The sequence below is a fragment of the Microbacterium sp. YJN-G genome (assembly GCF_015040615.1).
GTDB lineage: Bacteria > Actinomycetota > Actinomycetes > Actinomycetales > Microbacteriaceae > Microbacterium.
The window spans coordinates 1,320,259-1,544,324 of sequence record NZ_CP060402.1; the positions used below are offsets into that span (position 1 = coordinate 1,320,259).

The window sequence follows — 224,066 nt, forward strand, 5'->3', positions numbered from 1 at the left end:
CGGCGACCGCATCCGTGTTCCCGGCGACCGGTTCGCATCCCGCGCCGGTGCCGCCGTCTCCGGCGCCGGCGATTCCGGCGCTGCCCATGCCGGTGCGGAAGGGCCGCTCGGTCTCGATCTGGATGTTCGGGGTGCTGGGCTTCGCGCTGATGGCCCTGGTCGCCTACTTCGCGCTGTTCCTGGGCGCGGGCGCCTCGGTGGTGGGGCTGGTGCTGGCGTTCATCCCGCTCGGGATCGTGCTGTTCGGGGTGCGCCTGATCGATCGCTGGGAACCCGAGCCGCGCAGTCTGGTGATCTTCGCCCTGGCGTGGGGCGCGGTCGTGTCGGTCGGCATCACGCTGCTGTTCGACCTGATGCTGAGCTTCGCGGTCGGTTCGCGGGACGCCATGTTCAGCGGACTGGTCCAGGCGCCGGTGGTCGAGGAGATCGCGAAGGGCGCGGGCGTGCTGCTGGTGTTCGCGATCGGGCGGCGGGCGTTCGACGGCCCGGTGGACGGCGTGGTCTACGGCGCCCTGGTCGGAGCGGGCTTCGCGTACACCGAGAACATCCAGTACTTCGGCATCAGCCTCGTCACCGGCGGGGCGGGCGAGCTCACCGTCACCTTCATCCTGCGCGGCCTCGTCTCGCCGTTCGCGCACGCGATGTTCACCGCATTGACGGGCTTCGCGATCGGGCTCGCCGTCCGCCGCGGTGCCACCGGCGCTGGGGCCTTCGGCGCGGGATCGGTCGGCGTCGTCGGCGCGATCGTGCTGCACGCCTTCTGGAACGGCTCGTCGCTGCTGGGTGACTTCCTGCTGCTGTACCTGACCACGCAGGTGCCGCTGTTCCTCGCGTTCATCATCGCGATCGTGCTGCTGCGGCGCGAGGAGGCGCGTCTGACGCAGCTGCGCCTGGGCGACTATGCGGCGGCAGGCTGGTTCACCCCCGAGGAGGTCGTCATGCTGGCGACGCCCGCCGGGCGTCGGGTGGGGCTGCAGTGGGCGGCAGGGCTGCGGGGTGACAGGAGAGTGCTCATGCGCTCGTTCATCCGTGACGCGACGACCCTCGCCGCTGTGCGGCAGCGGGCGATCAACGGCCACGATGCCTATGCGGCGGCGGATGAGCACGCGCTGCTGCTGCGCACCCGCGCGACCAGGGCGCAGCTGCTGGCCTACTGAGCCGGATCGGCGCTGCTTGACAGGCGACCGAGACCGCCGCGGACAGACTCAGCGCCCGGTGCTGCGGCGATGCCTGCGAGTCTCCCGGGCGCTGAGTTGATCTACTGACTAGGGTGCCCCTGACCTCGGCGGAAGTCAAGAGCCGGACGGCTGTGAGGTGTCAGATGCTCTCGACGATCACGTCGAGGGCCACGCCCTCGCACGCGATGCGGGGCAGCTCGGCGAGGCGGCTGCCGCGTACCGAGTCGCCGGTCGCGCACCGCGGGTCGGTGGAGACCACCACGCGGCCGACGCCGTTGACGAGGGTCACCTGCTGGCCGAGAGCCGCGAAGCGCGGGGTCAGCTCGCGCTCGACCTCGGAGACCAGCAGATCCAGTCCCGCGACGCCCAGCTGTGCGCCGTCGGCGGTGATCGCGGGGACGGCGATCGTGATGGTGTACTCGTCGCTGCAGAGGTAGTCGACGTAGGGACCGGCCACGTGAGGGAGCCGGGTGCTCATCGGCACGCGGAACCACTCCAGTTCGCTGTAGTCGATGTGCTCCTTGTTCACCGTCTGCGAGGCGAGTACGAGCTTGCGCCGGTCGGAACCCTGCCACCAGGCGAGGTGTCCGCGTGCGTCGGCGAGCAGGTCGATCGCGGCGATGAAGCCGGCGCCGTACACCGGGGCATCGGAAAGGTCGAGGGTGCGCAGCGCGTAGGGCTCGACGACGGCGTCGAGCTTCGCCCTCGTGAGCGCGCCTGCGGCCAGCAGCCCTGCGAGCTCCTGCGCACAGGGTGCGACCCATTCCAGCAGGGTGCGGATCGGGGATCCGAAGTAGTCCTGCACGATCTGCGCGGCGCCGGCCGGCGCCGCCGTGGTGGTGATTGTGCTCATCGCGTCCTCCTGTGCACGTCGATGGGTGCGGTGTTCATACAGGGCTCTCGGGTGAGCCCTGCAGGCTGATCAGCGCGTCGATGACGTCGGTGACCATGTTCTCGGTGCGCCGCGCCGCCTCGTCGGGGTCGCCCGACTCCACTGCGGTGATGATGCGGACCAGGCTCGCGGTCTGTGCGCGCACGCCCTCGGCATCCGGGCCCGCCAGCCGCAGGTACGGCGAGAACTCGGCCTGGAGCTTCATCTGCTCGCGGGTCAGACGCGCCGACTGGCTGAGCGAGACGAGCTCGACCTGCACGTCGTCGAGTACACGGCGCTGCTGGTCCTGGTCGAGATCCTCGAGCCGTTCGAGCCTTTGCAGCACGCGGCCGATCTCGCTGGGGTCCGCGCGCCGCGCGGCCAGCCGCACCGCGGCGGCGGTGATGGCGGCGTAGTGCGCACCCATGTCGCGCAGCGTGATGCGCGAGGTGCGGGCGAGCTCGGCACGGGCGAAGGCGAGCGGATCGGCGTCATCGACGACGAAGCTGCCGCCGTTGCGCCCGCGCCTGGTCACGATCAGACCGCGTCCGCGCACGGTCAGCAGCGCCTCGCGCACGGTGACGGGCGCGACGCCGAAGCTGCGGGCGAGCTCGGATTCGGAGGGGAGGCGCTCTCCGGCGCGCAGATGACCGCGATGGATGGCATCGACCAGGCGGCGCTCCACCAGTTCGGCGCGGCCCTCGTCGCCGATCGGCTGGAACAGCGCGCCGTGCAGTCGGTGGGGCTGACGGGCGCGCCGTGCCGCTGCCGCCACGGGCGGTGCGTCGGAGATCGTCTCCGTCGGCGATGTCAGCGGATCCATACCGGGATTCTCGCACTTCCGACGACTTCGCGGAAAGACTTGAAATATGTCCTACGGTTTTATATGTTTAAGCCCACCTTCGAATTCGACGATGATCGAGGAGCACGACGATGACGACTGCCGCACCCACCTCGCCCGATGCGAGGAGCGCGACCGACCAGCAGGGGAGCGTCTCCCTGCAGGGGCTCTCGAAGTCCTTCGGCGACTTCACGGCCGTGCGCGATCTCGATCTGCACGTGGCACCGGGGGAGTTCCTCTCGATGCTCGGGCCCTCAGGCTCGGGCAAGACCACCGTGCTGCGGATCATCGCCGGCTTCGAGGAGGCCACCTCCGGAACCGTGCGCCTCTCCGGCGTCGATGTCACGCGCACGCCGCCCCACGCACGTGACGTGAACACCGTCTTCCAGGACTATGCGCTCTTCCCGCACATGACCATCGCCGACAACGTCGGCTACGGGTTGCGTGTGCGCGGCACGAGCAAGGCCGACCGCGTCGAGCAGGTGCGGCAGTCGCTCGAGCGCGTGCGTCTCGACCACGTCGCCGATCGCCTGCCGCATCAGCTCTCCGGCGGGCAGCGGCAGCGCATCGCGCTGGCCCGCGCGCTCATCCTGCGTCCGCAGGTGCTGCTGCTGGACGAACCGCTCGGCGCCCTCGACAAGCAGCTGCGCGAGCACATGCAGATCGAGCTGAAGCGCATCCAGCGCGAGGTCGGGATCACCTTCGTCTTCGTCACGCACGATCAGGAGGAGGCGCTGACCCTCAGCGACCGCGTCGCCGTGTTCAACAACGGCCGGATCGAGCAGATCGGCACCGCCCGCGAGGTGTACGAGGAGCCCACGACCGAGTTCGTGGCACGCTTCCTGGGGCTGTCCAACCTCATCTCCGCCGACCTGGCGCATGAGCTCACGGGTGACCGTCGCGCGATGAGCATCCGTCCCGAGCGGGTGCGGATGCTGCCCGCCGACGACGACCTCGCCGCCGGCGAGGTCGGACTCGCCGGCACGATCGGCGAGACCGTGTACACCGGTCCGTCGACCCGCTTCCTCGTCACCACGGATGCCGGTGTCGACATCCTCGCCGAACGGCCCAATGCCCATCACGACGGCGCCGCAGCCGCGCACCGCGGCGACCGTGTGCGCGTGGCGTGGAACCCCGCGCACGCTGCCCGCCTCCCCTGACCGACCCCGGCCCACCCGGCCACCCTGCCCCCTCACCCGCCACCCTGGCACTCACCCGCACCACCCCTCACCCGCACCACCGTGAGATCACAAAGGAGAGATCACATGAAGAAGAAGGTCCTGGCCGTATCGGCCATCGCCGCCAGCGCCGCCCTGGTGCTGTCCGGCTGCTCCGGCACCGACGACGGCGGCTCCGTGAACGGCCTCAGCATCGACGTCCCCGACGTCCCGATGATGACCGAGCTCGGAGAGAACGAGAAGGAGGTGAACATCATCGCCTGGTCCGGGTTCGTCGAGCCCGCCTGGTCGGATGCGTTCACCGCCGACACCGGCTGCACCGTCAACCGGCGCATCGCCGGGACCAGTGACGAGATGGTCCAGCTCATGCGCACCGGCGACTACGACCTCGTCTCGGCATCCGGCGACGCGAGCCTGCGCCTGATCGCCGGCGGCGACGTGCAGCCGCTGAACCTCGAGTTCATCCCGCACTTCGGCGACGACATCGTCGAGGGGATGAAGGGGCAGATCTACGACACCATCAACGGCAAGTCCTACGGCATCCCGATCGGCCGCGGCGCCAACATCCTGCAGTACAACAGCGACGTCGTCACCGAAGAGCCCACGAGCTGGGACGTCGCATGGGAGAAGGACAGCCCGTACGCCGGCCAGGTCATCGCCTACGACGCCCCGATCTACATCGCCGACGCCGCCGTGTACCTCATGGCGCACGAGCCCGAGCTGGGCATCACCAATCCCTACGCGCTCGATCAGGAGCAGCTGGACGCCGCTGTCGACCTGCTCAAGCAGCAGCGCGAGATCCTCTCGGAGTACTGGTCCGACCCGGCCGCGCAGATCACCTCGTTCGCGGGCGGCACCACGGTGCTGGGTACCTCGTGGGAGGTGCTGCGCAAGCTCACCGAGGACGACAAGTTCAAGAGCGTGCTGCCCGAGGAGGGCTCGACCGGGTGGTCGGACGCCTGGATGCTGTCGGCCGAGTCGCAGAACCCCAACTGCGCGTACGCGTGGATGGACTACGCGTCCTCGCCCGAGGTCAACGGCGCCATCGCGATGAACTTCGGCATGGCGCCCGCCAACGCGGCGTTCTGCGAGACCAGCAAAGAGGCCAAGGCGCACTGCGAGTACTACAACGCCACGAACGAGGAGTACTTCAAGAAGGTGTGGTTCTGGACCACCCCGATCGAGCAGTGCATCGACGGCCGCACCGACGTCACCTGTACGAACTTCCAGCAGTGGACCGACGCCTGGACGAGCGTCAAGGGCTGAGCCCGGCCGCCCCGCGGGGCGGGGATGACACCCCGCCCCGCGACACACCCCTCTCGACGACGACAGGATCGAAATGAAGCGCCGCGCACGGATCGCGGGCCTGCTGGCCCTGCCGATGACCTGGCTCATCGGGATCTACATCTTCTCGCTGGTGATGCTGCTGATCACCGCGTTCTGGCTCACCGACCCGTTCACCTCGAAGGTCAAGCCCGGGTTCACGACGCGCAACTTCGAGCAGCTCGTCACCAACCCGGCCTACCTGTCGACGTCGGTGCGCACCCTCGGGATCGCCCTGGGCGTGACCGCCCTGGCCATCGTCATCTCGGTGCCGCTGGGCATCTTCATGGCCAAGGTCGCCTCGCCCTGGTTGCGCGCGGTGCTGGCGGTGTCGATCACCCTGCCGCTGTGGGCCGGTTACCTCGTGAAGGTCATCGCGATGCGGATCACCTTCACGCAGAATGGATTCCTGAACTGGATGCTGGCGCCGTTCGGCATCGAAGGACCGGGCTTCGCGCTCATCACCGTCGTGCTCACCCTCACCTACCTGTGGCTGCCGTACATGGCGGTGCCCGTGTACACCGCGATCCGTCAGCTGCCCGCCAACCTCTTCGATGCGTCGGCCGATCTCGGCGCCGGCTCGTGGCGCACGATCCTCACCGTCGTCCTGCCGCTGATCAAGCCCGCCATCATCGCCGGCTCGGTCTTCACCTTCTCGCTGAGCCTCGGCGACTACCTGGTGGCGAAGTTCGTCGGCGGTGACACGCAGATGATCGGCAGCGTGATCGCGTCGAACATCAACCTCAACCCGCCCCTGGCGGCCGCGTTCTCGGTCGTGCCGATCGCCTTCGTCGTCATCTACCTGGTGAGCGTGCAGCGCACCGGCGCCCTGGAAAGGATGTGACGAGCATGCTCCGGCTCTCACGCACGTCGAAGATCGTCCTCGGGGTGATCGTCGCGATCATCCTCGCCTACATGTACATCCCGCTCATGCTGGTGGTGCTGAACTCCTTCAACGCCACGCGGATCGCCAGCTGGCCAGTGCGCAGCTTCTCGCTGCAGTGGTGGGGCAGGGCGTTCAGCAGCCAGCCCGTACGCGATGCGCTGCTGAACTCGGTGCTCGTCGCCACTGGGGCCACGGTCGTCGCGCTCATCCTGGGCACCCTGGTCGCGTTCGCGTTGCAGCGGTACCGGTTCTTCGGGCAACGCTCGGTGAACCTGCTGGTGGTCCTGCCCATCGCCCTGCCGGGCATCGTCACCGGTGTCGCGCTGAACAACACCTACAACCAGATCCTCGAACCCGTCGGCATCCACGTCGGGTTCTGGGGCATGATCATCGCGCACGGCACCTTCTGCATCGTGATGGTGTTCAACAACGTGCTCGCGCGCCTGCGGCGGATGAATCCGAGCCTCGAGGAGGCGTCGAAGGATCTGGGGGCGACCCCGTGGCAGACGTTCCGGATGGTGACCTTCCCGCAGTTCCGCAGCGCGCTGGTCGCCGGTGCGATCCTCGCCTTCGCGCTGAGCTTCGACGAGGTGTACGTCACGATCTTCACGGCCCCGCCCGGGGTCGACACGCTGCCGCTGTGGATCATGAACCAGATGGCGCGACCGAACGAGGCCAACGTGGTCAACGTCGTGGCCACCGTCGTGATCCTCGCGTCGTTCATCCCGGTCTGGGTGTCGCAGCGGCTCTCCCGTGATGTGAGCGAGCGCGAGTGAGCGCGGCCCGGATGCCCGTGCGCGCCCGGTGCGCACGATGCGCCCGCCCCGAGTTCGCCCTCAGCGGAGCCGTCACGTTGACCGTGATCCGGCGCTCGGGTTTGATGTAACCATGACAGATCGCACAAAGCCCGAGTTCGACGCCCCGACCGGCCCCGCACCCACCGAGCTCGTCATCCGCGACATCATCGTCGGCGAAGGCGACGAGGCCAAGCCCGGCGACACCGTCACCGTGCACTACGCCGGCGTCGAGCACGACTCCGGCGAGGAGTTCGACTCGTCCTGGGGTCGCGGCGAGACCATCCAGTTCCCGCTGCGCGGTCTCATCCAGGGCTGGCAGGACGGCATCCCGGGCATGAAGGTCGGCGGACGGCGCGAGCTGACCATCCCGCCGCACCTGGCGTACGGGCCCGCCGGCGCCGGTCACTTCCTCTCCGGCAAGACCCTGATCTTCATCATCGACCTGGTGTCCGTCGGCTGAGCCGGCACCCCGAGATCACACGCCTCCGCCCGCAGATCTGCGGGCGGAGGCTTTTTCTCATTCTCGGGAATAGATTCAAACGCATAGAAGTTTTCCTCTTTCGACGCCGTGATCCGCGGCCCGACAATCTGAGGAGAAGCCACATGACGATCGAGATCCCCGGCTACCGCCCCGGCACCTGGGTCCTGGACCCCTCGCACAGCGAGGTCACCTTCAGCGTCCGCCACATGATGATCTCGAAGGTGCGCGGCACCTTCGGCATGAAGGAAGCGACCCTGATCGCGCCCGAGAACCCGCTCGAGGCCAAGGTCGAGGCGAAGGTCGACGTGACGTCGATCGACACGAAGGATGAGAACCGCGACGCTCACCTGCGCTCGGGCGACTTCTTCGACATCGAGAACCACCCCACGATGGAGTTCGTCTCCACCGGTACCCGCCTCGTGGACGGCGACTTCCTCGTCGACGGCGACCTGACCATCCGCGGCATCACCAAGCCGGTGACCTTCGAGTTCGAGTTCGGCGGCTTCGGCCAGGACCCGTACGGCAACTACAAGGCCGGCGCCTCGGCGAAGACCGTCATCAACCGCGAGGACTTCGGCCTCACCTGGAACGCCGCGCTCGAGACCGGCGGCGTCCTGGTCGGCAAGGAGGTCACCATCGGCCTCGACCTCCAGGGCGCTCTGCAGGCCTGACCGGCATCCTCTCGAGCCCGAACTCGAGACTCGAGCCCGAACTCGAGACCTGAGCCCCGAGACCCGGCGCGTACGCGTCAGGCCTCGGGGCTCAGTGCGTCGTAGGCGTTGAAGCGAGGGCTCAGGCGCGCCAGGACGGCGGCGATGCCGATCACGAGCAGGCCGCCGAGCAGCGGCGGGAACCACAGACTGGTCACCGTCGCGAGCGCCCCGACGTAGAGCGCGCCCACTCGCGGCCCGCCCGCCACCACGATCACGAAGATCCCCTGCAGCCGCCCGCGCATGGCATCCGGCACCGCCGCCTGCATCATCGTGTTGCGGTAGATCGAGCTGATGTTGTCCGCCGCTCCTGACAGGGCCAGGGCGATGCAGGCGAACACGATGAGCGCGACGTTCGGCGCGTGCTCGGATGCCGGTGGCATGAGCACGCCGATCACCAGCACGGCGCCGAACAGCGCGATCGAGGCGCCGTACGCCTGCACGGCCCGCACGATGCCGCGCCCGTGCCAGCGGTACTGCACTACCCGGCCCGAGAACAGGCTCGAGCCGAACGTCCCGACGGCGACGGCGGCGGTGAGGATGCCGGTGGTCACGGCGCCGCCGCCGAGCAGCACGGTGCCGAGGGCGGGGAAGAGCGCGAGCGGCTGACCGAAGGTCATGGCGGTGATGTCGAGCAGGTACTGCATCCGGATGTTCTTCGCCCGCCTCAGGAACTGCCAGCCGTCGATGAGGGATGCCAGCCCGGGGCGCACGATCGTGCCCTCCGGGCGCAGCGCGGGGAGGGTCCACAGCCCCAGGAACATCGAGAGCATGAGCACGACGTCGATCGTGTAGGTCCAGCCGAAGCCGGTGAGCGCGACGAGCATGCCGGCCGCGGCCGGCCCGACCATGACGATCAGGCCGAAGGCGACGCCGTTGAGGGCGGATGCCGCGGCCAGCTGCTCGAGCGGGATGAGGCGCGGCACGATCGCGGTGCGCGTGGCCATGCCGACCGAGTTGGCTGCGGCGATCGTCATGCTCAGCGCGTACAGCCACCAGATCGTCTCGCTGTGCGTCCAGGTCAGCATCGCCAGCAGCGCGGTCGCCGCGAACGCCACGGTCGCAGATGCGAGCGCGACGCGTCGCCGGTCGAAGGCGTCGGCGAGCATCCCGCCGTACAGGCCGGCGAGGATCATCGGCGCCAGACCTGCCACGGCGATCATCGAGACGGCGAACGTGCTGCGGGTCAACTCGAACACGTGCAGCATCACGGTGACGATCGTCAGCTGCCCGCCGATGCCCGAGAGCACCGAACCGGTCCACATGCGGGCGAAGGCGGGGCTGGTCCTCAGGGGAGTGATGTCGATGAGATGACCGCGGGAGAACTGCACCTCACGAGGCTATCGGGCAAGGCAGCAGGGGGCGCGCGTCAGCGGTTCGTGCAACTGGTAAGCTGTTGAGGTTGCCGTTTGATCGGCCGCGGATAAAGAGAGCCTGCGCATTCGGCGTCGGGCACCGCGCAACAAGCAGAGAGGGGATCGAATCTATGGCACTGGAAGCAGACGTCAAGAAGGCGATCATCGAAGAGTACGCGACGCACCCCGGTGACACCGGATCCCCCGAGGTGCAGGTCGCGATGCTGACGCAGCGCATCAAGGACCTCACCGAGCACCTCAAGGAGCACAAGCACGACCACCACTCGCGTCGTGGGCTGTTCCTGCTCGTCGGTCAGCGCCGTCGTCTGCTCGGCTACCTCCAGGACATCGACATCGAGCGCTACCGCTCGCTGATCGAGCGTCTCGGACTGCGCCGCTAATCGCGACCAGCGTTCAATCGCGCAGAACATTCTTGGAGAGCCGCCCCACGGTGTGGGGCGGCTCTCGTCATGTCCGGACGCTGCCGACCAGGTCGGCGTGATGGATCGCCGCCACATCGGGGTGTGCGCGCAGACGTGACTTCAGCGCGTTCTCGCCGTACAGGCTGTGGATCGGGTTGCGCGGATCCTGGGTCACGCCCCGCGCCTGGGCGGCGAGCTCGGGCGGCAGCTCGATCAGCGGCAGCCGGGTGTCGAGTGCCGGATTGAAGAAGAACGGGATCGACAGCCGGTCATCCGGGGCCTGGGGGGAGACCACCCGGTGGTTCGTCGCCTTGAGGTACCCGCCGGTGGCGTACTCGAGCAGTTCGCCGATGTTCACCACGAACGCACCGTCGACCGGGGGAGCATCCACCCACTCACCGTCGCGCTCCACCTGCAGGCCGCCGCGACCCGGCTCCACCCACAGCAGCGTGAGCACGCCGCTGTCCTTGTGCGCCCCGACGCCCTGCTGCGGTTCGGGCTCGTGGGTGCCCGGGTAGCGGACGATCTTGATCAGCGTCGAGGGCTCGCCGAAGTGGTCGTCGAAGTACGATTCCGCGGCTCCCAGCGCAAGCGCCCACGCACGCAGCAGCTTGCGGGCGACATCGCACAGCACGGCGTGCCACTCGGCGACCACCGCCTGCAGCTCGGGCTGCGCCGCAGGCCACAGGTTGGGGCCGATGAGCCGGTGGAACGCCGGCCCGCCGGCGACGGCGGTCCGCTCCGGTCCGATATCGATCTGCTCGCGCCAGTCGACCTCGCCCTGGGTGCGCTCTCCGCCGATGCGCGTGTAGCCGCGGAAATGCGGGCTCTTGATGTTCTCGATCGCGAGCTTCGCCTCGTCCGGCAGCTCGAAGAACTCCCGGGCGGTGCGGTGCAGCCGCTGTTCGAGCTCGGCCGGGATGCCGGTGCCGGTCAGGTAGAAGAACCCGACGTCGTGTGTGGCGGCGCGCAGCTGCTCGCGGAACTCTGCGGCGGCCTCGTCGCCGGCATCCAGCTGCGAGAGATCGAGGATCGGAAGGTTCAGGTCGGCCATGGATCGACGCTAATCGCGCGCCGCGGACGGCGCCCGAATGTTGCGCCGTCTTACCCCGTCGGAAATCCGGCTCACCGGCCGGGCCGGCGCGCGACCCGCTCAGCTGCGCCGCGAGCCGGTGGGGTCGCTGCGGTGATCGGAACCGGTCGTCAGGCGCGCATCCGCGAACATCCAGCGCGGGCGCGGCTCGATCAGCGGCCGGAACAGCCGGCGTACCGGCTTCGAGGCGAGCAGGAAGGCGATCGCGACAGACAGGAGCGTGACCAGCGGCAGCCAGATCCAGGTCGGCTCGAGTCCGCGCAGCACGCCCGACTCCCGGAACGGGTACAGCACGAACGAGTGCAGCAGGTAGACGTACATCGTGTACTGCCCGAGCGTGGTCCACCACTGGGTGCGACGCGGCAGGAGCGCGAAGAACGACCCGCTGAGGATGATCGCCAGGGCGATCAGTCCCAGACGGATGCCGCCGGCCCACCACTGATCCGCGGTGAGGTCGGCGTACGAGTCGTCGTAGAAGAACCAGAACCGCAGTTCGACCGCGTCCCACACCGGCAGCCACCGCCAGCACACGAACGCCCAGAGACCCAGCACGGCGATCGCCGTGGCCCGAATCCACCATGGCCGGCGCTCGATGAGCTGCAGACGCCGCACGACGTCATGCTCGCGCAGCCACCAGCCCAGCGTGAAGAAGAACATCAGCCCGAGGGTCCGCGACAGCGAGAACGTGCTGTTGACGTTGCTGAGGTACCCCACGCCGATCGAGATCGCCAGCGCCCAGACGAGAGGCCAGCGCAGCAGCGCCAGGTAGGGGAGGACCAGGCGGAAGATGCCGAGCGCGAGCAGGAACCACAGCGTCCACGACGGCTGGGTGAGATTCGGGTCGGCCTGCCCCTCGACGAGCCACTTCGTGAGCGACCACAGCCCCTCGAAGATGACGTACGGCACCAGGATGTCGGTGATGACACGTGCCATCTGCCGCCGGGTGGGGCTGTCGGCCTTCGAGAAGTAGCCCGAGATGATCGCGAACGCCGGCATGTGGAAGGCGTAGACCCACAGGTAGAACGCGTAGGAGACGTCGGAGTCGTAGATCAGCCGCTGGATGCCGTGGCCGAGGACCACCAGGACGATGCACGCGAACCGGGCGTTGTCCCAGAATGGGACACGGCGGCGCGGGCGGGTGATCGCGCCCGTGGAACCGGTGGGCGGGACCTGTTCGGCACTGCTCATCATCCGAGGCTACCGGGCCGGGAATAAGTTTGTAGGCGAGGCGTTTCACCAAGTACATTCATCTGAATAGACCGGATGCCACGGCATCCCGAGCGGAAGAAGATCATGGACGCACACCCCAGCGACCACTCGGCCGGAATGCAGTTCGGCCTCATGTCGGTCAGCGACATCACGCAGGATCCGACGACGGGCGACACGCCCAGTGAGCGCGAGCGCATCCAGGCCGCGGTCACCATCGCCAAGCACGCCGAGGAGGCGGGACTCGACGTCTTCGCCATCGGCGAGCACCACAACCCGCCGTTCTTCTCGTCGAGCCCGACGACGCTGCTGGCGTACATCGCGGCGCAGACCGAGCGACTGATCGTCTCGACCTCGACGACGCTGATCACCACGAACGACCCGGTGCGCATCGCCGAGGAGTACGCGATGCTGCAGCACCTCTCCGGCGGCCGCATGGACCTCATGATGGGCCGCGGCAACACCGGTCCGGTCTACCCCTGGTTCGGTCAGGACATCCGCCAGGGCCTGCCGCTCGCGATCGAGAACTACGCGCTGCTGCACAAGCTCTGGACCGAGGACGTCGTCGACTGGGAGGGCAAATTCCGCACGCCGCTGCAGGGCTTCACCGCCACGCCCCGGCCGCTGGACGGCATCAAGCCCTTCGTCTGGCACGGCTCGATCCGCACCCCTGAGATCGCCGAGCAGGCCGCGTACTACGGTGACGGCTTCTTCGCGAACAACATCTTCTGGCCCAAGGAGCACTACCAGCGCCTCATCGAGCTGTACCGCCAGCGCTGGAGCCACTACGGCCACGGCACCCCCGAGACGGCGATCGTCGGCCTGGGCGGCCAGGTGTTCATGGCGAAGAACTCGCAGGATGCCGTCACGCAGTTCCGTCCGTACTTCGACAACGCCCCGGTCTACGGCCACGGCCCGTCGATGGAGGACTTCACCGAGATGACGCCGCTGACCGTCGGATCGCCGCAGCAGGTCATCGACCGCTACGCGTCGATGCGCGAGACGTTCGGCGACTACCAGCGTCAGCTGTTCATGCTCGACCACGCCGGCCTGCCGCTGAAGACCGTGCTCGAGCAGATCGATCTGCTCGGCGGCGAGGTGGTCCCCGTGCTGCGCAAGGAGCTCGCCAAGAACCGTCCGGCCGAGGTGCCCGACGCCCCCACCCACGCCGCCCGCGTCAAGGCGGTCTACGGTGACGGACCCGCGCGCGAGGCGCGCCCCGGTGCGAACCGCGGCGACAACCTGACCGCCGGTTCGCCGTACCAGGACGCCCCGGCTCCGGCCGGCGCCGCGTTCGGCCTGAGCCGGAAGGGAGCCTGACATGAGCGAGCGCCGCATCGCCGTCGTCTCATCCGGTCTGTCGAACCCGTCGTCGACCCGCATGCTCGCCGACCGCCTGGTCGCCGAGACCGTGAAGGTGCTCCGCGAGCACGACGTGCAGGTCGAGGTCGACGTCATCGAGCTGCGCGACCTCGCGCACGCGATCACCGACAACCTGCTCACCGGTTTCGCCCCGGCCCCGCTGGAGGAGGCGATCAACCGCGTGGTGTCGGCGGACGGCCTCATCGCGGTGACGCCGATCTTCTCGACCAGCTACGCCGGACTGTTCAAGTCGTTCGTCGACGTGCTCGACCCGGATTCCCTCACCGGAAAGCCCGTGCTCATCGGCGCCAACGCCGGCACGGCCCGGCATTCGCTGGCGATCGACTACGCCATCCGCCCGCTGTTCACCTACCTGCATGCCGAGCCGGTCTCGACCGGCGTGTTCGCCGCGTCGAGCGACTGGGGTGCGAACGCCGACGAGGTGGCACCGCTGAGCTCCCGCGTCGAACGCGGTGCGCGCGAGCTGGCCGAGGCGATCATGCGCCGCGAGCCGGTCGGCAGCACCGACCCGTTCGACCCGGCGAACTACCTCGGCAAGGGGCGCTCGTTCGGTCACCTGCTCGGCGGTCTCGCGGGGGAGTGACGTACGCCTCCGGCGGTGGAGGATGATGGTCCCATGGACATCGCCATCGCCGGAGGCATTGGCCTCATCGGCGCGCACGTCGTCACAGTCGCTCGCGCCCGCGGTCACGCCGTTCGCATCCTCAGCAGACGCGAAGGCGTCGACGTGCAGACCGGCGTCGGCCTCGACGACGCGCTGCGCGGAGCGGATGCCGTCATCGACGTGCTGAACGTCACCACGACGGATGCCCGCAAGGCCGTCGCGTTCTTCGAACGCACCACAGGCAACCTGCTCGCCGCGCAGCGGCGCACCGGATCCGGACACCACATCGCCCTGTCGATCGTCGGGATCGACAGGGCGCCGCACGGCTATTACGCCGGCAAGCTCGCGCAGGAGGAGGCGGTCACGGCATCCGATGAGCCGTGGACCATCCTCCGCGCCACGCAGTTCCACGACTTCGCCGCGCAGATGCACGCCCGGGTCGGCATCGGCCCGCTGCATCCTGCGGTGCGGATGCGCACTCAGCCGGTCGAGGCGAGCGCGGTCGCGACGCGCCTGATCGAGCTGGCCGAGCATCCTGCGCACGGCAGGGCCCGCGACCTCGCCGGTCCGCGGGAGGAGGAGCTCGCCGACATGATGCGCGACTGGGCGCGTCACACGGAACGCGGCGGATGGATGCCGCGGTTCGCCCTCCCCGGCGCGCTGGGCCGCGCGATGCGCGCGGGCCTGCTGCTGCCGGGCCCCGACGCCGAGCTGCGCGGCAGCACCTTCGAGCAGTGGCTCTCGGCCCAGCCCGAGGGCTGAACCGAGAGCGACGGGTGGATGCGCTCAGCCGCTCTTGCGGCGGAACTCGCGCTTGAGCTGCGGAGCGTGCGTCGCATGCACGGCCGAATCGCCGTCCATGTGCGACTCACCGCCGCGGCTGTGCGCGTTCTTCTTGTCGAGCGCTTCGCGGAACTTGCGCTTCATCTCCTCGGAGGAGACTGCCTTGTCTTCGCTCATCCCGTCAGCCTAGCCTCTCGGCCCGCACCTCTCGCGAGCGCCGGTGGCGCGCGGCGAGCAGATCGATCCCCGCGCCGAGACCGACGGCGACGACGACGGACACGACCACGGCGACCAGGGGGCCACCGGGAAGCAATGCGGCGATGACGGCGCCCACCACAGCCTGGTACGACGCCCAGCCCGTCGCGGCGAGAGCGGCCAGCAGCAGGTAGCGCGGCGGATGCAGGCGCGAGGCGCCGGCCACGAGGTTCACCGCCAGGCGGGCGAAGGGCACGAAACGTGCCGTGAACAGCACGGTCGCGGTGCCCGAGTCGAGCCGCCTGCGTGCCCAGTCCAGCGCCACGCGCACCCGCCGTGCGCGCATCCAGCGCCAGCGCTGCACGCCGACCGTGCGCCCCACCAGGTAGCAGGTGGCGTCTCCGCACCAGGCCGCTGCGGCGGCCACGGCGATCACGACACCCAGCGCGGGCGAGCCCTGTGACACGGCCAGCGCCCCCAGTGCGGTGACGGCGATCTCACCCGGGATGACCACCAGGAACGCGTCGCCCAGCACGATCACGCTCATCAGCGCCAGGCCCCACGGGCCGGTCAGCACGTCCAGCAGCGGTTCGGGGATCATCCGAGAACTCTGCCTCACGAGATGAACGGGATGGTGAACAGGAGGGTGAACGGGAACCGACCGGCGGATAGCCGATGACCGGTATCCGTGCATCCGGTGAACAGTTGGCGGAGCGCGCCGCCGCAGTGCGCTCAGAGGCGTCTGCGGCGGCATCCTGGCGGTGTGAGAGTAGCGATCGTCACCGAGTCCTTCCTGCCGCACATGAACGGTGTGACCGGGTCGGTGCTGCAGATCCTGCGGCATCTCGAGCGCACCGGCCACCGAGCCCACGTCATCGCCCCCGCCGCCCCCGGAACGCCGGTGCGCTCGGGCAGCGCCCGGGTCGAGCGCGTTCCCTCCGTGCCCCTCCCCGGGTACCGGCACGTCCGCGTCGGCACCGTCTCGGCGGCGCGCGTGCACGACGCGCTGCGCCGGTTCGATCCCGACGTCGTCCATCTCGCCTCGCCGTTCGCGCTCGGCTGGCGCGGCGTCGTCGCCGCCGCACGCCTCGACCTGCCCGTCACCGCCGCGTACCAGACCGATGTCGCCGCCTACACCTCCCGCTACGGGGTCTCACTGACCACCGCGCTCGCCGAGTCGCATGTCGCCAGGCTGCACCGCCGCGCGACGCTCACGCTCGCGCCGTCCCGCGAATCCGAGACCCAGCTCGAGCGGCTGGGCGTCGACCGGCTGCGCCGGTGGGGAAGGGGAGTGGATGCCGAGCGCTTCCACCCCGACGCCCGCGACGAGCACTGGCCGCATCGTGCGCCGGGAGAGGTCGTCGTCGGGTACGTGGGCCGGCTCGCCCCCGAGAAGCAGGTCGAAGACCTGCATGCGCTGCGCGGCATCCCCGGCATCCGTCTCGTCATCGTCGGCGACGGACCCTCACGTCCGCGCCTGGAGGCGCTGCTGCCGGATGCCGTCTTCCTCGGGCACCTCGCGGGGCACGAACTCGCCCGGGCCATGGCGTCGTTCGACATCTTCGTGCACCCCGGCGAGAGCGAGACCTTCGGGCAGACCCTGCAGGAGGCGCACGCCAGCGGACTGCCGGTGATCGCCACCGGCCGCGGCGGCCCCCTCGATCTGGTGCGGATGGGCATCGACGGCTGGCTCTACCGGCCGGGTGACCTCGACGATCTGCGGATGCGGGTGAAGGACCTCGCAGGTGACGAGCGCAAGCGCCGGGCCTTCGGGCGGGCAGGACGCGAGGCGGTGGAAGGGCGCTCCTGGGCATCGGTGTGCGACGACCTGCTGGCACATTTCGACGAGGCGCGCGAGCTGCACGCGGTCGACCGGACGCTGCGGGCACCCCGCACGCGGCGCCCGGAACCGGTGACCGCGCAGCAGGGGCGGCGCTGGCACCGCTACATCGCGCTCGGCGACTCGATCACCGAAGGGCTGTGCGATCCGGATGCCGACGGTCGCGAGCGCGGCTGGGCCGACAGGCTGGCTCTGCTGCTGGCCGCCCGCGGCGGCATCCGCTACGCGAATCTGGCGGTGCGCTCGCGGCGCGTCGCCGATGTGTGCGGCCCGCAGCTCGAGCGCGCCCTCGAACTGCGCCCGGATCTCGTCTCCATCCTCGTCGGCGCGAACGATCTCGTGCTGGTGCGGGCCGACATCCCGGCCCTTGCAGCCCGGCTGGAGGGCGCGGTGGTGCGGCTGCGTGAGGGGGGAGCGGATGTCGTGCTCGTCACGCCCTTCCTGCCACGTCGTGCCGAGTCGGCGATCTACGCCCGCCGGTTCGCGGCCTTCGCCAGCGCGCTCGCCGGGGTGGCGCAGCGCACCGGCGCGCTCCTCATCGACGCCGACCTTCACGAGGGTCTCGGCCGCCGTCCCAACTGGGCCGAGGACCTCGTGCATCTCTCCAGCCGCGGGCACCGGTTCCTCGCCTACCGGGTCGGCGAGGCGCTCGGCGTCCCGCATGCCGAGGCGCTCGGGGCGCTGGACGAGTCCCTGCACGACCACGAGCGCATCACCAGGCGGCTCTGGTGGCGCAGGCACGCGCTGCCGTGGGTGTGGCGGCGGCTGCACGGACGCACGGCCGGCGACGGCCGTATGGCGAAGCACGACGACTATGTGCTGATCGGGCGCACCGGCGCACGAACCCCGCAGCCCGCCGACTGACGGCGCACGCCGGGTGACGGCCCGGCGCGGTGCTCCCGCGCTCGCTAGGGGCGGGGGAGGTCCACTGCTAGGCTGGACGCGGGTGCCTGTGGCATCCGTCAACTTCATATCGACTTACACGGAGCGGTCGGCTGAGAAGCTGGTCCCCTGTGGTGGGTTCCTCGTCGCACACGGCGCCGGGTGATCTTCTACTGGTGGCCAGCGCAGGCGAGATTCGCGGGAATGCCCGCGCGCTTATATCTGCCCGCATCCGCTCCTTCGCGAGAACTCGCGTGCCACACGGGCGCGCGAGCCTAAACAAAGAAGGAGAGACCTCTTGGAAGGTCCTGAAATCACCGCCACCGAGGCCGTTCTCGACAACGGCCGCTTCGGCACCCGCACCATCCGCTTCGAGACCGGTCGCCTCGCCCAGCAGGCACAGGGGTCCGTCGCGGCGTACCTGGACGGCGAGACCATGCTGCTCTCCGCCACCAGTGCATCCAAGCACCCCCGGGAGGGCTTCGACTTCTTCCCGCTGACCGTCGACGTCGAGGAGCGCTCCTACGCCGCCGGCAAGATCCCCGGCTCGTTCTTCCGCCGTGAGGGCCGCCCCTCCACCGAGGCGATCCTCGTCTGCCGTCTGATCGACCGTCCGCTGCGCCCGTCGTTCGTCGACGGACTGCGCAACGAGGTCCAGATCGTCATCACCGTGCTGTCGATCGCCCCGGGCGAGTACTACGACGCCCTGGCCATCAACGCGGCTTCCGCGTCGACCCAGATCTCCGGTCTGCCGTTCTCCGGCCCGATCGCCGGTGTCCGCCTGGCCCTGATCCCCGGTCACGGCGAGCACGCCGACCAGTGGGTCGCGTTCCCGAACGTCGAGCAGGTCGAGCAGGCCGTCTTCGACCTCGTGGTCGCGGGCCGCGTGGTCACCAAGGCCGACGGCACCGAGGACGTCGCGATCATGATGGTCGAGGCCGAGGCGACCGAGGGCAGCTGGAACCTCATCAAGGCCGGCGCCGTCAAGCCCAGCGAAGAGGTCGTCGCGCAGGGCCTCGAGGCCGCGAAGCCGTTCATCTCGCAGCTCGTCAAGGCTCAGGCCGAGCTCGCCGCGACCGCGTCGAAGGAGCCCGGTGTGTACCCGGTCTTCCCGGCGTACAGCCAGGAGGTCTACGACTTCGTGGCCGAGCGTGCGTACACCGAGCTCGTCGACGTGTACCAGATCGCCGACAAGCAGGAGCGCCAGAGCGCCGACGACGCGATCAAGGACCGCGTCAAGGCCGAGCTCATCGAGGCCACGGAGGCCGGCAGCCTGCCGGCAGCCGCCCCGCTGGAGTTCTCGGCCGCCTACAAGTCGGTCACCAAGAAGATCGTGCGCGGCCGCATCCTCACCGACAACGTCCGCATCGACGGCCGCGGCCTCGCCGACATCCGTCCGCTGGACGCCGAGGTGCAGGTCATCCCGCGCGTGCACGGCTCGGCGATCTTCCAGCGCGGCGAGACCCAGATCATGGGTGTCACCACGCTGAACATGCTCAAGATGGAGCAGCAGATCGACTCGCTGTCGCCCACGACCAGCAAGCGCTACATGCACCACTACAACTTCCCGCCCTACTCGACCGGTGAGACCGGCCGCGTCGGGTCGCCGAAGCGTCGCGAGATCGGGCACGGCTTCCTCGCCGAGCGCGCCCTCGTGCCGGTGCTGCCCACCCGCGAGGAGTTCCCGTACGCGATCCGTCAGGTCTCCGAGGCCCTCGGCTCGAACGGCTCGACCTCGATGGGCTCGGTCTGCGCGTCGACCCTGTCGCTGCTGAACGCCGGTGTGCCGTTGCGCGCTGCCGTCGCCGGCATCGCGATGGGCCTGGTCTCGGACGAGGTCGACGGTGAGACCCGCTATGCGGCGCTCACCGACATCCTCGGCGCCGAGGACGCACTCGGCGACATGGACTTCAAGGTCGCGGGCACGAGCGAGTTCGTCACGGCGATCCAGCTCGACACGAAGCTCGACGGCATCCCGTCGTCGGTGCTCGCAGGAGCCCTGACCCAGGCCCGCGAGGCGCGCCTGACGATCCTGAACGTCCTCAACGCCGCGATCGACTCGCCCGACGAGATGGCCCCGACCGCTCCGCGCGTGATCAGCGTGCAGATCCCGGTCGACAAGATCGGTGAGCTGATCGGCCCGAAGGGCAAGACGATCAACGCGATCCAGGACGAGACCGGCGCGCAGATCTCCATCGAGGAGGACGGCACCGTCTACATCGGCGCGACCGACGGCCCCTCGGCCGAGGCCGCCCGTGCTCAGGTGAACGCGATCGCCAACCCGACCAACCCCGAGGTCGGCGAGCAGTTCCTCGGCACCGTCGTGAAGATCGCCACCTTCGGCGCCTTCATCTCGCTGCTGCCGGGCAAGGACGGACTGCTGCACGTCACCGAGGTGCGCAAGCTCGCCGGTGGCAAGCGTGTCGAGAACGTCGACGACGTGCTGTCGGTCGGTCAGAAGATCCTCGTGCGCATCACGAAGATCGACGACCGCGGCAAGCTGTCGCTCGAGCCGGTGCTCGACGACGCCGACTCCACGGACGAGAAGCCCGCGGAGGACGCCGAGGCGTGATCCACGCGGATGCCGGTGACCCGGCATCCGCGCCCGAGGCCCGGAATCGTGCGGTGGACGCGCGATTCCGGGCCTCTTCGCATCCAGCGTGACCAAACCGTTACGAGAACTTGCTCCCCGGCCCGCCGCCGCGGTCACCGGCACCGAGAACGTCGCCTACCCTCTAAATACACGGGGGTTCGGCCTAGGGATCATCGGTCCATGGGGGTAGAGGATGAGGTTGTTCGGCACAGGCGCAGCCGACGGACAGCCGCGCGCCGGAGAGCTTCTCGACACGCACCCCTCCGCGCCCATCCCGGTCATCGGGCCGGGCGTCGGCGAGTCGATCCGGGTGCCGCTGGGGGAGACCGGGCTGTCGGTCTTTCCCCTGATGCTCGGCGCCGCGGAGTTCGGCTGGAACGTCGATCAGCAGACGAGCAACGCCCTGCTGGATCGCTACGTCGAGTTCGGCGGCAACGCCGTGCACACCGCCGACGGCTTCTCGGGCGGGCGCAGCGAGCACATCATCGGCCAGTGGCTGCGGGCCAGCGGTCACCGCGACCGAGTCGTGCTCAGCGTGCGGATCGGCACGCACGCCGACAACCCCGGTCTGGGCTCGGTGAACCTCGTGCGGGCCGTGGAGGGCTCGCTCATCCGGCTCGGCATCGACCGGATCGACGTGCTCTACCTCGACGCCTCGATCGACGGCGGTGCCGTGCTCGAGGACACGCTCGCGACCGTCGAGTGGCTGCGTGAGGCGGGGAAGATCGCCTCGGTCGGTGCGTTCCGCTTCAGCCCTGAGCGACTGGTCGAGGCGCGCATCCTGGCATCCGCCGGCTATCCGCGGATCGAGGTGCTCGACGAGCCGTACAACCTCGTGCGCCGTGACGAGTTCGAGGGCGACCTGCGTCTGGTCGCCGCGGCGCAGAGCCTGGCCGTCACGCCGTCGCACGCTCTCGAGCACGGGTTCCTCTCCGGGCGGCACCGCACGAAGTCGTCGGCTGCGGGCGTGCGCGGTCAGCAGATGCGCAACCATCTCAACCGTCGCGGCATCCGCGTGCTGCGGGCGCTCGACCTCATCGCCGACGAGCTGAGCGTCCCGGTCGCGGCCGTGTCGATCGCCTGGCTGCTCGCCCAGCGCACCGTCGTCGCCCCGATCGTGAACGCGTTTGCCGTCGATCACATCGACGAGCTCGTGCAGGGGGCGGGCATCACCCTCACCCGCACCCAGATCGCCGAGCTCACCCGCGCGAGCGGATGAGCGTGCGAACCGCGACCGTGTGACGCGGCGCGCCACCGTGTCGGTGCGGTGACCTAAGCTGGAGGTGCCCCGACGCGGTGGCATGGAGTGAGCAGGGTTGTGACGCATTACATTTATCTGGTCAGACACGGAGAACATCAGGACGCCGAGCACGGCGTGGATGACGGACCCCTCTCGCCGCGAGGGCAGCGCCAGGCAGAGCTCATCGCCGACCGCCTCTCGGGCCTTCCGCTCGACGCGGTCTGGCACTCGCCGCTGCTGCGCGCCGCCGAGACCGCCCGCGCGGTCGCGGCCCGGCTTCCCGCAGTCGACCCCGAGCCTTCGGCTCTGCTGTTCGACTGCGTGCCCAGCGGCATGACCGACGAGACCCCGGCGGCGTACGAGTCGTTCTTCGGTTCGGTGAGCGACGCCGAGATCGAGGCGGGTTCGGCGCAGATGACGGATGCCGTCGGCGAGTTCCTGCGCCGGCGCAACGGCGACGTGCACGAGGTGCTGATCACCCACAACTTCGTGATCTCGTGGTTCGTCCGTGAGGTTCTGGGAGCCCCCGCCTGGCGGTGGATGACGCTGAATCAGGCGCACTGCGGGCTGACGGTGATCGCGCAGAAGCAGGGCCGGCCCTGGACGCTGCTCAGCCACAACGACCTCGGCCACCTGCCGATGGAGCTGCGCACCGGACTGCCCGAGGGCGCCCTGGTCTGAGGCGCTGGGCTGAGGCGAGCCCTGGGCTGAGGCGAGCCCTGGTCTGAGGCGAGCACCGGTCTGAGTGGAGCACCGCTCTGAGCGCGCCGCGCCCGTCACGCGACCGGCCGGTGGCATGCGCGAACCTAGACTGGAGACATGACCACTCAGGTTGCCCTCGTCGGCGGATCAGGCAAGCTCGGACGGATCATCCATGCGGTGATCGATGAGCTCGACGGCTTCGAGGTGCGCAATGTGCTCGGCTCGGCGAGCGATCTGAGCGAGCTCGACGGCGCCGATCTGATCGTGGACGCCTCCACCCCCGCGGTGAGCATCGAGGTCGTGCGGGCTGCGCTGCAGCGCGGCATCAACGTACTGGTCGGCACCTCGGGCTGGTCGCAGGAGCGCATCTCGCTGGTCCGTCCGCTCGTGACCGACGGCGAGACGGGCGTGGTGTTCATCCCGAACTTCTCACTGGGCTCCGCCCTGGGCACGGCGCTGGCCGCAGCGGCCGCGCCGTTCTTCCCCTTCGCCGAGATCGTCGAGGCCCACCGCGATTCGAAGATCGACTCGCCCAGCGGCACGGCGGTGCGCACGGCCGAGCTCATGACCGAGGCGCGCACCGGGCAGGGTCCCTTCCACGCGCCGCACGTCGATCAGCGGGCGCGCGGGCAGCAGGTGGCGGGCATCCCGGTGCACTCCCTGCGCCGCCCCGGCGTGATCGCGCGTCAGGAGGCCATCCTGTCCGGCGCGGGGGAGTCCCTCTCGATCGTGCACGACACCGTCGACTCCGCGGCGGCTTACGCGCCCGGCATCCGCCTCGCCCTGCCGTTCGCGCGCGATGCGCGCGGCGTGGTCGTGGGCCTCGAGAACATCATCGACATCGGCATCCGGACCCGATCGTGACCTCGCGCATCGGCGTCGTCGTCATGGGCGCCGCCCTGTTCCTGTATCTCGCGGTCGCCGTGTGGCTCGGCGTGATGTTCTTCGCCGTCGGCACGCCCGTCTCGATCGGGATGGGGATCGCACTGGTCATCATCGCGCCGATCGGCGCCTGGGCGCTGCTGCGCGAGCTGCTGTTCGGGTTCTCGGCCGATCGGCTCGGCCGCATCCTCGACGGTGAGGGCGGGATGCCGGAGGCTCCGGCCGAGCTGACGCCGAGCGGGCGGCTGCGACGTGAGGACGTCGAGCCGATGATCGCCGAGTACGGCTCGGCATCCGAAGCGGCGGCCGATGACTGGCGCGCCCGCTACCGGCTGGGCGTCGTGCAGGATGCCGCCGGACGACGCAAGGATGCCAGGGCCAGCATCCGCGAGGCCATCCGGCTCTCACGCACCCGGCCCTGACCTCCGCGGTCAGGCCAGGCTGGCCTCGAGCGTGATCTCGATGCCGGCGAGCGCCTGCGAGACAGGGCAGCCCGTCTTGGCCTCCTCGGCGATCTCCTGGAACCGCTCAGCGGTGATGCCGGGGACGGTGGCGTTGACGTTGAGGTGGCTGCCGGTGATACCGGTGCCGGGCTTGAACGTGACGGACGCCGAGGTGTTCACGCGCTCGGGCGGGGTGCCGTTCTCGGCCAGCGCGTGAGAGAACGCCATGCTGAAGCACGAGGCGTGCGCGGCGGCGATGAGCTCCTCAGGCGTGGTGATCGTCTCGGAGCCCTCGGCGCGCGCCTTCCAGTCGATGGGGAAGGTGCCGAGGTTCGAGGTCGAGAACGCGACGGTGCCCGACCCCTCCATGAGGGATCCGGTCCAGGTGGTGGCGGCTTCGCTGGTGACGGGCATGGTTCCTCCAGTGGTCGGATCTCGCAGGGCGCGCGCGGTGTTCGCGTCGCCCCGCAAGCCTACCCAGGAGAGTGCTCCGGCGGTACCGGCCGGCCGTTCAGGCCGGGGTGCGTGGTCGCCGTGACGTCAGACGGCGCGGGGTCTGCGTCCGAGCACTCCGGCGCGCTGCAGCAGCAGGTAGAGCTGGCAGCCGAGGCAGAAGCCGAAGGCGGCGTTGAGGAAGGCCGCGATGAAGGCCGCCGCCGTGGCGATGGGCAGCGCCAGCGGCACGCCGGCCAGGTGCAGCACGAGGCCGGCCGAGACGACGAGCAGTCCGACGCCCTGCGCGAAGCGCGGCGGACGCGGGTCCTCCAGCTCGGCGGGCGGCGCGAGCCGCGGGCGGACCGCACGGCGGAACAGCACGCTCCACGGCGAGGTCGTGGGCGAGAGCACGCTCCACAGGAACAGCAGCGCGATCACGACCGTGAGCAGGAACGCCGGGTCGAGCACGCGCAGTCCGATCGGCGACCCGGGAAGGGTCCACGCGCCCCAGGAGGCGTCGGCGAGCGGCTGGTAGGCGAACCAGCCGAACAAGGCCGGCCCGGTGTTCGCCGACGGCCCGGTGAGCCCCAGGAAGGTCGCCACCAGCAGCAGCGCCGAGGTGATCCAGGCGGCGAAGCGCGGTCCGCGCGGGTCGATGCCGCGGGGCGCGTGCGGAGTGTTCTCTGCGGTCATGATGCCTCCTGAAGCGCGGACAGCTCCGACAGCGCGGTCTCGACGTCGATGCGCCGCGGCACGCCGTTGAACCGCGCATGCAGGGTCGAGCCGGAGTCGATGACGAACGTCGTCGGGGTGCTGAGCACGTGGTGACGGCGGGCGAGGTCCGGGCGGTGGGTGAGGTCGACCTCGACGAGGTCGACCGGGGGCAGCGCATCCGCCACGCTTCGCAGCATCCGGCGCACCTGCGGGCAGCGCGCGCAGGTCTCGGTGGTGAACTGCACCAGGGTGATGCGGCCGGCGGCGACGCCCAGCTCGGACAGGTCGACGTCGCCCGAGACACGCCGGCGACGCCCGTCGAGCACCCGCCAGATCACGCCGGCGATGCCGGCGACCGCGACGAGCGCGGCGACGGCGATCAGGGCGGATGCGGTGGTCACGATCCCACGATAAGACGCGGCGGATGCCCGTAGGCCGGATGTGACCGCGGATGACGCGACCGCCGTCATCCCGATGTCCTCGCGGACCGCCCGAGGGGCTGCGCCGCAGGTATCCTTGCTGGCATGAGCGAAGCCGTCCCCACGCCGTACGAAGATCTGCTCCGCGACGTGCTCGAGCACGGCACCCACAAGGACGACCGCACCGGCACCGGAACCACGAGCGTGTTCGGGCGTCAGATCCGCTTCGACCTGTCGCAGGGCTTCCCGCTGATCACGACCAAGCGGGTGCACTTCAAGTCCATCGCCTACGAGCTGCTGTGGTTCCTGCGCGGGGATTCGAACGTGCGCTGGCTGCAGGAGAACGGCGTGAGCATCTGGGACGAATGGGCCGACGCCGAGGGCGACCTGGGCCCGGTGTACGGCGTGCAGTGGCGTTCGTGGCCCACCCCGGACGGCGGCAGCATCGACCAGCTCTCGCAGGTGATCGAGCAGATCCGCCAGACCCCCGACTCGAGGCGCCTGATCGTGTCGGCCTGGAACCCTGCCGACATCCCCGACATGGCCCTCGCCCCGTGCCACGCGATGTTCCAGTTCTACGTCGCCGACGGCCGGCTGTCGTGCCAGCTCTACCAGCGCAGCGCCGACCTGTTCCTCGGCGTTCCCTTCAACATCGCCTCGTACGCCCTGCTCACCCTCATGGTCGCGCAACAGACCGGACTGGAACCGGGCGACTTCGTGTGGACCGGCGGTGACTGCCACATCTACGACAACCACGTCGAGCAGGTGCGCGAGCAGCTGAGCCGCGACCCCTACCCGTACCCGACGCTGCGCATCACCCGCACCCCGGAGTCGATCCTCGACTACCGCTACGAGGACTTCGCGGTCGAGGACTACCAGCACCACCCGGCGATCCGCGCGGCGGTCGCCGTATGACCTGGGTGGGCCTGATCTGGGCCGAGGCCGCCGACGGCGTGATCGGTGCATCCGGAGGGATGCCGTGGCACGTGCCCGAGGATCTCGCCCACTTCAAGGAGGTCACCCTCGGCGCGCCCGTCATCATGGGCCGGCGCACCTGGGACTCGCTTCCGGAGCGGTTCCGGCCGCTGCCGGGCCGCGAGAACATCGTCATCACCCGTCAGCAGGACTGGGCCGCCGACGGCGTACGACGGGCGGCTGACGTCGCCGAGGCCGTGCGCGGGCTCGAACGGGTGTGGATCATCGGCGGATCCGACATCTTCCGCCAGGTGATCGGCCAGGCCGACCGCCTCGAGGTCACCGAACTCGACCTGAAGGTCGACGGGGACGCATTCGCGCCGCCGCGCACGGGCTGGCACCTCGTGCGCGAGGGGGAGTGGCAGACCTCGCGCACCGGCATCCGCCACCGCTTCCTGAGCTACGAGCGCTGATGCCCGTCGCACTCATCACCGGAGCCAGCGCCGGCCTCGGCGCCGAGTTCGCCCGGCAGCTCGCCGTCAAGGGCGCCGACCTCGTGCTCGTCGCACGCACGACCACGACCCTGGACGGGCTGGCCGAGGAACTGCGCACCCGTCACGGCGTGGACGTGCAGGTGATCGTCGCCGACCTCTCGGTCGAGGCCGACGTCGAGCGCGTCGCCGCACGGATCGCCCTCCCGGGGCATCCGATCGATCTGCTCATCAACAACGCCGGATTCGGGCTGCCGCTGCACTTCGCCGACAACGACCTCGACGACGAGATCCGTCACCTGCGGGTGCACGTCGAGGCGCCGATGCGCCTCATGCACGCCGCGATCCGCTCGATGCGCGGGAGGGGCGGGCGGATCATCAACGTCGCCTCGGTCGCCGGATTCATCTCACGCTCGACCTACTCCGCCTGCAAGGCCTGGCTGATCGGCTTCAGCCGCTGGGCGAACATCGAGTACGCGCGCGACGGCATCACCATCACCGCGCTCTGCCCTGGTTTCACGCACACCAGCTTCCACGAGCGGATGGGACTGGCGCCCGGACACGAGGGGGTGCCGTCGTTCATGTGGCTCGAGGCCCGTGACGTGGTGCGGGAAGGGCTGCGGGATGCCGCGCGCGGCCGGGCCGTGTCGATCCCCTCGCTGCGCTACAGGGCGATCGTGGGCCTCACCCGCATCCTGCCCCGATCGCTCACGGCCGGCGTCGCCCGTCGCGGCCGCGTCTGAGTGGCGGCGGAGGGCACGGGGAGCGCCGCCGCCGGCGCCGTCGGCGGCGTATGAACAGCGGCCCGACGCGATACCCTGAGTGCATGACGCACTCGGACAATCCCTTCGGACAGGTTCTCGTCGCGCTGGTCACTCCCATGACCGCCGACGGCGAAGTGGACTGGCCCGCGGTCGAGAAGCACCTGGACCGCGTCATCAGCGACGGCGCCGACGGCATCGTCGTCACCGGCACCACCGGTGAGACCTCGACCCTCACGGATGCCGAGAAGCTGCGCCTCGTCGAGGTGGGCAAGGACGTCTCGGCCGGCCGCGCGAAGATCATCACCGGCGGCGGCTCGAACGAGACCGCGCACGCCATCGAGCTGTACAAGGCCAGCGAGAAGGCCGGCGCCGACGGCATCATGATCGTCACGCCGTACTACAACAAGCCCACGCAGGCCGGCATCCTGACGCACTTCCGCCTCGTCGCCGACGCCACCGACCTGCCGGTGATCCTCTACGACATCCCCGGCCGCACCGGCGTGCCGATCAAGTACGAGACGATCCTGCGCCTGGCGAAGCACCCGAACATCCTCGCCGTCAAGGACGCCAAGGGCGACTTCTCCGAGGTCAGCCGGGTGCTCAACCAGACCGACCTGATGTACTTCTCCGGCGACGACGCGAACGTCCTGCCGCACCTGGCCATCGGCGCCACCGGCATGATCGGCGTCACCGCGAACATCACCTCGGCGCCGTACCGCACGATCGTGGATGCCGTGAACCGCGGCGACCTGAAGACCGCCACCGCCGAGCACCAGCGCCTCGAGCCGCTGGTGCGCGCGGTGATGACGCACGTGCCAGGCACCGTCTCGGCGAAGTACATCCTGCACGGGCTCGGACGCATCGGCAGCCCGCGCGTGCGTCTGCCGCTGGTCGGCCCCGAGGAATGGGAGGCCGCGATCATCGAGGACGAGCTGGCGCTGGTCACCGGTGTTCCGGGCGCCGACTTCTCGAACTTCCGTCCCGACCGCAACGCCGCCGCCGGCGGCGCGCTGCCAAAGGTGCACGGCACCACACGATGAGCGCCGTCGCGCGCTGAAACGCCACGAACGGGCACGACGTGTCCGACTGAGGAGACGTCCATGACCATCCCCATCGCCGCCCCCGAGCCGCTCGCCGCAGGCACGCTCCGCGTGATCCCGCTCGGCGGTCTCGGCGAGGTCGGCCGCAACATGACCATCTTCGAGTTCGAGGGCAAGATCCTCATCGTCGACTGCGGCGTGCTCTTCCCCGAGGAGCACCAGCCGGGCGTGGATCTGATCCTGCCCGACTTCGAGCCGATCAAGCACCGCCTCGACGACATCGTGGGCGTCGTGCTCACGCACGGACACGAGGACCACATCGGCGCGGTGCCGTACCTGCTGCGGCTGAAGAGCGACATCCCGCTGATCGGCTCCGGTCTGACACTGGCGCTGGTGGAGGCGAAGCTCAAGGAGCACCGCATCCGTCCGTTCACCCTCACCGTGAAGGAGGGGCAGCAGGAGCGCGTCGGTCCGTTCGACCTCGAGTTCGTGGCGGTCAACCACTCCATCCCCGACGCCCTCGCCGTGGCGATCCGCACGCCCGCGGGCATGGTGCTGGCCACCGGCGACTTCAAGATGGACCAGCTGCCGCTGGACGGGCGCATCACCGACCTGCGGGCGTTCGCCCGGCTGGGCGAAGAGGGCGTGGACCTGTTCCTCGTCGACTCGACCAACGCCGACGTGCCCGGCTTCACTCCCACCGAGCGGTCGATCGGGCCGGTGCTCGACCAGGTGATCGGGCGGGCTCCGCGCCGTGTCATCGTGGCGAGCTTCTCGAGCCACGTGCACCGCGTGCAGCAGGTCATCGACGCCGCCCACGCGCACGGTCGCAGGGTCGCGTTCCTCGGCCGCAGCATGGTGCGCAACATGACGATCGCCGAGCAGCTGGGCTATCTGAATGTGCCGGACAACGTGCTCATCGACTACAAGAAGGCGCGCGACCTGCCCGACGACAGGATCGTCTACATGTCGACCGGGTCGCAGGGCGAGCCGATGGCCGTGCTCAGCCGCATGGCCAACCTCGACCACGCCATCGAGCCGGGCGAGGGCGACACCGTCATCCTCGCCTCGAGCCTGATCCCGGGCAACGAGAACGCGGTCTACCGCGTGATCGACGGCCTCACCAGGCTCGGTGCGAACGTCGTGCACAAGGCCAACGCGAAGGTGCACGTCTCCGGTCACGCCGCTGCCGGCGAGCTGATCTACTGCTACAACATCCTGCAGCCGAAGAACGTGCTGCCCGTGCACGGCGAGTACCGGCACCTGATCGCGAACGCCAAGCTCGCGCAGGAGACCGGCATCCCCGAGGAGCGCACCTTCGTCGGCGGCAACGGCATGATCATCGACCTGCGCGACGGCGAGGCGCGCGTCGCCGGTCAGCTCGACATCGGCTTCGTGTACGTCGACGGCTCCACCGTCGGCGGCATCACCGACGCAGACCTCAAGGACCGCCGTATCCTCGGCGAGGAGGGTTTCGTCTCGGTCATCGTCGTGGTGGACTCGTCGACGGGTGAGATCATCTCGGGGCCCGAGATCCACGCCCGGGGCGTGGCGGAGGACGACTCCGTCTTCGACGACATCACCCCGAAGATCGTCGCGGCGCTGAAGGAGGCGGCCGGCAACGGCGTGCGCGACAACCACGCGCTGTCGCAGATCATCCGTCGCACGATCGGCCGCTGGGTGAACCAGAAGCTGCGTCGCCGTCCGATGATCGTGCCGCTGGTGATCGAGGCGTAGCAGGCGCCTTCTGAAGGCCCAATGCCGCGGAAACCCGCGTCATTGCGGCCGGATGTCGGTCGACGGCCGTACCGTGGAAGGCATGGCCAGGAGCACCACGAAGTCTGAGCGCGCGTCCGGCGCGCCCTCGTCGCGTCCGAAGCGGCAGGCGGCTCCTCGCTCGAGCGCGAAGGCCGCCCCCGCACCGAAGAAGTACGTCGACGACGCCGACAGGCCGCCCGTCGCGGTGCGCATGTGGCTCGGTCTCGCGCACGGTGTCGGCGGGCTGTTCCGCGCCTTCGGCCCCGAATCCCTCGAGAAGGATCAGCGCCGCGACGGATTCCCGTTCCTGCTCGTGCTGCTCGCCTGCGCCGGGGCAGTGGTCGAGTGGTTCTTCATCGGCGCCGACATCGCGCAGACGATCAGCGCCTTCACGTGGGGCGGCCTGATCGGCCGCGCCGCGTTCGTGCTGCCGGTGCTGCTGCTGCTGCTGGCCGGCTGGCTGTTCCGGCATCCGTCGTCGGTCCATGACAACGGACGCATCGGCATCGGCTTCGGCTTCTTCGTGCTCGCCCTCGCCGGGTTCTGCCATGTCGCAGCCGGTGCGGCGAACTCCGTCGGCGACGTGGTCCGCCCGCAGCCCCGGGACGGCATGCCCGCGCTCAGCGCGGCCGGCGGACTGTTCGGCTGGATGCTGGGGGAGCCGCTGGCCTTCCTCACCGTGGTCGTGGCGTACATCGTGCTCGGACTGCTGGCGGTGCTCAGCATCCTGATCCTGACCAAGACGCCGCCGAACCGCATCGGCGAGCGACTCGGCGACCTGTACGCGTGGATGTTCGGCGCGGAGCGGCCTCTGCGTGCCGCCGCCGTCGACGAGACGCCGCAGGACGGAGACGACGACAAGGACGACTCGCTGCCCTGGTGGCGCCGCAACAAGACCGGCCGTGAGGAGGACCCCGACGAGGGCACCGACTCGCAGGCAATCACGGCGCTGCTGGACGAAGCAGGCACTGAGTCCTCGGCCTACGAGCAGGCCGTCATCGTGGACGAGACGCCCTACGACGCGGCCACCGAGGTGCTCACCGACGTGAGCGCGATCACCGGCCTGCTCGACGAGAAGAACGCCACGGCGCTGCTCGACGACGACGGATCGACGGGCGAACTGCCCGGGCTCGACGGCTTCGGCACTGCCGGGCCCGGCGCGAGCGGCCCGCTGCCGCCCGCCGCGCCGTACGTGCTGCCGTCACCCGTCGTGCTCAAGGCCGGTCCGCCGCCCGTGGTCCGCTCGGATGCCACCGACCGCACCATCGAGCAGATCACCAGCGTGCTCGAGCAATTCAAGGTCGACGCCAAGGTCACCGGCTTCTCGCGCGGCCCGACGGTCACGCAGTACGAGGTCGAGGTCGGGCACGGCGTCAAGGTGGAGAAGATCCTGCAGCTGAGCAACAACTTCGCCTACGCGGTGGCATCCAACGATGTGCGCATCCTCTCGCCGATCCCCGGCAAGAGCGCCATCGGCATCGAGATCCCGAACGTCGACAAGGAGACGGTGGCGCTCGGCGACGTGCTGCGCTCTCCCGCGGCGCAGAAGAGCACGCACCCGCTGACGATCGGCGTCGGCAAGGACGTCGGCGGCAACATCGTCGTCGCCAACCTCGCCAAGATGCCGCACCTTCTCGTGGCAGGCTCCACCGGCTCGGGAAAGTCGAGCTTCGTGAACTCGATGATCACGAGCCTTCTCATGCGCGCTCGTCCCGCCGATGTGCGGATGGTGCTGATCGACCCCAAGCGCGTCGAGCTGACCAGCTACGCCGGCGTGCCGCACCTGATCACCCCCATCATCACGAACCCGAAGAAGGCCGCCGAGGCGCTGCAGTGGGTCGTGAAGGAGATGGACATGCGGTACGACGACCTCGCGTCGTTCGGCTTCCGCCACATCGACGACTTCAACAAGGCGGTCCGTGCGGGCGAGGTCGAGGTTCCCGTAGGCAGCGAGCGGGTGCTCAAGCCGTACCCATACCTGCTGGTCGTGGTCGACGAGCTCGCCGACCTGATGATGGTCGCGCCGCGCGACGTCGAGGACTCGATCGTGCGCATCACGCAGCTCGCTCGTGCCTCCGGCATCCACCTGGTGCTGGCGACCCAGCGACCCAGCGTCGACGTGGTCACCGGCCTCATCAAGGCCAACGTCCCCTCGCGTCTCGCATTCGCGGTCACGAGCGTCACCGACAGCCGCGTGATCCTGGATTCGCCGGGCGCCGACAAGCTCATCGGGCAGGGTGACGCGCTGTTCTCGCCGATGGGATCGTCCAAGCCGTTCCGGCTGCAGGGCGCCTGGGTCGACGAGAGCGAGATCCACGCGGTCGTCAAGCACGTCACCCAGCAGGCCCGCCCGGAGTACCGCCCGGATGTGCAGGAGTCCGCCGATGCGAAGAAGAAGGAAGTCGACGAGGACATCGGCGACGATCTCGAACTGCTGCTCGCGGCGGCCGAGCTGATCGTCTCATCGCAGTTCGGCTCGACCTCGATGCTGCAGCGCAAGCTGCGCGTCGGCTTCGCCAAGGCCGGGCGTCTGATGGACCTGCTCGAGTCCCGCGAGATCGTCGGCCCCTCCGAGGGGTCGAAGGCCCGCGACGTGCTGGTCACCAACGAGCAGCTTCCCGCGGTGCTCGCCAGGCTGCGCGGCGACGATGCGCCCAGCGCTCCCGCGCAGGCCGCTCCGCCCGCCCCGGCCGCACCCGCCGAACCCGACCGGTACGGTCAGGATCCGATCGAGCAGCAGTACCAGGGCCTGCCCGTCGTCGAGAGCGATGACGACGGTGACGAGGACGCCTGGGGTCTGACGGGCCGCGACTGATGGGCATCCCTCGCCAGCTTCCCAACGCGATCACGATCGCCCGCATCCCGCTCGCGATCGTCTTCTTCGTGCTGCTGCTGATCGCCGGCCCGGCCGGTGCCGGCGACCTGGCGATGCGCTGGGCTGCGGCCGTGCTGTTCATCGTGGCGATCTCGACCGACTGGGTCGACGGGTATCTCGCACGCCGGTACGACATCGTCAGCGACTTCGGCAAGCTGTGGGACCCGATCGCCGACAAGCTCCTCACCGGCTCCGGCTTCCTGGGTCTCGCGATCCTCGGCGAGGTGCCGTGGTGGATCGTCATCGTCATCCTCATCCGCGAGTGGGGCATCACGATCCACCGCTTCACGATCGTGCACGAGCACGTCGTCGCCGCGGCCTGGATGGGCAAGGTCAAGACCGTGGTGCAGGGCGTCGCGCTCAGCTGGGCGCTGCTGCCGCTTCACGTGTGGATCGGCGAGCAGGCGTGGTCGATCACGACCCTGGTGCTCATGCTCATCGCACTCGTACTCACCGTGGCCAGCGGCATCGATTACGTGCTGGCGCAGAGTCGCGGGCGACGGAGCAAGGCATGAGCGACGCGGCGCGTCTCGTCGCCGCGCTGCACGAACGCGGCTGGACCCTCGGCGTCGCCGAGTCGCTCACCGGCGGCGCAGTGGCATCCGAGATCGTGACCGTCCCCGGTGCATCGGCCGTGCTGTGGGGCGGGATCGTGGCCTACGCGACACCGGTCAAGCACACGCTGCTGGGCGTCGACGCCGCCCTGCTCGCGGAGCACGGCCCCGTGCATCCGGAGGTCGCGGTTCAGATGGCCGCGGGCGTGCGGCACGCGGTGCGGGTCGAGGGCCGGCCGGCCGACGTCGGGATCTCGACCACCGGGATCGCCGGTCCCGACTCACCGGACGGGCAGCCCGTCGGCACCGTGCACCTCGGCATCGTCACCCCGCTCGGGACGCGGACCTCATCGGCGGTCTTCGCCGGCTCGCGCGCCGAGATCCGACTGCAGGCGCGGGACGCGGCTCTCGCTCTCGCGCTGGCGGCGGTGCAGCACAGCGGCGGGGAATAGCGCCGTCCGGATGACGGTTGTCACAGATGTGCTCCACACACGACACACTGGAACGACCACGACACGATCCCTCACAACAGAAGCACAGCGAGAAACAGTAGATTCAGCGTCATCCAGTCGGGTTAGACTGGCGATCCACTCGGACCGAACTCCGGGGGAGTAGAGGAGAGGAGGTTCCGATGATCCTTGTCAGACAGGAGATCGGCGATGTGCTGCGGGACTTCCGCCTGCAGAAGGGGCGCACCCTCCGTCAGGTGGCGAGCAAGGCCTCCGTCGCCCTCGGCTACCTGAGCGAAGTCGAGCGCGGTCAGAAAGAGGCGTCCAGCGAGATCCTCGCCTCCGTGGCAGAGGCTCTCGACGTCCCCATCTCCACCATCATGCGCGAAGTCGGTGACCGCATCTCGGTGCTCGAGGGTCTGAGCACCTTCCCGGATGTCGTCCCCGACGACCTCGTGGCCTCTGTCGGGCCCGAGCTGTCGCTGCACTGAACGGCGCAGCGGCCGGATGAGACGCAGCGAGTTCCTGCGCGCCGTCGAAGACGAGTTCGGCGGTCGCGCGAACTCGATCACGCACGACCTCGTCCTCAGCGCCCTCGGATCGACCGCTCTCGAGGCGCTCGAAGCCGGCGTTCCGCCGCGCGACATCTGGCTCGCCGTATGCGACGAGACAGATGTCCCGGCGGGGCGCCGGTACGGCGTGGGCCGGCTGGAACCGCGCCGGCGCTGATCGACACTCGGACGCACGCGATGCGGCGTGTCGTCGAAGATGTGTTCGATGAGGGCGTATCGTTCTGCACAGATGGTTCAGATGCGACTCTCCTCCACAGAACGTGGCGCCGCCGACCCGATGTCGGTGGTGGCTTCTAACGTGATGGATGTGGCACCGGCCATACGCCTTGTCGCAGAGCGGACCCGCCCCGGGAACGCCGCGACAGCCTACAGGCGGCAGCATTCGAGACACTGAGGAGCACGTCATGCCATCCACCGATGACCGCGAGAAGGCCCTGGATTCCGCACTCGCACACATCGAACGCCAGTTCGGCAAGGGATCGATCATGCGACTGGGCAGCGACGAGCGCGCCCCCGTCGAGGTCATCCCCACCGGATCGATCGCCCTGGACGCCGCCCTCGGCATCGGCGGGCTGCCGCGCGGACGCATCATCGAGATCTACGGTCCGGAGTCCTCCGGTAAGACCACGCTCACCCTGCACGCGATCGCCAACGTGCAGCGCGCCGGCGGCATCGCGGCGTTCATCGACGCCGAGCACGCCCTCGACCCCGAGTACGCCAAGAAGCTGGGCGTCGACATCGACCAGCTGCTGGTGTCGCAGCCCGACACCGGTGAGCAGGCCCTCGAGATCGCCGACATGCTGATCCGCTCGGGTGCGATCGACCTCGTCGTCATCGACTCCGTCGCGGCCCTGGTGCCCGAGGCCGAGATCAAGGGTGAGATGGGCGACTCGCACGTCGGTCTGCAGGCGCGACTGATGTCGCAGGCGCTGCGAAAGCTCACCGGTGGGCTGAACCAGACCAAGACCACCGCGATCTTCATCAACCAGCTCCGTGAGAAGATCGGTGTCTTCTTCGGCTCGCCCGAGACCACCGCGGGTGGAAAGGCGCTGAAGTTCTACGCCTCGGTGCGACTCGACATCCGTCGCATCGAGACGCTGAAGGACGGTGCCGAGGCTGTCGGTAACCGCACCCGTGTCAAGGTCGTCAAGAACAAGATGGCCCCGCCGTTCAAGCAGGCCGAGTTCGACATCCTCTACGGCGTCGGCATCTCCCGCGAGGGCAGCCTGATCGACTACGGCGTGGAGCACGGCATCGTGAAGAAGTCCGGCTCCTGGTACACCTACGACGGCGACCAGCTCGGCCAGGGCAAGGAGAACGCCCGCAACTTCCTCATCAAGAACGACGACATCGCCGTGGCGATCGAGACGCAGATCAAGCAGAAGCTCGGCATCGGGGTCAAGGCCGAAGCCGAAGCCCCTGCCGACGAGCTCGCCGAGCGCCGCCCGGCCTGATGCTTCGACGTCGCTCAGCAACCGTGCTTCGACGTCGCTCAGCAACCGGGGTGAGCTATGCGTGACGGGGGCGAGGAGCACCTCGCCCCCGTCATCCCGCTCTTCGGCGGAACCCGGCGTCCCGCCGGGCCGGCCGATCAGGATGCCGGTGAGATGCCTCGGCGCACAGGGGACGAGGGCCTGTGGCGCTCGGCCCTGGTCGAGGGCGCACCTCGCCGCTCGGCCCAGGTTCCCCTGTCCGACGAGAAGACCGACGGGGAAGGTCCGGGTGACGAACCCGCGATCGACCCCGACGAACTCCGTCGCCGTGCCGAAGAGGTGCTGGTGCGCAAGCTGCGAAGCCGACAGCTCTCGGTGTCCGAGGCGCGGTCAGTCCTGCGGGAGAACGACGTCGACCGGGATGCGATCGAAGACATCCTCGACGAGTTCATGCACCGTGGCTATCTCGATGACCGCACGCTGGCATCCCTGCTGGTGACATCGGGGGTCGAGCGCAAGGGCCAGGGCCGCGTCGCCCTCTCGAGAGCCCTGTCGCAGCGCGGCATCCCTCGCGACGTCATCGACGACGCACTGGCCGAACTTCCCGACGACGACGCCGAACGCGCCCTCGAGTACGCGCGCAGCAAGGCACCGGGCATGAGCCGGCTGGAACCCGACACCGCACTGCGCCGCCTGCTGGGGCAGCTGGCACGCCGGGGATACGGCGGCTCGGTCGCGATGAACGCGGCCCGCACGGCGCTTCGCGAGGCCGGCAGCGGGCGCAGCGGCGTGCGCTTCGTGGACTCCGACTGACCGGCGGCCAATCCCCGGCGCCGGACGGCGCCGCGTTCAGCGGCGGATCGTAGAATGTTGAGATCATGGCTTCTCTTTCCTCCGAACCGACGATCATCGCGGCCTCGCCCGCCGCGGTCGACGCTGACGGGCACCGGCGCTCCTACGAGGTGCGCACCTTCGGCTGCCAGATGAACGTGCACGACTCCGAGCGCCTCTCCGGCTCCCTGGAGAGCGCCGGATACGTGCGGGCCGATGCCGGCGAGGACGCTGACATCGTCATCATCAACACGTGCGCCGTCCGCGACAACGCCGCAGGCAAGCTCTACGGCACGCTCGGCCACCTGAAGTCCCGCAAGGACAAGCACGCCGGCATGCAGATCGCCGTCGGCGGCTGCCTGGCGCAGATGGACCAGCAGGCAGTGCTCGACAAGGCCCCGTGGGTGGACGTCGTCTTCGGAACGCACAACATGGGCTCGCTCCCCGGCCTGCTCGAGCGCGCGCGGCACAACGGCGAAGCCGAACTCGAGATCCTCGAAGCACTCGAGGTGTTCCCCTCGACGCTGCCCACCCGACGCGACTCCGCCCACAGCGGCTGGGTCTCCATCTCGGTCGGCTGCAACAACACCTGCACCTTCTGCATCGTCCCGAGCCTGCGCGGCAAGGAGAAGGACCGCCGGCCCGGCGACATCCTCAACGAGATCCGCCTGCTCGTCGAAGACGGCGCGATCGAGGTCACCCTGCTCGGCCAGAACGTGAACTCCTACGGCGTCGAGTTCGGCGACCGCCAGGCCTTCAGCAAGCTGCTGCGCGCCGCAGGCGAGATCGAGGGACTCGAGCGCATCCGCTTCACCAGCCCGCACCCCGCCGCCTTCACGGACGACGTCATCGATGCGATGGCAGAGACGCCTTCCGTGATGCCGCAGCTGCACATGCCACTGCAGTCCGGCAGCGACCGCGTACTCAAGGCCATGCGCCGCTCCTACCGCAGTTCGCGCTACCTCGGCATCATCGAGCGGGTTCGCGCGCGCATCCCGCACGCCGCGATCACCACCGACATCATCGTCGGCTTCCCCGGAGAGACCGACGAGGACTTCGAAGAGACGATGCGCGTCGTCGAGCAGTCCCGCTTCTCCGGAGCCTTCACCTTCCAGTACTCCATCCGCGAGGGCACGCCCGCAGCGACCATGGGCGACCAGGTGCCCAAGCACGTCGTGCAGGAGCGCTATGACCGGCTGATCGCCCTGCAGGAGAGGATCTCGCTCGAAGAGAACCAGAAGCAGGTCGGCCGCGAGGTCGAGGTGCTGGTCTCGGTCGGCGAGGGCAAGAAGGACGCCGAGACCCACCGTCTCACCGGTCGCGCCGAGGACAACCGTCTCGTGCACTTCGAGGTCACGCCCGGATCCGACCTGCCGCGCCCCGGCGACATGGTCACCGTGAAGATCACCCACGCGGCACCGTTCCACCTGCTGGCCGACGACCCGACCGGCGCCCCGCTGCGCATCCGCCGCACTCGCGGCGGCGACGCATGGGACCGCGCGCAGGCCGACTCGTGCGGCATCCCCGCACCGGCCGGGCAGAGCGGCGCACCTCGTGCGGTCTCGCTGGGACTGCCGACGCTGCGCCCGCAGTGACCGGCAGCACACCGACCACCGCCGGACGGCGCCTGTGGGCGGTCGTCGGCGCCACCGGCACCGGCAAGAGCGACTTCGCCCTCGACCTCGCCGAGACGCTGCACCGGCAGGGCAACCCTGCCGAGATCGTCAACGCGGATGCCATGCAGCTGTACCGCGGCATGGACATCGGCACAGCCAAGCTCTCCGTCGCCGAGCGACGCGGCATCCCGCACCACCTTCTCGACGTCCGCGACGTCACCGATGAAGCGGCGGTCGCCTGGTATCAGCCGCTCGCACGCAGCGTCATCACCGGGATCCACGAGCGCGGGGGAGACGCCATCCTCGTCGGCGGTTCGGGACTGTACGTCTCGAGCGTCATCTTCGACTTCCGCTTCCCTCCGAGGGATGCCGCGCTGCGAGCGCGCCTGGAGGCCGAGCTCGACGAGCACGGGGCCGGTGCGCTGTTCGAGCGCCTCCGCGAACGCGATCCCGCGACAGCCGACCGCATCGACCCCAAGAACGGGCGCCGCATCGTGCGCGCCCTCGAGGTGCTCGAGCAGGGTGCCGCCACCCACGGCGCCGCCCTCCCGGACGCGCCGGACCTGTGGCATCCCCAGACCCCCATCGTCGGACTGCACACCCCGCGCGAGGTGCTCGTCGAGCGGCTGGACCGTCGCGTCGAGCGCATGTGGCGCGACGGGATGCTCGGCGAGGTTGAGCGGCTCCGCGACGCGGGGATCGAGCGCGGCGTCACGGCATCCCGTGCCATCGGCTATGCGCAGGCGCTCGCGCAGCTGCGCCGCGAGGTCACCGAGCAGGATGCCGTCGCCGAGACGCAGGCGCTCACCCGGCGCTATGCGCGCCGTCAGGTGTCGTGGTTCAAGCGGTACCCCGGCATCGAATGGACCGAGTCCGGCTCGGCCGAGGCGCAGCGGATCCTGGACGGCGCATGATCATCCGGACCTTCCAGATCGATGACACCGAGAACGTCGTCGCGCTCTGGCATGCCGCAGGACTCACCCGGCCCTGGAACGACCCCTACGCCGACATCAGGCGCAAACTGGCCGTACAGCCCGAGCTCTTCCTCGTCGCGGACGACGACGGTGAGGTCGTCGGCAGCGTGATGGGCGGGTACGACGGCCACCGCGGCTGGCTGTACTACCTGGCGGCCGCACCGCACCGTCAGGGCGAGGGTATCGGACGTGCGCTGGTCACAGAGGCCGAGCAGCGCCTGATCGCCATGGGATGCCCGAAGGTGCAGCTGATGGTGCGCCCGGACAACGACCAGGCCTTCCGGTTCTACGATGCCATCGGCTACGAGAGGTTCGACGTCGGCACGACGGGGAAGCGTCTGATCCCCGACGACTGAATCCGGCCGCCATGGCGACGACGACGCCGATGGGCAGACCGCGGGAATGTCGGTGCCCACGTGCACCATGGACGCATGACGACGCACTACTACACGGCTTCCAGCCTCGACGGGTTCATCGCCACACCCGAGCACTCGCTGGACTGGCTGCTGAAGCAGGACTTCGACCCGACCGGACCGATGGCCTATCCGGCCTTCATCGAGACCATCGGCGCACTGGCCATGGGCGCATCCACGTACGAGTGGATCATGCGACACGAACAGGGGCGCTGGGACTACACCCAGCCCGCCTGGGTGTTCACGCATCGTGCACTGCAGCTGCCGGAGGGCGCGGATGTGCGCCTGACCCAGGCGGATGTGCGCGAGGTGCATGCCGAGATGACCGCCGCGGCCGCGGGTAGGAACCTCTGGATCGTGGGCGGGGGAGAGCTGGCGGGGCAGTTCGCCGACGCCGGTCTGCTCGACGAGGTGTGGCTGCAGTTCGCTCCCGTCACCCTCGGGGCGGGCGCGCCGGTGCTGCCGCGCACCCTCGACCTGGAGCTGCTGGAGGTCGCACGCAACCGAGGGTTCCTCTGCGGGCGCTACCGGGTTCAGTGCTGAATAGACTGGTGCGCATGGTCGCATTCACCAAGGGGCACGGCACCGGCAACGACTTCGTCATCATCGAGGACGTCGACGGGCAGCTGGACCTCACCCCCGAGCAGGTTCAGGCGCTGTGCGACCGCAACTTCGGTGTCGGCGCCGACGGCGTGCTGCGGGTCGTGCGGTCGCGGGCTCTGGCCGACGGCGCCGCGGCTCTGGCCGAGGAGCCGGCCGCCGAGTGGTTCATGGACTACCGCAACTCCGACGGATCGGTCTCGGAGATGTGTGGCAACGGCATCCGGGTGTTCGCGCACTACCTGCTGCGTTCGGGCCTGGCATCCCTCGACGCCGGATCGACGCTTCCGATCGGAACCCGTGCCGGGGTGCGCGACGTGATGCGCAGCGACACCGGCTACCAGGTCGACATGGGTCGCTGGCGCCTCGCGGGCGGTGAGCCGCTGGCCCGCGCCGCGGGACTCTCGGTCGCACGCCCCGGCCTCGGCATCGACGTCGGCAACCCGCACGTGGTCGTCGCGCTCGCCTCCGACGACGAGCTCGCCGGGCTCGACCTGAACCCGACACCGATCCTCGACCCGGCGCCGGCCGCGGGCGCGAACGTCGAGTTCGTCGTCCCCGGTGAGCCGCTGGTGCGCGACGGAGTCGGGCACGTGCGGATGCGGGTGCACGAGCGCGGATCCGGAGAGACGCTCAGCTGCGGTACGGGAGCGGTGGCCTCCGCCCTGGCCGTGCGGCACTGGGCGGGCGAGCGCGCGCCGCACCAGTGGCGCGTCGAGGTGCCAGGCGGCACGCTCGGGGTGCGGATGTTCCCCGCCGAGGACGGCGAGCACGTCGCACTGTCGGGACCCGCGCAGCTGGTCTACCGCGGCGAGATCGACCTGGTCTGACCCAGCGACCTCGTCTGACCCAGCGCGACGAGCCTCAGGCGGCGGTGAGTCAGCCGGGGATCGCGATGGGCGCGGTCGGCGGGTTGCCGTGCCTGCGTACCTTCAGCACCCGGTAACCCTTGCCGGTGGCGGCACGATGCACGCTGTAGCCGGGCGTGAAGGTCGCCGCCATCCAGCGCTGCAGGGAGTCCGAACCCAGGTTGCGCTGCACCACCATCCACGCGTCGCTGCGCTCGTCGAGCCGCGGGATCCACCGCTCGAGCATGCTGTGCAGTTCGTTCTTGCCCACGCGGATGGGCGGGTTGGAGCGGATCGTGCGGAAGGTCACCTGGTCGGGAACATCGTCGGGCTTCACAGCGTTGACATTGGTGAGTCCGAGAGCCTCGGCGTTGCGCCGGGTCAGGTCGAGGGCTCGCTCATTGACGTCGACCGCCCACACGGTCGCGTGCGGGGCGGACAATGCCATGGTGAGACTGATCGGACCCCAGCCGCATCCGAGGTCGAGGAAGTCGCCCCCGGGAGGAAGGGGCGGCATGTTCGCGAACAGCACGGCGGTTCCGGCATCCAGACGGTCGGGGCTGAAGACCCCACCTGCGGTGGTGACCTCAACGTCACGATCCGCGAGGGTGACTCGGATGCTGCGCAGGTTCTCTGCGCTTGCCGGCGCCGCGCTGAAGTAGTGGTCGGACGCCATGCAGTGAGCGTACCGGACGGACGGGGCTAAGGTTAAGGCGCCGTGAGCACAGAATCCACAGACAAGGACCGGATGACGAAGACCAACGACGAGAACACCACACCCGACGCGCTCGACCGCGTGCTGGCGCACGCCGAACCGCGCACTCAGGCGAGAGTGTTCGGAGCCGCCCAGGCGCTGCAGGATGCGACCACGGCCGCTCACGGCGCCGGTGACGGGGAGCAGTGGGATCTCGAGGATCGGCACGCCCTGCGTCGTGTGGCGGGCCTCTCCACCGAACTCGAGGACGTCACCGAGGTCGAGTACCGGCAGCTGCGGCTGGAGAACGTCGTGCTCGTCGGGGTGTACCCGCAGGGTGCTCAGGACGATGCGGAGAACTCGCTGCGCGAGCTCGCCGCCCTCGCCGAGACCGCGGGCGCCGTCGTGCTCGACGGGCTGCTGCAGCGTCGCCCGCATCCCGACCCGGCCACCTACCTCGGCCGCGGCAAGGCCCAGGAGCTCAAGGACATCGTCGCCGCCGTCGGCGCCGACACCGTGATCGCCGACACCGAGCTGGCGGCCAGCCAGCGACGTGCCCTCGAGGACGTCGTGAAGGTGAAGGTCATCGACCGCACCACAGTGATCCTCGACATCTTCAGCCAGCACGCCAAGAGCCGCGAGGGCAAGGCGCAGGTCGAGCTCGCACAGCTCGAGTACCTGCTGCCGCGTCTGCGCGGCTGGGGTGAGTCGATGAGCCGCCAGGCCGGTGGCCAGGTCGGCGCCGGGGGAGCGGGCATGGGCTCGCGTGGTCCCGGTGAGACGAAGATCGAACTCGACCGCCGCCGCATCCGCACCCGTATGGCGCAGCTGCGCAAGCAGATCCGCGAGTTCGCACCGGCACGCGACGCCAAGCGCGCCGAGCGCAAGCGCAACACGATCCCCTCTGTCGCGATCGCCGGGTACACGAACGCCGGCAAATCGAGCCTGCTCAACGCGCTCACCAGCGCGGGCGTGCTCGTCGAGAACGCCCTGTTCGCGACCCTGGATGCGACGGTACGGCGCGCCGAGACCGCAGACGGACGCGTGTACACGCTGACCGACACGGTCGGCTTCGTGCGCAACCTGCCGCACCAGCTCGTCGAGGCGTTCCGTTCGACGCTCGAAGAGGTCGGCCAGGCGGATGTCATCGTGCACGTCGTGGACGGCTCGCATCCCGACCCGTCGGCGCAGCTACAGACCGTGCGCGATGTGATGGGAGACGTCGGGGCGCGGGACATTTCCGAGCTGGTCGTCTTCAACAAGGCCGATCTGGTCGGCGAGGACGAGCGCCTCGTGCTGCGCGGGCTGGCGCCCGACGCGCACTTCGTGTCGTCGCGCACCGGCGAGGGCATCGACGAACTGCGCACGGCCATCGAGCGGATGCTGCCGATGCCCGCCGTCGAGGTGCGGGCGCTCGTGCCGTACGACCGGGGCGACCTCGTCTCGGCCGTGCACGAGAGCGGCGTGCTGCTCTCGGCAGAACACGCCGCGGACGGCACGCTCGTGCACGCGCACGTCTCCGAGCGGCTCGCCGCCGAACTCGCCCCCTTCGCGGTCTCCTGAGCGCACGCACCGGCCGCCCCGGCGGCCGGTGCGGCAGACCTTCGCGACGGCTCAGCGCGCGGAGAAGCGCCCCTCGACGGTCGCCGACACGGTGATCTCCTCACCCTGGAACTCCATCGCGGCGGAGGCATCCATGGCGAATCCCGCACCGGCGCGCATCGCGACCACACTCGGCACCTCGGAGGAGATCAGCCCGCGGTCCGCGATCTCGAGCGGGGTCACGTCCTGCAGGCCGAGAGCCTGCGCGTACGCCTGCGCGCGCGACACGGCGACGCCAACGGCCCGCGTCGCGACCTCGCGCTCCGCCTCACGCTCGGTCTCAGGGGTCAGATGCCAGTCCATGTGACCGACCGAGACGCCATCCTCCGCCGAGAGCTCGGTGATCCAGACCGACAGGTCCGAGATGTCCGAGAAGGTGGCGGTGAACTCGACGCTGGCGCGGTACACGGGCGCCAGGCGCCTGCCTTCGGTGTTCCAGGGGCGTTCGGCGTAGACGCTGAGCCGCTGGCTCGTCCACGCCGTGACGCTGCCGGCCTGCTCCCGGGCCTTGATCCCGTCGCGCACAGGCTCCGCGAGCGACAGGGCCCGCTGCACGACATCCTCGCGGTGCGGCCCGTCCACTCCGACGCTCAGGTGGACGGTGGCCCGCTCGGGCGCGATGCGCAGCTCGTGCTCGCCGCGGACGGTGATGATGACCTCGCTCATGCGTGCGACTGTACGGCACGCCGGTGACACCGCGGTCGCGGAATAGCATCCGGCCCCGATCCGTTGTAGTCTGTGATGCTCGGGAGCGTGAGTTCCCGTCTGGTAATTCCACAGTGTGACAGCGGCTCCTTCGCGAGAAGGTCCACGGGGCTGATCGGTTTCGACGGCGCCTGTGTATCGACGAGAAGCGGGCCGAGGATGCAGGGTCATCTCGTGAACGATCCCTGCGAACCAATAGTTGCCGAATCCAAGCGCAACGACTTCGCCCTCGCTGCCTAAGCGAGCCCGATAGTCCGTCAGACCGTATGTGATCCCGATACGGACCCTGGCGTCATCTAGGGATCTTGCTGCGTGATGGCGTCTGGACGTCACGTGGGACTCTTCCCAGGCTGGGCTCGTCGACTTAGGTGTCTGTGACAAAGGTCGGAGCCGAGCAGAACGCCTCTACAGACTGCGCCCGGAGAAGACGTGGATTAGCAGCGTCGGACGGGGGTTCGATTCCCCCCAGCTCCACCAAGCCGCTGTCACTGTGGAAAGCGAGAGGCCCGCCTCCCGGTGTCATGCCGGGGAGCGGGCCTCTCGTCGATTCAGGTACGGGGCCGCAGGCCGCCCAGCGTCACCGCGAGGATCTCCTCGCCCAGCAGGTCCGGGTCGACCGGGCCGTCGGGGCGGTACCACTCGACGACCGAGTTGATCATGCCGAAGATGAGGCGCGTGGCGACTCCGGCATCCAGATCCGCGCGCACCAGGCCCTCCGCCTGCGCCTCGCGCACCAGACCCGTCACGGTGTGGTCGAAGCGCCGCCGGCGCTCCAGCGCCGCGGCCTCGATGACGCTGTTGCCGCGCAGCCGCAGCAGCAGTGTCACCTGCGGCTGGCGTGCGGTGAGCACCTGCACGGCGCCGCGGATGATCGCGGTCAGCCGCGATGCGGCGGTCGTCTCGGTGAGAGCATCCTGCAGCGCCTTCTCGAGCCCGCCGAGGGCCTGTTCGAGGGCGATCTCGAGGATCTGCTCCTTCGAGTCGACGTGGTGGTACAGCGCCGACTTGGTGACGCCGAGCCGCCGGGTGAGGTCCGAGACCGAGGTCGCGTCGTATCCCTGCGCGTTGAACAGCTCGACGCCGGCGCGGATCACGTCGTCCCGATCGTGCCCTGGGCGCCCGCGGCGCACGGGGCGCAGTCCTGCGGTCACGACGTCATCCTCGGCATGACACCAAATCTAGCCCGCGTCGCACGAGAACCGGTCCGGCTGGCGGGAGGTCGTCAACGGCACCGGGACGAAGCCGACTAAGCTGGAGAGGTTATCCGACGATCTGGAGGCAAGCGAAGTGGTCGACTTCATCGTGTTCATCGTGCTGTTCCTCGGTGGGTTCTACCTTTTCGGGGTCTCGTGGAGCCTGCCGACCGCTCAGGGCCTCGCCTTCTCCGCAGGCATCATCCTGGTCAGCCTCGCCCTCGCGTACGTGATGCGCCAGCGCGGCTCGGACACGCGCCGCACCGACAACTGGAACCAGCGCAACCAGTGATCGCCGGGCGCCGCTCGTGCAGCGGCGCCCCCCTCCAGAGGTGCTGCGTCAGTTCTCCCACTCGATGAGAAGCAGCCCCTGCTTGGTGTCGGCGAACTTCACCCAGCCGTCACCGAACTCGTACGTCATCCCGTATCCGGCGTCATCCGTCGCGATCGCAGTGGCCGGATCCTCGGTGAAGTAGACCAGGTCGCCCTCGGTCGACCGCAGCCACGCGTCGCGCTGCAGGTTCGACTGCGCGGTGCGCGCGGCGTCGGCGCTGAGCGGCCCCCAACCGTACATCTGGCCGTGATCGGATGCCGTCGTGTAGTCCGCCCACAGGCATTCCAGCCCGCCTTCGACGACCACGTCGCCGATCCTGAACTCGCGCTCCTTGTAGGTCCACCCCTGCGCGGTGAGCGCATCGACCGTCGCGGACGAGATGAGCGTCCCGCAGGTCGGTGTCTCGGCGACCGTGGGGGGCGGCGTGCTCTCGACAGGGGCCGTGGTCACGGTCGCCTTCGGCATCTCGGGCGTCTTCGTGGGGGAGGAGGTGGGGGCTGTCTCCGTCTGGGTGCCGCTGCAGGCGGTGAGTGTCAGCGCGGCGAGCAGCGCGACGGCAGTGAGGGATGTGCGGGTTTTCATGTGATCCGTGGGGAGTCGGGATGCGGTGCGGGGAAGGGGAGGGTGCTGCGGGGAGCGCGACGCTCAGTGCTGTGGGACGTCGCGGAACAGCGTGAGGAACTGATCGTGCAGGATGCCGTTGGTGGCGAGGGCCGACAGCGCCGAGAGGGTCTCGGTGCCGTCGAACGCCGTCATACGTCCGCCGGCCTCGCGGACGATCGGGACGGCCGCCGCGATGTCGTACTCCTTGACATCGAACTCGGCGACCATGTCGATGCGTCCCTCTGCCAGCAGCATGTAGCTGAAGATGTCGCCGTAGGCGCGGTCGCGCCAGACCCGGTCGGCGAGGGCGAGCAGCTCGGGCATCCTGCCGGCATCCGCCCACTGCCCGATGCTCTGGAAGCTGACGCTCGCGTCGTCGAGGGTGTCGACGCCCGAGACGGTCAATCGCCGGGGTTCTCCGCTCGTGGCGGTCCAGGATCCGTGGCCGGCGGATGCCCACCAGCGGCGTCCCAGCGCGGGCATGCTGACCACGCCCACCTGGGGAACGCCGTCGATCGCGAGGGCGATCATCGTGCCCCACAGGGGCACCCCGCGCAGGAAGTTCGCGGTGCCGTCGATCGGGTCGATGATCCACTGGCGGTGCACATCGCCTTCGGCGCCGTACTCCTCGCCGAGGATGCCGTCCTGTGGGCGCTCGGTGCTGAGCAGCTCGCGGATAGCGCGCTCGGTCGCGAGATCGGCATCCGTGACGTGCGACCGGTCGGCCTTGCGTGAGACCTCCAGGTCGGATGCGTCGAAGCGCGGCATCGTCTGCGCATCGGCGGCGTCCGCCAGTCGCAGGGCCAGCTCGAGGTCGGCAGGGAGCTCTGCGGCATTGGGGGAGACTGTCACCTCAACAGGATAGTCGGGGGTGGGGCGTGCGAGCGGCTCTGCAACGCGCCCGAGATGATCACGATTTGGTGCACTCCCACCCCGCTGGTAATGTAATTCCTCGGTCGGGTTCATCCCGGACCATGCGCCTCTAGCTCAATCGGCAGAGCAATTGACTCTTAATCAATGGGTTCAGGGTTCAAGTCCCTGGGGGCGCACCAGAAGCCTGAGGCCCGGATCCGGAGGATCCGGGCCTCAGGCTTTTCGTCGTCCTCGTGCGCGTGCGTGAGCTGTGGTTCAGGTCCCGCCCATGAGCGCTGCGGCCTCGTCCACGGTGTCGACCAGGTGCACGTGCGCCTCCATCGGCCTGCCCTTCGCGAGCGCCCTCAGCAGCGGCCAGGCCGGGTAGCGCTCGGTCCAGTACTCCCGCCCCACGAGCACCATCGGCGCGGTGGACGACTCATCGGCGTAGTAGTTCTCGCAGGCGTCCTGGAAGATCTCCTGGATCGTTCCGCCCGACCCGGGCAGGAACGCGATGCCTCCCCGGCAGACCTCGAGCAGCACCGCCTCGCGCTGCGCGTTGCGGAAGTATTTCGCCACGGCGTTCGCGAAGGGGTTGGGCGGCTCGTGCCCGTAGTGCCAGGTGGGGATCCCGAGCGAGTCCGCACCACCCGGGAAGCGCGCCCGCACCGCGAAAGCCGCGCGCGCCCAGTCGGCGATGCTGGGAACGAAACCCGGAACCGCGCTGAGCAGGGCCAGAGCCTCGGCGAGGGCCTCCTCCGGCTGCGTCGAGAGGTAGCCGCCGAGGTTCACCGCCTCCATCGCGCCCGGCCCGCCTCCGGTGGCGACGGTGCACGTCTGCGACAGCATCCACCCCAGGCGCGCCCCGGCGGAGTAGGTGCTGTCGGCCCGGGCCGCGGCGTGCCCGCCCATCACACCGACGAGCCGTCGACCCCGGGTCCATTCCTCCAGTGCCAGGTCGATGCTGTGGTCGTGCAGCGCCTGGGCCAGGGCGGTCTCTCTCGAGCTGCCGCGCTGCGACCATGCGTAGACCCGGGCATCCAGCGACCGGGGATACAGGTCATCGTCGAACAGTTCCGCGGGCGTGTACAGCGTCGCCCGGTAGGTGTCGACCGGCACATCCGGGATCGCGGGGAACACGATCGCCCCGCGTGCGCGCACCGACTCGTCGTCCTCGGGGTGCAGGGTGCAGCCCAGGAACAGGGCGCCCGCGACATCGCGCGAGCGGAGTGCAGCACCGTGATCGCTGAGGTCGAGCCCCCGCAGATGCCAGCCCGACAGCGACATCGCCCCGGACGCCAGACGGCTGTCGAGATCGTCCAGTGAATCGACGTCGACGACGCGTCCGTGCGTTCTCCTCATGTCGTCGAGATTAGGCGACGGTGCTCTTCCGTCATTGCCGACGCGGTGACATCATGGCGACGAGGAGGTTGTCATGATCGAACTCGAGGACATCGACACGGACGAAGACGGCGCGCTCACCGCGACCGCCGAGCTGCCGGGTGGACGCCGCGTCACAGTGGAGTACGAATTCGAGGAGGAGTTCGAGCGCGACGACGATGGCGACGACGACGCGGACGAGGACGGCGAACTCGACGACATCGAGCGCGAGGACCTCCCCGACATGGACGCCATGCAGGCCACCGTGCAGCACGCACTGGCACGGCTGAGCCAGGAGGTGCTGGATGCCCGCGAGCGCGAGGTCGCCGAGGAGCTCACCGATGCCGCCTATGAGGACGAGGAGGAGGACGAGGTCGACAAGGCCGAGGCGCTGCAATCGCTGAAGGATGACCTCTCCCTCGACGGCGTCGTGGTGTTCGGCGACGGCGGCATGACACTGCTGTACATGGCTCCGGAGGAGTATCCGGATCTCATCATCTACTGCCTGCTCGACGAGGACCTCGAGATCGAGGATTTGATGGTCGAGTAGTTCGGCTCGGGCCCTTCGAGAGTCTCAGGGACCCAGCACACTGGGTTGCTGAGCCTGTCGAAGCACCCGGGCCAGCTGTGAGTGCTGGGGCCCTTCGACAGGCTCAGGTACCCAGGGTCAGGCGACTCGGATGGTGGCGCCGCGGGTGAGCGTCTCGAGCTGGTCGAAGGTCAGCGGCATCACCGTCTCCGGTGTCCCGCCTGCGGTCCAGATCTCGTCGTAGCCGCGCAGATCCTCGTCGAGATACGTCCGCAGCGGCGCAGGATGCCCGACGGGTGCCACACCGCCGATCACCTGGCCGGTCGCCTCGCGCACGATCGCCGCGGGCGCCATGGCCACGGCATCCGCCCCGATGCTCTGCGCGAGCACCCCGAAGTCCACCCGGTGCGCGCCGCTGGTCATCACGAGGATCGGCTCGCCGTCGGCGACCAGCACGAGGCTGTTGGCGATCGCGCCCACCTCGCACCCGATGGCCGCAGCCGCCAGGGCGGCCGTGCGCGCCGAGTCCGGCAGCACGACGATGCGGTTCCGGATGCCGGCGGCGGCGAGCCGCTCATGCACGATGCGGCTGCGGGCGGGAAGCGTCTCGGGTGCGTTCACGGTTGCTCGGGCTCCTCTGCTCGGATGCCGCACGGGCGGCGTCTCCCACGAGGATAACGTCGCCGCGCCACCGCCGAGCGGCGGTTCGCCTTGACGACCGGCCCGCGCCGTTCTAACATTCCAATACCTGAATCGGGTTTCATGTTCCCGACCTTCCACTGTTGAAAGGCATCCAGATGCGGGTTACGAAGAAGTTGCTCCTGGGTTCGGTGATCGCCACCGCGGCCCTTGTCATGTCGGCCTGCGCGCCGCAGCCCTCCGCAGCCCCTGAGGGTGGCGTAGACGAAGGCCCCGCTGAGGTGCGCGTCGGCGTCATCACCAGCGAGACCGGCCCCCTGGCCGGATACGGCCAGCAGTACCTCGACGCGTTCACCGCCGGGCTCGACTACGCCACCGACGGCACCGGCGAGATCGACGGCATCAGGATCGTCATTGAGAACCGCGACGACGCGGGCGACCCCGACACGGCCGTCACCGCCGCGAAGCAGCTGATCGGCGAGGGCGTGAACATCCTGATGGGCAGCGCCTCGTCGGGTGTGTCGCTCGCGGTGGCCGAGCAGGCAGCGCAGAACAAGGTGCTCTTCATCTCGGGCCCGGCCGCCGCCGACGCAATCACCGGGGTCAACGAGTACACCTTCCGCTCGGGCCGTCAGTCCGCACAGGACGTCGCCACGGCCGGTACGTTCCTCGATGACATCGACGGCAAGAAGATCGTCGTCTTCGCGCAGAACAGCGCGTTCGGTCAGGGCAACGTCGCCGCGGTCGAGGCCATCCTCGGCGCCAAGGGCGCGACGGTCGAGCCGGTGCTCGTCGCCGAGGACGTCACCGAGTTCACCCCGTTCGCACAGCAGGTGCTCTCCGCGCAGCCCGACCTGGTGTTCGTCGCCTGGGCCGGTGCCACCTCAGGCGCCATGTGGCAGGCCATGAGCCAGCAGGGCGTGCTCGACGCGATCCCCGTCGTCACCGGTCTGGGCGACAAGGCCACGTTCGGCGCCTACGGCGTCGCCTCCGAGCAGATCAACTTCCTCAACCACTACTTCGGCGCCGCCCCCGACAACGAGGTCAACGACGCGATGGTGGCAGCGCTCGAAGAGGCCGGCACCGAGCCCGACCTGTTCAGCCCGGACGGCTTCAACGCGGCGATCATGCTCGTGCAGGCCGTCAAGGAGGGCAAGGGCGACGTGGATGCGATGGTCGCAGCGCTCGAGGGCTTCACGTTCGAGGGCCCCAAGGGCACCAACACGGTGCGCGCCGAGGACCACGCCCTGCTGCAGGACATGTACCAGGTGAAGCTCGTCGCCTCCGGCGACGCCTTCACCCCCGAGCTCGTCGCCACGGTTCCCGCCGAAGACGTCGCTCCCTGACCCGCATCCCCGAGGAGCCGCAGTGAACACCCCAGCCCCGCCCGCCGCCGGAGCATCGCTCCGGATCGAGGGTCTCGGTCTCGACATCGGAGGTGCGACGATCCTGAAGGACGTCGACCTCACGGTCGAGCCCGGTGCCCTGGTCGGAGTGATCGGACCGAACGGCGCAGGAAAGACCACGCTGTTCAACGCCGTCTCAGGAGTGATCCGGCCGACCGCCGGACGCATCCTCATGGACGACGTCGACATCACCCGCACGAGCGTGCCGCAGCGCGCGCGGGCGGGACTGGGGAGGACCTTCCAGACCTCCAGCCTGTTCCCCCAGCTCACCGTTCGCGAGAACGTGCGCGTCGCGGTGCAGGCCACGGAAGGCGGCAGCTATTCGCTGCTGCACTTCCCGAGAAGAACGGATGCCGCGAGCATCCGCGCCGAGGAGCTGCTGCACTCCGTGGGCCTCGGGCACCGGCTCGACGCCCGCGCGGGCGACATCAGCCACGGCGACAAGCGCAAGCTCGAGATCGCCGTGCTGCTGGCCACGCGGTCCCGCCTCGTGCTGCTCGATGAGCCCATGGCCGGCGTCGCCTCCGGCGACGTCGCGGGACTCGTCGACAGCATCCGGGGCCTGCAGGCCGAGACCGGATGCACCGTGCTGATGGTCGAGCATCACATCGAGGTGCTCATGGGGCTGGTCGACCTCGTCGCCGTGATGTACTTCGGCACGATCATCGCCGTCGACACCCCGCAGCGGATCATGGAGAACGCCACCGTGCAGAGTGCATACCTGGGGACCGGAGCATGACCCCGATCCTGCAGGTGCGGAACCTGCGCGCATCCATCGCCGGCCAGCAGGTCGTCGAGGACGTCACCTTCGACGTCCCCGCGACCGGCATCACCGCCGTGCTCGGCCGCAACGGTGCGGGCAAGACCTCGACGCTGCGCGGCATCCTGGGGCTCATCTCCCGCAAGGGCGAGGTGCTGCTCGACGGCGAGCGGATCGACGGGTTGAGCACCCACCGCATCGTGCAGCGCGGCGTCGGCTACGTGCCTGAGGACCGTGAGGTGTTCGCGGGCCTCACCGTCGCCGAGAACCTCGCTCTCGCCGAGCGCCAGCGCGAGCCGCGCCGCGAGTTCGTCGACCAGCTCTTCCCCGACCTCGTCGCCCGGCGCGAGCAGCGCGCGGGAACCCTCTCGGGCGGGCAGCAGCAGATGGTCTCGGTCGCACGCGCCCTGCTCAACGACAACCGCCTGCTGCTCGTCGACGAACCCACCAAGGGCCTTGCGCCCAAGATCGTCACCGAGGTGGCCGACGCGCTGGCCGAAGCGGCCGCGACCGTCCCCATGCTGCTCGTCGAGCAGAACCTCGACGTCGTGCGCCGTCTCGCCGACCAGGCGATCGTCATCGCCGGCGGCCGCGTCGTGCACACCGGCCGCGCCGCCGACATCCTCGACGACGCCGACCTGACCCGACGCCTCCTGGGCGTCAGCGCGGAGGAGCACGTATGAGCACCCTCATCCTCACACTCGTCATCGGCCTGGGCCTGGGCGCGCTGTACTTCCTCGTCGCCAGCGGGCTGAGCCTGATCTACGGGCTCATGCACGTGCTGAACTTCGCGCACGGCGCCTTCCTCACCCTCAGCGCCTTCGTCGGGTGGGCGTTCGCCCAGCTGATCGGCGTCTCGAGCTGGGGCGGCTTCCTGCTGTCGATCCTGGTCGGTGCGCTCGTCGGGGCGGTCTTCGCCGCCGTCACCGAACTGCTGCTGATCCGGCCGCTGTACGAACGGCACATCGAGCAGGTGCTCGTCACCGTCGGACTGTCGTTCGCCGCGATCGCCCTCTTCGAGGGCATCTGGGGCACCGACCCGGTCACGGTCGCAGGGCCCGCCTGGCTCAGTCAGACCACCAGCGTGCTGGGCGCCAGCATCCCGAACAAGTACTGGGTGCTCATCATCGCCGCAGCGCTCGTGCTCGCCGGCCTCGTGCTGTTCCTGAACCGCACCCGCTACGGCATGATCATCCGCGCCGGCGTCGAGAACCGGGCCATGGTCACCGCGCTCGGCATCGACGTGCGCCGCTCGTTCACGCTCGTCTTCGCGATCGGCGGCGCCGCCGCCGGCATCGGCGGAGTGCTCGCCATGCACGCCATGACCTACGTCTCGGCGCACCTGGGCTCGACACTGCTGATCTTCGCCTTCATCGTCACGGTGGTCGGCGGGCTCGGCTCGCTCACCGGCGCCGCCATCGCCTCGGTGCTCGTCGCGGTGCTGCAGCAGGTGGCCAACACCTATCTCGGGGGCACCGGCGACTTCATCGTCGTGATCCTGCTGGCCGTGGTGCTGCTGGTGCGGCCCGCGGGACTCATGGGAAGGAGGGCCTGATCATGCGCGGCACCGTTCCCGCCCGCTGGGCACCGCTCGCCGTCGGTGTCGTCCTGGTCGTCGTACTGGCGATCCTGCCGCTGCTGAACCTGTCGATCCCCGGCGTCCTGCCCGGCGCCACCTACACGCCGGGATCGCTCGCGCTCATGTCGCTGTGCATGGTGTTCGCGGCCCTCGCCCTGTCGTACAACCTCATGCTCGGCACCGCCGGGATGCTGTCCTTCGGCCACGCGCTGTACTTCGGCGCCGGAGCCTACGGGCTGGGCATCGTGCTCGACGCGGCGCAGCTGCCGCTCGCGGCGGGCATCTTCGCCGCGCTCATCGGCGGCATCGTGATCGCCGTCGTCACCGGTGCGGTCGCGATGCGCGTGAACGGCATCCCGTTCGCCATGGTGACCCTCGCCTTCGCGCAGGCCGGCTCTGTGCTCGTCCGCCGCAATCAGGCGATCACCGGCGGCGAGGAGGGCCTGAGTCTGAACACCGCCACCGTGCCCGACTGGCTCGTCGGCGTCGTCAACACCAGGAACCTGTACTGGTTCTCGCTCGCGGTGGTCGTCATCGTCTACCTCGTGGTGCTCTGGGTCGACCGCTCGCGTCTCGGGCACCTCGCCGCCGCCGCACGGGAGAACGACCTGCGCGTGCGGGTGCTCGGCCTGCAGCCGACCCGCGCCAAGCTGCTCGTCTTCGTCGTCGCCGGGCTGTGCGCCTCGCTCGCCGGCATCGCCTATCTGCTGCTGCAGTCGGGCACCCAGCCCAGCGCCGTCGGTGCCGATCTCACGATCACCGTGCTCGTCATGGTCGTGCTCGGTGGCGTCGGGTTCCGGTGGGGTGCGATCCTCGGTGGTGTGCTCTACACGATCCTCGACCAGCGTCTGACGGTGCTCGCCCGCGCCGAGGGCATCCAGCAGCTGCCCGACGTGCTGCGCGTGCCGCTGTCGGAGCCGCTGTTCCTGCTCGGCGTGCTGTTCATCCTCGTCGTCATGTTCCTGCCCGGCGGCATCGCCGGCACCGTCGACGCCTGGCTGCGTCGCCGGCGCGGCAGCGCGCCGAGCGCCCGGATCGAGGCGATGGACGAGCAGGACGTCCTCGAGCCGGTGGCACGATGACCTCCGGGATCGTGGGAGCGCACACGATCGGCCGCTGGCTGCACGACAGCGCCCTCGCAGCCCCTGCCCGCATCGCGATCGATGACCGCGGGGTGCGCACCGACTACCGCACCCTCGCCGACCGTGTCGACGCGCTCGCGCGGCGGCTGACGGATGCCGGGTACGGCGCCGGGCAGCGGATCGCGACGGTCTCGGGGAACTCGGCCGACCACATCGTCGCCTTCTTCGCCTGTGCACAGCTCGGAATCGCCTTCGTCCCGCTGTCGTGGCGGCTGACCCCGGCCGAACTGGCCGACCTGATCACGCGCACGGCGCCCGCCCTGCTGCTGGTCGAGGACGAGCACGCGGCGCTCACGACCGCGGCGCTGGAGCTCGCGGAGGCCGCCCCTTCTCGTGTCGCACTCGGCGTCGCGGGGGTGGAGGCGGATGCGCCCGCCGCGGTGGATGCCGTCGCCGCGCGCCCCGCGCACGACGACGACCCGCTGCTGATCATCTACACCTCCGGCAGCGAAGCGGCGCCCAAGGGCGTGGTGCTCACCCACGAGAACTGCTTCTGGAACAACCTCGCCCTCGACCGCGCCATGCCGCTCGACGCCGACGACGTCGTGCTGGCGATGCTGCCCCAGTACCACGTGGCCGCCTGGAACGTGCAGCCGCTGCAGGCGTGGTGGCGCGGCGCCACGGTCGTGCTCGAGCGCGGCTTCGACCCGGGCCGGGTGCTGCAGCTGATCACCGCGCGCGGCGTGACCGCGATGATGGGGGTGCCCACGCAGTACCGGATGCTGCAGCGGCATCCGCTGTGGTCCTGCGCCGACCTGTCGTCGCTGACCCGCATCGTCGCGGGCGGAGCCACCATCCCCGAGGATCTCGCCGCACTGTGGGGTGAACGCGGGCTCGCGTTCACCCAGGGCTACGGGCTCACCGAGGCCGGCCCCAACGTGCTCTTCCTGGCACCCGAGCTCGCCGCCGAGCACCCCGGTGCCGTCGGGCGTCCCTACCCGGGGGTCGACGTGTGCCTGGTCGATCCCGACACCGGACTCGAGCTCGAGGGCGCCGCCACCGGAGAGCTGTGGGTGCGGGGGGCGAGCGTGTTCGCCGGCTATCTGGACGACCCCGAGGCCACGGCACGCGCACGGCACGGCGAATGGCTGCGCACCGGTGACCTGCTGCAGCGCGACGCCCAGGGCATCCACCGCGTCGTCGATCGCCTGAAGGAGATCTACGTGTCGGGCGGTGAGAACGTCGCCCCGGCCGCGGTCGAGCGCGCCCTCGCCGCGCACCCGCTGGTCGTGGCCTGCGCGGTCGTCGGCGTCGCCGACGAGACCTGGGGCGAGCGGGGCTTCGCGTTCGTCGTGACCAGCGGCGCCGTCTCGGCCGACGAGCTGCGCGCGTTCGCGGCGGAGCGGCTGGCGTCGTTCAAGCTGCCCGCGCGCATCGAGTTCATCGACAGGCTGCCGCGCTCGACCATCGACAAGGTCGCCCGCAGCACGCTGCGCCGCATGGCGCAGGACCTCATGGCGGCGCAGCCCGCCCAGAAGGAGACGCATGACCGTGCACACTGACGACCCGCCGATCTCGCCGGCGACCGGACGGCCGTTGACCAAGCGCGGCCAGCAGACGCGTCGTCGCCTGCTGGAGGCCGCAGAGCAGGTCTTCGCCGATCTCGGCTACCACGAGGCGTCGATCGTGAAGATCACCGACAGTGCCGGCGTGGCGCTGGGCACGTTCTACCTGTACTTCGACAGCAAGCAGTCGATCTTCGAGGCGCTGGTCGTCGACCTGAACAGCCGCGTGCGCCACTCGATGTCCGAGGCGATGGCGGGGGCCGCCGACCGCATCGAGGCCGAGCGCCTCGGCTTCGAGGGCTTCTTCCGGTTCACCGCGCAGCATCCCGCCCTCTACCGCGTCGTGCGCGAGGCCGAGTTCGTCTCACCGGCGATGCTGAAGCTGCACTACGAGCGCATCGTCGACGGCTACCGCGCGGGACTCGCCGCCGCGCAGCGCGACGGTGAGATCGCCGCCGAGCTCGACACCGAGGTCGTCGCCTGGGCGCTGATGGGCGCCGGCGAGCTGATCGGCATGCGGTATCTGCTCTGGGAGAGGGATGCCGATGGCTGCCCGCCCGAGCAGATCGATCCGGCTGTGCTCGAGGGCATGACCGCATTCATCACCCGGGCGCTGCGCCCGGATGCCACGGCCACAGAGCCCGATGCCACGGAGGGGGTACAGCGATGACGGAGCAGGATCTCGCCGGACGGCGAGCCGTGATCACCGGAGGGGCGAGCGGTATCGGCCTCGCCTGCGCACGGGAGTTCGCCCGCAGAGGCGCGCACGTCGTGATCGCCGACCTCGACGCCGCGGCTGCCGAGACCGCGGCAACCGAGCTCGGCGGGGAGGCCTGGGTCGTCGACCTGTCCGACACCCGGGCTCTCGACACCCTCGCGCTCGACGCCGACATCCTCGTCAACAACGCCGGCATCCAGCGGGTGAGCCCGATCGTCGACTTCGACCCCGAGGCGTTCCGCAGCATCCAGCGCATCATGGTCGAGGCGCCGTTCCTGCTGATCCGCGCCGTGCTGCCAGGCATGTACGAGCGCGGCTGGGGCCGGATCGTGAACGTCTCCAGCGTGCACGGGCTGCGCGCGAGCGCCTTCAAGTCGGCCTACGTCACCGCCAAGCACGCACTGGAAGGTCTCTCGAAGGTCACCGCCCTGGAGGGCGGACCGCACGGCGTGACCAGCAACTGCATCAACCCCGGCTACGTGCGCACGCCGCTGGTCGAGAAGCAGATCGCCGACCAGGCACGTCTGCACGACATTCCCGAGAGCGAGGTCGTGCAGCGGATCATGCTGACCGAGAGCGCGATCAAGCGCCTCGTCGAGGCCGATGAGGTCGCGTCGCTGGCGGGATGGCTGACCTCGGACACCGCGGGCATGGTCACCGGCGCCTCGTACACGATGGACGGCGGATGGAGCGCCCGGTGATGCGCCACGCGTACCGCACCACCGATGTTCCCGTCGCCGGGGGCGAACTGCGCGTGGGCATCTGGGAGCCCGAGGGCGGCGCCACAGCGACCGTCCTGCTGATCCACGGCGTGACCGCCTCGCACCTGGCCTGGCCATTCGTCGTCGAACGGCTCCCCGGCGTGCGCGTGATCGCGCCGGATCTGCGCGGTCGCGGCGCGAGCGGTGCCGTCGAGGGGCCGGCCGGCATGGCCGCGCACGCCGACGACCTCGCCGCCGTGCTGCATGCGCTGGGCATCGGCAGCACGCTCGTGGTCGGCCACTCGATGGGCGCCTTCGTCGCGGTGGTGCTCGCGCACCGGCACCCCGAGCGGGTGCGGCGTCTCGTACTCGTCGACGGAGGGATGCCGCTGGCCGTGCCGGCCGGTGTCGCACCCGAGCAGCTCGTGCAGGTGATCCTGGGGCCGGTCGCCGAGCGCCTGTCGCGGCGATGGACCGGCGTGCGGCAGTACACCGACGAGTTCTGGCGCCCGCATCCCGCCTTCGCGCGGCACTGGAGCGACGAGCTCGAGGCGTACATCGCGTACGACCTGGTGCCCGACGGCGATGCCTTCCGCGCAGCGACCCGCTACGAGGTCATGGCCGAGGACACCCTCGACATGAACACCGGCTCTGCGCTGCCCGATGCGCTGGATGCCCTGTCGGTGCCGACTCTGCTGATCACGGTGCCGCGCGGCCTGCAGGACGAGGAGCCAGGACTGTACCCCGAGCAGCACCTGCGCAGCGTGCTCGCGGCGCACCCCGCCGTGCGACATGTGCGCTTGGACGACCTCAACCACTACACCGTCGTGATGTCCCCGGCGGGGGCTGAGGCGCTCGGCCCGCTCATCCGGGAGGAGCTGAGCCTGGCCGAGCCGGCGCGGTCGACTTGACGCGCTGCGCCGGCGCCCGTCCGATGGGGATCAGCGACGGGCGCCGGCGATCCGCGACGAGAGCTGGTGGGCGTGCGCGAGCAGCGTGCGGCCCAGCTGGGGCAGCCGGTCCGGACCGAAGCGGAACTCCACGCCGGTGAGGCTCAGCGCCCACTCCGGCCGGCCCTCACGATCGAACACGGCCGCGCCGATTCCCCACGACCCCTCGACGATGAGCCCCGGGTTCACGGCATAGCCTCGCGACTTCGTCTCGCGCAGCCGGGTGCGCAGCGGCGCGATCCCGTGCGGCCGCCCCCAGCGCTCTTCGAGCTCGGGATGCCGCTCGAGGTACGCATCCACATCGTGGTCAGGCAGGAACGAGAGGATGGCCAGGCCGGCACTGGCGACTCCCAGCGGAAAGCGCACGCCCTCGCTGAGCACGAAGGAGCGGATGGGGAACGAGCCCTCCTCGCGCACCAGGCACACCGTCTCATCCGCCCGCCGGGTGGACAGGAACGCGCTCTCCTCGGTCTTCACCGCCAGCGAGCGCACGATGTCGCGGGAAAGCTCGGTGATGTCGTACCGTGACGCGGCGATCGTTCCCATAAGATACAGCTCGGGACCCGGCATCCACAGCGCCGTCGCGGGGTCCTGATCGACGAGCCCCTCCACCCGCAGCGCGGTGAGCAGCCGGTGCGTCGTGGAGCGGCTGAGATCGGCATCCCCGGCCAGCCGCTGCAGCGACGCGCCGTCCGCGGAGGCGGTGACCAGGCGCAGCAGCGCCGCCGCCCGCGCGACCGCCTGCGCACCCGGGACGGTGCGCCTGGCGGTGTTCGATGATTCCATGATGTGGACGCTAGTCGCCTGTGCGACCACATCGCAAGCATGCGCTTGCCCGTGCCGACCCGCCGGGCGGATGCTGGAGAGAACCATCACGAAGGAGTGCTCTGTGATCGACAAGCAGTTCTCATCAGCGGCGGACGCCGTCGCCGACATCCCCGACGGGGCCTCGCTGGCCGTCGGCGGCTTCGGGCTCTCCGGCAACCCGATGAAGCTCATCGAGGCCCTGCACGCGCAGGGCACGAGCGGGCTGAGCGTCGTCAGCAACAACTGCGGCGTGGACGACTGGGGGCTCGGCGTCCTGCTCGCCTCCCGCCGCATCCGCAAGATGACCTCGTCGTACGTCGGCGAGAACAAGGAGTTCGAGCGTCAGTTCCTCGAGGGCGACCTCGAGCTCGAGCTGACCCCGCAGGGCACCCTGGCCGAGAAGCTGCGCGCCGGCGGCGCCGGCATCGCCGCGTTCTTCACGCAGACCGGCGTCGGCACCCAGGTCGCCGAGGGCGGGCTGCCCCGGCGCTACAACCCCGACGGGACGATCGCGGTCGCCTCGCCGGTCAAGGAGGTGCGCGGGTTCGACGTGCGCGGCGAGCAGCGCGACTTCGTGCTCGAGGACTCCATCGCCACCGACTTCGCGCTCGTCCACGCGCTCAGGGGCGACCGGCACGGCAACCTGATCTTCAACAAGGCGGCCCGCAACTTCAACCCGCTCGCCGCCATGGCAGGCCGGGTCTGCATCGCCCAGGTCGAAGAGCTCGTCGAGCCGGGCGAGCTCGACCCCGACAGCATCCACCTGCCCGGCGTGTACGTGCATCGCGTCGTCGAGGTGGGCACCGGCATCGAGAAGCGCATCGAACGCCGCACCGTGCGCGCTTCGGCGGGCGCAGAGACCCAGGAAAGGGAGGTCTGACATGGCACTCACGCGTGACCAGATGGCGGCTCGTGCCGCTCGCGAGCTGACGGACGGCTCGTACGTCAACCTCGGCATCGGCCTGCCGACCCTCGTGCCCAACTACGTGCCGGACGACGTCACCGTGGTGCTGCAGTCCGAGAACGGCATCCTGGGCGTCGGTCCCTACCCGACCGAGGAGAACGTCGACCCGGATCTCATCAACGCCGGCAAGGAGACGGTCACGCTGCTGCCGGGCGCGGCCTTCTTCGACTCCGCGACGAGCTTCGGCATGATCCGCGGGGGCAAGATCGACGCCGCGATCCTCGGCGCCATGCAGGTGTCGGTGAACGGCGACCTGGCGAACTGGATGATCCCGGGCAAGATGGTCAAGGGACCCGGCGGCGCGATGGACCTCGTCCACGGCGCAGCACGGGTGATCATCCTGATGGAGCACGTCGCCAAGGACGGCTCCGCGAAGATCGTCAACGAGTGCTCGCTTCCGCTGACCGGCAGGGGAGTGGTGCACCGCATCATCACCGACCTCGCCGTGATCGACGTCACCGACGACGGGCTCGTGCTCGTCGAGACCGCTCCCGACGTCACCGTGCAGCAGATCATCGATGCCACCGAGCCGCCGCTGACGGTCTCGGAGGGCCTGAAGGAGAAGTCATCATGAGCGACATCGTCATCGTCGCCGCCGCCCGCACCCCGCAGGGACGCCTGAAGGGGCAGCTCGCGTCGTTCACCGCACCGCAGCTCGGATCGCTCGCCATCCGCGGCGCCCTCGAGCAGGCGGCCATCTCGCCCACCGACATCGACGCCGTCGTGATGGGGCAGGTGCTCGCGGCCGGATCCGGTCAGAACGCGGCCCGCCAGGCCGCGATCGGCGCGGGTATCGGCTGGGACGTGCCCTCCAGCTCGGTCAACAAGGTCTGCCTGTCGGGGCTGACCGCGATCATCGATGCCGCCCGCATGATCCGCACCGGCGACGCCACCACCGTGGTCGCCGGCGGCATGGAGTCCATGACCCGCGCACCGCACCTGCTGGTCGGCTCACGCGACGGCTGGACCTACGGCAGCATCGAGGTGCTCGACCACATGGCGTACGACGGGCTCACCGACGCGTACGACAGGGAGAGCATGGGCGCGTCGACGGAGCGGCACAACCCGCGGTTCGAGATGACCCGCGAGCGACAGGATGCCGTGGCCGCGCTCTCGCACCAGCGTGCAGCCGCAGGCCAGGGTACCGGGGTCTTCGACGCCGAGATCGTGCCCGTGACCGTGCCGCAGCGCAAGGGCGACCCGATCGTGCTCACCAAGGACGAGGGCGTGCGGCCCGACACGACCGTCGAGACCCTCGCGGGCCTGCGCCCGGCGTTCGCCGAGGGCGGCACCATCACCGCGGGCAACTCGTCGCAGATCTCCGACGGCGCCGCCGCGGTGATCGTGACCACTCGCGAGAACGCCCAGGCGAAGGGATGGTCCGTGCTGGCCGTCATCGGGGCGAGCGGGCAGACCGCCGGCCCCGACAACTCGCTGCAGGCGCAGCCGGCCCGCGCCGTCGAGCGCGCGCTCGAGAAGCAGGGGATCACCGCCGACCAGCTCGATCTCGTCGAGATCAACGAGGCCTTCGGCGCCGTGGTCGCGCGTTCGCAGGAAGAGCTCGGCCTGTCCGGAGACATCGTGAACGTGCACGGCGGCGGGATCGCCATCGGGCATCCGATCGGCGCCAGCGGTGCGCGGCTGGTCGTGCACCTCGCGCACGAACTGGCCAAGCGCGGCTCGGGCACTGCGGTCGCCGCGCTCTGCGGCGGCGGCGGTCAGGGAGAGGCCTTGGTCCTCACACGTTGACGATGACGGGCTGAGTCCGCGCCGATGACCGCGCGGGCTCAGCCCGCGCCCTGTGGCGGGCTCAGCCCCTTGCGATGCGCGCGACCTCGTCGCGACGCTTCTCACGGCGCTCGCGCTTGTCGGGCTTGGGTGCGAAAGGCGAGTCCACCGCTACCGGCAGGCCCTTCTCCTGCCGGCGCATGTCCTTGATGGCGCCGAGCGCGAGGGCGAAGGTGATCGCCCAGCTCGCCCAGGCGAGCACGGCCCGCCAGGTGATCGCCTGGCCGCGCGAGCCGCGCAGCAGTGTCACGCCGGTGGTGATGGCGCTGAAGAGTCCGGTGCGAAGCAGATAGCGCATCCCCCCACGCTACCCGGCGTCGCGAGGATGACGAACGGGTTGACTCCGGGCGTTTCCCTGTGCCGCAGAAGGAATAGGCTAGGTGAGCCTAACCTTCGAAAGGAACCCCGATGCACGCCTCCGGCCTGCGCTCCGTCGCGCTCCTCGCATCATTGGCCTCGATCGCAGCCGTCACGGCCTGCGCCCCCGCCGGGGAAGGCGGAGCCGCGGATGCCGATGCGCTGATCATCTACAACGCGCAGCACGAGCAGCTGACCGAGGAGTGGACTGCGGTGTTCACCGAGGAGACCGGCATCGAGGTGGTGCTGCGCAACGGCGGCGACAGTGAGCTGGGCAGCCAGCTGGTGCAGGAGGGGGATGCCTCTCCTGCCGACGTGTTCCTGACCGAGAACTCGCCGGCGATGTCGCTGGTCGAGCAGGCGGGCCTCTTGGCCCCGGTCGACGACGCGACCCTCGAGGTCGTCCCGCAGCAGTTCCGTCCCAGCAGCGGAGCGTGGACCGGCATCGCGGCACGCGACACTGTGCTGGTCTACAATCCCGACCTCATCTCGGAGGACGAGCTGCCCGACTCGATCATGCAGCTGCAGGACCCGCAGTGGAAGGGCAAGTGGGGAGCGGCGCCGGGTGGGGCGGACTTCCAGGCCATCGTCTCGGCCATCCTCGCCACCGAGGGTGAGGAGGCCGCTGCGGCGTGGCTGGCGGGGATGCAGGAGAACGCCGAGAAGTACCGCAACAACATCGTCACCATGAAGGCCGTCAACGACGGCGAGGTTCCGATGGGGATCATCTACCACTACTACTGGTACCGCGATCAGGCCGACACGAAGGAGAGCAGCGGGAACACCGCGCTGCACCGCTTCGCAGCCGGCGACCCCGGCGCCTTCGTGAGCATCTCCGGCGGCGGGGTGCTCGCCTCCAGCGACCACCCCGAAGAGGCGCAGCAGTTCCTGTCCTGGCTGGTCGGCGAGAGCGGGCAGACGATCCTCGGAGAGGGCTACAGCTACGAGTACCCGGTCGCCAGCGGCATCCCGCCGCGCTCGCCGCTTCCGCCGCTGGAATCCCTCGGCGCGCCCGAGATCGATCCGTCCGTGCTCAACGGGCCGACCGTGATCGACCTGATGACCGAGGCGGGCCTGCTCTGAGCGCAACCCCGGTGACCACGACCGCGGCGCGCACAGACCCGGGGCACACGACCCCGGCGCGCGCCCCCCGTGGTCGTGCGCCACGGCCGGGTGCGCGACGATACCCGTGGATGCTCGCCGCCGCGGTGGCGGCGATGGCGGCGTTCGCGCTGATCCCGGTCGGCTACGTCGTCATCTCCAGTGCGCAGACCGGCGCTGCGCGGCTGGCACAGCTGCTGCTGCGCCCGCGTGTCGCGGAGCTCACCGTCAACACGGTGCTGCTGGTCGTGCTGGGGATCGGCGCCGCCCTCGTCATCGGCATCGGCGGTGCCTGGCTGGTCGAGCGCACCGTGATGCCCCTGCGCCGCGTCTTCGCCGTGGCGCTGGCCGCGCCGCTGGCCGTGCCGGCGTTCGTGATGAGCTACGGCTGGGCCACGGTCGCCCCGGGGCTCGACGGGCTGGGCGGGGCCGTGCTCATCTCGGCGTGCGCCTACTCGCCGCTGGTGTACCTGCCGGCCGTGGCGGCGCTGCGCGGTCTGGATCCCGCCCTCGAGGAGTCGGCCCGGTCGCTGGGACTCGGCCCCTGGCGGGTGTTCCTGCGGGTCGTGCTCCCTCAGCTGCGCCTCGCGGCGCTCGGCGGCGGGCTGGTGGTGGGTCTGCATCTGCTTGCCGAGTACGGCGCCTTCGCCTTCCTGCAGTTCGACACCTTCACGACGGCGATCATGGTGGCCTACCAGTCGAACTTCGGCGGAGCGAACGCCGCCGCGCTCGGCATCGTGCTGACCGGGCTCTGCCTGGTGCTCGTGCTCGCCGAGACGCGGATGCGCGGCGGCGCCCGCCTGTCGCGCACCGCCGCGAACCGCCCGGCCACCCGGGCGGCGCTCGGACCCTGGGCCGTTCCCGCCGTGATCGGGCTGCTGGCGTTCATCTGCGCGGCGCTGATCGTGCCGCTGTCGTCGGTGCTGCGCTGGGGGCTGCGCACGGATGCCGGCGACTGGGCCGCCGTGACACCGGCCGCCGTGCAGACAGTGCTGCTCGCCGTCGGCGCCGCACTCGCCTGCGCGGCCGTCGCGCTGCCGGTCGCGTGGCTGGCCGTGCGGCACCGCCGCAGACTCAGCATGATGCTGGAGGGCGGCTTCTACCTCGCAGGCAGCCTGCCGGCGATCATCGTCGCACTCGCCCTGGTCGGTGTCGCACTGCAGGCCGCGCCGGGCCTGTACCAGACCGCCGCGACGGCGATAGCGGCCTACGTGATCCTGTTCCTGCCGCGCATCCTCGTGCCGCTCCGTGCCGGCCTGGCGCAGATCCCGCCCGAATGGGAGGAGGCCGCGCGCTCGCTCGGGACGCCTCCGATGCTCGCGCGGCTGCGTGTCACCGCGCCGCTGCTCGCCCCCGCCGTCGCGAGCGGAGCGGCCCTGGTCGCCCTGGGCGCCGCCAACGAGCTCACCGCGACGCTGCTGCTGGCCCCGATCGGCACCGAGACCATCGCGACCGGGTTCTGGTCGGCGGCATCCGCCATCGACTACATCGCCGCCGCCCCTTACGCACTCACACTGATCGTGATCTCGGTGCCTGCGGTGCACCTGATGTTCACGGAAGCGACGTCGAGAGGCAGCGCATGACACTCCAGCTCAACGGCATCCGGCGCTCGTTCGGTGCGGAACCGGTGCTCGACGGCGTCACGTTCGAGGTGCCGACCGGGTCGCGGATGGCCCTGGTGGGGGCCTCAGGCAGCGGCAAGAGCACGCTGCTGCGGCTGATCGCGGGCTTCGACCGCCCCGATTCGGGGAGCATCGTCCTCGACGGGACCACCCTGGCCGACGACCGCGTACTGGTCCCCGCGCACCGTCGCGGCATCGGCTACGTGCCGCAGGACGGGGCGCTCTTCCCGCACCTGAGCGTCGCGCGCAACATCGGCTTCGGGCTGCCCCGCGGCCCGCACCGTGCCGCCCGTGTGCGCGAGATGATGGCGCTGACCTCGCTGGCTCCCGAACTCGCCGACCGGGCCCCGCACGAGCTCTCCGGCGGGCAGCAGCAGCGCGTCGCGCTGGCGCGCGCGCTCGCCCCGGCGCCGAAGGTGCTGCTGCTCGACGAACCGTTCAGCGCCCTCGACACCGCACTGCGCATGCAGACCCGCGAGGCGACCATCGAGATCCTGGAGCGCACCGAGGTGACGACGGTGCTGGTCACGCACGATCAGGATGAGGCACTGTCGTTCGGCGACCTCATCGGCGTCGTCGGCGCGGGCGGACTGGCCCAGCACGGCGAGCCGGCGACGGTGTTCGACGCGCCCTCCGACCGGGCGACCGCCGAGTTCCTGGGCGCAGCCGTGCACCTGCCGGCGCGGCGGCTCGACGAGGATGCGATCGTGTGCGCGCTCGGGCCGGCAGGCGTGCGGCACGACCTGTCGGGAGGGGCGGCCGAGGTCGCCGCGATGTTCCGCCCCAGCCAGCTCGAGATTGTCGCCGACGGGGACGCCGCCGGTCAGGCGACGATCACCGCACGCCGCGCGATCGGCGCCCGCACCGAGCTGCGCGTCGACATCCACGGCGCCGAGGGCGTGCGGGTGTGGATCCAGGTGCCCACCCACCGCGCCGCGGTGACGATCGACGGCGACGCCGTCAGTCTCCGGATCGCAGGCGGGGTCGTGCTGTATCCGGCATCCGACGACGCGCTGCAGCGCCACTGAGCGCCGCAGACCCGCTCAGCAGTCGCGAGATCCGCCGGTGGATCGCCCACGCCGCGATCCCGACGATCAGTGACAGCAGGGTTCCCACCAGCGGTGCCGTGCGCTCGAACGGCGGGTACACCACCCAGTGGGTCAGGTAGATGAACAGCGACGCCTGCGCGATGAGCGTGATCGGCGGCCGCAGCCAGCCGGGCACGCGCACGGCGGCGACCCAGATCAGCAGCAGGACCCCTGCGGCGATGATGCCCTCGCGCAGCGGATCGCCGAAGAATCCGGGGACGAGGACCACGGCCAGCACCGAGGCGACGACCCGCCGGCGGATGCTGTCGGCGCGGGCGATCACCCAGCCCAGGGCGATGCACCACAGCACCGTCGGCACGGCGTAGCGCTCGACGTGCTCGGCCGGCGACGCCCCCAGCAGTGTGAGACGGACGGCGACGGTCACCGCCAGCGCGCCCAGCGCGAACGCCCACGGCGCGGCGCGCTCGATCCGGTCGATGCGGGCCGAGGCGAACAGGGCGACCAGCGGCAGCATCGTCCACACCATCGCCTCGAGGAACCAGAACTGCCACTGCTCGCTCCACAGCCCGTCCGAGGGCATCGCACCGTTGACCAGCAGCACGGTCGGCAGGGCGTACTTGCCGCTGATCAGCGCGACCGCACCGATCCACAGCACCGCCGGGATGACGACCTGCGCCGCCGCGGCGAGCAGTCGCCGAGACCGGGAGCCGGGGGCGGGCGAGAGCGCGAAGCGGGCGAGGTTGTAGCCGGCGACGATGAGCAGCAGATGCGCACCGCCCTTGAGCGAGAAGTCCTCACCCAGGAACAGGTCGGCGTGCGTGCCGACGATCAGCACGATCGCGATCGCCCGCAGCAGCACCGGCGTCTCGAGGGCGGGCAGGTTGCGCAGCCGCCCGGCACCGGCGCGCCGGCGGCGTGGAGCGGCATCATCCGCGTCCGCGGACCTCGCGGATGCCGCGGGCGACGAGGGTGCCACCAGGCCCGCGAGCTCGACGGCGGTCAGCGACGGCCAGTCGCGGGGGAGCGGTCCGATCAGTTCCTCGAGCCGCACGGATGCCTCCACGTAGCTCAGCGAGTCGCCGCCCAGGGTGGAGAAGCTGTCCGACTCGGCGGCATCCGGTCGCCCGGTGCAGACCCCGAGCACCGTGCGGACCTGCTCGGCGGTGGCGCCGCCGGCATCCGCCGGCTCAGCGCCGGTCTGCAGCGCGGTGACCGCGCGGTGGTGGGCCAGCAGCGCGGCGTTGTCCGGTTTGCCCGAGGAGGTGACGGGGAACGCGTCGACGATGTGCACGGTGACGGCGGATGCAGGCAGCCCGAGCCGCGCCGAGACCACCCGGTTCGCCGCAGCGGCATCCCGCCCGTCGTGGACGAAGACGAGCAGCTCCTCGCCGTCGGCGGCGGTGCGCGCGGCGATGCCGTCCTGCCCGAGAAGGGCCTGCACCCGGTCGAGGTCGATGCGCAGCCCGAAGATCTTCACGAAGCGGTTCATCCGCCCGACGATCTCGACGTAGCCGTCGTCGCGCCAGCGCGCCAGATCGCCGGTGCGCAGCTCGTCGACGGTGCGACCGAGAGCGAGGTCCGCCGGCGACTCCGCATAGCCGAGCATGACGTTCGGCCCCGAGTACACCAGCTCCCCGGCATCCGAGCCGTCGACCGCATCGATGCGGAACGAGCCCCCGGGGATCGCGCGCCCGATGGACCCGGCGCCGCTGATGGCATCCTCCGGCGGCAGGTACGACATGCGGGCCGTGGCCTCGGTCTGGCCGTACATCGTGATGAACTCGAACCCGCGCTCGCGTCCGGCCGCCGCCAGCGCCCGCACCCGGTCGGCCGGCAGCCGGCCGCCGGCCTGCGTCAGATAGCGGATGCCGTCGGGCAGCCGATCCACCCCGCCGACCGCGTCGAGCAGGTCGAAGGTGTACGGGACCCCGGCGATGCCCGTGACCCCCGTCTCGGCGGCGCGGAGCCAGAACGCCTCGTCCGACACCGAGCGGTCGGTGAGCACGAGGCCCGCGCCGGCGAGCAGGTGGCTGTTGATGACCGAGAGGCCGTAGCAGTAGTGCATCGGCAGCGAGGTGATCGCGCGGTCGCCGGGAGTGATGCGCAGGTACTCGACGATCGCCTCGGCGTTGGCCAGCAGCGATGCGGCCGAGATGCGCACCAGCTTGGGTGAGCCGGTCGAGCCCGAGGTGCTCATCAGCAGCGCCAGATCGTCGTGCAGCTCGTGGATCGTGCCCTCGCGGACGGGACGCACGACGCCGTCGGCGAGGATCGCGTCGGGGTCGAATCGTTCCCGCAGCGTCGCCCGGGTCGACGCGGATGCCGTGTCATCGCCGCCGGGGGCGAGCAGCACCGGATGCCCGCCGGCGAGGGCACCCGCATACGCCGCGATGCTCGCGCTGGTGTTGCCCGCCTCGAGCATCACCAGCCGCCTGGTCTCACCCAGCTCGAGCCGGATCGCGTCGGCGCGACGGCCGAGATCCGCATAGCTGATCGGCCCGTCGTCGGTCCACAGGGCGATGGCGGCGGGGTCGCCGCGGAGCAGGTCCGCGGCGGGAGCGGTGGGGAGAGGGAGCACGGGTCCTCGCTTCCGGTTCAGCAAGGTGAGCCTAACCTATCCTGAGAGCCCGAAACGAGGGCATGACGCTAGAATGATGATGACCGCCGGCCCAGGCCGGCGTGCTTCCACTGTGTATCTACCGGCCGCCGGCATCCCGGCGGACAGCGGCGGCACCCGACCCGGCGTCGCAGCACTCCGCTCGCGACGCCCGAGAGCCATGACACAGACCACCACGTCGTCGCCGAGCCTGCTGCGTCTCGCCGGCCTGCCCTACTTCGTCATCGCGTTCATCGCGCGTCTGCCCTTCGCGATGATGGTCGTCGGCGTGCTGACGATCGTCGTCACCGTGCGCGGTTCGCTCTCCCTCGGCGGCATCACCTCGGCCGCGGTCGGCGTGGGCACCGCGCTGATCGGCCCCTTCCTCGGAGCGGCGGCCGACCGGTACGGCCAGCGACCCGTGCTCGTCGCCGCCGCGGTGCTGAACTCCGTCATGCTCGCCGCCTTCGCGGCGGTGGTCTACAGCCCGCTTCCGGAGAGCCTGATCCTGCTCACCGCACTCGCGATCGGTGCCACCGCACCCCAGGTCGCGCCGATGTCGCGTTCCCGGCTGGTCACCATCATCGACGAGCGGATGCCGCGTGAGCGCCGCATCCGCACCACCTCGGCGACCATGTCGTACGAGTCCGCCGCCGACGAGACCGTCTTCGTCTTCGGCCCGTTCCTCGTCGGCGCGCTCGCCTCGCTCATCGCGCCGTGGGCGCCGATCGTGATCGCCGCAGCACTCACCCTGATCTTCGTGGGCGCCTTCGCCCTGCACCCCACCGGCCGGCACGTGTCCGCGACGCGCGGTGCCGGGGGAGCGGCGCCGTCCGCCGTCTCGGAGCTGTTCCGCCCCAGCCTGATCGTCGTCGTGCTCGGCATCCTCGGCGTCGGGCTGTTCTTCGGGGCGACCCTCACCGCGCTCACCTCGTTCATGGCAGACCGGGGTGCGGCCGAGCAGGCAGGGCTCCTGTACGGCGTCATGGGCATCGGTTCGGCGATCCTCGCGCTGGGAGTGGCCTGGCTGCCTCCACGGTTCACCCTGCACGCACGCTGGCTCGTCTTCGGCAGCATCCTGCTGGCCGGATCGGCGCTCGTGGCCACGGCATCCTCGGTGGGGATGATGACGATCGCCCTCGCCCTTCTCGGCATCGGCGTGGGGCCGACCCTGGTCACGCTGTACAGCCTCGGCGCCGCACGCAGCCCGCTGGGACGCTCGGCCACGGTCATGACCATGCTCGGCTCGGCCGTGATCGTGGGGCAGGCCGCGGCCTCGGCGATCACCGGCGGACTCGCCGAGAGCACCGGCACCGCGGCCGCCCTGCTGTTGCCGCTCGTCGCCTCCGCGATCGTGGTCGGCTCGGGCATCGCGAACCGCCTGCTTGCGACATCCCGCTCCTGACCCGCGCGGGCCTGGGTAGCCTGGGAGGACCGAGCAGAGGAGTCCCATGGTCGCCGCACAGTTCGTCGTGGTCGCGAATCGCCTTCCCGTCGACAGGGTGGTGACCGCCGACGGCGAGGAGATCTGGCGCACCTCGCCGGGCGGCCTCGTGGCCGCACTCGAGCCGATGATGCACGCCGTCGACGGAGCCTGGGTCGGCTGGCCGGGCATGCCCGACCTCGAGCTCGAGCCCTTCGACGCCGACGGCATCCGCCTCATCCCGGTCGCGCTCAGCGAGCGCGACATCGAGGACTACTACGAGGGCTTCTCGAACGACACGATCTGGCCGCTGTACCACGACGTGATCGCCCCGCCGCAGTACCACCGCGAGTGGTGGGAGGCCTACGTCTCCGTGAACCTGCGCTTCGCCGAGGCCGCCGCCGAGGCCGTCGCCGAGGGCGGCACGGTGTGGGTGCACGACTACCAGCTGCAGCTCGTGCCCGAGATGGTGCGCAGCCTGCGGCCCGACGTCACGATCGGCTACTTCCACCACATCCCGTTCCCCGCCCACGGGCTGTACGCGCAGCTGCCCTGGCGCGACCAGGTGCTGCGCGGCCTGCTCGGCGCCGACGTGATCGGCTTCCAGCGCGCACAGGATGCCGCGAACTTCCTCGCCGCCGCCAAGCGGCGGCTGGACGGCGAAGTCAAGGCGAGCTCGATCACGCTGCCGGGCGGCCACCGCACGATCGTGAAGGCGTTTCCCATCTCGATCGACACCACCCCGTACCGCGAGCTCGCGCAGCGCCCCGACATCCGCGCCCGCGCCGTCGAGATCCGCGAGGGGCTCGGCAACCCCAGGCACATCCTCCTCGGCGTCGACCGGCTCGACTACACCAAGGGCATCAGGCACCGCATCAAGGCGTACGGTGAACTGCTCGACCAGGGCCGGATCTCGGTCGAGGACGTCGCCTTCGTGCAGGTCGCGAGCCCGAGTCGCGAGCGGGTGGACGCGTACATGCAGCTGCGCGACGAGGTCGAGCTCGCGATCGGCCGCATCAACGGCGACCACGACACGCTCGGCCACACCGCGATCCGCTACCTGCATCAGGGGTTCCCGCGCGAGGAGATGGTCGCGATGTACCTGGCCGCCGACGTGATGCTCGTCACGGCGCTGCGCGACGGCATGAACCTCGTCGCCAAGGAGTACGTCGCCACCCGGGCCGACAACCGCGGCGTGCTCGTCCTCAGCGAGTTCACCGGTGCTGCCGACGAGCTGCGCCAGGCCGTGCGCGTCAATCCGCACGACATCGAGGGCGTCAAGGACGCCATCGTCGCTGCGATCGAGATGCCGCGCGCCGAGCAGGCCAGACGGATGCGGTCATTGCGCAAGCGCGTACTCGAGCACGACGTCACGGCGTGGTCGCAGTCCTTCCTCAGAGCACTCGAGCACGCCGCCCACCACCGCCGCACCACCGAGGGGAAAGCATGACCCGCGACTGGACACCCGGAACCACCGATCCGGCCATCACCGCGATCGCACGCACACCCGTGCTGCTGATCGCGCTCGACTTCGACGGGACGGCGGCCCCGCTCGTCCCCGAGCCGATGAGCGCGCGGGCGCTGCCCGAGATCGCCGACGCCGTCGCACGGCTCACCGCAATGCCGTCGACCTTCGTGGCGTACGTGTCGGGCCGCAGCCTGGTGCACCTGCGCGAGATCGCCGAGCACCTCGACGACTCCTCGGTGATCCTCGCCGGCTCGCACGGCGCGCAGTACTGGTACCCCGGCCAGGGCGAGGCCGATGTGCAGGAGGCCGCACACGAGCGCGAGCTGCGCGAATCGCTGTTCCAGGAGCTCGAGCCGCTGCTGACCGCCTACCCGGGTGTCGAGCTGGAGCGGAAGACCTTCGGCGTCGGCATCCACGGCCGCCCGGCCGCGCGCGACGTAGAGCGGGCCGCCTTCGCCGCCGTCGACGAGGTACTCGCCCGCCGTGCGGCGCGCTGGCGCCGCCGCACCGGCGACCGCATCCTGGAATTCTCCTCCCGCGACGAGGGGAAGGATGCCGCGATCGCGGCACTGCGCGAGCACACCGGCGCGACCGGCATCCTCTTCGCCGGCGACGACGTCACCGACGAGGATGCGATGGGCGTGCTCGGCCCCGGCGACCTGGGCGTCCGGGTCGGCGCGGGGGATACCTCGGCGACCCTTCGTGTGGGATCCCCACAGGAGATCGCCGCGCTCCTGGGCGTCATCGCGAACGAGCGCGGCTCCGGTCGGGAATAGACTTCCGTCATGTCCTCCCACGAAGCTCACTCCGGTGCGCCCGGCGCGCCCTCTGAAATCGACATCAAGCCGCGCAGCCGAGTCGTCACCGACGGCATCGAGGCGACCACCTCCCGGGGCATGCTCCGTGCCGTCGGCATGGGGGATGCGGACTGGGACAAGCCCCAGATCGGCATCGCCTCGAGCTGGAACGAGATCACCCCGTGCAACCTGAGCCTCGACCGGCTCGCACAGGGCGCCAAGGAGGGCGTGCACTCGGGCGGCGGCTACCCCCTGCAGTTCGGCACCATCTCCGTCTCCGACGGCATCTCGATGGGCCACGAGGGCATGCACTTCTCGCTCGTCTCGCGCGAGGTCATCGCCGACTCGGTCGAGACGGTCATCATGGCCGAGCGCCTCGACGGCACCGTGCTGCTCGCCGGCTGCGACAAGTCGATCCCCGGCATGCTCATGGCCAGCGCGCGCCTGGGCCTGTCGAGCGTCTTCCTCTACGCCGGCTCAATCGCGCCCGGCTGGGTGAAGCTCTCGGACGGCACCGAGAAGGAGATCACGATCATCGACTCCTTCGAGGGCGTCGGCGCGTGTCGTGCCGGTCGCATGACCGAAGAGGACCTCAAGCGCATCGAGTGCTCCTTCGCCCCCGGTGAGGGCGCGTGCGGCGGCATGTACACCGCCAACACCATGGCATCCGTCGCCGAGGCGCTGGGCCTCAGCCTGCCGGGCTCGGCCGCGCCGCCCTCGGCAGACCGCCGCCGCGACTACTACGCGCACCGCTCGGGCGAGGCCGTGGTGAACCTGCTGCGTCAGGGCATCACCACCAAGGACATCCTCACCAAGGAGTCGTTCGAGAACGCGATCGCCCTGGCGATGGCGCTCGGCGGTTCGACCAACGTCGTGCTGCACCTGCTCGCCATCGCGCGCGAGGCCGGCGTCGAGCTGAGCCTGCACGACTTCAACCGCATCGGCGACCGCACCCCGCACGTGGGTGACATGAAGCCGTTCGGCCAGTACGTCATGAACGACGTCGACCGCCACGGCGGCATCCCGGTGATCATGAAGGCCATGCTCGACGAGGGCCTGATCCACGGCGACGCGCTCACCGTGACCGGCAAGACCGTCGCCGAGAACCTGCGCGACCTGAACCCCGACCCCATCGACGGCGAGGTCATCCGCAGCTTCGACAACCCGATCCACACCTCCGGCGGAATCACGATCCTGCACGGCTCGATGGCGCCCGAGGGTGCGGTCGTGAAGTCGGCCGGCTTCGACGCCGACGTCTTCGAGGGCCCCGCACGCGTGTTCGAGCGCGAGCGCGCCGCCATGGACGCCCTCGCGGCAGGCGAGATCAACGCCGGCGACGTCGTGGTGATCCGCTACGAGGGCCCCAAGGGCGGCCCCGGCATGCGCGAGATGCTCGCCATCACCGGCGCCATCAAGGGCGCGGGGCTCGGAAAAGATGTACTACTCTTGACGGACGGACGATTCTCAGGCGGCACAACCGGCCTGTGCATCGGCCACATAGCACCCGAAGCGGTCGACGCAGGTCCGATCGCCTTCGTGCGCGATGGTGATCTGATACGGGTCGATATCGCGGCTCGCTCCCTCGAGCTACTCGTCGAGGAGGCGGAGCTGACCTCCCGCCGCTCTGGCTGGGAGCCCCTTCCCCCGCGCTATACCCGTGGCGTCCTTGCCAAGTACTCGCGTCTCGTGCGCTCCGCAGCTGAGGGAGCGACGACCGGCTGAGCGCTGGCGACCGCCTGTCTCACGACGGGCCGAATCGACAACGACGATCATCAAGGAATGAAATGACTCCTTCAGACTCCGCACCGGCCGTGCCACGGCCGCCCGCGCGGCCCTCGGCGGCCCCCGAGATCTCCGGAGCAGAAGCGGTCGTCCGCTCGCTCGAGAAGCTGGGCGTCACCGACGTCTTCGGCATCCCGGGCGGGGCGATCATGCCGGTGTACGACCCGCTGATGGACTCCTCCGGGGTGCGCCACGTGCTGGTGCGCCACGAGCAGGGCGCCGGTCACGCGGCCGAGGGCTATGCCGCGGCATCCGGCCGGGTCGGCGTATGCATCGCGACCTCCGGTCCCGGGGCGACCAACCTCGTCACCGCGATCGCCGACGCGTACATGGACTCCATGCCGCTCGTGGCGATCACGGGTCAGGTGTTCTCGACGCTGATGGGAACGGATGCGTTCCAGGAGGCCGACATCGTCGGCATCACCATGCCGGTCACGAAGCACTCCTTCCTGGTCAAGCGCGCCGAGGACATCCCCGGTGCCCTCGCCGCCGCGTTCGAGATCGCCTCGACCGGTCGCCCCGGTCCGGTGCTGGTGGACATCACCAAGGATGCCCAGCAGGACGTGGTGCCCTTCACCTGGCCGCCGAAGATCGATCTGCCCGGGTACCGTCCGGTGACCAAGGCGCACGGCAAGCAGATCCAGGCGGCGGCGAACCTGATCGCCGAGGCGAAGAAGCCGGTGCTGTACGTCGGCGGCGGCGTCGTGCGCGGGCGTGCATCCGAGCAGCTGCTCGTGCTGGCGGAGTCGACGGGTGCGCCCGTCGTCACCACGCTGATGGCCCGCGGCGCGTTCCCGGATTCGCACCCGCAGCACCTCGGGATGCCGGGGATGCACGGCACGGTGCCTGCAGTGCTGGCACTGCAAGAGTCCGACCTGATCGTCTCGCTCGGGGCGCGGTTCGACGACCGCGTCACGGGCAAGGCCGCGCTGTTCGCCCCGAACGCGAAGGTCGTGCACGTCGACATCGACCCTGCCGAGATCTCCAAGATCCGCACCGCCGATGTGCCGATCGTGGGCGACGTGCGCGACGTGCTCGTCGACCTCGACACGGCGTTCCGCAGCGCGATCGGCGGCGGCAAGCCCGACACCGAGGAATGGTGGTCGTACCTCGACGGGCTGCGCGCCGAGTTCCCGCTCGGCTACTCGCAGCCCGAGGACGGCCTGATGTCGCCGCAGTACGTGATCCAGCGGATCGGCGAGCTGACCGGCCCCGAGGCCATCTACGCGGCCGGCGTCGGTCAGCACCAGATGTGGGCGGCGCAGTTCATCAAGTACGAGCGCCCCAACTCGTGGCTCAACTCCGGCGGCGCCGGCACCATGGGCTACTCCGTTCCTGCCGCCATGGGTGCCAAGGTCGCCGAGCCCGACCGCGTCGTCTGGTCGATCGACGGCGACGGATGCTTCCAGATGACCAACCAGGAGCTAGCCACCTGCGTCATCAACAACATCCCGATCAAGGTCGCGATCATCAACAACTCGTCGCTGGGCATGGTGCGCCAGTGGCAGACGCTGTTCTACGACGGACGTCACTCGAACACCGACCTGAACACCGGCCACGGCACGGTGCGGGTGCCCGACTTCGTCAAGCTCGCCGAGGCCTACGGCTGCCTCGCCCTGCGGGTGGAGACCGAGGAAGAGGTCGACGCGGCGATCAAGACGGCACTCGAGACCAACGACCGGCCCGTCGTGATCGACTTCGTCGTGAGCGCCGACGCCATGGTGTGGCCGATGGTGCCGCAGGGTGTCAGCAACAGCTATGTCCAGTACGCGCGTGACCACGCCCCGGCATTCGATCAGGAGGACTGAACCATGGCATCGCATGTGCTGAGCCTGCTGGTCGAGAACACCCCGGGTCTGCTGACCCGCGTGGCCGGGCTGTTCGCCCGTCGTGGATTCAACATCGAGTCGCTCGCCGTCGGCGTGACCGAGGTGCCGGGCATCTCGCGGATCACCGTCGTCGTCGACGTCGAGGAGCTGCCCCTCGAGCAGGTCACCAAGCAGCTGAACAAGCTGATCAACGTCATCAAGATCGTCGAGCTCGAGCCGTCGTCGTCGGTGCAGCGGGAGCACATGCTCATCAAGGTGCGCACCGACAACAACACCCGCTCGAACGTGCTCGAGGTCGTGAACCTGTTCCGCGCATCGGTCGTGGACTACGCCACGGACGCCCTGGTGATCGAGGTCACCGGCGACCAGGGCAAGGTCCAGGCGCTGCTGCGCGCCCTCGAGCCCTTCGGCATCAAGGAGCTCGCCCAGTCGGGCCTGCTCGCCATCGGCCGGGGCGGCAAGAGCATCACCGAGCGCGTCCTGCGCGGCTGACACCCCCCAAGAACCCGGGTCCCTGAGCCTGTCGAAGGGCCCCGCACAACCACACACGGATTCTGGGTCCCTGAGCCTGTCGAAGGGCCCCGCACAACCACACACGGATTCTGGGTCCCTGAGCCTGTCGAAGGGCCCCGCGAACGCAAATCACAACCAAGGAGAAACACACGTGAGCACCGAGATCTTCTACGACGACGACGCCGATCTGTCGATCATCCAGGGCAAGAAGGTCGCGATCGTCGGCTACGGCTCGCAGGGCCACGCCCACGCGATGAACCTGCGTGACTCGGGCGTCGAGGTCACCATCGCCCTCAAGGAGGGCTCGAAGTCGATTGCCAAGGCCGAGGAGGCCGGGTTCCCGGTCAAGAACGTCGCCGACGCCACCGAGTGGGCCGACGTCATCATGATCCTCGCGCCCGACCAGCATCAGCGCACCATCTACAACGAGTCGATCAAGGACCGCCTGACCGCGGGCAAGGCGCTCGCGTTCGCGCACGGCTTCAACATCCGCTTCGGCTACATCGACGCTCCCGAGGGCGTCGACGTCATCCTCATCGCACCGAAGGCCCCCGGCCACACCGTGCGCCGCGAGTTCGTCGCCGGCCGCGGCATCCCGGACATCATCGCCGTCGAGCGCGACGCGACCGGTGGCGCCTGGGCGCTGGCGCTGTCGTACGCCAAGGCCATCGGCGGCACCCGTGCCGGCGTCATCAAGACGACCTTCACCGAAGAGACCGAGACCGACCTGTTCGGCGAGCAGGCCGTGCTCTGCGGTGGCATGAGCCACCTGGTGCAGGCCGGTTTCGAGACGCTCGTCGAGGCGGGCTACCAGCCGCAGATCGCGTACTTCGAGGTGCTGCACGAGCTCAAGCTCATCGTCGACCTGATGTGGGAGGGCGGCATCGCCAAGCAGCGCTGGTCGATCTCGGACACCGCCGAGTTCGGCGACTACGTCTCGGGTCCGCGCGTCATCGACGCCGGAGTCAAGGAGCGCATGCAGGGCGTTCTCGCCGACATCCAGTCGGGTGCTTTCGCCAAGCGCTTCATCGACGACCAGGACAACGGCGCCCAGGAGTTCCTGGCGCTGCGCGAGAAGGAGCAGGGTCACCCCATCGAGGTGACCGGCAAGGAGCTGCGCTCGCTGTTCGCCTGGAAGTCGCAGGACGAGGACTACGTCGAGGGCAGCGCCGCGCGCTGACATCGGTTCGATCAGAAGGGGCATCCCGTACGGGGTGCCCCTTCTTCGTGTCGGGCGCACGAGACATCCGATGTCTGTGCCAGGATGGTGCAATGCGACAGCAATGGTTCGATGACGCCCGTTTCGGAATGTTCGTGCACTTCGGCATCTACAGCGTGGCGGCGCGCCACGAGTGGGTGCAGAGCTACGAGCGCCTCACCGATGAGGAGTACCGCCCGTATTTCGAGCACTTCGACCCCGACCTGTTCGACGCCAGGGCTCTCGCTCGCACGGCCAGGGAGGCCGGCATGGGCTACGTGGTGCTCACCACCAAGCACCACGACGGCTTCTGCCTGTTCGAGTCCGCCCTCACCGATTTCTCGTCGCAGACCACCTCGAGCCGCGATCTGGTGCGCGAGTTCGTCGAGGCGGTGCGCGCCGAGGGGCTGAAGGTCGGCCTGTACCACTCCGTCATCGACTGGCATCATCCCGACTTCACGGTCGACTGGAACCACCCGCGGCGCGACGATGAGAACGCCGCCGCGCTCAACGAGGGGCGGGATCTGAGTCGCTACCGCGAGTACCTGCACGGGCAGGTGCGCGAGCTGCTCACCGGCTACGGCGAGATCGACTACCTGTTCTTCGACTTCACCTATCCCGAGAGCCGCGACGGCTGGGCGGGCAAGGGCCCCGAGGTGTGGGATGCCGAGCGGATGCTGGCGATGTGCCGCGAGCTTCAGCCGAACATGCTCGTCAACGACCGCCTCGGCATCCCGGCCGACTTTGTGACGCCCGAGCAGTATCAGCCCACCTCGCCGCTGACCGTGGACGGCGAGCCGCAGGTGTGGGAGGCCTGCCAGACGCTCAACGGCTCATGGGGCTACCACCGCGACAACACCGATCAGAAGTCGTCGACCCTGCTCGTGCAGATGCTCGCCGACTCGGTGTCGATGGACGGCAACATGCTGCTGAACATCGGCCCCGACGGACGCGGCGCGATCGCCCCGCGCGACGCGCGGACGCTCGGTGAGATCGGGGAGTGGATGCGGCTGCACCGCAACGCGATCGTGGGTGCGGGTCATGCGGAGTTCACGCCGCCGCGCGAGGGCGTCTACACCCGCCGCGGCGACCGGCTGTACCTGCACCTGTTCAGCTGGCCGCTCGGATTCGTGCACCTGCCCGACCTCGCGGGGAAGGTCTCGTTCGCGCGCCTGCTCGACGACGGCTCGTGGCTGAAGACCTCGGTGATCGACCCCGGTCAGCAGGCGACGCACATGACGCCGGCGGGCGAGGCCGAGGGCACGCTGACCGTCCACCTTCCCGTGCGCCGTCCCGACGTGCTCATGCCGGTGATCGAACTCACCCTGACGGGGGAGTAGCAGACGGACGCCGTTGCAGCCGGGATCGCACCCGGCCGGCAACGGCGTCCGGGTCCGCTGCCGGTCAGGCGGCTGCGGGCACCTCGAGGGTGTCGAGCGCGAGGCGCGCCGCGCCCAGAATGATCGCGTCGGCGCCGGTGCTCGCGGCCTCGATCCGCAGGCGCTGGGTCACCAGCGGGTGGCATGCCTCGTAAACTCGACTGCGCACGGCGGCCAGGAACGGCTCGGAGGCGCTCATGCTGCCGGTGAGGAACACGGCGTGCGGGTTGAAGAAGTTCACCACGCCCGACAGCGCCTGGCCGAGGTGGGTTCCGGCGGTGCGCACCAGGGTCGTCGCGACGGGGTCGGCGTCACGGGCGAGGGCCAGCACCTGCTCGGTGGTGCGGATGCCGTCGGCGCCGCGTTCGCGCATCTGCCGCACCAGGCTGGCGCCGCTGGCGACGGTCTCGAGGCATCCGGTGTTGCCGCACGAGCACGGCACGTCACCGCTGCCGTCGATGCGGGTGTGGGTGATGTCGCCGGCGGCGCCGGTGGCACCCCTGTGCACCGACCCGTCGACGATGATCCCGCTGCCGATCGCGGTGCCCGCCTTGACGGTGATGCTGTGCTGTGCGGTGCCGAACTGCTCGCGATGCTCGCCGAGCGCGGCGAGGTTGGCGTCGTTGTCGACCGCGACAGGCACTCCGTAGCGCTCACGAAGATGCTCGCCGACACGGAAGCCGGGCCAGCCCGGCATCCGCGACGGCTGATCGACCGCTCCCGTCTCGATGTCCACCGGACCGGGCAGGCTGATGCCGATGGCCCGCACGATGGAGCCTGTGATCAGCCGGTCCAGCGCCTCGCTGACGATCCGCAGCGTGGCCTCCGGCCCCTGGGTGAGGTCGACGGGCAGGGTCTCGACGCGCTGCATGGCGCCGGACAGTCCGTGACGGCCGATACGGGCGTGGCGTCCGCCCAGGTCGGCGGTGAGGACGATGCCGCCGTCCTCGGCGACCCGCAGCATCCGAGGCCGGCGCCCTCCACGCGAGCTGCCCTCGCCGGCCTCCTGCAGCAGCCCGGCATCGAGCAGGGACTGCACGCGCAGACCGACGGTGGAGGCTGCGAGTCCGAGCTGGGTGGCGAGCTGCGTGCGCGAGCGAGCCTGCCCGCTGGCGACGAGGTCCAGGATGCGACGGGCGTCGTCGGGTACGGCGTTGGACATTCTGCTCGCCTCTCGGCCCGCATCGGGCGACGGTGTGGATACATCGGATGTTCAGGTTGCGCTTCGTGTCGAATCATGACACGGTAACTTCCTGCAAAACAGTAGCAGGTTGTTTCGATAGCCGAAGCAACTCCCGACAAGAACACTTTCTGCAAGGAGCATTCAATGAAGAAGATGCGGATGGGTGCCGTGGCCGCCATCGCGGGCGTCGCAGTCGCCGTGACCGGTTGCGCGTCCGGCGGCGGCTCGAACGGCGCCGGCGGCTCGGACGACACGATCGTCGTCGACATGTGGGCGGGCAGCGAGGACGACACCGCGGCGCTCGAGGCTCAGATCGCGATCGCGAAGGAGCAGAACCCCGATCTGAAGATCGAGCTGCGCACGGCTCCCTGGGGTGACTTCTTCACCAAGCTCACGACCAACATGGCCTCGGGCAGCATGGCCTGCGTCACCGGGATGAACTCGGGCATGCTCTCGGGCTACACGGCCGGTTTCGTCAAGCTCACCGCCGACGACCTCAAGACCGCCGGCCTGGCCGAGGACGACTTCGCACCCGGCGCGACCGAGATCCTGAAGAACAAGGGCGACCTGTACGGCCTGCCCTTCGACGTGGCGACCATGCTCACGTACTACAACGAGGACATGCTCACCGCCGCCGGCGCCGATCTGCCGAAGGTCGGCTGGACGTTCGACGACTTCGAGGCCATCGCCAGGAAGGCCACCACGGGCGGCAAGCACGGCTTCGCCGTCGGCATGGGTGACTTCCAGTGGCAGGCGATGCCGATCGCCCGCTCGGGCACGCAGCCGGTCGCCGAGGACGGCACGCTGCAGCTCACCGACAAGGGCTTCGCCTCGGCAGCCGAGTGGTACGCAGGCCTGGTCACCGACGCCGGTGTCGCCGCCCCCGTGGCCTCGGCATCCGACGGCGGCTGGGGCGAGAACCAGTACACCGGTCAGAACGCGGCCATGGCCGTGGATGGCACGTGGAACGCGGTCGGCTACCTCAACAACGACGCGGGCTTCAAGGCAGGCATGGCGCCTCTGCCCACCGGTGACGAGGGCAACCTGAGCCTCATCCTCGGTTCCGGCTACGGCATCGCCGAATCGTGCGAGAACAAGGAAGCCGCACTCAAGGTGCTCGGCTCGCTGCTCTCCAAGGACGCGCAGGACTACATCGCCTCCTCGGGCCGCAGCTACCCGGCGCGCGCCGAGAGCCAGCCGCTGTACTTCGAGTCCATCGGCGAGCAGCACCGCGAGCAGGTGAAGTCGGTGTTCGAGGCCGCTTTCGAAGACGTGCAGGGCCAGTACGTGTCGGACAACTGGGCCAAGGTCGGCACCTTCGTGCAGCCCGAGCTCGTGAGCGTGTACAACGGTCAGGCCTCGATGACGGACGTCCTCGGCTCGGCCCAGCAGCAGTTCGGCAACTGACAGAGATCAACCGGGGCTGCGGCCCCGCGAAGGAACACAGAGATGACCATCACGACAGCTCCACGTCGTCGCCGGTCGTTCGCCAAGGACGAGGCGCGCCAGGCGCTGGGCTTCGCAAGCCCGGCCCTGGTGGGCCTCGCCCTCTTCACGATCGTGCCCGTCGTCTTGTCCATCGTGATGAGCTTCTTCGACTGGCCGACGTTCGGTGAGCGCACCTTCAACGGCGGTGCGAACTATGCCCGCCTGTTCGAGGACCCGAACTTCCTGCCCGCACTGCGGAACACCCTGGTGTTCACCGTGCTCTATGTTCCGGTGAGCATCGCGCTCTCGCTGGCGCTGGCTCTGGGCCTCGGCCCGCGCATCCGCGGGCGCGGCGCACTGCGTGTGCTGTTCTTCATCCCGGTCGTGACGCCCATGGTGGCCAACGTGCTGGTGTGGAAGATGCTCCTGCAGCCGCAGGGTCTGTTCAACGGTCTCGCCCAGACCTGGTTCGGCGCCGAGCTGCCCAACTTCCTCGCCGACCGGCAGTGGGCGATGATCATGGTCGTCGTCATGAGCGTCTGGCAGGGACTCGGCTACAACATGCTGATCTTCTCGGCGGCTCTCGAGCAGCTGCCCGAGAGCGTCGTGGAGGCCGCGCGCATCGACGGAGCGCGCGGGCTGCGGATGATCTGGAGCGTGATGATCCCGATGATCTCGCCGGCGATCTTCTTCGCCACGATCATGACGATGATCACCTCGCTGCAGGTGTTCGTGCAGCCGCAGATGCTCACCGGCGGAGGCCCGGGCAACGCCACCATGCCGCTGGTCATGTGGATCTACAACCAGGGCTTCAAGTTCCAGGACCTCGGTCTGGCAGCGGCCGGCGCGTGGATCCTGTTCGCACTCATCATCATCATCACCGCCCTGCAGTTCGGCGCACAGAAGAAGTGGGTGCACTATGAGCACTGACACCGTCATCGACCGCCCTGCGCCCCTCGACGCGACCGAGCACGTCGAGCCCGAGCGGCGCACGGGCCGTGAGCCGGCGACCCGCGGGTCGAGGGTGCGGACCGCGATCGGCCATGTCGTCATCTACCTGGCCGCAGCCGTGTTCATGCTGCCGCTGGTGTACGCGTTCTTCTCGGCACTCAAGCCCAACGGCGACATGTTCGCGATGCCGCCGAGCCTGTTCGGCTCCGAGATCCGCTGGTCCAACTTCGCCGAGGTGTTCGCCTACGGGCCATTCTGGACCTACATCTTCAACTCGCTCTTCGTCGCCGTCGCCGGTACGGCAGTGGTGCTCGTCGTCTCGGCGACAGCCGGCTACGCGTTCGGGCGGCTGCGCTGGAAGGGCAGGGACGCGGTGTTCGTGCTGTTCCTGGCCACCCTGATGGTCCCCGCCGAGGTGCTGGTCATCCCGATGTTCCAGGTCATGCAGTGGTTCGGCTGGGTCGACACGTTCCAGGCGCTGATCTTCCCGTTCGCCTTCACCGCCTTCGGCACCTTCCTGATGCGCCAGTTCTTCCGCGGCATCCCCTTCGAGCTCGAAGAGGCTGCGCGCGTGGACGGGGCCGGTCCCATCCGCAGCTTCCTGCAGATCATCCTGCCGCTGTCGACCTCGGCGATCGCCGTGCTCGCGGTGTTCACCTTCCTGTCGTTCTGGAACAGCTACCTGTGGCCGCTGATCGTCACCGTCGACTACGCCGCGCACGGCACGCTGCCGGTGGGTCTGGCCAGCTTCTCGGGGCTGACCGGAACCAGGTGGGACCTGCAGATGGCCGCCTCGATCATCTCGATGATCCCGACGACCATCCTCGTCATCGCGCTGCAGAAGCACCTGGTCAAGGGCATCGCCATGGCCGGCCTCGGCGGGCGCTGAGCGATCATGGCAGGACCACACAGCACAGCCATGCCCGCAGACGGCACCCCGGTTCTCCTCGGTCTCGACATCGGCGGCACCAAGATCGCCGCTCTCATCGCCGATGAGAGCGGACGGATCCTCGCACGCGATGCGGTGACCGCCCCGGTCCGCGAAGGCGGAGCGGCGGTCGCGGATGCCGCGGCAGCCCTCGGCCTCGCCGTCGCGGGCGGCGCGCCGATCAGTTCGGCCGGTGTCGGCGCCGCCGGGGTGATCGACCACGAGACGGGCACCATCCGGGCCGCATCGGCGACCTTCGTCGACTGGGTCGGCTTCCCCCTGGCCGCCGAGCTCGGCGCGCGAATCGGTGCACCGGTCGTCATCGAGAACGACGTCAACGCGTTCCTCCTGGGCGAGGCGGCCGACGCAGCCGGCGACGTGCTCGGCGTCATGCTGGGCACCGGAGTCGGCGGCGCACTGATCGTCGACGGCGAGCTGCGTCGCGGCCCGCACGGCGCCGCGGGCGAGATCGGCCATACTCCCGGGTACGGCGAGCTGGTGTGCACCTGCGGGCAGGTCGGACACCTCGAGACCCTCGCCTCGGGCACCTCGATCGCTCGGCGCTACACCGAGCGCTCGGGCATCGGCATCCGCGGTTCCCGGGAGGTCGCCGACCGCGCGCGAGCCGGTGACCCGCACGCCCGCGAGGTGTTCCACGCCGCAGGCCGGGCGCTGGGGCTCGCCTGCGCCAGCGCCGCGACGCTGCTGGACCTGCCGACCGCGATCGTCGGAGGCGGCGTCACCCAGGCCTGGGACCTGCTGCGACCGGGCATCGACGACGCGCTGCGCACCGATGCCCCGGTCTCGGGCATCCCCCTCGGGATCCGCCCTGCGCGGCTCGGCGGCGACGCCGTCGCGCTGGGGGCGATCGAGGCCGCGCGCCGCTCCGCACCCATCCCCACCCACTGACAGCCCCACACTCATAGCCCCCACCACAGCGAGGATCGCACCGTGACCGAACGCCCCGAAGCCAGCGAGATCTGGATGGGCCTGCTGCCCGCCGTCGAGAACGGCGGGCTCGCCGCACCCCGCATCGGCATCGGGGGAATCTCGATCGAGTCGAGCACCTTCTCACCGCACGTCTCGGGCGACGAGGCCTTCACGATCCGCACCGGCGCCGACCTGATCGGCTACTACCCGTTCCTCGACGAGGGGCGCGAGCTCCGTGAGGCGGCGGACTGGGTGCCGATCCACCACGGCCGGTCGCTGCCGGGCGGCGCGGTGGCGCCGGCCACCTACGAGCGGATGAAGCACGCCATCGTCGACGGCATCCGCGACAGCATCCGCACCGGAGGCGCCTTCGACGGCTTCTTCTTCGACATCCATGGCGCGATGAGCGTCATCGGGATGCAGGATGCCGAGGGCGACCTCGCCCTCGCCGTGCGCGAGGCGCTCGGCCCGGCGACGCTTATCTCGACGTCGATGGACCTGCACGGCAACGTGTCCGAGGTGCTGCGCGACGAGGTCGACCTGCTGACCTGCTACCGGATGGCACCGCACGAGGACTGGCTGAACACCAAGGAGCGCGCGGTCTGGAACCTGCTCGCGCGGCTGCGCGGCGCGCACGGGGCCGACCCGCTGCAGCGGCGCCCGTTCAAGGCGTGGGTGCCGGTGCCGGTGCTGCTGCCGGGGGAGAAGACGAGCACCAGGCTCGAGCCCGCCGCGGGCCTGTACGCCGAGCTCCCCGGGATCGAGGCGCGTGACGGCGTCGTGGACGCCTCGATCTGGATCGGCTATGCGTGGGCCGACGAACCGCGCTGCCAGGCGTACGTCGTGGTGATGGGCGATGATCGCGACCTGATCGCCGCCGAGTCCGAGCGGCTCGCGCGCCGGTTCTGGGACGCCCGCGCCGACTTCGCCTTCGTCGCACCGACGGCCACACTCGACGGCGCGCTCGAGAAGGCGCTCGCACCGGATGCCGCCCGCCCCTACCTGATCTCCGACTCCGGCGACAACCCGACGGCCGGCGGAGCCGGCGACGTCACCTGGACCCTCACGCAGCTGCTCGCCCGCCCCGAGCTCACCGACGGCACCCGCACCACCCTGGTGGCATCGGTCTTCGACGCCGAGGCGGTGGCGGCGGCCCGGCAGGCCGGAGTCGGCGCGACGGTCGCGCTCACGGCGGGAGCCCGCGTCGACGACGGCCCGAGCGGACCGGCGAGCATCACCGGCACCGTGTTCTCGATCACCGACGGCGACCCGGTCGCCGGAACCCAAGCCGTCATCGCGGTCGGCGGACTGCACGCGATCATCACCTCCCGCCGCAAGCCCTTCCACCATCTCGACGACTTCCGCATGCTGGGACTGGACCCCGAGTCGGCCGACCTCGTCGTCGTGAAGATCGGCTACCTCGAGCCCGAGCTGTACGACCTCGCCGCCGACTGGACGCTCGCACTGACGCCGGGCGGTGTCGACCAGGATCTGCTGCGCCTCGGACACCACCGCCTCGCGGCAGGGGTGTATCCCTTCGACACCACCGGAAACCCGCCGCTGACCGCGCACATCAGCCGCCGACAGGAGATCTGACCATGCTGAGCTTCGAGACCCGCACCGGCCCCGACTTCGGCGCCGATGCTCCCGTCTATCCCGCCAACGGCGTTCCGGAGTGGTATCGCGACGCCAAGCTCGGCTTCTTCGTGCACTGGGGCTTGTACTCGGTGCCGGCGTGGGCCGTGCGGCACGGCGAGGGCGTGAACATCCCCGCCGAGGATGCGTACGCCTGGCACCAGTACGCCGAGTGGTACGGGAACACCGTGCGCATCGCGGGCAGCCCCACCTGGGAGCGGCACCAGCGCCTCTACGGCGCCGGCACCTCGTACGAGGACCTCGCCGATCTGTGGGACGCCTCGGCGTTCGACGCCGACGCGTTCGTGGGCGAACTGGTCGGCGCCGGGGCGAAGTACGTCATCCCCACCACAAAGCATCACGAGGGCTTCTGCCTGTGGGACACCCCGTCGACGGGATTCAACTCGGTCGACCGGGGCCCGCGTCGCGACCTGATCGGCGAGTTCCACGACGCGACCCGCCGTGCAGGGGCGCGCTTCGGCGTCTACTACTCGGGCGCCCTCGACTGGCACGTCAGCGACTTCCCGCCGATCGAGTCCGACACCGACCTGTTCCGCTTCCGCCGCAACGACGAGCATTTCGCGCGCTACTCGGCCGCCCAGCTCGAGGAGCTCATCGAGCGGTTCTCACCCGATGTGCTCTGGAACGACATCGAGTGGCCCGACGGCGGCAAGGGGCGCGAGGACTACGCGGTGGCCGCCCTGCTGTCGCGCTACTTCGACGCCGTGCCCGACGGGGTGGTGAACGACCGCTGGGGCGTTCCGTACCACGGCTTCCTCACGCGCGAGTACCGCGACATCCCCGGCATCCTCGAAAGCCCGTGGGAGTCCACGCGCGGTCTGGGATACTCGTTCGGCTTCAACCAGGACGAGGATGAGCGGCACTCGCTGTCGGGCGCCGAGCTGATCCGGATGCTGGTCGATGTCGTCTCGAAGAACGGCAACCTGCTGATCAACGTCGGCCCGGCCGCAGACGGCACGATTCCCGCCCTGCAGCTCGCGGCGATGCGCGAGATGGGTGCATGGCTGGCGCAGAACGGCGATGCGGTCTACGGCACTCGTCCGTGGCTCCGCTTCGGTGAGGCGACCGGTGCGCCGGTGCGGTACACGTCCTCGTCCCAGGGCGTGCACGTGCACGCCCTCGACCCGGCCGCAGGCGACCTCGTCCTGCCCGCGGAGCTCGCCGGAGGCGAGGCACGCTGGTCGGACGGCACGCCCGCCGAGCGGAGCGTCCGCGGCGACGGCACCGTCGTGCTGGCGGTCCCCGCCGGTCTGCGAGGCGGTCCGGTGGCCACGGCGACGGTCGGATGACCGGCCCCAACGAGACGGTGGCGCAGACCGAGCACCGCCGGCAGCCGATGGACCGCGTGCAGCTCGAGATCGCGGTGCAGGATGCCGCAGGCGCCCGCACCGCGTTCGCGGCCGGCGCCGATCGCGTCGAGCTCTGCCAGGCCCTCGCCGAGACCGGGGGCCTCACGCCGTCGGCCGCGACGGTCGACGCGGTGCTGGAGGCCGCCGGCCACCCCGGCCGGGTCGCGGTGCTCGTGCGGCCGCGCCCTGGAGGGTTCGTCTACGACGCGGACGACGTCGCGCTCGTCGCCGCGGACGTCCGCGAGATCGTGCGCCGGGGCGCGGGCGGAGTCGTGGTCGGCGCGCTGACCCGCGACGGCCGTGCGGATGCCGAGGCGCTGCGGCGCTGGACGGATGCCGCGGACGGCGCCGAGGTCGTCTTCCACCGCGCGATCGACACGCTCCCCGAACCCGCGCGTGTGATCGACGAGCTGGCCGCCCTCGGCATCCGCCGTGTGCTGACCAGCGGCGGGGCGGCCCGCAGCATCGACGGGCTGAACGCCCTCGAGTCGCTCGTGCGGGCGTCGGCGGGGCGCGTGCAGATCATGGTCGGCGGGGGAGTGCGCGTGCAGGACGTGCCGCAGTTCGTCGCGGCCGGCGCGGATGCCGTGCACCTCTCGGCACGACGGCCGTCGGGCGATACCGCTGCGAGCGGCCCCGGCGGCGGTGCCGCCGGGTTCGACGTCACCGACCCGCAGATCGTCGCCGCCGCGCGCATCGCACTGGATGCGGCGCAGCCCACGCGGTAGATCTCAGGCGGACCGCTTCGTGGGGCTCACTCCGCCGGGGCGTCCTCGATCTCGATCGGCGCCTCGTCACCCGCCGCCCACACGGGTGCGGGAAGGGTCGTGGCCTGCCCGTCCCGGATCTGCCGCAGCGCGGTGACGATCTCGTCGGCGTTCTCGGGCACCGGGCGTCCGCACGCGTTCAGCTCCGACGCGAACTCCAGCGTGAGGCGGGTCTTGCCTGCCTCCACGGCCTCGGCGGTCGTGCCGTAGAGGATCTCGCTGCCGGTCTGGATGTCGGGCACCTGATCGCACACGTGGTAGACGCCACCGCCGGCGACCCAGGTGACCTCATCCTCACCGAGCAGCTGGATCACGGCCGACTGATCGGCGGTGTACTCCTCGACCGACGCCGGATCGAAGTCGATGCCGATGAACGCAGCCACGGCGGCGAGCACGATGCCGACAATGCCCGCCGTCGCCTTCTGGCCCTTGTCCATGTCCTTGTTCAGGAAGATCAGGATGATCAGCGGCAGGAAGGCGATGATCGCGATGATCGCGCCGAGCTGGTTCTGCACGAAGAACCGCACGGTGTCCGACCTGCTCGCGGGGTCGAGCCTGTTCGCCTTCTTCCACAGCACCGATCCGGTGATCGACAGCGCCGCGATGACCACGAGCAGCACCAGCAGCGTGATGAACGCCCACTGCGGGAAGGTCGCGGTGACACCGCGTTCCTCGAGCAACCCGGTGTCGGGGTCGCGCACGAGGGTGCCCTCCTTGCCCGAGAACTCGCGCTGACGCAGCAGCCAGAAGATGGCGATGCCCTCGGCGATGATCGCGACGGCCCACAGTGCCGCGGCGATCCAGCGGAAGGTGGTGGCCTTCCTCTTCGACTCCGGCGTCGGCTTCCAGCCCCGCGAGACGCCTGCGCCGTCTCCGGCGCCGGCCTCGGCCGCCCTGCTGCTGCTCTCTGTCACGGTGACCTCCCGGTGCGATGTGCCACTGAGCCTAGTGGGAGGGGATTGCGCGCGTCGCTACGCTGGGATCATGAATTCGGATGCCGACGACGACGCGCTGAGCTGGGACGGCGACGACGCGCTGGAGGCGCGCCGCCCTGAGCGGCCGCGCAGGGCCGAGCACGCGCGGAAGGAGCAGCCGCGCACGGAGCGGCCAGGCGAGGCGGCGCCCGCGGGTGCCGCGCCCGCGGCATCCGCTCCTGCGGCATCCGCTCCTGCGGCATCCGCTCCCACGACGGAACCGGATGCCGACGATGAGCCACGCGGCATCGGAACCGTGAGCCTGGTGCTGCTCGGCATCCTCGGCGGGATCTACCTGCTCTACACCGTCGGCTGGATCATCGGGGGCCTGGGGATGCAGTCGCGCGCGCTGTTCATGCTGCCCGCACCGCTGTACCTGGCGGGCCTGTGGGTCGCCGTGCTCGCCCCCGCGCTGTGGTTCGCGAGCGTGCTGCTGCTCACCCGGCACTCGAGCGAGTGGGTGCGGTTGACCGGACTCGTCGTCGGAGCCCTGCTGCTCGTGCCCTGGCCGTTCGTCGTCGCCGGGGGAGGAGGAGCACTGTGACCCGGGATGCTCTCTCGCCGCACGCCGAGCCGTCGGCATCGCGCCTGCTGCGCGGAATCCTCACCGGCCTGCTCGGGCTGGCCTACGCCTTCATCGTCTGGACCGCCGTGTTCTACCTGATGCAGATGGCGCAGGTCGGCATCAGCGGCTACGGATGGCTGGTGCTGCTGCTGCCCGCGGTCGTGCCGGTGATCGTCTTCGCCGCCGGTTTCGCCCTGAGCAGGCGACGCGGCCTCGGTGCGTTCACGGTGACGATGCTCGCCGGTCTCGCGCTGAGCGCGGTGTTCTGGCTCGACACACTCAGCTACGCGATCCGCAACGGCGCCGACCTGCTCGGCTGAGACTCGCACGGATGCCCGCCCGGGGGCCGTCGCACCGCGTCACGCGGTCGGGGAGGGCCTCCGTGCTGCGGTAAAGTGTGTCCCGATCGCGCCCCCACGGCGTGCGGCGCATCGGCTCCCCGACCGTGCTGCCCGAAGGATCCCTGTGACGAATCAGTCTGCGACCAAGCCCGTCGTCCTCCTCGCCGAGGTGCTCTCTCCTGCGACGGTCGAGGCGCTCGGCCCCGACTTCGATGTGCGTGAGGTCGACGGCACCGATCGCGAGGCGCTGTTCGCCGCTCTCGCCGACGCGAACGCCGTGCTCGTCCGCTCCGCGACCCGCATCGACGCCGAGGCCCTCTCGCACGCACCCAAGCTGAAGGTCGTCGCACGCGCCGGCGTCGGCCTCGACAACGTCGACATCAAGGCCGCGACCACCGCCGGTGTCATGGTGGTCAACGCGCCCACCTCGAACATCGTCTCGGCGGCCGAGCTGACCATCGGTCACATCCTCAGCCTCGCGCGCCGCATCCCCGCCGCACACGCCTCGCTGGCAGGCGGCGCCTGGAAGCGCAGCGCGTTCACCGGCGCCGAGCTGTTCGAGAAGACCGTCGGCATCGTGGGCCTGGGCCGCATCGGCGCCCTGGTCGCCGCGCGCCTGAACGCCTTCGACATGCGCGTGATCGCCTACGACCCCTACGTCACCAGCGCCCGCGCGCAGCAGCTGGGCGTGCAGCTGGTCTCGCTCGACGAGCTCGTCGCCGAGGCCGACTTCCTCACCATCCACATGCCCAAGACACCCGAGACGACCGGCATGATCGGTGCCGAGCAGTTCGCGGCGATGAAGCCGACCGCGTTCGTCGTCAACGTCGCGCGCGGTGGCCTGATCGACGAGGAGGCCCTGCACGAGGCCCTCGTCGCGGGCGAGATCGCCGGCGCAGGCCTCGACGTGTTCACCTCCGAGCCGCCGGCTGAGGGTGGCAGCGCGCACGCGCTGCTCGACCTGCCGAACGTCGTCGTCACGCCGCACCTCGGCGCCAGCACCGACGAGGCGCAGGAGAAGGCAGGCGTCTCCGTCGCCCGCTCGGTGCGCCTCGCCCTCGGCGGCGACCTCGTGCCGGATGCCGTCAACGTCGCCGGCGGTGTGATCGACCCGTACGTGCGCCCCGGCATCGCCCTGGTCGAGAAGCTCGGCCAGATCTTCTCGGCGCTGTCGCAGGCACCGCTGACGAGCCTCGACGTCGAGGTGCACGGCGAGCTCAACGACTACGACGTGAGCGTGCTCAAGCTCGCCGCGCTCAAGGGCGTCTTCACGAACATCGTCAGCGAGACGGTGTCGTACGTGAACGCCCCGCTGCTGGCCGAGCAGCGCGGCGTCGCCGTGCGGCTGCTCAAGGACGACATCAGCGAGGAGTACCGCAACGTCATCACGCTGCGCGGCGCCCTCTCCGACGGCTCGCAGCTGTCGGTGTCGGGAACGCTCACCGGCCCGAAGCAGATCGAGAAGCTCGTCGAGATCGACGGCCACGCCATCGAACTGCCCATCGAGAAGCACCACGTCGTGATGATGTACACCGACCGCCCCGGCATCGTGGCCGTCTACGGCCAGAAGTTCGGCGAGGCCGGCATCAACATCGCCGGTATGCAGATCGCGCGACAGGCGGCGGGCGCTCAGGCGCTCAGCGTGCTCACGCTCGACTCGCCCGTCACCGACGAGCTGCTCTCCGACATCAGCGAGGCGATCGACGCCGACCTGTTCCGCCAGATCGAGATCACCGAGGTCTGACCCGGCGGGATCGCCGGGGCTCAGCCCTTGTCCGACGGCGCGGACTCCGCATCCTGCGGGGTCCGCGCCGTCCTTTCGACGACCAGCGCGACCAGGCGCTCGAGAGCGGCGCCCGAAGGCACGAACTCGCCGAACCCGCCCGGCTCCTGACCGGCCTCGGCCAGCGAGTTGTTGAAGTACAGCCCGTCGCTGAGCAGCATCACCAGATCGAGCGACGCCTCATCGCGCACGTGCCCGCGGATCACCTCGGCCCAGCGTGCACGTTCGCGGCGCAGCGCCGCCGACGCGACGGGAGATCCGCCCTGGGCGAGACGGGTCGTGGCGATCAGGGCGCGGTCGAGGGCGTCATCCTCCATCACCGACGTGCGCACGTAATACGCGACCGGACCCTCATCGGCCGCACGCATGCGCTCGAGATCATCGTCGGTCAGTGATTCCAGGCGCGCGACGAGCGCGGTGGCGAGATCGTCCTTCGAAGCGAAGTGGTACAGCAGACCGCCCTTCGAGACACCTGCTGCCTTCGCCACCGCGTCGAGGGTCGCAGCGCGCTCGCCCTCGCGGATGAGGATGCTCTCGTACGCATCGAGTACGCGCTCGCGGGCAAGCGGGGGACGGGCCATGGGCAGTTCTCCTTCACAGGCGGGAACGGTTTCACAGGCGGGAACAGTGATCCACAGACCGGAACAGTGATCCTCGTGATACTGTACCAGCCGGACGGTTCAGTAATCGAGAGGATCATCATGTCCACCACCGGAATCATCGCGCTCGTGCACGAGGGCGAGGGGCCCCGTGCCGGTGCGCGCGGGTGGGCGGCACTGGCCGTGCTCATGCTCCCGGTGCTGCTCGTCTCGGTCGACAACACGGTGCTGGCCTTCGCGCTGCCCGAGATCTCGCTGGCCCTGCAGCCCAGCGGTGCCGAGCAGCTGTGGATCATCGACGTCTACTCACTCGTGCTCGCGGGACTTCTGGTCACCATGGGCGTGCTCGGCGACCGCTTCGGACGCCGCCGGATGCTGCTGATCGGCGCCTCCGGATTCGCGGTCGTCTCCGCTCTGGCCGCGCTCGCGCCGACCGCCGGGCTGCTCATCCTCGCGCGCGCAGCGCTGGGCTTCTTCGGTGCGATGCTCATGCCCTCGACGCTGTCGCTGCTGCGCACCATCTTCCGCAACCGCGATCAGCGCCGGCTGGCGATCGCCGTGTGGGCATCCGCGTTCTCAGCGGGCTCGGCGCTGGGGCCGGTCGTCGGCGGCTTCCTGCTCGAGCACTTCGCATGGGGATCGGTGTTCCTGGTGGCGGTTCCCGTGCTGATCCCGCTGCTGATCGGCGGACTGTGGCTGCTGCCCGAGAGCCGCGATCCGGCACCGGGGCGGGTCGACCCGATCGGCATCCTGCTGTCGATGGCGGCGATGATCCCCGCGGTCTTCGCCATCAAGTCGTTCGCAGTCGACGGTCCGAACCTCACCGCGGCCGTCCTGCTGGCCGCCGGCGTCGCGGCCGGTGCGTTCTTCGTGCGCAGGATGCAGCGCGCCGAGAACCCGATGCTCGACATGACCCTGTTCCGGCGGGGCGGATTCAGCGGTGCGATCCTCGTCAACCTGCTCAGCGTGATCGCCCTCGTCGGCTTCCTGTACTTCGTCTCGCAGCAGCTGCAGCTGGTGATCGGGCTCTCGCCGATGGCCGCGGGTCTCGCGCTCGTGCCGGGCATGGCGGCGATGATCGTCGCCGGGCTCTCGGTCGTGCCGATCTCGCGCCGCGTGCCACCGCACATCGTGGTTCCCGCCGGCCTGTCGCTTTCCGTGCTCGGCTACGTCATCGTCGCGGCGACGGCCGGGCTCGGCAGCGTCGGATGGCTGCTGGCAGCGTTCGTCGTGCTGGGCATCGGCATCGGCGCGGCCGAGACCATCTCGAACGAGCTGATCCTGGCGCACGCGCCGCCCGAGAAGGCAGGCGCGGCCAGTGCCGTCTCCGAGACGGCGTACGAACTGGGCGCGGTGCTCGGCACGGCGGTGCTGGGCGGGATCATCACCGCCTTCTATCGCGGTGCGCTCGTGGTGCCCGAGGGCCTGCCACCGGCATCCGCCGCCCATGCGCGCGAGACTCTCGCCGGGGCGTTCGCCGAGGCGCAGGAGCTGCCGGCCACCATCGGCGGCGCACTGTGGGATGCCGCGACCGCGGCGTTCGGCTCGGGCGTGGTGACCACCTCGATCATCGGCGCGCTGCTCGTCGCCGCGGCGATGGTCATCGCGATCCTCACTCTGCGGCCTACTCCGCGGCCCGTTCGCCGCGGCGTGCGCTGAGCGGCATCCGGGTGTGACGCACAGTCGGGAGGGCTGTGCCGTCGCGACTACGCTGGAGGCAGCGTCCGCAGCGACCCGCGCGGCGGACAGCCGTGGTGCAAGGGAGATCCATGTCGCGCGTCGTGAAACTGGCCGTCATTCCGGGAGACGGAATCGGCCGTGAGGTCATCGCCCAGGCCGAGCGCGTGCTCGACGCCGTCACCGCCGGCAGCGATGTCACGTTCGAGAAGACGCCGTTCTCGCTCGGCGCCGACCGCTACCTCGCCACCGGCGACACGCTGACGGATGCCGACCTCGACGCGATCCGCTCGCACGATGCGATCCTGCTCGGCGCCGTCGGGGGCGTGCCCGGCGACCCGCGCCTGAAGGACGCCAACATCGAGCGCGGCCTGCTGCTGAAGCTGCGGTTCGAACTGGACCACTACGTGAACCTGCGCCCGTCGAAGCTGTTCGCCGGTGCGCCTGGCCCGCTGTCGAACCCCGGCGAGATCGACTTCGTCGTCGTCCGCGAGGGAACCGAGGGGCCGTACGTCGGCAACGGCGGCAGCATCCGCACCGGCACCCCGCACGAGATCGCCAACGAGACCAGCGTGAACACCGCCTTCGGTGTGGAGCGTGTGGTCCGCTACGCCTTCGACCTGGCCGAGCGCCGCCGCAAGAAGCTCACGCTCGTGCACAAGACCAACGTGCTCGTGCACGCCGGCGCGATCTGGAAGCGCGTGGTCGATCAGGTGGCGTCGGAGCACCCCGACGTGGCCGTAGACTATCTGCACGTCGACGCGGCCACGATCTTCTTCGTGACAGACCCCTCCCGCTTCGACGTGATCGTCACCGACAACCTCTTCGGAGACATCCTCACGGATCTGGCAGGCGCCGTCACCGGTGGCATCGGCCTCGCCGCATCGGGCAACATCAACCCCGACGGCGCCTTCCCCTCGATGTTCGAGCCCGTGCACGGTTCGGCCCCGGACATCGCGGGTCAGCAGAAGGCGGATCCCACCGCGGCCATCCTCTCCGTCGCGCTGCTGCTCGATCACCTCGGGCTGCGCGACGAGGCCGCACGCGTGCAGCGTGCGGTCGAACAGGACATCGCGGCCCGTGAGGGCAGCCGCAGCACCAGCGAGACCGGCGACGCCGTGCTCGCCCTGCTGCAGGCGTAATCTGACAGTACGCGCGCGTCGCCGCATCCGGATCGAGGACACCACATGACCGACACCACGACCAGCCCAGCCACCGCCGAGCTCACCTTCGCGGTCACCAAGAACCTGGCCGCCAAGAGCCCCGCCCAGCGCGAGGAGATCCTGCAGAACCCTGGGTTCGGCACGAACTTCACCGACCACACGGTCGACATCTGCTGGTCGGAGAAGGGCGGCTGGCACCGTCCGCGTGTCCAGCCCTACGGCCCGATCTCGCTCGACCCGGCCGCGGCGGTGCTGCACTACGGTCAGGAGATCTTCGAGGGCATCAAGGCATACCGGCACGCCGACGGGTCGATCCACACCTTCCGGCCCGACCGCAACGCCGCCCGCCTGCAGAAGAGCGCACGACGCCTGGCCCTGCCCGAGCTGCCGACCGAGTACTTCATCCAGTCGCTGCGCGAGCTCATCGCCGTGGATGGCGACTGGGTGCCCTCGGGCGCCGACCAGAGCCTGTACCTGCGCCCGTTCATGTTCGCCAAGGAGGCGTTCCTGGGTGTGCGCCCGGCGAAGAAGGTGGCCTACTACGTCATCGCCAGCCCCGCCGGAGCCTACTTCTCGGGTGGTGTGAAGCCCGTGCGCATCTGGCTGAGCGAGGACTACGCCCGTGCGGGCAAGGGCGGCACGGGTGCGGCCAAGACCGGCGGCAACTACGCCTCGAGCCTGCTGCCGCAGTCGGAGGCGTATGAGAAGGGCTGCGACCAGGTCGTCTTCCTCGACGCGGACCGCAACGTGGAGGAGCTCGGCGGCATGAACGTCGTGTTCGTCTACAAGGACGGTCGCGTGGTCACGCCCGCATCGGACTCGATCCTCGAGGGCATCACGCGCGACTCGCTGCTGCAGCTGGCCGAGGACCGCGGGCTGACCGTCGAGCGCCGTCCGGTCTCGCTCGGCGAATGGCGCCAGGGCGTGGCATCCGGTGACATCGTCGAGGTGTTCGCCTGCGGCACCGCCGCCGTGGTCACCCCGATCGGCGCGCTGGTCTCGAGCGAGTTCGAGGACGAGCAGCCGGTGGGCGAGCTGGCACTGTCGCTGCGCGAGGAGCTCACCGACATCCAGTACGGCCGCCGCGAGGACAAGCACGGCTGGCTGCTCCGCCTCGACGCCTGACCCCCCTTCTCCCTCTCCTCTCTTCTCTCTCCTCTCTTTTCTCTCCGCCGAGACCCCTCCTGAGCGTCGAGACCCCTCGTGAATCACGCGAATCACGAGGGGTCTGGGCAACCATGAGGGGTTTCGGCGGGAGAGGAGCGGCGCGCGGCGATTAGGCTGTCTGGGTGAAGATCGCACGGTTCAGCCACAGCGGCACCATCCGGTACGGCATCGTCGACGACGGCGAGCTGGTGGTCCTGGACGGCGACCCGATGTTCGCAGGGTTCGAGACGACGGGGGAGCGCGTTCCCGTGGCGGATGTCGCGCTGCTCGCGCCGGTCATCCCGCGATCGAAGGTCGTGTGCGTGGGCCGCAACTATCACGATCACGCCGCCGAGTTCGGCAACGTGGCCCCCGAGGAGCCGCTGCTGTTCCTCAAGCCGAACACCTCGGTGATCGGCCCCGGCGACAGAATCCTGCGTCCGGCGATCTCGGAGCGCACCGAGTACGAGGGCGAACTGGTCGTCGTGATCGGACGCATCGCGAAGAACGTCCGCGCCGAGGACGCGCTCGACCACGTGTTCGGCTACACCGTGGGCAACGACTTCACCGCCCGTGACATCCAGCGCAAGGATGGCCAGTGGACGCGCGGCAAGGGCTTCGACACGTTCTGCCCGCTCGGTCCGGTGATCGAGACCGAGTTCGACGTCGCGGATGCCCGCATCGAGACGCGCGTGAACGGCGAGGTGCGCCAGCAGGCGCCGCTGACCGACATGATCCACTCGGTCTCCGAGATCATCGCGTACGCCTCGGCGGCGTTCACCCTGCTGCCGGGAGACGTCATCATGACCGGCACGCCGGCGGGCGTCGGCCCCGTCGTCGCCGGTGACGAGATCGAGATCGAGGTCACCGGCATCGGCACACTCCGCAACGCCGTGCGCGACGCGGTTCCGGCCTCGTGAACACCCACACGCTCGACCAGCTCTCCGCGATCCAGCGCCGCACCGTCCTGGTGCTGTCACTGGGGCAGGTGCTCGGTGGCATCGCCTTCGGCGCCACGGTCTCACTCGGCGCGCTGCTGGCGGCCGATCTGTCCGGCGACGACGCCCTGTCGGGGCTGGCGACGGCATCCGTCACCCTCGGGGCGGCGGCGTTCGCGATCCCGCTCGCGCGATTCGCCGCGCGTCGCGGCCGTCGGCTGTCGCTGACGGCCGGCAACCTGCTCGCCCTGGCCGGCATCGCCATCGTGATCACCGCCGCCGCGCTGCGGGTGTTCCCGCTGCTGCTGGCGGGCATCATCCTCATCGGCATGGGCAACGCCGGCAACCTGCAGTCGCGCTTCGCCGCCACCGACCTGGCCGCTCCCCAGCACCGCGGACGCGACCTGTCGATCGTGGTCTGGTCGACGACCATCGGCGGGGTCGCCGGCCCGCTGCTGCTCACCCCCGGTGAGGCGCTGGGGCATCTGATCGGGATGCCGCCTCTGACCGGTTCGTACCTCTTCTCGCTCGTCGCGCAGACGGCCGCGCTCCTCCTGTACCTGGTCGCGCTGCGCCCCGATCCGCTGCTGACCGCGCTGCGCGTGGCGGGCGGGCCGGCCACGGCATCCGCGCTGGGCGCCGAGATCGACCGCCCCGTGGTCGCGCGCTACGCGATCTTCGCCGTCTCGGGATCGCACGCGGTGATGGCCTCGGTGATGGCCATGACGCCGATCCATCTGTCGCACATGGCTCACAGCGCGGGCGGCGGCGAGGCATCGAGCACTGACGTCACTCTGCTGGTCGGCTTCACGATCGCGCTGCACGTGGCCGGCATGTACGGGCTCTCGCCGCTGTTCGGCATCCTCGCCGACCGCTGGGGGCGCGTGCAGGTCGTGCTGCTCGGCCAGGCGATGCTCGCGGCATCCCTGCTGTTCGCGATCTTCGCCGGCGAGAGCGCGGTGGGCGTGATGATCGCCCTCACGCTGCTCGGCCTCGGCTGGAGCGCGGCGACCGTCGCGGGCGCCGCCCTGCTGACCGAGTCGTCGACGGTGCCGATGCGTCCGCGCCGTCAGGGCATCAGCGACTCGCTGATGAGCCTCACCGCCGCAGTCGGCGCCGCCGGCGCCGGCGTGGTGCTCACCTCCTTCGGATACGCCGGGCTCGGAGTCGTCGCACTGGTGATCGTCATCGCGATCGCGGCGCTGTCTCCGCTGGGTCGGATCCGCGCCGCCGCATGACGACGGCGCGGCGCGGCGCCGCACCGGACTGTGCACGCCACAGAGCCTCGCACCCGCCCCGATAGAATCGACGGGATATGGCTACCGTGCACCCACTCACCACCACCGCGACCGGATCCGACGTCCGTGTGCGCTTCTGCCCCTCGCCGACCGGCCTGCCGCACGTCGGCATGGTGCGCACGGCGCTGTACAACTGGGCGTACGCCCGTCACAACGGCGGCAAGCTGATCTTCCGCATCGAGGACACGGATGCTGCGCGCGACAGCGAGGAGAGCTTCCTGCAGCTCGTCGATGCGCTGACCTGGATGAACATCGACTGGGACGAGGGTGTCGAGGTCGGCGGCCCGCACGCCCCGTACCGCCAGTCCGAGCGGCACGACATCTACCGCGAGGTGATCGAGAAGCTCAAGGCCACCGGTGCCGTCTACGAGAGCTACTCGACCGCCGAGGAGATCGACGCGCGCAACGAGGCCAACGGCCGCGCCAAGCAGCTCGGCTACGACAACTTCGACCGTGACCTCACCGACGAGCAGAAGAACGCGTTCCGCGCCGAGGGCCGCCAGCCGGCGCTGCGGCTGCGCGTGCCCGATGAGGACCTCACCTACGTCGACCTGATCCGCGGCGAGGTCACCTTCCCGGCCGGCTCCTTCCCCGATTTCGTCGTGGTGCGCCCCAACGGCGTGCCGCTGTACACGTTCGTCAACCCGGTCGACGACGCCCTGATGGGCATCACCCACGTGCTGCGCGGCGAGGATCTGATGCCCTCGACCGCCCGCCAGCTCGCCCTGTACGACGCGCTGATCCAGGCCGGTGTCACGACGTTCGTGCCGCGCTTCGCACACATGCCGCTGGTGCTGGGTGAGACCGGCAACAAGAAGCTCTCCAAGCGCGACCCGCAGGCCGACCTGTTCCTGCACCGCGAGCGCGGCTTCATCCACGAGGGACTGCTGAACTACCTGGCGCTGCTGGGCTGGTCGATCGGTCCCGACCGCGACATCTTCTCGCTCGAGGAGTTCATCGCCGCGTTCGACATCGTCGACGTGAACCCGAACCCGGCCCGCTTCGACCAGAAGAAGGCCGAGTCGATCAACGGCGACCACATCCGGATGCTGGGTGAGCGAGACTTCGCCGAGCGGATGCTGCCGTACCTGGCCGCCGCGAACGTGTTCGGCGGTGAGCCGACGCACGAGCAGATCGTGCTGGCCTTCCGGGCCGCGCCGCTCGTGCAGGAGCGGATGCAGCTGCTGGGCGAGGCGCCCGGCATGCTCGGCTTCCTGTTCACCGACGAGGTCGTCTACGAGGACGACGCGCTCAAGGGCCTTCCGGCGAACGCCGCCGAGGTACTCGCCGCGTGCGTGACCGCACTCGAGCCGGTGGAGGACTTCACTCCGGATGCCGTTCAGGCAGCGCTCTCGGCGAAGCTGGTGGACGAGGTCGGCCTCAAGCCGCGCGTCGCCTACGGTCCGCCGCGCGTCGCCCTCACCGGGCGTCGCGTGTCGCCGCCGCTGTTCGAGTCCATGGAGCTGCTCGGCAAGGACGAGACGCTGCGTCGCCTGCGGGCGCTGGGGGAGCACCTCGGTCGCTGACCGGGCACACGGGACGGGATCGCCGCCATGAGAGCTCGGACGGATGCCGGGATGCCGGCGGCCGAGACCGATGTCATCCTCGGTGATCTCGGCGTGCTGCTGCTGGAGTGCGGCACCTCGGTCACCGACGTGCGCGGTTCGCTCGAACAGGTGAGCCGGCGCGCGGCGCCGGACGCGTCGCTGGAGTTCGCGATCCTGCCCGAGCTCGTGATGGTGAGCCGGCCCGGTGCGGCGTCGGCGACGACCACCGTGATCGGCAAGGGGGAGGCGCTGACCTTCCGCCAGTCCGCGAAGGCCAGCCGGCTCGTGCACGACCTCGAGTCGGGCGCGGCGTCGCTGGCCGAGGCACCCGGCCGGATGGCCCGAATCCGTGCGACACCGCGGCATCTGCCGGGTCTGCAGAACGTGCTGGGTTGCGGGCTGCTGTCGCTGTCGCTGGCGGCGCTGTTCCGCTGCCCGTGGTGGGCAGTCGTGCTCGCGCTGCTCGTGGGACTGGTCGTAGGAGCCCTGACCATGCTCATGATGCGGGTGCGGGCGGCGGCGGCAGTGGCACCGTTCGTCTCGGCATTCGTTTCGACGATCCTGGTCGGCACGATCGCGGGGATGCTGGACCTCGGACCCGTGCCGCTGTTCGCGGTGTGTGCGCCGATCGCGATCCTCGTCCCGGGTGCGCTGATCACGAACGCGCTGCTCGAACTGACCTCGACCGACATCGTCACAGGCGCGTCCCGGCTGATGTACGGGCTGATCATGCTGGCGTTCATGGCGGCGGGCGTGTACTCGGGGGCCGCGCTGACGGGACTGCGCATCGATTCGGCATCCGCAGCCCTGGTCGGTGAAGCCGTGCAGCTGACCGGAGACGACGGCGGGGGAGGGTGGGATGCCCTGCCGTCCCTGTGGGCGACCTGGCCGGCCGTGATCGTGCTGGCGATCGGCATCGGGCTCGCGTTCGGCTCAGGATTCCGGCTGACCGTCGTCTGCGTGGTCGTGATGACCGGCACCTACGCGGTGCTCGCACTGGTGAGCACGCAGGTGGGCAGTGTGGTGGCCGTCGGTGTCGCGGCCGCCGTGCTGTTCGTCGCCGCGCGCGTGCTGGAACGGGTGACGCTGGCGATCCCGGCGACGGTGTCGTTCCAGCCGGCGTTCCTGCTGCTCGTGCCGGGCACGATCGGCCTGGTCGCGCTGGCGAGCTTCGACGCCCAGGCCCTGGTGTCGGCGCCGATGATGTTCCTCAGCCTGTGCATCGGTACGAAGGTCGGCGCGCTGCTGGCCGATCTCGCGCGCATCACCCGGTCGACGGTGTTCCGGCGGTGGGTCGAACCCGCGCGCATGGGTGAGCTGTGACGGTGGCACGCCGGTAGCCGAACCCTGCTCGCGCCCGCAAGCCCGTTCGCATCCGCGGGCCGGTTCCGTAACGTGGCACGCGACCGGAGGCACGGATTGGACGCCACGGGATCGGAGGAGACTCATGGACGACGGTGAAGTGCGCTCGGTGCCCGCGCTCGAGCTGGGCCGCTACCTCGGCCTGTGGTACGAGATCGGCCGGCTGCCGCTGCGGCATGAGGATGAGGACGCCCGCGACATCACGGCGGAGTACACGCTGGACGACGACGGCACGGTGCGGGTCGACAACCGCTGCCTCGACGACGACGGCGAGCCCACGCAGGCTGTCGGTCAGGGCGTGCCGGACCAGGAACACCCTGGGCGGCTAAAGGTGACGTTCCTGCCCGAGGCGCTGCGATGGATCCCGTTCACGCACGCCGACTACTGGGTGCTGCGTGTGGACGAGGACTATCAGCACGCGCTCGTCGGTACGCCTGACCGCAAGCACCTCTGGTTCCTCGCGCGCGAGGCGAAGGTGACGGATGCCGTGGAGAAAGACTTCCTCGCCACGGCTCATGAGCAGGGCTTCGACCTCGATGACTGGGTCCGCCCGGAGCAGTCCGGCCGTGTCGTGCAGGTCTGAGCACGCCACGCCCGGGGCGACCGTGTCGATTCGCCATCTGTGCTCGGCTCGGGTAAGCTTGAACCTCGGTGCGGGGTTCCGATTCCGCCCTTGGGGTATGGTGTAATTGGCAACACGGCTGATTCTGGTTCAGTTGTTCTTGGTTCGAGTCCAGGTACCCCAGCAAGACGAAGACCCCCGCCTGAGCGGGGGTTTTGTCGTCTCGTCAGACGTTCTGCTCCGCCTTGCGAGCGATCGGTCCGACCGTGAAACTCAGGAATCCGGCAACGCCAGCCACGCTCCGAGCCTCTGGGCGAACCACTCCGGTCGCTGCAGCGGGATGCCGTGACCGCATCCCTCCACGATCTGCAGCTCGCTGCTGGGCAGCGCGCGGTGCAGCACACGCGCCGACGCCTGCATGAAGCCTCGCTCCCGGCTTCCCGCGAGCACGAGCGCGCGGCCGGGGAACTCACTCCAGGCCGGCGGCACCGTGAATCGGATGTTCTCGCCGACGCTCGCGACCAGCGTGCTGGTCGACACGAGCGCCGAGGTGCGCACGTAGTCGTCCATCAGCGTCGGCGGGACGAACAGCTCGCGGGCCTGCAGCCGCGCGAATGACGGGATGCGGGCCAGCGGGGCCGCCGCGCGCAGCATCCCCAGCAACGGTCCTGCCGCGCGGGTCGGGATCGCCTGCGCGCTGACCACCACGACCCGATCGACGAGATCGGGCCGCTGCGCGGCCAGCAACACGGCGAGCTGCGCGCCGAGCGAGAACCCGACCACGGCGAGTGGCTCACCTGCGCGGCGCTCAACCATCTCCGCGAGCGCCTGAACTGTCTCGGCGTGCGACGCGTACGGCATCCCGGCACTGCGGTCGTGGCCGGGCAGATCCGGCAGGATGCCGTGGATGCCGGGCAGCAGATCCGTCGTCGGACGCCACATCCAGCCGCCCACACCGCCTCCGTGCAGGAAGAGGACGGGACGCCCGTCCGGGGTTCCGGATTCCCCCACGTGCATGAGTCCGCCTCGCGTTCCATCGACCTATCTGCCGGCCGCGAGGATCGTTCTCCGGCCCGTCACCAGTCAATCAGAGCGGGCGCGCAGGCCGGCGCCGTCAGCCGGGAACCCGCATCCACACGATCGAGACGCAGACGGCCATGCCGGCCAGCGCCACCACGGCCATGGCCAGCATGCAGCCGGCCAGCCAGCGCCGCCGCGCCAGGTGCGCGTGAACCGTGAAGCGCACGACGAACATCGCCGCGAGCAGTGCGATCAGCAGCACACCGGTGACGAGCGCCACGGCGGCGGCGGCGCCGCCGGACGCCACGATGCCGATCAGCGGGATCAGGCACAGCGCGACGAAGATGCCGGAGCAGACCAGCCAGATCACCCCGGAGGAGGTCCGCAGGGCCGGCTGGTTCGTGACCATCGTCGGGTCCGATGGTGATCCGGGAATCCGGTCCTCCGGGATGCGGTGCGACATCGCGGGTTTTCTCATGCCGTCAGCATCCCGCCGCCGGGCCCGACAGACCACGGGCTGGACTCCGCGCCCCGCTCGCGCTATGGAGAGACAGGCCGTCCGGTACCACTCGACCCGCCGGTCGGCCAGACCCTTCCGCATGGACGTGCCCCGCAGCATCGTCGACCGGGTGAGAAAGCCCCGGCGCGCGCCGGGGCCCCACGGAGAGGAGCAGGAGAGATGACCGTTCAGCTGAACAAGGATGCGCTGTCGCACGCCCGCGGCCTGCTGCGCGACGGTGAGGTGGTGCGTGACGAACGCGACGACTGGAGTGAGCACGCGCCGAGCACCGACGACGAGAACGCGTTCATCGAGGAGCACGGGATGGCGGAGTTCGCGCGCTGGCATCTCGGCGAGGACACCGATGAGAACACCGATACGAAGGGGCGGTACCGCTTCCCGTACGGCGACTTCCACCGTCTGCACCGGTGCGCGGTGATCTCGGCCGAGAGCCGGGCCGGCCAGTATCACCACGAGTCGATCGAGAGCGCGCTGAAAGAGCTTCTCGAGGGCATCGACGAGAAGGGCGACTGATCGCCGCACGTCCACCCTCGAGGCGGGGACGCTGGGTACGCTGACTTGCAGCAGTCCACCGGACGACGAGGAGCGCGCGCATGACCAATCTGGAGAAGAACCCGACGGAGAGCGTGCTCGAGCCGGGGCAGCCGTGCATCGACGTCGAGGTGCTCACTCCGCGCGAGGTGCCCCTCGGCGGATTGCGGGCGATGACCGTGTACCGGACGCTTCCGCAGAAGCGGCGATCCCTCGTGGGCGCCTGGTGCTTCCTCGACCACTACGGCCCCGACGACGTCGCGCAGACCGGCGGGATGGAGGTGCCGCGGCATCCGCACACCGGACTCGCCACGGTGTCATGGCTGTTCACCGGGCGCATCGATCACCTCGACTCCAACGGCATCGCGGCGCCGGTGCTCCCCGGTGAGCTGAACCTCATGCTCGCCGGCAGCGGCATCACCCACCAGGAGATCAGCACGCCCGACACCACGGTGCTGCACGGCGTGCAGCTCTGGTACGCGCTGCCCGACTCCACCCGCTTCACCGACAAGCACTTCGAGCACTACGCACCCGAGCCCGTGCAGCTGCCAGGCGTCACACTGCGCGTGTTCATCGGGTCGCTCGCCGGATCCACGTCGCCGGTCGACACCCGCACCCCCGATCTGCTCGGCGCCGAGCTGATGCTCGAGCCCGGGGCGGAGGTGACCCTGGACGTGCGCACCGACTTCGAGCACGCCGTGCTCGCCGAGACCGGCTCGCTCACCGTCAACGGCACGTCCGTCGAGCACCGCGCCCTCGGATACGTGCCCATCGGCTCCGACACGCTGCGCATCAGCGCCGGACCGGATGGGGCGCGGGCGATCCTGCTGGGTGGCGTGCCGCTCGGTGAGCAGATCGTGATGTGGTGGAACTTCATCGGGCGCAGTCACGACGAGATCGTCGAGTACCGACGCCGCTATCAGGCCGAGCTCGGATTCGAGCCCGCCGACCCGCGCGATGAGGGCAAACCTGCCCTGTTCGGCCCGTTCGCCGAGGGGCAGCGCGCCCCGCTTCCCGCGCCGCCGCTGCCGACCGTTCGGCTGCGACCGCGCGAGTAGCCGCGGAGGAACCGCGTGAGGCGGCTCAGTCCGCCGCGGCCCGCACGGCGTCGATGTGCTCAGGCAGGGGCTGGACGATGTGCTCGTCGTACTCCGGATGCTTGGGAACCCAGGCCACGACGTAGGGGCACACCGGCACGACGCTCATGCCGGACGCGATGGTGTCCTCCACCACCGCCCGCACGAGCACCGACGCCAGGCCCTGACCGCCGTAGTCCGGTGAGACCAGCGTGTGGTACAGCACCCGATCGCCGCCGACGTCGACGAATGACTCCTCGCCGATCTCGATCGACGAGGCGCCGTCCTCGCCCCGGTCGAGCAGCACGTAGCGTGACTGCCCGGCGAGCTTCTCGACGACGAAGCGGTCGGCGGTCATGACAGCACCTTCCCGTCCGCGCCGCGCGGGCGCACCGGATGCTCGCTGAGGATCGAGATCCGGTTGAACGTGTTGATCGTGAGCGCCACCCATTCGGCTGCGGCGAAGACCGCGTCACCGAGCACGCTGCGGGCGCCGGCGAGGTCGGCCTTGGACTCCTCGCTCAGCGGCATCCGGGTCGCCGCCTCGGCGATCGCCAGGACGGCGGTCTCGCGCTCGTCGTACAGCGTCGTCTCGCGCCAGGCCGGCAGCAGGTCGAGCTTCTGCTGGGTGATGCCCGAGTTGCGTGCCTCACGCGAGTGCAGATCCAGGCAGAACGCGCACGCGTTGATCTGCGACGCCCGCACCTTGATCAGCTCGGTCTCCTGCAGCGTCAGCCCGTGAGCCTTTGCATGCTCGGCCACGACCGTGGAGTAGGCCGCGACGGACTTCCATACCTCGGGGGCGGACTTGTCCAGATAGGGGCGCATGGTTCTCCTCATCGTCGGCGGGCACAGAGCCCGCGATCTTCCCGCATCAACCTCGTGCGCGGCATGGTCATTCCCTCGTCCGGCGGTGCGGCACGACACCCGCACCGTCACGCAGCTCGAACACGAGCTGGGTCTCCGTCGCCCGCACCACATCATGCACCGTGATGTGCTCGAGCACGATGTCGCGCAGCGCGCCGGCATCAGGCACCGCGACGTGCACGAGGAAGTCGTCCGCCCCGGCGATGTGGAACACCTGCAGCACGCCGGCGGTCGCGGCGAGCGCGTCGAACAGGGCATCCACGCCGGCCTTGCTGTGGTTCGCCAGCCGCACCCGGATCATCGCTTGCACGGGGGCGCCCAGCGCTGCGGGATCGACCACGAGGCGGACGCCTGCGATCACTCCGCGGGCGCGCAGCGAACGCACCCGGAAGGCGCAGGTCGACGCCGGGATGCCGAGGGTCGCCGCCAGCTGCTTGACGGGCGCATCGGGCCGCGCGGAGAGCTCGGCCAGGATGCGGAGGTCCAGCTCGTCCACCGCCGAGGGAGTGCCCTGCGCTGCGCCCAAGTTCCACTCCCTGCGATCGGCGGCGATTGCTCATCCAACAACCTACGCGACCTGCCCGCGCGATCGCGACAACCCGGGTGGAACTCCGTCGCCCGCAGGAGCATCCTGGTGCCATGTCCGACCTTCCGCTGCATCCCGACACCGTGGCCGTCCACGCCGGCCGCTCCGACTTCGGCGCACTGGGCGTGCACGCCGCGCCCATCGACCTGTCGTCGACGAACCCGCTGCCCGATATCCTGCACGGCGGTGACTCCTACGAGTCGATGGCTACGGGGGGACATCCGCTGCCGGACGGCGGGAACGTTTACGCACGACTGTGGAACCCGACCGTGGCGCGGTTCGAAGAGGCACTGGCCGAGCTCGAGCACGCCGAGGCGTCCGTCGCGTTCGGATCCGGCATGGCGGCGATGACCGCCGCGATCCTCTCGCACACCACGGCCGTCGGAAAGCATCACATCGTGGCGGTGCGCCCGCTGTACGGCGGCACCGACCACCTGCTCGACTCCGGGCTGCTGGGCGTCGAGGTCACCTTCTGCGATGAGGATGCCGTCGCCGCCGGCATCCGCCCCGACACCGGGCTGATCGTGCTCGAGACGCCGGCGAACCCGACGCTCGACCTCGTCGACATCGCCGCCGTCGTCGCGCAGGCGGACGGTGTGCCGGTCGTGGTCGACAACACCTTCGCCACCCCGCTGCTGCAGAACCCGCTCGACCTGGGCGCGGCGATGTCGCTGCACAGCGCGACGAAGTACATCGGCGGTCACGGCGACGTCATCGCCGGCGTCATCGCCTGCTCCGAGCAGACTGCCCAGGCCCTGCGCCGGGTGCGCGCCATCACCGGTGCGCTGCTGCATCCGCTCGGCGCCTACCTGCTGCACCGGGGGCTCGCGACCCTGCCGGTGCGCCTGCAGGCGCAGCAGGCGAACGCCCGCACGCTGGTCGAACGGCTGCACGGAAACCCCGCGATCGCCGAGATCCGCTATCCCGAGCTCGACGACGTGCGCGGGCTCGTCGGTCGCCAGATGCGCGGAGGCGGAGCGATGATCTCGATCCGCCTCGCCGGCGGATACGCCGCAGCCGAGGCGCTGACCGGCGCGGTGCGGCTCTTCACCCATGCGGTGTCGCTCGGCGGCGTCGACTCACTGATCCAGCATCCGGCCGCCCTGACGCACCGGCCCGTCGCGCCCGAGGCGCGCCCGGGCGCCGACATCGTGCGGCTGTCGATCGGCCTCGAGAACGTCGACGACCTGCTCGCCGACCTCGAGCAGGCGCTGGTGAAGGCCGGCAGCGTCGTGCCCGTGGGCTGACGCCTCGGCGCGGCATCCGGCAGGCAGGCGCTGCGCGGCATCCGACCCGGCGCGCACCGCGCCGACATGACACGATGGTGCAATGAGTTCTGCCAACGTGACAGCCAACCTCACCCGTGAAGAGACGGGGGAACGGGCGCGGCGCATCACCCTGCACGACGTCCGCGTCGAGCTCGACCTGACCGGTGCGCCCGAGCATGCTCGTACGGGGTTCCCGAGCATCACGACGCTGACGTTCGATGCGACGGCCGAGGACACGTGGATCGACTTCATCGGCGAGACGGTCACCCGGGTGACCGTCAACGACGAGGACCGCGAGGTGCGCTACGACGGCGCCCGCATCCTCATCGACGGACTGGCGGCGAGCAACACGGTCCGCATCGAGGCCGTCGCCGCGTACAGCCGATCGGGGGAGGGGATGCATCGCTTCCACGACCCCGTCGACGGCGAGACCTACCTGTACACGCAGTATGAGCCGGCCGACTCGCGGCGGGTGATGGCGTGCTTCGAGCAGCCCGACATGAAGGCCGCGTACACGTTCGACGTCACCGCGCCGGCGGGCTGGCATGTGCTCTCGAATCAGTCTCCCGAGCGCGTGCACGAGGGCATCGGCATGAAGCGGGTGGAGTTCGCCCCGACTCTGCCGATCTCGAGCTACATCACCGTCGTCGCAGCAGGCCCGTACGCCCGCATCGACGGCGAGTGGACCCGTGACGACCAGCGCATCGAGTTGGGCGTGCTGTGCCGGGCGTCGCTGGCCGAGCACCTCGAGGCAGACGAGATCATCGAGGTCACCCGGCAGGGACTCGACTTCTTCAGCGACGCCTTCGCGTACCCCTACCCGTGGGGCAAGTACGACCAGATCTTCGTGCCCGAGTACAACCTGGGCGCGATGGAGAACCCCGGGCTCGTGACCTTCACCGAGGCGTACATCCACCGCGGTGCGGCGACGGATGCGCAGCGCGGCGCCAGGGCGAACACGATCCTGCACGAGATGGCGCACATGTGGTTCGGCGACCTCGTCACCATGCGCTGGTGGGACGACCTGTGGCTCAAGGAGTCGTTCGCCGACTACATGGGAACCCACGCCTCGGCCGCCGCGACGCGCTTCACCGACGCCTGGGCGCGCTTCGCGAACAGCCGCAAGACCTGGGCATACCGGCAGGATCAGCTGCCGACCACCCACCCGATCGTCGCCGACATCCCCGACCTGGAGGCGGCGAAGCTGAACTTCGACGGGATCACCTACGCCAAGGGCGCCGCAGTGCTCAAGCAGCTGGTCGCCTTCGTGGGCGAGGACTCCTTCTTCGAAGGCGCCCGCCGCTACTTCGCCGCGCACGCCTTCGGCAACACCACCCTCGGTGACCTGCTCGACAAGCTCGAGGAGGTGTCGGGGCACGACCTGCGCGCATGGTCTCGAGCATGGCTCGAGACCAGCGGCGTCGCGACGCTGTCGCTGGAGACGGATGCCGAGGGCCGCCGCTTCCTCGTGCAGGACGGCGGGGATGCCGGGCCGCGCCCGCACCGGCTGCGGGTGGGGCTGTACGAGCTGCACGACGGTGGGCTGGCGCTGCGCGAACGCATCGAGCTCGGCATCGAGGACGAGCGCACCGAGGTGGAGATCCCGGATGCCGACCTGGTGCTGCTGAACGACGACGACCTCACCTACGCCAAGGCCCGGCTCGACGAGCGGTCGCTGTCGTCCGTGGAGGAGGCACTGTCGACGCTCGAGGACGATCTCGTGCGCGGACTGGTGTGGTCCTCGCTGTGGAACGCGACCCGGGATGGTGAGCTCGCCGCCGGCAGGTACCTCGCGATCGTCGCGCGTCATGCACCGGCGGAGGCGAACGTCGCACTGCTCGCCGCCGTGCTGCTGAATGCCGCGTACGCGGTGCGGCACTATGTCGTCGACGAGCAGCGCGAGGCGCAGAGCCGGTCCTGGCTGGAGACGACCTGGTCTGCGCTGCAGTCGGCCGACCCCGGCAGCGACGCGCAGCTCGCCTGGGCGCGCGCGTTCGCCGCGGCATCCGCGCATGACGACTCACGGGCGCAGCAGGTGCGCGACATCCTCGAGGGGAACGCGCCGCAGGGACTGCCGATGGATGCGGACCTGCGCTGGCTGATGCTGACGGCCCTGGCCACGACGGGGCACGCGGATGCCGAGCGGATCGCCGAAGAACTGGCGCGGGACGCCACCGCCGCCGGACGCACGTCCGAGATCCGCGCGCTGGCCTCCCGTCCGGAAGCGGCGATCCGCCAGGCGGCATGGGATGCCGCGTGGAACGACACGACGCTCAGCAACGATCATCTCGATGCGACGATCGGCGGCTTCCGGGCCGGCGGGCGCCGGGATCTGATCGCCTCGTTCGACGAGGAGTACTTCACGCGCATCCTCGACGCCTGGTCGACCCGCAGCATCGAGCTGGCGCAGCGCCTGGTCGTCGGGCTGTTCCCGGCGACGGACGACACCGCGCTGGTGGATGCCTGGCTCGAGCAGCACGCGGATGCTCCGGGCGCACTCCGCCGCCTCGTGATCGAGTCGCGCGACGACCTCCAGCGCGCGCTGCGCGTCCGCGCCGCCCAGCCCCGCTGACCGCTGGGTCTCTGCCCCTGCTGGGTCCCTGCCCCTGCTGGGTCCCTGAGCCTGTCGAAGGGCCCCAGCCGTCCACTCAGCTCAAAGGTCCAGCGCGTCGCCCGGATTGAGGTCGAAGTACTGCCCGCCGCCCTGCTCGGTCGCCCACTGCAGGCGCTGCTGGTGCATCCCGTGGCCGATGGTCGACAGCGTCATGTCGTGCGTGCCGAAGGCGCGCTTCGGAGCGACTGCGAGCACGAAGTCCATCGCCTCGCCGATCTTGAGCCATGGTGCGCCGAGAGGCGCCGCGAGCGTGTCGACCTCCACGCCCTCGGGCACCGCGTACGAGTCGCCCGGGTAGTACAGCCGGTCGTTGACGAGCACGCCGACGTTCTCGATGGCAGGCAGAGACGAGTGGATGACCGCGTGATCCCCGCCGAAGAAGCTGAGCGTGAACTCGCCGGCGGTGGCGGTGTCCCCGGGGGCGACGACGGTGATGTCGTAGCCCTCCGCGGCCGCTGCGACGCCGGCCGGCGCGAAGATCGGCACGTCAGGGGCGGCGCGCAGCAGCCGGTCAAGGTGCCCGGGAGTCCAATGGTCCGGATGCTCGTGCGTGATCACCACAGCGACGAGACCGGCGAGATCATCCAGTGGAGCGGTGAACGAGCCGGGGTCGACCACCAGCGTCTGACCGACGTGATCGATGCGAAGGGCGGCATGTTCGAACTTGGTGACGCGCATGTGCTGAGTCAACTCCACTGGATCGCGCGCGGCAAGCGGAAGGACGCGACACGCCCGCCGGCACGGCGGGTGCCGGGCTGATTTGGAAACGGGGGAGTCGACGTGTCAGACTTACACGGTTGCCAGAACGGCCCTCTCGGGCCGGACGGCCCCATCGTATAGCGGCCTAGTACGCCGCCCTCTCACGGCGGTAACGCGGGTTCGAATCCCGCTGGGGTCACAGCGACACGAAGGCCCTCCGAGCAATCGGAGGGCCTTCGTCATGTCCGCTCGGACCGGGCGCGATCCATGCATGGGAATGAATACCGCGAGGGTGAGGTTGTCCCGGCTGTGACTGACATCGAATTCGGACTCGACACCTTCGGCGGCGTGACACAGGACGCCGCAGGCGATCCTGTCCCTCATCCCCAGGTGATCCGCGACATCGTCGACGAGGTGGTGCTGGCCGATCGTGTCGGCCTGGACTTCTTCGGCGTGGGGGAGCACCACCGTCCGGACTTCGCGGTGTCCAGTCCCGAGATGGTGCTCGCGGCCATCGCATCCCGCACCGAGCGCATCCGGCTGGGTTCCGCCGTGACGGTGCTGAGCTCGGACGACCCGGTGCGCGTGTTCGAGCGCTTCTCGACGCTCGACGCGGTCTCGAACGGGCGCGCTGAGATCGTCGCCGGTCGTGGCTCGTTCATCGAGTCGTTCCCGCTGTTCGGTTTCGACCTTCGCCAGTACGAGGAGCTCTTCGAAGAGCGTCTCGACCTGCTTTCACAGCTGCTGAAGGAGGAGCCGGTCACCTGGCAGGGCAGCACCCGCGCCGCGCTGACCGATCAGCGGGTCTTCCCGACCACCGCCGCGGGCATCCCCACCTGGGTCGGCGTGGGCGGCAGCCCGGATTCGGTCGTGCGCACCGCGCGATACAACTTCGGTCTGTTCCTCGCGATCATCGGCGGTCCGGCGGCCCGTTTCGCACCGTACATCGATCTCTTCGACCGCGCTCAGGATCAGTTCGGCGTCGAGCGCCGGCCGGTCGCCGTGCACTCACCGGGGCTGGTCGCCGAGACCGATCAGAAGGCACGAGCGCTCACCCACGACGGATGGCTCGCCATGCGCACGAGGATGGGCCAGGAGCGCGGGTGGGGTCCGCCCGCGGTGGGCGATTTCGAACGCGAGATCGAGGGCGGTGCTCTCTACATCGGTTCGCCGGAGACCGTGGCGCGCAAGATCGCCGCGACGCTGAAGACGCTGTCCATCGACCGGTTCGACCTGAAGTACGACCAGAGCAAGGTCGGTCACGACACGATGATGCGCTCGATCGAGCTCTACGGTGAGAAGGTCGTCCCGATGGTGAAGGACATGATCGCCTGACCCGGAGGCCGGGCCTGCGCCGATTTGGAAGCGCGCGGGCCACATGGCATACTTGAACGGTTGCAGTGACGGCCCCATCGTATAGCGGCCTAGTACGCCGCCCTCTCACGGCGGTAACGCGGGTTCGAATCCCGCTGGGGTCACTGACGAGAAGAAGGTCCTCCGGGTTCAGCCCGGAGGACCTTCTTCGTTTCCGGCGGCAGAGTCGACGCCGAGATATTCGAATGTCGGTGGCCGTGTTGATACTGGATGTATGAACGAGATTGCGATGGCGTCGGATGGGCAGCTGGGCTCGCTCGATGCGATCGTGTCGTCGCTGGAGGCGGTGGAGCAGACGTTGCAGGGTGTGCTCGCGGCGCGTGACGGGCTGCTCGCCCTGGCGTCTCGGGTGGCGTTGTCGATCGCGGAGGAGAACGGTGGGGTCGAGGCGTCGGACATCACCCTGCGGAACGTGGCCGCAGAGCTGGCCGGGGTGCTGCGCGTCAGTGACCGGACCGTGCAGCGTCGGATGGCGGACGCGGACCTGGTGGTGAGCTGGTTCCCGCAGGTCTGGGCCGCGCAGGGCGCCGGGCGGATCAGCGCCGGGCACGCCAGGGTGATCGTGGAGGCCGGGTCTCACCTGCAGGATCCGGACGCCCGCGCGGCCTATGCGGGGCGGGTGCTGGAGTTAGCGGTGGAGGAGTCCCCGAACCGGTTGCGGCCGATCGCGCAGCGCATCGCCGAGCAGTATCAGCCCCGGTCCCGAGCTTGTCAAGTTGTGTGTGTAAGGGGCCAGGGTCTCGGGGTTAGAGGTAGGGCTCGATGCGCTCGGGATAGACGAGTGCGAGCTGCTCGAGGGCTTTCATCCAGTTCGTGACGACTTGTCCCTCGACGAGCCGGCCTTCGGCCTTCCGTTTCGCGCCGCGCCCGAGGCCGCGTTCCTTGGCGCGATCCCTGGCGCGTTTGTCTTCGATGTCGCAGATCGCGAGCCAGAGCAGCTTCACGGCGGCTTGATCGTTCGGGAAGTGGCCGCGGTTCTTAATGACCTTCCGCAGCTGGAAGTTCAGCGACTCGATCGCGTTGGTCGTGTAGATCACCTTCCGCAGCTCCGGCGGGAACGCGAGGAACGGCGTGAACCGCTCCCAGGCGTCCTCGAAGACCTGCGCCGACCTCGGGTTCGCCTGCCCCAACGCCGAGGCTTTGAACGCGTCCAACGCCGCCTGCGCGGCGTCCGCGGTCGGCGCCTGGTAGATCGGCTTGAGCGCCGCGGCGACGGCCTTGCGCTGCCCGTAGGCGACGAATCGCATCGCGTTGCGGATCAGGTGGACCACGCAGGTCTGGACCATCGATTCCGGCCAGGTCGCCTCGATCGCCTCGGGGAACCCGGTCAGCCCGTCGACGCAGACGATGAGCACGTCGCGGACGCCCCGGTTGGCGAGCTCGGCGCAGACCGACGCCCAGAACTTCGCGCCCTCGGTCTGCTGGATCCAGATCCCGAGGACGTGCTTGACGCCGTCCATATCAACGCCGACAGCGATATGCGCGGCCTTGTTGCGGACATGCCCACCATCGCGGACCTTGATCACGAGAGCATCGAGGTAGATCACCGGGTAGAACGCCTCCAACGGGCGGTTCTGCCAGGCCAGGACCTCCTCCGCGATCTCCTCGGTGATGTTCGAGATCGTCTCATGCGACAGGTCGACGCCGAGGGTCGAGACGAGGTGGTGCTCGATATCGCGGACCGTCATCCCGCCGGCATAGAGCGAGATGATCATCTCGTCCAACTGCGACAGCCGCCGGCTGCCAGTCGGAACCAGCCGCGGCGTGAACGACCCGTTCCGATCTCGCGGGATCGCGAGTTCGATCTCCCCGACCGTGGTCCCGACCGTCTTCGGGAACGAGCCGTTGCGCGAGTTCTCGTAAAGTCGCGCCTCCGGGTCGCCCTTCTCGTAGCCGACGTGCTCGGTCAGCTCGGCCTGCAACCCGCGCTCGAGGCCGGTCTTGATCAACTGCTGGATGAACCCGCCATCCCCGTCCAGCTGGACCTCACCCGCGTCGATCTTCGCGAACAGATCATCCAGCATCCCCGACTCAATCAGACGTTGCGCGCCCTCCGCCTGAGACTTCCGCCGCGCCTCACGCGACACCTTGTCAATAGCCACCAGTGTGTTTCCTTTCGTAAGGAGACCCACCCCTTACACACACCATTTGACACGCTCCCGGTCCCTGGACGAACGGCACCAGGACGCACGGGACACCCGCAGGATCTGGGTGAAGGATGCTGAGGACGGGATGGCCGAGCTGGGGATCCTGGGCCCCGCCGTGCTCGTCCACGGCGTCTACGAGCGCCTCACCGGCATGGCCACAACGAACGAGAAGCTTGTCGAACCGGATGCGGCGGGGGAGCCGGATGAGCGGACGCTGGGGCAGCGGCGGGCGGACATCGCCTTGGACCTGCTGCTCACCGGCGCGCCGGCCGGGCACGACACCGACGACGGGCTGCTGGCCGCGATCGTCCCGCAGGTGAGCATCACCGTCCCCGTCACCACCCTGATCGGAGCCGAAGGGGCCGACACCCCGCCTGCGGAGTTGGACGGGCGTGCCCCGATCGACCCGGACACCGCGCGACGCCTCGCCGGCGCCGCCTCCGGGTGGGACCGGGTGCTCACCGACCCGATCACCGGGGCGATGCTGGCCGTGGACCGGTACCGGCCCACCGCCGCGATGCGCCGGCACCTGAAAGCACGCGACCAGCGGTGCCGGTTCCCCGGCTGCGGGATGCCCGCCCGCAACAGCGACCTCGACCACACCCTCGACGCCGCCCTCGGAGGCGCCACCGAGGAAGACAACCTCGAAGACCTCTGCCGCCGACACCACATCCTCAAACACCACACCCCCTGGCACGTCGAACAACACAGCGGCGGACTGCTCGAATGGACCAGCCCCCTCGGCCGCACCTACATCGACCGACCACCACCCCAGAACACCATCACCTTCACCGACGGCAGCGGAATCAACCCCGCGTCCGGACCCGACGCCGGTTCGGGACGTGCTGTCGCCGCCGATCGCGGGGCGCATCCGCCGGGTGGCCTGCCAAAGAGCGCCCGGCCGCCCGACCCCTGGGCCGCCCTGCCCGCAGACCTGCTCGCACCGTTCTGATCGTGGCGGTCCGGCCGCGCTGCGTCCCCGCGGGATCCTGATGCCGGCGGTCCGGCACAGGCATGTCCGACGATCGAGTTTCGGCTCGACCGGCCACGTCGTCCCGATCGGCGGGCGGCAGCGACCGATCAGACCGTCCGCCACGAATCGTCGAGGATGTTCGAGCCGGCTTCCGGGCCCATCTGCAGCATCCCGCCGTCGACGGACCAATCCGCACCCGTGACGTAACTCGAGGCGGGCGAGGCGAGGAATGCGATGACCGCCGCGACCTCCTCGGCCTTTCCGGGCCGGCCAAGCGGCACACCGGGGCGATGCGTGCGATCGGCATCCTCCGAGGTGCGTCCGCTGGCGGCGGTGGCGATCTCTCCCGGCGCGACCGCATTCGCCGTGATCCCGTGCGCACCCAGCTCCTGCGCCAACGTCTTCATCAGACCCGACAGCGCATGCTTCGCCGCGATGTACGCGCCGAGCCCGACACGCGGCTGATGCGCATGCACACTGGTCACCGCGATCAGCCGTCCCCCGTGGCCCGCCTCGACCATGTGCCGCGCGGCCGTCTGCAGCCCGAGGAATGCGCCGTCGACGTTCAGCGCCATCGTGTCCAGCCATTCCCGCACGCTGATCTCCAGCAGCGCCCGACGGTTGCTGGCTCCCGCGTTGTTCACGAAGACGTCGAGTCCGCCGAGACCATCCCGAAGCTCATCGATGGTCGCAGGCACCGCATCGAAGTCGGTGGCATCGAAGCGGGCCACCACGGCCCGTCGTCCACGCGCCCGCACTGCCTCGGCGGTGCTCTCAGCGCCCTCGCGATCCTGGTGCCAGGTGATCCCGACATCCATGCCGGCTTCCGCGAGGGCGATGGCGGTCGCCGCTCCGATGCCCGAATCCGAGGCTGTCACGATCGCGTGACGGGGGAGGAACTCTGCTGTCGACATGCCAGGCAGGCTATCCGTCCGCCGTCACCCGGCGGCGGGGCTTGACAGCGTGATGCTGCGCAACCGGGGGTTCCGCAGCGGTGCGATCATCAGCAGCGCCATCGCACCGCCGTACAGCGTGAACGGAACCCACAGCGGAAGGATGCCGGCCAACAGGCCGAACAGCGCCATGGCTGCGGGCATCAGGCAGTCATCGCCCAGGCGCAGGATCGATCCCAGCCGCCCCAGGAAGTCCGGCGCCGCGGTGGCGGCGAACGTCGAGCTCAGCAGCGCGGACGCGAAGCCGGCGGTCAGCCCCACGACCAGGCATCCGGCGCCCACCACGATCGGTGAGCCGATGCCGAGCGCGACGATGCCGGCACCCTGCACCATCAGTGCGACGAAGCCGCCGATCGCCTCCCGCCGCGGACGCCACCGGACCACCGCCAGCGCCCCGAGCATCGCGCCGCCGCCGACGAGTGCCTCGAACACGCCGACGGCTCCGGCGCCCCAGCCGCGTTCGGTGGCCTGCAGCGGCAGCCCGATGGAGATCGCGGGACCTACGGCCAGGTTCAACCCCGACAGGGCGATGACCAGCGTGCGGGTGGCGGGCTCGCTGCGCAGATGACGGAATCCGTCCGCCACCCCGCGCAGCACGCTCTCGTGTGCCGACGCCCGCGGCAGCGCGAACCGTGGCCGCAGCCACAGCACGATGAACACGATGACCACGACATAGGTGAGCGTGTTCAGCCCGGCGCAGCCCGCGAGCCCGAACGCGGCGACGAGGAACCCGCCGGCCGCGGCACCGCCCATCGTGCCCAGACGCGACAGGGTCTGGCTGAGCGCGGTGTAGGCCGGCAGATCCGCCGGTGCGACCAGCTGCCGTGGCATGGTGCCCGCGGCGGGTTCGAAGAATGCGTCGCACAGGCCGAACGCGATCGCGGCCGCGAGCAGCACCGCCACCGTCGGCGGTGCTGCGAGGCACCACACGGCGACGGCCACGAGCACGACCACCCGCAGTGCGTTGAACAGCACCATCAGGCGACGTGCATCCGACCGGTCCGCATACGCCCCGCCGACCAGCAGCACCAGTGCCCGCGGCACGGTGCCTGCGGCGACGACCAGACCGGCGACAGCGGGAGAGGCGATCTGCACCGCGGTCCAGGCGAAGGCGATCGTGAAGATCGCGTCCCCGGCATCCGACAGCGCCTTCACCACCAGCCACGACTGCACCAGCAGGTCTCGGCGGAACGCCGGGGGCGTGCGCAGCATGCGCGGTTCCGTCGTCGTCATGATCACACCTCCGTCGGGAATCCGTGAGCGAAGAAGAACACCGGCATCCTCTGCTGTCCGTCTGAGCGATCGATCCCGCCGCGCCATTCGTCGACCAGCGCGTTGAGGCGGCGCTGCAGCTCAGAGAGCTCGGCTTGCGTCGCCCACGCGAGTGAGTCGGTGCTGAAGCCCTCGGCCTCGCTCTGCGGCGAGATCCGATACCAGCGCTGAAGGCGGTCGAGCTGATGGCGCACATTCGCGCGCTGCGCCTCCCTCGCCATCAGCGCGTCGGCGGGGGAGTCGTAGTCATCCGCCGACCAGGTGAACGAGCGGCGCGACAGCTGCCACCAGCTGGCGCGCCTGTCGCCGTCGGGCGCGTCCACCTGCTCGACGACTCCCGCCTTCTGCAGCATCCGCAGATGGTGGCTGACGCTGCCCACCTGCGCCTCGAAGGCGCGCGCCAGCACACCCACCTGCGTCGGACCGTACATGAACAGGCGGTCGATGATGCGTCGCCGCAGAGGGTGCGAGATGGCCGTGATGACCGAGATGTCTTCCACGACGGCAACGCTAAAGCCGTCCGCGAATTCTCACAAGACTTCTTGTATACCCCGGAAAATCAACGATCAGCGTCCGTCGCACGGCCACGGGTGCGGGCGCGACGCCGACGGATGACCAGCCACACGATCAGCAGCGCCACCGCGGCGATCCCCAGCCACGGCAGCAGGAACCCGAAGGCGATGACGAGAGCGTTGAGCGAGACGATCAGGCCGTTCCAGCCGGCCAGCAGGCCGTCGCCGAAGCCGGCCGGATCGGCCGGAGTCGGGCTGGTCCGTTCGGTGAGACTGACCTCGACGGTCGACATCGCGACCTGCTCGTCGAGCAGCTTGAGCTGCTGCTCGTAGCTCTCCAGCTGCGCCTGCCTGTCGCTGAGGGCCGCCTCCGCCGCGATGAGGTCGCCGACCGACCCTGACTTCGACATGAGTTCGGTGAGCCGCTCGACGGATGCCCGGGCTGCGGCCACGCGGGCCCGCAGATCGACCGCTGTCGAGGTGACGTCCTGCCGGCCGATCGACGAGCGCAGCACCTCGCCCTCGCTTCGGATCTCGTCCATCACGACGCTCAGATCGGCCGCCGGGATGCGAAGACGCATCCAGCCGTCGCCGCGCTCGACGGGCGGCTGCGACGCCGCATCCAGGGGAACCGCAGGGTCGATGCCGATGTCGGTCGCCTCGACGTAGCCGTCGTGCTCTGCGGCCAGCGCCGTGAGAGCATCCGCAGCCTCGCGCACGTCCGCCACGCGCAGGGTGACCTGCGCGGTGGTGATGATCTCGCGATCGGATGCCGGCTGCTGCGGGGCCGTGCCCGCGGCGCTGTCGACGACCTCACCGCCGCCGACAGCGGCCTTCTCTCCACCGCCGGCGTCCGCTGCCTCCTGCGAATCCGCGCCCGACATGAAGCTCTCCGGCCCGACGGCCTCGTCGCGCATCTCCGAGGCGCCGACGACGCCCGGGCTGCCCGTGACGGCGGTGAGCAGGGGAGGGGCGATGAGGATGCCGCCGGCGAAGGCCGCCGCGACACCGAGAGCGGTCAGCCAGCCGCGCCGGCGCCTGTGGGCGACCGGTACCGGGTCACCCACGGCGACCCGCTGCTCGCCGATGTCGTCGAACACGGCATCCTCGATGCGTGCGATGCTCTCGTCGCTCAGCGGCGGCAGCACGATCTCGCTGTGCTCGTTCATGCGTCTCTCACCTCCTGCACCGCGCCGCGCAGGCGCGTGCGTACCCGGGAGAGACGGTTTCGGACGACGGCATGGCTGACACCCAGCTCCTCGGCGGCGACGGCGTAGGCGTACCCCTCGACGGCGCACAACCGGAAGATCCTCCGGTCGATCTCGTCGAGAAGCCCCACCTCGGCGGCGATGCGCTCGGCGAGATCGGCCGAGATCACCTGATCCTCGACGCTCACCGTGTCGGGGAGCGTCTCGGACAGTGTCTCCTGCACGGCATCCGCGGTATGCGCGCGGTCGCGCCGCAGCACCCGCAGGCGGTTCGCCGCCTGGAATCGGCAGATCGTGGCCAGCCAGGGCAGCAGCGAGGTGCCGGCCAGCTGCAGCCCGGGAAGCTTCCGCCACGCGATGACGAAGGTCTCCTGGGCGATGTCCTCCGCGTCGGGCGCGGAGCCGAGGATGCCGTAGGCGATCCAGTACACAGGCCGCACATGGGCGCGGTAGATCGACCGGAACGCATCCTGATCTCCGGATGCGGCCCGTTCGGCCCACTCCTGGTCCTGACTCTGCGTCGACATCTGTTCCGTCCGTGTCTCTCATGCAGAAGGTGTCACGTGATGCCTCATCGTCTCAGATCCGGCGGCATCGATGGTGGATCGGTCCGGGGCGGCCGCCCGGATCCGGTAGGATGAACGACGCGAAAGGGAGTATCCCAATCCGCGCGGATCGTCATCACGAGCATCGCCATCGCTGCTCCGGACGCGCGACGCACATCAGTGCGGGGGAGAGACTTTCAGTTCCCGCCGACCCTTTCGAAAGAGGCCGCGTTCCGTGACCATCCCCATCTGGTTCGAGATGACCTCGATGATCGTGCTGACGATCATCCTCATCGCCGACCTGCTGCTGATCAAGCTGCGCCCGCACATCCCGTCGACGAAGGAATCCACGCTCTGGGTGGTCTTCTACGTGGCACTCGCCATGCTGTTCGCCGTGTTGCTCGGCGTCGTCGGCGGCTGGAGCAACGCCGGCGACTTCGTCACCGGCTGGGCGCTGGAGTACAGCCTGTCGATCGACAACCTGTTCGTCTTCGTGCTGATCATGACCCAGTTCGCCGTGCCGCGGCGCCTGCAGCAGCAGGTGCTGATGGTCGGCATCATCATCGCGCTCGTGCTGCGCGGACTGTTCATCCTCGTCGGCGTCGCCGTGATCGAGAACTTCTCGCCGATCTTCTACATCTTCGGCGCCTTCCTCATCTACACGGCGATCAAGCAGGCCATGCCCGAGGGTGAGCACGACGAAGAGGTGCAGCGCGAGGCGTTCATCGTGCGCGTGCTGCGTCGCCGCATCGACATCAGCGACGGCTACGACGGGTCGAAGATGCGCACGCTCGTCGACGGCAAGCGCATGTGGACGCCGATGATCATCGTGTTCATCACCATCGGCATCACCGACCTGATGTTCGCGATCGACTCGATCCCCGCGATCTTCGAGATCACCACGAACGGCTTCCTGGTCTTCACCGCGAACATCTTCGCCCTGATGGGTCTGCGCCAGCTGTACTTCCTGCTCGGCGACCTGCTCGACCGCCTGCGCTACCTGCACTACGGCATCGCCGTGATCCTCGGCTTCATCGGCATCAAGCTGATCCTGCACGCGCTGCACGTGAACGAGCTTCCGTTCATCAACGGCGGCAAGCACGTCGAGTGGGTGCCCGACATCTCGAACATGGTGTCGCTGGGCGTCATCCTCGCCTCGATGACGGTCGCCACCCTCGCGAGCCTGATCGCCGCCTCGCGCGAGAAGCGCGCCGCGCGGATCTCCGCTCTCGAGGACTGACACCGACGCACGTTCGGAGCGGGTCGGGTCGCCGTCATGGTGGCCCGACCCGCTTTGCGTCGGTGATAACCTGACGGAATGCGAGCGGCTCTTCTCCTTAGCAGCCGCGACGAGACCTCGATCTAGGCCTTCCTCGTCGCGGCATCCTGCGTGGGCCGATTCGAAACCCAGGAGACATCGCAAATGAGCACTGATACCCGTCGCCCCCGCACGCTGGCAGAGAAGGTCTGGGATGACCACCTCGTCGTCAAGGGCGAGAACGGCGAGCCCGACCTGATCTACATCGACCTGCATCTGGTGCACGAGGTGACCAGCCCGCAGGCGTTCGACGGACTGCGTGCCGAGGGGCGCCCGCTGCGCCGCCTCGACCTGACGATCGCGACCGAGGACCACAACACGCCGACCCTCGACATCGACAAGCCGATCGCCGATCTCACCAGCCGCACGCAGATCGAGACGCTGCGACGCAACGCCGAGGAGTTCGGCGTGCGGTTGCACTCGCTGGGCGACGCCGAACAGGGCATCGTGCACGTCGTCGGCCCGCAGCTGGGACTGACGATGCCCGGCATCACCGTGGTCTGCGGTGACTCGCACACCTCCACGCACGGTGCGTTCGGGGCGATGGCGTTCGGCATCGGCACCAGCGAGGTCGAGCACGTCATGGCCACCCAGACGCTGCCGCTCAAGCCCTTCAAGACGATGGCGATCAACGTCGAGGGCGAGCTGCGTCCCGGCGTCACGGCGAAGGACATCATCCTCGCGGTGATCGCGAAGATCGGCACCGGCGGCGGGCAAGGTTACGTGCTCGAGTACCGCGGCAGCGCGATCCGCGCCCTCTCGATGGAGGGCCGCATGACGATCTGCAACATGTCGATCGAGGCCGGCGCACGCGCCGGCATGGTCGCCCCTGACGAGACCACGTTCGCCTACCTTCAGGGGCGCCCGCACGCCCCGCAGGGGCAGGACTGGGAGGATGCCATCGCGTACTGGCGTACGCTGCCGACCGACGCGGATGCCGTCTTCGACGCCGAGGTGCACATCGACGCGAACGAGCTCGAGCCGTTCGTGACCTGGGGCACCAACCCCGGTCAGGGCAGCTCGCTCTCGTCGGCCGTGCCCGACCCGGCCGACATCGCGGACGCCAACGCACGCGCAGCGGCGGAGCGCGCCCTGGAGTACATGGACCTCACTCCGGGTACGCCCCTGAAGGACGTCCGGGTCGACGCGGTGTTCATGGGATCGTGCACCAACAGCCGCATCGAGGATCTGCGGGCATTCGCCTCGATCATCAAGGGCAAGAAGAAGGCCGACGGCGTGCGTGTCATGGTCGTGCCGGGCTCCGCACGCGTGCGGCTGGAGGCCGAGGCCGAGGGCATCGACAAGATCGTCGAGGAGTTCGGGGCCGAGTGGCGCTTCGCCGGCTGCTCGATGTGCCTGGGCATGAACCCCGACCAGCTCGCCCCCGGTGAGCGCTGCGCCTCGACCTCGAACCGCAACTTCGAGGGCCGACAGGGCAAGGGCGGGCGCACCCACCTGGTCTCGCCGCTCGTGGCAGCGGCGACCGCGATCCGCGGCACCCTGTCCAGCCCGAGCGATGTCGCAGAGACCGTGGAGGTCTGAATCATGGAGAAGTTCACCACCCACACCGGCGTCGCCGCGCCCCTGAAGCGCTCGAACGTCGACACCGACCAGATCATCCCTGCCGTCTTCCTGAAGCGGGTCACCAAGACCGGGTTCGAGGACGCGCTGTTCCACGGCTGGCGGCAGGACCCCGGGTTCGTGCTCAACCAGGACGCCTTCCGCACCGCATCCGTGCTCGTCGCCGGTCCCGACTTCGGCACCGGATCGAGCCGCGAGCACGCCGTGTGGGCGCTTCGCGACTACGGGTTCAAGGTCGTGCTCAGTTCGCGGTTCGCCGACATCTTCCGCGGCAACTCGGGCAAGCAGGGCCTGCTCGCGGCGACGGTCGACGAGGCCGACATCGAGCGCATCTGGGCACTGATCGACGAGCAGCCCGGCCGTGAGATCACGGTCGACCTCGAGGCGCGCACCGCGTCGATCGGCCCTTCGACAGGCTCAGGAACCCAGTTTCAGGTGCCCATCGGAATCGACGATTACACTAGATGGCGGCTCCTCGAAGGGCTCGATGACATCGGGCTCACACTGCGCAACGAAGACAAGATCGCGCAGTTCGAGGCGCGGCGCGAGTCGTGGCGGCCACGCACGCTTCCCGTCCGCTGAGGACGAGCAGCCGAGTGGACCGGAGCCCAGCACGGCGTCAGCCGTGATTGGATGAGAGACTCGCGGCCACCGCCGCGCCTGTCATGAGTAGAAGAGGCCCGAATGACGACACCGCTCCGCGACGTTGAAGTTGACGAGGCTCCGGTTCCCACCGGATCCGTGCTCGCGATCCGCGGAGGCCGGCCGCTGCGCGGCCGGGTCGACGTGAAGGGTGCGAAGAACCTCGCCACCAAGGCGATGGTCGCATCCCTGCTGGGTGAGACCACCAGCGTGCTGCGTGACGTCCCCGGGATCAGCGATGTCGCCGTCGTCCGCTCACTGCTCGAGGTCCACGGCGTGCACGTGACCGAGGGCGACGAGTCCGGCTCGCTCGTGCTCGACCCGACCAACGCGAAGTCGGCGAACTTCGAGGAGATCGACGCGCACGCCGGTGCGTCGCGCATCCCGATCCTGTTCTGCGGTCCGCTGCTGCACCTGCTCGGTCAGGCCTTCATCCCCGACCTCGGCGGATGCCGCATCGGCGACCGCCCCATCGACTTCCACCTCGACGCGCTGCGCAAGTTCGGCGCCGTCGTAGAGAAGCAGCCCAGCGGCATCCGCCTGTCGGCCCCGAACGGGCTGAGGGGCGCGAACATCCACCTGCCGTACCCGAGCGTGGGCGCGACCGAGCAGGTGCTGCTCACGGCTGTGCGCGCGAAGGGCACCACCGAGCTGCGCAACGCGGCCATCGAGCCCGAGATCATGGACCTGATCGCGGTGCTGCAGAAGATGGGCGCGATCATCTCCTACGAGCCCAACCGCGTCATCCTCATCGAGGGCGTCGACACGCTGCGCGGCTACGACCACCGGTGCATCTTCGACCGCAATGAGGCCGCATCGTGGGCGTGCGCCGCGCTGGCCACCGACGGCGAGATCTTCGTCGCCGGCGCCAAGCAGCAGGAGATGCTCACCTTCCTGAACGTCTTCCGCAAGGCCGGTGGCTGGTTCGACGTGCAGGAGGACGGCATCCTGTTCCGCCGCGGCGGCGAGCTCAATCCCGTCGTCGTCGAGACCGACGTGCACCCGGGCTTCATGACCGACTGGCAGCAGCCGCTGATCGTCGCGCTGACGCAGGCTCCGGGCCGCTCGATCGTGCACGAGACCGTGTACGAGAACCGCTTCGGCTTCACGCAGGCACTGGTGAAGATGGGCGCCGACATCACGATCCACCCGCACGGTCTGCAGGACGGCCCGCGTCGCGTGCCGCGCCGTGAGCTCGAGCAGGCCGCCGTCATCACCGGTCCGACCGAGCTGCGCGCAGCGGACATCGTCGTGCCCGACCTGCGCGGCGGCTACAGCCACGTCATCGCCGCACTGACGGCCGAGGGCGAGTCGCAGGTGTCGGGTGTTGACATCCTCAGCCGCGGATACGAGAAGTTCTTCGACAAGCTCACGGCGCTCGGCGCCGACTTCGACGTCGTCCGGTGATCTGATGGCTGCCTCCGAGCGCAGTCGCCCCAGCCTGTTCTGGCCGCTGGCGGCGATCGTCATCCCCCTCGTCTCGCTGCTGGCGAAGATCACCGCGAAGGATGCTCACAAGCTGCCCCGCGAGGGCGCCTTCGTGCTGGCGCCGAACCACTATTCGGAGTTCGACCCGCTGATCGTCGCCGTCGCGGTGTACCGCACCGGCCGCCTGCCGCGGTTCATGGCCAAGGAGAGCCTGTTCCGCATCCCGGTGGTCGGCTGGATCCTCAAGCGCACCGGGATGATCCCCGTCGCGCGCGCCTCATCCGCGAGCGCGGCCAAGCAGACCATGGCTCAGTCCCGCGAGCTGGTCGAGAACGGCCGGGGAGTGATCGTCTACCCGGAGGGCACGCTCACCCGCGATCCCGAGCTGTGGCCCATGCGGGGCAAGTCGGGTGCGGTGCGGCTGGCCCTGGCCGGCGGCATCCCGCTGATCCCGATGGCGCAGTGGGGCACCCAGCAGATCATGGGTCGGTACCAGAAAGGCCTTAGTCTGTGGCCGCTGCGCAAGCGCGTCCAGGTCGTCTTCGGCGACCCCGTGGACGTCTCGGATCTCATCGGCCGCGCCGGCGAGCCGGCAGCGCTCAACGAGGCGACCGATCGCCTGATGGCCGCGATCACCGCGCTGCTCGAGCAGCTGCGCGACGAGAAGGCTCCCGCGAAGCGCTGGAACCCGGCCGACCACGGCCAGAAGGAGACGGGGCGTCTTGACTCCTAAGCGGATGCCGGCGCCCACCGGAACCCGCGCAGCGGTGATCGGCGCGGGCAGCTGGGGGACGACCTTCGGCAAGATCCTCGCCGACGGCGGTGCTCAGGTGACGATGTGGGCGCGGCGTCCCGAGCTCGCGCAGGAGATCGCCGAGGCGAAGCGCAACTCCCGGTATCTGCCCGGCATCAACCTGCCGCGCACGATGAACGCCACCCATGAGATCGCCCGCGCGCTCGACGGCGCCGAGCAGATCTACCTGTCGGTGCCGAGCCAGTCGTTGCGCGAGAACCTGCACGCGCTGCGTCCGCTGCTGGCTCAGACCGACGTGCCGATCATCAGCCTCATGAAGGGCGTCGAGCGCTCGACGGGCCTGCGCATGAGCCAGGTCATCGAGCAGGAGCTGCGCTGCGATCCGATGCGGATCGCCGTCGCCTCGGGGCCGAACCTGGCGCTGGAGATCGCGCGCGAGCAGCCGACGGCCGCCGTGATCGCCTCGCTGAGCCAGGAGACGGCGGACGCCGTGGCCCGCACGGCGCGCAACCGGTACTTCCGCTCATTCGTGAACACCGACGTGATCGGCACCGAGTTCGGCGGTGTGCTCAAGAACCTCATCGCGGTGGCGATCGGCATCGTCGACGGCGTCGGCTACGGCGAGAACACGAAGGCGTCGATCATCACCCGCGGTCTGGTCGAGATGACCGACTTCGCGGTCGCCAACGGTGCACGGCACGAGACGCTGCAGGGCCTGGCGGGTCTCGGCGACCTGATCGCCACCTGCCAGTCGCCGCTCAGCCGCAACAACACCGCCGGCCGGCTGCTCGGCCAGGGCTACAGCTTCCAGGATGTCGTGAAGCAGATGCACCAGACCGCCGAGGGGCTCGCCTCCGTCGCGCCGATCCTGCAGCTGGCACACGAATCCGAGGTGCACATGCCGATCGTCGAGCAGGTCAAGATGGTGCTCGACGGACGCATGGATCCTCGCGACATCGCACCCCACCTGACCACCGACGACGACACTCCCCAGGAGGAGAGGACCAATCATGGACAAGCAGACGGTGGTGGTGCTCTTCGGCGGGCGTTCCAGCGAGCATTCGATCAGTTCCGCAACGGCGGGCGGAGTGCTGGCGGCGATTGACCGCGAACGGTACGCGGTGATCCCGGTCGGGATCACCCGCGACGGGGCGTTCGTGCTGGAGCAGGACGAGCCCGCGCGCTTCGCGCTCGATGCGGCGAAGATGCCCGAGGTGGTCGACAACGGCACCCGAGTGCGCTGGCCGGAACCGGACGGCGATCGGATGCTGCGCGTCGCCGCCCCCGACGGCTCCACCACCGACCTCGGCGAGGTCGATGTGGTGCTGCCGCTGCTGCACGGACTGCACGGCGAGGACGGCGCCATCCAGGGCTTCTTCGACGTGCTCGAAGTTCCGTACGCGGGCGGCGGGATCCTCGACTCGGCCGTGTGCCTCGACAAGCACTTCACCAAGCTCGCCCTGTCGGCTGCCGGCATCGCCGTGGCGCCGGGCATCACGGTGCGCCGTCATGCGTGGGAGGCGGACCCCGAGAACATCCGCGCCGAGGTGCGCGAGCTGGGCCCGGTCGTCTTCGTCAAGCCGGCCACCGCGGGTTCGAGCGTCGGCGTGTCACGGGTCGAGGACGGCGAGCGTCTCGATGAGGCGTTCCGGATCGCCTTCGCCGAGGATGACAAGGTGCTCGTCGAGACGCGGATCGCGGGTCGCGAGATCGAGGTCGGCGTGCTCGCCGGCCGCGACGGCGGTCGCGCCCGCGCATCGCTGCCCGGCGAGGTCGTGCTGACCTCGCGCAGCTTCTACGACTTCGAGGGCAAGTACCTCGGCGGTGAAGGCGTCGAGATCGTCTGCCCCGCCGACGTCGACGACGACCTCATCGCCCGGCTGCAGGATGCCGCTGTGCGGGCGTTCGAGGCGGTCGACGGGCGCGGGCTCGCGCGGGTGGACTTCTTCGTCACTGCCGACGGCGAGCTGATCGTGAACGAGCTGAACACGATGCCCGGGTTCACGCCGTTCTCGATGTTCCCGAAGTGCTGGATCGCCTCGGGCCTGACCTACTCGGACCTCATCACCGAGCTCATCGAGACCGCCCTCTGCCCGTAATCAGTTCGGGGTCCCTGAGCCTGTCGAAGGGCCCGGACTTACTGCTCCGGCAGCTCGTCGGGCGCGATGCACGCCCGCTCAGCCGGGATGGTCCGGAGTGCGCTGACCAGCCCGCTGTCGGCGAGTACCTCGTTCGATCCGATCACCGTGGTGTCGACGAACACCTGCACAGCAGGATCGCGCCCGTAGGTCGTCATGCGCATGTTCGGCGCCTCCGACTCGTCGACGAGCCAGTCGATGCCCTCGAGCGAGGCGCACTGCAGCTCGCTGGTGGGGCCGGGTACCTCGACGCCGCATCCGATGATCACGCTCGTGGGGTCACCGTAGGCGCCGGTCGCCTGGGTGTCGGTCCACCGGCGGTCCTGGTCGCCGATGGCGTCGGGCAGGCGCACCGTCACGTCCGCGCAGGCGGGATCGTTCGCGTGCGGTGCGGGTCTGAGCGCCACCGTGCTCGAGCATCCCGTGAGGACGAGAAGGGCCAGCGCCCCGGCGAGCAGAGCGGGACGACGAAGCATGATTCCAGGCTACCGTTGTCGGCATGGCATCCGATCCCGACGACGACCCGCGCATCGGCGACATCTCGGAGGGAACGGTGCTTCGCGCGATCCTCGCGCGCACGCCTGACGCGACGCACACCTTGCTCGGCCCTGGCGATGACGCTGCGATCATCGCCGCACCCTCCGGCTCCGTCGTCGCGACCACCGACACGCTCGTGCACGGTCCCGACTTCCGCACGGCCTGGTCGACCGGGTTCGATCTGGGCTGGAAGTCCGCCGCCGTCAACCTCGCGGACGTCGCCGCCATGGGTGCCACGCCGACGGCGCTTCTCGTGGCGCTGGCGGTGCCGCGCGATACCCGGCTCTCGTTCGTGACCGCGATGGCCGACGGGTTCCGCGCCGCGTGCGAAGCGCTCGCACCCGGCTGCGCGGTCGTCGGCGGCGACCTGACGGTCTCGGAGCTGCTGATGATCGCGGTCACCGCCCTGGGCGACACCGGCGGCAGGGCTGCGATCACCCGCGCCGGCGCACGCCCTGGGGATGTGCTCGCCCTGGCGGGGGAGCTCGGTGCGGCCGCCGCCGGCCTGCAGACGCTGTTCGGCGCCTTCCGCGATGGCGAGACGCCCGTCGCCGTCGATCACGCCGTGCTCGATTCCGCGCAGCGTCACGCCCTGGACCGCCAGCTGCGGCCGCATCCGCCGATCGCGCTGGGCACCGTCGCCGCCGATGCCGGCGCGACGGCGATGATGGACGTCTCCGACGGCCTGGCCCTGGACGCGGCCAGGATGGCGGATGCCTCGGCCGTCACGATCGATCTCGCCGGCGCCGCTCTGGATGAGCGGGCGTTCGGCGGCGACCGGATGCGCGCACTGGGCGGGGGAGAGGACCACGGCCTGCTGGCGGCGTTCCCGGCAGGGACTGCTCTGCCGGAGGGCTTCCACCGGATCGGCGTCGTGGTCTCCCGCGGCGCCGAAGGCCTGCTGCTCGACGGCGCACCCGTCGGTCACGCCGGCTGGGATCCCTATCGCGACTGGGACGGATCGGCGGGCTGACGGCCGGCCGATCCGGCCGGCCTCAGCGGGCGAGGCTCCGCCCACCACACCGTGGTGTCGCCGTAGGCCTTATCCCGCAGCAGTGCCAGGCCCGCAGCGGCCAGCTCCGGCGGTGTCGAGCGGCGGCCGCGCTCGATCACGACCACCGCCTCGGCGGAGAGCAGCGGCGCGAGGGCGACGAGATCGGCGGTCATCGCGGCGTCGTCGAGGTCGTACGGCGGGTCGGTGAAGACGAGATCGTACGGGCCCGTGGCGCGTCCGAGGAACGCCTGCACCGCGCTCTGGTGCACGCGGGTCGCATTCGTCCCGCCGTGCGCCTTCGCGACGGCGGCGGCGTTGCGCCCCACGATCGTCGCAGCGGGACGCGAACGCTCCACGAGATCGACGGATGCCGCACCGCGGCTCCACGCCTCCAGCCCCAGCGCGCCGCTGCCCGCGTACAGGTCCAGCACGCGCGCCCCGTCGATCGCATCCATCGACTCCAGCGCCCCGAAGACCGACTCCCGCACCCGGTCGCTGGTCGGGCGGGTGCCGGCACCCGGCACCTCGAGCCGGATGCCGCGTGCTGCGCCGGCGATGATCCTCGTCACCCGTTCACGATACGACACGAGCAGGCGTGCGCCGTCGCACGGGTGTCGGCGCCGATCCATAGACTCGAGGCATGTCCTTCGAGCTCGCCACGCCGCTGGCCGTGGCGCTGGGCGCGACCAGCGCGCGCACCCTCGAGCGCGCCTTCGAGATGACGATCGTGGGCGACCTGCTCGCCCACTACCCTCGCCGCTATGCCGATCCGGGTGAGCTGACCCCCATCCGCGAGCTGCCGATCGGCGAGACGGTGACCATCGTCGCCGAGGTGCTGTCGTCGCACGTGCGCCGCATGCGCAACCGGCCCGGCGCGATGCTCGAGGTCGTGATCGGCGACGGCATCGGCCGCATGTCACTGACCTTCTTCGCGAAGAACCCCGGGCAGGCGGAGTGGCGCCAGAAGGAGCTGGCGATCGGCCGGCGCGGCATCTTCTCCGGCAAGGTCGGCATGTTCAGGGAGACGGTGCAGTTCGCGCACCCGCAGTACGAGCTCTTCGACGACATCGACGCCGCTCAGCGCAAGGCTGACGCACGCAAGAACGTGCCGATCCCGATCTATCCGGCGACCTCGACGATCCAGAGCTGGCAGATCGCCGACCTGGTCGCCACCGTGCTCAGGGAACTCGGCGACGTCCCCGAACCGCTCCCGGAATCCCTGCGGGCCTCCGAGGGACTGCTCACGGCACGCGAGGCGCTGCAGCTCATCCACCGCCCACGCGAACGCAACGACATCGACCCCGCGGTGCGCACGCTGCGCGTGCACGAGGCGCTCAGCCTGCAGGCCGCGCTGCTGCAGCAGCGCGAGCAGGTGCGCGCGCTCACCGCGACGCCTCGCGAGGCGAAGCCGGGCGGGCTGCTCGAGCGCTTCGACGCCGTACTGCCCTTCGAGCTGACCGCAGACCAGCACAGCGTCGGTGACGAGATCGCCGCGGATCTCGCCGCCGACCGTCCGATGAACCGCCTCGTGCAGGGCGAGGTGGGATCGGGCAAGACGCTCGTGGCGCTGCGCGCGATGCTGCAGGTCGCCGAGAGCGGGGGACAGGCGGCGCTGATCGCTCCCACCGAGGTGCTCGCCGGGCAGCACCTGCGCTCGATCACCCGCATGCTCGGCCCCGACCTCGCACCGCAGCTGATGCCGACGCTGCTCACGGGGCAGATGTCCGCCCCCGAACGGCGCAAGGCCGCGCTGCGCGTCGCCTCGGGACAGGCGCTCATCGTGATCGGCACGCACGCCCTGCTCTCGGACCGCACGACCTTCGCCGACCTCGCCCTCGTCGTCGTCGACGAGCAGCACCGATTCGGCGTCGAGCAGCGCGAGGCGCTGCGCGCCAAGGGCACCGCCCCGCACGCACTCGTACTGACGGCGACGCCCATCCCGCGCACCGTCGCGATGACGGTCTTCGGCGACCTCGACACCTCGGTCATCCGCTCCATGCCGGCCGGGCGTGCAGGTATCCAGACCTTCACAGCGCCGCTCGCCGAGCATCCGTCCTGGTTCCAGCGCGTCTGGGGGCGCGCCGCCGAGGAGATCGCCGCAGGGCGCCAGGTGTTCGCCGTATGCGCAGCGATCGACACGACCAAGGATCAGGTCGAGGCGGGCGATGCCCCGCCGCCGGATGCCGAGGGCAAGGGTCCGCGCTGGGGCGTGGTGCAGCTCGCCGAGATCCTCGCGACCCATCCGCAGCTCTCCGCGGTGCGGCGGGCGGTGCTGCACGGCCGGATGCCGGCCGATGAGAAGGATGCCGTGATGCGGGCGTTCGCCCGCGGGGAGATCGACCTGCTCATCGCCACGACGGTCATCGAGGTCGGGGTCGACGTGCCGAACGCGTCGACGATGATCATCATGGAGGCCGATCGCTTCGGCGTGTCCCAGCTGCATCAGCTGCGCGGACGCGTCGGCCGCGGCGAGCACGCGGGGCTGTGCCTGCTGGTCACCGAGGCCGAGGCCGGATCGATCGCGCGCGAGCGGGTGGATGCGGTCGCCGCGACGCTGGACGGCTTCGAACTGGCCGAGGTGGATCTCGAGCTGCGCGGCGAGGGCGATGTGCTGGGCGCGTCGCAGTCCGGCTCGCGCTCCTCGCTGCGGCTGCTGCGCGTCGTGAAGGACGCTGGGCTCATCACCCGCGCGCGGGAGCTGGCGGCCGCCATCTTCGCCGAGGACCCCACCCTGGAACGCCACCCCGCGCTGCGCGCGACGATCGAGCAGCGGGTCAGCGAGGCCGACCGGGCCGCGCTCGGCAAGAACTGATCCCGGCCTGCAATAGGCTGAGGGCATACGTTGTACGGAGCGATCGAGGGAGAGTCGTTGTGAATAACCGGATCGCCGTCGTCCCAGGTTCCTTCGACCCGCCCACGCTCGGTCACCTCGACGTGATCCGCCGCGCGGCGGCGCTGTACGACGAACTGCACGTGCTCGTCGTGCACAACCCGGGCAAGGAGGCCATGCTTCCCATCGCGCAGCGGCTGACGCTGCTCGAGCAGTCGATCGCCGAGGCCGAGCTGTCCGGCCACATCATCATCGGCTCGTGGAGCATGGGCCTGCTCGTCGACTACGCCCGTGACGTCGACGCGGGGGTGCTCGTCAAGGGCATCCGATCCCAGGTCGATGTGGCGTACGAGTCTCCGATGGCGATCGTGAACCGCCACCTCGCCGACATCGAGACGGTCTTCCTGCTGCCCGATCCGGCGCACGCGCTCGTGTCGAGTTCGCTGGTGCGTCAGGTCGCATCGCTCGGCGGCGACGTGTCGCCGTTCGTGCCGCCGGCGGTGGCATCCTTCCTCGACACCGGCGCACGCGGCCTCTGACCGCGACTCTCCCGGGGCGGCTCCGACCGGCCCTTCCCCAGTGGATGACGGGTAGCATGGCGGGGTGAAGTCCCGAGTCAACGGCCCTTTCTTCCTGCCCGTCCGCGATATCGTCCGCAAGCCCGGGGAGATGCGCGAGCATCAGTTCTCGGTCACGCTCGACGACAAGTGGGGTGAGGGCATCGTCTCGGTCGAAGCCGGCGAGACCGTCGACCTCGACGTGCGCCTGGAGTCGGTGCACGAGGGCATTCTCGTGTCCGGCACGGCCGATTCGGATTACACCGGGGTGTGCGGACGCTGCCTCACCGACATCACTGCGCCTGTCGAAGTCGAGTTCCAGGAGCTTTTCGCGTATCCTGGTGAGGAGGAAACTGACTTCGAGGTTCAAGACGACCACGTGGATCTTGAAACTCTGGTCAGGGATGCGGTCGTATTGTCGCTTCCATTTCAGCCGGTGTGTCAGCCGGATTGCCTGGGTCTCGACCCGAACACAGGTGAGAAGCTGACCGCGAGCACCGACGCAGAGAGCACCCCTCCCATCGATCCTCGATGGAGTGCGCTCCGACAGATCACAGACCAGGACGCCGAGGCAGAGAGCCGCGGCGCCGAGAAAGAAGAGAGCTAGTAATGGCCGGTAACCCCCCGAAGCGCAAGGTCTCCCGTTCCAACACGCGCAGCCGTCGTGCGCAGTGGAAGGCTGACGCGCCCGCTCTGGTGAAGACCATCGAGAACGGCAAGGTCGTCTACAGCCGTCCGCACCAGGCGAAGGTCGTCACCGACTCGCAGGGCACCGAGCTGTTCCTGGAGTACAAGGGCCGCAAGGTCGCCGACGTCTGATCCGACGAACGTGGCGGAGAGATCCGCGGGAGCAGAGACTCTCACCGAGAAGCTCGGCGTCGAGATCGACGCCGAGCTTCTCGATCGCGCTCTGACGCACCGCTCGTACGCCTACGAGCACGGTGGCATCCCGCACAACGAACGTCTGGAGTTCCTCGGCGACTCCGTGCTCGGTCTTGCCGTGACGGTGATGCTGTTCACCACGCATCCTGATCTCGACGAGGGCGCCCTGGCGAAGCGGCGTGCCAGCGTCGTGTCGACCGTCGCGCTGGCCGAGGTCGCCCGCGGCATCGGGCTGGGCGCACACCTGCGCCTGGGCCGGGGCGAGGAGCAGACCGGCGGACGCGACAAGGACTCGATCCTCGCCGACACCATGGAGGCCGTCTTCGGCGCCGTGTTCCTATCGGCGGGGCCGGATGCCGCCGAGAGCCTCGTGCTGCGGTTGACCGAGCCGCTGCTCGCCGACCCCGAGCGCTACGGCGCCGCGATGGATCCGAAGACGAGCCTGCAGGAGCTCGCGGCACGGCTGGGCGCCACGCCGCCGCTGTATGCGATCGAGTCTGCAGGCCCCGACCACGACCGCGTCTTCACCGCGACGGTGAGCGTCGGCGATCTGAGATCGACTGGCAGCGGCACCAGCAAGAAGACCGCCGAGATGGCGGCCGCGCTCACCGCCTGGCGCGAGCTCAGCGAGAGGGCCGAGTCGGCAGGTGCCTGAGCTTCCCGAGGTCGAGGTCGTCCGATCCGGCCTCGCGCCCGCCGTCATCGGCGCCCGCGTCGCTGCCGTCGACGTGCTCGATGAGCGTGCGCTGACCCGGCATCCGTCCGGAGCGGACGACTTCGCCGCCCGACTCGAGGGGCGGCTCGTCACGGGGGCCGCTCGCCGCGGCAAGTTCCTGTGGCTGCCGCTGGAGGGCGACGCCGACGCGCTGGTCGCGCACCTCGGGATGAGCGGGCAGCTGCTGCTGCGGGCACCGGATGCCGGCCCCGAGCGGCACGAGCGCGTCCGGCTGCACATCGAGCATCAGCAGCACGGCCGGCTGGCCGTGGTGTTCTCCGACCAGCGCACCTTCGGCTCCCTCGCCGTCGACGCGCTTCTCGACACCCCGGATACCGCACCGGGAGGCTACGGCACGGATCTCGCGCGGGTGCCCTCGCAGGTCGCGCACATCGGACGCGACGCCCTCGATCCGGCGTTCGACGAGTCAGGGTTCGCGGCGTCCGTTCTTCGCCGGGCGAGCGCGATCAAGCGCATCCTGCTCGACCAGACCCTCGTCAGCGGCATCGGCAACATCTACGCCGACGAGTCGCTGTGGGCGGCACGCATCCACCCCGAGACCGAAGGCCGTGCGCTCCCGGCGCAGGCCGTGCGTCGTCTGATGGGCGAGGTGCGCCTCGTGCTCGAGAAGGCACTGGCCGAGGGTGGCACGAGCTTCGACGCGCAGTACGTCAACGTCAACGGTCAGGCGGGTTATTTCGCGCACTCCCTGAACGCATACGGACAGCACGGGCAGCCGTGCCCGCGGTGCGGCGGACCGATCCGCCGGGCGGCGTTCATGAACCGATCGAGCCACTTCTGCCCGCGCTGCCAGCGGCGGCGCTGACCAGATGGAGCGCAGGGACATGGATCTTCGTTGGCTGAGCGCGCCTGCGCCCGACGTGGCGGCGGCGATGGACCGTGCGCGCCGGGACGCACGTCCGCACTGGATGCCGACCGTGCGCCGGCTCATCGTGCACGTGAATCACTGCCTGATGCTGTGGTACCTGTGCATCGTCTGGTTCACGCTCGGTGTGCGGATCGACACGCTGCAGGACAACCGTGTCACCGCCGTCGATGTGCGCGACATCGTGATCGTGACGGTCATCTTCCTGATCTGGTGCGGTGTCGCGGTTCTGCTGTGGCGGTGGTCGAACCGGCCGCCTTCACGGCGCTCGCAGATGGCGAGCTGGCGTCAGACCCTGACCGCTCTCGCCAACGGCTTCGAGCCGGAGCACACCCGCGGTGCGCGATTCCGGTCCCTGATCACCACGGGTGCCTCGGCGACGTACTTCCATCCGCGGTTCGTGGCTGCTGGCGTCGAGTTCGGCAACCTCAGGACCAGGCGCGCCGGAAGCGATGACTGGCGGTATCTGACGCTGCGGCTGTCCGTTCCCGTCCCGCACCTGATCCTGGGCTCCGCGAAGGCGGGCGGTATCTCGAAGCAGCTGCCTGTGCGCCTCGATCAGGCTCAGCGGATCTCGCTGGAAGGCGACTTCGACCGGCACTTCCGCGTCTTCGCCCCCGAGGACTACGGCACCGATGCTCTGTATCTGCTCGCGCCCGACGTCATGGCGGCGCTCGTCGACCATGCGGGGCCGTTCAACGTGGAGATGATCGACGACACCGTGGTGTTCTTCGCTCCCGGGGCGGCCGACTTCAGCCGCGCGGAGACCTGGGAGGCGTTCGGCGGGCTCGTCAGCGGCGCGGTGCCGGCGCTGGCGCGGGCGGCGGCCCGCTACCGTGACGACCGCGTCGCGGGGCAGGGTGACCCCGTCGCGCTCAGTGCGTTCCGCGCCACGATGGCTGACCCCACGGCAACGTGGGTCGAGCCGAGGCGGAGGATCGACGCGGCCGGCAGACGCCTGAGACTGCGCGACCGTCGCGTCGGTCTGCCCTCCATCCTCGGAGCCATCGGCTGGTATGCCACGCTCGCCTTCCTGTACGCCGTGCCGGGGCTGTTCGCCTTCGCCGGCTTCATGTCGATCGTCGACGGTCACTGACCGAGACTGCAATCGGTCGGTCGACGGCGAACGCCAGGTGCGGCATCCTGACTCCGCGGTAGTGCTTCACGAAGCGCCCGCGCACCGTCATCCCCAGACGGATCGCGACGTTCATCGACGAGATGTTCGTGTCGCGCACCTGCGCATAGACGCGTTCTGCGCCCAGGGACGCGAAGGCGTGATCCCGGCAGGCCGCGGCCGACTCGGACGCGTAACCGTGATGCCAGTGGTCGCGGTTGAACAGATACCCCACCTCGATCACGTCGTCGTCGAGGATGTGCTGGCGGGTGAGCCCGCACTGCCCGATCATCTCGCCCGTCGCCTGGAGGATCACCGCCCACAGCCCGAAACCGTCGTCGCGATAGCGACGCCGCATCCGCGCCAGCCAGTCCTGCACCATCTGCTCATCGAACGCGCCCTCGTAGGCGGTCATCGTCTCGTCATCCTGCAGGATGCTGCGCAGCGCCGGCAGATCGTCCTCGGTCAGTTCGCGCAGGTCGAGGCGGGGCGTGCGGAGGACCATCGCCTCGTCCGCTCCCGCCCCGCCTCGCCCCGCGTCGTGGCCGGTCACGCGAGCCGCTTCTGCCAGGCACCGGCGTAGGACGCCGGCGCGAAGCCGAGGGCTTCGTTGATGTCGAGCATCGGCCGGTTCTCCTCCGCGTTGAACGTGGTGATCCTCGGCGACTGCGGCGCGATGCCGCGCCAGCGCAGGATGTTCGCACACTTCACGACGATGCCCAGCCGGTGTCCGCGGTGCTCCTTCAGCACCAGCGTGCAGTACTGATGGGTCACCTCGCCGGGGGCGGAGCCCGTCACCAGCTCGTTGAATGCCGCGATCGTGCCGGTCGGCACGTGCTCGACAGCGGCGACCGACACAGTCTGGCCGCCATCGACGAAGCGTGCATCGCGACGCGCGATGCGCTCGGCATCCCACGTCTCCTCATCGATCTCGAGGTCACCGCTGGGCACGTCGGTCGACATCCGCGAGAGCGCCCAGGCGTAGCCCGCCCGCAGCTCGGGAGGGGTCGGCACGGTCCACGAGACGACGCGGTAGTCGTCGCCGGCGACGGCCAGCGCCTCGGCGAGCATCCGCTCCACCGGAGCAGGGTCGGCCTGCAGGTCGAAGGCGCTGTTGCGCTCCACCTGCTCGAGCGCGAAGCCGTTCTCCGCGAGCAGTCGCGCATGCGGCGTGGATGAGATCGCACCCCATCCGGTCTTCGGCACGAGCGGCGCCGTCCCCGCGGCGGCGCGGTGCAGGGTCCACGCCTGCATCACCCGCCGCCCGAGGGCGCGCACCTCCGCCTCGGCGCGATCCAGCAGCGCCTGCTCGACCCCGCGCCCCCAGTGTTCGGGCAGCACCATCAGATCGACCTCGGCACTCGTGGGCTCCGCGACGCCGTGGCCGACGGTGACCGCCCCGACCAGTGCCCGGCCCTCGTGCGCCAGGAACGTCCGGGTCACGTGATCGGTGCGATCCTGCCACTCGGGCAGCATCTCCGCCGCGGTGCGCGACAGGTCGTCGAGGCCGGTGTCGGCCAGGCAGACGGCGTTGTTCAAAGCCACCAGTGCGTGGAAGTCGGCGGCATCGGCGTCATCCAGGTGCGCGGGAACGACCATCTCGGTGATGGTCAGCCCGGGCCCGGTGTGCGTCACGGTCATGTCACGTCCTTCCGCCATGCGCCCTCATAGGCGATGGGGGTGAAGCCGATGGCTTCGTTGATGGAGAGCATCGCCCGGTTCTCCTCGGCGTTGTAGGTGACGACCCTGGGCGAGAGCGGGTGGGCCTCGTGCCACGCGAGCAGCGCCGCGGTCTTCACGAGCATCCCGAGCCGATGCCCGCGGTGACTCGAGAGCACGAGCGTGTCCTGCTGCTGAGTCGGCCGCGTCGGTTCGCCGGTGTGGATGGCGAGTTCGTTGTATGCGCACAGCTCGCCGGTCTCGACGTGCTGCGCGGCGGTGACCATCATCGTCCGGCCGCGCCGGATCATCCTTTCGTCCTGCCGCTCGACGCGGGCGGCGTCCCAGGCCTCCTCAGGCGTGCCGAGTCCTGCGTCGGGCGCGTCGGTGGACATGCGCGACTTCATCCACGCATAGCCCTCGACGTGCTCGGGCGGCGTCGGAACGCTCCACCGCACGACCCGGTAGCCGATGGCGTGCTGCTCGGCCTCGGCGCGCAGCGCCTGCAGCCGGGCGACGGTGTCGTCGCTCCAGATCAGCGCGCTCGCGCGTTCGATCTGCTCGAGGCGGAAGCCGTTCCGGATGAGGAAGCGGGCAGCGCGGTCGGCGGGCACGCTGCCGAATCCGGTGGGCGAAGCCAGCACGGGCAGCGGCGCGTCGTTGTCGTCGTGGTGCTCGGACCAGTGCTGCAGCTTGCGCACTCCGGCGGCACGAGCCGTCGACTCGACGTGCGCGTACGCCGCCGCGCCGATCCCGCCGCCCCAGGCCGAGCGCAGCAGAGCCACGACGACGATCGCGGTCTCGCCGCCGTCATCCTGCATGATGTCGAGGGCACAGCATCCCACCGTCCTGCTGTCGATCTCGACGGCCCATTGACGCCGGACGCGGTCCGGGGTGCTGTAGAGCATCGCGAGCAGCTCGTCGGCACTGAGCGCGTCGTCGTCGCGTCCGGTGGACTCGAGGATGCACGCGTTGCGCACCTCGGCATAGTCACGGATGCCGGGAGTCGGACCTGCGTCCGCCCGAGCCGGCAGCTCGAGCGGACGCAGGGTGGCCCCGGCGGGAAGAGTGATCGTCATATCGGATTCGGTCTTCATCGCAGCCACGTGTTCAGGTTGTAGGCGATCAGGGCGTGTGCCTGGGTCTCGGTGATCAGCTCGGTGCGCAGCCGCAGCGAGTCGTGGTGCGCCGCGCGGTCGCGCAGCGCATGGTCCACGGCATTCGCGCGACGTACGCTGCGCTCGAGCAGCCAGAGCCCGAAGCGCAGGCTGAGGCGCTCGGACAGCGTCAGGTGCTGCCTGGCCTCGGGGTCGGGGATGGTGAGGATCTGACGATCCCCGGTATCCGGCGGGTGGATGGACGTGGTGTGCTGACGGTCCGTCAGCAGAGTGGTGCTCACGATGTGTGCGCTTTCTGTTCGGTGTTTCGTTCACTGAGGGGAACAGAGCGGATGCCGTAGCGGTGCGCGTGCGAAGCCGACGGCAACCGAGGGCACGTGCTCAGAGAACGAGCGGACGTGCCGGGGAGGAGCCCGGAGACGGGCGGAGGCCTGCCGCGCGGAGCGTGGGGCGACGATCATCGACCGGACGCGGAGCGTCTGACGAGTCGTGAGAGGAACGGTACGGGTCTACGAGGCCGTGCGTGCGAAGGCCACCGAGACGCCTGCATTCGCAGGTACGTGTGCAGCGCGGTGGAACGGGCTGTCGAGCTTCGTGATCATCATCGGTGACCTCCTCTCAGGTGTGTGATCGGTGAGTCACGCTAGTACCGTCACTCAGGGAACGTCAAGCATTTCGTGTTTTCCCCGGCGTGTCGCGACCCGATACCGGCGTGTCGCGGCGGCCGCGTCCGGCGCGTGATCCCAGGCGGCGGGCGGGATTCCGGTAGCGTATGGGCGTGCTCCACCAGAACGCTGATGCCCTCCCGACGCCGGGAGTGCCGGTATGCATCTGAAGAGCCTGACGCTCAAGGGTTTCAAGTCGTTCGCCCAGCCCACCTCGTTCGTCTTCGAACCGGGGGTCACCTGCATCGTCGGTCCCAACGGGTCGGGAAAGTCCAACGTCGTCGACGCCCTCGCCTGGGTGATGGGGGAGCAGGGCGCCAAGACCCTGCGCGGCGGCAAGATGGAGGACGTCATCTTCGCCGGCACGTCCACGCGGGGGCCGCTCGGGCGGGCTGAGGTGCAGCTGACGATCGACAACAGCGATGGGGCGCTGCCCATCGACTACGCCGAGGTGACGATCAGCCGCACGCTGTTCCGCAACGGCTCCAGCGAGTACGCGATCAACGGCTCCAGCTGCCGTCTGCTCGACGTGCAGGAGCTGCTCAGCGACTCGGGCCTGGGCCGCGAGATGCACGTCATCGTCGGCCAGGGGCGCCTGGACACCGTGCTGCAGGCCTCGCCCGAAGACCGCCGCGGATTCATCGAAGAGGCCGCCGGCATCCTCAAGCACCGCCGTCGCAAAGAGAAGACCATCCGCAAGCTCGACGCGATGGAGACCAACCTCACCCGGCTGAGCGATCTGGCGGGTGAGATCCGCCGGCAGCTCAAGCCCCTCGGCCGGCAGGCCGAGATCGCGCGTGAGGCGCAGGGCATCGCCGCCGTGGTGCGCGACGCGAAGGCCAGGCTGTTCGCCGACGATGTGGTCGCGCTGCGCACGGCGCTGGCCGACCACACCCGCACCGAGCACGAGCGTCACACCGAGAGGCTGGTGCTGTCCGATCAGCTCGACGGCGTGCGAACCGGCATCCAGCGTCTGGAGGCGCAGCAGAACTCCGCGGCGGTCGACGAGGCGCGACGGGTCGCATTCGGGCTGGAGCAGGCGCAGGAGCGGATGCGCAGTCTGTACACGCTTGCCAATCAGCGTCTGGCGCTGCTCGGCAGTGAGGACGACGACACCGTCACCGCGATCACCGTCACGCAGGACACCATCGACGAGGCCAGGGACGAGATCACCCGCATCTCCGAGGGGCTCGGCGACGCGCAGGATGCCGCGGCGACCGCGAGCCGCGAGGTCGTCAACGCCCGCGCCGAACTCGACACCCTCGACGTCGACATCGCCGAGCAGAGCGCGCTCGTCTCGGAGTACGACATGCGCCTGACCGCACTGCGGGGCAACGCGGATGCCGCGGCATCCGCCCTCGCCGCCGTCCGCGGCGCCGTGCTCAGGCAGGAGAACGCGCTCGAGGCGGCCCACACGCGCAGGCGTGAGGCCGCCGAGGCGCTCGAGTCCATCGGCGATGCCGAAGCCCCGGAAGGGTCGGCCGCAGAGTACGCCGCCGCCTACGAGGAGGCGCAGAAGCAGGTCACGACCGTGGAGGCCGAGCGCGACGCGCTGCGCGAGCGGCTGCATGAGGCCGAGCGCGAAGCCGACTCGCTGACGGCGAAGGCCGCCGCGCTCAGCAGCGCGCTGGCGCTGTCGGGCGGCGCCGCCGAGATCGTCGCCTCCGGGGCCTCTGGCGTGCGCGGACTCGTGGGCGACTCGGTGCAGGTGCGCGCCGGGTACGAGGCGGCCGTGGCGGCCGTGCTCGGCCCGCTCACGGAGGGCGTGCTCGTCGACGGGGCCGACGACGCCTTCGACCTCGTCGCCGCCGGCGGCGCGCGCGGCACGGTCGACTTCGTCATCGCCGATACGACGGCGCCGACGGCATCCGCGGCCCTCGACGTGCCGGGCACGATCTCGGCCGCCGACGTCGTCGACGCCCCGGCCGGGGTGCGCGGCGTCCTCGCCGCGGTGCTCGTCGCCGACGACCTGCCGGCCGCCCGCGCTGCACGACGGGCGCTGGATGCCGCCGCCGACGCGCACACCACGGTCGTCACGCGCACGGGTGAGGTGATCACCGCCCACACGATGCGTGCCGGGTCCGGTGAGACGTCCCGACTGGAGCTCGCGGCCGAGCGGGATGCCGCCACCGACCGGCTCACCGAGGTCCGGCTCGCGGTCGACGAGCTGCGCGAGGCGCGCGAGGGCGCCGCCGAGGCCGTGGACGAGGCGCGCCGTCGCGCGAAGGACGCCCTGCGGGCGCTGCGCGAGCACGACGCCGCGCTGGCCACGCACACCGAACAGCTCAACCGCGTCACGGTGCAGCACGAGGCCGCCGTTGCCGAGTGCGAGCGTCTGGAGGCGGGCCTCGCGCAGGCGCAGGCCACGGTGGCGGATGCCGAGCAGGCGGCCACCCGCGCCAAGGCGGAGCTCGAGGATTCGGAATCCGAGCCGCGCCCGGTGCTCGACGCCTCGGCCCGCGACGGACTGCTGGAGGCGCTGGAGGCCGCGCGCGAGGGCGAGGTGCGCGCCCGCCTCGAGATCGAGACCCTCCGCGAGCGCGTCCGCGCCGCGCAGTCACGCGTCGTCACGCTCGAACGGCAACGCGAGCAGGAGCGCGAGGCCGCGGCCGAAGCCGCCCGCCGTGCGGTCATCCGCCGTGGCCAGCGCGAGGCGGCATCCGCTGTCGCAGAGGAGGTGCCGCGCGTGCTCGACTCGATCGACCGGTCGGTCACCGAGGCACGTGTCGCCCTGGCGGCCGCCGAAGCGGAACGGTCGGCGCACAACGAGGAGCTCACCGATCTGCGCAAGCAGGAGGGCTCGCTGCGCGAACGCCTCGCCGGTCTCACCGAGAGCGTGCACGGGCTCGAGCTGCAGATCCACGAGAACAAGCTGCACCTGGCCAGCCTGCTCGAGCGCGTCGCGTCGGAACTGGCTCTCGACGAAGATATTCTCATCGCGGAATATGGGCCGGATCAGCCGGTTCCCCGCGATCCCGGTGCCGAGGAGCAGGACGAGGATGCCGCGATCCCGTTCGATCGGCGCATCCAGGAGCGTAGGCTCAAGGATGCCGAACGCAAGCTCGCGCAGCTCGGCCGGGTGAACCCGCTGGCGCTGGAGGAGTTCGCGGCGCTCGAGCAGCGGCACGCCTTCCTCACCGAGCAGCTCGCCGACCTGACCAAGACCCGGCAGGACCTGCTCGCGATCATCGCCGAGCTCGACGAGCGCATGCAGGTCATCTTCGCCGCCGCTTTCGAAGACACCAGGCAGGCGTTCTCGGAGGTGTTCCCGCTGCTGTTCCCGGGCGGATCGGGCAGCATCTCGCTGACGAACCCCGACGACATGCTCACCACGGGCATCGAGGTGGCCGTGCGTCCGGTCGGCAAGAAGATCGAACGGCTCTCGCTGCTCTCGGGCGGTGAGCGGTCCCTGGCCGCGGTGGCACTGCTGGTGGCGATCTTCAAGGCGCGGCCGAGCCCCTTCTACATCCTCGACGAGGTGGAGGCCGCGCTCGACGACGCGAACCTCGGCCGGCTGCTGACGGTGTTCGAGCAGCTGCGCGAGAACTCGCAGCTGCTGGTCATCACGCACCAGAAGCGCACCATGGAGATCGCCGACGCCCTGTACGGCGTGTCCATGCGCCAGGACGGCGTCTCGGCGGTGGTCGGCCAGCGAGTCGGCGACCGTGCCGCCGCGGCATCCTGACCTCTCACGTTCCGGGTCACTGACTCGCGCGTGCCCCACCGGCGTGTCGCAGTGCCGACACGCCGCCCCGCCGCGCCCGCGTCAGTAGTTCGGCACATGGATGCCGAGTGTGCCGGCGATCATCGTAGGCGCGAGGCGTGGCGGGATGCGTTCGCCGCCCCCGTAGGCTGGAGGCATGGCGGAGAAGTCCTGGTCCCTCGGTCGCGCACTGCGCGGCATGTTCGTCAAGCCCACGATCGACGAGACGACGTGGGAAGACCTCGAGACCGCGCTGATCACGGCGGACTTCGGGCCGGACATCACTGAGCAGCTGCTCGATGAGCTGCGCGAGAAGGTCGACAAGTACCGCACCACAGACCCGAGGGATCTGCAGCGGATGCTGCGCGAGACTCTCGAAGACCGCTTCGCGAAGTTCGACACGACGCTGAAGCTCACCGAGCGGCCCGCTGTCGTGCTCGTCGTCGGGGTGAACGGCGTCGGCAAGACGACCACCATCGGCAAGTTCACGAAGTTCCTGCGCGGGTACGAGCGCAGCGTCGTCGTCGGCGGCGCCGACACGTTCCGCGCGGCTGCCGTCGAGCAGCTGGCCACCTGGGCGCAGCGCGGGGGAGCGGCGATCGTGCGACCTCAGCACGAGGGTCAGGATCCGGCATCCGTCGCCTTCCAGACGGTGGAGTATGCCAAGCAGCACGGCACCGAGATCGCGATCATCGACACCGCTGGGCGACTGCACACCAAGGGCGGGCTCATGGACGAGCTGTCGAAGGTGCGCCGCGTGGTCGAGAAGCTCGCCCCGATCAGCGAGGTGCTGCTCGTACTCGACGCCACGACCGGCCAGAACGGCGTGATGCAGGCCGAGGCGTTCCTGCAGCACGCGGGGGTGACGGGACTGGTCATCACCAAGCTCGACGGCTCGGCGAAGGGCGGTTTCATCCTCGCCGTGCAGGAGCGCACGGGCATCCCAGTGAAGCTGCTGGGACAGGGCGAGGGCATCGACGACCTGACCGGTTTCACGCCTCACGTGTTCGTGCAGTCGCTTGTCGGCGCGTAGGACTACCGCACGGGGATAGAGGCTGGTTTCATAGCGATATGGCGATCGAACACGACTACTTCGGAGTCCTCTCCTCGGGGCCCGACGGTGCCATCTTCTGGACCGAACGGGTCGAGTTCGGCGACCAGTCCGTCACGGTCGATCTGACCGCCCCGGACCAGGAGGACGTGTCACAGGCGGCCCTCGATGCGGCCGCCGGTCTGATCGCCGGCATCGAGGAGCTGGATGCCCGGGTACGGCGCGCGATGCTCGCCGAGGTCGATGATCGCACCAGCGAGGTCACCGAGTACATCCTGCAGCAGCAGGAGGTCTACGGCGATGAGCTGGAGGACGTGCTGGTCGACGTCAGCGGCGATGCGGCAGTCGACATCATCCGCTCGCTCAGCCTGATGAGCATGACGATCCTCGCCGACGAGCACGGCGGCAGCGACCCCTTCGTGGTGATGGAGTACGCGCTGGATGCCGATGCGACCGACGACGTGCTGCTTGTCAACCTCGACTCCGACGGCGCGGTCATCTCCGTCATGAGCGCGGACTAGCGGCTGGGTGCTTCGACAGGCTCAGCAACCCAGCCGCCGCGGAGCATCACACCGCCTGGGCGAACCCCAGGTCGGCGCTCTCGGCGATGTGGGCGAGGTGAGGCGGGATCTCCCGTCCCTTCGAGATCATCGACTGCGCCCACAGCCGCCCTGCCCGATACGACGAGCGCACCAGCGGCCCGGCGAGCACGCCCAGGAAGCCGATCCGCTCGGCCTCGCCCTTGAACTCGACGAACTCGTCGGGCTTGACCCAGCGCGCGACCGGCAGGTGCCGTGGCGTCGGGCGCAGGTACTGGGTGATGGTGATGATGTCGCAGCCCGCGTCGCGCAGATCCTGCAGCGCCTGGACGACCTCCTCAGGCTCCTCACCCATCCCGAGGATCAGGTTCGACTTCGTGATGAGTCCCGACTCGTGCGCCTGGGTGAGAACACCCAGCGAGCGCTCGTAGGTGAACGCCGGGCGGATGCGGCGGAAGATGCGCGGCACGGTCTCGACGTTGTGTGCGAACACCTCGGGGCGCGCGTCGAAGATCTGACCCAGGTACTCGGGGTTGCCGCTGTGGTCGTTGGCGAGCAGCTCGACGCCCGTGTTGGGGTTCTGCGCGTGGATCTGCCGCACGGTCTCGGCGTTCAGCCAGGCTCCGGTGTCGGGCAGATCGTCGCGGGCGACGCTGGTCACGGTCGCGTAGCGCAGACCCATCCGGGTGACGCTCTCGGCGACACGGCGGGGCTCGTCGGTGTCGTAGTCGGCGGGCTTGCCCGTGTCGATCTGGCAGAAGTCGCAGCGGCGGGTGCACTGCGAGCCGCCGATGAGGAACGTCGCCTCGCGGTCCTCCCAGCACTCGTAGATGTTGGGGCACCCGGCCTCCTGGCACACCGTGTGCAGGCCCTCATCCTTCACGAGCGAGTGCAGTGCCTGATACTCCGGGCCCATCTTCGCCTTCGTGCGGATCCACTCCGGCTTGCGCTCGATCGGCGTGGATGCGTTGCGGATCTCGAGGCGCAGCAGCTTGCGACCCTCCGGTGCGGCGGCGCTCACGCGGCAACCTCCTGCCCGGCGTACTCGGCGGCGAAGGCATCCGACACCGACTGGACGATGTCAGCGGGCGAGACGTCGGCCCCGACGATCTCGCTGATCGTGGTCACACCGGCATCCGTGATCCCGCACGGGATGATGCCGCGGAACCCGGCGAGGGTGTTGTCGCAGTTGAGGGCGAAGCCGTGCATGGTCACACCCTGCTGCACGCGAACGCCGATCGCGGCGACCTTGTCCTCCGACAGCGGACGGCGCACCCACACGCCGCTGCGTCCGTCGACCTGGTAGCCGTCGACGCCGAGGGGCTTGAGGATGTCGATCAGCAGGCGTTCCAGCCGCCGCACGTGCGCGACGACGTCCATGGGCTCGGGCAGACGCACGATCGGATAGCCGACGAGCTGACCGGGGCCGTGCCAGGTGATCTTCCCGCCGCGGTCGACGTCGACCACGGGCGTGCCGTCCTGTGGGCGCTCGTGCGGTTCGGTGCGCTTGCCGGCGGTGTAGACCGCCTCGTGCTCGAGCAGCAGAAGCGTGTCGGGACGGTCGCCGGCGACGATCTCGCGGTGGATGCTGCGCTGCAGCTCCCATCCGTCCAGATAGGGCACGTAGTCCGGTGCGAGACCGGCGGTCCGGATGTCGAGCATGGACACTCCCGAGAGTTGTTGGATGCAGTGCAGAAACGTCGTGCGGGAGCCAGCCTACGCCCATCCGGCCAGAATGGAGCACCATCCGCGGCTACGCTGGGCGTCATGGCATCCGAGGCTCGAGCAGGCAGGCCGCGTGCGTCCTCCCGCGAGACTCTCGCGGAGGCCGCGTGCGAGCTGTTCCTCGAGCAGGGGTACGAGCAGACCTCGATCGTCGACATCGCCCAGCGCGCGGGTGTGAGCCGTTCGAGCTTCTTCAACTACTTCTCGTCCAAGAGCGACGTGCTCTGGTCGGGGTTGGATGCGCGGATCGCGGCGGCGTCGGTCCGCCTCGCCGCCCTCGGTCGGAACGCCGACGGGCCGTCGGTGCGCGCCGCCCTGGAACCGATCGTGCACGGCTTCGCCCCCGACCCGCTCGCGCTCGCGCTGCGCAACGCCTCGGCTATGGGCCTGGAGGACGAGCTCCTGCGCGACCGGGGGCTGCGCCACGCCCGGATCGCCTCAGCCGTCTCGGCCGCCGCACGCAGCGCAGGCATCGATGAGATCCGCGCCGACATCCTGGGCTCCGCACTCGCGACCGCCGTGCTGTCGTCCATCCGCGTGTGGGCCGAGGAAGGCGCCGGGCAGGCATCACTGGAGGCGCACTTCGATGCGGCGCTGCGCAGCATCCACGATCTTCCGTGGGGCAGCTGAGGGCGGCGCTCAGCCTGGAGGCTCCGCTCACGTAGAATCGAAGGCACCATGGCTACCTTTGGCACGCTCTCCGATCGGCTCACCGAGACCTTCCGCAACCTGCGCACGAAGGGAAAGCTGAGCCCGGCCGACGTCGACGGCACCGTCCGCGAGATCCGTCGGGCTCTGCTCGACGCCGATGTCGCCCTCACCGTCGTGAAGGACTTCACCGCGAAGGTGCGCGAGCGCGCGCTGGGCGACGAGGTGAGCAAGGCGCTGAACCCCGCTCAGCAGGTGGTGCAGATCGTGAACGAGGAGCTCGTGGGCATCCTCGGCGGTGAGCAGCGCCGGCTCGAGTTCGCGAAGACCCCGCCGACCGTGATCATGCTCGCCGGTCTCCAGGGCTCGGGCAAGACCACGTTCGCCGGCAAGCTGGCCCGCCAGCTCGAGGGCGAGGGTCACACGCCGCTGCTGGTCGCCGCCGACCTGCAGCGTCCGAACGCCGTCACGCAGCTGCAGGTCGTGGCCGAGCGTGCGGGCGCGGCGATCTTCGCACCCGAGCCGGGCAACGGCGTCGGCGACCCCGTGCAGGTGTCGAAGGCCGGTGTCGAGCACGCCCGCCGCCAGCAGCACGACGTCGTCATCATCGACACCGCCGGACGACTCGGCGTCGACGCCGAGCTGATGAAGCAGGCAGCCGACATCCGCAAGGCGACGAACCCCGACGAGGTGCTGTTCGTCATCGACGCGATGATCGGTCAGGATGCCGTGAACACGGCCAAGGCCTTCCAGGAGGGCGTCGACTTCACCGGCGTGGTGCTGTCGAAGCTCGACGGCGACGCCCGAGGCGGCGCGGCCCTGTCGGTCGCATCCGTCACCGGACGCCCGATCATCTTCGCCTCCACCGGCGAGAACCTCGAAGACCTCGAGCCGTTCCATCCCGATCGCATGGCGAGCCGCATCCTCGACCTCGGTGACATCCTCACCCTCATCGAGCAGGCGCAGCAGGCCTTCGACGAGGAGGAGGCCCGCAAGGTCGCCGAGAAGCTCGCCAACGAGGCCTTCACGCTCGAGGACTTCCTCGAGCAGCTTCAGCAGATGAAGAAGATGGGCTCGATGAAGAAGATGCTCGGCATGCTGCCGGGCATGGGCCAGATGAAGCAGCAGCTCGAGGACTTCGACGAGCGTGAGATCGACCGCACCGAGGCCATCATCCGCTCGATGACGCCGGGTGAGCGACGCAATCCGAAGGTGCTGAACGGCTCGCGCCGGCTGCGCATCGCCAAGGGCTCGGGCATGACGGTCACCGACGTGAACCAGCTCGTGCAGCGTTTCGAGCAGGCCGCGAAGATGATGAAGACCGTCGCGCGCGGCGGCACGCCGCAGATCCCCGGAATGGGTCCCATGGGCAAGCCGGGCGCGTCCGCCAAGCGGGGCAAGAAGGGCGCCAAGGGCAAGAGCGGCTCGCGCTCGGGCAACCCCGCCAAGCGCGCGGCCGAGAACGCCGGCCTGGCGTCGGCGAACACCGCGGCCACCGGCTCGGGCTTCGGGCTCGGCGGTGCTCAGGGAGCGCCGAGCGAGGCAGATCTCGCAGAGATCCAGAAGCTGTTCGGCAAGGGCTGAGCGGCCCTCGGCAGGTTCAGGAACCGCCCTTCGATCCCCACGCCCCCTCCACGCATCGCTCCGCGCTGCGCGGAGCCTCCGGGCGCGTGGGCCCGGCTCAGGGACCCAGCGACAGGCTCAGGGACGCGCGTCAGCGCACGTCGTCGTCCACCCAGTCCATGGACTTCGTGACCGCCTTGCGCCACAGCCGCAGCTGACGGTCGCGCTCCTCGACGTCCAGCGCCGGCTCCCAGCGGCGGTCCTCCTGCCAGTTGGTACGGAGCTCGTCGAGATCCTTCCAGAACCCGACAGCCAGGCCCGCCGCGTAGGCGGCTCCGAGCGCGGTCGTCTCCGCCACCACGGGGCGCACGACCGGCACGCCGAGGATGTCGGCCTGGAACTGCATGAGGGCGTCGTTGGCGACCATCCCGCCGTCGACCTTCAGCTCGGCGAGCTCCACGCCGGCGTCGGCGTTCACGGCATCCAGCACGTCCCGGGTCTGGAACGCGACCGCTTCGAGCGCGGCGCGGGCGATGTGATTGCGGTTCGCGAAGCGGGTGAGCCCGACGATCGCGCCGCGCGCGTCGGGTCGCCAGTACGGCGTGAACAGCCCTGAGAAGGCCGGCACGATGTACACCCCGCCGTTGTCCTCGACCTGCGCGGCGAGCTGCTCGACCTCGGGCGCCGACGAGATCAGCCCGAGCTGGTCGCGCAGCCACTGGACAAGCGAACCGGCCACGGCGATCGAGCCCTCCAGGGCGTAGTGCGCGGGCGCATCACCCAGCTTGTAGCCGACGGTCGTGAGCAGCCCGTTCTTCGAATGGACGATCTCCTCGCCGGTGTTGACGATGAGGAAGCAGCCCGTGCCGTACGTGTTCTTGCTCTCACCGGCCGTGAAGGCGGCCTGACCGAAGGTGGCCGCCTGCTGGTCGCCGAGGATGCCGGCGATCGGGGTCTCACGCAGCAGCGACGACGTCTCGGCGGCGCCGTACACCTCCGACGAGGAGCGGATCTGCGGCATCATCGACCGCGGCACCCCGAACGCCTCGAGGATGTCGTCGCGCCATTCCAGCGTCTCCAGATCCATGAACATCGTTCGCGACGCGTTGGTGACATCGGTGGCGTGCACGCCGCCGTCGACCCCGCCGGTGAGGTTCCACAGCACCCAGGTGTCGGTCGTGCCGAACATCAGCTCACCGGCATCCGCCTTCGCCCGCGCGCCCTCGACGTGCTCCAGGATCCACGCCACCTTGGTGCCCGAGAAGTACGTCGCCAGCGGGAGCCCCACGACCGGCTTGAACCGGTCGATCCCGCCGTCGGCGGCGAGACGCTCGACGATCTCCTGCGTGCGGGTGTCCTGCCACACGATCGCATTGTGCACGGGCTCGCCGGTGCGGCGATCCCACACCACGGCCGTCTCGCGCTGGTTGGCGATCCCCACCGCGGCGATGTCGTGCCGCGTGAGGTGGGCACGCGTCAGCGCCAGCCCGATGACCTCCTGCACGTTCTGCCAGATCTCCACCGGGTCGTGCTCGACCCAGCCGGCGCGCGGCAGGATCTGCTCGTGCTCCTTCTGACCGGATGCCACGATGGTGCCCGCGCGATCGAAGATGATCGCCCGGCTGGAAGTGGTTCCCTGATCGATTGACAGGACGTAATCGGCCATGCGGTTCTCCTTCAGCGGGACGTCTGCGACCCGCGTTCTGGGACGGTGTGTCGTCAGCGGCGGGCGGGAACGGCGAGTGAGAGTCCGTGCGCGTCGTTGAGCAGCTGCACGGCCGCCTCGACCTCGGCATCCCTTCGCGTCGCATCCCATCCCATCAGAGGAGCGAGAGCATCCGCCAGCTCGGCGAGCACCTCGCCGGTCGCGTCGCCGACGAAGGCGATGCTCGTGCGGCGCAGCACGATGTCGGTCAGGCGCACGACCAGCTCGTGCTCGACCATCCACTCCAGCTCCCGCACCGTCAGCGCACCGCCTGCCAGCGGGCGGTCGTCCTCCTGCTCGATGTGCGCCCACACCTGAGCGGCGCGGGTGCCGTAGCGGGCGAGCAGCTGGTCCGCGCGTGCCGCGTCGGCGCCGGGCAGGTTCGCGTGCTGCCACGCCGCGCGGGCGCGCACCGTGCGCGGGAACCCGTGCCCGCCGCCGATCGGCAGGCCCGCGGTGGAGACCGAGCGGGTGCGGTCCAGCAGCTCGAGCACGCGATCGGCCAGCGCCTCACCCAGGGCCCGGAACGTCGTCCACTTGCCGCCGACCAGGCTCAGCACCGGCGTCGCGCCGCGGTCGTCGAGTTCGATGCGGTAGTCGCGGGAGACGAAGCCGGGGGCGGTGTCCTCGTGGCGGGGGAGAGGACGGATGCCCGAGAACCGGTACACGATCTGCTCACGCGAGACCTCGATGCCGGGGAAGACATGACCGATGAGGTCGAAGAAGTAGTCGACCTCCGCCTCGGTGCACCGGGCAGGTACGCGCGGATCGGCGTCGATGTCGGTGGTGCCGACGAGCACGCGGTCCTTGAGCGGGTAGATCAGCACGATGCGTCCGTCGGAGTGCTCGAAGAAGATCTCTCGTCCGCCGGTGGCGTCGAGAAGCTCGGGGTGGTCCAGCACGATGTGCGAGCCCTTGGTGCCGCCCATGAAGCGGGTGTGCTCACCGAGCGCGTCGTTGGTCAGATCCGTCCACGGGCCGGAGGCGTTCACGATGACGTCGGCGCTGACCGCGAACTCCTCGGCGGTCTCGCGGTCGCGCAGCACGACGGCTTCGCCCTGACGACCCACCGCCTCGACGTAGTTGAGCGCGATCGCGCCGGCGTGGGCGGAGCGGGCGTCCTGCAGCACGTCGAGGGCGAGCCGCTCGGGGTCGTGCATCGACGCGTCGTAGTACGTCGCGGTGTACTTGACCGCCGGGTCGAGCTGGGGCAGCTCCTCAAGCGACTTCCGCCGGCCCAGGAACCGGTGCCGCGGCACGCTGCCGCCGTCGCGCGAGAAGAGGTCGTAGATGGTCAGGCCGGCCTTGATCAGCGCTGCGCCGCGCTCCTGCGGCTTGCCGCCGCGGTGCGTGAGGAAGCGCAGCGGAGCGGTGAGGATCCCCGAGAAGGTCGAGTAGATCGGGATGGTGGTCCGCAACGGCTTGACGTAGTGCGGCGCGATCTTCAGCAGGCCGTTGCGCTCCTGAACCGATTCCCGCACCAGCCGGAACTCACCGTTTTCGAGGTAGCGGATACCGCCGTGGATCATGTGACTGGATGCTGCCGACGCGCCGCTCGCGAAGTCACCCCGGTCGACGATCACCGCATCGATGCCCTGCAGGGCCAGGTCGCGGAACAGCGCGATCCCGTTGATGCCGGCGCCGATTATGAGGACGGTCGTCCGTCCGGCATCCCGCACTGCTCCCAGCTCTGCGTCCCGTCGTGCGCTGCGCGTCGATTCGACCATGATCCGCCCTTCGTCCGCCTCCAGCATCGGTCCGGTGGCAGGATCTTGCAAACGCTCTGCACGAATGTGCAATCCTGGGGTCGGAGGAGGTGCCCATGACCGCGGAAGCCACTCGTCATGATGCGAGGATGACCGCCGCGCTCACCGCTGCGAAGCTGTACTACCTGCAGGACATGACGATGGATGCGATCGCCACGGAGCTCGGCACATCGCGCTCCTCGGTGTCGCGCCTGCTGTCGCACGCCCGTGAGACCGGGCTGGTCGACATTCGCATCAACTCGCCCATCGAACGGGTCGGGCAGCTCGAGGAGCAGTTGCGCACGCGGTACCGGGTCGCCGCGCACATCGTGCCGATACCCGGGATCGTCAACGAGGTCGAGCGACTGGAACGGGTGGTGCTGACCGCGGGGCGCCTGCTGTCGCAGTTCGTCGAGTCGAACATGGTGGTCGGCATCGCCTGGGGATCGACGATCAGCATGCTCAGTCGCTCGCTCGTGCCGAAGGAGACCCACGGCACCACGTTCGTGCAGCTCAACGGCGCCGGCAATGTGCAGACCAGTGGTCTGGAGTACTCCAGCGACATCCTGCAGCGGTTCGGGGCGGCCTTCGGCGCGCAGGTGGAGCAGTTCCCGGTGCCGGCGTTCTTCGACGACCCCGACACCCGCGAGGCCATGTGGAGGGAGCGCAGCACCCGCCGCGTGCTGGCCTTCCAGTCGACGATGGACATCGCCGTGTTCGGCCTCGGCTCGCCCGAGGCCGAGGTGCCCAGCCGCGTGTACGTCGGCGGCTACCTCAGCCGCGATGACTATCGCAGCCTGCGCGAGGATCGTGCGATCGGCGACGTCGCGACGGTGTTCTTCCGAGCGGACGGCAGCTGGAAGGATATCCGGCTCAACGCCCGCTCGACGGGCCCAGGACTCGACCGGCTGCGCCGCGTGCCGCGGCGCGTGTGCATCGTCTCGGGGGCTGCGAAGCTCGGTTCGCTGCGGGCGGCGATCGGTGCCGGGCTGGTCACCGACGTCGTGCTGGACGAGTCGCTCGCGCGGCTGCTCGCCGAGGAGCGCTGACCAGGAGTCCGGATGCCGGGGGCCGGGGGCCGGGGCATCACGTGGAAGCCGAGCGCTCCGGTCCGGCCCGGAACTCACGGATCAGGTGCTGCACGACGCTGTGCAGGTCGCCGCCCGCGGCATCCGCCGTCTCCAGCTGACGCGAGTAGCTTGCGCCGTCGCGCAGGATCGTGCGCACCCCGGCGAGCTCCTCGGCGCAGCCGAGTTCGTGCGCGATCGGCATCAGGTCGTCGACCACCGCGGCGAGGTGCTCGCGCACCGGGATCTGCGAACCCGCGGGATCGACGATCACCCGCGCCTCGAGGCCGTACCGTGCGGCGCGCCACTTGTTCTCGCGGTGGAACCACGGCTGCAGGGTCGTCAGCGGGCGTCCCTCGTCGAGCTCGCGGGAGAAGAACTCCACCAGGCACTGGGTGAGCGCGGCGACCGAGGCGAGCTCGGACAGGGTCGACATCCCGTCGCAGGCACGCACCTCGATGGTGCCCCAGCGGGGCGCCGGGCGGATGTCCCAGCGGATCTCGGACGGATCGGCCAGCACCCCCGTGCGGGTCATGTCATCGACGTAGCCCTCGAACTCGGCCCAGGTGGCCACCTGCCAGGGCAGACCGGCGGTGGGCAGCTGCTGGAAGACGAGTGCGCGGTTGGAGGCGTAGCCGGTGCGCTCTCCTGCCCAATACGGGCTGGAAGCCGACAGCGCCTGCAGGTGCGGCAGGAACGCCGACAGGGCGCCGATGATGGGCAGCACCTTCGCGCGGTTCTCGATGCCGACGTGCACGTGGATGCCCCAGATCATCATGTTCCGTCCCCACCACTGGGTCCGTTCGATGAGCTTGTGATACCGGTTCTTGTCGGTGACGCGCTGGTTGAACCACTGGGCGAACGGGTGGCTCCCAGCCGAGAGCAGCTCGATGCCGGCGGGGTCGGTCGCGCGGCGCACCGCCGCGATGGCCGCGGCGATGTCGCGCACGGCATCCGCCACCGTGGCCCCGACGCCGCTGGTCACCTCGATCGTGTTGGTGAGCAGCTCGCCGGTGACGGTGTGCCGCTCGGCGGCACTCTGCTCCTCGAGAGCGGTGAGCAGCTCGGGGGCACGACCGACCAGGTCGCCGGTCACGGGATCGGCGAGCATGACCTCCCACTCCAGCCCCACCGTGGAGCGGGCGGAAGAGGCGAATTCGATCGGCACGCGCACAGTCTGACACGCGCCGCGACACGGTGGCACACGCCGTGTCGCGTGGTTTCGCGGAGCGCGACCCGATCTGGCAGAATAGAGGGTCGGACGGCTGCTCGACCCTCTATCCGGCTGCCGTCCCCCTTACCGAGCTTCCGCCGGGTGTGCACCCCACGCTCCAGGCGTCGTTCATCTTCGTTTCCCACACAATTCAGGAGAATCGTGGCTGTCAAGATCCGTCTCAAGCGCTTCGGCAAGATCCGCGCGCCCTACTACCGCATCGTCGTCGCCGACTCGCGCACCAAGCGCGATGGTCGCGTGATCGAGGAGATCGGCAAGTACCACCCCACCGAGCAGCCCTCGGTCATCGAGGTCGACTCCGAGCGCGCGCAGTACTGGCTCTCCGTCGGCGCCCAGCCGACCGAGCAGGTCACCGCGCTCCTCAAGCTCACGGGTGACTGGGGCAAGTTCAAGGGCGACAAGGACGCGAAGTCCACCGTCCAGGTCGCCGAGGCCAAGGCCGGCTTCGAGGTGGACTCCTCGAAGAAGTCGGTCATCAAGCCCAAGGCCGAGAAGGCCGCTGAGCCGGCCGAGGCTCCCGCCGCCGACGCGGAGGCCGCTGAGGCCCCCGCCGCCGACGCCGAGTAATCGCTGTGCTCGCCGCCGCGCTCGAACACGTCGTCAAGGGGATCGTCGATCACCCGGATGACGTCCGCATCACCGCATCCGCGTCGCCCCGGGGCGACGTTCTCGAGGTGCACGTGCACCCGGATGACCGTGGTCGCGTGATCGGGCGCGGCGGCCGCACCGCCAAGGCTCTGCGCACGCTCATCTCCGCCCTCGCCGACGGACGCCGCGTCCGCGTCGATGTCGCGGACGACTGACGTGGCAGCAGAGAAGAACCAGCTCCGCGTCGGCCGCCTGCTCAAGGCACACGGTCTCAAGGGCGCGTTGAAGCTCGAGCTGTACACCGACGCCCCCGAGCGCCGGTTCGTCCCCGGTGCCGAGTTCACCCTGCAGGTGCCCGAGGCATCCGCCTGGCACGGCAAGTCCGTCACGATCCGTGAGTACCGGGTCATGAACGGCAACTCCGTCGTCTTCCTCGAGGGCGTCGACGACCGCACCACTGCCGAGACCCTGGTCCGCGCCATCCTGTGGATGGACGAGGACGAAGAGGTCGAGGAGGACGCCTGGTACGCCCACCAGCTCGTGGGCGTCGAGGTCGTCCGCGACGACGTCGTCGTCGGCCGTGTCGTGCGCGTCGAGCACCTGCCCGCGCAGGACCTGCTGATCGTCAAGACCGCGGCAGGCGACGTCATGGTCCCGTTCGTCTCCGCGATCGTCCCCATCGTCGACCTGGCGGCGGGCCGCATCATCGTCACGCCGCCCGCAGGCCTGTTCGAAGAGCTGCCCTCGGCGGATGTGCCGGATGCCGGTGCCGAAGGCGCCGAAGAGGGCGCAGCGGATGCCGTCGAGCACAGCGACGCGGATGCCGCGGACGGCGGCTCGTCCGCATCCGAGTGACCGCCGGATACCCTCGACGCATGCGCACTTCGACTCCCTCCGGTCGCTCAGCACATCGCATCGACGTCGTCTCGATCTTCCCGTCGTACTTCGACGGGCTGGCGCTCTCCCTGCTGGGCAAGGCGCGGGATTCCGGCATCCTCGATCTGTCGGTGCACGACCTGCGCGACTGGACGCACGACCGGCACCGCACGGTCGACGACACGCCGTACGGCGGCGGCGCGGGCATGGTCATGAAGCCCGAGCCGTGGGGGCTGGCATTGGATCAGCTCGCCGCAGGCGGCACCAGGCCCACGATCATCTTCCCCTCACCCGCCGGTGAGGTCTTCACCCAGGCGACCGCGCGTGACCTTGCGACGCGTGAGCACCTGGTCTTCGGATGCGGACGCTACGAGGGCATCGACGAGCGCGTGTTCGAGTACGCACGTGACCTCGGCGAGGTGCGCCTGATCAGCCTCGGCGACTACGTGCTCAACGGGGGAGAGGTCGCCGTGATGGCGATGATCGAGGCCATCGGCCGGCTCATCCCCGGTGTCGTCGGCAACCCCGAGAGCCTCGTCGAGGAGTCGCACGAGGACGGCCTGCTCGAGTACCCCTCGTACACGAAGCCGGCGGTCTGGCGCGAACATGAGGTGCCGCCGATCCTGCTCAGCGGCAACCACGGTGCGATCGCCGCGTGGCGCCGCGAGCAGCAGCTCGAACGCACCCGCATCCGCCGTCCCGACCTGTTGGACGACTGATCGATCGCCGACGTACCCCCGCCACCACTTCCGCCGAAACCCCTCGTGGCTGCCCATACCCCTCAGGAATCGCGTGAATCACGAGGGGTATCGTCGCTGATGAGGGGTTTCGGCGGAGGGCAGTGGAGGCGCTGATAGCGTCGGGGCGTGGCTGATCAGATGCTGGCGCAATCGTTCCTGAACGCCGGGGCGGAGTACGACCGATACCGACCGGGATTCCCCGAAGCGGCGGCGGATACGATCATGTCGACGCCCGTGCGTGCCGCTCTCGACCTGGGTGCGGGTACCGGCAAGTTCACCGAGAGGCTGATCGACCGCGCCGAGCGGGTCATCGCGGTCGATCCTTCGGAGCAGATGCTCGCAGTCCTGCGGGAGAAGCTGCCCGCCGTCGAAGCGCACATCGGCAGCGCCGAGAGCATCCCCGTGGCGTATGGATCCGTCGACATCGTCACCGTCGCCCAGGCGTTCCACTGGTTCGACCGCGAACCCGCCTGCGCCGAGATCCGGCGCGTGCTGGCGCCCGGCGGCACACTCGGCCTGCTCTGGAACCACTCCGACACGGCCTGCGCGTGGGATCGCGCGTGCCACCGTATCGCCCACCCAGCGGTCTCGGAGGTCGACGAGACGACGAGCTCGGCTGCGGAGGAGCTCCCCGGTTTCGAGTTCGAGTCACACCGGACGATCCGGTGGCGTGAGCGCATCCGGCGCGCCGACTACGTCTCGCGCTGGCTCACCGTGAGCAGCTTCATGGTAGCTTCCGACGCAGAACGGGCACGGATGCTCGCCGAGGTCGAGCACATCCTCGACACCGACCCGCAGACAGCCGGGCGCGACGACTTCGACCTCCCGCAGATCACCGACGTGTACGTCTACCGCGCCGCCTGACGTCACTGCCGCACGCTCTGACGTCGCTGCCGCATCCCGCCGAAACCCCTCCTGGCTGTCGAAACCCCTCGTGAATCGCGCGAAACACGAGGGGTTTCGACACTGATGAGGGGTTTCGGCGGAGGATGCGGAGGAGACTACGCAGGAGGGGCGGGAGGTGCGGGAGTCAGTCGACGCCGAGGAAGCTGCGGTCGGTGAGGATGATCGGGCCGTCCTCGGTGATGGCGATGGTGTGCTCGGAGTGCGAGCCGCGCGAGCCGTCGGCGCTGCGCAGCGTCCAGCCGTCGGCATCCGTGACGAGTTCGTCGGTCGTCGCGAGGAACCACGGCTCCAGCGCCAGCACCAGCCCGGAGCGCAGCGGGAACCCGCGTCCTGCCCGGCCGTCGTTGGCGACGTGCGGGTCGCCGTGCATGGTGCGCCCGACCCCGTGTCCGCCGAACTCGGTGTTGATCGAGTAGCCCTCGCCGTGCGCGACCGAGGCGATGGATGCCGAGATGTCCCCGATCCGGTTGCCGACGACGGCCGCGGCGATCGCGGCATCCAGGGCGCGCTCCGTGGTGTCGATGAGCCGCAGATCCTCGTCGCGCGGGGTGCCGACGACGAACGAGACGGCCGAGTCGGCGACCCAGCCGTCGACGGACACGGCGAAGTCGAGGGTGACGAGGTCACCGTCGCGCAGCGCGTAGTCGTGGGGCAGTCCGTGCAGCACAGCGTCGTTGACGGAGGTGCAGATCACCTTGCCGAACGGGCCACGGCCGAACGACGGCGCGTAGTCGATGTAGCAGGACTCCGCGCCGGCCTTGCGGATCATGTCGTGGGCGCGGGCGTCGATCGAGAGCAGGTTGGTTCCCACCTTCGTCTCGTCGCGCAGGGTCGCCAGCGTCTCGGCGACGAAGCGGCCGGCGGCCCGCATCTCGTCGATCTCGGCCGGGGTGCGCAGTTCGATCATGGGGGAGTTCCTCTCGTCGTCACCCATTCTTCCCGATCCGGCATTGCGGAAGCTCACAGCGAACACCACCGCCGCTGCATCCGTGATGCACGTACGATCGAAGTATGTGGTTGCGCCGGGCATTCTTCCGCTGGCTCCTGCCGGCCGCTTTCGTCCTGCCGCTGTGGATCTTCGTCGGCTGGGCGATCTTCGGCCAGAGCGTGCTGGGCCTGCTGTGGGTGCTGCTCATGGCCATGCCCGCCGTGTTCGCCGGGCAGCTGATCCTCACGCTGCTCACGCGCTCGCGCCCTTCCGTGCGCGCCGAACGCGCACTCTCGTGGCCGGATGTCGCGGGTTTCGCGATCTGGCACGCACTGACCATCGGTGTCGGGCTGTTCATCGAGGGCGGCTTCGGCTGGCTGCTGACCGGGGCGATCCTCGCGGCGATCGGACTCTTCTGGCTGCAGCTGAGCCAGCTGTGGAACGAGGCGCGCGGCAGCGGTGTGCGCATCCGCGAGACGGTCTCGTGGAGCACCCTCACCCGTGCCGAGACCCCCGCTGACACAGCTGCCGCGGACGTCATCGTGATCGAGGAGCGCCGCGCGCAGCACTGAGCCCCCGGGTTTGGAGCGCCGCCGCGATCCATGGCAGAATAGATGTTTGTGCCGTGACCCGGCTCTGCCTCAGGGGAGCCCGCGGTTGCCTTGTGCGCCGCTCGACACACACCCGTTCTTGTTCCTTTTGAATCATGCACCCGACCTGTGGCGAGTGCAGAGAGAGACGATCATGCAGATCCTCGACGCCGTAGACGCGGCTTCGCTCCGTTCGGACATTCCTGTCTTCCACCCCGGTGACACCGTCAAGGTGCACGTGAACATCACCGAGGGCACCCGCTCGCGTATCCAGGTGTTCCAGGGCGTCGTCATCGGCCGTCAGGGCGACGGCGTGCGCGAGACCTTCACCGTTCGCAAGATCAGCTTCCAGGTGGGCGTGGAGCGCACCTTCCCGGTGCACTCGCCGGTGATCGACCACATCGAGGTCGTCACCCGCGGTGACGTGCGCCGCGCCAAGCTGTACTACCTGCGCAACCTCCGCGGCAAGAAGGCGAAGATCAAGGAGAAGCGCGACAACTGATCGCAGCATCCTGCACAGAACCCCGGGACACGACCGTCCCGGGGTTCTGTCGTCTGCACATCCGTGTGCGACCCTTGTAACTGCCGTCTGCGTACGGCGTCGGAAGAAGAGAGTGCACATGACAGCCCACGCCGCCGAAGCCGCGGAGCAGCCTCCTCGGCGCCGGGGAGCACTGGTGTTCCTGCGCGACGTGCTCGTCATCATCGTCATCGCCGCGCTCGTCTCCTTCGTGGTCAAGACCTTCATCGTGCGCTCGTTCTACATCCCGTCCGGGTCGATGGAGCGCACTCTGCTGATCAACGACCGCATCCTCGTCGACGAGCTCACGCCGCGTTGGGCGGGCTATGACCGCGGCGACGTGGTCGTGTTCCAGGATCCGGGTGGATGGTTGCCGCCGGCGCCTCAGCGCCCCGCCAGGCCAGCTCTCGTCGAGGCCGCCGACTGGGTGCTCACCTTCGTCGGGCTGTCGACCTCGGATGCGCAGGACCATCTCGTCAAGCGCGTCATCGGCCTGCCCGGCGACCGCATCGTGTGCTGCAACGCCGTCGGCCAGGTCACCGTCAACGGCACGCCGATCGACGAGCTCTCGTACCTGAATCTTCCCGACGGCGACACCGCCGCCTCGAACATCGAGTTCGATGTGACCGTGCCGTCGGGCGCCATCTGGGTCATGGGCGACAACCGTGACCGCTCGCAGGACTCCCGGGCGCATCAGGAGTTGCCCGGCGGCGGATTCGTCCCGCTCGAGAACGTGGTGGGCCGTGCCTTCCTGACGACCTGGCCGTTCGACCGCGTCGGTCTCATCGACACGCACGACGAGGTCTACCGATCGGTGCCGGAGGCGGAATGACCGTCGTCGCCCCCACGCTGCGCGTCGAACGTCGCCTGCTGAAGGAGGAGTTCGACCTGATCATCGCGCTCGACGAGGTCGGGCGCGGGGCGCTGGCGGGTCCGGTCGCGGTGGGAGCAGCGGTGATGGATGCCGCGGGATCGCGGCGTCGCGTGCCCGAAGGGCTGCGCGACTCGAAGCTCATCACCGAGCGGCGACGACCCGAGCTGGCGCAGCGGGCGCAGAGCTGGGTGCAGGCATCGGCGGTCGGCTGGGCCAGCGCCGCCGAGGTCGACGAGGTCGGCATCATGCGCGCTCTCGGTCTCGCGGCCTCGCGTGCGGTGCAGGGTGTCGTCGACCTGGGCGCGTCGCTCGAGCGCACGCTGGTGATCCTCGACGGCAACCACGACTACGTCTCACGCGCGCATGACGTTCCGCTCACTGTGCGGCCGGTGGTCAAGGCCGACCGCGACTGCGCGTCGGTGTCGGCGGCATCCGTGATCGCGAAGGTCGCCAGGGATGCGCTGATGACGGAGCTGCATCCCGACCATCCCGCCTACCAGTGGGATCGCAACAAGGGTTACGCCAGCCTCGAGCACCGGCAGGCGATCCGTGCCCTCGGCCTGTCGCCGTGGCACCGCGCATCGTGGTCGATCGCCGAGCAGCCGACGCTCTTCTAGGATGGAGTCATCATGGATGAGGATGCCTTCGACGACTACGACCGCGAGCTCGAGCTCGCGCTGTTCCGCGAGTACCGGGATGTCGTCGCCCAGTTCCAGTACGTCGTCGAGACCGAGCGGCGGTTCTACCTCGCCAACGAGGTGAACGTCGTCCGCCGCGACACCGAGACGGACTTCTATTTCGAGATCTCGATGAACGACGTCTGGGTGTGGGACATCTACCGTGCCGACCGCTTCGTGAAGGCCGTGCGCGTGCTGACTTTCAAGGACGTCAACGTCGAGGAGCTGCAGCGGCGCGAGTTCGAGCTGCCCGACGAGCTCTCCCTCGACGGCAAGTGAGCCCACTCCTTTCCACATTCGCGTGATCGGGCCGGGTTCTCCACACCGACCGGGATAGTGGCCCGGCGGCGTCCGCGTCGGGCGGCAGGCTGTCTGCATGGCAGCGAAGGACGAGCTGGGACGAGCCGGGGAAGACAGGGCGGCAGCGCACCTGCGCGCCCGCGGCTACGCGATCCTCGACAGGAACTGGCGCTGCGGCGACGGTGAGATCGACATCGTCGCGGCGGTCGACGACGCACTGTGCATCGTCGAGGTGAAGACCCGCCGCACGGAGCTGTACGGGCATCCGTTCGAGGCGATCGACGAGCGCAAGCGCCGCCGCCTGTGGCGGCTGGCGTTCGCCTGGGCGGCCTCCCATCCGGATGCCGCGCGCCGGCGCACCATCCGGCTCGAGGCGGTCGGCCTGATCGGGGCGGATGCCGCCACCGCGAGCCTCGAGCATCTGGTGGACCTGCTGTGAGCACCGGGCGCACCTGGGCGGTGGCACTCACCGGTGTCGATGGTCACATGGTCGAGATCGAAGCGGACTTCTCCACCCAGACTCCGGAGTTCAAGATCATCGGCCTGCCCGACAAGGCACTCGGCGAGGCGGTGCAACGCGTCCGCAACGCCTGCAGCAACTCCGGCCTCGACATGCTGCGCCGCAGGCTGACCGTCAATCTGTCGCCGGCAAGCCTTCCCAAGCACGGATCGGGGTTCGACCTCGGCATCGCCGTCGCCACGCTCGCCGCCGGCGGCTCCCTGCCCGGCGAGGCCATCCGTTCGACCGTGCACATCGGCGAGCTCGGGCTCGACGGCCGGCTGCGTCCTGTGCCGGGGGTGCTCCCCGCCGTCTACGCGGCCGCGCGGGCCGGCTTCCGCCGCGTCATCGTCCCGCATGCGAACGCCGCCGAGGCAGCGCTCGTACCCGGTGTGGAGGTGCGTGCGGCGGCGTCGTTGTCAGAGGTGGCGGCCGCTCACGGTGCAGAGGTCGAGGTGCTCGATGTCGACCCGGTCGGGATGCCGGAGAGCGCGACCGCGGATGCCGAACAGCTGGACCTGGCGGATGTCGTCGGCCAGGACGAGGCCGTGCAGGCACTGATCATCGCCGCAGCCGGCGGTCATCACATGATGCTGAGCGGCCCGCCCGGCGCCGGGAAGACGATGCTGGCGCGGCGGCTGCCCGGCATCCTTCCGGCGCTCGAGGACGACGAGGCACTCGAGGTAGCGGCGATCCGCTCACTCGCCGGCGAGGCGGTCACGCGGCTCGAGCACGTGGTGCCGTTCGAGGCGCCGCACCACAGTGCCTCGGTGGCCGCACTTGTCGGCGGCGGTTCGCGGGTCGCCCGCCCCGGCGCCATCGTGCGGGCGCATCGCGGTGTGCTGTTCCTCGACGAGACACCCGAGTTCCAGCGTGTGGCACTGGACGCGCTGCGGCAGCCGCTCGAATCCGGACGCATCGAGATCCATCGCTCCGGGTTCACGGCGAGCTATCCCGCCCGATTCCAGCTGATCCTCGCGATGAACCCCTGCCCGTGTGGCAACTACGGTGTCAGGGGTGCCGAGTGCACCTGCCCGCCCATGGCGATCCGCCGATACGGCGCACGACTGTCGGGGCCGCTGCGCGATCGAGTGGACATCGATCTGCAGGTGGCGCGTGTGGCGGCGGCCCGCGCGACGTCTGGAGAGCGCTCCGTGACGACGACCGCCATCGCCCGGACGGCGGTGCTCGACGCGCGCGGCGCCGCCGCCGAACGCTGGCGGGGATCTCCGTGGCGGGTCAACGGAGATGTGCCGGGGGAGCGGCTCCGACAGGGACGCCTGCGGCTGCCGCCGGCCGTTCGCGCGCCGCTGGACCGCGCACTGGAGCGCGGCGTCGTCACGCTGCGCGCCTACGACCGCGTGCTGCGGATCGCGTGGACCCTCGCCGACCTGGCGGGTGCGGCCGTCCCTGGAGTCGACGAGCTCGGACGCGCATTGTTCCTGAAGAGAGGACTGCTGGCATGACCATCACGACAGCTCGGATGCTCGATGACGACCGGCTCAGGCCCGCCGCGGAGCGGCTGCGACCCGACCTGGACCCCGCCGAGGTGGTGGCTCGCGCGGCGTGGTCCGTGCTCGCTGAGCCGGGCGACGGTGCCGCCGGAGCGCTGATCGCCGACCACGGCGTGCACGAGGCACTGCGCATCGCCCTGGGGGAACCCGGGCTGCTCGTGCCCGGGCGGACCGGGCAGCGCGAGCTCACGGATGCTCAGGCGCGCTGGCAGCCCCGTGCCGATCCGCGCGCCGTGCGGGACGCTCTGGAATCGTGCCGGGAGGTCGGCGGCCGGCTGCTGACCCCCGCCGATGCCGCCTGGCCCGCCGGACTCGACGACCTCGGAGACCATGCCCCTATCGCGCTGTGGGCGCGCGGAGACATCGAGGCGCTGGTGGGTGCCGGTGCGGTGTCGATCGTCGGCGCCAGGGCGGCGACACCGTACGGCGAGTCCGTCGCGGGCGAACTGGCCGGTGACCTCGCAGCATCCGGGGTGACGGTCATCTCCGGCGGCGCATACGGCATCGACGGCGCGGCCCATCGCGCCGCACTCGGTGTGGGAGGGATGACCGTCGCCTTCCTCGCCGGCGGAGTGGATCGCGCCTACCCGATCGGTCACCAGCAGCTCTTCGACCGGATTCGCCGGGGCGGCGCGGTGCTCAGCGAGGTGCCCTGCGGCGCCGCCCCGACCAAGTGGCGCTTCCTGCAGCGCAACAGACTGATCGCGGCGGCCGGACTCGCGACGGTCGTGGTCGAAGCGGGCTGGCGCAGCGGATCGCTGAACACCGCCGGGCACGCGGCAGCACTCGGCCGCCCGCTCGGCGCGGTGCCGGGACCCGTCACCTCAGCAGCGTCGGCGGGGTGCCACCGTCTGCTCCGCGAGTACGACGCGGTGTGCGTCACCACCGCGCAGGAGGTCCGCGAACTCTGGGGTGAGGATGCCGCTCCAGCCCCGGCGACCGCACGGGAGGATCCCGACCGGATGCGGCTGCTCGACGCGCTGAGCGCCCGCACACCCCGGCCTCCGGAGGATCTCGCACCCCGGTGCGGGCTCACCATCGAGCGGGTGCGGAGCCTGCTCGGCATCCTGGAGCTGGAAGGCACAGCGAAGCGGGGCGATCGGGGCTGGACCCAGGCCAGTGGCTGAGCAGCCCTATCCGAGATCCCCCGACGGTGGACGCTGAGCACGCGTGACCGGCGGGGCGCACCGGGCAGTGCCGGCGGCGAGGGCATGCTGGATCCATGGAACTGGCTGCGGCGGCGGAGGCGTTCGTGACGCACCTCGCACAGGTGCGCCGGCTCTCGCCCGCCACGGTGCGGGCGTACCGCTCCGATCTGACCGACCTGCACCGCGCGGTGGGCGACATCGCCCTCGACGACATCGACCTCGACGCGCTGCGCGACTGGCTCTGGCAGGCCACACAGCGCGGCGATGCGCGCTCGACGCTCGCCCGGCGTGCGGCGGCCGTGCGCTCGTTCTTCGGCTGGGCCCGGGATGCCGAGCTGATCGCCGTCGACCCGAGCCTGCGACTGGTGACGCCGCGACGGGCGAAGACCCTGCCGGTCGTCGCCTCCGCCGACGGCATGCGGCAGCTGCTGGACGCGCAACGCACCGCCGCCTCCGGCGGCGACCCGGTCGCACTGCGCGACCACGCCATGCTCGAGCTGCTGTACGCCGCCGGCATCCGCGTCTCCGAGCTGTGCGGCACCGACGTCGACGACCTGGACCTGCACCGCCGCACGGTGCGGGTGCTCGGCAAGGGTGCGAAGGAGCGTGTCGTCCCGTTCGGCGCCCCCGCAGCGGCGGCGCTCGGCGCGTATCTCACCCGAGGTCGCCCGGCGCTGCAGGCGCGGGCGGATGCCGCGACGCCGGCGCTGTTCCTCGGGGCACGGGGCGCGCGGATCGGCCCGCGCAGCGTGTACACGCTCGTCGCGCGCGTGCTCTCCCCGTTCGTCGGCGCGGAGCACGTCGGCCCGCACGCGCTGCGCCACTCCGCGGCCACCCACCTGCTCGACGGCGGCGCCGACCTGCGGGCGGTGCAGGAGCTGCTGGGCCATGCGAGCCTGGGCACCACGCAGATCTACACGCACGTCTCGGCCGAACGACTGACCAGCACGTACCGGCTCGCGCATCCGCGCGCCTGAGCCCCGTCGCGCGTCCGCGCGCCTCAACGGTCGCAGCAGGGCAGCAGCACCGCGCGCGGAATGTCGCCGAACAGCCCGCGCGGATTCACATAGCGGCCGTCCACGCGCACCCCGACGTGCAGGGTGCCACGGGCGGCGTGACCGCCCACCGCCAGCGCTCCGACGCTCTCACCGGCGGCCACCGCATCGCCCGGTCGGAGTTCCGACGTCACCGGCTCCAGCGTCGTGACATAGCCACCGCCGTGATCGATGGTGATCAGCGGCCGGTCCACCACCGTGCCCCGGAAGGCGACCACGCCGTCTGCGGGGGCGAGCACCTCGCCCTCCGCTGCGATGTCCATGCCCCGATGTCCGGGGCCGTACTCGTGTGCGGGCGCGCGGAACGGGAGGATCACCGCACGACGTCCCGCGACCGGCCAGTGCCACGGATATCCGGGGGCGTCCGGCGCGACGGCAGTCGCCGCCGCTCGGGCCACCGGAGCAGATGCGTATGCGGCGGCCGCACCCTGCGGCACTCCCGGCAGCGTCAGCATCGCGACCAGCAGCATCAGCATCCGCCGCGGACGGCGGAGGGGCGAGGCTGCGGATGCTGTCACCCGGCCACCCTGACAGAGAGGAGGAGGCATCCGGACGGCACAGACCGGTCCCCGTGGAGAACTGCTGCGGAGCAGCCGGATGTGCAGGGAGATCAGCGCCCCTGCGCGGCCGATGCGGGGGACGGCGATCCTGTACACTGGACGGGCACCCCGAAATCGGGGTGACTACGCGTGCCCACAGCGACAGCGCCGAAAGGTCGAGTCGCGGCATCCACTCCCACAGGTCCCGTTCTCACGAGCGGGCGGGTGTGCGCCGGGCACCAGGACAGCCGATCGCGAGATCGGCGACAACAACCTCAACGACGCGAGAGCGTCAGAACAAGGAGACGACCATGGCTGTGGTCACCATCCGCCAGCTGCTCGACAGCGGCGTGCACTTCGGACACCAGACCCGTCGCTGGAACCCGAAGGTGAAGCGCTTCATCCTCACCGAGCGCAGCGGCATCCACATCATCGACCTGCAGCAGTCGCTGTCGTACATCGACAAGGCCTACGACTTCGTCAAGGAGACCGTCGCCCGCGGCGGCACCATCCTCTTCGTCGGCACCAAGAAGCAGGCTCAGGAGATCCTCGCCGAGCAGGCCGCACGCGTCGGCCAGCCCTACGTCAACCAGCGCTGGCTCGGTGGACTCCTCACCAACTTCTCCACCATCGCGAAGCGTCTCGCCCGCATGAAGGAGCTCGAGGAGCTCGACTACGAGAACCCGTCCGCCTCGGGCTTCACCAAGAAGGAACTGCTGCTCAAGAAGCGCGAGCTCGACAAGCTGCACAAGTCGCTGGGCGGCATCCGCAACCTGTCGAAGACCCCGTCGGCCCTGTGGGTCGTCGACGCCAAGCGCGAGCACCTCGCCATCGACGAGGCCAAGAAGCTCGGCATCCCGGTGATCGGCATCCTCGACACCAACGCCGACCCGGACGACTTCCAGTACCCGATCCCCGGCAACGACGACGCGATCCGCTCGGTCTCGCTGCTGACGCGCATCATCGCCGACGCCGCCGCCGAGGGCCTGCAGCAGAAGCACAACCCCGAGGCCGGCGACGCCGAGCCGCTCGCGGAGTGGGAGCGCGAGCTCCTCGAGGGTTCCGAGGCCCCCGCCGCCGAGGCTGAGACCGCTGAGGCCCCCGCAGCCGAGGCCGAGACCGCTGAGGCCCCCGCCGCCGAGGCTCCGGCTGCCGACGAGGCTCCGGCTGCCGACGAGGCTCCGGCCGAGGCCGCTGCCGACGCAGACGCCAAGTAAGCCACCCCACACACGCACAGACACGAAGCAAGGAGCCACCACACATGGCCAACTTCACCATCGCCGACATCAAGGCGCTGCGCGAGCAGCTCGGCACCGGAATGGTCGACACCAAGAAGGCGCTCGAGGAGGCTGACGGAGACGTCGAGAAGGCCACCGAGATCCTGCGTCTGAAGGGTGCGAAGGGCAACGCCAAGCGCGCCGACCGCTCCACCAGCGAGGGCCTCGTCGTCGCTCGTGAGTCCGACGGCGCCGTGACGCTGATCGAGCTCGCCTGCGAGACCGACTTCGTCGCCAAGAACGAGCGCTTCATCAAGCTGGCCGACAAGGTCGCCGACGCCGTCGCCGCCGTGGGTGCCGACTCGCTCGAGGCTGCGCTGGCCGCCCCCGCGGGCGACCAGACCGTCGAGCAGGTCATCTCCGACGAGGCCGCGATCATCGGCGAGAAGGTCGAACTGCGTCGCGTCCGCACCGTCAAGGGCGATGCGGTGACGGTGTACCTGCACCGCACCAGCAAGGACCTGCCGCCGCAGATCGGCGTCGTCGTCGCCTACCAGGGCACGGATGCCGAGACCGCGCGCAGCATCGCGCAGCACATCTCGTTCGCGAACCCCTCCTACCTCTCCCGCGAGGACGTCCCCGCGGACGAGGTCGAGAAGGAGCGCGAGATCGTCACCGAGATCTCCCGCAACGAGGGCAAGCCCGAGGCCGCCCTGCCGAAGATCGTCGAGGGTCGCGTGACCGCGTACTTCAAGCAGGTTGCCCTGCTCGAGCAGGACTACGCGAAGGACAACAAGCTGTCCGTGGCGCAGGTCGCGAAGGACGCCGGCATCACGGTCACCGACTTCGCGCGCTTCAAGGTCGGCGCGTAACACCTGAGAAGGGGTTCGGATCCACACGATCCGGACCCCTTCTGCATGCCCAGAACACCTTCCCAGACTTCTTCTGCATGCCCAGAACATACTGAGGCACTATCTTGAAACCGGACGAGAGGATCCACCCATGATCGAATGCTCTGGACGCCGCCGCGTCCTCCTCAAGCTCTCCGGCGAGGCCTTCGGCGGGGGACAGCTCGGGGTCAACCCCGACGTCGTCAGCCAGATCGCCCGCGAGATCGCGGCGGCCGTCGATCGCGTCGAGATCGCGATCGTCGTCGGCGGTGGCAACTTCTTCCGCGGCGCCGAGCTCAGCCAGCGCGGCATGGACCGCGGTCGCGCCGACTACATGGGCATGCTCGGCACGGTCATGAACGCGCTCGCCCTGCAGGACTTCCTCGAGCAGGCAGGCGCCGCCACGCGGGTGCAGTCCGCCATCTCGATGACACAGGTCGCCGAGCCGTACATCCCGCTGCGCGCGGAGCGGCACATGGAGAAGGGCCGCGTCGTGATCTTCGGTGCCGGCGCCGGCCTGCCGTACTTCTCCACCGACACGGTCGCCGCGCAGCGCGCGCTCGAGATCGGTGCGCAGGAGGTGCTGGTGGCCAAGAACGGCGTCGACGGCGTCTACACGGCCGACCCGAAGAAGGACTCCACCGCCGAGCGCATCGAGCGCGTCACCTACCTCGACGCGCTGCAGCGCGGACTGCGCGTGGTGGACTCGACCGCGTTCAGCCTGTGCATGGACAACAACATGGACATGCGGGTGTTCGGCATGGAGCCGTCGGGCAACGTCACTCGCGCCCTGCTCGGCGAGCCGATCGGCACGCTCGTCACCGCCTGAGCGCCCGGTCGCTCACGGCCCGGCGCACGACGCCGGATAGAATTGTTCAAACCTCTGACGTTAGGAGCCCCCGTGATCGCGGATGTCCTCGCCGAAACCACCGGACGCATGACGCGTGCGGTCGAAGCCGCCAAGGAGGACTTCGCCACGGTCCGCACCGGGCGTGCCAACCCGCAGCTGTTCCAGAAGGTGATGGTGGACTACTACGGCTCGCCGACCCCGCTCGCGCAGCTGGCCTCGCTCGCCAACCCCGAGGCGCGCTCGCTGATCGTCACGCCGTACGACAAGTCGGCGCTGAAGGCCATCGAGCAGGCGATCCGCGACATGCCCAACCTCGGCGCGAACCCCAGCAACGACGGCAACATCATCCGCGTCACCATGCCGGAGCTGACCCAGGAGCGTCGCAAGGAGTACGTCAAGCTCGTGCGCTCCAAGGGCGAGGACGCAAAGGTGCACGTGCGCGGCATCCGCCGCAAGGCGAAGGACGAGCTCGACGCGCTCAAGGCCGACGTCGGCGAGGACGAGATCGCTCGCGGTGAGAAGGAGTTGGATGCTCTCACCCGCCAGCACGTCGACGCCATCGACGAGGCGCTCAAGCGCAAAGAGGCAGAGCTTCTCGAGGTCTGATCGGCATGTCCGGCGACAACCACTCCGAGGAACGTCCGGGTGCGGAACCGCAGCCCGGTGGTGCGGACGCTGCGGCGCCCGACGCTGAGGACGTCCAGACCCCGGTCCGCGGCGTGCCGCGGGTCGGGGGGAGTGTCCCCGGCGTTCCGACTCCGTTGAGCGATCAGGCCTTCCCGCACTTCGATCCGTCCCAGGCGCCGCCGCGCCCTCAGCCGCCCGCGCCGACCCGGCGCTCGAGGCAGGCGTCCGCTGCGGCGTCGCACGAGCCGCGGACCAGTACGGGCGACCACGCCGCGATCCGCGATCAGTGGCGCGCCAGGCGCGGCGAGATCGAGTCGCATGTGAACCAGGCGAGAGACCAGTTCGAGACGCACGTCAATCAGGCGCGCGACCACTTCGACCAGGCGAACGAGCGCATCAAGCAGCGCACCGGTCGTGATCTGATCCTCGCGATCGTCATCGGCGTCGCGATCGGCGGGGCGCTGGTGGCGTCGCTGCTGTTCGTCAAATGGCTCTTCCTGGTGTTCGCCCTGGCGGCAGGACTGCTCGGCACGTACGAGCTCTCGCGCGCACTGCGTGGCGGTGGGCGCCGCATCGACGTCGTCCCACAGCTCATCGCCGCGGCGAGCGTGCTGCTGGCGGCGGCATCCGGTGGGTTCTGGCTCAGCTGGGTGCTGCTGATCGTCGGCGTGGCGTTCGTCACCGTGTGGCGCATGGTCGCGCAGATGATCGCGAAGGACGGCCGCACCTACGGCGCTGTGCTCGGCGACATCCTCGTCGGCGCCTTCGTGCAGGTGTACGTGCCGTTCCTCACCTCGCTGGCGATCGTCCTGCTCAACCGTGACGAGGGCGAGTGGTGGGTGCTGTCGTTCATCGCCATCGCCGTCGCCGCCGACACCTGCGCGTACGCGGCGGGCCTCGCCTTCGGCAAGCACCCGATGGCCCCGCGCATCAGCCCGAAGAAGACCTGGGAGGGCTTCGCCGGTGCCGTCGCCGGGGCACTCGGTCTCGGTGTGCTGCTCGCGATCTTCCTGCTGCACCTGACCTGGTGGGGCGGTCTCATCCTCGGAGCGTCGATCCTCCTCTCCGCGACCCTCGGCGACCTCGGGGAGTCGATGCTCAAGCGCGATCTGGGCATCAAGGACATGAGTTCGTGGCTGCCTGGCCACGGCGGCATCCTCGATCGGCTCGACAGCATCCTGCCCTCCACCGTGCCGGCTCTCGCGCTCTCGTTCCTGCTCGCTCCGTGGATTGGATCATGATGGCCGACGCAGGACTTGACGCGCTCGAGAACGGGCGGCAGGCCGCCGCCGCATTCCCGCTGACCGCGGGTCGCGAGCGCGGCTACCACCGCGCGGCGGTCGACACGTTCCTCGAGGCGGCTCGTGCCGCGTTCGAGGACGAGCGGTCAGACTTCGGTGCCGACGAGGTGCGCAGCGCATCCTTCCCGCTGGTGCGCGGTGGATACGAGATCGCCGCCGTCGATGCGGCACTCGGGCGGGTGGAGGACGCCTTCGCCGCCCGTGCCCGTGAGCGGGCGCTGCGCTCGGTCGGGGTGGACGCGTGGGTCACCCGGGCGCGTTCGGAGGCGCAGGAGATCCTCGATCACCTCGGCCGCCCGGCCCATCACCGCTTCGGCCGCACCGGCCGGCTGACGTTCGGCTACCGCGTCGACGAGGTCGACCACGTCGCCGAGCGCATCTCGGCCTTCCTGCGCGACGGCGACGCACTGACCGTCGACCAGGTGCGCGGCGCGGCGTTCCGCATGCAGCGCGGCGGGTACCGCGAGGAGCAGGTGGATGCCCTGCTCGACGCGACCGTCGACGTCATGCTCGCTGTGCGCTGAATCGACGCACTCCGGTGGTTCTCATGGATGTCTCAGAGTCTTCTGCGTAGACTGTGGCCATCGTGACTCCCGATGACGACATGACCTCGATCGTGCCGCGCCCCGAAGCGCCGCGCGCAACGGGGCGGAAGCCCTGGCGACGCCGGCTCAGTGCCGCGGCCGCCGGCCTCACCGTCGTCGGATTCTCCGCAGCCATGCTCGCGCCGGCCGGTATCGCCGCCGCCGATCCGAGTTCGACGGACGCACCGGTCACCGCGTTCTCGCTGGCCGCCGAGGAGACCCAGAACATCACCGTGACCGTCGAGGGCGCGAAGATCGAGCCCGTCGAGCGCGGCTCGTACGAGGTGTACGTCAAGCCGAAGCCCAAGCCCAAGCCGAAGCCCGCGACGGCGAGCTCCGGCTCGGTGGGGGCGCCGCGCTACTCCGGCGGAGGTTCCAAGGAGCAGTGGATGGCAGCCGCGGGCATCGCCCAGAGCGACTGGGCGTACGTCGACTACATCGTCTCCAAGGAGAGCGGCTGGAACCCCAACGCGACCAACCGCTCCTCGGGTGCCTGCGGGCTCGTGCAGGTGTACCCCTGCTCCAAGCTCCCGAACGCGTACGACCCGGTCGTCAACCTCGGCTGGGCCAACAACTACGCCACCGGCCGTTACGGAAGCTGGGCGGGCGCCTACGCGTTCTGGACCCGCAACCACTGGTGGTAAGCCTGCAGCATGGCACGATCCCACCGGCGGCGCCCTGAGCGCTCCCGCCCTGAACGCTCTCACTCGGACGAATCCCTCGACCGGCTGATCGCGGGCTGGAAGCGCACCGAGTCGCGCCGCGGCAGGGAGTGGACGGTGCAGCCCGTTTCGGCGGCCCAGTCCGTCAAGGAGTACGTCTGCCCCGGATGCGGCGGCGCCATCGCACCGTCCACTGCGCACGTGGTCGTGTGGCGCGCCGACGGCGTGATGGGGGAGCAGGCCGACCTCGCCGCGCGGCGGCACTGGCACACGCACTGCTGGCGGATCGCCTGAGCGCAGGCCTCAGCGCTCGTTCATCCGTGGGATAAGCACCTGGCGGTAGATGATCAGGATGCTCGCGGCGACCGGGATCGCGATGAGCGCCCCGAGCAGACCGAGCAGCGCGCCGCCAGACAGCGCGGCGATCACGACCACGGCACCGGGGACCGCCACCGCCCGGCTCATGATGCGCGGCGCGACGAAGTACGCCTCGACCTGCATGTAGATCAGGTAGTAGATCGCCGCGGCGAGGGCTGTGGCAGGTGAGCCGACGCCGGGCAGCAGGCAGGCGAGCACGATGATCGTCGAACCCGTGAGCGTGCCCACGAGCGGGATCAGCGAGAAGAAGAAGGCGATGACGGCGAGCACGGCGGTGAACGGCGCCCCGATGATCGACAGATAGATGAAGCTCAGCACGCCGTTGATCACGCCGAGCGTGACCTGTCCCATGACGTAGTGCCCGACGGAGTCGGTGATCTGGTCGGCGATGTCGATGAAGCGCTCCCGCCGGGAGGCGGGCACCAGCTGGTAGACCGCGCGCTTGAGGGAAGGCGTCGAGGCCGTCAGGTAGATGGTCAGGACGAGCACGATGAACGCACCGAACACACCCGCGAGTACGGCCCCGCCCAGCGCGAGGAAGCCCTGGCCGATCGACCCGGTCCACTCCGTGAGGTTCTTGGCCCAGTCCTCCTCCAGCATCCAGTTCTCGACGTAGTCGAAGACCTCGTCCACGCGCAGGTTGGGGAACGTGTCCGTCATCCAGTCCTTCAGGTTCTGGACGGTCGTCTCCCAGTTGGTGATGAGGAGGGTGATCTGCGATACCAGCTGCGTGATCTGCTCGATCACGACGGGGAGCACGATCAGGATGATCACGGTGAACACGCCCAGCACGCCGAGGATCGTGACCAGCACCGCCGCCCAGCGGGGGAGTCCGCGCTGCTCGAGGAAGGTCACGAGCGGATCGAGGCCCAGGCTCAGGAACAGCGCCGTGCCGATGTAGAGCATCACCGTCGACAGCGACTGCACGCTGGTGAGCAGCACGACCCCGAGGCCGACGCCCAGCGTGGCCACCAGCGCGGTGCGGAAGGGACTGTGGATCTTCATGGCTCTCCTGGTCGGCTGCGAGCAAGCCTAATGGCCCGTCACCCCGGAACCCGGCGCGACGTGCGGGGAGTGGTTCGACGCTCGGCGGCTGCTCGTGGGCAATGCACAGGTGGTTTCGATAGTCTGAAACGTCGAGCGGAGACCCGGGCGGGCGCCCGAGGTCACGTAAGGAGTTGATTCGTGCGTTTCGTGTGGGCCATCGTGGCCTTGGTGCTGGCCACGGTTCTCATCGGAACCGGGATCGCCCAGCGAACCATCTTCATGGGGCCGTCAGACCAGCGCATGGAGCTCACGGTCGACGAGCCGTCACCGTACGTGCTCGTGGATGCCGAGGTGCTGCGCGCCCACGACGGGCTGCAGACCCTGCTGGTGCGGGGCGAGGGCGACATCTTCGTCGCGTACGGCCGCACCGACGACATGCGGGCATGGCTGTCCGACACCGCCTTCGACCACGTGTCCCTGGACAAGGAGGGCGAGCCTGTCGCCGAGCGCGTCGCGGCCGCGCAGCCGCCGGCCGACGGCGGGGAGACCTCGGGCCGCTCGCCGGTGGGCTCCGACCTGTGGCTGGACTCGTTCGCCGAGGAGGACTCCGTTGTCGCGAAGCTGCAGCTGCCGAAGGGGAACAGCGTCCTGATCTCCCGTGACGGCGTCGAGGCCGCGCCCGACGACATCCTCGTCTCGTGGGCGCTCGACACCCGCACGCCGTGGGCCGGTCCGCTGATGGTCGCCGGAGCCGTGCTGCTCCTGGCCGGCCTCGTGCTGTACGTGCTGGCCATCCGCTATCAGCGCCGCGGTCGCGGACCCCGCCGCAAGGGCCCCGGCCCGCTGCCGGAGACCCAGCCGATCAGCCTGCCGGAGCAGAAGCAGCTCGCCGCCGACACGGATGCCGAGAGCGCCCCGGATGCCGAAGCCGGACCGAGTGCCCCATCCGGACCGGATGCCCCATCCGGCCCGGACCGCCCTGGTCGCGCCCCGCGCGCCGCGCTGCGCCGTCGTCTGGGGCTGGCCGTCCCGGCCCTGGCGGTCACCGCCGCGCTGGTCACCGGATGCACGTCGGACTCGTGGCCGGAGTTCGGCGGGGAGTCGCCGACGCCGACGCCGACGCCGAGTGTGGTCGCCCCCGAGAACCAGAAGCAGCCGGTCGTCACCGAGAAGCAGGGTCAGCGGATCATCGGCGAGATCCGCTCCACCCTCGAGACGGCGGATGCCGAGCTGGATGCGGCGCTGGCGGAGACTCGGCTCTCGGGCATCGCTCTGACGACCAGGCAGACCGAGTACACGCTGCGCGGCAAGATCGCAGAGCGCGAGGGCGCGTTGGTCTCGCCCCTCGAGAAGGTGAACATCACCCTTCCCGAGGCGGCCTCGGGATGGCCGCGCACGGTGCTCGCACTGACCGTCTCCGAGAGCGACGAGACCATTCCGCCGGTGCTGCTCACCATGACCCAGCAGGATCCGTGGTCGAACTACCGCGTCTCCGACATCGGCGTGATGCCCGCAGCCGGGGAGTTCCCCGATGTCGCACCCGCCTGGCTCGGAACGACGCGCGTGCCCGCCGAGTCCGCCTTCCTGTCGCTGCCGCCGGCGCAACTGGCCGACGCCTTCGCCGACTTCGTCGACGCCGGAGACAAGAGCGAGTTCGCCGGGAGCTTCGACGAGGGCGCGCAGAAGTTCGCGCAGTCGGTGCGCGACAGCCGTGCCGCCGTCGTGCAGGGGCTGGCGGACAGCAACGCGTCGACGACCTCGAAGGCGAGCTTCGACATGGTCGCCAGTGACTACGAGCCGCTATCCATGGCGACCCTCGACAGCGGCGCGGTGGTGACCGTGAGTCTGCTCGACACCGAGACGATCACGCCCACGAACGCCGACGCCGTGATCCGTTTCGGCAACAACGCCGAGGCGAAGGCCCTCACCGGGGTCTCCGAGGCAGCCAAGGGCATCACGACGACCTACGGTCTGCAGCTGTTCTTCGCGGTGCCCGCGCAGGGCTCCAACGAGCAGATCCGGCTGCTGGCCTACCACCAGGACATCCTCAACGCGAAGGTGATCAAGTGACCGAGATCTCTGCTGCCGCGCTGCGCGGCGCCGTCGACCTGTCCTCGCTGCGCGGACGCTCTGCTCAGCCGGCATCCGCTCCCGCCACCGGCGCAGCCGCGCCGGCCGCCGGTGGGTCCGGGGGAGTGGTCGTCGACGTCACGGATGCGACCTTCGGTGAGATCGTCGAGCTGTCGCGCTCCGTGCCGGTCGTCGTCGACCTGTGGGCCGAGTGGTGCGGGCCGTGCAAGCAGCTCAGCCCGATCATCGAGAAGGTGACCCGCGAGCAGAACGGCCGTGTCGTGCTCGCCAAGGTCGACGTCGACGCCAACCCGCAGATCGCGCAGGCGTTCCGCGCGCAGTCGATCCCGATGGTCGTCGCCCTGATCGGTGGTCAGCCCGTGCCGATGTTCACCGGCGCCGTTCCCGAGGAGCAGGTGCGCGAGGTCTTCGCACGCCTGCTCGAGGTCGCGGCGCAGAACGGCATCACCGGTGCGGTTCCCGTCGACGGCGCCCAGGAGGCCACCGACGCCGAACCGCAGGAGGCCCCCCTCCCGCCGCTGCACGCCGAGGCTTTCGAGGCCATCGAGGCGGGCGACTACGCCCGCGCGATCGTCGCCTACGAGAAGGCGCTGGCCGAGAACCCGCGCGACGAGGATGCCAAGGCCGGCCTCGGACAGGTGCGGCTGCTCGATCGCGTGCAGGGCCTCGACCTGCAGCAGGTGCGGGCGGCAGCGGCCGCGGCACCGGGCGACATCGACGCCCAATTCCAGGTCGCCGACCTCGATCTCGCCGGCGGTCATGTCGACGACGCGTTCGGTCGGCTGCTCGACCTCTTCGCCGCCACGGCCACGGACGAGCGCACCCGGGTGCGGGAACGGCTCGTCGAGCTGTTCGACCTGATCGGGCCGGCCGACCCGCGTGTCGCGTCCGCGCGCACGCGCCTCGCCTCACTGCTCTTCTGACGCGACCGCCGCTCCGCACGTCGCGTCGGCGACGCGCGGCGCGGCCGGACGTGGATCAGTACCGGCTCGGCGTCGGGACGTGCGGATCCGGCTGGTGCCGGAACCAGATCGTCGACAGCGCGGGCAGGGTCATCACGGCGATCGCCGGCGCGTCATCCGTCTCCCGATGGGCCTCGACCATGCCGAGGTTGCCGGTGTCGCTGCCGCCGTAGTCCGCGGCATCCGTGTTGAGGACCTCCTGCCAGGCACCCTCCTCCGACAGCGCCAGGCGGTAGCCGGTGCGCGTGACGCCGGCGAAGTTGGTCACGACCACCAGGCGCCCGCCGTGGGCGTCGCGGCGCTCGAACGCGACGACACTCGGATCCCACGTGGGACCGCCCAGCCTCGTGAACGATGAGCTGTCGTTGTCGCGCTCCCACAGCGGCGCCTGCCGCCGGTAGACCTCGTTGAGGGCACCGACGAAGTGCTGCAGCTGCGCGTGCGCGGGCTGGTCGAGCAGCCACCAGTCCAGTTCGCGGTCGACCGACCATTCCCCGATCTGCCCGAACTCCTGGCCCATGAACAGCAACTTCTTGCCCGGGTGGCCCCACATGTAGCCGAGGTACGCACGGACGTTCGCGAGCTTGTGGTGGTGATCGCCCGGCATCCGCGCGATCAGACTGCCCTTGCCGTGCACGACCTCGTCATGGCTGATCGGCAGCATGTAGTTCTCACCGAAGCCGTACACGAACGAGAAGGTGATCTCGCCCTCGTGGTGCGCTCGATGCACCGGGTCGCGCTTGATGTAGACCAGGGAGTCGTTCATCCACCCCATGTTCCACTTGAAGCCGAAGCCGAGACCGGCGCGATCCGTCGGAGCGGTCACCCCGGGGAACGCCGTGGACTCCTCGGCGATCATGACGATGCCCTTGTGCAGGCGGTACGCGGTGGCGTTGACCTCCTGCAGGAAGCGGATCGCCTCGAGGTTCTCGCGCCCGCCGTGGATGTTCGGCTCCCACTCGCCGTCACCGCGCGAGTAGTCCAGATACAGCATCGAGGCCACCGCGTCGACGCGCAGACCGTCGACGTGGAACTCGCTGAACCAGTACAGCGCGTTCGCCACGAGGAAGTTGCGCACCTCGGTGCGCCCGTAGTCGAAGATCAGCGTGCCCCAGTCCTGATGCTCACCGCGACGGGGGTCGGCGTGCTCGTACAGCGGGGCGCCGTCGAACCGCGCCAGCGCGAACTCGTCGCGGGGGAAGTGCCCCGGCACCCAGTCGAGGATCACGCCGATACCGGCCTGGTGCAGCCGGTCGATCAGGTAGCGCAGATCGTCGGGGGAGCCGTATCGGCTGGTGGGCGCGTAGTAGCCGGTGACCTGGTATCCCCACGAGCCGCCGAACGGATGCTCCGCCAGCGGCATGAACTCGACGTGGGTGAACCCGAGTTCCTGCACGTGCTCGATCAGCGGGTCCGCGGCTTCGCGGTAGCCGAGGCCTCCTCGCCAGGAGCCGAGGTGCACCTCGTACACCGACATCGGGTGGGCGACCGTGTGGGTGGCGGCCCGGCGAGTGAGCCAGGCTGCGTCGCTCCAGCGGTAGGCGCTGAGGGTGACGACGGATGCCGTGGCCGGCGGGACCTCCGCTGCCTGCGCCATCGGGTCGGCCTTGAGGATCCACTTCCCGTCGGGAGTGAGCAGCTCGAACTTGTAGCGGCTGCCCACGGCGACGTCGGGGATGAACAGCTCCCAGATGCCGCTCGCGCCCATCGAGCGCATGGCGTGCCCCTCACCGTTCCAGTCGTTCCAGTCGCCGCACACGCGCACCGCCTGCGCGTTCGGGGCCCACACTGCGAAATCGACTCCGGTGTCGCCGTCGAGCACACGCGGGTGCGCGCCCAGCACCTGCCACAGCCGCTCGTGCCTGCCCTCGCCGATGAGGTGCAGATCCAGTTCGCCGACGGCGGGGAGGTGCCGGTACGGGTCGCCGGCGAGGTGTTCGTTCTCACCGCTGTACACGGTGGCGAGCCGATACGGCACCGGCGGGCCGGCATGCCGGCCCTCCCAGATGCCGTGCGCGACGTGCTCGAGGCTGATGCGGTCGCCGTCGGCGAACACGGCGGTGACCGATTCGGCAAGCGGACGGCGGGTGCGGATCACGGTGACGGTGCGTCCGACGGCATCCGTATGCGGATGCGCGCCGAGAAGCATGTGCGGGTCGTGATGCTCTCCGCTGGCGGCCTTCTGCCACTCGCGCGACAGGGAGACGTCCTCGATGTAGCTCATGATCGCTCCTTCACCTTGAGGATGTGCACTGGCTCGGCGAAGGCGTCGAGCCGCACATAGTTGTGGTCCGTCCACGTCCATTCGGAACCGGTGAGCAGATCCTCCACCTCGAACGCATCGCCGGGCTCGACACCCCAGATGCGCGTGTCGAGATGCACGGTGGTCTCCCGCACGGAGTGCGGGTCGAGGTTCACGACGACGATGAGGGTGTCCGCTTCTCCGGTGCCGGTGAAGGCGGCGTCGAGGTGCTTCGAATAGACCAGCACCGCGTCGTCGTCGCTCCAGTGGAACGAGATGTTCCGCAGCTGCCGCAGGGCCGGGTGGACGCGGCGGATGTCGTTGAGCCGGCGCAGCAGCGGGGCGAGCGATTCGCCGCGCTGCTCGGCCCCGTCCCAGTCGCGGAACTTGTATTCGTACTTCTCGTTGTCGATGTTCTCCTCGGAGCCGGGCCTGGCCACGTTCTCGATCAGCTCGTAGCCCGCGTACACACCCCAGACCGGGCCCGCGGTCGCGGCGATGCAGGCGCGGATGCGGTACGCCGCCCTGCCGCCGAACTGCAGGTACTCGGTGAGGATGTCGTGCGTGTTCACGAACAGGTTCGGCCGCATGTAGTCCGCGGTCTCCTGCGAGACGTCGGTGAGGAACTCCTCGAGCTCGGCCTTCGTGTTGCGCCAGGTGAAGTACGAGTAGCTCTGCTGGAACCCCACCGCGGCGAGCGCCCGCATGATCGCCGGCCGTGTGAACGCCTCGGCGAGGAAGATCACGTCGGGGTCGGCCGCGTTGACCTCTGCGATGAGCCACTCCCAGAACTGCAGCGGCTTGGTGTGCGGGTTGTCGACGCGGAAGATCTTCACACCCAGCCCCACCCAGTGCATGACCACGCGCCGCATCTCCGCGTAGATGCCCTCGGGATCGTTGTCGAAGTTCAGCGGGTAGATGTCCTGATACTTCTTCGGCGGGTTCTCGGCGTAGGCGATCGTGCCGTCGGGAAGGGTCGTGAACCACTCCGGATGCTCGCGCACCCACGGATGGTCGGGAGAGGCCTGCAGGGCGAGATCGAGGGCGACCTCGAGGCCCTCCTTCTGTGCGGCGCGCACGAAGGCGCGGAAGTCCTTCTCGGTGCCGAGGTCCGCGTGGATCGCATCGTGGCCGCCGTCGGCCGCTCCGATCGCGTACGGCGACCCGGGGTCGCCCGGTTCGGTCACGAGGGTGTTGTTGCGTCCCTTGCGGTTGGTCGCCCCGATCGGGTGGATCGGCACGAGGTAGAGCACGTCGAACCCCATGCCTGCCACCCCGGGCAGCCGCTTGGCGGCGCTGCGGAAGGTTCCGCTGCGCACGGTGCCGTCCTTGCGTCGCACGGCGCCCTCCGAGCGGGGGAAGAACTCGTACCAGGCACCGACCCCTGCGCGCTCGCGCTCCACGCGCAGGGTGAGCCACGACGTGACCGAGCCGAGGGAGGAGACGGGCCGGACGGCGAGCGCGGCCGCCACAGCGGCATCCGTGGCCACCGCGGCGAGATCGGCGGCATCCGCGTTCTTCAGCCGCTTCGAGGCGGCACGCAGCATCGTCCGATCAGCGGACGGGCGGTCCTTCTCCGCTGCGGCCGTGGCGAGCAGATCCACGCCGAGCGCACTCATCACGGCGATGTCGACGCCGGCCTCGGCCTTCACCGCCGCTGCGTGCGCCCAGGTGGCGAAGTCATCGGCGAAGCCCTCGAACCGGTACTTCCATTCGCCGGTCGTCGCGGGTGCGACGTCGACCTGCCAGCGGTCGGTGCCGTCGGCCATCGCCGTCAGGCGATGCAGCGACTCGGTCCCGGCGGGGTCGACGAGCCTCAGGTGCACCCCGATGCGGTCGTGCCCCTCGCGGAACGAGACCACCCGGAACGGCACCACCTCACCGGCGAACGCCTTGGCCGGGTGGCCGTGCGGGACGTTCGGCGCCGGCTCGAAGAGCGGAATGCGCCCGGTGAGGACGGCCGGGTCGGATGCGGTGTCCGCGGCAGGCCGCAGAGGAATCCAGGCGGAGCTCGTCAGCCCCGCGGGTCCGTGAGCGGTGTGTGCAGCCACACCTTGAATGTACCGCGCCCCGGTGGCGTTCCATACCCCGCCGCGGGGTCACTCACTCCACGCGGAACAGGCGCATCGAGGTGCCCTGCACGGGCAGCACGTCGCCGGGCGCGTACCTCCGCTGTTCGTCCGACGGGGTCTCGTCGGCGCTCGACCAGAGCTGCACGAAGGCCGTGGCACCCTCGATCGACTCGGGCAGTCGCACGTCGATCGGCGCCTCGGTGCCGTGCACGATGAGCAGGATGCGGTTGGTCTCGCCGTTCTCGGGAACGCTGGCGGCCACGTACTGCAGCGTGCGGTGCGCGGCGTCGGTCCACTGCTCGACCTCCATGGTGCCGCCGTCCTGGTCGAACCAGTCCATGACAGATGCCTCGGGCACGTGTTCGCCCAGACGCGCGAAGCGGCTCGGACGCAGAGCGGGATTCTCGGCGCGCAGCCGGGTGAGCAGGGCGACGTGGGAGGTGAGGTCCTTCTGCCAGGGCTCGTGATCCCAGTTCAGCCAGGTCAGGGTCGAGTCCTGGCAGTAGGCGTTGTTGTTGCCGCGCTGCGTGCGCCCGAACTCGTCGCCGGCCGTGATCATCGGGATGCCGGCCGAGAGCAGCAGCGTGCCCATGAGGTTTCGCATCGCCTTGCGGCGAACGGTCAGCACGGCAGGGTCGTCCGTCGGCCCCTCGGCGCCGTGGTTGAACGAGCGATTCATGTCGGCGCCGTCGTGGTTGTTCTCGCCGTTGGCCTCGTTGTGCTTGAAATCGTACGAGACGAGGTCGTGCAGCGTGAACCCGTCGTGCGCGGTGACGAAGTTGATGCTCGCCAGCGGGCCGCGGTCGTCACTGTAGGTCTTCGCCGACCCGGCCAGCCGGTTGGCGAAGCCGCCGATGCCCACCGGGGTGGATGCCCGGCGCGCGTAGTCGATGTCGCTCAGCCAGAAGTTGCGCACCCGGTCGCGGTAGCGGTCGTTCCACTCGCTCCATCCGGCGGGGAAGTTGCCGGTCTGCCAGCCGCCCAGTCCCACATCCCACGGTTCGGCGATGATCTTCACGTCCTGCAGGGCGGGATCCTCCCTGATCGCGGTCAGCAGCGGATGCTCGCGGTCGTACTCGTGGTTCGCATCCCGTCCGAGGGCGGTGGCGAGATCGAACCGGAAGCCGTCGATCTGCATGTCGTTGGCCCAGTACCGCAGCGAATCGAGCACCAGCCGGGCGGCGGCATCCGTGGCGGTGTTCAGCGTGTTGCCGACCCCCGTCGTGTCGATGTAGGTGCCGTCGGGCTGCTGGCGGTAATACGAGGCGTTGTCGATCCCGCGCAGGCTGGAGGCGGGTCCGCCGCGGCCCTCCTCGCTGGTGTGGTTGTAGACCACGTCGAGGATGACCTCCAGGCCCGCCTCGTGCAGCAGCCGCACCATGCCCTTGAACTCGGCGAGCACGGCCTCGGGCCCGCCCTTTCGGGCGGCCTCGCTGGCGTAGGCAGTGTGCGGGGTGAAGAAGTTCAGCGTGTTGTAGCCCCAGTAGTTGGTGAGGCCGCGATCGAGCAGGCGCGGCTCGGTCACGAACGCGTGGACCGGCAGCAGTTCGATGGAGGTGACGCCGATCGAGTGGAAGTACTCGATCATCGCTGGATGCGCGAGGCCCGCGTAGGTGCCGTGCAGGGCCGGGGTGACCCCGGGGTGCCGTTTGGTGAGCCCCTTGATGTGACCCTCGTAGATGACGGTGCGATCGAGCGGGATCCGCGGCTTGGCGATCCCGCCCCAGTCGAAGCCGTCCTCGATGACGACCGAGCGCCATTCCTCGTATCCCTCGCCCTGCGCGAGTCCGCGGGCGTACGGGTCGAGCAGTAGGGTCTCGGGGTTGAACACGTGGCCGGGGCCGTGCGGGCCGTCCACGCGCAGCGCGTACCGGGTACCTGGCTGCAGCAGGTCGGTGGTGACCTCCCAGACGCCGCCTGGCCGCCGTTCGAGCGGCACCTGCGCGGTCTCCCAGTCGAGGTCGTCCGCGTCGAAGATGACCAGCTGCATCGAGGCCGCGTTGCGCGACCACACCCGCAGCGTGCCGACGCCGTCGTGCAGGCGGATGCCGAGGTCGTCGAGGGCGGGACCACCGAGCGGCGGTGTGGTCGGGTCGGGCATGGAGAACAGCCTAAACGCCGAAGGTGCATGAGGTTGAATCCCGGTGCCGCCGTTTGTGAGCCCCGGTCCCGCCGGCTTGCGATCGAGTACCGGAAGCCGGGTGCGGGGGAGAATGGGAGCATGCGCTTCTACCTCGATCATGCGGCGACCTCCCCGCTGCGCCACGAGGCTCGTGCGGCGTGGCTGCGGGCCGGCGAGGTCGTCGGCAACGCCTCGTCGACGCACGGCGCTGGCCAGGATGCCCGGCGGGTGCTCGAGGAATCCCGCGAGAGCGCCGCCGCGTCACTCGCCTGCGACCCCATCGAAGTCGTCTTCACCTCGGGCGGGACCGAGTCGATCAACACGGCGCTGCACGGCCTGTGGCGCGCGCGTGCGCAGGGAACGACGGCGATCGTCCTGCCGGACGCCGAGCATCACGCCACGATGGACACGGTCGCCGCTCTCGCCGCCGACGGAGCCGTCATCCGCGCAGTGCCGGTCGACGCACAGGCGCGGATCGAGCCGGCGGTGTTCACGGAGTCTCTGGAGGAGGCCGCACTGGCCACCGCGCTGATCGCGAACAACGAGGCCGGCACCGTCAACGACGCGGCGGGGCTGTCGCGGGCCGCGGCGGAGGCGGGGGTGCCCCTGCACCTGGATGCGGTGGCGGCGTGGGGGCACCTGCCGCTGTCTTTCCGGATGCTGCGCGGTGATGCGCCGCCCGCTGCAGGCCTGGTCGCGCTGAGCGTGGCCGGCCACAAGATCGGAGCGCCGGTCGGCACCGGCGCCCTCGTCGTCGCCCGCTCGGCGCGGATGGCACCGCTGCTGCACGGCGGCGCCCAGCAGCGCGGCCTGCGCGCGGGCACCCAGGACGTCGCGGGGGCTGCGGCGTTCGCGGCGGCACTGGCGGCCGCCGCCAGCGAGCAGGATGCCGAGAACGCGCGGCTGTCCGCGTTGCGCGACCGGCTCGTCGACGGCATCCTGCGGGCCGTCCCCGAGGCCGAGCTGCTCGGCGACCCGGTGCGCCGGCTGCCCGGAAACGCGCACCTGCTCTTCCCGGGAGCTGTGGGGGAGAGCCTGCTGTTCCTGCTCGACATGGCCGGCATTGCGGCATCCACCGGCTCCGCGTGCCAGGCGGGCGTCGCCGAGCCCTCGCACGTCGTCATGGCGATGGGACGCAGTGAGCAGGACGCCCGCAGCGCCCTGCGCTTCACGCTCGGGCGCACCTCGTCCGACGCCGACGTCGACGCCGTCCTGGGCGTGATCGCCGACGTGTACGCGCGGGCGTCGCACTGACGCAGCCTTTGAGACCCCCGGTCAGGTGCGCGCTCGTAGACTGGACGTCATGCGTGTTCTTGCGGCGATGAGCGGGGGAGTGGACTCCGCGGTGGCCGCCGCGCGCGCCGTCGAGGCCGGCCACGACGTGGTCGGCGTGCACCTGGCGCTCTCGCGTGCCGGCGGCACGCTGCGCACCGGCAGCCGCGGATGCTGCACGATCGAAGACGCGCTGGATGCCAGACGGGCGGCCGATCTGCTCGGCATCCCGTTCTACGTCTGGGACTTCTCCGAGCGCTTCCGCGACGACGTCATCGAAGACTTCATCTCCGAGTACAAGGCCGGGCGCACCCCGAATCCGTGCCTGCGCTGCAACGAGAAGATCAAGTTCGCCGCCCTGCTTGAGCGGGCGATCGAGCTCGGCTTCGACGCCGTGTGCACCGGGCACTACGCCACTCTCGTCGACGGCGACGGCGGCCTCGAACTGCACCGCGCCTCGGATGCCGCGAAGGACCAGTCCTACGTGCTGGGCGTGCTGAACGCCGAGCAGCTCGCGCACACCTACTTCCCGCTCGGCTCGACCCCGTCCAAGGCGATCGTGCGCGCCGAGGCCGAGCAGCGCGGACTGAGCGTCGCGCAGAAACCCGACAGCCACGACATCTGCTTCATCCCCGACGGCGACACCCGCAGCTGGCTGGCTGAGAAGGTCGGCGCCGAGCAGGGCGAGGTCGTCGACCGCACGGGTGCCGTCGTCGGCACGCATGAGGGGGCGCACGCCTTCACAGTCGGCCAGCGTCGCGGCCTGCGCCTGGGCGTGCCGGCGCCCGACGGCAAGCCGCGATTCGTGCTCGAGGTCCGCCCGGTGACGAACACGGTCGTCGTGGGCCCGAAAGAGGCCCTGGCGATCGCCGAGATCTCGGGGGAGCGGTTCTCCTGGGCGGGGGCTGCGCCTGCGGCATCCGAGTTCGACTGCGAGGTGCAGATCCGCGCCCATGCCGATCCGGTTCGCGCACGCGCGTTCGTGACGGACGCGGGGGTGCGCGTGGTGCCGGACGAGCCGCTGAACGGCGTCGCACCCGGCCAGAGCGCGGTGCTCTACGTCGGCACCCGCGTGCTCGGCCAGTTCACGATCGACACGACCGTCTCGGCCGTCCCCGTAGAAACCTGACCCGCACTTCCGCCGAAACCCCTCGTGGTTGCCCACACCCCTCGTGATTGACGTCATTCAGCGGGGGTTTCGACGCTCATGAGGGGTTTCGGCGGGGGCGGGTGGATGTCGGAGGGCGCTCGTAGACTTGCGGGGTGCCGGAGAACATCTCACTGGAAGACGCCCGCAGCGAGGCCGAGGAGCTGACCACCCGCATCCTCGACGCGAAGGACGCCTATTACGGACGCGACACCTCGCTGGTCGACGACGCGACCTACGACGGCTGGATGCGCCGGCTGGAGGAGCTCGAGCGGCTGCATCCCGAACTGCAGGGGCAGGACTCGCCGACCCAGATGGTCGGCGCCGCCGAGACGACGGGGCTCGACACCATCGAGCACGCCGAGCGGATGCTGAGCCTCGACAACGTGTTCTCCGTCGACGAGCTGCGCGACTGGGCGGGAAAGACCCGCGCGTCGGCCGGGCGGGATGTCGCGTGGCTGACCGAGCTGAAGATCGACGGGCTCGCCATCAATCTGCGCTACGAGAACGGCGTGCTGACCTCGGCGGCCACCCGCGGGGACGGCCGGGTCGGCGAGATCGTCACCGAGAACGCGCTGCGCCTGGCCGACATCCCCGAGCGGCTGACGGGCGAGGGGCACCCGGCGATCGTCGAGGTGCGCGGTGAGGTGTTCATCCCGGTCGCCGCGTTCGAGCGACTCAACGCCGCTCAGGCGGAGTTCCGCGAGCGCGCATACGCCCAAGCCCGCACTCGGTGGGATGCCCGTGGCGGCGCGAAGCGCCCCTTCGACGAGGACAAGGCCCGCTCGGCCGCGGCCAGGCGGTTCCCCGCCTTCGCCAACCCCCGGAACGCCGCCAGCGGCGGACTGCGGCAGCAGATCGACAAGAAGAACGGCCTCGAGCTCGAGGCCGGGCTGCTGCGCGTCGACTCGCTCTCGCTGTACGTGCACGGCATCGGCGCCTGGCAGAACCCGCCGGTCGCAGCGCAGAGCGAGGTCTACGACCTGCTCGCCGGGTGGGGGCTGCCCACGAGCCCGCACGCGAAGGTCTGCCACGGCATCGACGAGGTCGTGGCATTCGTCGAGCACTTCGGCGAGCACCGCCACGACATCGAGCACGAACTCGACGGCATCGTCGTCAAGGTCGACGAGCTCTCGCTGCACGACGAACTCGGCGCCACCAGCCGCGCGCCGCGGTGGGCGATCGCCTACAAGTACCCGCCCGAAGAGGTGCAGACCACGCTGCTCGACATCGTCGTCTCGGTCGGTCGCACCGGCCGCGCCACTCCCTACGCGGTGATGGCCCCGGCGCATGTCGCCGGCTCCGTGGTGCGCCAGGCGACGCTGCACAACAAGGACGTCGTCAAGGCCAAGGGGGTGCTCATCGGCGACACCGTCGTGCTGCGCAAGGCGGGAGACGTGATCCCCGAGGTGCTCGGTCCTGTCGTCGAGAAGCGCGACGGCACAGAGCGCGAGTTCGTCATGCCCGAGGGCTGTCCCGAGTGCGGGACGCCGCTGCGTGCGATGAAGGAGGGCGACATCGACCTGCGCTGCCCGAATGCACGCTCCTGCCCCGCGCAGGTGCGCGGCCGTGTCGAGCACATCGGCTCACGCGGGGCGCTCGACATCGAGGTTCTCGGTGAGGTGACGGCCGCGGCGCTGACGCAGGCCGAGTCGCCGGCTGTCGCCCCGCTCGACACCGAAGCGGGCCTGTTCTCGCTGGAGCTGGACGATCTCGTGCCGATCTCGGTGGTCGTCCGGGATGCTGAAACGGGACTGCCCAAGGAAGACGACGACGGTGCGGTCAGGACGCGGTCGCCCTTCAGCCGCAACCCGAGCTCCGACGAGAAGAAGGCCGGAATCGAAGGTCCGCAGCCATCATCCGCGGCGGTGAAGCTGCTCGCCGAACTCGAGAAGGCGAAGACCAAGGACCTCTGGCGTCTGCTGGTGGCGCTGAACATCCGCCACGTCGGCCCTGTCGCCGCGCGCGCCCTGGCTCAGTGGTTCGGCTCTCTCGACGCGATCCGCGCGGCCACCCGTGAGGAGCTGGCGGCCGTCGAAGGCGTCGGCGGGATCATCGCCGACTCGCTGCTGGACTGGTTCGAGGTCGACTGGCATCAGGACATCGTGCGGCAGTGGGCGGATGCCGGCGTGCAGTGGTCCACACCCGGACACCCGGGTCCCGGTGCCGCCGTGGCGGCGGGCGGCGTGCTCGAGGGCCTCACCGTCGTCGCGACAGGCAGCCTCGAGGGTTACACCCGCGAGGGCGCGCAGGAGGCGATCATCCAGGCCGGCGGCAAAGCGGCATCCTCGGTGTCGAAGAAGACCGACTTCGTCGCCGCAGGGCCCGGGGCGGGCTCGAAGCTCGCGAAGGCCGAGGACCTCGGCATCCGCATCCTCGACGCGGCACAGTTCCGCATCCTCGTCACCGAGGGGCCCGACGCGCTCGACGCATGAGCGGCGGCCAGCCGCGACCGACTCTAGGGTGGGGAGATATGGACTACCGCATTCTCGGACGCACCGGCCGACGCGTCTCGGCACTGGCACTGGGCACCTGGCAGTTCGGAGGTGACTGGGGCGAGGTCTCGCGCGAGGACGCGTTCTCGGTGCTCGACGCGTCGTATGACGCGGGCGTGACCCTCTTCGACACCGCCGATGTGTACGGCGACGGCCGCAGCGAACAGCTCATCGGCGAGTGGCTGAAGGCCAACCCGGCTGCCGACGTCTTCGTGGCGACGAAGATGATCCGTCGATCCAGCGGCCATGACCTCGCCGCCGCGACGCTCGAGAACTTCCGGGAGTGGACCGACCGCTCCCGCAGCAACCTCGGCGTCGACACGCTCGATCTCGTGCAGCTGCACTGTCCGACCTCCGAGGTGTACGACGCCGACCGGGTGTTCGACGACCTCGACACGCTCGTGGCAGAGGGCGCCATCGCGCACTACGGCGTCAGCGTCGAGACGGTGGATGAGGCGCTGCGCGCCATCCGGCGCCCCGGCGTCGCCAGCGTGCAGATCATCCTCAACGCGTTCCGCCAGAAGCCCCTCGAGCGGGCGCTGCCCGCCGCCGTCGAGGCCGGTGTCGGCATCCTCGCGCGCGTGCCGCTGGCCAGCGGCCTGCTGAGCGGCCGCTACACGCGCGACACGAGCTTCCCCGCCGGTGATCACCGCAGCTACAACCGGCACGGCGAGGCCTTCGACGTCGGAGAGACCTTCTCGGGTGTGCCGTTCGAGATCGGGGTCGACGCCGCCGCGCGCTTCACCGCGATCGCCCGCGACGCGGGCCTCGAACCCGCTGCCGCAGCACTCGCCTGGGTGGCGCAGCAGCAAGGCGTCAGCGCAGTGATCCCCGGCGTACGCAACGCCGGCCAGGCCAGGGCGAATGCCGCGGCCGGTGCGATCGGCGCGCTGACGCAGGAGTTCTCCGACGCGGTGCGTGCGCTCTACGACGAGGCGATCCGGCCGAGCGTGCACGAACGCTGGTGAGCGCGCTCACACCGTCGGGCGGATCTCCAGCCCGCGCGAGCGGGTCGGGCTGTCGGTCTCCTCGACGGTGAGCTCGTCGACCCGGGCGGCGGGCGGACCGGCACGCATCGCGTCCAGCACCGCCTCGAGCTGCGCGGCCTCGCCCTGCAGCTCGGCCTCCACCGATCCGTCGCGACGGTTGCGCACCCACCCGGTCACGCCCGCCTGCTCGGCCTCATCACGGACGAACCAGCGGTAGCCGACGCCCTGCACGCCTCCGCGAACCACCACGCGCAGGGCGCGCATCAGAACTCGCGCTTGTGCCGCGGCTTCCTGGCCGGGCGGTCATCCCGCGCGTACCCGCGCCCGCCACGGTCATCCCATCCGCCACGGTCATCTCGTCCGCCACGGCGGTCGTCGTCGTGCGGTGCGCGACGGTTGGGCACACCGCGGTCGGGCTTGATCTCGATGAGACGACCCGAGATGCGGGTGTCGCGCAGCTTGTCGAGCACCGACGGGTCGAGATTGACCGGCAGTTCGACGATCGAGAAGTCGGGCTTGATGGCGATGGCGCCGAAGTCGTCGCGGCCCAGCCCGCCCTCGTTCGCCAGCGCGCCGACGATCTGGCGCGGCTCCACGCGGTGCCGGCGGCCCACCTCGATGCGGTACGGCGTGTAGTCGCCGCGCCCGCGGCGCTCACGCGGAGCGCGGTCGGGGCGGTCCTGGCGCTCGCGCGGAGGACGGTTGTCGCGCTCGACGGCCCTCGACAGCTCATCGCGCTCGGGATCGAGCAGCAGGGGAGTGTCACCCTGCGCGACCACGGCGAGGGCGGCGGCGACATCCGTCTCGGGCACGTCGTGGTTGCGGACGTAGTGCGCGATGATGTCGCGGAAGCTCTCGATCCGAGACGACTCCTGCAGCGCCGAGGTGATCGCGTCGTCGAAGCGTGCCAGGCGCGTGGAGTTCACGTCCTCGGTGGTGGGCAGTTGCATCTGCGCCGGCTGCTGCCTGGTGGCCTTCTCGATGTGCTTGAGCAGGTAGCGCTCACGCGGGGTGATGAAGCTGATCGCGTCACCGGTGCGGCCCGCGCGGCCGGTGCGGCCGATGCGGTGCACGTACGACTCGGTGTCGGTGGGGATGTCGAAGTTCACGACGTGGCTGATGCGCTCCACGTCCAGGCCACGTGCGGCCACATCGGTGGCGACGAGGATGTCGAGCTTGCCGTCCTTGAGCTGATTGACGCTGCGCTCGCGCTGCACCTGCGGCACGTCGCCGTTGATCGCCGCGGCCGAGTATCCGCGGGCGCGCAGCTTCTCGGCCAGCGTCTCGGTCTCGTTCTTGGTGCGGACGAACACGATCATGCCGTCGAAGTTCTCGACCTCGAGGATGCGGGTGAGCGCGTCGACCTTCTGCGCGTACGAGACGACCAGGTAGCGCTGCGTGATGTTCTGGTTCGTGGTGGTCTTCGCCTTGATGGCGATCTCCTCCGGCGCGTTCAGATACTGCTGCGCCAGACGACGGATCGCCGGGGGCATCGTCGCCGAGAAGAGTGCGACCTGCTTGTCCTCGGGGGTCTGCGCGAGGATCTGCTCGACGTCCTCGGCGAAGCCCATCTTCAGCATCTCGTCGGCCTCGTCGAGCACGAGGTACTTCAGCTCGGAGAGATCGAGCGTGCCCTTGGCCTGGTGGTCCATGATCCGGCCGGGGGTGCCCACGACGATGTGCACGCCGCGCCGCAGCGCCGACAGCTGCACGCCGTAGCCCTGGCCGCCGTACACCGGCAGCACCCGAACATCCTTCATCCGCGCCGCGTACGCCTCGAACGCCTCACAGACCTGCAGCGCCAGCTCGCGGGTGGGGGCGAGCACGAGCGCCTGCGGCGTCTTCTGCGACAGGTCGAGGTTCTCGAGCACCGGCAGCGCGAACGCGGCGGTCTTGCCCGTGCCGGTCTGCGCGGTGCCGAGCACGTCGCGTCCCTGCAGCAGCAGCGGGATGGTCGCCGCCTGGATCGGGGAGGGGGTCTCGTATCCGAGGTCGCGGATGGCCTTCAGCACCGGCCCGGTGATGCCGAGTTCGTCGAAGCCCGGCTTCACGGTCTCCTCGGCGGTCTCGGCGGAGGAGTCGGCAGGCTCAGCGGCGGCGATATCGTCAGCAGTCACCAGCCCACGATAGTGCCTGCACCTGTACGGCCGCAGGGCGACCGCACCGGGTCAGGCGCCGGTGGTGAGCGTGAGCAGCCTTTCGCGCACCTGACGGCGCAGCACCTTGCCGATCAGCGACTTGGGCAGTTCGTCGACGATGAAGACGCGTCGCGGCACCTTGTACGGGGTCAGGATGCCGCGGGCGAACTCCCGTATCGCCTCGACGTCGACCTCGCGGTCGCCGTCGACGACGATCGCGGCGACGACCTCTTCGCCGGATCGTTCGCTGGGCAGACCGACCACGGCGGCATCCTCGACATCCGGATGCTGGCGCAGCGCCACCTCGACCTCGGTCGGCGCCACGTTGAAGCCGCCGGTGATGATGAGCTCCTTGATGCGGTCGACGATCCGCACGAAGCCGGCGTCGTCGATGGTGACGATGTCGCCGGTGCGGAACCAGCCGTCGACGAAGACCGCCTCGGTCTCCTCGGGCTTTCCGTAGTACCCCGAGAACACCTGCGGGCCGCGCACGATCAGCTCGCCCGGCTCACCCGGCCGCACATCCTGCGTGGGGTGCTCCGGGTCGACGACCCGGCACTCGGTGCCGGGCAGCGGCAGACCGACGGTACCCGCCACGCGGCTGTCGGCCACCGGGTTCGCCATCAGCACGGGGGAGCACTCGCTCAGCCCGTATCCCTCGACGAGGAACCCGCCGGTGGCGTCCTCGAAGGGCACCACGAGGTCGTGCGACAGCGCCATGGCGCCCGAGATCGCGACCTCGGTGCCGGCGAGCGACACGCCTTTCTCGTTCGCCGCAGCCAGCAGCCGCTCGGCGATCGGCGGCACCAGCGGCAGGAACGTGGCGGGATGCTTCTTCGCGACGTCGAGCACCAGGTCGGGGTCGAACTTGGGGAACAGCACGAGCCGCGCGCCCATCGACATCGCGAACGTCAGGCACAGCGTGAGTCCGTAAGCGTGGAACATCGGGAGCACCGCGTAGACGACGCAGCCGTCGCCCCGTGTGATCGAGGGCACCCAGGCCTGCGCCTGCGCGGCGTTCGAGAGCAGATTGCGGTGGGTGAGCGCTGCGCCCTTGGGCGTGCCTGTCGTGCCGGAGGTGTACTGGATGATCGCGAGGTCGTCGGTCGCCGGGCGCGGGTGCGACGCCGGCAGGGTCTCGGATGCCACCAGCGAGTCCCAGCTGATCGCGCCGCGCACCTTCGCGGTCAGCGCCTGACGCGACTCGCGGGCCTTCGCGATCGGAAGCCGAAGCAGCATCCGGGTCAGCAGGGGCATCGCCGTGGTGACGTCCACCGAGATCAGGCTCGTCACGGCGAGGTCGGCGGGGAACTCCTGCACGGTCTCGACGACCTTGCTCCACACGATCGCGTGCTTGGCGCCGTGATCCTCGAACTGCTTGCGCAGCTCGCGCGGCGTGTAGAGCGGGTTGTGCTCGACCACGACGGCGCCCAGGCGCAGCACGGCGTAGAACGCCACGATGTGCTGCGGGCAGTTCGGCAGCACGATCGCGACCGGGTCGCCCGCCTTCACTCCCAGGTCGCGCAGACCGGCAGCGGCGCGGTCGATCGCCTCCTGCAGCTCGCGGTAGGTCGTCTCGCGGCCGAAGAACTGCAGTGCAGGAGCATCGGGGTAGTCGCGGGCTGATGCCGCCACGATGTCGACCAGCGAACCGGACACCGGTGCGAGATCCTCGGGCACGCCGTCGGCGTAGCTGGCGGTCCAGGGGCGCGGTGGGACGAACTCTGTCACCAGTTCAGCTTAGGTGCACCCGTTTCGTAGACTGGGGTGGTGTCTGAAATCACCCCTGATCTTGTGCGCCATCTCGGCGTGCTCGCGCGCATCCAGCTCTCCGACGACGAGGTGACTCAGCTGACCGGTCAGCTCGACGCCATCGTCGACAACATCGCGAAGGTGTCGGAGGTGGCCACCCCCGACGTGGCCGCCACCAGCCACCCGATCGCCATGAGCAACGTCTTCCGGGCTGACGAGGTCGGCCAGACCCTCACGCTCGAGCAGACTCTGCAGAATGCTCCGGATGCCGCCGACGGCCGGTTCCGCGTGACCGCGATCCTCGGAGAAGAACAATGACGCAGGGAAGAGCAGTGAGCGACATCATCCGCCTGACCGCCGCCGAGCTCGGCGAGAAGCTCGCCGCCCGCGAGATCTCCAGCGTCGAGGCCGCGCAGGCGCACCTCGACCGCATCGCCGCCGTCGACCGCGACGTGCACGCGTTCCTGCACGTGAACGAGCACGCGCTGGCTGCCGCTGCCGAGGTCGACGCACGCCGCGCCGCGGGCGAGGAGCTCGGCCCGATCGCCGGTGTGCCGCTCGCGGTCAAGGACGTGCTCGTCACCACCGACCAGCCCTCCACGAGCGGCTCCAAGATCCTCGAGGGGTACATGTCGCCCTTCGACGCCACGGTCGTCGCCCGCTCGCGCGCGGCAGGGCTCGTGCCGCTGGGCAAGACCAACATGGACGAGTTCGCCATGGGGTCCTCCACCGAGTTCTCCGCGTACGGCCCCACCCGCAACCCGTGGGACCTCGACCGCATCCCAGGCGGTTCCGGCGGTGGATCCGCCGCGGCGGTCGCCGCGTTCGAGGCGCCGCTCGCGCTGGGCTCCGACACGGGCGGTTCGATCCGCCAGCCCGCGCACGTCACCGGCACCGTCGGCATCAAGCCGACCTACGGCGGCGTCAGCCGCTACGGTGCGATCGCCCTGGCATCCAGCCTCGACCAGGTCGGCCCGGTGACCAGGACCGTCCTCGACGCGGGACTCCTGCACGACGTCATCGGCGGGCACGACCCGAAGGACTCCACCTCGCTGGATCAGCAGTGGCCCTCGTTCGCCGCCGCGGCCCGTGAGGGCGCCACCGGGCAGGTGCTGAAGGGCCTGAAGGTCGGCGTCGTCAAGGAGCTGCCCGACTCGGGCTTCCAGGCCGGCGTCGCAGCATCCTTCCGCGAGTCGCTCGCCGTCATGGAGGCGCAGGGCGCCGAGATCGTCGAGATCTCCGCCCCGCACTTCGAGTACGGTGTGGCCGCGTACTACCTGATCCTGCCGGCGGAGGCGTCCAGCAACCTCGCGAAGTTCGACTCCGTGCGCTTCGGCCTGCGGGTCACACCCGACGGCAACCCGACGGTCGAGGACGTGATGTCCGCCACGCGTGACGCGGGCTTCGGTCCCGAGGTCAAGCGCCGCATCATCCTCGGCACCTACGCGCTGTCCGCCGGCTACTACGACGCCTACTACGGCAGCGCCCAGAAGGTCCGCACGCTCATCCAGCGCGACTTCGACCAGGCGTTCGCACAGGTCGACGTCATCGCCACGCCCTCCGCGCCCACCACGGCGTTCCGCATCGGCGAGAAGATCGACGACCCGCTGCAGATGTACCTGAACGACCTGACCACCATCCCGGCGAACCTCGCCGGCGTCCCGGGCATCTCGGTCCCCTCCGGCCTCGCCGCCGAGGACGGCCTGCCCGTCGGCATCCAGTTCCTCGCGCCCGCTCGCGAGGACGCGCGCCTGTACCGGGTCGGCGCCGCCCTCGAGGCGCTGCTGCTGGACGCGTGGGGCGCACCGCTGCTCGAGAAGGCACCCGCCCTTCGACAGGCTCAGGGACCCAGCAAGGAAGAAGGACGCTGATGGCCGCCGCAAAGCTCATGGACTACGACAAGGCGCTCGAGCTGTACGAGCCCGTCCTCGGCTTCGAGGTGCACGTCGAGCTGAACACCCGCACCAAGATGTTCTCCGACGCGCCCAACCCCGCGAACGATGAGTTCCACGGCGCCGAGCCGAACACGCTCATCGCCCCGGTCGATCTGGGTCTGCCCGGATCGCTCCCGGTCGTCAACGCCACGGCGGTGCGCTCGTCGATCAGCCTGGGTCTGGCGCTGGGCTGCGAGATCGCCGAGTCGAGCCGCTTCGCGCGGAAGAACTACTTCTACCCCGACCTCGGCAAGAACTATCAGATCTCGCAGTACGACGAGCCGATCGCGTTCGAGGGGTCGGTCGAGGTCGAGCTCGAGGACGGCACGCTCGTGACGATCCCGGTCGAGCGGGCCCACATGGAGGAGGACGCCGGCAAGCTCACCCACATGGGCGGCGCGACCGGTCGCATCCAGGGTGCCGAGTACTCGCTGGTCGACTACAACCGCGCCGGCGTCCCACTGGTCGAGATCGTCACGAAGCCGATCATCGGCGCCGAGCACCGTGCACCCGAGTACGCCAAGGCGTACATCGCCGCCATCCGCGACATCGTGCGCGGCCTGGGCATCTCCGAGGCGCGGCTGGAGCGCGGCAACCTGCGCTGCGACGCCAACGTCTCGCTGCGTCCGCGCGGTCAGGAGAAGCTCGGCACCCGCACCGAGACGAAGAACGTCAACTCCATGCGGTCGGTCGAGCGGGCGGTGCGCTACGAGATCCAGCGCCAGGCGCAGATCCTCGCCGACGGAGGCACGATCATCCAGGAGACCCGCCACTGGCATGAGGACACCGGCACCACCTCGCCCGGACGCCCGAAGTCGGATGCCGACGACTACCGCTACTTCCCCGAGCCCGACCTGCTGCCCGTGCAGCCGTCCCGGGAGCTGGTCGAAGAGCTTCGCGCCGCACTGCCCGAGCAGCCCGTGGCTCGCCGTCGCCGGCTGAAGGCCGACTGGGGCTTCACCGACCTGGAGTTCCAGGATGTGCGCAACGGCGGCCTGCTCGACGAGGTCGAGGCGACCATTGCCGCCGGCGCCTCTCCCGCGGCCGCCCGCAAGTGGTGGACCGGCGAGATCACCCGCGTCGCCAACGCGCAGGAGCGGGACGCTGCCACGCTGGTCTCGCCCGCGGATGTCGCGGCGCTGCAGCAGCTGGTCGACGCCGGCACGCTCACCGACAAGCTGGCCCGCCAGGTGCTCGAGGGTGTCATCGCCGGCGAGGGCACCCCTCAACAGGTCGTCGACGCGCGCGGTCTTGCCGTGGTCTCGGACGACGGCGCGCTGATCGCCGCGATCGACGACGCCTTCGCCGCCCAGCCCGACGTGCTCGCCAAGATCAAGGACGGCAAGGTGCAGGCCGCCGGTGCGGTGATCGGCGCCGTGATGAAGGCGATGAAGGGACAGGCGGATGCCGCTCGCGTGCGCGAGCTGATCCTGGAGCGCGCCGCGCAGTAGATCGCGGACGCACGGGAAGGGCTGGGGCGCGAACCCCGGCCCTCCCCATCCAGTGCGAGTACGGATGCGGATCAGGCGTGTGCCGTGCGGTGTCCGCCGCCCAGCTCCTTGTGCGCCTTCATCGCGGGGATGATCGCCCACAGCCCGACGATCACTCCGACGGCACCGCAGATCCACGCGGTCCACGCGGAGCTCGGGTCGCCGGCGAAACCGCCGATCCAGGGGGAGATGAACAGCAGCACACCGATCGCGGCGATGACCCATTCCATCGACACGACACCGGGTGCCGCCAGGCTCCACACCCCTGCGGCGATCATCAGGACGCCCAGGATGAGCAGCATGTACATCGCCGCGCCGGCGCGCGGTGCCATCCAGATGCTCACCAGGGCCGCGTACAGGCCGGCGGCCACAGCCACCCAGTCCTGCCAGCGTGTCCACCTCTTCATTGAACTCATCCTCCTTGCAGTCAGATGGCTCCCGAATCGGGGGTCGAGGAGATTCTACGCCTGCAACTGACCGCTCGGTCAGTATTCTTCGTCGATGTCCCCGGCCTCGGCGAGAATGTTCTCATGGGACGCGGTGATGGATCGGGGCGCCTCGTCTCGCCAGTAGGGGCGGACGACAGCGGCACCGGAATCCTGCATGTCGACATGGATGCCTTCTACGCGTCCGTCGAGGTGCTGCACGACCCGTCGCTGCGCGGGCTGCCGCTGATCATCGGCGGCCCCGACGGACGCTCGGTGGTCTCCAGCGCCTCGTACGAGGCGCGTCGTTTCGGTGTGCGCAGCGCCATGCCGGTGTCGCAGGCGCTGCGGCTGTGCCCGACCGCTCGCGTCGTGCCGCCGGACTTCACCCGTTACCGGGCCGTCTCGGCGGCGGTGATGGAGATCTTCCACAGCATCACACCGCTGGTCGAGCCGCTCTCGATCGATGAGGCGTTCCTCGACGTGCGCGGCGTCCGCCGGCTGTGGGGGAGCCCGGGTGAGATCGCGGCCCTGCTTCGTCGCCGGGTGCAGCAGGAGGTCGGCATCACGTGCAGCGTCGGCGTGGCCGCCACCAAGCACGTCGCGAAGATGGCATCCACGATCTCCAAACCCGACGGGATGCTGATCGTGCCCGCCGCGCGTACCCAGGAGTTCCTCGACCCGCGGCCGGTCGGCGCGATGTGGGGTGTCGGGCCGAAGGCCGTGGAGGCGCTGACGCGCCGCGGCATCCGCCTCATCCGGGACGTGCGGGAGTCGCCTGCCGACGCGCTCGCACGCGCGGTCGGGCCCGCCCTCGCACAGCGGATGCAGCAGCTCGCACGCGGTGAGGATGCGAGGACCGTCGAGACCGAGCGGGTCGAGAAGAGCATCGGGCACGAGGAGACCTTCGAGCGCGACATTCTCGACCTCGAGCTGCTGCGGTCCGAGCTGCTGCGGCTCGCCGATCGGGTCGGGGTGCGGCTGCGGTCCTCGGGGTGGGAGGCGGGCGCTGTCGCGATCAAGATCCGCTTCGCCGACTTCACCACCGTCAGCCGTACGGTCTCACTGCCGGAGGCGACGGATGTGGGGCAGCGCATCGGCGAGACCGCGGTCTCGCTGTTCGGGCAGATCGAACGGCGCGACCCGGTGCGGCTGGTGGGCGTGCGTGCGGAGCGGCTGCGCGCGTCGGGGGGTGGCGCGCTGGCGCTGTGGGATGACGACGAGGACCGGCGGCGGCTGGAGGGTGCCCTCGACGACGCCCGTGCGCGGTTCGGTGTCGGGACGATCACCCGCGCCCGCCATGTGGGCAGGAACGGCGATCGCGGCACGGCGGAGCAGCCGCGCCCGTTCGGGAGGGAATGAGCGGTCGCTCGTGACTCGGCTAGCGTGGAGGGATGCCGAGTCCTGATCCGTTCGACGCCCAGCTCTCCGAGGCCACCGAGCGCATCCGGAGCGCGGTGCGCGCGGTCTCGGCATCGAACCCCGTCGTCGTCATCGACGGACGCAGCGGAGCGGGCAAGAGCAGCCTGGCCGCACGACTGGCACGCGCGTGGCCGCTGCGCACGCCCGTGCAGCTTCTCGGGCTCGACTCGGTCTATCCCGGCTGGGACGGGCTCGAACAGGGCGGGGAGATCGTCCGCGAACGCGTCCTGGTGCCGCACGGTCGCGGGCTCATCGGCACCTGGCGGCGCTGGGACTGGGAGCACGAAGAAGAGGCCGAGGCGCATGCCGTCGACCCGGCCCTCGGACTCATCGTCGAGGGATGCGGCGCCCTCACCACGGCATCCGCCCGCCTCGCCGATGTGACGGTGTGGGTCGATGGGCCCGCCGAGACGCGGCGCAGGCGCGCGATCGCGCGGGACGGCGAGACCTTCCGGGCGCACTGGGACATGTGGTCGGCGCAGGAGGAGGCGCACATCGCCCGCCACGATCCCGCGGCACTGGCCGGGATCTCGGTCGTCGTACCGTAGCTTCGGCTCAGCCGGTGTTTCGGTCGGCGAGGCCGATGAGGTGATCCAGCCGGTACCCCAGCCAGTCGTACGTGCTGAACCGCGGGTCGTCCGCGGCGTGGGTGTCGTGCACCCCGATCCCCAGGCGCGATGCGAGCACGAGTCTGATGGCGGCCAGCGTGCGCAGCCAGGCGTCGAGGTGCGCCGGATCGATCGAAATGGGGCGCGTGGCCAGGGGATCCGCCTCACTCGATTCGGCGTCACCCGATTCCGCATCGACCGATTCCGCGTCGTGCTCGATCGTGTCGTGCTCGAAGATCTCGAGCGTGGTGCGCACCTCCAGGGCATCCGCCAGGCGCTGGTCGAACAGATCGTCGCGCGTCGCCCGCCGGTAATCCCTGGCGGCCTCGGCATCGTCGGGGTAAGGATCGGGGGCGAGCCGGTTCAGGGCTGCGTCGCCGGCGTCGCGGGGTCCATCCAGCAGGGCGATGAACTCGTCGACCAGCCCGAGCAGGTGGTGGCCCTCCACGATCGCGAGGGCGAGCAGCAGGGGAGAGGCGGTCACTGCGGCGCCCGCCTGACCGTGGCCCACAGACCGAACCCGTGCATCGCCTGCGCGTGCACTTCCATCGTCTCGCGCGGACCCGTCGCGACGATCGCGTGCCCGTCGTTGTGCACGGCGAGCATCAGCCGGGTGGCCTTCTCCTCGGGGTATCCGAAGTAGGTGCGGAACACCCGCACCACGTAGCTCATCAGGTTGACGGGGTCATCCCACACGATCAGCTGCCACGGCACGAGCGGCGCCGAGGTGAGCTGCTCGTCCGCGACGGGGACGGATGCCGGGGTGCTCATGCCCACCCCAGTTCGTGCAGCTGCGCGTCGTCCATTCCGTAGAAGTGGGCGATCTCGTGCACGAGGGTGGTGTGGATCTCCTCGCGGAGCTCTCCCTCGTTGCGGCAGGCCGCGAGATGCGTGTGCCGGTACACGACGATGCGGTCGGGCAGTTCTCCGAGCCCGTAGGTGCCGCGCTCTGTGAGCGCGAATCCCTCGTACAGCCCGAACAGCTTCTCGCCGTCCTCGGCGGCATCCTCGACGACGAAGACCACGTTCTCGAGGCCGTCGACCATGTCGTCGGGCAGGCGGTCGAGCTCGTCGATGACGAGCTGTTCGAAGGCTTCGGCATCCATCTCCATGCCGAGGCGCAACTGCATGTGAACCCGTCGCCCGTGCCGGGCCAGGTCCAGCCGCTGCTCGGCATCCGTCAGGGCCCGCTGGAAGTCGCTGTCCGGCACGGGATGCTCCTCGAAGCCGGCCGAGGTGTAGAACGGCGCGTTCCACGGCACGTCGGCATAGGTGCGCAGCGTCACGACCCTCGCGCCGTGCTCGGCGGCCTCGTCGACCGCGGCGTCCAGCAGCGCGCGGCCGTGCCCCCGCCGGGTGTGCTCCGGCAGCACGGAGAGCTGTTCGATGTGCGCCGAGTCGTCGTGCTCGATGACATGCACGAAGCCGACAGGCGGCCCGTCGTGCTCCTCAGCCACGACGAGCACGAACCCCGGTTCGTCGATTCGCGTCTGCCCGGAAGTGGGAGCACCCCAGCCCGTCATCCCGAAGAGCGGCTCGAACAGCCCGTCCGCGGCAGCCTCGATCGCTGGGAGCCGATCCAGGTCGGACTCGGAGGCAGGGCGGACGTGCGAGCGCATACCTCGATGCTATCCGCGTTCACCTGCGTCGCAGCGGGAGGGGAAAGAGGGAACGCCCCGGAATCCTTGGGAATCCGGGACGTTCTGCTGGGGTGAGTAACGGGGCTTGAACCCGCGACCTCCTGGACCACAACCAGGCGCTCTACCGACTGAGCTATACCCACCATGCGCCCGCCGAAGCAGGCAACTCCACGAGTCTATTACATGTTGGAGGTGAACTCTGACACGGTGCGCGCTGCGAGTTCCTTCGCCTCATCCGAGGACGGGCCGGGCTCGGCGACGAACACCGCTTCGCGGTAGTACCGCAGCTCACGGATCGACTCGAGGATGTCGGCCAGGGCGCGGTGGCCGCCGTTCTTCTCGGGGGCCTGGAAGAAGACGCGCGGGTACCAGCGGCGGGAGAGCTCCTTGACGCTGGAGACGTCGACGTTGCGATAGTGCAGGTACTGATCGATGCGGGGCATGTACTTCGCCAGGAACATGCGATCGGTGCCGATCGTGTTGCCGGCGAGCGGAGCCTTGCGCTCGAGCGGCACGAACCGCCTGATGTAGGCGAGGGTCTGCTCCTCCGCGTCGGCCAGGCTCACCCCATGGGGGATCTCCTCGATCAATCCCGAGGTGCTGTGCATGTTCGTCACGAACTCGTTCATGTTCGCCAGCGAGGCGGCACTCGGCTTGATGACGATCTGGAATCCGGGATCCGCCGGACGCAGCTCGAAGTCGGTGATGACGACCGCGATCTCGACCAGCTCGTCGACCGCCAGGTCGAGACCGGTCATCTCGCAGTCGATCCAGACGAGCCGATCGTTCTCAGACGCAGAAACCATGAGTCGATCCTAGCGACGGGGTGCGACACGGTAATCTTGAGAGAGCGCCTCCTTAGCTCAGAGGAAGAGCATCGGCTTTCTAATCCGTTGGTCGCAGGTTCGAATCCTGCAGGGGGCACCGGCTGCCGGGTGGGTCAGAAGCGCAGTGCTGCGACCGCGTCGTCGGCATCCCAGAACTCGCCGACCAGGCGGAACACGCCCGAAGCCAGGTGCAGGCGCTCGGCGCGATAGCGGATGCCGAGCGGATCGGCGATGACGCGCAGATGACCGCGGATGCTGCCGCGCTCGTCGATCACGCGCCACAGGTGGTCGCCCGCCCGCTCGAGGTGTTCGTGCGTGGAGCGCAGTGTCGGCGTCTCCCAGAGGACGGCGGGAAGACGATCGGTGAACGTGTTCATGACGGCTCCTTTCCTTCTTCGAACATATGGACGGCCACCGACATCACGTCCCGTAGACTCGGGCCATGCCCGTCGCCTCGCCGTACGCCGCCCGACTCGGGGAGATCCCCGTCGAACGACGCGAAGCGCAGATCCTCGGATCCACGACGGCGTACTGGGTCTACGGCGACGACGGCGATGACGGTCGGGCCGTTCCGACGGTCATCACGGTGCACGGCTTCCGCGGCGAGCACCACGGTCTCGAGCCCGTGGTGGCGTATCTCCCCGGCGTGCGGGTCATCTCACCGGATCTGCCCGGATTCGGTGAGACGCCCCCGATTCCCGGACGCGCGCACGACCTCTCGCTCTACTCCGGCTGGTTGAGCGAATTCGCCCGCACCGTCGCGCCGGATGCCGTCATTCTCGGCCACTCGTTCGGCTCGATCGTGTGCGCCGCCGCGGTGGCCGGCGGGCTGCGCACACCGCGGCTCATCCTCATCAACCCGATCGGCGCTCCCGCACTCGAAGGCCACAAGGGTGTGCTCACGCGGCTGGCGGTGCTGTACTACTCCCTCGGCGCCAAGCTGCCCGAGCGGATCGGCACGCTGCTGCTGCGCAACCCGCTGATCGTGAGGGTCATGAGCATCGCCATGGCCAAGACGCGCGACCCCGCGCTGCGCCGGTTCATCCACGACCAGCACGACACGTACTTCTCGCGCTTCGCGGACCGTGACGTGCTGCACGACGCGTTCGTCACGAGCGTCTCGCACGACGTGCGCGCGTTCGCCGGCGTGATCGACGTGCCGACGCTCCTGATCGCGGCACAGCGCGACGACATCACCCCGATCGAGGCGGAACGGCGCCTGGCGACGATGTTCCCGGATGCCGAACTCGTCGAGATCGCCGACGTCGGGCATCTCATCCACTACGAGACGCCGGCCGAGGCCGCCGGTGCGATCCGGCGCTTCCTCAGGCTTCCCGTCGCGCCAGCCCGATGAGGCCCGCCACGCGGTAGGGGATCACCTCGCCCATGGCCAGTGACGTCTCGGTGCGCTCGACCCCGTCGATGGACAGGATCCGCGCATCCGTGTCGAACAGGTGCCTGGCATCGCGGCAGGCCACCCGGGCGAGCAGGTCGATCGAGCCACTCAGCCCGTGCGCCTGCACGATCTCGGGCACGCGCGCCAATTCGGCGATGATGCGGGGAAGCTCGGTCTGACGCAGGCCGATGCTGATGAACGCCTGCAGCGGGAAGCCGAGCACCTCGGTCGAGAACGAGCGCTCGTAGGCCTCGAACACGCCGGTCTGCTCGAGTCTGGCCATGCGTGCCTGGATGGTGTTGCGTGACAGGCGCAGTCGATCCGCCAGTGAGACGACAGTCATTCGCGGGTCTTCCGACAGGGCGGTGAGCAGTTCGAGGTCGACGCGGTCAAGGGCGGGCATAGTGCCACACGATAGCAGGGTGACAGGGGCGCTGACCATGCAACATGCTCAACGGTCGCAGACATGCTTGAGCGAGGTGTCAGGCAGACGTACGCTTCCCTTAGGCCGACGAAGCCGTCGGTCAGCCGTGCACACCCCACAAGGGACGCCACGTCAGGAGGACGCCGATGTCACCGCACAACTCACCGATCATCGACACCGAGAGCGATCTCGAGCTCACCGAGCGCATCATCGCGCCGGACGGCACACGCGTGCCGAACCCGCAGCTCGACCGGTACCTCCAGGATGTCGACTTCTCGATGCTGCGAGATCTGCACCGCGACATGGTGGTGCTGCGACGCATCGATTCCGAGGGCATCGCGCTGCAGCGGCAGGGGCAGCTCGGTCTGTGGGCGCCCTGCAACGGCCAGGAGGCGGCGCAGATCGGCACGGCCCGTGCCCTCGAGCAGCGCGACTTCGTCTTCCCGAGCTACCGCGAGACCGGGGTGATGTACAGCCGGGGCGCGCAGCCCGCCGACTTCGTGCGCATGTGGCGCGGTGAGGAGGGCGCCGCCTACGATCCGGCCGCCCTGCGCATCGCGCCGCTGCAGATCATCATCGGCGCTCAGACCCTGCATGCGGTGGGCTATGCCCTCGGCATCCAGCACGACGGGGCCGACGAGGTCGCCGTGACCTACTTCGGCGACGGGGCGACCAGCCAGGGCGACGTGAACGAGGCCATGGTGTTCGCCTCGTCGTACCGCGCACCCGTGGTCTTCATCTGCCAGAACAACCACTGGGCGATCTCCGAGCCGGTCGGCCTGCAGTCGCAGTACCCGCTCGCCGGCCGGGCACCCGGCTTCGGCATCCCGAGCATGCGCATCGACGGCAACGACGTGCTGGCCGGACTCGCCGCGATGCGCTGGGCCCTCGAGCACGCGCGCTCCGGCAAGGGGCCCGCCTACCTGGAGGCGGTCACCTACCGGATGGGCCCGCACACCACCGCCGACGACCCCAAGCGCTACCGCGACGAGGCCGAGCTGGAGCAGTGGCGCCGGCGCGACCCGATCGCCCGGATCGAGGCGCACCTGCGCGCGGCCGGCGAGCTCCCGCAGGAGCACCTGGATGCGGTGCAGGCCCAGGCCGACGAGATGGCGCGCGAGATGCGCGCCGCCTGCCTCGGGATGCAGACCCGCCCCGCGATGGCCGTGTTCGACCGGGTCTACGCCGAGCCGCACTCGGGACTGAAGCGCCAGCGCGACGAGTACGCCGCGTACCTGGCCGGGTTCGAGGAGGCGTGACGATGACGCAGATGACACTGGGCAAGGCCCTGAACGCGGGTCTGCGCCAGGCGATGCGCGACGACGAGAAGGTCGTGCTCCTCGGAGAGGACATCGGAACCCTCGGAGGAGTGTTCCGCATCACCGACGGCCTGCTCGACGAGTTCGGTGCGAAGCGCGTGATCGATACGCCCCTGGCAGAGTCGGGAATCGTCGGCACCGCCGTCGGTCTCGCCTTCCGCGGGTACCGGCCGGTCGTCGAGATCCAGTTCGACGGGTTCATCTACCCGGCCTTCGACCAGATCGTCTCCCAGGTCGCGAAGCTGCACTACCGCACCCAGGGGCGGGTGAAGATGCCGATCACGATCCGCGTGCCCTGGGCGGGCGGCATCGGGGCGGCCGAGCACCACTCCGAGTCGCCCGAGGCGTACTTCGTGCACACCGCGGGCCTCCGCGTGATCGCCGTCTCAGACCCGCAGGACGCCTACCGCTGCCTGCGCCAGGCCATCGCCAGCGACGACCCCGTGCTCTTCTTCGAGCCGAAGCGGCTGTACCACCACAAGGGCGAGGTCGACTTGGAGGCGCCGCTGGCCGACGCCCCGCCGATGGGGCTCGCCCGCGTCGTGCGCCCCGGCACCGATGCCACCGTCATCACCTACGGGGCGATGGTGCGAACGGCGCTGGATGCCGCGGATGCCGCCGAGGACGAGGGGATCTCGCTCGAGGTCATCGACCTGCGGTCGCTGTCGCCGATCGACTACGACACCGTCAACGCGGCCGTGCGGCGCACCGGTCGCGTCGTGGTCGCCCACGAGGCCTCCCGCGAGGCGGGGGTCGCCGCCGAGGTCATCGCGAGCATCACCGAGTACTGCTTCGAGTACCTCGAGGCAGCGCCGGTGCGCGTCACCGGCCACGACATCCCGTACCCGCCGGCCAAACTCGAGAAGCACCACCTGCCCGACCTCGACCGCATCCTCGACGCGGTCGACCGGGTGATGGATCGGCCGAACAGCCTGAGCGACATGAAGGGAGCTCACCAGTGATCGCGGAGTTCCGCCTGCCCGACCTCGGCGAGGGTCTGACCGAGGCCGAAGTCGTGCAGTGGCTGGTCAAGCCCGGTGACACGGTCGCGCTCAACCAGACGCTCGCCGAGGTGGAGACCGCCAAGGCCGTCGTCGAGCTCCCCTCGCCGTACGAGGGAACCGTCTCCAGTCTGCACGCGGATGCCGGCGAGACCGTGGCCGTCGGCGCGCCGCTGATCGCGTTCGACATCGGCGGCGACACCCCCGACTCCGAACCGGACGGTGACGAGGCGGCCACGGGCGAGGCCGCAGACGGCGGTTCCGCAGAGAAGGATGCCGCACCGGATGCTGAGAAGGCGCAGCCCAACCTGGTCGGGTACGGCGCACAGCCCGCGTCATCCGGTCGTCCCGCCCGGCGGGTGCGCCGCGGCGGTGCCGGCGCGACGGCGACAGCGGATGCCGCGGTCATCGAGGCCGCCCCGCACGACGCCCTGCCCCCGTCCGCGGCGGAACCCGCGGTGGGGGAGCGACCCCGCTCGACGCCGCCCGTGCGGGCGCACGCGAAGCGCCTGGGCATCGACCTCGTCCTCGTCGCGGCGCAGGTCGGCGATCGGGTGATCACCCGAGCCGACGTGGATGCCTACGCCGAGCGTGTGGGTGCCGCTGCACCGGTCGGAACGGAGCAGGACGCCGAGATGGTGCCGGCCGCGCCGCCGGCTCCGCGCGGCGAGCGCGCACAGACGCGCATCCCCATCAAGGGGGTGCGCAAGCACACCGCTCAGGCGATGGTGCGCAGCGCCTTCACGGCCCCGCATGTGACCACCTTCCACACGGTCGATGTCACGGCGACGATGGAGCTGATCGAGCAGCTGCGCGCCGACCGTTCCCTGGCCGAGCACCGCATCGGACCGCTGGTGGTCGTCGCCAGGGCGGTCTGCCTGGCTCTCGGGCGGAACCCGTCGCTGAACGCCACCTGGGACGAGGATGCCGGGGAGATCATCCAGAACCACTTCGTGGACCTCGGGATCGCCGCGGCGACCGAGCGGGGACTGATCGTGCCGATCATCCGCGACGCGGAACGGATGTCGCTGCCCGAGCTGGCGGATGCGCTGCAGCAGCTCACGCAGACCGTGCGAGCCGGGAAGACGGGGCCTGCGGACCTCGCGGGCGGAAACTTCTCGATCACGAACATCGGTGTGTTCGGCATCGACGCGGGTACGCCCATCCTTCCCCCCGGCCAGTCCGGCATCCTCGCGGTCGGCGCGGTGCGCCGCCAGCCGTGGGAGCATCGTGGCGAGATCGCGCTGCGTCAGGTAATGACGTTGAGCGTCTCGTTCGACCACCGCCTCGTCGACGGCGCGGAGGGTGCCCGGTTCCTCAAAGACATCGCCGACCTGCTGGAGCAGCCGGGTCGGGCGATGCTCTTCTGACCATCCGCGGCATCACTCGCGGTCGGCTGCGATCAGCCGGCCGCGAGCAGCGCTGCGATCGCCATCGCGGTGAGCAGCCGTGCGGTGTCCACGCGCCCGCGCAGTGCGCTGCTCGTGCTGTGCGGGGTGGAGTTGATCAGTCCGAAGCACGCCTGCACACGCAGGCGCAGAGCGTCCCGGTCGTCGCCGAGCACCTGGGCGAGGCTGTCGATCCACAGTTCGATGTACGCGCGCTGCAGCCGCCGGACGTCCGACCGGCCCTCGGAGGAGAGATGCGAGAGGTCCCTGTCCTGCACCCGGATGACATCCGCGTTGCCGACGGCGAAGTCCACGTGATACGCGACCAGGCGCCGCATCCGCTCCTCGGGAGTGGCGTCGGCACGGGCGACCTCGAGGCCGCCCGCCACGAGCCGTTCGCTCACGCCGATCAGCAGAGCGCCCAGCAGCGCCTGTTTTCCGGCGAAGTGGCGGTAGACGGCGGGGCCGGAGATCCCCACGGCGGCCCCGATCTCCTCGAGGCTCGCACCGGAGTAGCCACGGGCGGCGAAGAGCGACGCTGCCGCGGCGAGGATCGCGTCGGTGCGTTCGGCCTTCGCGCGGTCGCGCGCCGTTCCGGGCGTTGTCATTTCAGTTAATCCCCGCTAACCTGAATTGTCCTGGTTAGTGAACACTAACCAATCGGGCGCGAAAATACAGCACCAGAAGTGAGTCGAGGAGGACCACGATGGCTCCCACCCAGCAGCAACTGGCCGACGAGCTGCAGGATCGCCTCGCCGAGGCCGCACTCGGCGGCTCGCAGCGCTCGCGCGAACGTCACGTGAGCCGGGGAAAGCTGCTGCCGCGTGATCGCGTCGCTCGTCTGCTCGACGAGGGCAGTCCGTTCATCGAGGTCGCCCCGCTCGCGGCATCCGGTCTGTACGGGGGAGAAGCACCAGGGGCCGGCGTGATCGCCGGTATCGGGCTCGTGCACGGCCGGCACGTGATGGTGGTCTGCAACGACCCGACCGTGAAGGGCGGCACCTACTTCCCGCTGACGGTGAAGAAGCACCTGCGCGCCCAGGAGATCGCCCTCGAGAACCGGCTGCCATGCCTGTACCTGGTCGACTCGGGCGGTGCGTTCCTCCCCAAGCAGGACGAGGTGTTCCCCGATCGCGACCACTTCGGGCGCATCTTCTTCAACCAGGCGCGCATGTCGGCCGAGCGCATCCCTCAGCTCGCCGCCGTGCTGGGCTCGTGCACAGCGGGCGGCGCCTATGTGCCGGCGATGAGCGACGAGACGGTGATCGTGCGCAACCAGGGCACGATCTTCCTGGGCGGTCCGCCTCTGGTGAAGGCCGCGATCGGAGAGGTCGTCACCGCCGAGGAGCTCGGCGGGGGAGAGCTGCACGCACGCCGATCAGGTGTGGTGGACCACCTCGCCGAGGACGACGAGCACGCTCTCGAGATCCTGCGCGACATCGTCGCGACCCTTCCCAAGCCGGCGGCGCCGGCGTGGGACGTCGTCGCCTCGCGTCCGGCCGCTGTGCCCGGCAGTCTCTACGACGTGGTGCCGGTCGACGTGAACGCCGCGTACGACGTGCACGAGGTGATCGACCGGCTCGTGGATGCCGAGAGCTTCACCGAGTTCAAACCCGAGTACGGCACGACCCTGGTCACCGGCTTCGCCGTGCTGCACGGGCATCCGGTAGGGATCGTGGCGAACAACGGGGTGCTCTTCAGCGAGTCGGCTCTGAAGGGCGCCCACTTCATCGAGCTGTGCGATCAGCGCGGCATCCCGCTGCTGTTCCTGCAGAACATCACCGGGTTCATGGTGGGCACCGACGCCGAGGCGGGCGGCATCGCCAAGGATGGCGCCAAGATGGTCACCGCCGTGGCGACCACGCGGGTTCCCAAGCTGACAGTCATCATCGGCGGCTCCTTCGGTGCGGGCAACTACTCGATGTGCGGCCGGGCGTACTCGCCCCGGTTCCTGTGGACCTGGCCCGCCAGTCGCATCTCGGTGATGGGCGGTCCGCAGGCGGCATCCGTGCTCGCGACCGTCAAGGAGGACCAGCTGACGTCGCACGGCGAAGCATGGACCTCCGAGGAGCGCGCCGCCTTCGAAGCTCCTATCCGCGACCAGTACGAGGCGCAGGGGGAGCCCTACTACGCCACGGCCCGGCTCTGGGACGACGGCATCGTCGACCCCGACCGCACGCGCGACCTGCTCGGGCTCGCCCTCGACGTCGTCTCACGCGCGCCCCTCCCCGAATCCCGCTTCGGCCTCTTCCGGATGTGATGACCATGACCTTCCCCGACACCGTCCTGGTCGCGAACCGCGGAGAGATCGCGCGCCGCATCATCCGCACGCTGCGCGAACTCGGCATCCGCAGCGTCGCGGTGTACAGCGATGCCGACGCGCAGGCCCCGCACGTGCGGGAGGCCGACCAGGGTGTGCACATCGGCGGCTCCGCCGCCGCGGACTCGTACCTGAACGTCGACGCCATCATGGCCGCCGCGGCCGCCACGGGCGCGCAGGCGATCCACCCCGGATACGGGTTCCTGTCCGAGAGCGTCGCCCTGGCGCGCGCCTGCGCGGCGGCGGGGGTGATCTTCATCGGGCCGGACGAGCGCGCCCTCGAGATCATGGGCGACAAGGCGCGCGCCCGCAGTCATGTGTCGCAGCACGGTGTGCCCGTCGTCCCCGGCTTCGACGCCTCAGGGCTCGATGATGAGCAGATCCGCGCCAGGGCCGACGAGGTCGGCTACCCCCTGCTGGTCAAGCCCAGCGCGGGCGGCGGCGGCAAGGGCATGGAGATCGTGCGCTCCGGCGACGATCTCGCCACGGCCCTGGCCACCGCGCGCCGTGTGGCTACCGCCGCATTCGGCGACGACTCGATGGTGCTCGAGCGTCTCGTGCAGCGTCCGCGACACATCGAGGTGCAGGTCTTCGGCGACACGCACGGCACCGTCATCGCGCTCGGCGAGCGCGAGTGCACGCTGCAGCGACGCCACCAGAAGGTCATCGAAGAAGCGCCGGCCGCACGCCTGCCGGACGAGGTGCGCCGCCGTCTGCTCGACGCCGCCGTCGCGGCCGCGAAGAGCGTGGACTACGTCGGTGCCGGCACGGTCGAGTTCCTGGTCGAGGCGGATGCCGTCGACGAGGTGTTCTTCATCGAGATGAACACCCGGCTGCAGGTCGAGCATCCGGTCACCGAGGAGGTCACCGGACTCGACCTGGTCGCCCTGCAGCTGCATGTCGCCACCGGCGGCGCGCTGGACCCGGCGCCGGAGGTCCGCGGCCACGCGGTCGAGGCGCGCGTGTACGCCGAGGCGCCCGAGCGCGGCTTCCTGCCCTCCACCGGCCGGGTGCTGCTGTTCGATCCGCCCCGCGACGTGCGGGTGGACGCCGCGATCGAGACCGGGTCCGAGATCAGCGGCTTCTACGACCCGATGATCGCGAAGGTGATCGCCTCGGGTCCCGACCGCCGGACGGCGCTGCGCCGCCTGGATGCCGCTCTCGCCCGCACCGTGGTGCTGGGCGTCGAGACCAACATCGCGTTCCTGCGAGCCCTCATCCGCGACGAGCGGGTGACGAGCGGTGATCTCGACACGGGCATCATCGAGACGATGCTGCCTTTCCCCGCAGCGGACCCGACGGCCCCGATGCTCGCCGCCGCGGCGCGGTCGGTGAACGGCCGGCGCCACGCCGGGGCGGCGGACATCTGGCACGAGCTGCCCGGCTGGCGGCTGGGCGCCCCGGCGTCCCCGCCGCGGACGGTGTTCCTCACCGACGAGGACGAGATCGTCGAGGCGCCGGCGGCGTACGTGCACGGCATCCCGACGGCCACGGATGCGCACGGCGCGGTCTGGGTCTTCGCAGACGGGACGACGGCCCGGCTGCGTCCGCTCTCGCGACGGGCGCGTATGGAGCGCCGCCTCGCCGAATGCGCGGCGGAATCCGGTCCGCGCGACCCCGAGGGCCGGGCGCCCATGCCCGGTGCTGTCGTGGCCGTGCACGTCGCCGATGGGGATGCCGTCCGCGAAGGCGACCCCCTCGTCTCGATCGAGGCGATGAAGATGGAGCATCCGGTGCTGGCGCCGCACGACGGCACCGTGCACCTGCTGGTCGCCGTCGGCGACCAGGTGCGGCGCGACCAACCCGTCGCCCGCGTCAGCGAACAGGAGACAGCATGACCGACGACCTCAGCACGATCGGACTGGACGATGACCAGCGCGAACTCGCCGGGATGGTGCGCGACTTCGCCGAGCAGGTGGTCGCCCCGCAGGCCTACGAGGCCGACCGGACGCACACCCTGAATCTCGACGTCGTCCGTCAGATGGGCGAGATGGGCCTGTTCGGGCTGCCCTTCCCCGAGGAGCACGGCGGCCAGGGCGGCGACTACCTGGCGCTCGGCATCGCCATCGAGGCGCTCGCCCGGGTCGACCAGTCGATCGCGATCACGCTGGAAGCCGCGGTGAGCCTCGGCGCGATGCCGATCCACCGATTCGGCACCGACGCCCAGCGCGCCGAGTACCTGCCCTCGCTGCTGGCGGGGGAGCAGCTCGCCGGCTTCGGACTCACCGAGCCCGAGGCGGGCAGCGACGCGGGTGCCACGCGCACCACGGCGCGTCTCGAGGACGGCGAATGGGTGATCGACGGCAGCAAGCAGTTCATCACCAACTCCGGCACCGCCATCACGCGTTTCGTCACGGTCACCGCCGTCACGGGAGCCGGCGGGCAGGGGGCCCGTGAGGAGGGCAAGGAGATCTCGACGATCATCGTGCCCAACAGCACCCCCGGTTTCACCGTCGAACCCGCCTACGACAAGGTCGGCTGGCGCGCATCCGACACCCACCCGCTGAGCCTGCAGGGTGTGCGGGTTCCCGAGGAGAACCTGCTCGGCGGGCGAGGGCAGGGGTTCCGCAACTTCCTCAGCATCCTCGACGAGGGCCGCATCGCGATCGCCGCCCTCGCCACCGGTGCCGCCGAGGGCTGCCTCGAGGCGGCAGTCGACTATGCGAAGCAGCGCACCGTGTTCGGCGCGGCGCTGAGTACCAGGCAGAACGCCCAGTTCACCCTGGCGCGCATGCGCGCCCGCGTGCACACGGCACGACTCGCCTGGCACCACGCCGCAAGGCTACGCGACGCAGGCAAGCCGTTCGCCGAGGCGGCGGCAATTGCCAAGCTCGTCGCCGGGGACGCCGCGATGGACAACGCCCGCGACGCCACGCAGATCTTCGGCGGCAACGGATTCATGAACGAGTACGCCGTGGGGCGGCACTACCGCGACTCGAAGATCCTCGAGATCGGCGAGGGCACCACCGAGGTGCAGCTGCTGGTCATCGCCCGCGCGCTGGGTCTGGCGGGGTAGGGTGCGGGCATGACAGATATCGTCCAGCGCGGCCTCTACTACGAGGAGTTCGAGCTCGGCGCGCGGTACCTGCACCGGCCGGGCCGCACGGCGACCGAAGCCGACAACGTGCTGTTCACGACGCTCACGATGAACACGCAGGCACTGCATCTCGACGCTGCATTCGCCGAGGGCCGGCAGCCCTTCGGCCAGCGGCTGATGAACTCGATGTGGACCCTCTCGACCATGGTGGGCGCGTCGGTCGCACAGCTGACCCAGGGCACTCTGGTCGCTCAGCTGGGCCTGGGCGACATCGCCTTCCCGCATCCGGTGTTCCACGGCGACACCCTGTACACCGAGAGCGTGATCGCCGACAAGAGGCTGTCATCGTCGCGTCCGGGTCAGGGGATCTGCACCATCGCGCACACCGGCCGCAATCAGGACGGCACGGTGGTGGCGACCGCCACCCGCACCGTGCTGGTGCACTGCCTGCCACAGGAGGGATGACCATGGACTTCCACATGGGACCGGCGCTGCTGTTCTGTCCCGCCGACCGGCCCGAGCGGTTCGCCGGTGCACTGGCGAAGGCCGATGCCGTGATCCTCGACCTCGAGGATGCCGTGCTGCCGGCGGCGAAAGCGCAGGCCAGGCAGAACCTCATGGACGCCGACCTCGACCCGGCCCGCGTGATCGTGCGGGTCAACGACCCGGCGTCGGTGGCGTTTCCGCTCGATCTGGAGGCGATCTCCCGCACGCCCTATCGCACTGTCATGGTCGCCAAGGCGGAGGATGCCGCGACGCTGGACGCATTCGGTGACGAGTACCGGGTCATCGCGCTGTGCGAGACCGCGCGCGGCGTGCTGAACGCGGGGGAGATCGCCGCGCACCCGCGGGTGACCGCACTGATGTGGGGCGCCGAGGATCTCGTCGCCTCGATCGGCGGACTGGCGAGCCGGTTCCCCGACGGACGCTACCGCGACGTGGCACGCCACGCGCGGGCGAGCGTGCTGATCGCCGCGGCGGCGCACGGGAAGGCCGCCATCGACGCGGTGCATCTCGACATCGACGACGAGCAGGGGCTCGCGGACGAGGCGGCGGATGCCGTGGCATCCGGATTCCGTGCCACCGCCTGCATCCATCCCAAGCAGGTGCCGGCCATCCGCGCCGCCTACCGGCCCGATGCCGCGACGATCGAGTGGGCCCGTGCGGTGCTGTCGGCGGCCGAGCACGAGCGGGGCGTCTTCCGCTTCGAGGGTCGCATGGTCGATGAGCCCGTGCTGCGGCACGCGCGTGCGGTGATCGAACGCGGCCAGGTCGGCTGACGGGCGAGTTCGCCTGACGGGCGATGTCAGCTGACGATCGGCTCGACCAGCCTGAGGGTGCCGCGTTCGGCGACGAAGCGGTGCGCCGATCCGTTGCGCAGCGCCTCGCCCTCGCGGGGCAGTGTTCCGCCCGAGGCGTGCAGCAGCAACGCTCGGATCACGCCGCCGTGCGTGACGACGATGATCGATTCCGCCGTGGGTGAGGAGCGACGGCGCGAGGCGCGCACGATGCGATCGAGCGAGTCGAGCGCGCGGTCACGGACCTGCTCGAGCGTCTCGGCGCCGGGGACCTCGGCATGCCAGCCGCCGTACTGGGCGATGTAGTCGGCGACGCTCGTGCCCTCGGCAACCCCGAACTCGCGCTCACGCAGACCGCGGGTGATCGCCGGCTCTGCGAGCCCGAGATGCGAGGCGATGATGCGGCCGGTCTCGTGTGCGCGCACGAGCGGGCTGGCGTAGACGGCGTGGTGCGCGCCCGCGGCGAGCGCCTGGGCTGCAGCGAGGGCGTCGGCCCGTCCGGTCTCGTTCAGCGGGATGTCGGTGGAGCCCTGAATGCGCCTGGCGAGGTTCCAGTCGGTCTGCCCGTGGCGCACGAGGGTTATGAGAGTCACCCTTCGAGCTTACGTCGAGTTCAGTGAGCGAGCCGTCCGGCGAGTGCGGTGAGCACCTCACTGGTGCCGCCGGTGACCACCGCGTCGGCCCAGCCGTCGGCGCGGGTGGGCTCGCGGTTGACGATCACGAGCGGGATGCCGCGGCGCCGGGCGCGTTCGATGATGCGGATGCCGGAGTTCACGGTAAGCGAGGTGCCCGCCACCAGAAGCGCGTCGGAGGCGTGCATCAGCGCCTCGGCGGCGCGGAAGCGCGCGGCCGGCACGAACTCGCCGAAGAACACCACCTCGGGCTTGAGCATCCCGCCGCAGACCGTGCAGGGCGGGATGACGAAGCCCTCGGTGCTCTCGGGCGTGACGTCGCCGTCCGGGTTGAGCCGGATGTTCTCGGGCACGCGCACCCATGGGTTCAGCCGCTCCAGGCGGTCGGCGACGGATCGTCGGTCGAGCACCTGGCCGCAGTCCAGGCAGAGCACGCGATGCATGGTGCCGTGCAGCTCGACCACCCGGGTGCTGCCGGCGCGCAGGTGCAGGCCGTCGACGTTCTGCGTCACGATCCCGCTGACGGCGCCTGCCTGCTCGAGCCGCGACAGGGCACGGTGTCCCGGGTTGGGGTCGGGCGCCGAGAACGCACGCCAGCCGAGGTGGCCGCCGAGCCAGTACCGTCGCCGTGCCGCCTCGTCCTCCAGGTAGGTCTGGATGGTCATGGGCCTGGCGCGGGTGCGTGCCCCGATCCCGCGATAGGCGGGGATGCCCGAGTCGGTGGAGATCCCGGCCCCGGTGAGCACCGCCACCCGCCGTCCGCGCAGCAGTCCGGCCATGCGGTCGATGTCCGCGGGCAGGGGTTCGGATTCCCCGATGGCCGCATCCGTCTGCTCGCTCGCCTGCACGCTCCGCAGTCTACGACCCGGGCGGGCGCACCGGGGCCGCTCGCTCGCCTGCCGGAGCCGCGTCGACCTGCCAGGGCTCCGCCTACCTGCCAGAGTGGAGCGATGCGACTCGTGCACGTCTCGGACCCCGCCGATGCCCGGCTGGACGACTACCGCTCACTCACCGACGTGGCTCTGCGACGCAAGCACGAGCCGGAGGGCGGGCTGTACATGGCCGAGTCGGCGAAGGTGATCGCTCGGGCGGTCGGCGCCGGACACCGACCGCGGTCGGTGCTGACCCAGGCGAAGTGGGTGGATGCCGTCGGCGAGGCGCTCGACGGTGCCGATGTGCCGGTGTACGTCACCTCCGACGAGGTGTCCGAGCAGGTCACCGGCTTCGCGATCCACCGCGGCCCGCTCGCGGCGATGCATCGCCCCGCCGAGCCCGCCCTCGCCGATGTGCTCCGCGACGCCCGGCTGGTGCTGGCTCTCGAGGACGTGTCCGACCACACCAACGTCGGCGCCGCCTTCCGCGCCGCCGCGGCACTCGGGGCGGATGCCGTGCTCGTCTCGCCGCGCTGCGCCGACCCGCTCTACCGCCGCAGCGTGCGCGTCAGTATGGGTACGGTGTTCCAGGTGCCGTGGACCCGCATCGGGGAGTGGGCCGATGCCGGGCCCGCCCTGCACGAGCTGGGATTCGAGCTGGCCGCCCTCGCGCTCAGCGACGACGCCGTCGGCCTGGACGCCTACGCGCAGGCCAGACCGGAGCGCGTCGTGCTGCTGCTGGGCACCGAGGGCGACGGGCTCACCGACCGTGCGCTCGAGGCCGCGGATGCCGTCGTGACGATCCCGATGCACGGCGGGGTCGACTCCCTGAACGTCGCATCCGCTGCGGCCGTCGCCCTCTGGGCGCTGACGCACTGACGAAGACCGGGCCGGGTGAGCCTGCCCGGCGTGGATCAGACCTCGATGTCGGGCAGCCGCACCGGTACGGCATCCGGCCGCTTGGCGGCGATGTGGTCGCCCGAGGACTGGTGGCGCAGGCGCCGCAGCACCCAGGGCACCAGGTGCTCGCGCGCCCAGCCGATGTCGCCGGCGCGGGCTTCGCGCCACGTGCGCACCGGCACCGCCTCGGGCTGCATGGCCTGCAGATCGTTCGGCACATTCAGCGCCCTCAGCACCATGCGCGCGACCTCGTGGTGGCCGAGCGCGTTGTAGTGCAGTCGGTCATCGTCGAAGAAGCGCGGGTCCTGCACCACCTTGAGCGCCCACTGATCGGCCACGATGCAGTCGTGCCGGTCGGCGATGGCACGCACGTTCTCGTTGTAGATCGCGACCTTGCCGCGGAACGGGCGGAAGACCGGCGTGAAGCCGGTGTCGATCCCGGTGAACAGCACGACCGCAGCGCCGGTCGACGACAGGCGGGCGACGGCATCCTCGAGCTGTGAGGCGATCTCGTCGGGGTCGGTGCCGGGGCGGATGACGTCGTTGCCGCCCGCGCAGATCGAGATGAGGTCGGGGTTCAGCGCGACGGCGGGCTCGATCTGGGTCGCGACGATCTGCCCGATGAGCTTGCCGCGCACGGCGAGGTTCGCGTACGCGAAGTCGTCGACGTCCTGCGCGAGCACGGCGGCCACGCGATCGGCCCAGCCGCGGTGGCCGCCCGGCATGGCCGGGTCGGGGTCGCCGATGCCCTCAGTGAACGAGTCGCCCACCGCGACGAAGCGCCGCCACGGGTGCGGACCCTCGTTCGCGACGAACGGGGTGCGTGACGATTCCTGGTCGACCATCGGGTTCTCCTTCGGCGGTGCCGGCGCCCTCTGGTTCGGGCGCCGGTGAGAGCCTACCGGCGCGCGGGCGGGGCAGTGCAGACCTCTGTCGGCGGGCTGGATTATCGTAGATCTGATGCTCTCTCCGTCCTTTCCTCAGCGCGCCCCGTGGGGAACCGCAGACAAGCTGAGGGCATGGCAGCGTGAGGCGCTGGAGCAGTACTTCCAGGCCGATCAGCGCGACTTCCTCGTCGCCGCGACCCCTGGCGCGGGAAAGACCACCTTCGCGCTCACCCTCGCCGTCGAGCTGCTCCGCATGGGCGAGGTGAACCGCGTGATCGTGGTCGCCCCGACGGAGCACCTCAAGACCCAGTGGGCGGATGCCGCGGCGCGCGTGCACATCCGCCTCGACCCGCGCTTCCGCAACAGCCACTGGGCACCCGCCCGGCACTACCACGGCGTGGTCGTCACGTACGCGCAGGTGGCGGCGAAGTCGAGCGTGCACCGTCACCTCACCGAGGACGCCCGCACCCTCGTGATCCTCGACGAGGTGCATCACGGCGGCGACGCGCTCAGCTGGGGTGACGCGATCCGCGATGCATACGGCCCCGCCCGTCGCCGGCTGCTGCTCTCGGGCACCCCGTTCCGCAGCGACACCGCGCCCATCCCGTTCGTGGAGTACCTGCCCGACGAGTCGGGCGCACGGGTGTCGAGCACCGACTACGCCTACGGCTATGGTCGCGCCCTCGCCGACGGTGTCGTGCGGCCGGTGCTGTTCCACATGTACGCCGGCAAGATGCGCTGGCGCACCAGCGCGGGCGACGAGCTCGAGGCGCATCTGGGGCAGGACAACACCAAGGACGTCACCTCGCAGGCCTGGCGCACGGCGCTGGATCCCGAGGGGGAGTGGATGCCGGCGGTGCTCTCGGCCGCCGACCGGCGTCTCAGCGAGATCCGTCACCACGTGCCCGATGCCGGCGGGCTCGTGCTGGCCACCGATCAGACCGTGGCGCGGGCGTACGCGAAGATCCTGCACAGCCTGACGGGGGAGCAGCCCACCGTCGTGCTCTCGGACGACGCCTCGGCATCCGAGCGGATCGAGAGGTTCTCCGGCGACAACCGGCGGTGGATGGTCGCCGTGCGCATGGTGTCCGAGGGGGTCGACGTGCCCCGCCTGGCGGTCGGCGTGTACGCGACCTCGTCATCCACGCCGCTGTTCTTCGCCCAGGCCATCGGCCGCTTCGTGCGTGCCCGGCGCCGCGGCGAGGCCGCCAGTGTGTTCCTGCCCAACGTGCCGGTGCTGATGACTCTCGCGAACGAGATGGAGAAGCAGCGCGATCACGCACTGGACCGCCAGAGCAAGGACGATGACGGCCTCGAGGATTCGCTGCTGGAGAGCGCGAACCGCGAGGAGGAGGCATCCGACGCGCTGACACAGGAGTTCAGCTACCAGGCGATCTCGTCGCTGGCGCACTTCGACCGTGTCGTCTTTGAGGGGCAGGAGTTCGGACAGCTCGCCGAACCCGGCACTCCGGAGGAGGAGGAGTTCATCGGCCTGCCGGGACTGCTCGAACCCGAGCACGTGCACGACCTGCTTATGCAGCGTCAGGCGCGGCAGAGCCGGCTGCGCGAGGCGCGGGAGGCGGCGACTCCGCCCGAGGCGGCGACGACGACCCTGCCGGCGCCGTTGCACCGCACGCTGCGCGAGCAGCGGCAGCTGCTGAACAGCCTCGTCGGCCTGTACGCGCGCCAGACCGGTGAACCCCATGGTGCCGTGCATGCGGAGCTGCGCCGGGTGTGCGGAGGCCCGGCGGTCGCGCAGGCCACGGTCACCCAGCTGCAGTCGCGCATCGACGTGCTCCGCAAGCGCGTGCGCTCCTGATCGGCGTCGACGGCTCCTGATCGGCGCCGTCGGCCACGCTGGTTAGGGGCTCCGAAAAGCTGTCAATCCCCGTTCTGATGCGGTCTGGAGGGGTGCCGCTCGATAGCGTGGAATGTTCCCACGAGCACGGAGGATTCATGACCGCGCCCGCATTGCCCACGCCCGCCGACCGGCGGCAGTGGGCCCGTTATCTGGTCGAAGAGCGCGCCGAAGGCGCGGTGTACTCGCGCCTCGCCGCGCGCAAACAGGGGGAGGAGCGGGAGATCCTGCTCTCCCTCGCGGATGCCGAACGGCGTCACGAGCAGCACTGGCTCGAGATGCTCGGCGGCGAGCCGGATCGTCTGCCCCGGGCGGGCCTGCGCTCGCGTCTGCTGGGCTGGATGGCCGGCCGATTCGGATCGATCTTCGTGCTCGCCCTCGCCCAGAGTGCGGAGGCCCGCTCGCCGTACGACGCCGAGAAGCACGCCACACCCGCCATGCGCGCCGACGAGAAGGTGCACTACGAGGTCGTGCGCGGGCTCGCCGCCCGGGGCAGGCGGCGGCTGTCGGGTTCGTTCCGGGCCGCGGTGTTCGGTGCGAACGACGGACTCGTGTCGAACCTGGCGCTGGTGCTCGGCATCGGCGCCACCGGCGTGAGCGGGTCGTTCGTGCTGTTCAGCGGCATCGCGGGTCTGCTCGCCGGCGCCCTGTCGATGGGCGCGGGGGAGTTCGTCTCGGTGCGCTCCCAGCGCGAGCTGCTGGCCGCGACAGAGGCCAACAACGACGCGGATGCCGCAGCCGGCGACCTCGACATCGACGCCAACGAACTCGCTCTGGTCTACCGTGCCCGCGGGATGAGCGAGACCGAGTCTCTGGCCCGCGCGGAGCGCGTGGTCACCGCAGCCCGCGCCGGTGTGCGCCGGGCGGCGACCGGCCCGATCGGCACGCACGCCGGGCACTCCGATCACGACATCATCGGCAGCGACTGGACCGCCGCGCTCTCGAGCTTCCTGCTGTTCGCATCCGGCGCGATCGTGCCCGTGCTGCCGTGGATCTTCGGCCTGTCCGGATTCTCGGCGATACTCGTCGCACTCCTGCTGGTGGGCATCGCCCTGCTCGTCACGGGCGCCATGGTGGGTGTGCTCTCCGGAGGACCGCCGCTGCGCAGGGCGCTGCGTCAGCTCGCGATCGGCTTCGGCGCCGCGGCGATCACCTACGCCCTGGGGCTCGTCTTCGGCGTCAGCGCGGTATGAGCGGTAGGGGTCTCTGCGGCAGCGCAGGGGCCCCGGGCTTCAAGAGGCCAGCCTCGGCACACGAGAATGAGCAAGGCCCCGAATCTCCGATCCGGGGCCTTGCTCATTCTGTGCGCGAGGGGGACTTGAACTGACCTCGACCCCCGCGCGCCACGAAACTGTGTAGGGCGTTCTGCCGCACAAAATCAACGATCTGCGGCATGTGCCCTGTGGATAACTCCACCGCGATACCCCGACCTACAGGTTGCTTAGCACTTTCGTTAACACTTTTCTCGGCGCGAGGCGTGCAGGAGTTACCTCTCTGGAATGGCCTGCGTTGCGGCCCTCTGTCCGATGGCGGCGCCCCTCAGCGTCCAAACGAGCAGCCATGTCGTCGCGCCGAGCGCGATCAGGGTGAAAGTCGTGACTGCGATGGAGAAGGGAACGCCGACGAGCGTGAGTAGGCTGCTCGCTGCGGCCATCTCCCACCTTGCTATGAGCCCTAGTGCGCCACGCACACTGTCCCTTTCCGCTGCGACGTGCGCTGCCCGCCAGGCGGTGTCCGACGAGACGGTCACGCTGGTCCGGATTCCGGCGACCTGGTTGCGTTTGAGTGTTCCAGCGGCTGCCCGTCGTGCGACACGGACGAGAACCCATCCCGCTACGACAAGAACCACGCCAGTCCCGGCAGCCGTCAGAAGAAGCGCCAGCTGTTCGTTCATCAGTTCCCCCCATTCGTCGGAGCGTCCGCCGACTGCCTATCCGGCAGATCAAGAGCCACGAGCATGGATCGGCTCGGCTCGATCCTGACACTCACGCGTCATCCCTTTGCGCTGCGGGAACGAACCCATCCGCGGCGATGCTCGTGCGTAGGAAGTCCACGAGCGTGCTCGTAAGACCTATGGTCGTGCGTCGGCATCGCAACGCTAAAGGGATCCTGTCGTCGCCGATACGGGACGCCGTTGATCTCCGGGCGTCCAAATGACGCAGCCGCGCTGGTAACCCGCTTGACTCCGAGCCTCTCATAACACGGAAGACGTCATGCCATGCATGAGCCGCATGATTCCGGTCACCTTCTAGTCTCCGAGAGCGTCTCGGCCTGTAGCCGAATGGCGCGAAAACAGTTAGCCTCTCGCAATGTCCCGAGGTGGCGTCGGCGTCAGCATGAAGAGTCGCCCGGCCAGCCCCGGCTACGAGAGACTGCCGCGGGAATATCATTTCGGAGTCACGGATGATCGGAGCGCTCGAGAGTGTTCGCGAGCGTCTGGATGAACTTGCCGACCGCGTCCGGAGTGGGCAGGTCGATTCGGAGTCGGATGCTTCCCGGTTTCGGTCCGGTGCCGTTGACGATTGCCGCTCCGCCGAGTTGGTCGAGAAGCGGGCCCATGGCGTCTGCTGCATCGGCGGGCAGATGGCCGACGCCGCGTCCGTTGGAGGTGACGGCGACCCCGGCTGGGGATCTTCGCGTGCGGGGCTGGGTGCGGAGGACATATATGCGAGGCGCTTGGCTGTCGCGTTCGCGATCGTTCACGAGGTAGTGGGTCCGTTCCAGGGCGACAGGCCGTGTCGGCAGGTGCCGGAGATCGGGGAGTTCGTGGTGGCGGCTGATGCGACCGGTCGTGATGTGTAGAAGTTGTTCCCACCATGCGGGCATGAGCGCCCCTTCTCCTCGGATCGGTATGCCATCACCGAGGCGGAGCACTCTTCTACTATGTCAGCCCGTGCTGTGAATCCTCCGGTCAGCCGCAGGCCCGAACAGATCGCGCAGAGGCAATGTCGTTGATCACCGGTATTCTCGGGCGATTGAGCGTAGCGTGAGGAGCATGTGGACAGTTCTTCTCATCTTGCTTGTGGCCTGGGCGGTGCTGTCGATCGTGGGATTCGTGTTCGAGGGCCTGCTCTGGTTGGCCATCATCGGAATCGTGCTCTTCATCGGCACCCTGATCTTCGGGATACTCCGGCAGCGCGCCAAGCGAGCCAAGGCGTAGTCACCCCGCGCGGGACGCACGGGGCGCGGTCCACCTCCCTAGCCGTGGCGCCGAGGTTTCTAAAGGCGTGACGGCCGCTGCCGGGCGGCGGTGCCCTTCTCCACCGAGTTCGTTTCGGCCGCCACGCGCACATGCAGGGCGCCTGGGCGGACACTGACACGAACACGGGCGATGTGACCGAAGCTGTCGCCGTCGAGTTCGATGAGGTGAGGGGCGTCGAACCGGGCTTCGAACCGGATTCCTTGAACGTAGGCGAGCGCGTGGAGGTCGGGTTTCTGCTGGAGGATCTTGCGGCTGAGCGGGGAACGGCGGGCGAGGCCTTGCAGGGTGAGGCGGGTTCCGATCCGCGCCCACCCGAAGCGTCCTGTCGGGCGCATCATCACGACGTCCAGCAGCCCGTCGTCGATGATCGCAGCGGGGATCAGGAGCATGTTCCCGGTGAGGGTTCCGCAGTTGCCGACGATCACCGTGTGCGCCCGCGTCGACCTCACCCGCCCTCCGTCGATTCGGTAGTCGAGATGGAAGAGCTTGTTCACGATGACCGATCGGGCGATCGGTGTGACGTACGCGAACCAGCCGAGGTGCTTTTTCGCGATGGTGCTTGTGCTCTCCGCCATCTCCGCATCCAGTCCGATGCCGGCCATGACCATGAACGTGTGCGAACGCCGGGCGCCGCTCTCGTCCTCGAGCTCAGCCACCCCGACATCCACGGACCGGTCCTCACCTGCGAAGGCAACGGAGACGCAGGCGGCGATGTCGTTGAGCGGCGCACCGATATCACGTGCGAGGAGATTGCCGGTGCCCAGGGGAACCAGCGCGACCGGGATGCCCGTCCCTTGCATCACCTCCGCGACGGCTCGGACCGTGCCGTCGCCGCCCGCGACCATCACCACCGCCGGAGCAGCAGCGAGAGCGTGCTCCGCGGCGGCCCGGCCCGCGTCGTCGCTGCGGGTCTCGTACCAGCGCGTCTGCGCCCACCCGTGCTGGGCCTCATACTCCGCGACCACGGGGCGAAGCCGCTCCAGCGGGGTC

223 protein-coding genes, 6 tRNA genes, 1 other RNA gene and 1 pseudogene (2 of these 231 only partly in view) are annotated in these 224,066 nt (G+C 69.8%); 159 read left to right on the forward strand and 72 right to left on the reverse strand.

The genetic code is table 11. The features are described from left to right. Positions 1–88, reverse strand: the start of a protein-coding gene (locus H7694_RS06120) for a hypothetical protein (protein WP_193598641.1). It extends 89 nt beyond the left edge of the window; the window shows 88 of its 177 coding nt (coding positions 1–88); the start codon lies at positions 86–88; its stop codon lies beyond the left edge, outside the window. On the opposite strand from H7694_RS06120, the gene H7694_RS06125 reads away from it, so the two are divergent. Further along, positions 87–1,157, forward strand: a complete 1,071-nt coding sequence (locus tag H7694_RS06125) for a PrsW family intramembrane metalloprotease (protein WP_193598642.1) — start codon at positions 87–89, stop codon at positions 1,155–1,157. The two genes, H7694_RS06120 and H7694_RS06125, sit on opposite strands and share 2 nt — an antisense overlap. Before the next feature lie 160 nt (positions 1,158–1,317). Here H7694_RS06125 and H7694_RS06130 read toward each other — a convergent pair whose 3' ends face one another. Continuing rightward, a complete protein-coding gene (locus H7694_RS06130) occupies positions 1,318–2,031 on the reverse strand; it encodes a cache domain-containing protein (protein ID WP_193598643.1) in 714 nt (237 codons plus the stop codon). A 34-nt stretch (positions 2,032–2,065) separates the two neighbouring features. After that, positions 2,066–2,872 (reverse strand): FadR/GntR family transcriptional regulator, encoded by an 807-nt coding sequence (locus H7694_RS06135; RefSeq protein ID WP_193598644.1) that lies wholly within the window; start codon positions 2,870–2,872, stop codon positions 2,066–2,068. 110 nt (positions 2,873–2,982) lie between these two features. Here H7694_RS06135 and H7694_RS06140 point away from each other — a divergent pair, with 110 nt between their 5' ends. The 6 genes from H7694_RS06140 to H7694_RS06165 all read left to right on the forward strand — a co-directional run bounded on the left by H7694_RS06140 (position 2,983) and on the right by H7694_RS06165 (position 8,226). Beyond that, on the forward strand, positions 2,983–4,050 hold the full coding sequence (locus H7694_RS06140; RefSeq protein ID WP_193598645.1) for an ABC transporter ATP-binding protein: 1,068 nt from the start codon (positions 2,983–2,985) through the stop codon (positions 4,048–4,050). Positions 4,051–4,155: 105 nt separating this feature from the next. After that, on the forward strand, positions 4,156–5,334 hold the full coding sequence (locus H7694_RS06145; RefSeq protein WP_193598646.1) for an extracellular solute-binding protein: 1,179 nt from the start codon (positions 4,156–4,158) through the stop codon (positions 5,332–5,334). A 73-nt stretch (positions 5,335–5,407) separates the two neighbouring features. Further along, positions 5,408–6,235 (forward strand): ABC transporter permease, encoded by an 828-nt coding sequence (locus H7694_RS06150; protein ID WP_193598647.1) that lies wholly within the window; start codon positions 5,408–5,410, stop codon positions 6,233–6,235. Between the two features lie 5 nt (positions 6,236–6,240). Next, on the forward strand, positions 6,241–7,053 hold the full coding sequence (locus H7694_RS06155; RefSeq protein ID WP_193598648.1) for an ABC transporter permease: 813 nt from the start codon (positions 6,241–6,243) through the stop codon (positions 7,051–7,053). 112 nt (positions 7,054–7,165) lie between these two features. Beyond that, positions 7,166–7,534, forward strand: a complete 369-nt coding sequence (locus H7694_RS06160) for an FKBP-type peptidyl-prolyl cis-trans isomerase (protein WP_193598649.1) — start codon at positions 7,166–7,168, stop codon at positions 7,532–7,534. A gap of 143 nt (positions 7,535–7,677) precedes the next feature. Next, a complete protein-coding gene (locus H7694_RS06165; RefSeq protein ID WP_193598650.1) occupies positions 7,678–8,226 on the forward strand; it encodes a YceI family protein in 549 nt (182 codons plus the stop codon). Positions 8,227–8,303: 77 nt separating this feature from the next. On the opposite strand, the gene H7694_RS06170 is transcribed toward H7694_RS06165, so the two are convergent. Then, positions 8,304–9,596 carry an MFS transporter gene (locus tag H7694_RS06170; protein ID WP_193598651.1) on the reverse strand — a complete coding sequence of 431 codons (1,293 nt, stop codon included), beginning with the start codon at positions 9,594–9,596 and terminating at the stop codon, positions 8,304–8,306. A gap of 155 nt (positions 9,597–9,751) precedes the next feature. Here H7694_RS06170 and rpsO point away from each other — a divergent pair, with 155 nt between their 5' ends. After that, entirely contained in the window at positions 9,752–10,021 is a 270-nt protein-coding gene (gene rpsO / locus H7694_RS06175; protein ID WP_055993247.1) for a 30S ribosomal protein S15, read from the forward strand. A gap of 67 nt (positions 10,022–10,088) precedes the next feature. On the opposite strand, the gene H7694_RS06180 is transcribed toward rpsO, so the two are convergent. Together H7694_RS06180 and H7694_RS06185 are read right to left on the reverse strand one after the other, a co-directional pair. Then, positions 10,089–11,096 carry an isopenicillin N synthase family dioxygenase gene (locus tag H7694_RS06180; protein WP_193598652.1) on the reverse strand — a complete coding sequence of 336 codons (1,008 nt, stop codon included), beginning with the start codon at positions 11,094–11,096 and terminating at the stop codon, positions 10,089–10,091. A 99-nt stretch (positions 11,097–11,195) separates the two neighbouring features. Beyond that, positions 11,196–12,323, reverse strand: a complete 1,128-nt coding sequence (locus H7694_RS06185; RefSeq protein ID WP_227468314.1) for an acyltransferase family protein — start codon at positions 12,321–12,323, stop codon at positions 11,196–11,198. 138 nt (positions 12,324–12,461) lie between these two features. Between H7694_RS06185 and H7694_RS06190 the strand changes: the two genes are divergently transcribed. Genes H7694_RS06190 through H7694_RS06200 form a run of 3 tightly spaced genes read left to right on the forward strand, consistent with a single transcriptional unit; the run spans position 12,462 to position 15,090 of the window. After that, positions 12,462–13,661 carry an LLM class flavin-dependent oxidoreductase gene (locus H7694_RS06190; protein ID WP_193599100.1) on the forward strand — a complete coding sequence of 400 codons (1,200 nt, stop codon included), beginning with the start codon at positions 12,462–12,464 and terminating at the stop codon, positions 13,659–13,661. A 1-nt stretch (position 13,662) separates the two neighbouring features. Continuing rightward, a complete protein-coding gene (locus H7694_RS06195) occupies positions 13,663–14,307 on the forward strand; it encodes an FMN reductase (RefSeq protein WP_193598654.1) in 645 nt (214 codons plus the stop codon). Positions 14,308–14,340: 33 nt separating this feature from the next. After that, positions 14,341–15,090 (forward strand): SDR family oxidoreductase, encoded by a 750-nt coding sequence (locus tag H7694_RS06200; protein WP_193598655.1) that lies wholly within the window; start codon positions 14,341–14,343, stop codon positions 15,088–15,090. A gap of 24 nt (positions 15,091–15,114) precedes the next feature. Here the strand turns inward: H7694_RS06200 and H7694_RS06205 are convergent, their stop codons facing one another. Continuing rightward, complete coding sequence (locus tag H7694_RS06205) at positions 15,115–15,288, reverse strand: DUF5302 domain-containing protein (RefSeq protein WP_193598656.1); 174 nt, start codon at positions 15,286–15,288, stop codon at positions 15,115–15,117. Between the two features lie 4 nt (positions 15,289–15,292). Further along, entirely contained in the window at positions 15,293–15,907 is a 615-nt protein-coding gene (locus H7694_RS06210; protein ID WP_193598657.1) for a DedA family protein, read from the reverse strand. Between the two features lie 162 nt (positions 15,908–16,069). Between H7694_RS06210 and H7694_RS06215 the strand changes: the two genes are divergently transcribed. The 6 genes from H7694_RS06215 (at position 16,070) to H7694_RS06240 (ending at position 23,867) form a co-directional block, all read left to right on the forward strand. Next, positions 16,070–18,010: a GDSL-type esterase/lipase family protein gene (locus H7694_RS06215; RefSeq protein WP_227468315.1), complete on the forward strand. Its 1,941-nt coding sequence runs from the start codon at positions 16,070–16,072 to the stop codon at positions 18,008–18,010. 316 nt (positions 18,011–18,326) lie between these two features. After that, on the forward strand, positions 18,327–20,600 hold the full coding sequence (locus tag H7694_RS06220) for a polyribonucleotide nucleotidyltransferase (protein WP_193598658.1): 2,274 nt from the start codon (positions 18,327–18,329) through the stop codon (positions 20,598–20,600). A gap of 214 nt (positions 20,601–20,814) precedes the next feature. After that, on the forward strand, positions 20,815–21,840 hold the full coding sequence (locus H7694_RS06225; RefSeq protein WP_193598659.1) for an aldo/keto reductase: 1,026 nt from the start codon (positions 20,815–20,817) through the stop codon (positions 21,838–21,840). Positions 21,841–21,939: 99 nt separating this feature from the next. Next, on the forward strand, positions 21,940–22,542 hold the full coding sequence (locus H7694_RS06230; RefSeq protein WP_193598660.1) for a histidine phosphatase family protein: 603 nt from the start codon (positions 21,940–21,942) through the stop codon (positions 22,540–22,542). A gap of 138 nt (positions 22,543–22,680) precedes the next feature. After that, on the forward strand, positions 22,681–23,427 hold the full coding sequence (gene dapB / locus H7694_RS06235) for a 4-hydroxy-tetrahydrodipicolinate reductase (RefSeq protein ID WP_193598661.1): 747 nt from the start codon (positions 22,681–22,683) through the stop codon (positions 23,425–23,427). Further along, positions 23,424–23,867: a tetratricopeptide repeat protein gene (locus tag H7694_RS06240; protein WP_227468316.1), complete on the forward strand. Its 444-nt coding sequence runs from the start codon at positions 23,424–23,426 to the stop codon at positions 23,865–23,867. Before dapB ends, H7694_RS06240 begins: the two co-directional genes overlap by 4 nt. 9 nt (positions 23,868–23,876) lie before the next feature. Here the strand turns inward: H7694_RS06240 and H7694_RS06245 are convergent, their stop codons facing one another. The 3 genes from H7694_RS06245 to H7694_RS06255 all read right to left on the reverse strand — a co-directional run bounded on the left by H7694_RS06245 (position 23,877) and on the right by H7694_RS06255 (position 25,438). Then, complete coding sequence (locus tag H7694_RS06245) at positions 23,877–24,302, reverse strand: OsmC family peroxiredoxin (protein WP_193598662.1); 426 nt, start codon at positions 24,300–24,302, stop codon at positions 23,877–23,879. 126 nt (positions 24,303–24,428) lie between these two features. Next, positions 24,429–25,016 carry a DUF4395 domain-containing protein gene (locus H7694_RS06250; protein ID WP_193598663.1) on the reverse strand — a complete coding sequence of 196 codons (588 nt, stop codon included), beginning with the start codon at positions 25,014–25,016 and terminating at the stop codon, positions 24,429–24,431. After that, positions 25,013–25,438 (reverse strand): TlpA family protein disulfide reductase, encoded by a 426-nt coding sequence (locus H7694_RS06255; protein ID WP_227468317.1) that lies wholly within the window; start codon positions 25,436–25,438, stop codon positions 25,013–25,015. Before H7694_RS06255 ends, H7694_RS06250 begins: the two co-directional genes overlap by 4 nt. A 123-nt stretch (positions 25,439–25,561) precedes the next feature. Between H7694_RS06255 and H7694_RS06260 the strand changes: the two genes are divergently transcribed. From H7694_RS06260 to dapF, 17 genes are all read left to right on the forward strand, one after another. Next, positions 25,562–26,371, forward strand: a complete 810-nt coding sequence (locus H7694_RS06260) for a thymidylate synthase (RefSeq protein ID WP_193598665.1) — start codon at positions 25,562–25,564, stop codon at positions 26,369–26,371. Further along, entirely contained in the window at positions 26,368–26,844 is a 477-nt protein-coding gene (locus H7694_RS06265) for a dihydrofolate reductase (RefSeq protein ID WP_193598666.1), read from the forward strand. Before H7694_RS06260 ends, H7694_RS06265 begins: the two co-directional genes overlap by 4 nt. Then, a complete protein-coding gene (locus tag H7694_RS06270) occupies positions 26,844–27,605 on the forward strand; it encodes an SDR family NAD(P)-dependent oxidoreductase (protein ID WP_193598667.1) in 762 nt (253 codons plus the stop codon). The genes H7694_RS06265 and H7694_RS06270 overlap by 1 nt, the downstream gene beginning before the upstream one ends. Positions 27,606–27,688: 83 nt before the next feature. Then, positions 27,689–28,666, forward strand: a complete 978-nt coding sequence (gene dapA / locus H7694_RS06275) for a 4-hydroxy-tetrahydrodipicolinate synthase (protein WP_193598668.1) — start codon at positions 27,689–27,691, stop codon at positions 28,664–28,666. Positions 28,667–28,726: 60 nt separating this feature from the next. After that, on the forward strand, positions 28,727–30,403 hold the full coding sequence (locus H7694_RS06280; RefSeq protein ID WP_193598669.1) for a ribonuclease J: 1,677 nt from the start codon (positions 28,727–28,729) through the stop codon (positions 30,401–30,403). An 82-nt stretch (positions 30,404–30,485) separates the two neighbouring features. Beyond that, positions 30,486–33,239, forward strand: a complete 2,754-nt coding sequence (locus H7694_RS06285) for a DNA translocase FtsK (RefSeq protein ID WP_193598670.1) — start codon at positions 30,486–30,488, stop codon at positions 33,237–33,239. Further along, complete coding sequence (gene pgsA, locus H7694_RS06290; RefSeq protein ID WP_193598671.1) at positions 33,239–33,814, forward strand: CDP-diacylglycerol--glycerol-3-phosphate 3-phosphatidyltransferase; 576 nt, start codon at positions 33,239–33,241, stop codon at positions 33,812–33,814. Before H7694_RS06285 ends, pgsA begins: the two co-directional genes overlap by 1 nt. Further along, positions 33,811–34,305, forward strand: coding sequence for a CinA family protein (locus H7694_RS06295; RefSeq protein WP_193598672.1), 495 nt, complete (start codon positions 33,811–33,813; stop codon positions 34,303–34,305). Before pgsA ends, H7694_RS06295 begins: the two co-directional genes overlap by 4 nt. Positions 34,306–34,484: 179 nt before the next feature. Then, positions 34,485–34,793: a helix-turn-helix domain-containing protein gene (locus H7694_RS06300; protein ID WP_193598673.1), complete on the forward strand. Its 309-nt coding sequence runs from the start codon at positions 34,485–34,487 to the stop codon at positions 34,791–34,793. 16 nt (positions 34,794–34,809) lie between these two features. After that, the gene (locus tag H7694_RS06305) at positions 34,810–35,031 is read left to right on the forward strand and encodes a DUF3046 domain-containing protein (protein WP_193598674.1); all 222 of its coding nucleotides are present in this window, start codon (positions 34,810–34,812) and stop codon (positions 35,029–35,031) included. A gap of 247 nt (positions 35,032–35,278) precedes the next feature. Next, positions 35,279–36,328, forward strand: a complete 1,050-nt coding sequence (gene recA / locus H7694_RS06310) for a recombinase RecA (RefSeq protein ID WP_193598675.1) — start codon at positions 35,279–35,281, stop codon at positions 36,326–36,328. A 57-nt stretch (positions 36,329–36,385) separates the two neighbouring features. After that, on the forward strand, positions 36,386–37,120 hold the full coding sequence (locus H7694_RS06315; protein WP_193598676.1) for a regulatory protein RecX: 735 nt from the start codon (positions 36,386–36,388) through the stop codon (positions 37,118–37,120). A 65-nt stretch (positions 37,121–37,185) separates the two neighbouring features. After that, positions 37,186–38,733: a tRNA (N6-isopentenyl adenosine(37)-C2)-methylthiotransferase MiaB gene (gene miaB / locus H7694_RS06320; protein ID WP_193598677.1), complete on the forward strand. Its 1,548-nt coding sequence runs from the start codon at positions 37,186–37,188 to the stop codon at positions 38,731–38,733. Next, positions 38,730–39,668, forward strand: a complete 939-nt coding sequence (miaA, locus tag H7694_RS06325) for a tRNA (adenosine(37)-N6)-dimethylallyltransferase MiaA (protein ID WP_227468318.1) — start codon at positions 38,730–38,732, stop codon at positions 39,666–39,668. Before miaB ends, miaA begins: the two co-directional genes overlap by 4 nt. Then, positions 39,665–40,084 (forward strand): GNAT family acetyltransferase, encoded by a 420-nt coding sequence (locus H7694_RS06330; RefSeq protein WP_193598679.1) that lies wholly within the window; start codon positions 39,665–39,667, stop codon positions 40,082–40,084. The genes miaA and H7694_RS06330 overlap by 4 nt, the downstream gene beginning before the upstream one ends. A 75-nt stretch (positions 40,085–40,159) precedes the next feature. After that, on the forward strand, positions 40,160–40,684 hold the full coding sequence (locus H7694_RS06335) for a dihydrofolate reductase family protein (protein ID WP_193598680.1): 525 nt from the start codon (positions 40,160–40,162) through the stop codon (positions 40,682–40,684). An 8-nt stretch (positions 40,685–40,692) separates the two neighbouring features. Continuing rightward, positions 40,693–41,571: a diaminopimelate epimerase gene (gene dapF / locus H7694_RS06340; protein WP_193598681.1), complete on the forward strand. Its 879-nt coding sequence runs from the start codon at positions 40,693–40,695 to the stop codon at positions 41,569–41,571. A gap of 49 nt (positions 41,572–41,620) precedes the next feature. On the opposite strand, the gene H7694_RS06345 is transcribed toward dapF, so the two are convergent. Then, positions 41,621–42,265, reverse strand: a complete 645-nt coding sequence (locus H7694_RS06345; RefSeq protein WP_193598682.1) for a class I SAM-dependent methyltransferase — start codon at positions 42,263–42,265, stop codon at positions 41,621–41,623. Between the two features lie 72 nt (positions 42,266–42,337). On the opposite strand from H7694_RS06345, the gene hflX reads away from it, so the two are divergent. Continuing rightward, positions 42,338–43,846: a GTPase HflX gene (hflX, locus tag H7694_RS06350; protein ID WP_193599103.1), complete on the forward strand. Its 1,509-nt coding sequence runs from the start codon at positions 42,338–42,340 to the stop codon at positions 43,844–43,846. A gap of 51 nt (positions 43,847–43,897) precedes the next feature. Here hflX and H7694_RS06355 read toward each other — a convergent pair whose 3' ends face one another. Further along, positions 43,898–44,551, reverse strand: a complete 654-nt coding sequence (locus H7694_RS06355) for an SIMPL domain-containing protein (protein WP_193598683.1) — start codon at positions 44,549–44,551, stop codon at positions 43,898–43,900. 146 nt (positions 44,552–44,697) lie between these two features. Between H7694_RS06355 and ssrA the strand changes: the two genes are divergently transcribed. Beyond that, positions 44,698–45,067: a transfer-messenger RNA gene (gene ssrA / locus H7694_RS06360) on the forward strand. Positions 45,068–45,138: 71 nt separating this feature from the next. Here ssrA and H7694_RS06365 read toward each other — a convergent pair. After that, entirely contained in the window at positions 45,139–45,741 is a 603-nt protein-coding gene (locus H7694_RS06365; RefSeq protein ID WP_193598684.1) for a TetR/AcrR family transcriptional regulator, read from the reverse strand. A gap of 136 nt (positions 45,742–45,877) precedes the next feature. Here H7694_RS06365 and H7694_RS06370 point away from each other — a divergent pair, with 136 nt between their 5' ends. Beyond that, positions 45,878–46,075, forward strand: coding sequence for a hypothetical protein (locus tag H7694_RS06370; RefSeq protein ID WP_193598685.1), 198 nt, complete (start codon positions 45,878–45,880; stop codon positions 46,073–46,075). Positions 46,076–46,123: 48 nt separating this feature from the next. On the opposite strand, the gene H7694_RS06375 is transcribed toward H7694_RS06370, so the two are convergent. Then, complete coding sequence (locus H7694_RS06375) at positions 46,124–46,699, reverse strand: hypothetical protein (protein ID WP_193598686.1); 576 nt, start codon at positions 46,697–46,699, stop codon at positions 46,124–46,126. 63 nt (positions 46,700–46,762) lie between these two features. Beyond that, a complete protein-coding gene (locus H7694_RS06380; protein WP_227468319.1) occupies positions 46,763–47,572 on the reverse strand; it encodes an inositol monophosphatase family protein in 810 nt (269 codons plus the stop codon). A gap of 124 nt (positions 47,573–47,696) precedes the next feature. Between H7694_RS06380 and H7694_RS06385 the strand changes: the two genes are divergently transcribed. Further along, positions 47,697–47,772 (forward strand) — tRNA-Lys (locus tag H7694_RS06385). Positions 47,773–47,848: 76 nt separating this feature from the next. Here the strand turns inward: H7694_RS06385 and H7694_RS06390 are convergent. Further along, positions 47,849–48,934, reverse strand: coding sequence for an LOG family protein (locus H7694_RS06390; RefSeq protein ID WP_193598688.1), 1,086 nt, complete (start codon positions 48,932–48,934; stop codon positions 47,849–47,851). Between the two features lie 73 nt (positions 48,935–49,007). Between H7694_RS06390 and H7694_RS06395 the strand changes: the two genes are divergently transcribed. Then, entirely contained in the window at positions 49,008–49,502 is a 495-nt protein-coding gene (locus H7694_RS06395; protein ID WP_193598689.1) for a hypothetical protein, read from the forward strand. A gap of 117 nt (positions 49,503–49,619) precedes the next feature. Here the strand turns inward: H7694_RS06395 and H7694_RS06400 are convergent, their stop codons facing one another. Next, positions 49,620–50,102, reverse strand: coding sequence for a YbaK/EbsC family protein (locus H7694_RS06400; protein ID WP_227468320.1), 483 nt, complete (start codon positions 50,100–50,102; stop codon positions 49,620–49,622). A 176-nt stretch (positions 50,103–50,278) separates the two neighbouring features. Here H7694_RS06400 and H7694_RS06405 point away from each other — a divergent pair, with 176 nt between their 5' ends. Genes H7694_RS06405 through H7694_RS06445 form a run of 9 tightly spaced genes read left to right on the forward strand, consistent with a single transcriptional unit; the run spans position 50,279 to position 58,842 of the window. Next, positions 50,279–51,466 carry a substrate-binding domain-containing protein gene (locus H7694_RS06405; RefSeq protein WP_193598690.1) on the forward strand — a complete coding sequence of 396 codons (1,188 nt, stop codon included), beginning with the start codon at positions 50,279–50,281 and terminating at the stop codon, positions 51,464–51,466. Positions 51,467–51,488: 22 nt separating this feature from the next. Beyond that, the gene (locus tag H7694_RS06410) at positions 51,489–52,265 is read left to right on the forward strand and encodes an ABC transporter ATP-binding protein (protein ID WP_193598691.1); all 777 of its coding nucleotides are present in this window, start codon (positions 51,489–51,491) and stop codon (positions 52,263–52,265) included. Continuing rightward, positions 52,262–52,969: an ABC transporter ATP-binding protein gene (locus H7694_RS06415; RefSeq protein WP_193598692.1), complete on the forward strand. Its 708-nt coding sequence runs from the start codon at positions 52,262–52,264 to the stop codon at positions 52,967–52,969. Before H7694_RS06410 ends, H7694_RS06415 begins: the two co-directional genes overlap by 4 nt. Further along, entirely contained in the window at positions 52,966–53,841 is an 876-nt protein-coding gene (locus H7694_RS06420; RefSeq protein WP_193598693.1) for a branched-chain amino acid ABC transporter permease, read from the forward strand. Before H7694_RS06415 ends, H7694_RS06420 begins: the two co-directional genes overlap by 4 nt. Positions 53,842–53,843: 2 nt before the next feature. Beyond that, a complete protein-coding gene (locus H7694_RS06425) occupies positions 53,844–54,947 on the forward strand; it encodes a branched-chain amino acid ABC transporter permease (protein ID WP_193598694.1) in 1,104 nt (367 codons plus the stop codon). Continuing rightward, positions 54,944–56,509: a class I adenylate-forming enzyme family protein gene (locus tag H7694_RS06430; protein WP_193598695.1), complete on the forward strand. Its 1,566-nt coding sequence runs from the start codon at positions 54,944–54,946 to the stop codon at positions 56,507–56,509. Before H7694_RS06425 ends, H7694_RS06430 begins: the two co-directional genes overlap by 4 nt. Next, positions 56,493–57,182 carry a TetR/AcrR family transcriptional regulator gene (locus tag H7694_RS06435; protein ID WP_193598696.1) on the forward strand — a complete coding sequence of 230 codons (690 nt, stop codon included), beginning with the start codon at positions 56,493–56,495 and terminating at the stop codon, positions 57,180–57,182. The genes H7694_RS06430 and H7694_RS06435 overlap by 17 nt, the downstream gene beginning before the upstream one ends. Then, entirely contained in the window at positions 57,179–57,931 is a 753-nt protein-coding gene (locus tag H7694_RS06440) for a 3-hydroxybutyrate dehydrogenase (protein WP_193598697.1), read from the forward strand. The genes H7694_RS06435 and H7694_RS06440 overlap by 4 nt, the downstream gene beginning before the upstream one ends. Further along, positions 57,916–58,842, forward strand: a complete 927-nt coding sequence (locus tag H7694_RS06445) for an alpha/beta fold hydrolase (protein ID WP_193598698.1) — start codon at positions 57,916–57,918, stop codon at positions 58,840–58,842. The genes H7694_RS06440 and H7694_RS06445 overlap by 16 nt, the downstream gene beginning before the upstream one ends. 30 nt (positions 58,843–58,872) lie before the next feature. Here H7694_RS06445 and H7694_RS06450 read toward each other — a convergent pair whose 3' ends face one another. Then, positions 58,873–59,667 carry an IclR family transcriptional regulator gene (locus tag H7694_RS06450; protein ID WP_193598699.1) on the reverse strand — a complete coding sequence of 265 codons (795 nt, stop codon included), beginning with the start codon at positions 59,665–59,667 and terminating at the stop codon, positions 58,873–58,875. Between the two features lie 103 nt (positions 59,668–59,770). Between H7694_RS06450 and H7694_RS06455 the strand changes: the two genes are divergently transcribed. The 3 genes from H7694_RS06455 to H7694_RS06465 are packed head-to-tail and all read left to right on the forward strand — an operon-like array spanning position 59,771 to position 62,401. Beyond that, positions 59,771–60,568, forward strand: coding sequence for a CoA transferase subunit A (locus tag H7694_RS06455; protein ID WP_193598700.1), 798 nt, complete (start codon positions 59,771–59,773; stop codon positions 60,566–60,568). Position 60,569: 1 nt separating this feature from the next. Next, positions 60,570–61,226, forward strand: a complete 657-nt coding sequence (locus tag H7694_RS06460) for a CoA transferase subunit B (protein WP_193598701.1) — start codon at positions 60,570–60,572, stop codon at positions 61,224–61,226. After that, complete coding sequence (locus H7694_RS06465; RefSeq protein WP_193598702.1) at positions 61,223–62,401, forward strand: acetyl-CoA C-acetyltransferase; 1,179 nt, start codon at positions 61,223–61,225, stop codon at positions 62,399–62,401. The genes H7694_RS06460 and H7694_RS06465 overlap by 4 nt, the downstream gene beginning before the upstream one ends. A gap of 61 nt (positions 62,402–62,462) precedes the next feature. On the opposite strand, the gene H7694_RS06470 is transcribed toward H7694_RS06465, so the two are convergent. Further along, on the reverse strand, positions 62,463–62,738 hold the full coding sequence (locus H7694_RS06470) for a hypothetical protein (protein ID WP_193598703.1): 276 nt from the start codon (positions 62,736–62,738) through the stop codon (positions 62,463–62,465). A 110-nt stretch (positions 62,739–62,848) separates the two neighbouring features. Between H7694_RS06470 and H7694_RS06475 the strand changes: the two genes are divergently transcribed. The 4 genes from H7694_RS06475 (at position 62,849) to H7694_RS06485 (ending at position 66,548) form a co-directional block, all read left to right on the forward strand. After that, the gene (locus H7694_RS06475; protein WP_193598704.1) at positions 62,849–63,880 is read left to right on the forward strand and encodes an iron ABC transporter substrate-binding protein; all 1,032 of its coding nucleotides are present in this window, start codon (positions 62,849–62,851) and stop codon (positions 63,878–63,880) included. Between the two features lie 75 nt (positions 63,881–63,955). Then, complete coding sequence (locus tag H7694_RS17855) at positions 63,956–64,033, forward strand: hypothetical protein (protein ID WP_227468373.1); 78 nt, start codon at positions 63,956–63,958, stop codon at positions 64,031–64,033. Beyond that, on the forward strand, positions 64,015–65,481 hold the full coding sequence (locus H7694_RS06480) for an ABC transporter permease (protein WP_227468374.1): 1,467 nt from the start codon (positions 64,015–64,017) through the stop codon (positions 65,479–65,481). Before H7694_RS17855 ends, H7694_RS06480 begins: the two co-directional genes overlap by 19 nt. After that, on the forward strand, positions 65,478–66,548 hold the full coding sequence (locus H7694_RS06485) for an ABC transporter ATP-binding protein (protein ID WP_193598706.1): 1,071 nt from the start codon (positions 65,478–65,480) through the stop codon (positions 66,546–66,548). Before H7694_RS06480 ends, H7694_RS06485 begins: the two co-directional genes overlap by 4 nt. On the opposite strand, the gene H7694_RS06490 is transcribed toward H7694_RS06485, so the two are convergent. Then, positions 66,481–69,147 carry an AMP-binding protein gene (locus H7694_RS06490; RefSeq protein WP_193598707.1) on the reverse strand — a complete coding sequence of 889 codons (2,667 nt, stop codon included), beginning with the start codon at positions 69,145–69,147 and terminating at the stop codon, positions 66,481–66,483. The two genes, H7694_RS06485 and H7694_RS06490, sit on opposite strands and share 68 nt — an antisense overlap. Positions 69,148–69,346: 199 nt before the next feature. Between H7694_RS06490 and H7694_RS06495 the strand changes: the two genes are divergently transcribed. The 8 genes from H7694_RS06495 to H7694_RS06530 all read left to right on the forward strand — a co-directional run bounded on the left by H7694_RS06495 (position 69,347) and on the right by H7694_RS06530 (position 79,515). Beyond that, a complete protein-coding gene (locus tag H7694_RS06495) occupies positions 69,347–70,570 on the forward strand; it encodes an MFS transporter (protein ID WP_193598708.1) in 1,224 nt (407 codons plus the stop codon). 46 nt (positions 70,571–70,616) lie between these two features. Next, positions 70,617–72,038, forward strand: a complete 1,422-nt coding sequence (locus H7694_RS06500) for an alpha,alpha-trehalose-phosphate synthase (UDP-forming) (protein ID WP_193598709.1) — start codon at positions 70,617–70,619, stop codon at positions 72,036–72,038. Beyond that, on the forward strand, positions 72,035–72,832 hold the full coding sequence (otsB, locus tag H7694_RS06505) for a trehalose-phosphatase (protein ID WP_193598710.1): 798 nt from the start codon (positions 72,035–72,037) through the stop codon (positions 72,830–72,832). Before H7694_RS06500 ends, otsB begins: the two co-directional genes overlap by 4 nt. Before the next feature lie 9 nt (positions 72,833–72,841). After that, positions 72,842–74,575, forward strand: coding sequence for a dihydroxy-acid dehydratase (gene ilvD / locus H7694_RS06510; RefSeq protein ID WP_193598711.1), 1,734 nt, complete (start codon positions 72,842–72,844; stop codon positions 74,573–74,575). Positions 74,576–74,637: 62 nt separating this feature from the next. Further along, a complete protein-coding gene (locus H7694_RS06515; protein WP_193598712.1) occupies positions 74,638–76,443 on the forward strand; it encodes an acetolactate synthase large subunit in 1,806 nt (601 codons plus the stop codon). Positions 76,444–76,446: 3 nt separating this feature from the next. Next, a complete protein-coding gene (ilvN, locus tag H7694_RS06520; protein WP_193598713.1) occupies positions 76,447–76,956 on the forward strand; it encodes an acetolactate synthase small subunit in 510 nt (169 codons plus the stop codon). Positions 76,957–77,080: 124 nt separating this feature from the next. Then, a complete protein-coding gene (gene ilvC, locus H7694_RS06525) occupies positions 77,081–78,157 on the forward strand; it encodes a ketol-acid reductoisomerase (RefSeq protein ID WP_227468375.1) in 1,077 nt (358 codons plus the stop codon). A gap of 92 nt (positions 78,158–78,249) precedes the next feature. Continuing rightward, on the forward strand, positions 78,250–79,515 hold the full coding sequence (locus tag H7694_RS06530) for an alpha-L-fucosidase (RefSeq protein WP_193598715.1): 1,266 nt from the start codon (positions 78,250–78,252) through the stop codon (positions 79,513–79,515). Between the two features lie 64 nt (positions 79,516–79,579). Here the strand turns inward: H7694_RS06530 and H7694_RS06535 are convergent, their stop codons facing one another. Beyond that, complete coding sequence (locus H7694_RS06535; RefSeq protein ID WP_193598716.1) at positions 79,580–80,716, reverse strand: ROK family transcriptional regulator; 1,137 nt, start codon at positions 80,714–80,716, stop codon at positions 79,580–79,582. A gap of 165 nt (positions 80,717–80,881) precedes the next feature. Here H7694_RS06535 and H7694_RS06540 point away from each other — a divergent pair, with 165 nt between their 5' ends. From H7694_RS06540 to H7694_RS06570, 7 genes are all read left to right on the forward strand, one after another. Beyond that, complete coding sequence (locus H7694_RS06540; RefSeq protein ID WP_227468321.1) at positions 80,882–82,144, forward strand: ABC transporter substrate-binding protein; 1,263 nt, start codon at positions 80,882–80,884, stop codon at positions 82,142–82,144. Positions 82,145–82,186: 42 nt separating this feature from the next. After that, positions 82,187–83,095, forward strand: a complete 909-nt coding sequence (locus H7694_RS06545) for a carbohydrate ABC transporter permease (RefSeq protein ID WP_193598717.1) — start codon at positions 82,187–82,189, stop codon at positions 83,093–83,095. Beyond that, complete coding sequence (locus H7694_RS06550; protein ID WP_193598718.1) at positions 83,085–84,005, forward strand: carbohydrate ABC transporter permease; 921 nt, start codon at positions 83,085–83,087, stop codon at positions 84,003–84,005. The genes H7694_RS06545 and H7694_RS06550 overlap by 11 nt, the downstream gene beginning before the upstream one ends. Positions 84,006–84,011: 6 nt before the next feature. Beyond that, positions 84,012–84,953 carry an ROK family protein gene (locus tag H7694_RS06555; RefSeq protein WP_227468322.1) on the forward strand — a complete coding sequence of 314 codons (942 nt, stop codon included), beginning with the start codon at positions 84,012–84,014 and terminating at the stop codon, positions 84,951–84,953. 75 nt (positions 84,954–85,028) lie between these two features. Beyond that, complete coding sequence (locus H7694_RS06560; RefSeq protein ID WP_193599106.1) at positions 85,029–86,570, forward strand: M81 family metallopeptidase; 1,542 nt, start codon at positions 85,029–85,031, stop codon at positions 86,568–86,570. 2 nt (positions 86,571–86,572) lie between these two features. Beyond that, positions 86,573–87,919 carry an alpha-L-fucosidase gene (locus H7694_RS06565; RefSeq protein WP_193598720.1) on the forward strand — a complete coding sequence of 449 codons (1,347 nt, stop codon included), beginning with the start codon at positions 86,573–86,575 and terminating at the stop codon, positions 87,917–87,919. Next, positions 87,916–88,707, forward strand: a complete 792-nt coding sequence (locus tag H7694_RS06570) for a copper homeostasis protein CutC (protein WP_227468324.1) — start codon at positions 87,916–87,918, stop codon at positions 88,705–88,707. Before H7694_RS06565 ends, H7694_RS06570 begins: the two co-directional genes overlap by 4 nt. A 26-nt stretch (positions 88,708–88,733) precedes the next feature. On the opposite strand, the gene H7694_RS06575 is transcribed toward H7694_RS06570, so the two are convergent. Then, the gene (locus H7694_RS06575) at positions 88,734–89,660 is read right to left on the reverse strand and encodes a hypothetical protein (protein WP_193598721.1); all 927 of its coding nucleotides are present in this window, start codon (positions 89,658–89,660) and stop codon (positions 88,734–88,736) included. Between the two features lie 70 nt (positions 89,661–89,730). Here H7694_RS06575 and H7694_RS06580 point away from each other — a divergent pair, with 70 nt between their 5' ends. The 3 genes from H7694_RS06580 to serA all read left to right on the forward strand — a co-directional run bounded on the left by H7694_RS06580 (position 89,731) and on the right by serA (position 92,370). Beyond that, on the forward strand, positions 89,731–90,264 hold the full coding sequence (locus H7694_RS06580; RefSeq protein ID WP_193598722.1) for a DNA polymerase III subunit gamma/tau: 534 nt from the start codon (positions 89,731–89,733) through the stop codon (positions 90,262–90,264). Further along, the gene (locus H7694_RS06585; protein ID WP_193598723.1) at positions 90,261–90,605 is read left to right on the forward strand and encodes a hypothetical protein; all 345 of its coding nucleotides are present in this window, start codon (positions 90,261–90,263) and stop codon (positions 90,603–90,605) included. Before H7694_RS06580 ends, H7694_RS06585 begins: the two co-directional genes overlap by 4 nt. Before the next feature lie 145 nt (positions 90,606–90,750). Then, complete coding sequence (gene serA / locus H7694_RS06590; RefSeq protein WP_193598724.1) at positions 90,751–92,370, forward strand: phosphoglycerate dehydrogenase; 1,620 nt, start codon at positions 90,751–90,753, stop codon at positions 92,368–92,370. Between the two features lie 20 nt (positions 92,371–92,390). Here the strand turns inward: serA and H7694_RS06595 are convergent, their stop codons facing one another. Then, positions 92,391–92,990 (reverse strand): TetR/AcrR family transcriptional regulator, encoded by a 600-nt coding sequence (locus tag H7694_RS06595; protein WP_193598725.1) that lies wholly within the window; start codon positions 92,988–92,990, stop codon positions 92,391–92,393. A 120-nt stretch (positions 92,991–93,110) separates the two neighbouring features. Here H7694_RS06595 and H7694_RS06600 point away from each other — a divergent pair, with 120 nt between their 5' ends. From H7694_RS06600 to H7694_RS06640, 9 genes are all read left to right on the forward strand, one after another. After that, positions 93,111–94,667: an MFS transporter gene (locus H7694_RS06600; RefSeq protein ID WP_193598726.1), complete on the forward strand. Its 1,557-nt coding sequence runs from the start codon at positions 93,111–93,113 to the stop codon at positions 94,665–94,667. Between the two features lie 110 nt (positions 94,668–94,777). Next, positions 94,778–95,827: a 3-isopropylmalate dehydrogenase gene (locus H7694_RS06605; protein WP_193598727.1), complete on the forward strand. Its 1,050-nt coding sequence runs from the start codon at positions 94,778–94,780 to the stop codon at positions 95,825–95,827. 45 nt (positions 95,828–95,872) lie between these two features. Next, the gene (locus H7694_RS06610; RefSeq protein ID WP_193598728.1) at positions 95,873–96,973 is read left to right on the forward strand and encodes a branched-chain amino acid aminotransferase; all 1,101 of its coding nucleotides are present in this window, start codon (positions 95,873–95,875) and stop codon (positions 96,971–96,973) included. A gap of 164 nt (positions 96,974–97,137) precedes the next feature. After that, on the forward strand, positions 97,138–97,914 hold the full coding sequence (locus H7694_RS06615; protein ID WP_193598729.1) for a fumarylacetoacetate hydrolase family protein: 777 nt from the start codon (positions 97,138–97,140) through the stop codon (positions 97,912–97,914). Then, positions 97,911–99,170, forward strand: a complete 1,260-nt coding sequence (locus H7694_RS06620) for an MFS transporter (RefSeq protein ID WP_193598730.1) — start codon at positions 97,911–97,913, stop codon at positions 99,168–99,170. The genes H7694_RS06615 and H7694_RS06620 overlap by 4 nt, the downstream gene beginning before the upstream one ends. A gap of 77 nt (positions 99,171–99,247) precedes the next feature. Beyond that, a complete protein-coding gene (gltX, locus tag H7694_RS06625) occupies positions 99,248–100,756 on the forward strand; it encodes a glutamate--tRNA ligase (protein ID WP_193598731.1) in 1,509 nt (502 codons plus the stop codon). A gap of 27 nt (positions 100,757–100,783) precedes the next feature. Further along, positions 100,784–102,100: a threonine/serine exporter family protein gene (locus H7694_RS06630; protein WP_193598732.1), complete on the forward strand. Its 1,317-nt coding sequence runs from the start codon at positions 100,784–100,786 to the stop codon at positions 102,098–102,100. Positions 102,101–102,224: 124 nt separating this feature from the next. Continuing rightward, positions 102,225–102,722, forward strand: a complete 498-nt coding sequence (locus H7694_RS06635) for a lipocalin family protein (protein WP_193598733.1) — start codon at positions 102,225–102,227, stop codon at positions 102,720–102,722. Positions 102,723–102,813: 91 nt separating this feature from the next. Further along, positions 102,814–102,885, forward strand: a tRNA-Gln gene (locus H7694_RS06640). Between the two features lie 89 nt (positions 102,886–102,974). Here the strand turns inward: H7694_RS06640 and H7694_RS06645 are convergent. Beyond that, positions 102,975–103,718 carry an alpha/beta fold hydrolase gene (locus tag H7694_RS06645; RefSeq protein ID WP_193598734.1) on the reverse strand — a complete coding sequence of 248 codons (744 nt, stop codon included), beginning with the start codon at positions 103,716–103,718 and terminating at the stop codon, positions 102,975–102,977. Between the two features lie 97 nt (positions 103,719–103,815). Beyond that, entirely contained in the window at positions 103,816–104,199 is a 384-nt protein-coding gene (locus tag H7694_RS06650; RefSeq protein WP_227468325.1) for a hypothetical protein, read from the reverse strand. 201 nt (positions 104,200–104,400) lie between these two features. Between H7694_RS06650 and H7694_RS06655 the strand changes: the two genes are divergently transcribed. Both H7694_RS06655 and H7694_RS06660 read left to right on the forward strand, forming a co-directional pair. Next, positions 104,401–104,754, forward strand: a complete 354-nt coding sequence (locus H7694_RS06655; RefSeq protein WP_193598736.1) for a hypothetical protein — start codon at positions 104,401–104,403, stop codon at positions 104,752–104,754. A gap of 80 nt (positions 104,755–104,834) precedes the next feature. Beyond that, the gene (locus H7694_RS06660) at positions 104,835–105,830 is read left to right on the forward strand and encodes a pirin family protein (RefSeq protein ID WP_193598737.1); all 996 of its coding nucleotides are present in this window, start codon (positions 104,835–104,837) and stop codon (positions 105,828–105,830) included. Positions 105,831–105,855: 25 nt separating this feature from the next. Here the strand turns inward: H7694_RS06660 and H7694_RS06665 are convergent, their stop codons facing one another. The 3 genes from H7694_RS06665 to H7694_RS06675 all read right to left on the reverse strand — a co-directional run bounded on the left by H7694_RS06665 (position 105,856) and on the right by H7694_RS06675 (position 107,241). Beyond that, positions 105,856–106,206 (reverse strand): GNAT family N-acetyltransferase, encoded by a 351-nt coding sequence (locus H7694_RS06665; RefSeq protein WP_193598738.1) that lies wholly within the window; start codon positions 106,204–106,206, stop codon positions 105,856–105,858. Then, positions 106,203–106,676, reverse strand: a complete 474-nt coding sequence (locus H7694_RS06670; protein WP_193598739.1) for a carboxymuconolactone decarboxylase family protein — start codon at positions 106,674–106,676, stop codon at positions 106,203–106,205. The genes H7694_RS06665 and H7694_RS06670 overlap by 4 nt, the downstream gene beginning before the upstream one ends. Positions 106,677–106,743: 67 nt before the next feature. Next, on the reverse strand, positions 106,744–107,241 hold the full coding sequence (locus H7694_RS06675; protein WP_193598740.1) for an Lrp/AsnC family transcriptional regulator: 498 nt from the start codon (positions 107,239–107,241) through the stop codon (positions 106,744–106,746). Between the two features lie 113 nt (positions 107,242–107,354). Between H7694_RS06675 and H7694_RS06680 the strand changes: the two genes are divergently transcribed. Next, on the forward strand, positions 107,355–108,548 hold the full coding sequence (locus H7694_RS06680) for a trans-sulfuration enzyme family protein (protein WP_193598741.1): 1,194 nt from the start codon (positions 107,355–107,357) through the stop codon (positions 108,546–108,548). A gap of 82 nt (positions 108,549–108,630) precedes the next feature. Continuing rightward, positions 108,631–111,141 (forward strand): aminopeptidase N, encoded by a 2,511-nt coding sequence (gene pepN, locus H7694_RS06685; RefSeq protein WP_193598742.1) that lies wholly within the window; start codon positions 108,631–108,633, stop codon positions 111,139–111,141. 81 nt (positions 111,142–111,222) lie between these two features. Here pepN and H7694_RS06690 read toward each other — a convergent pair whose 3' ends face one another. After that, the gene (locus H7694_RS06690; protein ID WP_193598743.1) at positions 111,223–111,861 is read right to left on the reverse strand and encodes an MBL fold metallo-hydrolase; all 639 of its coding nucleotides are present in this window, start codon (positions 111,859–111,861) and stop codon (positions 111,223–111,225) included. A 147-nt stretch (positions 111,862–112,008) separates the two neighbouring features. On the opposite strand from H7694_RS06690, the gene H7694_RS06695 reads away from it, so the two are divergent. From H7694_RS06695 to H7694_RS06710, 4 genes are all read left to right on the forward strand, one after another. Then, positions 112,009–112,081, forward strand: a tRNA-Glu gene (locus tag H7694_RS06695). A 68-nt stretch (positions 112,082–112,149) separates the two neighbouring features. After that, on the forward strand, positions 112,150–113,217 hold the full coding sequence (locus H7694_RS06700) for an LLM class flavin-dependent oxidoreductase (RefSeq protein WP_193598744.1): 1,068 nt from the start codon (positions 112,150–112,152) through the stop codon (positions 113,215–113,217). 70 nt (positions 113,218–113,287) lie between these two features. Continuing rightward, positions 113,288–113,360, forward strand: a tRNA-Glu gene (locus H7694_RS06705). Positions 113,361–113,470: 110 nt separating this feature from the next. Further along, positions 113,471–114,073, forward strand: coding sequence for a DUF222 domain-containing protein (locus tag H7694_RS06710; protein WP_193598745.1), 603 nt, complete (start codon positions 113,471–113,473; stop codon positions 114,071–114,073). Here the strand turns inward: H7694_RS06710 and H7694_RS06715 are convergent. Continuing rightward, on the reverse strand, positions 114,003–115,280 hold the full coding sequence (locus H7694_RS06715) for an IS256 family transposase (protein WP_413782937.1): 1,278 nt from the start codon (positions 115,278–115,280) through the stop codon (positions 114,003–114,005). The genes H7694_RS06710 and H7694_RS06715 overlap by 71 nt on opposite strands. 124 nt (positions 115,281–115,404) lie before the next feature. Here H7694_RS06715 and H7694_RS06720 point away from each other — a divergent pair, with 124 nt between their 5' ends. Further along, a complete protein-coding gene (locus H7694_RS06720) occupies positions 115,405–116,355 on the forward strand; it encodes an HNH endonuclease signature motif containing protein (RefSeq protein ID WP_227468326.1) in 951 nt (316 codons plus the stop codon). A 128-nt stretch (positions 116,356–116,483) separates the two neighbouring features. Here the strand turns inward: H7694_RS06720 and H7694_RS06725 are convergent, their stop codons facing one another. The 5 genes from H7694_RS06725 to H7694_RS06745 are packed head-to-tail and all read right to left on the reverse strand — an operon-like array spanning position 116,484 to position 120,848. Beyond that, positions 116,484–117,290 carry an SDR family oxidoreductase gene (locus H7694_RS06725; RefSeq protein WP_193598748.1) on the reverse strand — a complete coding sequence of 269 codons (807 nt, stop codon included), beginning with the start codon at positions 117,288–117,290 and terminating at the stop codon, positions 116,484–116,486. A 24-nt stretch (positions 117,291–117,314) separates the two neighbouring features. Then, positions 117,315–118,562, reverse strand: coding sequence for an MFS transporter (locus H7694_RS06730; protein WP_193598749.1), 1,248 nt, complete (start codon positions 118,560–118,562; stop codon positions 117,315–117,317). Between the two features lie 2 nt (positions 118,563–118,564). Continuing rightward, the gene (locus H7694_RS06735; RefSeq protein WP_193598750.1) at positions 118,565–119,101 is read right to left on the reverse strand and encodes a winged helix-turn-helix domain-containing protein; all 537 of its coding nucleotides are present in this window, start codon (positions 119,099–119,101) and stop codon (positions 118,565–118,567) included. Positions 119,102–119,160: 59 nt separating this feature from the next. Then, on the reverse strand, positions 119,161–120,282 hold the full coding sequence (locus H7694_RS06740; RefSeq protein ID WP_193598751.1) for a DUF4349 domain-containing protein: 1,122 nt from the start codon (positions 120,280–120,282) through the stop codon (positions 119,161–119,163). Continuing rightward, positions 120,279–120,848: an RNA polymerase sigma factor gene (locus H7694_RS06745; RefSeq protein WP_193598752.1), complete on the reverse strand. Its 570-nt coding sequence runs from the start codon at positions 120,846–120,848 to the stop codon at positions 120,279–120,281. The genes H7694_RS06740 and H7694_RS06745 overlap by 4 nt, the downstream gene beginning before the upstream one ends. Before the next feature lie 253 nt (positions 120,849–121,101). Here H7694_RS06745 and H7694_RS06750 point away from each other — a divergent pair, with 253 nt between their 5' ends. The 7 genes from H7694_RS06750 (at position 121,102) to H7694_RS06780 (ending at position 128,688) form a co-directional block, all read left to right on the forward strand. Beyond that, positions 121,102–122,106 carry a TerC/Alx family metal homeostasis membrane protein gene (locus H7694_RS06750; protein ID WP_193598753.1) on the forward strand — a complete coding sequence of 335 codons (1,005 nt, stop codon included), beginning with the start codon at positions 121,102–121,104 and terminating at the stop codon, positions 122,104–122,106. Positions 122,107–122,289: 183 nt separating this feature from the next. Next, complete coding sequence (gene leuC, locus H7694_RS06755) at positions 122,290–123,726, forward strand: 3-isopropylmalate dehydratase large subunit (RefSeq protein WP_193598754.1); 1,437 nt, start codon at positions 122,290–122,292, stop codon at positions 123,724–123,726. Positions 123,727–123,729: 3 nt separating this feature from the next. Then, on the forward strand, positions 123,730–124,347 hold the full coding sequence (gene leuD, locus H7694_RS06760; RefSeq protein WP_193598755.1) for a 3-isopropylmalate dehydratase small subunit: 618 nt from the start codon (positions 123,730–123,732) through the stop codon (positions 124,345–124,347). A 102-nt stretch (positions 124,348–124,449) separates the two neighbouring features. Continuing rightward, complete coding sequence (murA, locus tag H7694_RS06765) at positions 124,450–125,814, forward strand: UDP-N-acetylglucosamine 1-carboxyvinyltransferase (protein WP_193598756.1); 1,365 nt, start codon at positions 124,450–124,452, stop codon at positions 125,812–125,814. A 4-nt stretch (positions 125,815–125,818) separates the two neighbouring features. Next, positions 125,819–126,568 (forward strand): lysophospholipid acyltransferase family protein, encoded by a 750-nt coding sequence (locus H7694_RS06770; protein WP_193598757.1) that lies wholly within the window; start codon positions 125,819–125,821, stop codon positions 126,566–126,568. 4 nt (positions 126,569–126,572) lie between these two features. Next, complete coding sequence (locus tag H7694_RS06775) at positions 126,573–127,694, forward strand: NAD(P)H-dependent glycerol-3-phosphate dehydrogenase (protein WP_193598758.1); 1,122 nt, start codon at positions 126,573–126,575, stop codon at positions 127,692–127,694. Next, positions 127,600–128,688, forward strand: a complete 1,089-nt coding sequence (locus H7694_RS06780; RefSeq protein WP_193598759.1) for a D-alanine--D-alanine ligase family protein — start codon at positions 127,600–127,602, stop codon at positions 128,686–128,688. Before H7694_RS06775 ends, H7694_RS06780 begins: the two co-directional genes overlap by 95 nt. A 38-nt stretch (positions 128,689–128,726) precedes the next feature. Here H7694_RS06780 and H7694_RS06785 read toward each other — a convergent pair whose 3' ends face one another. Further along, a complete protein-coding gene (locus H7694_RS06785; RefSeq protein ID WP_193598760.1) occupies positions 128,727–129,203 on the reverse strand; it encodes a DUF3515 family protein in 477 nt (158 codons plus the stop codon). Positions 129,204–129,226: 23 nt separating this feature from the next. On the opposite strand from H7694_RS06785, the gene thiL reads away from it, so the two are divergent. Beyond that, positions 129,227–130,237, forward strand: coding sequence for a thiamine-phosphate kinase (thiL, locus tag H7694_RS06790; RefSeq protein WP_193598761.1), 1,011 nt, complete (start codon positions 129,227–129,229; stop codon positions 130,235–130,237). Here thiL and rsmD read toward each other — a convergent pair. Continuing rightward, entirely contained in the window at positions 130,207–130,827 is a 621-nt protein-coding gene (gene rsmD / locus H7694_RS06795) for a 16S rRNA (guanine(966)-N(2))-methyltransferase RsmD (protein WP_193598762.1), read from the reverse strand. The two genes, thiL and rsmD, sit on opposite strands and share 31 nt — an antisense overlap. Before the next feature lie 71 nt (positions 130,828–130,898). Here rsmD and H7694_RS06800 point away from each other — a divergent pair, with 71 nt between their 5' ends. From H7694_RS06800 to H7694_RS06830, 7 genes are all read left to right on the forward strand, one after another. Next, positions 130,899–133,070: an ATP-dependent DNA helicase RecG gene (locus H7694_RS06800; RefSeq protein ID WP_193598763.1), complete on the forward strand. Its 2,172-nt coding sequence runs from the start codon at positions 130,899–130,901 to the stop codon at positions 133,068–133,070. Between the two features lie 59 nt (positions 133,071–133,129). Next, on the forward strand, positions 133,130–133,627 hold the full coding sequence (coaD, locus tag H7694_RS06805) for a pantetheine-phosphate adenylyltransferase (RefSeq protein WP_193598764.1): 498 nt from the start codon (positions 133,130–133,132) through the stop codon (positions 133,625–133,627). A 130-nt stretch (positions 133,628–133,757) separates the two neighbouring features. Continuing rightward, entirely contained in the window at positions 133,758–134,252 is a 495-nt protein-coding gene (locus tag H7694_RS06810) for a YceD family protein (RefSeq protein WP_193599108.1), read from the forward strand. Between the two features lie 2 nt (positions 134,253–134,254). Further along, positions 134,255–134,464: a 50S ribosomal protein L32 gene (gene rpmF, locus H7694_RS06815; protein ID WP_193598765.1), complete on the forward strand. Its 210-nt coding sequence runs from the start codon at positions 134,255–134,257 to the stop codon at positions 134,462–134,464. 10 nt (positions 134,465–134,474) lie between these two features. Next, complete coding sequence (gene rnc / locus H7694_RS06820; RefSeq protein ID WP_193598766.1) at positions 134,475–135,182, forward strand: ribonuclease III; 708 nt, start codon at positions 134,475–134,477, stop codon at positions 135,180–135,182. Then, a complete protein-coding gene (gene mutM, locus H7694_RS06825) occupies positions 135,175–136,068 on the forward strand; it encodes a bifunctional DNA-formamidopyrimidine glycosylase/DNA-(apurinic or apyrimidinic site) lyase (RefSeq protein ID WP_193598767.1) in 894 nt (297 codons plus the stop codon). The genes rnc and mutM overlap by 8 nt, the downstream gene beginning before the upstream one ends. Positions 136,069–136,087: 19 nt before the next feature. After that, on the forward strand, positions 136,088–137,224 hold the full coding sequence (locus tag H7694_RS06830) for a hypothetical protein (RefSeq protein WP_193598768.1): 1,137 nt from the start codon (positions 136,088–136,090) through the stop codon (positions 137,222–137,224). On the opposite strand, the gene H7694_RS06835 is transcribed toward H7694_RS06830, so the two are convergent. Genes H7694_RS06835 through H7694_RS06850 form a run of 4 tightly spaced genes read right to left on the reverse strand, consistent with a single transcriptional unit; the run spans position 137,199 to position 140,300 of the window. Beyond that, entirely contained in the window at positions 137,199–137,747 is a 549-nt protein-coding gene (locus H7694_RS06835; protein WP_193599109.1) for a GNAT family N-acetyltransferase, read from the reverse strand. The two genes, H7694_RS06830 and H7694_RS06835, sit on opposite strands and share 26 nt — an antisense overlap. A gap of 44 nt (positions 137,748–137,791) precedes the next feature. Beyond that, positions 137,792–138,883: a GNAT family N-acetyltransferase gene (locus tag H7694_RS06840; protein WP_193598769.1), complete on the reverse strand. Its 1,092-nt coding sequence runs from the start codon at positions 138,881–138,883 to the stop codon at positions 137,792–137,794. Further along, positions 138,880–139,998: a GNAT family N-acetyltransferase gene (locus tag H7694_RS06845; protein WP_227468327.1), complete on the reverse strand. Its 1,119-nt coding sequence runs from the start codon at positions 139,996–139,998 to the stop codon at positions 138,880–138,882. Before H7694_RS06845 ends, H7694_RS06840 begins: the two co-directional genes overlap by 4 nt. Continuing rightward, entirely contained in the window at positions 139,995–140,300 is a 306-nt protein-coding gene (locus H7694_RS06850; RefSeq protein ID WP_193598770.1) for a hypothetical protein, read from the reverse strand. The genes H7694_RS06845 and H7694_RS06850 overlap by 4 nt, the downstream gene beginning before the upstream one ends. A gap of 544 nt (positions 140,301–140,844) precedes the next feature. Here H7694_RS06850 and smc point away from each other — a divergent pair. The 3 genes from smc (at position 140,845) to H7694_RS06865 (ending at position 145,959) form a co-directional block, all read left to right on the forward strand. Beyond that, positions 140,845–144,369 carry a chromosome segregation protein SMC gene (smc, locus tag H7694_RS06855; RefSeq protein ID WP_193598771.1) on the forward strand — a complete coding sequence of 1,175 codons (3,525 nt, stop codon included), beginning with the start codon at positions 140,845–140,847 and terminating at the stop codon, positions 144,367–144,369. Positions 144,370–144,544: 175 nt separating this feature from the next. Beyond that, positions 144,545–145,420 carry a signal recognition particle-docking protein FtsY gene (ftsY, locus tag H7694_RS06860; protein WP_193598772.1) on the forward strand — a complete coding sequence of 292 codons (876 nt, stop codon included), beginning with the start codon at positions 144,545–144,547 and terminating at the stop codon, positions 145,418–145,420. A 38-nt stretch (positions 145,421–145,458) separates the two neighbouring features. Next, on the forward strand, positions 145,459–145,959 hold the full coding sequence (locus H7694_RS06865) for a DUF2004 domain-containing protein (RefSeq protein ID WP_193598773.1): 501 nt from the start codon (positions 145,459–145,461) through the stop codon (positions 145,957–145,959). Positions 145,960–146,005: 46 nt separating this feature from the next. Here H7694_RS06865 and lipA read toward each other — a convergent pair whose 3' ends face one another. Continuing rightward, a complete protein-coding gene (lipA, locus tag H7694_RS06870) occupies positions 146,006–146,998 on the reverse strand; it encodes a lipoyl synthase (RefSeq protein ID WP_193598774.1) in 993 nt (330 codons plus the stop codon). Next, complete coding sequence (lipB, locus tag H7694_RS06875) at positions 146,995–147,639, reverse strand: lipoyl(octanoyl) transferase LipB (RefSeq protein WP_193598775.1); 645 nt, start codon at positions 147,637–147,639, stop codon at positions 146,995–146,997. The genes lipA and lipB overlap by 4 nt, the downstream gene beginning before the upstream one ends. Before the next feature lie 105 nt (positions 147,640–147,744). Between lipB and H7694_RS06880 the strand changes: the two genes are divergently transcribed. Both H7694_RS06880 and ffh read left to right on the forward strand, forming a co-directional pair. Then, the gene (locus H7694_RS06880) at positions 147,745–148,332 is read left to right on the forward strand and encodes a TetR/AcrR family transcriptional regulator (protein ID WP_193598776.1); all 588 of its coding nucleotides are present in this window, start codon (positions 147,745–147,747) and stop codon (positions 148,330–148,332) included. Positions 148,333–148,380: 48 nt separating this feature from the next. After that, positions 148,381–149,934, forward strand: coding sequence for a signal recognition particle protein (ffh, locus tag H7694_RS06885; protein ID WP_193598777.1), 1,554 nt, complete (start codon positions 148,381–148,383; stop codon positions 149,932–149,934). A gap of 130 nt (positions 149,935–150,064) precedes the next feature. Here the strand turns inward: ffh and glpK are convergent, their stop codons facing one another. Both glpK and H7694_RS06895 read right to left on the reverse strand, forming a co-directional pair. Next, complete coding sequence (glpK, locus tag H7694_RS06890; RefSeq protein WP_193598778.1) at positions 150,065–151,579, reverse strand: glycerol kinase GlpK; 1,515 nt, start codon at positions 151,577–151,579, stop codon at positions 150,065–150,067. Positions 151,580–151,632: 53 nt separating this feature from the next. Continuing rightward, the gene (locus H7694_RS06895; RefSeq protein WP_193598779.1) at positions 151,633–153,345 is read right to left on the reverse strand and encodes a glycerol-3-phosphate dehydrogenase/oxidase; all 1,713 of its coding nucleotides are present in this window, start codon (positions 153,343–153,345) and stop codon (positions 151,633–151,635) included. A 128-nt stretch (positions 153,346–153,473) separates the two neighbouring features. Between H7694_RS06895 and H7694_RS06900 the strand changes: the two genes are divergently transcribed. After that, entirely contained in the window at positions 153,474–154,412 is a 939-nt protein-coding gene (locus tag H7694_RS06900) for a sugar-binding transcriptional regulator (RefSeq protein WP_227468328.1), read from the forward strand. A gap of 37 nt (positions 154,413–154,449) precedes the next feature. On the opposite strand, the gene H7694_RS06905 is transcribed toward H7694_RS06900, so the two are convergent. After that, entirely contained in the window at positions 154,450–155,598 is a 1,149-nt protein-coding gene (locus H7694_RS06905) for a glutamate--cysteine ligase (RefSeq protein ID WP_193598781.1), read from the reverse strand. A 207-nt stretch (positions 155,599–155,805) separates the two neighbouring features. Between H7694_RS06905 and rpsP the strand changes: the two genes are divergently transcribed. The 5 genes from rpsP to H7694_RS06930 all read left to right on the forward strand — a co-directional run bounded on the left by rpsP (position 155,806) and on the right by H7694_RS06930 (position 158,732). Continuing rightward, positions 155,806–156,231 (forward strand): 30S ribosomal protein S16, encoded by a 426-nt coding sequence (rpsP, locus tag H7694_RS06910; RefSeq protein WP_193598782.1) that lies wholly within the window; start codon positions 155,806–155,808, stop codon positions 156,229–156,231. A gap of 5 nt (positions 156,232–156,236) precedes the next feature. After that, positions 156,237–156,467 carry an RNA-binding protein gene (locus tag H7694_RS06915; RefSeq protein ID WP_193598783.1) on the forward strand — a complete coding sequence of 77 codons (231 nt, stop codon included), beginning with the start codon at positions 156,237–156,239 and terminating at the stop codon, positions 156,465–156,467. Continuing rightward, on the forward strand, positions 156,451–157,107 hold the full coding sequence (rimM, locus tag H7694_RS06920) for a ribosome maturation factor RimM (protein WP_193598784.1): 657 nt from the start codon (positions 156,451–156,453) through the stop codon (positions 157,105–157,107). Before H7694_RS06915 ends, rimM begins: the two co-directional genes overlap by 17 nt. Positions 157,108–157,127: 20 nt before the next feature. Continuing rightward, positions 157,128–157,847 (forward strand): tRNA (guanosine(37)-N1)-methyltransferase TrmD, encoded by a 720-nt coding sequence (gene trmD, locus H7694_RS06925; protein WP_193598785.1) that lies wholly within the window; start codon positions 157,128–157,130, stop codon positions 157,845–157,847. 147 nt (positions 157,848–157,994) lie between these two features. Continuing rightward, a complete protein-coding gene (locus H7694_RS06930; RefSeq protein ID WP_193598786.1) occupies positions 157,995–158,732 on the forward strand; it encodes a class I SAM-dependent methyltransferase in 738 nt (245 codons plus the stop codon). Between the two features lie 166 nt (positions 158,733–158,898). Here the strand turns inward: H7694_RS06930 and map are convergent, their stop codons facing one another. Next, complete coding sequence (gene map / locus H7694_RS06935; RefSeq protein WP_193598787.1) at positions 158,899–159,681, reverse strand: type I methionyl aminopeptidase; 783 nt, start codon at positions 159,679–159,681, stop codon at positions 158,899–158,901. Positions 159,682–159,785: 104 nt separating this feature from the next. Here map and H7694_RS06940 point away from each other — a divergent pair, with 104 nt between their 5' ends. The 9 genes from H7694_RS06940 (at position 159,786) to H7694_RS06980 (ending at position 166,801) form a co-directional block, all read left to right on the forward strand. Further along, positions 159,786–160,274 (forward strand): MFS transporter permease, encoded by a 489-nt coding sequence (locus H7694_RS06940; RefSeq protein WP_193598788.1) that lies wholly within the window; start codon positions 159,786–159,788, stop codon positions 160,272–160,274. A gap of 172 nt (positions 160,275–160,446) precedes the next feature. Continuing rightward, positions 160,447–160,794, forward strand: coding sequence for a 50S ribosomal protein L19 (rplS, locus tag H7694_RS06945; RefSeq protein WP_071644740.1), 348 nt, complete (start codon positions 160,447–160,449; stop codon positions 160,792–160,794). Positions 160,795–160,912: 118 nt separating this feature from the next. Next, positions 160,913–161,644, forward strand: coding sequence for a signal peptidase I (lepB, locus tag H7694_RS06950; RefSeq protein ID WP_193598789.1), 732 nt, complete (start codon positions 160,913–160,915; stop codon positions 161,642–161,644). Further along, positions 161,641–162,303, forward strand: a complete 663-nt coding sequence (locus H7694_RS06955; RefSeq protein ID WP_193598790.1) for a ribonuclease HII — start codon at positions 161,641–161,643, stop codon at positions 162,301–162,303. Before lepB ends, H7694_RS06955 begins: the two co-directional genes overlap by 4 nt. A gap of 12 nt (positions 162,304–162,315) precedes the next feature. Next, positions 162,316–162,642 (forward strand): DUF2469 family protein, encoded by a 327-nt coding sequence (locus H7694_RS06960; RefSeq protein WP_193598791.1) that lies wholly within the window; start codon positions 162,316–162,318, stop codon positions 162,640–162,642. Positions 162,643–162,739: 97 nt separating this feature from the next. Further along, positions 162,740–163,102, forward strand: a complete 363-nt coding sequence (locus tag H7694_RS06965) for a YraN family protein (protein ID WP_193598792.1) — start codon at positions 162,740–162,742, stop codon at positions 163,100–163,102. Beyond that, complete coding sequence (locus H7694_RS06970) at positions 163,099–164,628, forward strand: YifB family Mg chelatase-like AAA ATPase (RefSeq protein WP_193598793.1); 1,530 nt, start codon at positions 163,099–163,101, stop codon at positions 164,626–164,628. Before H7694_RS06965 ends, H7694_RS06970 begins: the two co-directional genes overlap by 4 nt. Further along, on the forward strand, positions 164,625–165,803 hold the full coding sequence (gene dprA, locus H7694_RS06975) for a DNA-processing protein DprA (protein ID WP_227468329.1): 1,179 nt from the start codon (positions 164,625–164,627) through the stop codon (positions 165,801–165,803). The genes H7694_RS06970 and dprA overlap by 4 nt, the downstream gene beginning before the upstream one ends. 95 nt (positions 165,804–165,898) lie before the next feature. Further along, positions 165,899–166,801: a tyrosine recombinase XerC gene (locus H7694_RS06980; RefSeq protein ID WP_193598794.1), complete on the forward strand. Its 903-nt coding sequence runs from the start codon at positions 165,899–165,901 to the stop codon at positions 166,799–166,801. Between the two features lie 23 nt (positions 166,802–166,824). Here H7694_RS06980 and H7694_RS06985 read toward each other — a convergent pair whose 3' ends face one another. Beyond that, positions 166,825–167,397: a murein hydrolase activator EnvC family protein gene (locus H7694_RS06985; RefSeq protein WP_227468330.1), complete on the reverse strand. Its 573-nt coding sequence runs from the start codon at positions 167,395–167,397 to the stop codon at positions 166,825–166,827. A 332-nt stretch (positions 167,398–167,729) separates the two neighbouring features. On the opposite strand from H7694_RS06985, the gene rpsB reads away from it, so the two are divergent. The 8 genes from rpsB to H7694_RS07025 all read left to right on the forward strand — a co-directional run bounded on the left by rpsB (position 167,730) and on the right by H7694_RS07025 (position 173,843). After that, entirely contained in the window at positions 167,730–168,635 is a 906-nt protein-coding gene (gene rpsB, locus H7694_RS06990) for a 30S ribosomal protein S2 (protein WP_193598795.1), read from the forward strand. A 44-nt stretch (positions 168,636–168,679) separates the two neighbouring features. Further along, complete coding sequence (gene tsf, locus H7694_RS06995; RefSeq protein ID WP_193598796.1) at positions 168,680–169,507, forward strand: translation elongation factor Ts; 828 nt, start codon at positions 168,680–168,682, stop codon at positions 169,505–169,507. Between the two features lie 130 nt (positions 169,508–169,637). Continuing rightward, positions 169,638–170,354, forward strand: coding sequence for a UMP kinase (gene pyrH / locus H7694_RS07000; protein WP_193598797.1), 717 nt, complete (start codon positions 169,638–169,640; stop codon positions 170,352–170,354). Positions 170,355–170,426: 72 nt separating this feature from the next. Continuing rightward, positions 170,427–170,981, forward strand: coding sequence for a ribosome recycling factor (gene frr / locus H7694_RS07005; RefSeq protein ID WP_193598798.1), 555 nt, complete (start codon positions 170,427–170,429; stop codon positions 170,979–170,981). 341 nt (positions 170,982–171,322) lie between these two features. Then, positions 171,323–172,243 carry a phosphatidate cytidylyltransferase gene (locus H7694_RS07010; RefSeq protein ID WP_227468331.1) on the forward strand — a complete coding sequence of 307 codons (921 nt, stop codon included), beginning with the start codon at positions 171,323–171,325 and terminating at the stop codon, positions 172,241–172,243. Beyond that, complete coding sequence (locus tag H7694_RS07015) at positions 172,240–172,827, forward strand: DivIVA domain-containing protein (RefSeq protein WP_227468332.1); 588 nt, start codon at positions 172,240–172,242, stop codon at positions 172,825–172,827. Before H7694_RS07010 ends, H7694_RS07015 begins: the two co-directional genes overlap by 4 nt. A gap of 62 nt (positions 172,828–172,889) precedes the next feature. After that, positions 172,890–173,531, forward strand: coding sequence for a transglycosylase SLT domain-containing protein (locus H7694_RS07020; protein WP_227468333.1), 642 nt, complete (start codon positions 172,890–172,892; stop codon positions 173,529–173,531). Positions 173,532–173,540: 9 nt separating this feature from the next. Then, positions 173,541–173,843 carry a hypothetical protein gene (locus tag H7694_RS07025; protein ID WP_193598800.1) on the forward strand — a complete coding sequence of 101 codons (303 nt, stop codon included), beginning with the start codon at positions 173,541–173,543 and terminating at the stop codon, positions 173,841–173,843. 9 nt (positions 173,844–173,852) lie between these two features. On the opposite strand, the gene H7694_RS07030 is transcribed toward H7694_RS07025, so the two are convergent. Continuing rightward, on the reverse strand, positions 173,853–174,932 hold the full coding sequence (locus H7694_RS07030) for an AI-2E family transporter (protein ID WP_193598801.1): 1,080 nt from the start codon (positions 174,930–174,932) through the stop codon (positions 173,853–173,855). Between the two features lie 180 nt (positions 174,933–175,112). Between H7694_RS07030 and H7694_RS07035 the strand changes: the two genes are divergently transcribed. Together H7694_RS07035 and H7694_RS07040 are read left to right on the forward strand one after the other, a co-directional pair. Beyond that, the gene (locus H7694_RS07035; RefSeq protein ID WP_193598802.1) at positions 175,113–176,984 is read left to right on the forward strand and encodes a glycosyl transferase; all 1,872 of its coding nucleotides are present in this window, start codon (positions 175,113–175,115) and stop codon (positions 176,982–176,984) included. Continuing rightward, positions 176,981–177,928, forward strand: coding sequence for a tetratricopeptide repeat protein (locus H7694_RS07040; protein WP_193598803.1), 948 nt, complete (start codon positions 176,981–176,983; stop codon positions 177,926–177,928). Before H7694_RS07035 ends, H7694_RS07040 begins: the two co-directional genes overlap by 4 nt. Before the next feature lie 55 nt (positions 177,929–177,983). On the opposite strand, the gene glgB is transcribed toward H7694_RS07040, so the two are convergent. Genes glgB through glgX form a run of 3 tightly spaced genes read right to left on the reverse strand, consistent with a single transcriptional unit; the run spans position 177,984 to position 184,382 of the window. Then, positions 177,984–180,191: a 1,4-alpha-glucan branching protein GlgB gene (gene glgB / locus H7694_RS07045; RefSeq protein WP_193598804.1), complete on the reverse strand. Its 2,208-nt coding sequence runs from the start codon at positions 180,189–180,191 to the stop codon at positions 177,984–177,986. Then, positions 180,188–182,260, reverse strand: a complete 2,073-nt coding sequence (locus H7694_RS07050) for an alpha-1,4-glucan--maltose-1-phosphate maltosyltransferase (RefSeq protein ID WP_193598805.1) — start codon at positions 182,258–182,260, stop codon at positions 180,188–180,190. Before H7694_RS07050 ends, glgB begins: the two co-directional genes overlap by 4 nt. A 52-nt stretch (positions 182,261–182,312) precedes the next feature. Beyond that, positions 182,313–184,382 (reverse strand): glycogen debranching protein GlgX, encoded by a 2,070-nt coding sequence (gene glgX / locus H7694_RS07055; protein WP_193598806.1) that lies wholly within the window; start codon positions 184,380–184,382, stop codon positions 182,313–182,315. Between the two features lie 120 nt (positions 184,383–184,502). Between glgX and H7694_RS07060 the strand changes: the two genes are divergently transcribed. The 4 genes from H7694_RS07060 to H7694_RS07075 all read left to right on the forward strand — a co-directional run bounded on the left by H7694_RS07060 (position 184,503) and on the right by H7694_RS07075 (position 190,285). Further along, positions 184,503–185,657 (forward strand): cysteine desulfurase family protein, encoded by a 1,155-nt coding sequence (locus tag H7694_RS07060; protein ID WP_193598807.1) that lies wholly within the window; start codon positions 184,503–184,505, stop codon positions 185,655–185,657. A gap of 49 nt (positions 185,658–185,706) precedes the next feature. Continuing rightward, entirely contained in the window at positions 185,707–186,804 is a 1,098-nt protein-coding gene (mnmA, locus tag H7694_RS07065) for a tRNA 2-thiouridine(34) synthase MnmA (RefSeq protein WP_193598808.1), read from the forward strand. 134 nt (positions 186,805–186,938) lie between these two features. Further along, positions 186,939–189,257 (forward strand): NAD-dependent DNA ligase LigA, encoded by a 2,319-nt coding sequence (ligA, locus tag H7694_RS07070; protein WP_193598809.1) that lies wholly within the window; start codon positions 186,939–186,941, stop codon positions 189,255–189,257. Positions 189,258–189,295: 38 nt separating this feature from the next. Further along, positions 189,296–190,285, forward strand: coding sequence for an aldo/keto reductase (locus H7694_RS07075; RefSeq protein ID WP_193598810.1), 990 nt, complete (start codon positions 189,296–189,298; stop codon positions 190,283–190,285). Positions 190,286–190,291: 6 nt separating this feature from the next. Here H7694_RS07075 and H7694_RS07080 read toward each other — a convergent pair whose 3' ends face one another. The 3 genes from H7694_RS07080 to H7694_RS07090 all read right to left on the reverse strand — a co-directional run bounded on the left by H7694_RS07080 (position 190,292) and on the right by H7694_RS07090 (position 194,175). Continuing rightward, a complete protein-coding gene (locus H7694_RS07080; RefSeq protein WP_193598811.1) occupies positions 190,292–190,570 on the reverse strand; it encodes an acylphosphatase in 279 nt (92 codons plus the stop codon). Then, positions 190,570–192,408: a DEAD/DEAH box helicase gene (locus tag H7694_RS07085; RefSeq protein ID WP_193599115.1), complete on the reverse strand. Its 1,839-nt coding sequence runs from the start codon at positions 192,406–192,408 to the stop codon at positions 190,570–190,572. Before H7694_RS07085 ends, H7694_RS07080 begins: the two co-directional genes overlap by 1 nt. Before the next feature lie 66 nt (positions 192,409–192,474). Next, positions 192,475–194,175: a long-chain-fatty-acid--CoA ligase gene (locus tag H7694_RS07090; protein ID WP_193598812.1), complete on the reverse strand. Its 1,701-nt coding sequence runs from the start codon at positions 194,173–194,175 to the stop codon at positions 192,475–192,477. Between the two features lie 39 nt (positions 194,176–194,214). On the opposite strand from H7694_RS07090, the gene gatC reads away from it, so the two are divergent. From gatC to gatB, 3 genes are read left to right on the forward strand one after another with little or no spacing between them, the layout of a single operon-like run. Further along, positions 194,215–194,514, forward strand: a complete 300-nt coding sequence (gene gatC, locus H7694_RS07095; RefSeq protein ID WP_193598813.1) for an Asp-tRNA(Asn)/Glu-tRNA(Gln) amidotransferase subunit GatC — start codon at positions 194,215–194,217, stop codon at positions 194,512–194,514. Between the two features lie 14 nt (positions 194,515–194,528). Next, a complete protein-coding gene (gatA, locus tag H7694_RS07100; protein WP_193598814.1) occupies positions 194,529–196,067 on the forward strand; it encodes an Asp-tRNA(Asn)/Glu-tRNA(Gln) amidotransferase subunit GatA in 1,539 nt (512 codons plus the stop codon). Further along, positions 196,067–197,581, forward strand: coding sequence for an Asp-tRNA(Asn)/Glu-tRNA(Gln) amidotransferase subunit GatB (gene gatB / locus H7694_RS07105; protein WP_193598815.1), 1,515 nt, complete (start codon positions 196,067–196,069; stop codon positions 197,579–197,581). The genes gatA and gatB overlap by 1 nt, the downstream gene beginning before the upstream one ends. A gap of 71 nt (positions 197,582–197,652) precedes the next feature. On the opposite strand, the gene H7694_RS07110 is transcribed toward gatB, so the two are convergent. After that, the gene (locus H7694_RS07110; protein ID WP_193598816.1) at positions 197,653–198,027 is read right to left on the reverse strand and encodes an SPW repeat protein; all 375 of its coding nucleotides are present in this window, start codon (positions 198,025–198,027) and stop codon (positions 197,653–197,655) included. Positions 198,028–198,150: 123 nt separating this feature from the next. Between H7694_RS07110 and dinB the strand changes: the two genes are divergently transcribed. Then, positions 198,151–199,407, forward strand: coding sequence for a DNA polymerase IV (gene dinB, locus H7694_RS07115; protein WP_193598817.1), 1,257 nt, complete (start codon positions 198,151–198,153; stop codon positions 199,405–199,407). Positions 199,408–199,439: 32 nt separating this feature from the next. Continuing rightward, positions 199,440–200,015, forward strand: coding sequence for a hypothetical protein (locus H7694_RS07120; RefSeq protein ID WP_193598818.1), 576 nt, complete (start codon positions 199,440–199,442; stop codon positions 200,013–200,015). Positions 200,016–200,022: 7 nt separating this feature from the next. On the opposite strand, the gene H7694_RS07125 is transcribed toward H7694_RS07120, so the two are convergent. The 6 genes and pseudogenes from H7694_RS07125 to orn all read right to left on the reverse strand — a co-directional run bounded on the left by H7694_RS07125 (position 200,023) and on the right by orn (position 202,521). After that, positions 200,023–200,559, reverse strand: a complete 537-nt coding sequence (locus tag H7694_RS07125) for a DUF2017 family protein (RefSeq protein WP_193598819.1) — start codon at positions 200,557–200,559, stop codon at positions 200,023–200,025. After that, positions 200,556–200,846 (reverse strand): ATP-dependent Clp protease adapter ClpS, encoded by a 291-nt coding sequence (gene clpS, locus H7694_RS07130; RefSeq protein ID WP_193598820.1) that lies wholly within the window; start codon positions 200,844–200,846, stop codon positions 200,556–200,558. Before clpS ends, H7694_RS07125 begins: the two co-directional genes overlap by 4 nt. After that, complete coding sequence (locus H7694_RS17660; RefSeq protein ID WP_227468378.1) at positions 200,843–201,187, reverse strand: metallopeptidase family protein; 345 nt, start codon at positions 201,185–201,187, stop codon at positions 200,843–200,845. Before H7694_RS17660 ends, clpS begins: the two co-directional genes overlap by 4 nt. A gap of 114 nt (positions 201,188–201,301) precedes the next feature. Next, a pseudogene (locus tag H7694_RS17665) lies at positions 201,302–201,694 on the reverse strand (GNAT family N-acetyltransferase); the annotation flags it as partial. Between the two features lie 88 nt (positions 201,695–201,782). Then, positions 201,783–201,858: transfer RNA gene (locus H7694_RS07140), tRNA-His, on the reverse strand. A gap of 36 nt (positions 201,859–201,894) precedes the next feature. Then, entirely contained in the window at positions 201,895–202,521 is a 627-nt protein-coding gene (gene orn, locus H7694_RS07145; RefSeq protein WP_193598822.1) for an oligoribonuclease, read from the reverse strand. A 46-nt stretch (positions 202,522–202,567) separates the two neighbouring features. Between orn and H7694_RS07150 the strand changes: the two genes are divergently transcribed. Then, positions 202,568–202,639 (forward strand) — tRNA-Arg (locus H7694_RS07150). Positions 202,640–202,655: 16 nt separating this feature from the next. On the opposite strand, the gene H7694_RS07155 is transcribed toward H7694_RS07150, so the two are convergent. Continuing rightward, a complete protein-coding gene (locus H7694_RS07155) occupies positions 202,656–202,919 on the reverse strand; it encodes a hypothetical protein (protein ID WP_193598823.1) in 264 nt (87 codons plus the stop codon). 65 nt (positions 202,920–202,984) lie between these two features. On the opposite strand from H7694_RS07155, the gene H7694_RS07160 reads away from it, so the two are divergent. Beyond that, complete coding sequence (locus tag H7694_RS07160) at positions 202,985–203,896, forward strand: alpha/beta fold hydrolase (protein ID WP_193598824.1); 912 nt, start codon at positions 202,985–202,987, stop codon at positions 203,894–203,896. On the opposite strand, the gene H7694_RS07165 is transcribed toward H7694_RS07160, so the two are convergent. Beyond that, the gene (locus H7694_RS07165) at positions 203,868–204,341 is read right to left on the reverse strand and encodes an Lrp/AsnC family transcriptional regulator (protein ID WP_193598825.1); all 474 of its coding nucleotides are present in this window, start codon (positions 204,339–204,341) and stop codon (positions 203,868–203,870) included. The two genes, H7694_RS07160 and H7694_RS07165, sit on opposite strands and share 29 nt — an antisense overlap. A gap of 167 nt (positions 204,342–204,508) precedes the next feature. Here H7694_RS07165 and pdhA point away from each other — a divergent pair, with 167 nt between their 5' ends. Genes pdhA through H7694_RS07180 form a run of 3 tightly spaced genes read left to right on the forward strand, consistent with a single transcriptional unit; the run spans position 204,509 to position 208,052 of the window. After that, positions 204,509–205,621, forward strand: coding sequence for a pyruvate dehydrogenase (acetyl-transferring) E1 component subunit alpha (gene pdhA, locus H7694_RS07170; RefSeq protein WP_193598826.1), 1,113 nt, complete (start codon positions 204,509–204,511; stop codon positions 205,619–205,621). Between the two features lie 2 nt (positions 205,622–205,623). Then, entirely contained in the window at positions 205,624–206,643 is a 1,020-nt protein-coding gene (locus tag H7694_RS07175; RefSeq protein ID WP_193598827.1) for an alpha-ketoacid dehydrogenase subunit beta, read from the forward strand. After that, on the forward strand, positions 206,640–208,052 hold the full coding sequence (locus H7694_RS07180) for a dihydrolipoamide acetyltransferase family protein (protein WP_193598828.1): 1,413 nt from the start codon (positions 206,640–206,642) through the stop codon (positions 208,050–208,052). The genes H7694_RS07175 and H7694_RS07180 overlap by 4 nt, the downstream gene beginning before the upstream one ends. A gap of 32 nt (positions 208,053–208,084) precedes the next feature. Here the strand turns inward: H7694_RS07180 and H7694_RS07185 are convergent, their stop codons facing one another. Further along, entirely contained in the window at positions 208,085–208,678 is a 594-nt protein-coding gene (locus H7694_RS07185; RefSeq protein ID WP_193598829.1) for a TetR/AcrR family transcriptional regulator, read from the reverse strand. A 98-nt stretch (positions 208,679–208,776) separates the two neighbouring features. Here H7694_RS07185 and H7694_RS07190 point away from each other — a divergent pair, with 98 nt between their 5' ends. Genes H7694_RS07190 through H7694_RS07210 form a run of 5 tightly spaced genes read left to right on the forward strand, consistent with a single transcriptional unit; the run spans position 208,777 to position 214,707 of the window. Beyond that, the gene (locus tag H7694_RS07190) at positions 208,777–210,330 is read left to right on the forward strand and encodes a carboxyl transferase domain-containing protein (protein WP_193598830.1); all 1,554 of its coding nucleotides are present in this window, start codon (positions 208,777–208,779) and stop codon (positions 210,328–210,330) included. Between the two features lie 5 nt (positions 210,331–210,335). Further along, entirely contained in the window at positions 210,336–212,228 is a 1,893-nt protein-coding gene (locus tag H7694_RS07195; protein ID WP_227468334.1) for an acetyl/propionyl/methylcrotonyl-CoA carboxylase subunit alpha, read from the forward strand. Further along, entirely contained in the window at positions 212,225–213,406 is a 1,182-nt protein-coding gene (locus H7694_RS07200; protein WP_193598832.1) for an acyl-CoA dehydrogenase family protein, read from the forward strand. The genes H7694_RS07195 and H7694_RS07200 overlap by 4 nt, the downstream gene beginning before the upstream one ends. Before the next feature lie 9 nt (positions 213,407–213,415). Continuing rightward, complete coding sequence (locus tag H7694_RS07205; protein ID WP_193598833.1) at positions 213,416–213,892, forward strand: MaoC family dehydratase; 477 nt, start codon at positions 213,416–213,418, stop codon at positions 213,890–213,892. A 2-nt stretch (positions 213,893–213,894) separates the two neighbouring features. Beyond that, complete coding sequence (locus H7694_RS07210) at positions 213,895–214,707, forward strand: HpcH/HpaI aldolase/citrate lyase family protein (RefSeq protein WP_193599116.1); 813 nt, start codon at positions 213,895–213,897, stop codon at positions 214,705–214,707. A 26-nt stretch (positions 214,708–214,733) separates the two neighbouring features. Here H7694_RS07210 and H7694_RS07215 read toward each other — a convergent pair whose 3' ends face one another. Together H7694_RS07215 and H7694_RS07220 are read right to left on the reverse strand one after the other, a co-directional pair. Then, the gene (locus H7694_RS07215; protein ID WP_193598834.1) at positions 214,734–215,318 is read right to left on the reverse strand and encodes a histidine phosphatase family protein; all 585 of its coding nucleotides are present in this window, start codon (positions 215,316–215,318) and stop codon (positions 214,734–214,736) included. Between the two features lie 20 nt (positions 215,319–215,338). After that, the gene (locus tag H7694_RS07220) at positions 215,339–216,136 is read right to left on the reverse strand and encodes a Sir2 family NAD-dependent protein deacetylase (protein WP_193599117.1); all 798 of its coding nucleotides are present in this window, start codon (positions 216,134–216,136) and stop codon (positions 215,339–215,341) included. A 171-nt stretch (positions 216,137–216,307) separates the two neighbouring features. Between H7694_RS07220 and H7694_RS07225 the strand changes: the two genes are divergently transcribed. After that, positions 216,308–217,108: a TrmH family RNA methyltransferase gene (locus H7694_RS07225; protein ID WP_193598835.1), complete on the forward strand. Its 801-nt coding sequence runs from the start codon at positions 216,308–216,310 to the stop codon at positions 217,106–217,108. Between the two features lie 35 nt (positions 217,109–217,143). On the opposite strand, the gene H7694_RS07230 is transcribed toward H7694_RS07225, so the two are convergent. Further along, positions 217,144–217,974, reverse strand: coding sequence for an SGNH/GDSL hydrolase family protein (locus H7694_RS07230; protein ID WP_193598836.1), 831 nt, complete (start codon positions 217,972–217,974; stop codon positions 217,144–217,146). 115 nt (positions 217,975–218,089) lie between these two features. Between H7694_RS07230 and H7694_RS07235 the strand changes: the two genes are divergently transcribed. Further along, on the forward strand, positions 218,090–219,835 hold the full coding sequence (locus tag H7694_RS07235) for a DEAD/DEAH box helicase (RefSeq protein ID WP_193598837.1): 1,746 nt from the start codon (positions 218,090–218,092) through the stop codon (positions 219,833–219,835). A gap of 137 nt (positions 219,836–219,972) precedes the next feature. Next, entirely contained in the window at positions 219,973–221,067 is a 1,095-nt protein-coding gene (locus H7694_RS07240) for a VIT1/CCC1 transporter family protein (protein WP_193598838.1), read from the forward strand. A 293-nt stretch (positions 221,068–221,360) separates the two neighbouring features. Here H7694_RS07240 and H7694_RS07245 read toward each other — a convergent pair whose 3' ends face one another. Then, complete coding sequence (locus tag H7694_RS07245) at positions 221,361–221,768, reverse strand: SdpI family protein (protein ID WP_193598839.1); 408 nt, start codon at positions 221,766–221,768, stop codon at positions 221,361–221,363. A 503-nt stretch (positions 221,769–222,271) separates the two neighbouring features. Next, the gene (locus tag H7694_RS07250; protein ID WP_193598840.1) at positions 222,272–222,700 is read right to left on the reverse strand and encodes a hypothetical protein; all 429 of its coding nucleotides are present in this window, start codon (positions 222,698–222,700) and stop codon (positions 222,272–222,274) included. 169 nt (positions 222,701–222,869) lie between these two features. Here H7694_RS07250 and H7694_RS07255 point away from each other — a divergent pair, with 169 nt between their 5' ends. Further along, positions 222,870–223,034: a hypothetical protein gene (locus H7694_RS07255; protein ID WP_193598841.1), complete on the forward strand. Its 165-nt coding sequence runs from the start codon at positions 222,870–222,872 to the stop codon at positions 223,032–223,034. A gap of 59 nt (positions 223,035–223,093) precedes the next feature. Here the strand turns inward: H7694_RS07255 and H7694_RS07260 are convergent, their stop codons facing one another. Further along, positions 223,094–224,066, reverse strand: partial view of a diacylglycerol/lipid kinase family protein gene (locus H7694_RS07260; RefSeq protein WP_193598842.1) — the 3' portion only. The gene runs 65 nt beyond the window's last position; the window shows 973 of its 1,038 coding nt (coding positions 66–1,038); the start codon falls outside the window, past its right edge; its stop codon occupies positions 223,094–223,096.

Excerpts from the sequence above, each read along its gene's own strand:
- H7694_RS06485 (WP_193598706.1), top strand. The coding sequence starts at position 65,478 with ATGACACTCCAGCTCAACGGCATCCGGCGCTCGTTCGGTGCGGAACCG.
- rpmF (WP_193598765.1), top strand. The coding sequence starts at position 134,255 with ATGGCCGGTAACCCCCCGAAGCGCAAGGTCTCCCGTTCCAACACGCGC.
- H7694_RS06495 (WP_193598708.1), top strand. The coding sequence starts at position 69,347 with ATGACACAGACCACCACGTCGTCGCCGAGCCTGCTGCGTCTCGCCGGC.
- H7694_RS06880 (WP_193598776.1), top strand. The coding sequence starts at position 147,745 with ATGGCATCCGAGGCTCGAGCAGGCAGGCCGCGTGCGTCCTCCCGCGAG.
- H7694_RS07060 (WP_193598807.1), top strand. The coding sequence starts at position 184,503 with ATGCGCTTCTACCTCGATCATGCGGCGACCTCCCCGCTGCGCCACGAG.
- H7694_RS06785 (WP_193598760.1), bottom strand. The coding sequence starts at position 129,203 with ATGCTTCGTCGTCCCGCTCTGCTCGCCGGGGCGCTGGCCCTTCTCGTC.
- H7694_RS06475 (WP_193598704.1), top strand. The coding sequence starts at position 62,849 with ATGCACGCCTCCGGCCTGCGCTCCGTCGCGCTCCTCGCATCATTGGCC.
- H7694_RS06560 (WP_193599106.1), top strand. The coding sequence starts at position 85,029 with ATGGGCCTGCTGCCCGCCGTCGAGAACGGCGGGCTCGCCGCACCCCGC.
- H7694_RS06810 (WP_193599108.1), top strand. The coding sequence starts at position 133,758 with ATGCGCGAGCATCAGTTCTCGGTCACGCTCGACGACAAGTGGGGTGAG.
- H7694_RS06545 (WP_193598717.1), top strand. The coding sequence starts at position 82,187 with ATGACCATCACGACAGCTCCACGTCGTCGCCGGTCGTTCGCCAAGGAC.
- H7694_RS07235 (WP_193598837.1), top strand. The coding sequence starts at position 218,090 with ATGCTCTCTCCGTCCTTTCCTCAGCGCGCCCCGTGGGGAACCGCAGAC.
- H7694_RS06145 (WP_193598646.1), top strand. The coding sequence starts at position 4,156 with ATGAAGAAGAAGGTCCTGGCCGTATCGGCCATCGCCGCCAGCGCCGCC.
- ilvD (WP_193598711.1), top strand. The coding sequence starts at position 72,842 with ATGTCCTCCCACGAAGCTCACTCCGGTGCGCCCGGCGCGCCCTCTGAA.
- H7694_RS07220 (WP_193599117.1), bottom strand. The coding sequence starts at position 216,136 with ATGGCCGGACTGCTGCGCGGACGGCGGGTGGCGGTGCTCACCGGGGCC.
- rplS (WP_071644740.1), top strand. The coding sequence starts at position 160,447 with ATGCAGATCCTCGACGCCGTAGACGCGGCTTCGCTCCGTTCGGACATT.
- lepB (WP_193598789.1), top strand. The coding sequence starts at position 160,913 with ATGACAGCCCACGCCGCCGAAGCCGCGGAGCAGCCTCCTCGGCGCCGG.
- H7694_RS06845 (WP_227468327.1), bottom strand. The coding sequence starts at position 139,998 with ATGAAGACCGAATCCGATATGACGATCACTCTTCCCGCCGGGGCCACC.
- H7694_RS06530 (WP_193598715.1), top strand. The coding sequence starts at position 78,250 with ATGCGACAGCAATGGTTCGATGACGCCCGTTTCGGAATGTTCGTGCAC.
- H7694_RS07155 (WP_193598823.1), bottom strand. The coding sequence starts at position 202,919 with ATGAACACGTTCACCGATCGTCTTCCCGCCGTCCTCTGGGAGACGCCG.
- H7694_RS07230 (WP_193598836.1), bottom strand. The coding sequence starts at position 217,974 with ATGGTCGACCAGGAATCGTCACGCACCCCGTTCGTCGCGAACGAGGGT.
- H7694_RS06500 (WP_193598709.1), top strand. The coding sequence starts at position 70,617 with ATGGTCGCCGCACAGTTCGTCGTGGTCGCGAATCGCCTTCCCGTCGAC.
- H7694_RS07110 (WP_193598816.1), bottom strand. The coding sequence starts at position 198,027 with ATGAAGAGGTGGACACGCTGGCAGGACTGGGTGGCTGTGGCCGCCGGC.
- pgsA (WP_193598671.1), top strand. The coding sequence starts at position 33,239 with ATGGGCATCCCTCGCCAGCTTCCCAACGCGATCACGATCGCCCGCATC.
- H7694_RS06600 (WP_193598726.1), top strand. The coding sequence starts at position 93,111 with ATGTCCACCACCGGAATCATCGCGCTCGTGCACGAGGGCGAGGGGCCC.
- H7694_RS06180 (WP_193598652.1), bottom strand. The coding sequence starts at position 11,096 with ATGGCCGACCTGAACCTTCCGATCCTCGATCTCTCGCAGCTGGATGCC.
- H7694_RS06305 (WP_193598674.1), top strand. The coding sequence starts at position 34,810 with ATGAGACGCAGCGAGTTCCTGCGCGCCGTCGAAGACGAGTTCGGCGGT.
- H7694_RS06895 (WP_193598779.1), bottom strand. The coding sequence starts at position 153,345 with ATGGTCGAATCGACGCGCAGCGCACGACGGGACGCAGAGCTGGGAGCA.
- H7694_RS07165 (WP_193598825.1), bottom strand. The coding sequence starts at position 204,341 with ATGCCCGCCCTTGACCGCGTCGACCTCGAACTGCTCACCGCCCTGTCG.
- hflX (WP_193599103.1), top strand. The coding sequence starts at position 42,338 with ATGACGAAGACCAACGACGAGAACACCACACCCGACGCGCTCGACCGC.
- H7694_RS06515 (WP_193598712.1), top strand. The coding sequence starts at position 74,638 with ATGACTCCTTCAGACTCCGCACCGGCCGTGCCACGGCCGCCCGCGCGG.
- H7694_RS06835 (WP_193599109.1), bottom strand. The coding sequence starts at position 137,747 with ATGGTCCTCCGCACGCCCCGCCTCGACCTGCGCGAACTGACCGAGGAC.
- thiL (WP_193598761.1), top strand. The coding sequence starts at position 129,227 with ATGGCATCCGATCCCGACGACGACCCGCGCATCGGCGACATCTCGGAG.
- H7694_RS07225 (WP_193598835.1), top strand. The coding sequence starts at position 216,308 with ATGCGACTCGTGCACGTCTCGGACCCCGCCGATGCCCGGCTGGACGAC.
- H7694_RS07195 (WP_227468334.1), top strand. The coding sequence starts at position 210,336 with ATGACCTTCCCCGACACCGTCCTGGTCGCGAACCGCGGAGAGATCGCG.
- H7694_RS07240 (WP_193598838.1), top strand. The coding sequence starts at position 219,973 with ATGACCGCGCCCGCATTGCCCACGCCCGCCGACCGGCGGCAGTGGGCC.
- mnmA (WP_193598808.1), top strand. The coding sequence starts at position 185,707 with ATGCGTGTTCTTGCGGCGATGAGCGGGGGAGTGGACTCCGCGGTGGCC.
- H7694_RS06630 (WP_193598732.1), top strand. The coding sequence starts at position 100,784 with ATGAGAGCTCGGACGGATGCCGGGATGCCGGCGGCCGAGACCGATGTC.
- H7694_RS06680 (WP_193598741.1), top strand. The coding sequence starts at position 107,355 with ATGTCCGACCTTCCGCTGCATCCCGACACCGTGGCCGTCCACGCCGGC.
- H7694_RS06595 (WP_193598725.1), bottom strand. The coding sequence starts at position 92,990 with ATGGCCCGTCCCCCGCTTGCCCGCGAGCGCGTACTCGATGCGTACGAG.
- leuC (WP_193598754.1), top strand. The coding sequence starts at position 122,290 with ATGAGCACTGATACCCGTCGCCCCCGCACGCTGGCAGAGAAGGTCTGG.
- H7694_RS06300 (WP_193598673.1), top strand. The coding sequence starts at position 34,485 with ATGATCCTTGTCAGACAGGAGATCGGCGATGTGCTGCGGGACTTCCGC.
- H7694_RS07175 (WP_193598827.1), top strand. The coding sequence starts at position 205,624 with ATGACGCAGATGACACTGGGCAAGGCCCTGAACGCGGGTCTGCGCCAG.
- H7694_RS06650 (WP_227468325.1), bottom strand. The coding sequence starts at position 104,199 with ATGAGAAAACCCGCGATGTCGCACCGCATCCCGGAGGACCGGATTCCC.
- H7694_RS06285 (WP_193598670.1), top strand. The coding sequence starts at position 30,486 with ATGGCCAGGAGCACCACGAAGTCTGAGCGCGCGTCCGGCGCGCCCTCG.
- H7694_RS06660 (WP_193598737.1), top strand. The coding sequence starts at position 104,835 with ATGACCAATCTGGAGAAGAACCCGACGGAGAGCGTGCTCGAGCCGGGG.
- H7694_RS06690 (WP_193598743.1), bottom strand. The coding sequence starts at position 111,861 with ATGCGCGTCACCAAGTTCGAACATGCCGCCCTTCGCATCGATCACGTC.
- H7694_RS06165 (WP_193598650.1), top strand. The coding sequence starts at position 7,678 with ATGACGATCGAGATCCCCGGCTACCGCCCCGGCACCTGGGTCCTGGAC.
- H7694_RS06550 (WP_193598718.1), top strand. The coding sequence starts at position 83,085 with ATGAGCACTGACACCGTCATCGACCGCCCTGCGCCCCTCGACGCGACC.
- H7694_RS06710 (WP_193598745.1), top strand. The coding sequence starts at position 113,471 with ATGAACGAGATTGCGATGGCGTCGGATGGGCAGCTGGGCTCGCTCGAT.
- glgX (WP_193598806.1), bottom strand. The coding sequence starts at position 184,382 with ATGCCCGACCCGACCACACCGCCGCTCGGTGGTCCCGCCCTCGACGAC.
- dprA (WP_227468329.1), top strand. The coding sequence starts at position 164,625 with ATGACCATCACGACAGCTCGGATGCTCGATGACGACCGGCTCAGGCCC.
- H7694_RS06390 (WP_193598688.1), bottom strand. The coding sequence starts at position 48,934 with ATGAGGAGAACGCACGGACGCGTCGTCGACGTCGATTCACTGGACGAT.
- H7694_RS07075 (WP_193598810.1), top strand. The coding sequence starts at position 189,296 with ATGGACTACCGCATTCTCGGACGCACCGGCCGACGCGTCTCGGCACTG.
- H7694_RS06830 (WP_193598768.1), top strand. The coding sequence starts at position 136,088 with ATGGATCTTCGTTGGCTGAGCGCGCCTGCGCCCGACGTGGCGGCGGCG.
- H7694_RS06940 (WP_193598788.1), top strand. The coding sequence starts at position 159,786 with ATGTGGTTGCGCCGGGCATTCTTCCGCTGGCTCCTGCCGGCCGCTTTC.
- tsf (WP_193598796.1), top strand. The coding sequence starts at position 168,680 with ATGGCCAACTTCACCATCGCCGACATCAAGGCGCTGCGCGAGCAGCTC.
- H7694_RS06580 (WP_193598722.1), top strand. The coding sequence starts at position 89,731 with ATGAATTCGGATGCCGACGACGACGCGCTGAGCTGGGACGGCGACGAC.
- H7694_RS06780 (WP_193598759.1), top strand. The coding sequence starts at position 127,600 with ATGGACAAGCAGACGGTGGTGGTGCTCTTCGGCGGGCGTTCCAGCGAG.
- H7694_RS06200 (WP_193598655.1), top strand. The coding sequence starts at position 14,341 with ATGGACATCGCCATCGCCGGAGGCATTGGCCTCATCGGCGCGCACGTC.
- H7694_RS07210 (WP_193599116.1), top strand. The coding sequence starts at position 213,895 with ATGGACTTCCACATGGGACCGGCGCTGCTGTTCTGTCCCGCCGACCGG.
- otsB (WP_193598710.1), top strand. The coding sequence starts at position 72,035 with ATGACCCGCGACTGGACACCCGGAACCACCGATCCGGCCATCACCGCG.
- H7694_RS06135 (WP_193598644.1), bottom strand. The coding sequence starts at position 2,872 with ATGGATCCGCTGACATCGCCGACGGAGACGATCTCCGACGCACCGCCC.
- H7694_RS06960 (WP_193598791.1), top strand. The coding sequence starts at position 162,316 with ATGGATGAGGATGCCTTCGACGACTACGACCGCGAGCTCGAGCTCGCG.
- H7694_RS06745 (WP_193598752.1), bottom strand. The coding sequence starts at position 120,848 with ATGTCGACGCAGAGTCAGGACCAGGAGTGGGCCGAACGGGCCGCATCC.
- H7694_RS06425 (WP_193598694.1), top strand. The coding sequence starts at position 53,844 with ATGCGCGGCACCGTTCCCGCCCGCTGGGCACCGCTCGCCGTCGGTGTC.
- miaB (WP_193598677.1), top strand. The coding sequence starts at position 37,186 with ATGGCTTCTCTTTCCTCCGAACCGACGATCATCGCGGCCTCGCCCGCC.
- clpS (WP_193598820.1), bottom strand. The coding sequence starts at position 200,846 with ATGAGCACCCCGGCATCCGTCCCCGTCGCGGACGAGCAGCTCACCTCG.
- H7694_RS06420 (WP_193598693.1), top strand. The coding sequence starts at position 52,966 with ATGAGCACCCTCATCCTCACACTCGTCATCGGCCTGGGCCTGGGCGCG.
- H7694_RS06965 (WP_193598792.1), top strand. The coding sequence starts at position 162,740 with ATGGCAGCGAAGGACGAGCTGGGACGAGCCGGGGAAGACAGGGCGGCA.
- glpK (WP_193598778.1), bottom strand. The coding sequence starts at position 151,579 with ATGGCCGATTACGTCCTGTCAATCGATCAGGGAACCACTTCCAGCCGG.
- H7694_RS06405 (WP_193598690.1), top strand. The coding sequence starts at position 50,279 with ATGCGGGTTACGAAGAAGTTGCTCCTGGGTTCGGTGATCGCCACCGCG.
- H7694_RS06435 (WP_193598696.1), top strand. The coding sequence starts at position 56,493 with ATGACCGTGCACACTGACGACCCGCCGATCTCGCCGGCGACCGGACGG.
- leuD (WP_193598755.1), top strand. The coding sequence starts at position 123,730 with ATGGAGAAGTTCACCACCCACACCGGCGTCGCCGCGCCCCTGAAGCGC.
- gatB (WP_193598815.1), top strand. The coding sequence starts at position 196,067 with ATGGCCGCCGCAAAGCTCATGGACTACGACAAGGCGCTCGAGCTGTAC.
- H7694_RS06540 (WP_227468321.1), top strand. The coding sequence starts at position 80,882 with ATGAAGAAGATGCGGATGGGTGCCGTGGCCGCCATCGCGGGCGTCGCA.
- H7694_RS06865 (WP_193598773.1), top strand. The coding sequence starts at position 145,459 with ATGGCGATCGAACACGACTACTTCGGAGTCCTCTCCTCGGGGCCCGAC.
- H7694_RS06335 (WP_193598680.1), top strand. The coding sequence starts at position 40,160 with ATGACGACGCACTACTACACGGCTTCCAGCCTCGACGGGTTCATCGCC.
- H7694_RS07080 (WP_193598811.1), bottom strand. The coding sequence starts at position 190,570 with ATGCGCGCCCTGCGCGTGGTGGTTCGCGGAGGCGTGCAGGGCGTCGGC.
- H7694_RS07250 (WP_193598840.1), bottom strand. The coding sequence starts at position 222,700 with ATGCCCGCATGGTGGGAACAACTTCTACACATCACGACCGGTCGCATC.
- H7694_RS06330 (WP_193598679.1), top strand. The coding sequence starts at position 39,665 with ATGATCATCCGGACCTTCCAGATCGATGACACCGAGAACGTCGTCGCG.
- dapB (WP_193598661.1), top strand. The coding sequence starts at position 22,681 with ATGACCACTCAGGTTGCCCTCGTCGGCGGATCAGGCAAGCTCGGACGG.
- H7694_RS06195 (WP_193598654.1), top strand. The coding sequence starts at position 13,663 with ATGAGCGAGCGCCGCATCGCCGTCGTCTCATCCGGTCTGTCGAACCCG.
- glgB (WP_193598804.1), bottom strand. The coding sequence starts at position 180,191 with ATGAGCTACATCGAGGACGTCTCCCTGTCGCGCGAGTGGCAGAAGGCC.
- H7694_RS17660 (WP_227468378.1), bottom strand. The coding sequence starts at position 201,187 with ATGGAGATGGATGCCGAAGCCTTCGAACAGCTCGTCATCGACGAGCTC.
- H7694_RS06730 (WP_193598749.1), bottom strand. The coding sequence starts at position 118,562 with ATGACGACGACGGAACCGCGCATGCTGCGCACGCCCCCGGCGTTCCGC.
- H7694_RS06140 (WP_193598645.1), top strand. The coding sequence starts at position 2,983 with ATGACGACTGCCGCACCCACCTCGCCCGATGCGAGGAGCGCGACCGAC.
- H7694_RS06190 (WP_193599100.1), top strand. The coding sequence starts at position 12,462 with ATGCAGTTCGGCCTCATGTCGGTCAGCGACATCACGCAGGATCCGACG.
- H7694_RS06250 (WP_193598663.1), bottom strand. The coding sequence starts at position 25,016 with ATGACCGCAGAGAACACTCCGCACGCGCCCCGCGGCATCGACCCGCGC.
- orn (WP_193598822.1), bottom strand. The coding sequence starts at position 202,521 with ATGGTTTCTGCGTCTGAGAACGATCGGCTCGTCTGGATCGACTGCGAG.
- H7694_RS06225 (WP_193598659.1), top strand. The coding sequence starts at position 20,815 with ATGAGGTTGTTCGGCACAGGCGCAGCCGACGGACAGCCGCGCGCCGGA.
- H7694_RS06645 (WP_193598734.1), bottom strand. The coding sequence starts at position 103,718 with ATGCACGTGGGGGAATCCGGAACCCCGGACGGGCGTCCCGTCCTCTTC.
- H7694_RS06470 (WP_193598703.1), bottom strand. The coding sequence starts at position 62,738 with ATGCGCTATCTGCTTCGCACCGGACTCTTCAGCGCCATCACCACCGGC.
- H7694_RS06210 (WP_193598657.1), bottom strand. The coding sequence starts at position 15,907 with ATGATCCCCGAACCGCTGCTGGACGTGCTGACCGGCCCGTGGGGCCTG.
- H7694_RS06395 (WP_193598689.1), top strand. The coding sequence starts at position 49,008 with ATGATCGAACTCGAGGACATCGACACGGACGAAGACGGCGCGCTCACC.
- trmD (WP_193598785.1), top strand. The coding sequence starts at position 157,128 with ATGCGCACTTCGACTCCCTCCGGTCGCTCAGCACATCGCATCGACGTC.
- H7694_RS07030 (WP_193598801.1), bottom strand. The coding sequence starts at position 174,932 with ATGAAGATCCACAGTCCCTTCCGCACCGCGCTGGTGGCCACGCTGGGC.
- H7694_RS06635 (WP_193598733.1), top strand. The coding sequence starts at position 102,225 with ATGGACGACGGTGAAGTGCGCTCGGTGCCCGCGCTCGAGCTGGGCCGC.
- H7694_RS06605 (WP_193598727.1), top strand. The coding sequence starts at position 94,778 with ATGTCGCGCGTCGTGAAACTGGCCGTCATTCCGGGAGACGGAATCGGC.
- H7694_RS06260 (WP_193598665.1), top strand. The coding sequence starts at position 25,562 with ATGAGCGAAGCCGTCCCCACGCCGTACGAAGATCTGCTCCGCGACGTG.
- H7694_RS06565 (WP_193598720.1), top strand. The coding sequence starts at position 86,573 with ATGCTGAGCTTCGAGACCCGCACCGGCCCCGACTTCGGCGCCGATGCT.
- H7694_RS06725 (WP_193598748.1), bottom strand. The coding sequence starts at position 117,290 with ATGTCGACAGCAGAGTTCCTCCCCCGTCACGCGATCGTGACAGCCTCG.
- H7694_RS06840 (WP_193598769.1), bottom strand. The coding sequence starts at position 138,883 with ATGACCGTGACGCACACCGGGCCCGGGCTGACCATCACCGAGATGGTC.
- lipB (WP_193598775.1), bottom strand. The coding sequence starts at position 147,639 with ATGCTCGACATCCGGACCGCCGGTCTCGCACCGGACTACGTGCCCTAT.
- H7694_RS06670 (WP_193598739.1), bottom strand. The coding sequence starts at position 106,676 with ATGCGCCCCTATCTGGACAAGTCCGCCCCCGAGGTATGGAAGTCCGTC.
- H7694_RS07200 (WP_193598832.1), top strand. The coding sequence starts at position 212,225 with ATGACCGACGACCTCAGCACGATCGGACTGGACGATGACCAGCGCGAA.
- H7694_RS07185 (WP_193598829.1), bottom strand. The coding sequence starts at position 208,678 with ATGACAACGCCCGGAACGGCGCGCGACCGCGCGAAGGCCGAACGCACC.
- H7694_RS06770 (WP_193598757.1), top strand. The coding sequence starts at position 125,819 with ATGGCTGCCTCCGAGCGCAGTCGCCCCAGCCTGTTCTGGCCGCTGGCG.
- H7694_RS07120 (WP_193598818.1), top strand. The coding sequence starts at position 199,440 with ATGCCGAGTCCTGATCCGTTCGACGCCCAGCTCTCCGAGGCCACCGAG.
- H7694_RS06775 (WP_193598758.1), top strand. The coding sequence starts at position 126,573 with ATGCCGGCGCCCACCGGAACCCGCGCAGCGGTGATCGGCGCGGGCAGC.
- H7694_RS06445 (WP_193598698.1), top strand. The coding sequence starts at position 57,916 with ATGGAGCGCCCGGTGATGCGCCACGCGTACCGCACCACCGATGTTCCC.
- recA (WP_193598675.1), top strand. The coding sequence starts at position 35,279 with ATGCCATCCACCGATGACCGCGAGAAGGCCCTGGATTCCGCACTCGCA.
- H7694_RS06465 (WP_193598702.1), top strand. The coding sequence starts at position 61,223 with ATGAGCGACATCGTCATCGTCGCCGCCGCCCGCACCCCGCAGGGACGC.
- H7694_RS06555 (WP_227468322.1), top strand. The coding sequence starts at position 84,012 with ATGGCAGGACCACACAGCACAGCCATGCCCGCAGACGGCACCCCGGTT.
- H7694_RS06185 (WP_227468314.1), bottom strand. The coding sequence starts at position 12,323 with ATGAGCAGTGCCGAACAGGTCCCGCCCACCGGTTCCACGGGCGCGATC.
- H7694_RS07015 (WP_227468332.1), top strand. The coding sequence starts at position 172,240 with ATGATGGCCGACGCAGGACTTGACGCGCTCGAGAACGGGCGGCAGGCC.
- H7694_RS06800 (WP_193598763.1), top strand. The coding sequence starts at position 130,899 with ATGTCCTTCGAGCTCGCCACGCCGCTGGCCGTGGCGCTGGGCGCGACC.
- H7694_RS06430 (WP_193598695.1), top strand. The coding sequence starts at position 54,944 with ATGACCTCCGGGATCGTGGGAGCGCACACGATCGGCCGCTGGCTGCAC.
- H7694_RS06205 (WP_193598656.1), bottom strand. The coding sequence starts at position 15,288 with ATGAGCGAAGACAAGGCAGTCTCCTCCGAGGAGATGAAGCGCAAGTTC.
- H7694_RS06900 (WP_227468328.1), top strand. The coding sequence starts at position 153,474 with ATGACCGCCGCGCTCACCGCTGCGAAGCTGTACTACCTGCAGGACATG.
- H7694_RS06315 (WP_193598676.1), top strand. The coding sequence starts at position 36,386 with ATGCGTGACGGGGGCGAGGAGCACCTCGCCCCCGTCATCCCGCTCTTC.
- H7694_RS06280 (WP_193598669.1), top strand. The coding sequence starts at position 28,727 with ATGACCATCCCCATCGCCGCCCCCGAGCCGCTCGCCGCAGGCACGCTC.
- H7694_RS06355 (WP_193598683.1), bottom strand. The coding sequence starts at position 44,551 with ATGAGCGAGGTCATCATCACCGTCCGCGGCGAGCACGAGCTGCGCATC.
- dinB (WP_193598817.1), top strand. The coding sequence starts at position 198,151 with ATGGGACGCGGTGATGGATCGGGGCGCCTCGTCTCGCCAGTAGGGGCG.
- H7694_RS06665 (WP_193598738.1), bottom strand. The coding sequence starts at position 106,206 with ATGACCGCCGACCGCTTCGTCGTCGAGAAGCTCGCCGGGCAGTCACGC.
- rimM (WP_193598784.1), top strand. The coding sequence starts at position 156,451 with ATGTCGCGGACGACTGACGTGGCAGCAGAGAAGAACCAGCTCCGCGTC.
- H7694_RS07255 (WP_193598841.1), top strand. The coding sequence starts at position 222,870 with ATGTGGACAGTTCTTCTCATCTTGCTTGTGGCCTGGGCGGTGCTGTCG.
- H7694_RS06715 (WP_413782937.1), bottom strand. The coding sequence starts at position 115,280 with ATGCTGGATGATCTGTTCGCGAAGATCGACGCGGGTGAGGTCCAGCTG.
- smc (WP_193598771.1), top strand. The coding sequence starts at position 140,845 with ATGCATCTGAAGAGCCTGACGCTCAAGGGTTTCAAGTCGTTCGCCCAG.
- H7694_RS06480 (WP_227468374.1), top strand. The coding sequence starts at position 64,015 with ATGGCGGCGTTCGCGCTGATCCCGGTCGGCTACGTCGTCATCTCCAGT.
- pdhA (WP_193598826.1), top strand. The coding sequence starts at position 204,509 with ATGTCACCGCACAACTCACCGATCATCGACACCGAGAGCGATCTCGAG.
- H7694_RS06415 (WP_193598692.1), top strand. The coding sequence starts at position 52,262 with ATGACCCCGATCCTGCAGGTGCGGAACCTGCGCGCATCCATCGCCGGC.
- H7694_RS06150 (WP_193598647.1), top strand. The coding sequence starts at position 5,408 with ATGAAGCGCCGCGCACGGATCGCGGGCCTGCTGGCCCTGCCGATGACC.
- H7694_RS06700 (WP_193598744.1), top strand. The coding sequence starts at position 112,150 with ATGCATGGGAATGAATACCGCGAGGGTGAGGTTGTCCCGGCTGTGACT.
- H7694_RS07025 (WP_193598800.1), top strand. The coding sequence starts at position 173,541 with ATGGCACGATCCCACCGGCGGCGCCCTGAGCGCTCCCGCCCTGAACGC.
- gltX (WP_193598731.1), top strand. The coding sequence starts at position 99,248 with ATGGCTACCGTGCACCCACTCACCACCACCGCGACCGGATCCGACGTC.
- H7694_RS07160 (WP_193598824.1), top strand. The coding sequence starts at position 202,985 with ATGCCCGTCGCCTCGCCGTACGCCGCCCGACTCGGGGAGATCCCCGTC.
- H7694_RS06265 (WP_193598666.1), top strand. The coding sequence starts at position 26,368 with ATGACCTGGGTGGGCCTGATCTGGGCCGAGGCCGCCGACGGCGTGATC.
- H7694_RS06450 (WP_193598699.1), bottom strand. The coding sequence starts at position 59,667 with ATGGAATCATCGAACACCGCCAGGCGCACCGTCCCGGGTGCGCAGGCG.
- pepN (WP_193598742.1), top strand. The coding sequence starts at position 108,631 with ATGAGTTCTGCCAACGTGACAGCCAACCTCACCCGTGAAGAGACGGGG.
- rpsO (WP_055993247.1), top strand. The coding sequence starts at position 9,752 with ATGGCACTGGAAGCAGACGTCAAGAAGGCGATCATCGAAGAGTACGCG.
- H7694_RS06125 (WP_193598642.1), top strand. The coding sequence starts at position 87 with ATGCCGGTGCGGAAGGGCCGCTCGGTCTCGATCTGGATGTTCGGGGTG.
- dapA (WP_193598668.1), top strand. The coding sequence starts at position 27,689 with ATGACGCACTCGGACAATCCCTTCGGACAGGTTCTCGTCGCGCTGGTC.
- map (WP_193598787.1), bottom strand. The coding sequence starts at position 159,681 with ATGATCGAACTGCGCACCCCGGCCGAGATCGACGAGATGCGGGCCGCC.
- ilvN (WP_193598713.1), top strand. The coding sequence starts at position 76,447 with ATGGCATCGCATGTGCTGAGCCTGCTGGTCGAGAACACCCCGGGTCTG.
- H7694_RS06375 (WP_193598686.1), bottom strand. The coding sequence starts at position 46,699 with ATGAAAACCCGCACATCCCTCACTGCCGTCGCGCTGCTCGCCGCGCTG.
- H7694_RS06535 (WP_193598716.1), bottom strand. The coding sequence starts at position 80,716 with ATGTCCAACGCCGTACCCGACGACGCCCGTCGCATCCTGGACCTCGTC.
- H7694_RS06980 (WP_193598794.1), top strand. The coding sequence starts at position 165,899 with ATGGAACTGGCTGCGGCGGCGGAGGCGTTCGTGACGCACCTCGCACAG.
- H7694_RS06460 (WP_193598701.1), top strand. The coding sequence starts at position 60,570 with ATGGCACTCACGCGTGACCAGATGGCGGCTCGTGCCGCTCGCGAGCTG.
- H7694_RS06740 (WP_193598751.1), bottom strand. The coding sequence starts at position 120,282 with ATGAACGAGCACAGCGAGATCGTGCTGCCGCCGCTGAGCGACGAGAGC.
- H7694_RS06130 (WP_193598643.1), bottom strand. The coding sequence starts at position 2,031 with ATGAGCACAATCACCACCACGGCGGCGCCGGCCGGCGCCGCGCAGATC.
- H7694_RS07205 (WP_193598833.1), top strand. The coding sequence starts at position 213,416 with ATGACAGATATCGTCCAGCGCGGCCTCTACTACGAGGAGTTCGAGCTC.
- murA (WP_193598756.1), top strand. The coding sequence starts at position 124,450 with ATGACGACACCGCTCCGCGACGTTGAAGTTGACGAGGCTCCGGTTCCC.
- H7694_RS06610 (WP_193598728.1), top strand. The coding sequence starts at position 95,873 with ATGACCGACACCACGACCAGCCCAGCCACCGCCGAGCTCACCTTCGCG.
- ffh (WP_193598777.1), top strand. The coding sequence starts at position 148,381 with ATGGCTACCTTTGGCACGCTCTCCGATCGGCTCACCGAGACCTTCCGC.
- H7694_RS06955 (WP_193598790.1), top strand. The coding sequence starts at position 161,641 with ATGACCGTCGTCGCCCCCACGCTGCGCGTCGAACGTCGCCTGCTGAAG.
- H7694_RS07190 (WP_193598830.1), top strand. The coding sequence starts at position 208,777 with ATGGCTCCCACCCAGCAGCAACTGGCCGACGAGCTGCAGGATCGCCTC.
- H7694_RS06160 (WP_193598649.1), top strand. The coding sequence starts at position 7,166 with ATGACAGATCGCACAAAGCCCGAGTTCGACGCCCCGACCGGCCCCGCA.
- H7694_RS06655 (WP_193598736.1), top strand. The coding sequence starts at position 104,401 with ATGACCGTTCAGCTGAACAAGGATGCGCTGTCGCACGCCCGCGGCCTG.
- H7694_RS06570 (WP_227468324.1), top strand. The coding sequence starts at position 87,916 with ATGACCGGCCCCAACGAGACGGTGGCGCAGACCGAGCACCGCCGGCAG.
- H7694_RS06345 (WP_193598682.1), bottom strand. The coding sequence starts at position 42,265 with ATGGCGTCCGACCACTACTTCAGCGCGGCGCCGGCAAGCGCAGAGAAC.
- H7694_RS07245 (WP_193598839.1), bottom strand. The coding sequence starts at position 221,768 with ATGAACGAACAGCTGGCGCTTCTTCTGACGGCTGCCGGGACTGGCGTG.
- H7694_RS06155 (WP_193598648.1), top strand. The coding sequence starts at position 6,241 with ATGCTCCGGCTCTCACGCACGTCGAAGATCGTCCTCGGGGTGATCGTC.
- H7694_RS06245 (WP_193598662.1), bottom strand. The coding sequence starts at position 24,302 with ATGCCCGTCACCAGCGAAGCCGCCACCACCTGGACCGGATCCCTCATG.
- H7694_RS06295 (WP_193598672.1), top strand. The coding sequence starts at position 33,811 with ATGAGCGACGCGGCGCGTCTCGTCGCCGCGCTGCACGAACGCGGCTGG.
- rpsB (WP_193598795.1), top strand. The coding sequence starts at position 167,730 with ATGGCTGTGGTCACCATCCGCCAGCTGCTCGACAGCGGCGTGCACTTC.
- ftsY (WP_193598772.1), top strand. The coding sequence starts at position 144,545 with ATGGCGGAGAAGTCCTGGTCCCTCGGTCGCGCACTGCGCGGCATGTTC.
- pyrH (WP_193598797.1), top strand. The coding sequence starts at position 169,638 with ATGATCGAATGCTCTGGACGCCGCCGCGTCCTCCTCAAGCTCTCCGGC.
- H7694_RS06440 (WP_193598697.1), top strand. The coding sequence starts at position 57,179 with ATGACGGAGCAGGATCTCGCCGGACGGCGAGCCGTGATCACCGGAGGG.
- H7694_RS06270 (WP_193598667.1), top strand. The coding sequence starts at position 26,844 with ATGCCCGTCGCACTCATCACCGGAGCCAGCGCCGGCCTCGGCGCCGAG.